At 41.8% G+C, this 230,686-nt stretch carries 168 protein-coding genes and 5 tRNA genes (1 of these 173 cut by a window edge); 65 read left to right on the top strand and 108 right to left on the bottom strand.

All coding sequences use genetic code 11. The annotated features are described in order from the left end of the window. Nucleotides 1–191: 191 nt before the first annotated feature. Nucleotides 192–659 (top strand): RNA recognition motif domain-containing protein, encoded by a 468-nt coding sequence (locus PAUR_RS17250; RefSeq protein ID WP_192508984.1) that lies wholly within the window; start codon nt 192–194, stop codon nt 657–659. On the opposite strand, the gene murI is transcribed toward PAUR_RS17250, so the two are convergent. Next, nucleotides 649–1,437 (bottom strand): glutamate racemase, encoded by a 789-nt coding sequence (gene murI / locus PAUR_RS17255; protein WP_192508985.1) that lies wholly within the window; start codon nt 1,435–1,437, stop codon nt 649–651. The genes PAUR_RS17250 and murI overlap by 11 nt on opposite strands. A gap of 73 nt (nt 1,438–1,510) precedes the next feature. Further along, the gene (locus PAUR_RS17260; protein ID WP_192508986.1) at nt 1,511–2,605 is read right to left on the bottom strand and encodes a DUF5610 domain-containing protein; all 1,095 of its coding nucleotides are present in this window, start codon (nt 2,603–2,605) and stop codon (nt 1,511–1,513) included. A gap of 186 nt (nt 2,606–2,791) precedes the next feature. Between PAUR_RS17260 and trmA the strand changes: the two genes are divergently transcribed. Next, nucleotides 2,792–3,889 (top strand): tRNA (uridine(54)-C5)-methyltransferase TrmA, encoded by a 1,098-nt coding sequence (gene trmA, locus PAUR_RS17265; protein ID WP_192508987.1) that lies wholly within the window; start codon nt 2,792–2,794, stop codon nt 3,887–3,889. A gap of 9 nt (nt 3,890–3,898) precedes the next feature. Here trmA and PAUR_RS17270 read toward each other — a convergent pair whose 3' ends face one another. From PAUR_RS17270 to ccoG, 5 genes are all read right to left on the bottom strand, one after another. After that, nucleotides 3,899–4,354, bottom strand: a complete 456-nt coding sequence (locus PAUR_RS17270; protein ID WP_192509206.1) for a DUF523 domain-containing protein — start codon at nt 4,352–4,354, stop codon at nt 3,899–3,901. 60 nt (nt 4,355–4,414) lie between these two features. Then, nucleotides 4,415–5,044, bottom strand: a complete 630-nt coding sequence (locus PAUR_RS17275; protein ID WP_192508988.1) for a thiol:disulfide interchange protein DsbA/DsbL — start codon at nt 5,042–5,044, stop codon at nt 4,415–4,417. 15 nt (nt 5,045–5,059) lie between these two features. After that, a complete protein-coding gene (locus tag PAUR_RS17280) occupies nt 5,060–5,683 on the bottom strand; it encodes a thiol:disulfide interchange protein DsbA/DsbL (RefSeq protein ID WP_192508989.1) in 624 nt (207 codons plus the stop codon). Between the two features lie 15 nt (nt 5,684–5,698). Continuing rightward, a complete protein-coding gene (locus tag PAUR_RS17285) occupies nt 5,699–6,673 on the bottom strand; it encodes a serine/threonine protein kinase (protein WP_192508990.1) in 975 nt (324 codons plus the stop codon). Nucleotides 6,674–6,740: 67 nt separating this feature from the next. Further along, nucleotides 6,741–8,168 (bottom strand): cytochrome c oxidase accessory protein CcoG, encoded by a 1,428-nt coding sequence (gene ccoG / locus PAUR_RS17290; RefSeq protein WP_192508991.1) that lies wholly within the window; start codon nt 8,166–8,168, stop codon nt 6,741–6,743. A 281-nt stretch (nt 8,169–8,449) separates the two neighbouring features. On the opposite strand from ccoG, the gene PAUR_RS17295 reads away from it, so the two are divergent. Continuing rightward, nucleotides 8,450–8,797 (top strand): hypothetical protein, encoded by a 348-nt coding sequence (locus tag PAUR_RS17295; protein ID WP_192508992.1) that lies wholly within the window; start codon nt 8,450–8,452, stop codon nt 8,795–8,797. Nucleotides 8,798–8,808: 11 nt separating this feature from the next. Next, the gene (locus PAUR_RS17300) at nt 8,809–9,012 is read left to right on the top strand and encodes a hypothetical protein (RefSeq protein ID WP_192508993.1); all 204 of its coding nucleotides are present in this window, start codon (nt 8,809–8,811) and stop codon (nt 9,010–9,012) included. 197 nt (nt 9,013–9,209) lie between these two features. On the opposite strand, the gene PAUR_RS17305 is transcribed toward PAUR_RS17300, so the two are convergent. The 13 genes from PAUR_RS17305 to gspC form a co-directional block, all read right to left on the bottom strand. Next, a complete protein-coding gene (locus tag PAUR_RS17305; RefSeq protein ID WP_192508994.1) occupies nt 9,210–9,803 on the bottom strand; it encodes a UPF0149 family protein in 594 nt (197 codons plus the stop codon). A gap of 2 nt (nt 9,804–9,805) precedes the next feature. After that, complete coding sequence (locus tag PAUR_RS17310) at nt 9,806–10,564, bottom strand: type II secretion system protein N (protein ID WP_192509207.1); 759 nt, start codon at nt 10,562–10,564, stop codon at nt 9,806–9,808. Nucleotides 10,565–10,566: 2 nt separating this feature from the next. After that, nucleotides 10,567–11,040, bottom strand: coding sequence for a type II secretion system protein GspM (gene gspM, locus PAUR_RS17315; protein ID WP_192508995.1), 474 nt, complete (start codon nt 11,038–11,040; stop codon nt 10,567–10,569). Beyond that, the gene (gene gspL, locus PAUR_RS17320; RefSeq protein WP_192508996.1) at nt 11,037–12,245 is read right to left on the bottom strand and encodes a type II secretion system protein GspL; all 1,209 of its coding nucleotides are present in this window, start codon (nt 12,243–12,245) and stop codon (nt 11,037–11,039) included. The genes gspM and gspL overlap by 4 nt, the downstream gene beginning before the upstream one ends. Continuing rightward, complete coding sequence (gene gspK / locus PAUR_RS17325) at nt 12,242–13,222, bottom strand: type II secretion system minor pseudopilin GspK (protein ID WP_192508997.1); 981 nt, start codon at nt 13,220–13,222, stop codon at nt 12,242–12,244. The genes gspL and gspK overlap by 4 nt, the downstream gene beginning before the upstream one ends. Continuing rightward, on the bottom strand, nt 13,219–13,860 hold the full coding sequence (gene gspJ / locus PAUR_RS17330) for a type II secretion system minor pseudopilin GspJ (RefSeq protein WP_192509208.1): 642 nt from the start codon (nt 13,858–13,860) through the stop codon (nt 13,219–13,221). Before gspJ ends, gspK begins: the two co-directional genes overlap by 4 nt. A 2-nt stretch (nt 13,861–13,862) precedes the next feature. After that, complete coding sequence (gene gspI, locus PAUR_RS17335) at nt 13,863–14,237, bottom strand: type II secretion system minor pseudopilin GspI (RefSeq protein WP_192508998.1); 375 nt, start codon at nt 14,235–14,237, stop codon at nt 13,863–13,865. Then, complete coding sequence (locus PAUR_RS17340) at nt 14,234–14,821, bottom strand: prepilin-type N-terminal cleavage/methylation domain-containing protein (protein WP_192508999.1); 588 nt, start codon at nt 14,819–14,821, stop codon at nt 14,234–14,236. Before PAUR_RS17340 ends, gspI begins: the two co-directional genes overlap by 4 nt. Nucleotides 14,822–14,835: 14 nt before the next feature. Then, complete coding sequence (gene gspG / locus PAUR_RS17345) at nt 14,836–15,261, bottom strand: type II secretion system major pseudopilin GspG (RefSeq protein WP_192509000.1); 426 nt, start codon at nt 15,259–15,261, stop codon at nt 14,836–14,838. Nucleotides 15,262–15,323: 62 nt separating this feature from the next. After that, entirely contained in the window at nt 15,324–16,550 is a 1,227-nt protein-coding gene (gspF, locus tag PAUR_RS17350) for a type II secretion system inner membrane protein GspF (protein WP_192509001.1), read from the bottom strand. A 2-nt stretch (nt 16,551–16,552) separates the two neighbouring features. Next, nucleotides 16,553–18,088: a type II secretion system ATPase GspE gene (gene gspE, locus PAUR_RS17355; protein WP_225738493.1), complete on the bottom strand. Its 1,536-nt coding sequence runs from the start codon at nt 18,086–18,088 to the stop codon at nt 16,553–16,555. Continuing rightward, complete coding sequence (gene gspD / locus PAUR_RS17360; protein ID WP_192509002.1) at nt 18,081–20,150, bottom strand: type II secretion system secretin GspD; 2,070 nt, start codon at nt 20,148–20,150, stop codon at nt 18,081–18,083. Before gspD ends, gspE begins: the two co-directional genes overlap by 8 nt. A 27-nt stretch (nt 20,151–20,177) precedes the next feature. Continuing rightward, nucleotides 20,178–21,074 (bottom strand): type II secretion system protein GspC, encoded by an 897-nt coding sequence (gene gspC / locus PAUR_RS17365; RefSeq protein WP_192509003.1) that lies wholly within the window; start codon nt 21,072–21,074, stop codon nt 20,178–20,180. 212 nt (nt 21,075–21,286) lie between these two features. On the opposite strand from gspC, the gene hslR reads away from it, so the two are divergent. The 3 genes from hslR (at nt 21,287) to PAUR_RS17380 (ending at nt 24,354) form a co-directional block, all read left to right on the top strand. After that, nucleotides 21,287–21,697 (top strand): ribosome-associated heat shock protein Hsp15, encoded by a 411-nt coding sequence (gene hslR, locus PAUR_RS17370; protein ID WP_192509004.1) that lies wholly within the window; start codon nt 21,287–21,289, stop codon nt 21,695–21,697. A 10-nt stretch (nt 21,698–21,707) separates the two neighbouring features. Continuing rightward, nucleotides 21,708–22,553 (top strand): Hsp33 family molecular chaperone HslO, encoded by an 846-nt coding sequence (gene hslO / locus PAUR_RS17375; RefSeq protein ID WP_192509005.1) that lies wholly within the window; start codon nt 21,708–21,710, stop codon nt 22,551–22,553. Nucleotides 22,554–22,815: 262 nt separating this feature from the next. Continuing rightward, complete coding sequence (locus PAUR_RS17380; protein ID WP_192509006.1) at nt 22,816–24,354, top strand: phosphoenolpyruvate carboxykinase; 1,539 nt, start codon at nt 22,816–22,818, stop codon at nt 24,352–24,354. Between the two features lie 155 nt (nt 24,355–24,509). Here the strand turns inward: PAUR_RS17380 and PAUR_RS17385 are convergent, their stop codons facing one another. From PAUR_RS17385 to PAUR_RS17395, 3 genes are all read right to left on the bottom strand, one after another. Then, entirely contained in the window at nt 24,510–25,637 is a 1,128-nt protein-coding gene (locus tag PAUR_RS17385; protein WP_192509007.1) for a hypothetical protein, read from the bottom strand. 57 nt (nt 25,638–25,694) lie between these two features. Further along, complete coding sequence (locus PAUR_RS17390; RefSeq protein ID WP_192509008.1) at nt 25,695–26,792, bottom strand: hypothetical protein; 1,098 nt, start codon at nt 26,790–26,792, stop codon at nt 25,695–25,697. A gap of 82 nt (nt 26,793–26,874) precedes the next feature. Beyond that, on the bottom strand, nt 26,875–27,453 hold the full coding sequence (locus tag PAUR_RS17395; protein ID WP_192509009.1) for a hypothetical protein: 579 nt from the start codon (nt 27,451–27,453) through the stop codon (nt 26,875–26,877). A 405-nt stretch (nt 27,454–27,858) separates the two neighbouring features. Between PAUR_RS17395 and PAUR_RS17400 the strand changes: the two genes are divergently transcribed. Together PAUR_RS17400 and hemN are read left to right on the top strand one after the other, a co-directional pair. Then, on the top strand, nt 27,859–29,889 hold the full coding sequence (locus PAUR_RS17400) for a methyl-accepting chemotaxis protein (protein WP_192509010.1): 2,031 nt from the start codon (nt 27,859–27,861) through the stop codon (nt 29,887–29,889). 112 nt (nt 29,890–30,001) lie between these two features. Beyond that, on the top strand, nt 30,002–31,372 hold the full coding sequence (gene hemN, locus PAUR_RS17405; protein WP_192509011.1) for an oxygen-independent coproporphyrinogen III oxidase: 1,371 nt from the start codon (nt 30,002–30,004) through the stop codon (nt 31,370–31,372). A gap of 64 nt (nt 31,373–31,436) precedes the next feature. Here hemN and PAUR_RS17410 read toward each other — a convergent pair whose 3' ends face one another. Next, a complete protein-coding gene (locus PAUR_RS17410; RefSeq protein WP_192509012.1) occupies nt 31,437–33,062 on the bottom strand; it encodes a cyclic peptide export ABC transporter in 1,626 nt (541 codons plus the stop codon). A 123-nt stretch (nt 33,063–33,185) separates the two neighbouring features. Here PAUR_RS17410 and fhuF point away from each other — a divergent pair, with 123 nt between their 5' ends. The 6 genes from fhuF (at nt 33,186) to dhbA (ending at nt 39,809) form a co-directional block, all read left to right on the top strand. After that, on the top strand, nt 33,186–33,911 hold the full coding sequence (gene fhuF / locus PAUR_RS17415; RefSeq protein ID WP_192509013.1) for a siderophore-iron reductase FhuF: 726 nt from the start codon (nt 33,186–33,188) through the stop codon (nt 33,909–33,911). A 104-nt stretch (nt 33,912–34,015) separates the two neighbouring features. Next, nucleotides 34,016–35,236: an isochorismate synthase gene (locus tag PAUR_RS17420; RefSeq protein ID WP_192509014.1), complete on the top strand. Its 1,221-nt coding sequence runs from the start codon at nt 34,016–34,018 to the stop codon at nt 35,234–35,236. Beyond that, nucleotides 35,233–36,840, top strand: a complete 1,608-nt coding sequence (locus tag PAUR_RS17425; RefSeq protein ID WP_192509015.1) for a (2,3-dihydroxybenzoyl)adenylate synthase — start codon at nt 35,233–35,235, stop codon at nt 36,838–36,840. The genes PAUR_RS17420 and PAUR_RS17425 overlap by 4 nt, the downstream gene beginning before the upstream one ends. Before the next feature lie 14 nt (nt 36,841–36,854). Beyond that, entirely contained in the window at nt 36,855–37,721 is an 867-nt protein-coding gene (locus PAUR_RS17430) for an isochorismatase family protein (protein WP_192509016.1), read from the top strand. Further along, nucleotides 37,721–39,058 carry a condensation domain-containing protein gene (locus PAUR_RS17435; RefSeq protein WP_192509017.1) on the top strand — a complete coding sequence of 446 codons (1,338 nt, stop codon included), beginning with the start codon at nt 37,721–37,723 and terminating at the stop codon, nt 39,056–39,058. The genes PAUR_RS17430 and PAUR_RS17435 overlap by 1 nt, the downstream gene beginning before the upstream one ends. Continuing rightward, nucleotides 39,045–39,809, top strand: coding sequence for a 2,3-dihydro-2,3-dihydroxybenzoate dehydrogenase (dhbA, locus tag PAUR_RS17440; protein WP_192509018.1), 765 nt, complete (start codon nt 39,045–39,047; stop codon nt 39,807–39,809). The genes PAUR_RS17435 and dhbA overlap by 14 nt, the downstream gene beginning before the upstream one ends. 136 nt (nt 39,810–39,945) lie before the next feature. Here the strand turns inward: dhbA and dapE are convergent, their stop codons facing one another. Next, nucleotides 39,946–41,172 (bottom strand): succinyl-diaminopimelate desuccinylase, encoded by a 1,227-nt coding sequence (gene dapE, locus PAUR_RS17445; protein WP_192509019.1) that lies wholly within the window; start codon nt 41,170–41,172, stop codon nt 39,946–39,948. A 294-nt stretch (nt 41,173–41,466) separates the two neighbouring features. Here dapE and PAUR_RS17450 point away from each other — a divergent pair, with 294 nt between their 5' ends. Beyond that, complete coding sequence (locus tag PAUR_RS17450; RefSeq protein ID WP_192509020.1) at nt 41,467–42,702, top strand: lysine N(6)-hydroxylase/L-ornithine N(5)-oxygenase family protein; 1,236 nt, start codon at nt 41,467–41,469, stop codon at nt 42,700–42,702. Nucleotides 42,703–43,151: 449 nt separating this feature from the next. Here PAUR_RS17450 and PAUR_RS17455 read toward each other — a convergent pair whose 3' ends face one another. The 4 genes from PAUR_RS17455 to PAUR_RS17470 form a co-directional block, all read right to left on the bottom strand. Beyond that, entirely contained in the window at nt 43,152–59,474 is a 16,323-nt protein-coding gene (locus tag PAUR_RS17455) for a non-ribosomal peptide synthase/polyketide synthase (protein ID WP_192509021.1), read from the bottom strand. A 181-nt stretch (nt 59,475–59,655) separates the two neighbouring features. Further along, nucleotides 59,656–61,746 (bottom strand): TonB-dependent receptor, encoded by a 2,091-nt coding sequence (locus PAUR_RS17460; RefSeq protein ID WP_192509022.1) that lies wholly within the window; start codon nt 61,744–61,746, stop codon nt 59,656–59,658. A 275-nt stretch (nt 61,747–62,021) separates the two neighbouring features. After that, nucleotides 62,022–62,873 carry a formyltransferase family protein gene (locus tag PAUR_RS17465; RefSeq protein ID WP_192509023.1) on the bottom strand — a complete coding sequence of 284 codons (852 nt, stop codon included), beginning with the start codon at nt 62,871–62,873 and terminating at the stop codon, nt 62,022–62,024. Between the two features lie 796 nt (nt 62,874–63,669). Continuing rightward, nucleotides 63,670–65,817, bottom strand: a complete 2,148-nt coding sequence (locus PAUR_RS17470; protein ID WP_192509024.1) for a TonB-dependent receptor domain-containing protein — start codon at nt 65,815–65,817, stop codon at nt 63,670–63,672. Nucleotides 65,818–65,944: 127 nt separating this feature from the next. Here PAUR_RS17470 and PAUR_RS23920 point away from each other — a divergent pair, with 127 nt between their 5' ends. After that, nucleotides 65,945–66,931 (top strand): helix-turn-helix transcriptional regulator, encoded by a 987-nt coding sequence (locus PAUR_RS23920; RefSeq protein ID WP_192509025.1) that lies wholly within the window; start codon nt 65,945–65,947, stop codon nt 66,929–66,931. Here the strand turns inward: PAUR_RS23920 and sdhD are convergent. The 6 genes from sdhD to PAUR_RS17505 form a co-directional block, all read right to left on the bottom strand. After that, complete coding sequence (sdhD, locus tag PAUR_RS17480) at nt 66,899–67,240, bottom strand: succinate dehydrogenase, hydrophobic membrane anchor protein (protein WP_192509026.1); 342 nt, start codon at nt 67,238–67,240, stop codon at nt 66,899–66,901. The genes PAUR_RS23920 and sdhD overlap by 33 nt on opposite strands. Beyond that, nucleotides 67,231–67,611, bottom strand: a complete 381-nt coding sequence (sdhC, locus tag PAUR_RS17485; RefSeq protein WP_192509027.1) for a succinate dehydrogenase, cytochrome b556 subunit — start codon at nt 67,609–67,611, stop codon at nt 67,231–67,233. Before sdhC ends, sdhD begins: the two co-directional genes overlap by 10 nt. Nucleotides 67,612–67,675: 64 nt before the next feature. After that, the gene (locus PAUR_RS17490) at nt 67,676–72,127 is read right to left on the bottom strand and encodes a type I polyketide synthase (RefSeq protein WP_225738481.1); all 4,452 of its coding nucleotides are present in this window, start codon (nt 72,125–72,127) and stop codon (nt 67,676–67,678) included. A 2-nt stretch (nt 72,128–72,129) separates the two neighbouring features. After that, nucleotides 72,130–77,376 carry a non-ribosomal peptide synthetase gene (locus tag PAUR_RS17495; RefSeq protein WP_192509028.1) on the bottom strand — a complete coding sequence of 1,749 codons (5,247 nt, stop codon included), beginning with the start codon at nt 77,374–77,376 and terminating at the stop codon, nt 72,130–72,132. A gap of 148 nt (nt 77,377–77,524) precedes the next feature. After that, nucleotides 77,525–77,728 (bottom strand): MbtH family protein, encoded by a 204-nt coding sequence (locus PAUR_RS17500; RefSeq protein WP_192509029.1) that lies wholly within the window; start codon nt 77,726–77,728, stop codon nt 77,525–77,527. Nucleotides 77,729–77,788: 60 nt separating this feature from the next. Further along, nucleotides 77,789–80,203 (bottom strand): penicillin acylase family protein, encoded by a 2,415-nt coding sequence (locus PAUR_RS17505; protein ID WP_192509030.1) that lies wholly within the window; start codon nt 80,201–80,203, stop codon nt 77,789–77,791. Between the two features lie 212 nt (nt 80,204–80,415). Between PAUR_RS17505 and PAUR_RS17510 the strand changes: the two genes are divergently transcribed. After that, the gene (locus PAUR_RS17510; protein WP_192509031.1) at nt 80,416–80,925 is read left to right on the top strand and encodes an RNA polymerase sigma factor; all 510 of its coding nucleotides are present in this window, start codon (nt 80,416–80,418) and stop codon (nt 80,923–80,925) included. 35 nt (nt 80,926–80,960) lie between these two features. Here PAUR_RS17510 and PAUR_RS17515 read toward each other — a convergent pair whose 3' ends face one another. After that, a complete protein-coding gene (locus tag PAUR_RS17515; RefSeq protein WP_192509032.1) occupies nt 80,961–81,398 on the bottom strand; it encodes a tellurite resistance TerB family protein in 438 nt (145 codons plus the stop codon). 54 nt (nt 81,399–81,452) lie between these two features. Between PAUR_RS17515 and PAUR_RS17520 the strand changes: the two genes are divergently transcribed. Further along, the gene (locus tag PAUR_RS17520) at nt 81,453–81,821 is read left to right on the top strand and encodes a hypothetical protein (protein ID WP_192509033.1); all 369 of its coding nucleotides are present in this window, start codon (nt 81,453–81,455) and stop codon (nt 81,819–81,821) included. A 112-nt stretch (nt 81,822–81,933) separates the two neighbouring features. Here the strand turns inward: PAUR_RS17520 and tuf (PAUR_RS17525) are convergent, their stop codons facing one another. The 14 genes from tuf (PAUR_RS17525) to deoC all read right to left on the bottom strand — a co-directional run bounded on the left by tuf (PAUR_RS17525) (nt 81,934) and on the right by deoC (nt 100,007). Beyond that, nucleotides 81,934–83,118: an elongation factor Tu gene (tuf, locus tag PAUR_RS17525; protein WP_192509034.1), complete on the bottom strand. Its 1,185-nt coding sequence runs from the start codon at nt 83,116–83,118 to the stop codon at nt 81,934–81,936. A gap of 59 nt (nt 83,119–83,177) precedes the next feature. After that, nucleotides 83,178–85,292, bottom strand: a complete 2,115-nt coding sequence (fusA, locus tag PAUR_RS17530; protein ID WP_192509035.1) for an elongation factor G — start codon at nt 85,290–85,292, stop codon at nt 83,178–83,180. Nucleotides 85,293–85,319: 27 nt separating this feature from the next. Further along, nucleotides 85,320–85,790, bottom strand: a complete 471-nt coding sequence (gene rpsG / locus PAUR_RS17535; RefSeq protein ID WP_010367661.1) for a 30S ribosomal protein S7 — start codon at nt 85,788–85,790, stop codon at nt 85,320–85,322. A 103-nt stretch (nt 85,791–85,893) separates the two neighbouring features. Next, the gene (rpsL, locus tag PAUR_RS17540; RefSeq protein WP_010367657.1) at nt 85,894–86,268 is read right to left on the bottom strand and encodes a 30S ribosomal protein S12; all 375 of its coding nucleotides are present in this window, start codon (nt 86,266–86,268) and stop codon (nt 85,894–85,896) included. A gap of 544 nt (nt 86,269–86,812) precedes the next feature. Next, on the bottom strand, nt 86,813–90,994 hold the full coding sequence (gene rpoC / locus PAUR_RS17545; protein ID WP_192509036.1) for a DNA-directed RNA polymerase subunit beta': 4,182 nt from the start codon (nt 90,992–90,994) through the stop codon (nt 86,813–86,815). Between the two features lie 116 nt (nt 90,995–91,110). Beyond that, nucleotides 91,111–95,136, bottom strand: coding sequence for a DNA-directed RNA polymerase subunit beta (gene rpoB / locus PAUR_RS17550; RefSeq protein WP_192509037.1), 4,026 nt, complete (start codon nt 95,134–95,136; stop codon nt 91,111–91,113). 262 nt (nt 95,137–95,398) lie between these two features. Continuing rightward, nucleotides 95,399–95,761, bottom strand: coding sequence for a 50S ribosomal protein L7/L12 (rplL, locus tag PAUR_RS17555; RefSeq protein ID WP_010367646.1), 363 nt, complete (start codon nt 95,759–95,761; stop codon nt 95,399–95,401). Nucleotides 95,762–95,832: 71 nt separating this feature from the next. Beyond that, nucleotides 95,833–96,327, bottom strand: coding sequence for a 50S ribosomal protein L10 (rplJ, locus tag PAUR_RS17560; protein WP_010367644.1), 495 nt, complete (start codon nt 96,325–96,327; stop codon nt 95,833–95,835). Between the two features lie 340 nt (nt 96,328–96,667). Next, on the bottom strand, nt 96,668–97,369 hold the full coding sequence (gene rplA, locus PAUR_RS17565) for a 50S ribosomal protein L1 (RefSeq protein WP_192509038.1): 702 nt from the start codon (nt 97,367–97,369) through the stop codon (nt 96,668–96,670). A gap of 4 nt (nt 97,370–97,373) precedes the next feature. Further along, the gene (gene rplK / locus PAUR_RS17570; protein WP_010367640.1) at nt 97,374–97,802 is read right to left on the bottom strand and encodes a 50S ribosomal protein L11; all 429 of its coding nucleotides are present in this window, start codon (nt 97,800–97,802) and stop codon (nt 97,374–97,376) included. Nucleotides 97,803–97,981: 179 nt separating this feature from the next. Next, nucleotides 97,982–98,539, bottom strand: a complete 558-nt coding sequence (gene nusG / locus PAUR_RS17575) for a transcription termination/antitermination protein NusG (protein ID WP_192509039.1) — start codon at nt 98,537–98,539, stop codon at nt 97,982–97,984. A gap of 4 nt (nt 98,540–98,543) precedes the next feature. Next, on the bottom strand, nt 98,544–98,921 hold the full coding sequence (gene secE, locus PAUR_RS17580; RefSeq protein ID WP_192509040.1) for a preprotein translocase subunit SecE: 378 nt from the start codon (nt 98,919–98,921) through the stop codon (nt 98,544–98,546). A gap of 134 nt (nt 98,922–99,055) precedes the next feature. Next, a tRNA-Trp gene (locus PAUR_RS17585) sits at nt 99,056–99,132 on the bottom strand. 131 nt (nt 99,133–99,263) lie between these two features. Next, nucleotides 99,264–100,007 carry a deoxyribose-phosphate aldolase gene (gene deoC, locus PAUR_RS17590; RefSeq protein WP_192509041.1) on the bottom strand — a complete coding sequence of 248 codons (744 nt, stop codon included), beginning with the start codon at nt 100,005–100,007 and terminating at the stop codon, nt 99,264–99,266. A gap of 350 nt (nt 100,008–100,357) precedes the next feature. Between deoC and cysG the strand changes: the two genes are divergently transcribed. The 6 genes from cysG to cysQ are packed head-to-tail and all read left to right on the top strand — an operon-like array spanning nt 100,358 to nt 107,284. After that, on the top strand, nt 100,358–101,779 hold the full coding sequence (gene cysG, locus PAUR_RS17595; RefSeq protein WP_192509042.1) for a siroheme synthase CysG: 1,422 nt from the start codon (nt 100,358–100,360) through the stop codon (nt 101,777–101,779). 45 nt (nt 101,780–101,824) lie between these two features. Then, nucleotides 101,825–102,724 carry a sulfate adenylyltransferase subunit CysD gene (cysD, locus tag PAUR_RS17600; RefSeq protein ID WP_192509043.1) on the top strand — a complete coding sequence of 300 codons (900 nt, stop codon included), beginning with the start codon at nt 101,825–101,827 and terminating at the stop codon, nt 102,722–102,724. Next, nucleotides 102,725–104,140: a sulfate adenylyltransferase subunit CysN gene (gene cysN, locus PAUR_RS17605; RefSeq protein ID WP_192509044.1), complete on the top strand. Its 1,416-nt coding sequence runs from the start codon at nt 102,725–102,727 to the stop codon at nt 104,138–104,140. 33 nt (nt 104,141–104,173) lie between these two features. Continuing rightward, the gene (locus PAUR_RS17610) at nt 104,174–105,898 is read left to right on the top strand and encodes an SLC13 family permease (protein ID WP_192509045.1); all 1,725 of its coding nucleotides are present in this window, start codon (nt 104,174–104,176) and stop codon (nt 105,896–105,898) included. 12 nt (nt 105,899–105,910) lie between these two features. Beyond that, on the top strand, nt 105,911–106,507 hold the full coding sequence (gene cysC, locus PAUR_RS17615; RefSeq protein WP_192509046.1) for an adenylyl-sulfate kinase: 597 nt from the start codon (nt 105,911–105,913) through the stop codon (nt 106,505–106,507). 3 nt (nt 106,508–106,510) lie between these two features. Further along, complete coding sequence (gene cysQ / locus PAUR_RS17620) at nt 106,511–107,284, top strand: 3'(2'),5'-bisphosphate nucleotidase CysQ (protein WP_192509047.1); 774 nt, start codon at nt 106,511–106,513, stop codon at nt 107,282–107,284. Nucleotides 107,285–107,354: 70 nt separating this feature from the next. Here the strand turns inward: cysQ and PAUR_RS17625 are convergent, their stop codons facing one another. Both PAUR_RS17625 and PAUR_RS17630 read right to left on the bottom strand, forming a co-directional pair. After that, complete coding sequence (locus PAUR_RS17625) at nt 107,355–108,683, bottom strand: hypothetical protein (protein WP_192509048.1); 1,329 nt, start codon at nt 108,681–108,683, stop codon at nt 107,355–107,357. Nucleotides 108,684–108,768: 85 nt separating this feature from the next. Then, nucleotides 108,769–109,599, bottom strand: coding sequence for an arylamine N-acetyltransferase family protein (locus PAUR_RS17630; RefSeq protein WP_192509049.1), 831 nt, complete (start codon nt 109,597–109,599; stop codon nt 108,769–108,771). Between the two features lie 369 nt (nt 109,600–109,968). Between PAUR_RS17630 and PAUR_RS17635 the strand changes: the two genes are divergently transcribed. Further along, nucleotides 109,969–110,139, top strand: coding sequence for a DUF6435 family protein (locus PAUR_RS17635; RefSeq protein WP_192509050.1), 171 nt, complete (start codon nt 109,969–109,971; stop codon nt 110,137–110,139). A gap of 77 nt (nt 110,140–110,216) precedes the next feature. On the opposite strand, the gene tuf (PAUR_RS17640) is transcribed toward PAUR_RS17635, so the two are convergent. From tuf (PAUR_RS17640) to murB, 8 genes are all read right to left on the bottom strand, one after another. After that, nucleotides 110,217–111,401, bottom strand: a complete 1,185-nt coding sequence (gene tuf / locus PAUR_RS17640) for an elongation factor Tu (protein ID WP_192509034.1) — start codon at nt 111,399–111,401, stop codon at nt 110,217–110,219. A 127-nt stretch (nt 111,402–111,528) separates the two neighbouring features. Continuing rightward, a tRNA-Thr gene (locus PAUR_RS17645) sits at nt 111,529–111,604 on the bottom strand. 13 nt (nt 111,605–111,617) lie between these two features. Further along, nucleotides 111,618–111,692: transfer RNA gene (locus PAUR_RS17650), tRNA-Gly, on the bottom strand. A 46-nt stretch (nt 111,693–111,738) separates the two neighbouring features. After that, nucleotides 111,739–111,823 (bottom strand) — tRNA-Tyr (locus PAUR_RS17655). A gap of 46 nt (nt 111,824–111,869) precedes the next feature. Then, a tRNA-Thr gene (locus PAUR_RS17660) sits at nt 111,870–111,945 on the bottom strand. 124 nt (nt 111,946–112,069) lie between these two features. Continuing rightward, nucleotides 112,070–112,771, bottom strand: a complete 702-nt coding sequence (locus PAUR_RS17665; RefSeq protein WP_192509051.1) for a type III pantothenate kinase — start codon at nt 112,769–112,771, stop codon at nt 112,070–112,072. Beyond that, nucleotides 112,768–113,760 carry a bifunctional biotin--[acetyl-CoA-carboxylase] ligase/biotin operon repressor BirA gene (birA, locus tag PAUR_RS17670; RefSeq protein ID WP_192509052.1) on the bottom strand — a complete coding sequence of 331 codons (993 nt, stop codon included), beginning with the start codon at nt 113,758–113,760 and terminating at the stop codon, nt 112,768–112,770. Before birA ends, PAUR_RS17665 begins: the two co-directional genes overlap by 4 nt. Next, entirely contained in the window at nt 113,753–114,766 is a 1,014-nt protein-coding gene (gene murB, locus PAUR_RS17675) for a UDP-N-acetylmuramate dehydrogenase (protein WP_192509053.1), read from the bottom strand. The genes birA and murB overlap by 8 nt, the downstream gene beginning before the upstream one ends. Nucleotides 114,767–114,923: 157 nt before the next feature. On the opposite strand from murB, the gene PAUR_RS17680 reads away from it, so the two are divergent. Continuing rightward, the gene (locus PAUR_RS17680) at nt 114,924–116,771 is read left to right on the top strand and encodes a M1 family metallopeptidase (RefSeq protein ID WP_192509054.1); all 1,848 of its coding nucleotides are present in this window, start codon (nt 114,924–114,926) and stop codon (nt 116,769–116,771) included. Nucleotides 116,772–116,803: 32 nt separating this feature from the next. Here the strand turns inward: PAUR_RS17680 and PAUR_RS17685 are convergent, their stop codons facing one another. Further along, nucleotides 116,804–117,442, bottom strand: coding sequence for a DUF2057 family protein (locus PAUR_RS17685; protein WP_192509055.1), 639 nt, complete (start codon nt 117,440–117,442; stop codon nt 116,804–116,806). A gap of 133 nt (nt 117,443–117,575) precedes the next feature. Between PAUR_RS17685 and PAUR_RS17690 the strand changes: the two genes are divergently transcribed. The 5 genes from PAUR_RS17690 (at nt 117,576) to PAUR_RS17710 (ending at nt 128,091) form a co-directional block, all read left to right on the top strand. Continuing rightward, nucleotides 117,576–117,947, top strand: a complete 372-nt coding sequence (locus PAUR_RS17690) for a histidine triad nucleotide-binding protein (protein ID WP_192509056.1) — start codon at nt 117,576–117,578, stop codon at nt 117,945–117,947. A gap of 229 nt (nt 117,948–118,176) precedes the next feature. Further along, a complete protein-coding gene (locus PAUR_RS17695; RefSeq protein ID WP_192509057.1) occupies nt 118,177–118,833 on the top strand; it encodes a helix-turn-helix transcriptional regulator in 657 nt (218 codons plus the stop codon). 106 nt (nt 118,834–118,939) lie between these two features. Next, nucleotides 118,940–121,099 (top strand): ATP-binding protein, encoded by a 2,160-nt coding sequence (locus PAUR_RS17700; protein ID WP_192509058.1) that lies wholly within the window; start codon nt 118,940–118,942, stop codon nt 121,097–121,099. A gap of 176 nt (nt 121,100–121,275) precedes the next feature. Further along, a complete protein-coding gene (locus PAUR_RS17705; protein WP_192509059.1) occupies nt 121,276–124,614 on the top strand; it encodes an amidohydrolase family protein in 3,339 nt (1,112 codons plus the stop codon). A gap of 186 nt (nt 124,615–124,800) precedes the next feature. Continuing rightward, a complete protein-coding gene (locus PAUR_RS17710; RefSeq protein ID WP_192509060.1) occupies nt 124,801–128,091 on the top strand; it encodes a methyl-accepting chemotaxis protein in 3,291 nt (1,096 codons plus the stop codon). Here the strand turns inward: PAUR_RS17710 and PAUR_RS17715 are convergent. The 4 genes from PAUR_RS17715 to PAUR_RS17730 form a co-directional block, all read right to left on the bottom strand. Further along, nucleotides 128,088–128,816, bottom strand: a complete 729-nt coding sequence (locus PAUR_RS17715) for an amidohydrolase (RefSeq protein WP_404821707.1) — start codon at nt 128,814–128,816, stop codon at nt 128,088–128,090. The genes PAUR_RS17710 and PAUR_RS17715 overlap by 4 nt on opposite strands. Before the next feature lie 68 nt (nt 128,817–128,884). Beyond that, complete coding sequence (locus PAUR_RS17720; protein WP_225738499.1) at nt 128,885–129,979, bottom strand: methionine aminotransferase; 1,095 nt, start codon at nt 129,977–129,979, stop codon at nt 128,885–128,887. 423 nt (nt 129,980–130,402) lie between these two features. Beyond that, complete coding sequence (locus PAUR_RS17725) at nt 130,403–132,361, bottom strand: S9 family peptidase (protein WP_192509063.1); 1,959 nt, start codon at nt 132,359–132,361, stop codon at nt 130,403–130,405. A gap of 368 nt (nt 132,362–132,729) precedes the next feature. Continuing rightward, on the bottom strand, nt 132,730–134,496 hold the full coding sequence (locus PAUR_RS17730; RefSeq protein ID WP_192509064.1) for a DUF885 domain-containing protein: 1,767 nt from the start codon (nt 134,494–134,496) through the stop codon (nt 132,730–132,732). A gap of 305 nt (nt 134,497–134,801) precedes the next feature. Between PAUR_RS17730 and PAUR_RS17735 the strand changes: the two genes are divergently transcribed. The 10 genes from PAUR_RS17735 (at nt 134,802) to hemB (ending at nt 144,026) form a co-directional block, all read left to right on the top strand. Then, nucleotides 134,802–135,803, top strand: a complete 1,002-nt coding sequence (locus PAUR_RS17735; RefSeq protein WP_225738483.1) for a GGDEF domain-containing protein — start codon at nt 134,802–134,804, stop codon at nt 135,801–135,803. Nucleotides 135,804–135,915: 112 nt separating this feature from the next. Continuing rightward, entirely contained in the window at nt 135,916–136,671 is a 756-nt protein-coding gene (gene ubiE / locus PAUR_RS17740) for a bifunctional demethylmenaquinone methyltransferase/2-methoxy-6-polyprenyl-1,4-benzoquinol methylase UbiE (RefSeq protein WP_192509212.1), read from the top strand. Nucleotides 136,672–136,679: 8 nt separating this feature from the next. Next, nucleotides 136,680–137,282 (top strand): ubiquinone biosynthesis accessory factor UbiJ, encoded by a 603-nt coding sequence (locus PAUR_RS17745; protein WP_192509065.1) that lies wholly within the window; start codon nt 136,680–136,682, stop codon nt 137,280–137,282. A gap of 10 nt (nt 137,283–137,292) precedes the next feature. After that, a complete protein-coding gene (ubiB, locus tag PAUR_RS17750; RefSeq protein ID WP_192509213.1) occupies nt 137,293–138,897 on the top strand; it encodes a ubiquinone biosynthesis regulatory protein kinase UbiB in 1,605 nt (534 codons plus the stop codon). Nucleotides 138,898–138,961: 64 nt separating this feature from the next. Then, nucleotides 138,962–139,189 carry a Sec-independent protein translocase subunit TatA gene (gene tatA / locus PAUR_RS17755; RefSeq protein WP_192509066.1) on the top strand — a complete coding sequence of 76 codons (228 nt, stop codon included), beginning with the start codon at nt 138,962–138,964 and terminating at the stop codon, nt 139,187–139,189. Between the two features lie 5 nt (nt 139,190–139,194). Then, entirely contained in the window at nt 139,195–139,506 is a 312-nt protein-coding gene (gene tatB / locus PAUR_RS17760; RefSeq protein WP_192509067.1) for a Sec-independent protein translocase protein TatB, read from the top strand. Between the two features lie 31 nt (nt 139,507–139,537). Beyond that, nucleotides 139,538–140,281 (top strand): twin-arginine translocase subunit TatC, encoded by a 744-nt coding sequence (tatC, locus tag PAUR_RS17765; protein WP_192509068.1) that lies wholly within the window; start codon nt 139,538–139,540, stop codon nt 140,279–140,281. A gap of 98 nt (nt 140,282–140,379) precedes the next feature. Next, entirely contained in the window at nt 140,380–141,168 is a 789-nt protein-coding gene (locus tag PAUR_RS17770) for a TatD family hydrolase (RefSeq protein ID WP_192509069.1), read from the top strand. 77 nt (nt 141,169–141,245) lie between these two features. Continuing rightward, nucleotides 141,246–143,006 carry a sensor domain-containing diguanylate cyclase gene (locus tag PAUR_RS17775; protein WP_225738484.1) on the top strand — a complete coding sequence of 587 codons (1,761 nt, stop codon included), beginning with the start codon at nt 141,246–141,248 and terminating at the stop codon, nt 143,004–143,006. Between the two features lie 9 nt (nt 143,007–143,015). Next, entirely contained in the window at nt 143,016–144,026 is a 1,011-nt protein-coding gene (gene hemB / locus PAUR_RS17780; protein ID WP_192509071.1) for a porphobilinogen synthase, read from the top strand. A 132-nt stretch (nt 144,027–144,158) separates the two neighbouring features. Here the strand turns inward: hemB and PAUR_RS17785 are convergent, their stop codons facing one another. The 10 genes from PAUR_RS17785 to PAUR_RS17830 form a co-directional block, all read right to left on the bottom strand. Beyond that, the gene (locus PAUR_RS17785) at nt 144,159–144,554 is read right to left on the bottom strand and encodes a hypothetical protein (protein WP_192509072.1); all 396 of its coding nucleotides are present in this window, start codon (nt 144,552–144,554) and stop codon (nt 144,159–144,161) included. A 181-nt stretch (nt 144,555–144,735) separates the two neighbouring features. After that, a complete protein-coding gene (fusA, locus tag PAUR_RS17790) occupies nt 144,736–146,823 on the bottom strand; it encodes an elongation factor G (RefSeq protein WP_192509073.1) in 2,088 nt (695 codons plus the stop codon). Between the two features lie 287 nt (nt 146,824–147,110). Then, complete coding sequence (locus PAUR_RS17795) at nt 147,111–148,412, bottom strand: GntP family permease (protein ID WP_192509214.1); 1,302 nt, start codon at nt 148,410–148,412, stop codon at nt 147,111–147,113. A 243-nt stretch (nt 148,413–148,655) separates the two neighbouring features. Then, nucleotides 148,656–149,348, bottom strand: coding sequence for a LytR/AlgR family response regulator transcription factor (locus tag PAUR_RS17800; protein ID WP_192509074.1), 693 nt, complete (start codon nt 149,346–149,348; stop codon nt 148,656–148,658). After that, nucleotides 149,345–150,406: a sensor histidine kinase gene (locus tag PAUR_RS17805; protein WP_192509075.1), complete on the bottom strand. Its 1,062-nt coding sequence runs from the start codon at nt 150,404–150,406 to the stop codon at nt 149,345–149,347. Before PAUR_RS17805 ends, PAUR_RS17800 begins: the two co-directional genes overlap by 4 nt. A gap of 4 nt (nt 150,407–150,410) precedes the next feature. Then, entirely contained in the window at nt 150,411–151,310 is a 900-nt protein-coding gene (locus PAUR_RS17810) for a serine hydrolase domain-containing protein (protein WP_192509076.1), read from the bottom strand. Nucleotides 151,311–151,366: 56 nt separating this feature from the next. Then, the gene (locus PAUR_RS17815; RefSeq protein ID WP_192509077.1) at nt 151,367–152,002 is read right to left on the bottom strand and encodes a hypothetical protein; all 636 of its coding nucleotides are present in this window, start codon (nt 152,000–152,002) and stop codon (nt 151,367–151,369) included. 1,811 nt (nt 152,003–153,813) lie between these two features. Next, complete coding sequence (gene ylqF / locus PAUR_RS17820; protein ID WP_192509078.1) at nt 153,814–154,758, bottom strand: ribosome biogenesis GTPase YlqF; 945 nt, start codon at nt 154,756–154,758, stop codon at nt 153,814–153,816. A 98-nt stretch (nt 154,759–154,856) separates the two neighbouring features. Then, the gene (locus tag PAUR_RS17825; protein ID WP_192509079.1) at nt 154,857–156,128 is read right to left on the bottom strand and encodes an LlaJI family restriction endonuclease; all 1,272 of its coding nucleotides are present in this window, start codon (nt 156,126–156,128) and stop codon (nt 154,857–154,859) included. A gap of 12 nt (nt 156,129–156,140) precedes the next feature. Further along, a complete protein-coding gene (locus tag PAUR_RS17830) occupies nt 156,141–157,805 on the bottom strand; it encodes an McrB family protein (RefSeq protein WP_192509080.1) in 1,665 nt (554 codons plus the stop codon). Nucleotides 157,806–157,878: 73 nt separating this feature from the next. On the opposite strand from PAUR_RS17830, the gene dcm reads away from it, so the two are divergent. From dcm to PAUR_RS17860, 6 genes are all read left to right on the top strand, one after another. Continuing rightward, entirely contained in the window at nt 157,879–159,195 is a 1,317-nt protein-coding gene (gene dcm, locus PAUR_RS17835) for a DNA (cytosine-5-)-methyltransferase (protein ID WP_192509081.1), read from the top strand. 270 nt (nt 159,196–159,465) lie between these two features. Further along, nucleotides 159,466–159,723: a helix-turn-helix domain-containing protein gene (locus PAUR_RS17840; RefSeq protein WP_192509082.1), complete on the top strand. Its 258-nt coding sequence runs from the start codon at nt 159,466–159,468 to the stop codon at nt 159,721–159,723. After that, nucleotides 159,720–159,986: a hypothetical protein gene (locus PAUR_RS17845; RefSeq protein WP_192509083.1), complete on the top strand. Its 267-nt coding sequence runs from the start codon at nt 159,720–159,722 to the stop codon at nt 159,984–159,986. Before PAUR_RS17840 ends, PAUR_RS17845 begins: the two co-directional genes overlap by 4 nt. Nucleotides 159,987–159,988: 2 nt before the next feature. Beyond that, entirely contained in the window at nt 159,989–160,588 is a 600-nt protein-coding gene (locus PAUR_RS17850) for a hypothetical protein (protein WP_192509084.1), read from the top strand. 384 nt (nt 160,589–160,972) lie between these two features. Next, on the top strand, nt 160,973–161,509 hold the full coding sequence (locus PAUR_RS17855; RefSeq protein WP_192509085.1) for a YaeQ family protein: 537 nt from the start codon (nt 160,973–160,975) through the stop codon (nt 161,507–161,509). A gap of 9 nt (nt 161,510–161,518) precedes the next feature. Continuing rightward, nucleotides 161,519–162,127: an alpha/beta fold hydrolase gene (locus PAUR_RS17860; protein WP_192509086.1), complete on the top strand. Its 609-nt coding sequence runs from the start codon at nt 161,519–161,521 to the stop codon at nt 162,125–162,127. Here the strand turns inward: PAUR_RS17860 and PAUR_RS17865 are convergent. Continuing rightward, entirely contained in the window at nt 162,121–162,330 is a 210-nt protein-coding gene (locus PAUR_RS17865; protein ID WP_192509087.1) for a hypothetical protein, read from the bottom strand. The genes PAUR_RS17860 and PAUR_RS17865 overlap by 7 nt on opposite strands. A 381-nt stretch (nt 162,331–162,711) precedes the next feature. Between PAUR_RS17865 and PAUR_RS17870 the strand changes: the two genes are divergently transcribed. Beyond that, a complete protein-coding gene (locus tag PAUR_RS17870) occupies nt 162,712–163,185 on the top strand; it encodes a Dps family protein (protein WP_192509088.1) in 474 nt (157 codons plus the stop codon). 237 nt (nt 163,186–163,422) lie between these two features. Here the strand turns inward: PAUR_RS17870 and PAUR_RS17875 are convergent, their stop codons facing one another. From PAUR_RS17875 to PAUR_RS17890, 4 genes are all read right to left on the bottom strand, one after another. Then, entirely contained in the window at nt 163,423–165,477 is a 2,055-nt protein-coding gene (locus PAUR_RS17875; protein ID WP_318782630.1) for a S9 family peptidase, read from the bottom strand. A gap of 87 nt (nt 165,478–165,564) precedes the next feature. Continuing rightward, nucleotides 165,565–166,104: a hypothetical protein gene (locus PAUR_RS17880; RefSeq protein ID WP_192509089.1), complete on the bottom strand. Its 540-nt coding sequence runs from the start codon at nt 166,102–166,104 to the stop codon at nt 165,565–165,567. Between the two features lie 144 nt (nt 166,105–166,248). After that, entirely contained in the window at nt 166,249–169,392 is a 3,144-nt protein-coding gene (locus PAUR_RS17885; RefSeq protein ID WP_192509090.1) for an efflux RND transporter permease subunit, read from the bottom strand. 16 nt (nt 169,393–169,408) lie between these two features. Further along, on the bottom strand, nt 169,409–170,569 hold the full coding sequence (locus PAUR_RS17890; protein WP_192509091.1) for an efflux RND transporter periplasmic adaptor subunit: 1,161 nt from the start codon (nt 170,567–170,569) through the stop codon (nt 169,409–169,411). Between the two features lie 279 nt (nt 170,570–170,848). Between PAUR_RS17890 and PAUR_RS17895 the strand changes: the two genes are divergently transcribed. Both PAUR_RS17895 and PAUR_RS17900 read left to right on the top strand, forming a co-directional pair. Further along, nucleotides 170,849–172,006, top strand: a complete 1,158-nt coding sequence (locus tag PAUR_RS17895; protein ID WP_192509092.1) for a tetratricopeptide repeat protein — start codon at nt 170,849–170,851, stop codon at nt 172,004–172,006. A 101-nt stretch (nt 172,007–172,107) separates the two neighbouring features. Next, entirely contained in the window at nt 172,108–173,880 is a 1,773-nt protein-coding gene (locus PAUR_RS17900; RefSeq protein WP_192509093.1) for a PKD domain-containing protein, read from the top strand. Between the two features lie 79 nt (nt 173,881–173,959). Here the strand turns inward: PAUR_RS17900 and PAUR_RS17905 are convergent, their stop codons facing one another. From PAUR_RS17905 to PAUR_RS17915, 3 genes are all read right to left on the bottom strand, one after another. Further along, nucleotides 173,960–176,824 carry a TolB family protein gene (locus PAUR_RS17905; protein ID WP_192509094.1) on the bottom strand — a complete coding sequence of 955 codons (2,865 nt, stop codon included), beginning with the start codon at nt 176,822–176,824 and terminating at the stop codon, nt 173,960–173,962. A 92-nt stretch (nt 176,825–176,916) separates the two neighbouring features. Continuing rightward, nucleotides 176,917–177,162 carry a hypothetical protein gene (locus tag PAUR_RS17910; RefSeq protein ID WP_192509095.1) on the bottom strand — a complete coding sequence of 82 codons (246 nt, stop codon included), beginning with the start codon at nt 177,160–177,162 and terminating at the stop codon, nt 176,917–176,919. A gap of 383 nt (nt 177,163–177,545) precedes the next feature. After that, nucleotides 177,546–178,397, bottom strand: a complete 852-nt coding sequence (locus PAUR_RS17915) for a D-hexose-6-phosphate mutarotase (protein ID WP_192509096.1) — start codon at nt 178,395–178,397, stop codon at nt 177,546–177,548. A 384-nt stretch (nt 178,398–178,781) separates the two neighbouring features. Between PAUR_RS17915 and PAUR_RS17920 the strand changes: the two genes are divergently transcribed. From PAUR_RS17920 to PAUR_RS17930, 3 genes are all read left to right on the top strand, one after another. Further along, on the top strand, nt 178,782–180,011 hold the full coding sequence (locus tag PAUR_RS17920) for a porin (RefSeq protein ID WP_192509097.1): 1,230 nt from the start codon (nt 178,782–178,784) through the stop codon (nt 180,009–180,011). Nucleotides 180,012–180,173: 162 nt separating this feature from the next. Next, nucleotides 180,174–180,713 (top strand): carboxymuconolactone decarboxylase family protein, encoded by a 540-nt coding sequence (locus PAUR_RS17925; protein ID WP_192509098.1) that lies wholly within the window; start codon nt 180,174–180,176, stop codon nt 180,711–180,713. Nucleotides 180,714–180,780: 67 nt separating this feature from the next. Continuing rightward, nucleotides 180,781–181,185 (top strand): YbaN family protein, encoded by a 405-nt coding sequence (locus PAUR_RS17930; RefSeq protein WP_192509099.1) that lies wholly within the window; start codon nt 180,781–180,783, stop codon nt 181,183–181,185. A 40-nt stretch (nt 181,186–181,225) separates the two neighbouring features. Here PAUR_RS17930 and PAUR_RS17935 read toward each other — a convergent pair whose 3' ends face one another. Both PAUR_RS17935 and PAUR_RS17940 read right to left on the bottom strand, forming a co-directional pair. Then, a complete protein-coding gene (locus tag PAUR_RS17935; RefSeq protein ID WP_192509100.1) occupies nt 181,226–181,996 on the bottom strand; it encodes a substrate-binding periplasmic protein in 771 nt (256 codons plus the stop codon). 433 nt (nt 181,997–182,429) lie between these two features. Continuing rightward, nucleotides 182,430–184,121 carry a methyl-accepting chemotaxis protein gene (locus PAUR_RS17940; protein WP_192509101.1) on the bottom strand — a complete coding sequence of 564 codons (1,692 nt, stop codon included), beginning with the start codon at nt 184,119–184,121 and terminating at the stop codon, nt 182,430–182,432. A gap of 262 nt (nt 184,122–184,383) precedes the next feature. Here PAUR_RS17940 and PAUR_RS17945 point away from each other — a divergent pair, with 262 nt between their 5' ends. After that, nucleotides 184,384–185,226 carry a hypothetical protein gene (locus PAUR_RS17945; protein ID WP_192509102.1) on the top strand — a complete coding sequence of 281 codons (843 nt, stop codon included), beginning with the start codon at nt 184,384–184,386 and terminating at the stop codon, nt 185,224–185,226. Nucleotides 185,227–185,749: 523 nt separating this feature from the next. After that, the gene (locus PAUR_RS17950) at nt 185,750–185,998 is read left to right on the top strand and encodes a DUF3297 family protein (protein ID WP_192509103.1); all 249 of its coding nucleotides are present in this window, start codon (nt 185,750–185,752) and stop codon (nt 185,996–185,998) included. Nucleotides 185,999–186,218: 220 nt separating this feature from the next. Here PAUR_RS17950 and PAUR_RS17955 read toward each other — a convergent pair whose 3' ends face one another. The 5 genes from PAUR_RS17955 to PAUR_RS17975 form a co-directional block, all read right to left on the bottom strand. After that, complete coding sequence (locus PAUR_RS17955) at nt 186,219–186,707, bottom strand: hypothetical protein (protein ID WP_192509104.1); 489 nt, start codon at nt 186,705–186,707, stop codon at nt 186,219–186,221. Between the two features lie 35 nt (nt 186,708–186,742). Next, nucleotides 186,743–187,585: a hypothetical protein gene (locus tag PAUR_RS17960; RefSeq protein ID WP_192509105.1), complete on the bottom strand. Its 843-nt coding sequence runs from the start codon at nt 187,583–187,585 to the stop codon at nt 186,743–186,745. A 440-nt stretch (nt 187,586–188,025) separates the two neighbouring features. Continuing rightward, nucleotides 188,026–189,057 carry a hypothetical protein gene (locus PAUR_RS17965; protein WP_192509106.1) on the bottom strand — a complete coding sequence of 344 codons (1,032 nt, stop codon included), beginning with the start codon at nt 189,055–189,057 and terminating at the stop codon, nt 188,026–188,028. Between the two features lie 430 nt (nt 189,058–189,487). After that, nucleotides 189,488–190,789 carry a DEAD/DEAH box helicase gene (locus PAUR_RS17970; RefSeq protein ID WP_192509107.1) on the bottom strand — a complete coding sequence of 434 codons (1,302 nt, stop codon included), beginning with the start codon at nt 190,787–190,789 and terminating at the stop codon, nt 189,488–189,490. A 175-nt stretch (nt 190,790–190,964) separates the two neighbouring features. After that, nucleotides 190,965–191,486 (bottom strand): MarR family winged helix-turn-helix transcriptional regulator, encoded by a 522-nt coding sequence (locus tag PAUR_RS17975; protein WP_192509108.1) that lies wholly within the window; start codon nt 191,484–191,486, stop codon nt 190,965–190,967. Nucleotides 191,487–191,625: 139 nt separating this feature from the next. On the opposite strand from PAUR_RS17975, the gene PAUR_RS17980 reads away from it, so the two are divergent. The 4 genes from PAUR_RS17980 to PAUR_RS17995 all read left to right on the top strand — a co-directional run bounded on the left by PAUR_RS17980 (nt 191,626) and on the right by PAUR_RS17995 (nt 195,669). Continuing rightward, entirely contained in the window at nt 191,626–192,603 is a 978-nt protein-coding gene (locus tag PAUR_RS17980) for a haloalkane dehalogenase (protein WP_192509109.1), read from the top strand. Between the two features lie 410 nt (nt 192,604–193,013). Then, entirely contained in the window at nt 193,014–193,625 is a 612-nt protein-coding gene (locus PAUR_RS17985) for a cache domain-containing protein (protein WP_192509110.1), read from the top strand. A gap of 68 nt (nt 193,626–193,693) precedes the next feature. Then, a complete protein-coding gene (locus tag PAUR_RS17990; RefSeq protein WP_192509111.1) occupies nt 193,694–195,196 on the top strand; it encodes a sensor histidine kinase in 1,503 nt (500 codons plus the stop codon). A gap of 35 nt (nt 195,197–195,231) precedes the next feature. Next, entirely contained in the window at nt 195,232–195,669 is a 438-nt protein-coding gene (locus PAUR_RS17995) for a response regulator (protein ID WP_192509112.1), read from the top strand. Nucleotides 195,670–196,118: 449 nt separating this feature from the next. Here the strand turns inward: PAUR_RS17995 and PAUR_RS18000 are convergent, their stop codons facing one another. From PAUR_RS18000 to PAUR_RS18040, 9 genes are all read right to left on the bottom strand, one after another. Further along, nucleotides 196,119–199,151, bottom strand: coding sequence for an efflux RND transporter permease subunit (locus tag PAUR_RS18000; protein WP_192509113.1), 3,033 nt, complete (start codon nt 199,149–199,151; stop codon nt 196,119–196,121). Further along, on the bottom strand, nt 199,144–199,755 hold the full coding sequence (locus tag PAUR_RS18005) for an HlyD family efflux transporter periplasmic adaptor subunit (RefSeq protein WP_192509114.1): 612 nt from the start codon (nt 199,753–199,755) through the stop codon (nt 199,144–199,146). Before PAUR_RS18005 ends, PAUR_RS18000 begins: the two co-directional genes overlap by 8 nt. Further along, on the bottom strand, nt 199,752–200,972 hold the full coding sequence (locus PAUR_RS18010; RefSeq protein ID WP_192509115.1) for an MFS transporter: 1,221 nt from the start codon (nt 200,970–200,972) through the stop codon (nt 199,752–199,754). Before PAUR_RS18010 ends, PAUR_RS18005 begins: the two co-directional genes overlap by 4 nt. Before the next feature lie 10 nt (nt 200,973–200,982). Further along, nucleotides 200,983–202,203, bottom strand: a complete 1,221-nt coding sequence (locus PAUR_RS18015) for an ATP-grasp domain-containing protein (protein ID WP_192509116.1) — start codon at nt 202,201–202,203, stop codon at nt 200,983–200,985. Between the two features lies 1 nt (nt 202,204). Then, nucleotides 202,205–203,383 (bottom strand): ATP-grasp domain-containing protein, encoded by a 1,179-nt coding sequence (locus PAUR_RS18020; protein WP_192509117.1) that lies wholly within the window; start codon nt 203,381–203,383, stop codon nt 202,205–202,207. 66 nt (nt 203,384–203,449) lie between these two features. Next, nucleotides 203,450–204,685 (bottom strand): ATP-grasp domain-containing protein, encoded by a 1,236-nt coding sequence (locus tag PAUR_RS18025; RefSeq protein WP_192509118.1) that lies wholly within the window; start codon nt 204,683–204,685, stop codon nt 203,450–203,452. A 31-nt stretch (nt 204,686–204,716) separates the two neighbouring features. Beyond that, nucleotides 204,717–205,775, bottom strand: coding sequence for an Ldh family oxidoreductase (locus tag PAUR_RS18030; protein WP_192509119.1), 1,059 nt, complete (start codon nt 205,773–205,775; stop codon nt 204,717–204,719). After that, the gene (locus tag PAUR_RS18035; protein ID WP_192509120.1) at nt 205,756–206,490 is read right to left on the bottom strand and encodes a TauD/TfdA family dioxygenase; all 735 of its coding nucleotides are present in this window, start codon (nt 206,488–206,490) and stop codon (nt 205,756–205,758) included. Before PAUR_RS18035 ends, PAUR_RS18030 begins: the two co-directional genes overlap by 20 nt. Before the next feature lie 15 nt (nt 206,491–206,505). After that, on the bottom strand, nt 206,506–207,372 hold the full coding sequence (locus PAUR_RS18040; RefSeq protein ID WP_192509121.1) for a branched-chain amino acid transaminase: 867 nt from the start codon (nt 207,370–207,372) through the stop codon (nt 206,506–206,508). A gap of 470 nt (nt 207,373–207,842) precedes the next feature. Here PAUR_RS18040 and PAUR_RS18045 point away from each other — a divergent pair, with 470 nt between their 5' ends. The 3 genes from PAUR_RS18045 to kdsA all read left to right on the top strand — a co-directional run bounded on the left by PAUR_RS18045 (nt 207,843) and on the right by kdsA (nt 211,450). Beyond that, a complete protein-coding gene (locus tag PAUR_RS18045; protein WP_404821703.1) occupies nt 207,843–209,210 on the top strand; it encodes a KamA family radical SAM protein in 1,368 nt (455 codons plus the stop codon). Between the two features lie 81 nt (nt 209,211–209,291). Then, entirely contained in the window at nt 209,292–210,497 is a 1,206-nt protein-coding gene (gene lhgO / locus PAUR_RS18050; protein ID WP_192509122.1) for an L-2-hydroxyglutarate oxidase, read from the top strand. A 113-nt stretch (nt 210,498–210,610) separates the two neighbouring features. Then, entirely contained in the window at nt 210,611–211,450 is an 840-nt protein-coding gene (kdsA, locus tag PAUR_RS18055) for a 3-deoxy-8-phosphooctulonate synthase (protein WP_192509123.1), read from the top strand. A 508-nt stretch (nt 211,451–211,958) separates the two neighbouring features. On the opposite strand, the gene glmS is transcribed toward kdsA, so the two are convergent. The 6 genes from glmS to PAUR_RS18085 all read right to left on the bottom strand — a co-directional run bounded on the left by glmS (nt 211,959) and on the right by PAUR_RS18085 (nt 219,708). Continuing rightward, nucleotides 211,959–213,779 (bottom strand): glutamine--fructose-6-phosphate transaminase (isomerizing), encoded by a 1,821-nt coding sequence (gene glmS / locus PAUR_RS18060; protein ID WP_192509124.1) that lies wholly within the window; start codon nt 213,777–213,779, stop codon nt 211,959–211,961. Nucleotides 213,780–213,854: 75 nt separating this feature from the next. After that, on the bottom strand, nt 213,855–214,622 hold the full coding sequence (locus PAUR_RS18065) for a DeoR/GlpR family DNA-binding transcription regulator (RefSeq protein WP_192509125.1): 768 nt from the start codon (nt 214,620–214,622) through the stop codon (nt 213,855–213,857). 165 nt (nt 214,623–214,787) lie between these two features. Then, nucleotides 214,788–215,084 (bottom strand): DUF6482 family protein, encoded by a 297-nt coding sequence (locus PAUR_RS18070; protein ID WP_192509126.1) that lies wholly within the window; start codon nt 215,082–215,084, stop codon nt 214,788–214,790. A gap of 133 nt (nt 215,085–215,217) precedes the next feature. Next, nucleotides 215,218–217,629, bottom strand: coding sequence for an ABC transporter permease (locus tag PAUR_RS18075; protein WP_192509127.1), 2,412 nt, complete (start codon nt 217,627–217,629; stop codon nt 215,218–215,220). A gap of 82 nt (nt 217,630–217,711) precedes the next feature. Next, entirely contained in the window at nt 217,712–218,413 is a 702-nt protein-coding gene (locus PAUR_RS18080) for an ABC transporter ATP-binding protein (RefSeq protein ID WP_192509128.1), read from the bottom strand. A 35-nt stretch (nt 218,414–218,448) separates the two neighbouring features. Next, on the bottom strand, nt 218,449–219,708 hold the full coding sequence (locus PAUR_RS18085; RefSeq protein WP_192509217.1) for an efflux RND transporter periplasmic adaptor subunit: 1,260 nt from the start codon (nt 219,706–219,708) through the stop codon (nt 218,449–218,451). A 248-nt stretch (nt 219,709–219,956) separates the two neighbouring features. Here PAUR_RS18085 and PAUR_RS18090 point away from each other — a divergent pair, with 248 nt between their 5' ends. Continuing rightward, nucleotides 219,957–221,360 carry a sigma-54-dependent transcriptional regulator gene (locus PAUR_RS18090; protein ID WP_192509129.1) on the top strand — a complete coding sequence of 468 codons (1,404 nt, stop codon included), beginning with the start codon at nt 219,957–219,959 and terminating at the stop codon, nt 221,358–221,360. A 63-nt stretch (nt 221,361–221,423) separates the two neighbouring features. Further along, entirely contained in the window at nt 221,424–222,731 is a 1,308-nt protein-coding gene (locus PAUR_RS18095; RefSeq protein ID WP_192509218.1) for a sensor histidine kinase, read from the top strand. Between the two features lie 61 nt (nt 222,732–222,792). On the opposite strand, the gene PAUR_RS18100 is transcribed toward PAUR_RS18095, so the two are convergent. The 3 genes in view from PAUR_RS18100 to PAUR_RS18110 are tightly spaced (each overlapping or abutting the next) and all read right to left on the bottom strand, a layout consistent with a single transcriptional unit that may run on beyond the window. Continuing rightward, a complete protein-coding gene (locus tag PAUR_RS18100; RefSeq protein ID WP_225738507.1) occupies nt 222,793–228,378 on the bottom strand; it encodes a non-ribosomal peptide synthetase in 5,586 nt (1,861 codons plus the stop codon). Beyond that, nucleotides 228,359–228,856: an AMP-binding protein gene (locus PAUR_RS18105; RefSeq protein WP_263973708.1), complete on the bottom strand. Its 498-nt coding sequence runs from the start codon at nt 228,854–228,856 to the stop codon at nt 228,359–228,361. The genes PAUR_RS18100 and PAUR_RS18105 overlap by 20 nt, the downstream gene beginning before the upstream one ends. After that, nucleotides 228,850–230,686: the 3' end of a non-ribosomal peptide synthetase gene (locus tag PAUR_RS18110; protein WP_192509132.1), read on the bottom strand. It continues 2,651 nt past the right edge of the window; 1,837 of the gene's 4,488 nt are visible here — the last part of the coding sequence; its start codon lies beyond the right edge, outside the window; the stop codon is at nt 228,850–228,852. Before PAUR_RS18110 ends, PAUR_RS18105 begins: the two co-directional genes overlap by 7 nt.

A 230,686-nucleotide genomic window follows, 5' to 3' on the forward strand; every position in this document is an offset into this window, starting at 1 on the left:
CTTTTTTTAAAGTTTCTACTTGTTCGAACAAAAAAAGCGCAAAGTTCGCAATATTTTCCATTTTCGCTTATTTTTAATGCAGTATTCTTCGTTAATTGCAGTTTTATTATTGCGAAGTTTATATATATCGCTAATATAGCCACTCGTTTTGTTAAATTAATGTTTATCCCCTGTTTATTGGTAGATCAATTATGAAATCATCGGATCAAAAGCCTTTTATAATCACCATTGCACTTGCTGTCTTTGGTTTTCTTACGTTGCAATTTGTTTTTTCTAATATTGCATTAAGCGCACCTATCTTATTTGCTGCTGGTATTCTTTTAGGAGGTTTAGTTGTTATATTTACTTCTAATGAGCCGCAAGAAGCAAAGCAAGAAGTTAAAACTAAAACTCTCTACGTGGGCAATTTGCCTTATAAAGCCAATGAAGGCATCGTACGAGAATTATTTTCAGAACAAGGACAAGTTTTTAGCGTTCGTCTATTAAAAGACAAAAACACAGGTAAACGTCGTGGTTTTGGCTTTGTAGAAATGGCCGAGCAAGATGCTGACAAAGCTATTTCAGCATTAAACGACCAAGAGTTCCAACAAAGAACGCTTAAAGTAAGAGCTGCAAAACAAAAGCAGTATGATGCGGAAGAAGAAGAGGCTAATAGCTAAGGTTTAACTGCAAGATGACACGATCATCAGATCTTACTTTATCAGGAGCCGTTGCATAAAATTGTAATGGCTTTTTTATTCTCTCTTCACTAGACCCTTGTGTATTATTTGGATGTGCCAAAATAGACAACACACGTCGAGCAATTGCCTCTCCTGAATCCACAAGTTTAACGTTACTGCCATAAAATGATGCCAAAGCAGCTTTTAAAATAGGGAAATGCGTACAACCAAGTACAATGACGTCTACACTCTGATCAATATTGAGTGTTTGAAGTTCAGCAAATACCACATTATTGTCAAGCTCTTGTTGCCAATAAGCAGCTTCGGCTAACGACACTAAAACGGTTGAATGATGTGAGTCAACTTTACAATTCTGTGCAAACTCCTCTATGAGTCCGTACGTATATGCATTGCTTGATGTTGCGGGCGTTGCCAACAAGGCGATATGCTTTGAGCTACTCAGCAACACACCGGGTTTGATCGCTGGTACGACCCCAACAATTGGAATATTCGTTAATTGACGTGTTGCATTTAGTGCTGCGGTTGACGCTGTATTACACGCAATAACAATGAGATCCACTTGAAGATCTAATTCTTTAATGCGTGTAACTAACGCTGCAAGTCTCGATTTAATAACAGCTTCTGATTGTAAACCATACGGTAATAGTGCGTTATCCATCACATAACTAAATTGTGCATGTGGGAGCTTAGATTCAAGATGCTGTAAAATACTGGTTCCACCAATCCCCGAATCAAATACCAATACATGTGGTGACACAACTATACTCCGCCATTATAAAGTGACGCGCAGTGTGCCACGCACAAAGCAGAAAATGAATCCCTAATTATCGCTAACGCTCTTGAGGCCTATTCAATTGCGTAAAAAACCCCTCAGCATAATCTAAAAAATTATTAAGCCTATCTTGACCATGATTCATCCATTCCAAAATATCTGGCAGTTGGCTCTCTAATCCAAACGACTTTGCAGTTTCATTGATCGTTTCTAATTGTTTATCTAGAGGTTGTAGTGCTTTCTCTAAATCTTTAAGCGGATTACTTTGTTGATATTGGCTAATTGCCGCAGTAGTTTTAGTTTGTCTCAAATCCATCGTAAAGTTAGCTATTTGATCACTGCCTATATTCAACTCTTTTGCTTTGTCGAATGCTTCATCATAGTCGCCGCCGAAGAAAGAGTCGCTGACGTCTCGAATATCTTTCATCATCTCATTAATGGCTTTTTGCTCATCTTCGTTCAGATCTCCATTCACACTGATCGAAAAGCTCACTTCTTGCCTATTTTTCTCAGCATACGCAAAGCCTTCTCGGTTGCCCTCTTTTGCATAACTCGCACCTTGGCTCTGAGAATAAGCGTCACTAAAAGTAATTTGTACTTCATCCCCTTCTGCCGTCGTAAAAGTATAATCAGCTTGGTTTGCTAAACTCGCATATTGCGCTGCACTTACTGACATTTTGTCTGGCTGAGGTTCAAACAATGACTTTTCGAATTCATCTAAGCCATTAAAAATACCTTCTTTAGACTTTGCAATACCTTCGCCAATCTCATCATTAAAAATACTACTTTCTTTTAGCTCATCCGTTGCTTCGTCTATGCCCATCAGCACACCTTTGCGCGCCTCCCCTAGCATATTTCGCAGTTCGTCATCGTCTTTACCGTCTGCTTTAGCTTTATTAACTGCGCCTTTCACAAAATCCAAAACATTTTTGACAATCGACTCAAAGTCAAACAGTGGCTTCTCTTTTTCTGGTTTTTTCTCAATACCAAGAGCTTCAGCAAGCTTGTCGTCTAAAAACTTTGCAGCCAATTTACTTTTGTCTCCAGAGTAACTATCTGCATTATTCTGAATGGTCGGCATAAATGGTTTGCTATTCCCTGCTCTAAACGAGCTGGCAGGGTTAAGCAATTGATTAAGTTGTCCTATTTTCATGATGTGGCTCCACACGGTGAAACTAGTAGGCTAAAAGAGCCAACTACAATGCCTTTATTATCGGCAGGTTTAAATAAAGCTTAAGTTATTTAGTATAGAAAATAAGCGCATTTTTCGCGATACACTGGACAAATCCCTAACGGTGCCTAAAATAGCGCGTCTCTATATAGTAAGGTAATTCTGATCATGGCCGTCATAACAATTGATACTTCCACTTATGCCCAGCAACTTGAAGAAAAGCAGCAGCGTATTTCTCAACAATTCGCGCGTTTTGATGCTCCTGATTTAGAGGTATACGATTCTCCGAAAACACAGTATCGCCAACGCGCTGAATTTAGAGTATGGCATGAAGGTGATGATCTATACCACATCATGTTTGATCAAGCGACGAAACAGAAAATACGCGTTGAACAATTCGATCCAGCTGCCCCCCTTATCAGTGAGCTAATGTCCGTTATGATGGACAAATTACGTCACAATGAAATACTGCGTCGTAAGCTGTTTCAGATTGATTACCTATCTACGCTAAGTGGAGAGATTCTCATTAGTTTACTTTATCACAAACCACTAGACGAACAGTGGCAAGCAGCAATGGAGACGCTACGGACTGAATTAAAGCAAACCTATAAAGTTGATTTTATTGGGCGTGCTAGAAAACAAAAAGTGATCTTCGAACATGATTATGTGACCGAACAATTAAATGTCAATGGACAGACCTATACCTACCAACAAGTTGAGAATAGCTTTACCCAACCTAATGCCGTTGTGAATGAGAAGATGCTCGCTTGGGCACAGTCACTCTGTGTACCATTAGAGAACGATTTACTTGAGTTATATTGTGGTAACGGGAATTTTTCGATTGCTCTGGCTGGTAGTTTTAATAAAGTGCTCGCAACAGAAATATCTAAACCGTCAGTTCACTCAGCACAATTTAATATTGCCGCAAATAAGGTAAACAACTTGGATATCTTACGAATGTCTAGTGAAGAATTTACCCAGGCAATGAAAGGCGAGCGTAGTTTTTCGCGATTAAATGGCATTGAACTTAAAGATTACAACTGTCAAACAATCCTAGTTGACCCACCCCGAGCTGGCATGGACGAACTAACCTGCCGTCTTGTCGCCAATTACGACAATGTGATTTACATTTCATGTAACCCAGACACACTCGAACGTGATTTAGAGTTACTCTGTGAAACGCATAGTGTTTCGCGTATCGCTATTTTTGATCAGTTCCCATACACCCACCATGTTGAGTCAGGTGTATTTCTACAACGTAAATAAGCGCTTTCATTAAAGTGATCTCAGCGCTTTACTCAGTGCTGGGATCTGCTCCTCACTAAAAACACGAATACCATTTTGCTCTAAGAGCTTCGCAGTCCAACCCATGCCTGCAACTTTATTACCTGTAAACGACCCATCATAAATCGTATTTCTGCCGCATGATGGGCTCGACTCCTTCAACAAAGCAAAACGTATATTGCTTGCTAAACAGTGAGCTAAAGCCAATTTTGCACCTCTTGCAAATTCATCTGACACGTCTACTCCTGTTACAGTGATTATCTGTGACATCAAAATTTCGGCTGCGTCTCTAGGAGTAGGTAACCCACCGGCCACCTCTGGACAAAATGATACCACGCGTTGTTGCTCACACAACTGAGATATAAACGGATCGTTCAGCCGCTGTGCCTGACCATCATATCGAACCGGCTGCCCAAGCAAACAACTCGACACCAAAACCTTTTCCATCATGACTCTCCTAAACAAAAAAACCCCGCTTATGCGGGGCTTTTTAAGTCTAACAAATATTTACTTTGCAGCAAGGTAATTGATTAGTTCACTAATTTGCTCTGGTGTGGTTGTTTTAGACTCGCGTAAACGCAGCTTATATTTACCATTAACAATAAAAGTAGGAACGCCTGTCAAAGCACGCTTATCTTGCATTTGCTTTTGCATTCTGACCATTTTCGATGCTTTTGTACGTACCGAAAAGCTCTTATACAATTTATCAAACTTCTCACCATCAACACCTTGCGCGACAAAAATATCTTTCATATCAGCAAGTTCATTAATTTTACCGCGCGTACCGTGCAAATGAGTGAAAATAGCAGTCACGATTTTATCTTTTTGTGGCAGTACCTCTGCGGTAGCTAACGCATTGCTCATAATCTTCTGCAATTTTTCATCTCGCGTACCAACAAAATCAACATGGCTTTTTTTGAACTTAACACCTTCATTTAGTTTCGGCTTAACTTTAGCAATCAACGGTTCAAATGCATTACATGCTGGGCAATAGAACGAAAAGTACTCCGTTACTTCTGGTTTTTTAGTGCCGCGCTCTGAGATCACTTCATAATGAACGCCCTCTTCAAATACAGCCGCATTGGCCAGCATCGGCATCATCATCGCTACCGCTGCCGCTTTAATTACTTTTAACATTAAATTCTCCAATCCTTATTTTTTTAATAAGTGTTTTACTAAGTCATTTAATTCGTCTTGGCTTTGTAACTCACTCACATTAATTTTATATTTATCATTTACTATAAAGGTAGGTACACCTGTTAGCGCTCCCGCCTTTGAAAACTTTTCTTGTGCATCTTGCATCGCTTTTTCTTCACTGATCACTGGCATGGTTGCTAATGCGGCGTCAAACTGTGCGCCCGTAATACCATTCACCTCTAATAACTTCTTTAAATCAGTAATGTTATCTAATGGCACTTTTTTCACATGAATACTATCGAACAGTTTCGCAGCAATATCATCACCCTTACCGGCATTTTTAGCCACAATGTAGGCATAACTTAAGTTACTTTGTACGTCTGCAGACAAGCCACCAAGGAAATTTACATGACTTTTTTCAAACACAGCCCCTTTTGGTAAATTATCCGCTAAAGCCTTCGCTACAGGTTCAAAACGAAAACAATGAGGACAATAAAATGAGAAAAATTCAGTTACCTTTGGTGAGGCACTTTTTTCAGTGGTCAGTGTTTGGTAATGTTTACCATCCGTAAAATCGGCTGCCATAACAAATAAGGGCAAACAAAATAATAATACTGCAAATTGTAATTTCTTTAACATCGGTCTCTCTCAAATTTATGGAATTAGTTTTATAGCGGGTTCATTTAATACCGCATATTGTTCTTTTAACGCTAAGACCTGCTGCTCCCAGTATTTGTCTGTAGCAAACCACGAAAAGTTCCGTGGAAATGCAGGATCTTGCCATCGAGTCGCAAGCCAGCCCATATAATGCACCATTCGCATCGCTCGTAAAGGTTCAATCAAACCTAATTGACGGTGATCAAAACTTTGAAATTCTTCATAGCCACACAGAAGTGTATCTAACTGCATCGCTTTTTCTTGTCTATCTCCATTTAACATCATCCAGAGATCTTGAATCGCTGGACCTTGTCGACAATCATCTAGGTCGACAAGTAACAATTTATCATTTGACCACAAGATATTGCCAGCATGACAGTCTCCATGCAAACGGATTTGGTCAGTTTTATAATATGTTTGTTCCGTTTTATCTATCAGCTGATCTAATATTGTCAAAAAAGGCGTTTCCATATATTTTGACAACAACTGGCTCGATAAAATAGCCTCTCGGGCATGATGTAAATAATCTTGTGTGTTAACTGTTGGCCTATGAGTGAACACATGATTTCCTGCAACACTATGTAAACGACCAATATAGCGCCCTAGCATCTCAAGCTGATCTAAGTTATCCATCTCAAATTGTCTCCCCCCCACACTTGGAAACAGCGTAAAACGGTAACCTTGATATTCAAATAAACTGGTGCCATCTCGCACAATTGGCGCAACTACAGGAACTTCAGCTTCAAGTAGATTAAGAGAAAACGAGTGCTCCTCATGTATTTGCTCGTTAGTCCAACGCTGGGGTCGATAGAACTTAACAACATAGCGGTAATTATCATCTGCTTTAAATTGATAGACTCGATTTTCGTAGCTGTTCAATGCTAACAAACCCGATTCTGGATAAATGCCAATGCTTTCTATCGCATCGAGAATTAAGTCTGGTGTTAAATTGGCAAAGCTAAATTCACTCATAGTACTCTCAAATATTAAAAAAGCGGGGTTAACCCCGCTTTTAACTCATACTAGGTAGTGTACTGAATTATCTTCCTTTAAAGAAGTTAGTCTGTTGTGATAACTGCTGTTCTGGGTTATCTATTGGCGCAATAACGAATGTAAACTCTGTTACTGGCTTGTTTAAGTCATACGGATCAATGATCACTGATAAAGGTAAATTCATAGAACGACCCGCGTCGACATGAAGTGATAATTTACCAATCACTTGGTAATGACTGAGCCCTTTAATCTCAACAGTATATGTTTGCGCGGATTGTGCTTTATTAATCACTTTTAGTGTGTAGGTATTTTCTACTAAGCCATCAAAGTTAACCCGATAAAGTTGATTTCGATCACGAATAATATCTAGCTCCATCGGTTTGCGCATAGCAATATTCATCACCAATGCTGCACATAAAACGATGAGGATGAGTAAGTACCCAACCAATTTCCCTCTGATGGGCTTAGTGCGTTCCGCTGAGCTCTCTAAATTCCGCTCTGTTGTGTAAGAAATAAGACCCGGAGCATAGTTCATTTTTTCCATTACGCCATCACAGGCATCTATACATGCCCCACAATTGATACACTCATATTGCAACCCGTTCCGTATGTCTATACCTGTTGGACAAACTTGTACACACAAATTGCAGTCAATACAGTCGCCAAGTTCTAACTCCTTTGGATCTTGCTTACGAGAACGAGGACCTCTCGACTCACCTCTGGCTTCGTCGTAACTTACCGTGAAAGTATCTTTATCAAACATCGCTGACTGAAAACGTGAATAAGGACAAATATGTAAACACATAATTTCTCTCATCCACCCTGCATTGCCATAAGTACAAACCGTAAAAACAGCAATACTCCAAAAGGCATAGCTGCTTGCTGTCAGCGCCAATAACTCAGGTAATAATGTACGAATAGGCGTAAAGTAGCCTGCAAAAGTAATTGCGGTATACAAAGAAAACAGCACCCAACTAATATGCTTAGCGGATTTTCGCCAAAATTTATCAAAGCTCATTTCTCGTTGATCGAGTTTTTTACGCTGATTAGCTTTACCCTCAAACTTTTCCTCAAACCAGATAAAAATGAATGTCCATACCGTTTGCGGGCATGTATAACCGCACCATACCCGACCATAGAAAGTAGTGACCAAAAACAAAGCAAATGCGGCAATCATTAAAATAAAAGCCAAAATAGTTAAATCTTGCGGGAGCAGTGTTAAACCAAAAATATTGAACTTTTGCTCAAACAAATCAAATAATACCGCTTGCTGTCCATGAAAGCTGATCCACGGCAACACCATAAATGCCAGCATGCCAATAAACCCGATTCTTTGCCGTAGTAACTGATGTAATCCTTTTACCGCACGTACATAAATACGATTACGAGGGTTGAATCTATCAGGTTGGAGATCATCCGGTTTCTGTATTTTGACCTCGGATGGGATATTCTTAATCTTTATTTGCTTGTCCATCTAAGCTCCTTAAGCCGCTACGATCGACAGGTTACTTGCTACAGTGACCCTATTATTCATATGGATATTATAAGCAAGCTTAGTAAGTTATGGATACAAAATCACACAAGAATCTCTAAACTGAGCAACACTTTACGATAAAACGATGCGCTTGGTGGTTAATTAATGAATAAAATGGCATTATTTGATCCAGTCTCTGAGCACTAAACTTGCTTTTAAAAGCAGCATTTTATTACACTAATAGCCGCAATTAAGCTATCAAGATCAAGGTTACTACCGTTATGAAGAAATTTTTAATACTCGTGATCATTATATTAGGGCTGTTTACCATTGATCACCCGTCGATTAAAGGACCTCGCGACACACTACTAAATCAAGGGATAGATGTATTAAGCGAGTCCAGTAAAATAACACGCAGCCCTGCGGCACAACAAGCGAGAGAAAGCGTTACACGCACCGTCTCTCTAAGCACTCAAGAACAAAATTACATCAATGAAGCACTGGCCACCGATGAAAAATTACGTGAATTTCATTTACGTTATTGCGAAGAAAATGACGTCAACCTTGACTTATACGCGCCTACTCTCATGCAGGTATGTAACGTTACTAGCAGTATATTGAATAAATAAAAAGGCAGATAATGGACTTTAGTCAATTAAATAAGCAGCGCGCGCACTCTTTCGATAAGCAACGCACTATTCTAAAAAAGCTGGGGAAAGGCAAAACTATTTTATGTGAAACGTGCCAACAGCCATTAACGCTTGATCTGGCGACAAGTAACACTCAACAGGGCATTATTTGCTGCGCTCAAGGCTGCACACATATTGAGTTAGAATTAGGTTAGTTAACCTCAGCTCTGGATAATCGACTTTGCCCAATAAAGCTATTTTTCTCACTCTCGGCGTTGCGTTCATTTGTAATAGCCCGCTATTACTGCATAAAAGCGCCTTGATATTGAACAAAATACCATCATTGGATTGTACGTAAGTTTGTTTACAAAATATTTCCTATGCCAAAACCCTTACCCAAACCTGAGGTTAGTTAAAAGTCATTCTCAGAGTCATATAAACCACTACTTATTGCAGTGGCTTCAATTAACTGTGCATAGCCACCCGCAAACTCGCCCGCCAGCTGCATTTGTTGTTGGATAAATAATGTCATATCGGTATTTGTTTGCTGACAATATGTTTTAACTTGCGACTCTTCTAAGGTAAAAAAGCTCAGTTGCTCAGTAGACATTTGTAAAGCTTGTTTCAGCTCTTCACTGACTTCTTGGGTATGTATGAGTCGCTCATAATAAGGGGTAACCCCCAATAAAAACCCTCGACTCCATTGCTGACAATCAAGGTAATGAGTGTCTTCATGCCACTTTAAACAAAAGCAATCGCTATAAACCTGCTCACTAATGTCATGATGTAATGCCATTAATGCAAAAACCACGTCTTCAGAAATCGCATCATCTTCGGCGGTTATTACCTTCATCCATTGCTCAACTTCCGTTGCATCTGGTGAGCAAATTTGAGCAAAAAAATAACCAGCTACCTGTTCTAAATTAAATGCCGTATCACGCGTTGAAAAATACTGATTTAACACCGCTTGTTGCTGTGCAGTATATTTAAAATCAATGCCATCCATAATTATAAGTTCACCGGATAACGGCCATCAGAGTCTGGTCTACCAAGAAACTTTACCGCATCATGCACTTCTTTTGGTAAAGAGGCCTGTGGCTTTATATTTCCTGCTACACGGAACTGAAAATGCTCTGCAAGTGTCGCATCCGCCTGTAAGCCTAGTGAATTATCTGGATCAACCAAAACCGAAATATTACCTGATTTACAACTCAAAGACCCGCCTAAAGCTCCAATGTCAAACCAACCACTGAGTCCTTGTACGCTAATACCCGGACTACGGATCTCGCCAGCTAACGCATTGCAATAAGGTGCACCGGTATTGAACGTATCAATATCCAGCAATACTCGTCCTTTCGCCTGTACAGGTAACGGCAGTGTAACTTGAGACATTGCTTGTTCAACGCTAAATCTCACTGTGGTATCACTGAGCTCAATAGATTGATTTGTGAGCCCCACAACGAATTGGCCATTTCCCGAAATCTCCTGCTTGTCTCGGGCATTACCAAAATTAATTTTGCCTTGCAAGTTGCCGGTAAGTAAAGCACTCGCCTGAACATCCCAGCGAACATTATTGAGCTGGATATTATTGACTCGAATTTCACTCACTTTACCTTGCCAAACAGTCCCCGATACCGAGCCTATATTTAGCGTAGGCGGAAGCTCTTTTTCTAATAACTGTAAAAGTATCGCTGCCGGCATGCTATAGATTGTAAATACAACAAATGCGAGTACAAACGCCAACAATAGGCCCATTATATTTTTCATCATCACTTCTCTAAAACCAATCTGCTAACGCGAACAAATCCGGGTAAATCATCTTGTGCAATATCAAGATTTTCAACCGTTAAGCCATGCGTATTTGTTAACTCATCAATCCATGCAATAAGCTGATTAAATTCAACCGTATCAATATTCACCCGCAGTGAGCCATCACTTGGCTGCATCTTACTAATATTAATGCCATATTTCCCACGAGTTCGATTCACCAATTGTGACAAGTTAACACGGTTCGTATTCTTAGTTGAAGCGCTCGATTTTAAGGTACCAACACTTGAATTTACCCAAGCAACGAGCTCTTGTTGACGAAGTTTGTCTTTTTTTGCTTTTTCAACGCCCTCGTTTAACGGCCTAAAGATCCCCATCACTAAAATGAAAATAATAAATATACCGCCAGCAACCATCACCAAGCGTTGTTCTTGCTCTTTTAGCGAGTGCCAATACTTCATAGCTTGTTGCTTCATGATTCACCTCTCAAGCGGATCTCACCAATAACCACATCGCCATCATTATTAAGTGATCCTTGCTGCACATTTAAGCCTCGTTGTTCTAAAATCGCTTTTACTTGGCCAAATACCTGAAAGCCACCGGCTTGCGCACGTACTCTCAACTCATTAAGACGACGATCATAGCGTATCGTTTCAGGCGTAAAGCTTTTAACCTCACCATACACGGCAACAAAATGATTTGTGAGCTCTAAAAACCCACCCTGCTCTGAGCCGCTCAATCCCGCTAACTCATTTTTTATTTGCTGTCTTAATAAGTGGGGACGAACCACTTTGCCAGGAAACGCTTTTTGATATACCGTTACAGCTTCAGCCTTGTATGCATCCGCTTGTGACTGCAACATAATTAGTTGCGTACTTTTCACCCCAATAAACGACACCACGGCAATGCTTGCTGCGATAAGCCCACTGCGCCAATCACGCCACCATTGAGGCTGCTTTTTCTTACCAGCAAATATCCCTTGTCTCAGTGTAAAGCCTTGGTGCTTTAGTTGCTTAGCAAATATTGCCAACGGTAAATCATATTCGCTTTCTTTGGCTACCTTGGGGGCAATATCTGGCAAAGTATCAGCAGGACTGTAATGCGCTATTTCAGCAGGAGCAAGTGCATGTAAATAATCTGCACCCCAGCTCTTTTCAATGGCACTCACCTGCCATTGCCCAAATCTACATAACCATTGATCTGCCAATTCAACCATCGCTAAAGCATTTTCTTCCGGTTCTGGCAATAACAGCGCATCAGGCACAATGCTATGTAACTCAATTTCGGCGGAATCAAATATCTCCAGCCAATCTTGTAGCCACTTTTGATCACATAAAGCAATTTGAATACTGTGTTGATCACCATCAGTGACGGGCTTACCAATGGCGATAAAAACATCATCAACATCACAGGCCAACTGCTCTTCAAGCATAAATGGCAAAGCTTGTTCTAGCTTACGGTTCCATTTAGTGGGCAATGCCACTGACTTGAGCTGCACCTGTGAACTCGGTAATAGCAACACGGTATCTCGTGGTGCTGCTTTTTCTGTCAGTGCACCTATCTCTGCACCATTTGCCAGTTCACCACTGGCGATTATTTGCTCATCATGCGTTGAAAAGATCAACCAATGCACTGAGTTTTGGTGTGACTGTCCGACTCGGATCACCAATTTTTCTGTCACTGTACGCCTCCAAATTTGCGCGCTAGTATAGTCGCCTGACCTTGGTTTATTTGTATAATTGAGGTCATAGTAAAAAGCCGTTCATCAAACTCGGCCTTCGCGCGTAACTTAAAATAATTGCTATCTACGGTAAATACCTTATCCGATTTACTGTCTTTGGAAGCGCCTTGATTGGCAGCTTCCGTGTAAAACTCATCGACTGAATCAAAACCCTTTTCTGGCCGCGCTGAAATAATCGCTTCAGCTTCGGACTTAGATAGTCCTTTCATCAACGCACTGAGTAATAAAGCTTGCTCTGATTTAATGGTATTTACATTCACTTTTAATTCGGTATTGCCTGGTATAACACATACATAGGGCAACAGCTTTTTCATAACTAACGGATTAAACCCCTTAATCACTCGTAATTCAGAAACTGAAGCAAGCAAGTTATTGGCTGTCAGATAAGGGGTCCTACGAGACATATATTCATCTTCTTCGGCGCCTGAGCGATATGTAATACTGTCTTGATCCAACCAATCATATACACTATCAGCTAACGCTTCTTCACTCTCATCTAAGGGTAGATCTTCAATATTTTTAAGCAGCTCTAATAAAGCTTTGTGGGCTGGATTCGTTTGATTGTTCGCTTGATTTTTATCTTTTGGCGCTGCTAACGCGTTCAAGTTCAAACAGGCTTGTAAATCTGTCACTTCCCCACTTAATGTCCCTTGATCAACAGGATAAGGAACTTCTTCACGCGCCCAAGGCTGATCAAGGTGTACTTTTTCGGTGTCTTCTTTCTTACTTTCCAGTAAGACCTTTTTCACTAATTCTTCTGCACCGTAGCTATACCATTTTGCTTGTTGATGGGTTTGAATATTTTGTGCTCTTTGCACTTGCACCATTAAATTAGCCGCCATTTCAGCTGCGATAGTCGCGGCCAAAGCGACAATAAATAATACAATGATAAGTGCTGCGCCGCGCTGCTGCTTCATGAGCGATCTCCACTGTTCTGCTCATTTGCACTCTGCTCTTTCCCATCTCCAGGAGTTAAAAATAAACGCCTAATGGGATCTGCATCTTTAAGTTGCAGCGTGACGGCAACCGCCAACGGCAAGGCTTTTTTCTTCCAATCTTCTTGCCATTTTTGCTTATCATCTAAAAACTCAAATTTTAGATCTTCCACATTTTTTAATACAATTTGTGAACGAGGTTCTGAACCATCAAGCTCATCCACATAAATTCTATAAATACGCTCTAAGTTATCATCAACCACCCGGTACCCAACGGCTTGTAACTCAGACCTAGGTAATAAGCTAATCGGATTTGTCCAACCATCACGAACAAAGACAATACCATCGTATTGGCTATTCATCTCATAACGCCCGTGAATGATATAACTTTCGTTGCTATCGCCTGACTCGTTGCGTACTTCACGCTTGGTCATTTGATTAAAGTCTTGGTCCATTAACCTAAACGTCGTTTGTAATGATTCTAATTCTCCAATAACATCCTCAGAGGCTTCTTTGGCTTTCAACGTCGAGTCTAATATTTGATGAGTCGCTAAAATAACAAACGCTAAAATGCCCAGCGCGACCATCACTTCTAATAAAGTAAAACCTCGTTGGCGCATCATCATTTGCCTTTTAACATAAAAGTAGTGAGATCATAAACCGACGTTTGCAATGCTTCATCTTGATAAACGGTGACCGTCACCTTAACGAAACTGGGATCTTCTGTCGCTATCACTGATTGCTGCCAAAACCACTTCTGTCCAGCCAGTTCTTCTTCCCCTTTGGCATTATTCTTCCCTGACCATTTTTTACCACTGGCGCGCATCATGACCATTTGATTTTCCGCGACCCAAGAGGCATAAGTTTGTTCTTCCAACGCGCCAATGTGGGTAATGTGCTCTCCGGTGACCTGCATTGCCGCAATACCTGCCATCGCACATATGCTTAGCGCAACCATCACCTCTAGTAAGGTAAAGCCTAATGTATTCTGCTTCATTCTGGCTCTCGGCGTAAATTAACAGGGGCGACAAACTCACCTTCCACAAAGTAAACGCTTTGTGGGTCGTCATCCAACTCAAGGCTTAATTGAAAGGCACTGACTTCACCCGATGATAACAAGAGGACTTGAGGTACTTTTAGCTTCTTCAGTTCAAGCAAGCTTTGCTCATCGCCAGTACCCATTAATGCTCGCCAATTTGATTGCTCTAATAAGTTATCTTGTGCCCAATCTAATCCTTCAATGTTCAAGTTCACCTTGTAATCATCTTCAAATTTAATTGGCTTGTAGAGTTCTTCCGCATCAAAAGCTATCCAGTTTTCCCCATCAAACACTAAAAACTCTAGGGTTTTCTTATCAAGATGAAACCCAAGTTCAACTTGATTCAGCACCGCAAATTCCGATGCTAAATTGATAATACCATGTGTTCTGAGCGCCTGCTTTTCTAGCTCTTCTTCCATGTCGCCGCCAAAGCTATAGGTCACCAACTTGGTCGCAAAAGCAATGATCGTCAGTACCACGAGGATTTCGATTAAACTAAATCCTCGTTGGTATTTATGCGCTAGGGTAGGATGCTTTATCATAATCTATGCGGCTTTTATTGCTGCTCTTCTTGATCCCAGTTACCAATATCATCTTCGGTACCCACTTCACCATCTGGCCCCATTGAAAAGATATCAATTTTACCCATTTCACCTGGGCTAACTAACTGGTAAGGACTACCCCAAGGATCTTCTGGTAATTTAGAAATAAAGCCACCATCAGGGAAACGCTTTGGCACAGGGTCTATTGTTGTTTCATTTACTAATGCTTCAAGGCCCTGCTCTGTGGTAGGGTATTTTTTATTTTTCAACTTATACATACTCATCGCATCTTCAAGTTGCTGAATATCTAAGTGGGCTTTGTCAATTTGCGCTTCTTCTTGCTGACCCATGATATTGGGTGCCACAATAGACATGATCATACCAATGATCACAAGTACTACCATCACTTCTAATAGTGAGAAACCTGACTGTTTATTCACAATTTATACCTCAAAAGTTATTAATGTCTTTGTATTTTTATATACATTATCGATATTTTTGACTACAAACCAATTGCTTGGTTCATTGCCATAATAGGTTGTAAAATAGCCATAACAATAAACAGTACGATTACTGCCATGCTTGCAATCATTGCTGGTTCTAACAGTGCCAATGACACACTAACCATACTTTCAAATTCACGATCTTGGTTATTAGCTGCTCGCTCCAACATCTGTTCTAATTCGCCTGACTTTTCACCACTGGCGATCATATGTAACATCATTGGCGGGAATAATTTCGTTTGATGTAACGCCGCTCTTAAACTTGCACCTTCACTAACTCGGGTTGCAGCTTCGGCCACAGCAAATTTAATCTTCTGATTCTCTAGTACTTTACCGGAAATTTTCATTCCTTCTAATAATGGGACTGAACTCGAGGATAAAATACTTAAAGTCCGTGCAAAACGCGCCGTATTGATACTGCGACTGACTTTGCCGATACCGGGTAAAATCATAAGTTGGCTATCGTACCAAAAACGCACTTTCGGACGCTTTAACGCTTGCTTAATACCAAAGATGCCACCCACAATAACCACGAGACTAATCATCCAATAGTTTTGAACAAAGTTACTGGCGGCCATGACCCATTCTGTCGTCCATGGCAATACTTGCTTAGACTTTTCGAAGGTTTTTAATATCTGGGGTACCACAGTACCTAGTAATACAGAGACAATGGCAATCGCAAATATCACCAAAATGGTCGGATAAACCATCGCTTGGGTAATTTGGCTACGCATATGTTGACGTTGTTCAGTGTAATCAGCAAGACGATTCAATACTTGATCTAGGTGCCCTGATTTTTCACCCGCAGCAACCATAGCCCGATATAAGTTATCAAATACATGAGGAAACTCTGACATACCATCAGCAAGAGTGTAACCCTCAACGACTTTAGAGCGCACCGACATCAGCATGCGCTTTAGTCTGGGTTTTTCACATTGTTCAGCAACCGCCATTACTGCGGCTTCAACCGGCAACGATGATTGAATTAATGTCGCAAGCTGACGGGTCACCAATGCCAAATCGGCCACTGAGGGCTTATAGCCTCTAAATAGCTGTATTCCCTCAGAAGACTGCTGCTTATCTTTCTCCGCCGCAGGTAATACCTCTAAAGGCATCATGGCTTTTTCGCGCAGCATTTGTCTCACTTGCTTTGCGGTATCCGCCTCTAATATGCCTTTTTTTTCTTTTCCCTTGCCATCCAAAGCTCGGTATTCAAATGCTGCCATGCTTATCCTTCCTCGCGAGTCACTCGCAATACTTCTTCTAGCGTTGTTTTACCGTCTAAAACACGCGAACAACCATCTTGACGAATACTCGGACTGTGCTGACGAATATACTTCTCTACCGCCTGCTCACCTTTACCGTTATGAATAAGCTCACGAATATGTTCATCAACAATCAGTAACTCATGAATACCGGTTCGGCCTTTATAGCCATTATAATTACACTCTTCGCACCCTACAGCGCGGTAAATTGTCGTTTGCTGACCGCTCGGTATACCTAACAATTCACATTCACCGTCATCAGCATGATGACCGGCTTTACAGTTTGAACATAAAGTTCTGACTAAGCGCTGTGATAACACTCCTAATAAAGAAGAAGACAGTAAGAACGGTTCTACCCCCATATCTTCCATACGGGTGATGGCACCCGCCGCTGTATTGGTGTGTAGTGTCGACATAACAAGGTGACCCGTTAATGAAGCTTGTACGGCAATTTGGCCTGTTTCTAAGTCTCGGATCTCACCGACCATAACCACATCCGGATCTTGACGCAAAATAGCGCGTAACCCTCGAGCAAAGGTCATATCTACTTTCGCGTTAACTTGCGTCTGACCAATACCGGGAATTTCATATTCAATCGGGTCTTCAACCGTCAAAATATTACGATCTTTTGAGTTTATCTGGCTCATACCCGCATATAACGTGGTACTTTTACCTGAACCGGTCGGGCCCGTCACTAAGATGATACCGTGAGGCTTACTGATAATACCGGCAAATAATTCACGATTACGCTCAGTCATCCCTAAGTCTTCTAGGTCTAATCTGGCATTGTTTTTATCCAGTAAACGTAATACCACTCGCTCACCAAAACTAGAAGGCATGGTCGACACCCGCACATCTACCGCACGCCCAGCAATGCGTAAACTAATACGACCATCTTGTGGAATGCGTTTTTCGGCGATATCAAGCTTAGCCATTACCTTAATACGCGACACGAGTAACGAGGCGAGTTTACGGTTTGGTTTGAGTACCTCTTTAAGCACCCCATCAACCCGAAAGCGGATCACAAGGTCTTGCTCAAAGGTTTCAATGTGAATATCAGATGCACCTTCTTTGATTGCTTCACTGAGCATGGCATTGATCAATTTAATGATGGGTGCATCATCATCCGCAGCTAACAAATCTTCTGTTTGCGGTAACTCTTCCGCCAACGAGAACAGGTCAACTTCGTTGCCAATGTCTTCCATCATTTGCTGCGTTTCAGAGCTATCACGCTGATACGATTCTTCAAGCAATAACTCAAATTTATCGTCTTCAAGTTGTACCAGCGTAAAAGGTTCTGCCGCAACTCTGCGTACTTCCAGTAATGCCGGAACTGACAGATCGCCACGATAAAACACTTTTAAACCATCAGGCGTGTCACTGAGCAAAATGCCTTCGCGGCGCGCATAAGCAAATGGCAAGCGTAAACGAATTACCTGCGCATTATCTAGTTCGGCAGTATGGTCCTCTGCGAGAACATCAACTTGGCTATCAGTCATTGTTTTCTTGCTCTTGCTTGTTTTTGCCACTTAAAAACTCTTCGTAAGTCGGTGGTAATACCAAGGCATCATTCCACTCTGGTAACACAGGGGTATCTTCTGACGGCATTAATTGAATGCCATCTTCATTACGCTTTACCTGCTCACTGCGAATAAAGTTATATTTAGTATGACTCAACTCATTCATACTGCGACTGTCACGCACAATAGTCGGGCGAATAAAGACCAATAAGTTGCGTTTGCTCTTTTTGGTATTGGTTGATTTAAATAAATGGCCAATAAATGGAATATCGCCTAATAACGGTACTTTTGACACACTTTCTTGCACATCTTCATCTATCAAACCACCGAGAATAACCATGCCACCATCATCTGCAATCACCGTGGTATTAATGGCGCGCTTATTCACAGAAATATCAACCGCAGTGGCACCACTGACGCTCGACACTTCCTGTTCAATGGTCAGCTGTACCGCGCTACCATCATTGATTTGTGGCGTCACTTTGAGCTTAATACCCACTTCTTGGCGGTCAACCGTTTGGAATGGGTTAGAGTTATTGTCACCCGACGTAGACCCGGTAATAATAGGCACTTCTTGACCCACAATCATCGACGCTTCTTCATTGTCCATGGTGGTAATAGAAGGCGTCGCTAAAATGTTAGATTTCGTATCAGTCGAAATCGCTTGGACTATTGCACCCCAATCGTTTTTGACAATCCCCATCGCGAGGCCATTTACGCCACCTAGTAACTGACCTAATGGACCAAGGTCACCTTCTCGTGTTTCAATAAACTCATTGGTATTGCCTGATTCAGATCCTGTAATATTTTTCTTTATATCTTTATCTTGTGCTTGTCTTGCCGCAACGGCTAATGACCCTACAGGCACCGTACTGCCATTATTAAACTGCAGCATACCGCCTTTTTCAGAGATCCACTGTAGCCCAAAGTTAACACCGTCACCTTCTTGTACTTCCACCACAATGGCTTCAACCAATACCTGTGCACGGCGAATATCTAACTTTTCAATGACCGAGGTGAGGGAACGCATGGTATCTGGCTGTGCTGTGATCACCAGTGAGTTTGAATCTGGATGCGCTTCAATACTGGTATCATTACGATTACTGCGTGAACGGGTTTTGTTATTGCTGCCCTTAGATTCTTCTTGCAAGGTTTTACTCACGCCTTGCAATACTTTGACTAAATCTTCAGCCTTAGCATAATTTAAATAAAATACTTTAGTATTACCTTGGCTTTCTAACTCGCCGTCTAATCGTTTAATCAATTCAGTCGCACGGCTGCGTGCTTGAGACTCGCCACTGACGATAACACTGTTGGTTCTGCCATCGGCAACGACTTTAGGAATTAAGAACTCAGGCACACTGTTTTTACCGGTGCCTTTATAAATACTTTCAACTACTTTAACCACATCATCGGCGGTGGCATGGTGTAATTTAATAATTTCAACACGCTTATCACCTGCTTGGTCCACTGACTTAATAATATCAACAAGCCTATTAACCGATGCCGCATGCCCTGTTAGCATCATCACGTTCGCAGAACTAAAATTGGTCACATGACCGCCATCTTTTTGGTCACTGAACTGCCTGATCAAGGGCCCGAGCTCTTGTACGCTGACGTTCTTTACACGTACAACGCGCGTCACCATCACATCGCCGTTACCAAATTCTTTGCCTTTGACTAATGGCACATTTCCTTTTTTACCATCAGAACTACGGACAACTTTCAGTACCCCGCTGTCCATCTCCATAACAGAGTAGCCATACACTTCTAACACATTCAGGAAGAACTGATAATAAATTGACTCATCCATCAACTCATAACTACGTACATTGATATTGCCACGCACGTTTGGGTCGATAATAATGGTTTTGTTTAAGTTTTTACCAACGATATTAATAAATTCGTTGATGTCAGTTCCTTTAAAGTTGGCAGCGTACTCAATGGCAGACACCGATAAAGACAGACCAGCGGCAATCATTAGAGCTGCATACTTAGCTAACCCTTTTTTGATTTTTGTGAGGTGTAGCTTATTACCCATTTTATTTAAACTCCAAAAGTAGTAACTTTACAGGCTGAATTGTACTGAAATGGTTTGACCATCTCGTTCAATGGTGATGCTTGCATCTGAGCTATTTCTCAGCTCATTCATTGCAGACATAGCCTGTTTCATATCCGTGAGTTGATAGCCGTTGATGGCAACAGCTAAATCGTTATTTTTGAGCCCCATTTTGCGGAAAAGTTCAGGATCTTTACCTGGACTCAAGCGATATCCGATCAATTGACCTTCCTTCATGGCGCGTGAAATTCTTATATAATCAAATAACTTGCCAGGTTCTTTCAACAGTTCATCGCGCTGTGAAGATATGTCAGCACTGGCAACCAGCTGAGATGATTTTTTGCGCTTGGGGCTTTTACCTGTCGATTTTGCAGCCACCGGCATTGCCACATTTTTTGAATACTCAATACCATCTAGCATCAGTGTTTCAAATCGACCACTTACATCCAAAATAACGCGGTCAGGCAACACCCGCGATAATGTTGCGCGCGTACCTTGAATTGATTCTTTGACTTCATATGTTAACTGCTTCCCTTGCGATTCAATAATCGCAAATCCGGCTGCATCATCTAAGCTTACGGCAACAATGCCTGTCAATCGCACATTCAACGTTGTTTCTGGTGCATCAGACACAACGGGCTTCGGCTTTTCCTGTGCTTTGGCATCAGCGCGACCAAATAAATGTTGGTTGGTAATCGCTTGCGTATTAATCACATTACTGCTTGATGAATACAGCGCTGATTGACTAGGAAGTGCTTGATTCGCAGGTTGTGGCCACAATAGCCAAAACATTTGTGATAATAAATAAGCAATATAAATAACAGCTAACAATACGACCATGCGGCTTAGTTTAGCGTGAGGCAATCCTAATAAGGCTTTTTGTAACTGTTGTAACTGTAATTCCATATGCAATTTTTCTTATTCTACATTAAGCAGCTCAGTGTACCCTTTAAGCAAAAATTCAACAAGCGCACAAATATGACACGAGTGAGAACTTGAATACACACCTTTTCTACAAGCCTAACACCAATACTGGCAACGATTAAGCCTGCTTTTTTTGAATGCCAAAATATGATAGATTTCAGCTTATACTACACAATCTACATGGTTAATAAATTGTGACTAAAAATTCACCTGTACAAGCAACCAAAAACACCGGAGTAAGACTCGACAAGTGGCTTTGGGCTACTCGGTTTTATAAAACCCGAGCGCTTGCGCGTGAAATGGTACAAGGTGGTAAAGTACACTATAACGGCCAGCGCTGTAAACCCAGTAAAATCACTGAAGTAGGCGCTACTGTGAAGCTTGCGCAAGGATTTGACGAAAAAGAAGTGACTATTTTAGTGCTTTTTGAAAAACGCCAAGCGGCGGCAATCGCCCAAACGGCGTACCTAGAGTCGGAATCTAGCGTTCGTAAGCGAGAAGAAAATGCCATTGCTAGAAAAAATAACAGTTTCTTTGCACCACATCCTGTTAACAAACCAGATAAAAAGCAAAGACGTGAACTATTGAAATTAAAATCAAGCTAGGATTTTATTAATGCAACCTGATTTATTACATCGCTATATTTTTGACGAACTAGACGTACGCGGCGAATTGGTACAAATTGAAAAAACATTCAGTGACATCATTGCAGGGCACAATTACCCAGAGCCCGTTCAGCAATTACTTGGTGAGCTACTGGTTGCGACCAGCCTTTTAACGGCCACACTCAAGTTCGAAGGCGATATAGCCGTGCAGCTGCAAGGTGATGGCCCGGTGAAATATGCCGTGATCAACGGTGATCATAAACAAAACATGCGGGGCATTGCGCGCTTACAAAGTGACGTAACGGGTAACAAAATTGCTGACTTGATCGGTAACGGACATATGGTCATTACTATTACCCCTGTTAAAGGTGAGCGCTACCAAGGAGTCGTACCTTTAACAGCTGACACGCTTGCTGGCTGTATTGAAGAATACTTTACCCAATCAGAACAATTAACCACGCGTTTATGGTTCGCAACCAAAACGGGCTCTGAAACGGTAAAAGCTGCGGGTTTGTTCTTACAAGTATTACCAGTTAATAAAGAAAAGTCACAGCAAGACTTCACCCATCTAGAAGCACTTAGCCACACAGTAAAAGATGACGAATTATTAGAGTTAGATGCACAAACAGTGCTAACGCGTTTGTATCATGAAGACAATCCGCAACTGTTCGAGCCGCAAGAAATCAATTTTGTGTGCGGATGTAGCAAAGAGAAAACCATTGCAGCCCTAGTGAATGTTGGTCAAGAAGCGCTTTTAGAAGATGTGCAAAAGCACGGTAACGTGACCATTAGCTGTCATTATTGCCTCACCGATTACCGCTTCAATGAACAAGATATCAAGGCTATTTTTAACTAAATACCCACTTGCACCTAATTTGAATACCAAGCCATCATTTTGATGGCTTTTTTATGTTTAAAAAATGATACCGGTGTCATTTAAAGTCTCTTTTTTATGACACCGGTATCATTGAAATTATTCAAGTTTTTTCACAAATTAATGTGATTTCAGGTCCTCCAAAGGCTCGAATATCTCAATATCATCTGTTACTATAAATTCAGCTTAAGGTTAGTAAGAACTCAGAGCTATCCCGTTCAATTCTCACATTTTAGGTAATAACATGACTTCAAGCGCTACTCGTTTTGTCGATTTAACTGCAGCTGAACTTGTCGAACTCGCTATTTCTCGTGGCGAGGGTACTTTGGCCGCAAACGGAGCTTTCGTTGCAAAAACTGGTCGTCGCACTGGCCGCTCTCCAAACGATCGTTTTATCGTTAAAGAGCAAAGCACTGAAAATGACATCCAATGGGGCAAAGTAAACCGCCCATTCGATGCTGATAAATTTGATGCCCTTTGGACACGTGTTGAAGCACATGTGCAAGGCGGTGACCACTTCGTCTCTCACCTTGAAGTGGGTGCTGATCCTGAGCACTATTTACCAGTTGTGGTTACAACCGAAACTGCGTGGCACCACATTTTCGCTAAAAACATGTTTATTGAACCTAAAAAATATAACACGGCTGATTTACCGCAGTGGCAGGTAATGAACGTACCTTCATTTGTATGTGATCCAGAACGCGACGGCACAAACAGTGACGGTACCGTGATTATCAACTTTGCAGAGCGCAAAGTCTTGTTAGCTGGTATGCACTACGCTGGTGAAATGAAAAAATCAATGTTCTCTGTCCAAAACTTTTTGTTACCAGCAAAAGGCGTTTTACCTATGCACTGTAGTGCAAACGTGGGTGAAGCCGGTGATACCGCATTGTTCTTTGGCCTATCTGGTACAGGTAAAACAACCTTATCAGCGGATCCAACGCGTTTTCTTATCGGTGACGATGAGCACGGTTGGGCACCAGGCAGTGTTTTCAACATTGAAGGCGGTTGTTACGCAAAATGTATCGACCTATCTCAGAAGAACGAGCCTGTTATTTGGAATGCTATCAAGTTTGGTACCATCCTAGAGAACGTTGTATTAGACGAAAATCGTGTTCCTGATTTTAACGATACCAGCCTAACGCAAAATACCCGTGCTGCTTACCCACTTGAGCATGTTGAGAAGCGTAAAGTAGAGAACCGTGCCGGTGAGCCGAAAGCAGTTGTATTCTTAACGTGTGATGTCAGTGGCGTATTGCCTCCTGTTTCTGTGTTATCTGAAGAAGCGGCGGCATATCACTTCCTAAGTGGCTACACTGCAAAGGTTGGCTCAACTGAAATAGGCTCAACGTCAGACATTGAATCAACCTTCTCGACTTGTTTTGGCGCACCGTTCTTCCCACGTCCTGCTGGGGTTTACGCTGAGCTACTGATGAAACGTGTGCGTGAATTCGACGCTAAAGTATACCTGGTTAATACAGGTTGGACTGGCGGACCATACGGTATTGGTAAGCGCTTTGATATTCCAACCACACGTGCTGTGATTGATGCGATTGTATCTGGTACGTTAGCGGGTGTTGAAACAACGCATATTGAGTCATTAAACTTAGACGTGCCTGTTGCGGTACCTGGTGTTGACAGCAAACTGCTTAACCCAATTAACACGTGGGAAGACAAAGCGAAGTATGCTGAGTACGCTGCAAAATTAGCGGCTGACTTCCAAGAAAACTTTACCAAGTATGACGTCTCAGACGCCATCAAACAAGCTGGCCCTCGCAGCTAACTTGTTATCGAGTTTGACTAAAAACGCCCTCTGTGGGCGTTTTTTTGTTTGTACAACACCCCCACCCATCATTATCAGGGTCAGCTCACATAAGCTTTAGTTTGCGCTATTTGTTTAAACACGAACAATAATGATGTGACATCGTCATATTCCGCTTAAGGCACTGTATCGAACTGGTTTTGTAAACTGCGGATCTCTTCTTGTATCGCCGGAATTAAATGAAAATTAGCCTCTCGTGTGGCAATACGCCGTTTAATACAAGGTGTATCCAAATATTGAACTTGCCAATAACCTGGGAATAACGTTTTATCTTGCAGTAACCTTAAGAACTCTGCATTACCGCCTTCATCGTACATCTTTGCAATTGACTGTTGAAAAACACTTAACGCGACTCTTGGTACTGTCATCTCTTCAAAAGGCCTTAACCCCTCAGCCAGTCTGGTCTTATCAATATCAGCAATTAAACGGCTTACTGACCCCTCAACCAGACTCTCATCAATTCGACTCATCAACCTCTGTAGCTGCGGGCTATCTTTAAGCACAATCAGTAAAGAAGATAACCCTGCAGTACTGGCTTGTTGAAACGCTATTTCGGCATAGCTGAGTGCACGAACGATATGCTGCTGTGCTTTGGTCGCATCTTCGTCCATGATAAATTCGGCTTCAGAAAGATCATCAATAACTAATGTACTTATTCCTGCATCCCACTCGCCAATTGCCGTTAACCTTTGTGCTGCTTTATACGACAACGCTCGGCTTATTTCATCATTCACTCCTGAAGCCAACGCGCGTAATGCACCTAGGTCACCGCCAAATGCAGCGTCTTGCAGTGTTTTAACATCCATTTGTAGATAATTCTGCATATTGTCAGAGACAAGGTTGTTATTTACATATGAAAGAGGCCCCATTTCTTTCTTTTTTAACCAATCTAGATATTGATTGTAAGCATACGCTTGATCCTCTTTTGACAGGTCTTGCGCCGCAATACACCAGTTGCCCTCGTAATTAAAAATTTTAGGTTTAGATAAACCGCCAAGTTTAAGTGCCGAAGTACGTATCGTGTCTGCTTTTATTTTTAACAGATTGATGCGCTGATTGCGTGTTTCTTTGAGCTCTATATCTTCGCTCTTTGTAACAAGCGCACTGCCGTTATCTTTGCTCTCTATAAGAAGTACATCGTCGTTGCTAAGCTGCATAAGCCCAACCACAGGCGTGTAACTCAAATAAAGTAATATGCCTAAAAGCGTATAAAAAACGATAATACCGACTTGTTTTCTACTCATACTTAATGCTCAGTTATTTACTTTATATTCAAATGGTTGCATTACACAACCATGTCGTTACGGCATACTGCTGGTCTGCTTTTGTAAACTGCTGATTTCTCGCTGTATCGCAGGAATTAAGTGAAAATTAGCCTCTCGTGTGGCAATACGGCGCTTAATGCATGGTGTGTTTAAATATTGGCTTTTCCAATGCTCAGGAAATAAAGTATTGTCTTCCATTAGCGCCACGCTCTCAATGTCTTCCCCTCTGTCATACATCATCGCAATAGACGTTTGAAAATCATAAAGGGCTATCCGAGGAATCGCAGCTAGGTCTATCCCTTGTGCTCTTCTCTCTTTTGCTATTTTGTGGGATATCTTCTCAACATGTTCAGAGACCTCTTGAGCCTCAACGTCTCTTACAAATGGAAGTAGCACGTGTCTGCTTTTTAAAATATTTAAAATGGCATATATACTCCCACTTTGCGCATGCTGAAACCCAACTTCTGCATAAGCCAACGCCTGTATCACGAGACGTTTGGCTTTTTGCGGCTCTGAGTCAGCAATATAGTCAGCTTCCATTAACTTTCTGATCACCAAAGTAGGGATCGCTGTTTCCCAGTCACCCAGTACAGCCAAACGCTCCGCAGCTTTGTAAACCGCAGGAAGTTCAGTCTGTGCTTGTACTTGCTCCGCCAGCATACGTAAGGCGACAACATCATCTTGCTGAGCATATTGTTCAAGTGTCGCCAAGTCCATATCCAAGTAATTGAGCATGTCCTCTCCAATATTCCTATGTCCTATTGAAATTCGCTCAGCATGTGACTGCTTCTTATACCAATCTTCCCGTTGACTCTGCGCATATATTTGGTCTTCTATAGAGAGATCTTGATTAAACACACACCAATCACCTTCATAGTTAAAAATTTTGGGCTCAGATAAACCGCCAAGTTCAAGTGCCGAAGTACGTATCGTGTCTGCTTTTATTTTTAACAAATCGATACGCTGATTGCGTGTTTCTTCATGCTCCAAAAGTGTTTCTGGCTGCTTTTCTTCTATTATTTGTCTTTCGGTCCTTTCAGGTGCCATATGAGTACTTTCTTCGCTATTTAGATCATATAAAAAATATAAAAAAAGGCAAAATATTGCGACCCCTAGCTGTAATTTTTTACTCATCACATTCCCTATCATTAGATGACAGAGCCGACTAGCTCTGTCTATAGTTTATCTTTATTTTATAAGTCAGCTTTGTGTAATGTCAGTGTACACATTCCACAGCTCTTACTGCTTTTTCTAGCCGACACTCAGACTGGGTTAGCTCTTGTGTATCTATAATTGGTGTTCTACATCTATTATAGTTTTCCCACGTGACACTGCCGCCAACCCCATTATTCCCAATCCCTATATTACCTTCAACAGTTGTAGAGTTTGGTTGACTGCCACAGCTGTTTTTAATCGTATTTTTCGCTGTTTTAATAGCTGTAAAGTCGCATGATTGATATAGAGCTTCAGCAACAGCCAAACACCTCTTCTCCTCCTCAGCCTTTTTCTGCTCCGGTGTTGGCTCATTCGTACCTGGCGAGCCACCGCCACCGCCGCCACCTCCACCAGTATTACTAGAGCCGCCACCGTTACCAACGCCAATCACTGGGGTTGCCCCACCACTACCACCACTACCACCTCCACCACTTCGCTCTGAAGTACATTGCTCCTGCATGATTCCACCTGGGCCAGGTATCATTTTACACGTCATTTCAGCATGAGTGTATGTTGACGCACAGCATAGTAGTGCGGCGACAGCGAGTTTAACATCGCTATTCAGGGTTCTTTTTTTCATTATTTTATTATTAATCCTTTTGAATGATGATTCTCTATTGATGTTGTTAACTCCTTGAGCTTCAATCTGTTCCATGATTTGTACTCATTTTAACAACACGAAAAGTATATTGTATACAATTTAAATCTTCAACCTTAAAAAGGAACAAACTTCGCTGTCGTCATGGATGGTGGTGGAAATAGTCAAAAAGTGACTCTCGATTCTGTGGTTTAATACCTAATTGTCATTTGAAAGCGGGTAAGCTCTTTATTTCACTGTAAATAATGCAATAAACAGTTACAACTGTGAACAAATACTGACAAAACGTGTCCCTATATTGTTCGTCATCCATGCCTAAAAAGTGGTAAAGCAACCTCAGTTATGCTTTGATTAAGGTTTGCTCAACCCTAATAAAAAGAATATGTCATGCTTAAGAATTTATCTTTGAGGAAGAAGATCCTCTTACTGATTGGCGGCACCATTTCCATTTTACTTGTCATCGCCTCTAGTTATTTTGTTAATCATATTGCCTCTTTGTCACGGGATAGCATCCAGCGAGAAGCACAAAGCTATCTTTATTCTGAAAAGCTCTCAATGGAAGGCTTCTTTGCACAATATGGCAAACTGGTGAGCACTTTTGCCAACAGCACCCACTTGGTCAATTTTTTCAGTGACTATAACCAACGAGAAAGCGCTCTTGATAACCAACTAGGCTATCAAGAAGTCAACCAAGATTTTGTCAATCTGACCGAGAACGATGAAAATGTCCTGTCTACATTCTTTGCCTCTGCCATTACCGGAGAGTATTTCAAGGAAAATGAACGGACATCGCGTTTTGCTGATGGCCGAGAATACTATGCTTATAAACGCGGGTGGTGGCCAGAGGCCATGAAAAAAGGCGGCTTACATGTGAGCCCAGTGTCGGTTGATGCCAATACGGGGGATGTTTCTGCGGTTATCAAAGAGCCCATCTATAATGCAGAGCGCACCCTCATTGGTATCGCAGGTATCGACTTGCAAATGAACAAGGTCAATGATTTAGTTGAAGATATTCGCTTCAATAATCAAGGTTATGGATTCTTATTAGACAGTGACTTAAAAGTTGTTCATTTATCGGCGCAAACCAGTCATAAGCTCTCTATTACAGATGAAGGCCCCAAAGGAAAAGAAGGCTTAGATGGATTAGAGACACAATTTAACGATACATCAGGCTTCCAAGCACTTAACCGTGCAATCAAAAGTACGCAAGCGGGCACCGCCTACGTGACCTTAAAAGGCCGGCAGTATTACGTTATTTTCAATAGCGTCAAACTCGACAGTCCCATTCTCGATTGGCATGTGGGCATTATGATCCCTGTTAGTTTAATCGAAGAGCCAGTAGAAGCAGCCGTTATGACCACCATCATTGCGGTGCTTGTGATCATTTCAATTATAATTTTAATGATTTTGTGGGCAACGCAGTTAATCACCAAGCCAATAGAAACACTGGCTGAAACCATGAGAGAAATAGCCTCTGGGGATGGTGACCTCACTCGTCGCATCGATATTCACAGTAAAGATGAAGTGGGCCAGCTGGCGGAACACATGAATACCTTTATTGATAAGTTGCGTGCCATGATGCTAGATACGGCTGCGCAGGCATCCCAACTGGGTAATGCCTCTGAACAACTCAGCGCGGTATCTTCAAGTACCAACAATGAAATACAACAAGAAAAAGAGCAAGTGGATAGTGTGAGTGCAGCAGTGACCGAAATGGCCGCCACGGTCACTGAGATATCGCGTAATGCCCAAGAAACCAATCAAGCTGCTGAGCTTGTCCAACGTATAACCACCGATGGCACCACCCGCTCAACCCGTGCTCAAGCCGACATGACTGAGCTGGCGGGTCATATTGGAGAAGCCGCCAAAGTGGTGGCCGGATTAGAGCAAGAAACCAGTAATATAGGTGCCGTGATTGATGTTATCAATAGTATTGCAGAACAAACTAACTTACTGGCATTAAATGCCGCGATTGAAGCCGCTCGGGCCGGCGAACAAGGCCGTGGTTTTGCTGTTGTTGCTGACGAAGTCCGCTCTTTAGCCAGTCGCACCCAAGAGTCAACGGACGACATCCAAAAAATGATTTCACGGTTACAGCAAATTGCGCAACAAGCTTCTACCATGATGCAACAAGGCCAAGAACAAGCTGAAGGCTCGGTATCACAAACTCAAGGTGTACTTGACTCACTGCGTGATATTACCAGCTCGGTAACGACGGTACAGGAACAAAGCCACCAGATTGCCACCTCAACAGAGCAACAAACCGTCGTTGCTGAGGATATCAATAGCAGTTTAAGTGCCATCAATGATTTGGTAAACAGTACCGCTCATCACGCACATACCTTAGCCGATGAAGCGAAAGATCTGAATGATTTAGCCCGAGCACTTAATAGTACGGTCAACCAATTTAAGCTCTAATGAAAATGACCAACACGTGCCGAACATTGGCATGTGTTGGTTTGCGATAGATCAAAGCCTCCACCTACATTCCCTTTTACACTACCCTCTTCTAGTAAGAGTGAGTGCCGTCGTGATAAATTTACCTACATGGGATGATTCCCTGATCAAAAAATACAATGTCTCTGGTCCAAGATATACGTCCTACCCCACCGCATTGTCGCTGCAAACAGGCTATCAACAAGCCAATCTTGAGTCTGCCATTACGCAATCGAACAACCGGTCTTTGTCCTTATATATTCATATTCCATTTTGTCATCAGCTCTGTTATTACTGCGGCTGTAATAAAATAGTGACCCGCCATCAATCTAAGGCTGACCTTTATCTCGATAAGCTGGAACAAGAAGTCCACGCTCAATCAAACCTGTTTAAACAGTACACCATAGAGCAACTTCATCTTGGCGGAGGCACACCCACCTTTTTAGATGAGGCGCAAATGACCCGACTCATTGCCCTACTTGAGCATCACTTTACCTTTGCAGCAAACGCACAACGCAGTATTGAAATCGACCCGCGTTCATTGGCTGACACCATGCTTTGTACTTTAAAGTCGCTGAGCTTCAACCGGGTCTCATTCGGTATTCAAGACTTTAATGACCAAGTCCAAGCCGCTGTCAACCGCCCTCAAGATGTTGATAAAGTCATAGCCTTAGTACGCCAAGCGCGTGCGCTGGGGTTTAAATCAATTAATGCAGACATGATTTATGGTTTACCACACCAAACTCCTGACAGCTTTGCGCAGAGCATAGAACAACTCATTGCACTTAACCCTGATAGGGTCTCTGTGTTTAATTATGCGCATTTACCAGAACGATTTGCTGCACAGCGCAAACTCAAAGAGGAAGATATGCCAACGCCTCAGCAAAAGCTGCAAATATTCAAAAATACCCTGTCACAAATGACCCAAGCCGGTTATCAATTTATTGGCATGGACCATTTTGCTAAAAAAGATGACGCGCTGGCGATTGCACAACGCCAAGGCAAGCTGCATCGCAATTTTCAAGGATATACAACGCATGGATCGTGCGATCTACTAGGGCTGGGCGTATCCTCTATTTCTCAAATAGGGCATGCGATTTTGCAAAACCATAAAGAACTAAAAGCGTATTATCACGCGGTCTCTGATACAGGCAGTGCAATAACGAAAGGCATGCAATTAAACCACGACGATACACTCAGAGCTGATGTGATAAAACAGCTTATTTGCCACTTTGAGCTGAACATCAATACCATAGAAAGTCGTTACAACATTCATTTCCCAGACTATTTCTCTAATGAACTACTCGCTCTACAGCCACTTGTTGATGATGGCTTGGTACAACTGTCTAACACACACATCACCATTACCAGCAAAGGCAATTTATTCATTCGTATTATTTGTATGTGTTTTGATGCCTATTTACAGAAGCAATTACAACAAACCCGCTTTTCACGGGTCATCTAAGCAATTGGTGCATTAAAAAAGCCCACTGGACTCAGTGGGCTTTTACTTAATGTGCACACATTAACTAAGCAATACTTTGTTGCTCTTTGACCACTGCAACTTCACTTAAGTGGCCATTTTCCATTCGTAATAATCTATCTGCCATATGGAAGTACTTATCATCATGGGTGATCACTAAAACGGTTTTTCCTCTGGCTGTCAGTTCTGGCAATAACTCCGTATAGAATACATCTTTAAATAACGGGTCTTGGTCAGCGGCCCATTCATCAAATAAGTAAAATGCACGATCTTCCAAATAAGCCACTACCAAAGCCAAACGTTTTCTTTGCCCTTGCGAAAGCGCTCGTGTGGTGAATGCGCCATCTTTAATGGCCACTTTATGATGCAAATTCAGTTTTTTGATCAGCGCGTTGCCTTTGTCTTCTAATGCTTGATTGGCAACACCCAACAAACGGTCAAACAAATAAAAGTCGGTAAATACCGTGCTAAATAGTTGACGATAGTTATCTAAACTTGGCGCTTCTATAATAGTGTTATCAACAACAATATGGCCATCGTTAGCAGCATACAAGCCACTAAATACTTTCGCAAAAGTGGTTTTTCCGCTGCCATTGCCACCCACTAAGTAAATCAACTCACCGGCATTAATCGTCAAATTAATCGGCGAAAGCGCAAAGACTTCATCACTTTGTTCATGATAATAGCTATGGCTCAAATCTTTAATATGCAGCTGAGTGAAACTGTCTATTTGCTGATGCGAATTTTGTTCTATTTGTTCAAGGTCATCTTGAAACTCCGCAATGGTCTTCGCCGATGCTTTGGCTTCAAAAGCACGTGGAATCGCTTCCAGCATCACCTCCAATGGCGTTAGCATATACAAAAATAACAACGCAAACCCAGACATTATCTTGCCACTATCTGAGTCAACGCCTGACAAGTAATAAAGTGTCCCGCCAATGAAAGCAAAAATACTGAACCCGCCCCACGAAGCGGCTAAATGATAAATACTCGCGCCTGCTACTCTGCGCGTTTTCAGTTTTTCAATGGCTTGGTCCAATACATCACTCAAAAATACCTGTCGTTTACTCTGGTTCAATTTAAGCTCTTTTGCGCCTTCAACAATCGCATCAAAGTGCACGAAGAGTTCATCCTGCAACTTTGCTGCTTCTGAAACCTTCTTATACGCTTTGGCATTTGCCAGACTGTAACCTGCAGAGCCCAAAAATAAAGTTAATAAGGCGAATAAAAATACCTGCCAATCTAGCCAAGCCATATATCCCAGGCTGCCCAGCACAATCATTGCATTCGTAAGTATGTTAGGTAAATTTTTAAAGAAGGTAGCTACTTTTAAACTATGTTCCGTGAGACATGATTTAATTTTAGCGCCACCTTGCCTTTCCATGCTCTCTAATTTAGCGGAAATAACCAGCTCTGCCACCTGGCTTCTTATCACTGCCTGACTTTGTTCACTCAATTGCTCAGAAATAAGTTTAGAAAGTAATTGTAAGCACACCCCTGATATCGCCAAAATAGCAAAATAAATAAACTTTTGATCTAGCTGATCACTTTCACTATTAATGATCTCATTAATCAATGCGACAAGTGACACACTGATCAAACCAAACAGCACACTGCTGGTTGCGGTAGCGAGAAAACGCCAACGCGTTTTTTTTATTAAATGCCCTAACACAATTAACCCTAACTTAGTTCAATTAGATACAAGACGAGGATCCAGTAAAAAAATTCAGGGCCAATTCGTCTTTGTCGTAGAAAGTTCACTTATCCACTTAAACTAAAGGCCCAATACCGTCATATGCTGCCCATTCTATCCCCTTATTTAAGCGGTCCTTTTGCCAACTATGGTAAAGGGGTCGGCTTACACACTGAACATACCTCGCTCACACTGAATGACCAGATGAAAAATGGCATGTTACGTCATGAAATTAGTGCTTTTGCGCAGCGTAAAGGAGTGGGGAAATCAAGAAGCCAAGCCTCGGTTTGGCATATGCATTACACTTTGCAAATACTCCCCAGTATTATTGTCGCGCAGAGTGTTTTACAGCAATCTCTGCCTTTATCGTTAAAAGATGTCCTTTGGCACACAAAATTACAGCAACTACAGCTGCCAAATCAGGGCATAAATTTATCTGGAGGCCCAACAGAAATTCGATATTACGACCTTATTTTCAAGCATCTAGAACCATTGCATACATGGTTAAACCAGCAATTTGGGATCTCAAGCAAAGTACTTTGGAGTAATTGTACTTTCAGGATCAACCAGTTTTTACATGCTATCGAGCACGCACTTGGTCATTCCGAACATTTAAAAAACGAAAGACGCATATTGCTGAACGAATGCCATATAAACGACCAAACTAACCCGCTGTATAGTAAACCCATTATGCTCACAGACTCTCTCAACACCTATCGGATCCGTGATCACTGTTGCCTATTACATGATGTACCGAATAAATCTCACTGCAGTGACTGCCCTAAATTGCCAAAACATATTGCCCATTACAGTGCAAATCGTGTGTAAGAGACTAAATCTTTTGTAATGACCCTCGTCTTGAAAAAATAATATTTGCGTCAGATGACCACGGTTAATCTGCGCACAGCTGTACCATCACGACAAGGTGACTTATGTATATGAAGCATGCTTTTGAAATGCCAGAACCCAGTAAAGCATTAAACTTTCAGAGTAATCGAGATTGTTTATTTATGTCTGGTGAACGATGTATCGTCACTCACGGTATTAAGAAACGCTTCTCTTCTTCTATTACACAAACAACACAGTTGGTCACTCGGGTACAGTCTGAACTGGCCAATCAACCTGATGAAGCTATCGCGTTTGGTGTGCTGCCTTTTTGCAAAACCCAACAAGCACACTTTATCATCCCAAGTAAAACCACATATTGGGAAAAACCAGCTATCAGTAGTTGGCTCAATGCCGAGCTAAGTACACTCACCAAGCAGCCGAACCCTTTACAGTCTGTCGAATATCTACAAGGTCAAACACAATTTGAATCATCTGTGAATGCTGCAAAAAAACTCTTTGATGCCCAACTTCTTGAGAAAATTGTATTGAGTAAACAGGTTGATATGACCTTTGAAAATACCATTCAAAAAGAGCGGGTGCTGTGTCAATTATTACAGCAAAGCCGCAGTGGCTATCACTTCTCTTTTCCTGTTACTGATAGTGCAACTTTAATGGGCGTCAGCCCTGAATTATTACTGGCAAAACACCACCAACATATAATGACTAACCCGTTAGCCGGCTCTATCCCTAGAGCATCTACAGAAGAATTAGAAGCGGCAAATAAACAGGCGCTATTTAACTCAGGAAAAGATCGATTTGAGCATGCTGTTGTCATTGAAGACATGGAAAAAGTACTTGCGCCATTTTGTACAACTTTAGAGGTACCTGCGCAACCTTCTTTACTTAGTACGGCCACTATGTGGCATTTATCCACTGAGTTAAAAGGCACCCTTAAAAATGCACAGACCCATATCTTAGAGATTGCAAATCAATTACACCCTTCTCCTGCGTTATGTGGAAAACCAACTAATCCAGCCTACCAGCATATTCAATCTTTAGAGAAACATAGTCGAGCTTTGTTCTCAGGCATTATTGGCTGGTGTGACAAACACGGTAACGGTGAGTGGGTTGTGGTAATTCGATGTGGTCAACTTGAGCACAATCAAGCAAGGCTATTTGCAGGTGCTGGTATTGTTGCAGCGTCAGATCCAACATTGGAATGGCAAGAAACAAACGCAAAATTAAAAACGATGCTGAATGCATTGGGTTTAACTTTAGATGACATTCAACAACTTTCGAACCCTATAGAAAAGGCTGAATTATGAGCATTGAATATACGCCTTGGCCGGCCGACTTAGCAAAACTATACCGTGAACAAGGGTATTGGCAAGACAAGCCATTAACCAGCTTATTAAGTGAACAACTGACAAACAATAGCAACGGTATTGCGCTTGCGGATGGAAAACGCTCAATTAGCTATCTACAACTGTCGCAATACAGTGATAACTTAGCCGCTAATTTGGCGTTAAAAGGGCTGAAAAAATATGATACCGCGTTAATTCAATTACCTAATTGTATTGAATTCTACATTAGCTATTTTGCGCTGCTCAAGTTAGGTGTCGCACCGGTTTGCGCCTTATTTAACCACAAAAAAACAGAATTGCAAAGCTACTGTGAAATTTTACAGCCCAAGCTCATCATTGCCTCATCGATGCATGATCTGTTCGCTGATGAACAATTCAGCAACGAATTATTCAATCGCTTCAACTGCCTAAATACATTAATAGTTGACCACCACAAAGGGAACAGTGAATTAAAACAAGGCTACTTATCAGCGCAACCCTTCGAAGCACCGCCGCTAAACCCTGAAGACGTCGCATTTTTTCAACTAAGTGGTGGGAGTACAGGGACTCCAAAATTGATCCCACGCACACATAATGACTATTTATATAGCGTGGTTGCCAGTGCCGATATTTGTCAGCTAACGGGAGAAACTCGGTATTTATGTGCATTACCAGCTCCCCATAATTTCCCGTTAAGTTCCCCCGGCGCACTTGGGGTTTTTCATGCCGGCGGAAGTGTTGTATTGGCATCAGACCCCAGTCCAACAACGTGCTTTGCACTCATTGAGCATTATCAAATTACTCACACAGCTTTAGTACCGCCAGCACTGCAATTGTGGCTGAGTCATGCGCCTCACGCAGCGTATGATTTAAGCAGTTTACAGCTGATTCAAGTCGGTGGTGCAAAACTCAGCATGACAGTTGCAGAGCAAGTTAAGCCTATTTTAGACTGTGAATTACAACAAGTTTTCGGTATGGCTGAGGGCCTTGTAAATTACACTCGACACGATGACGACAGATGGTCTGTGATCAACACACAGGGCAAGCCAATTAGCCCCCATGATGAGATAAAAATTGTCGACGAAGCGGGCAATGAAGTTCCGCCTAATACTGTAGGTAGGCTCCTAACCCGTGGTCCTTATACGTTTAGGGGGTACTATAAATCTCCCGTACACAATGCCGACGCCTTCGATGAGACTGGTTTCTACAGTTCGGGGGATCTCGTTAAACAGCTCCCTTCTGGGCATTTAATTGTTGAAGGTAGAGATAAAGATCAAATCAACCGAGGCGGAGAAAAAATTGCCGCTGAGGAAGTAGAGAACTTACTGTTGGGGCACAATGACATTGCCCACGTTGCTATTGTGTCTATGCCAGATAGTACCTTAGGTGAGAAAAGCTGTGCATTCATTGTTATTCAAGACGCAGCGACAACCAAACTAACCGCATTAATATTACGTAAATATTTACGCCAGCTTGGCATCGCCGATTTCAAGGTGCCTGATAAGTTTCAATTCGTTGCAGCATTACCACTGACTGCTGTCGGTAAAGTCGATAAAAAAGCACTCCGTGCTACATTTGAGCAATAATAAAAAGATAAATTATGAGTATTCCAAAGCTAAGTCACTACCCACTACCACGCACAGCACAACTGCCAGAAAATCGTGTTGATTGGCAAATAGAACCAGAACGTGCTGCATTGTTAATTCATGACATGCAAAATTACTTCATTGGCTTTTATGGTGATAACAACCCGCTTATTGACGCGGTTGTTGCCAATATACAAGCACTCAAAAGCCATTGTTATGAAAACAACATTCCAGTTTACTATACTGCCCAACCAATTAAGCAGGGATTTAACGAGCGTGGACTACTGCGTGATATGTGGGGCGATGGTTTACAAGACCCAGCCCAGCAACCTGTGATGGATGCGCTACAACCTACCGAGAAAGACATTGTATTGACCAAATGGCGCTATAGTGCCTTTCAAAAATGTGATTTTGAAACCCGCTTGAGCGATTCTGGTCGAGATCAATTACTCATTGTCGGGATTTATGCGCATATTGGCGTGATGACAACCGCTGTTGATGCGTTCATGCGAGACATACAACCATTTGTCATCGGTGATGCTGTTGCTGATTTTAGCTATGACGAGCATACAATGGCGTTAAACTTTGTTGCAAAGCGCTGCGGTAAAGTGATAAACACAGCCGAAGTTTTAGGCAGCGAGAGCCTCGACATAACCACTTTAGAAGGTTTAAAAGCACATATTATCCCGCTCATAGATTGTGAACCTGAGGAGTTTGATGAATTTGAAAGTCTCATCGATTATGGACTAGATTCGGTGCAAGTCATGAATTTAATTGCATTATGGCAACAGCAAGGTATTGAAACTAACTTCATCGAACTGGCACAGATCCCGACTCTATCAGCTTGGGTTGAATTACTAGAAGAGCGAAAGGACGACTAATGACGCACCATATAGCAGATTCTCTGCCATTGAGTGCGTCTCAGCACGCGATGTGGTTATTACACACCATCAGCGGTCGAGGTGAGTTATTCAATGTTGCTGAATGCTTGGCATTTCAAGGAAAAGTTGCAGCCTCGGTGCTGCAACAAGCATTCGATCATGTCTGGCTCGCAAGTAATACATTAAGCTGCTACTTTCCACATGATGATGCTTATACACCCCAGCTTCAACCGACTGACAATACCCCGGCGATTGAATTTATTCAGCTCGACTGCGATATAGACGATGTCGCTCAGTACGCTCAGCAGTTTATGGCTCCTAAATTAGGTCAATCATTCGACTTATCCGCGCAGCCATTGATGCAGTTATATTTACTCCGTGGCACGTCACAAGATTACTTGATGATTTTGGCCCACCACTTATTACTTGATGGTTATGGTTTTGGTTTATTTAGCCAAGCATTAAATCGTACCTACAATGCGCTTATGAAAGGTAAACCCTTACCAAATTTGCGCTTTTCCAATCAACAAACATTACTACAAGCCCAACAAGAAACATCATACCTTACGGCCCAAGCCGCCGCGGGGGTGACTTTGAATCGATGGTTAGATGACATAGACGTTATACATAGTTTTAGCGACAGCAAAGCCGATGTAAGCATGGCGAATACGCGTTTAACCGAACAGTTCTCTCGCACCCAATGGCACACGATCCAATCAGCCGCTGCGCAAGTAAGTGCAAGTAGTTCTGAGGTATTACTCGCTGCGATTGCGGCGTCGTTAGTGGCAAAAACGAAACACTATCATGTCACTTTAGGGTTGATCATGATGAATCGCCAATCGATGGCTGAGCTGTCGACCCCTTGTGTGCAAAGTAATGTGCTGCCGCTGCCACTACAACTGTGTGAGAATATGACCTTGCAAGATCTCACTGTTTTGATCAACCAACAAATTAGGGCATTAAAAAACCTACAAAGCTACCGTGTTGAATCATTAAAACGTGACAGACAAAAACAAGGAAAGTCACTCACCGTATTTGGCCCAACGATTAACCTACTGCCCTTTTCAAGTAACCCTAAATATGCCGGCGTCGAAACACACAGCCATATTTTAAGTGCAGGGACCACAGACGATATTATGCTGCAAATTCATTTGTTGGGTGATACGCCCGCCAAAATAGATTTTGATGTGAATCAAGCAAGGTATCTGCCTGAGCAAGTACATACAATACAATCACATGTCTTCTTTGCTGCAACCTACTGGGCTGATCATCCTCTGATATCACTGAATCAACTAATTCATGAATTAGAGCAAGGAGCACACCATGTCGCTAGATAAGCAGCTTAAAGCTGAATATCAAGACAAAATTGTGTGGATCACCGGCGTCGGGCAAGGTATTGGCCTTAGCACCGCAAAACAGTTTTCAGCTCTGGGCGCGAAAGTGATTGGCTTTGACAAACATTTCAGTGACGCATCAGTATTATACAAAAGTGTTCAATGCGATTTATCCAACTTACTCGAACTTGAGCAGATATTAGCAGAACTTATATCGTCTGGTTTGGCACCGTATAACTTAATCAATGTCGCAGGAGTTTTAGAATACGACTCCATCGATGCCTTAACCACTGAGCAGTGGTTACATTGTCATACCGTTAATTGCAGTGCAGTGTTTCTGTTCATTCAGGCGTGCTACAACAATTTCAAACAAAATAAAGCCGGTAGCATTGTTACTGTGGGTTCCAATGCAGCACAAACGCCGCGACAAAAGATGGCCGCTTATTGTGCGTCAAAAGCAGCCGTAACCCAACTAACATTAACCGCAGGGTTAGAACTTGCAAATTATGGTATCCGCTGTAATGTTATTGCCCCAGGATCTACATTAACCCCGATGCAAACCGGTATGTGGCAAGATGATAGCGGAGCTCAGAATGTCATTGATGGATTTGCTAAAGAGTACAAGTTAGGGATCCCTTTACAAAAAATAGCTACCCCAGATGAAATGGCACACAGTATTGTCTTTATTGCCTCAAACTTATCTTCACATACCACAATGCAAGTCATCGCCATTGATGGTGGCGCAACTTTTTAAACACTATAAGCATACTCAAGGAGGCCGTAGCCTCCTTATCTTTTAACTCATAATCTGAGCAACTCACTTTACAAAAGCCCTATTTGGAATACCAAATAAGGCGTGAATAAAACTCTACCAAATACGTAAATTTCACTCACAGTATCAACGCTTCATCAATAGACTCAAACTGTATATTAGCGCGCATATCGCTCACACAAAATGCTGCAATCATGTGTTTGTAAATTAATGCTAAATCGCCAATATCACTTAAAGATGCAGATTCATTAACTTGATGAATGTTTTCATTACGCAGCCCGAATTCAATGACTTCAGTTCGTGCTGAAGCGATAAATCGACCATCCGATGTACCGCCATCAGTGGTCAATATCGGGCGAATACCCACCGTGTTTTCAATGGCCAAGTTCAATGTATCAACAAATTTATTTGCTTCATTAAAGTAGGGGGCACAAGGACGCTGCCATTCTATTTCGCAACGGATCTCATCTGAGTGTAATGTGTCACTTATGAGCTTTTTCAACGACTGCTCTGTATGTCGACTACTGTATCTAATATTGAAGCAAATATCTGTGGTACCAGGGACTGTGTTATCGACAAACTCTCCGCTATTTAATTGCGTGATTTGTAAACTTGTGCCGGGCATTGTTACAGTGCCACTGTCCCACTGTAACGCGACTAAACGGCGACTCAATACAATGGCACCATGGGCGGCATTTTGGCAATTATGAGGATACGCAACATGGCCTTGTTGACCAAATACACGCACATGACCTGACAGCGAACCGCGTCGACCGATTTTCACCGTATCCCCTAAACGGGCTTTACTCGATGGCTCACCAACTAAGCAATAGTCCGGCAAATGCTCATCCCCTAACGCATTAAGTGTGTCCATAATAGAGGCGGTACCATGCTCTGCTTCCCCTTCTTCATCACAGGTAATTAGTAACATGAGAGTCCCCGTATCACAGCGTGTCAACAGAGATTCTACCGCGGCAATAAAACATGCAATACCGCCTTTCATATCTGCAACACCACGCCCATACACACGTTCTGAAATGATTTCTGCAGCGAAGGGAGGACTGGTCCACAACTCTAGAGGACCTGCAGGCACAACATCTAAATGCCCTGCAAAAGCAAAGGTTTTACCTGCCCCAAAAGATTTTGACGCAATGAGGTTTCTAACCCCCTGTCGTGTTACTTCTTTGCACGTGAATCCCAGCTGTTCTAAATATCCACATATATAGTCAAAACTGCCAGCGTCATCTGGTGTAATGGACGGGAATCGAACTAAGTTTTGCGTAAGTTCAATGGCTTTTTCTTTGAGTGACACATCATTTAACTCAGTATCTCGCACGCTTGTCATAATTATTTCGCTAATCACTAGTAAAGAGTTTAAAGCACACAAGTCACTTGATAATTTGCATGGCTTTATTTGCTTAGATCCTCTAGACGAAGCAACAGAGCATAAAGTTAGCGATCGCAGACTTGATTACTGCATTTCTATATAACCAATCTGTCGTACATACCTGTACTCGCCCGTTACTTGCAATAAACCACAAAGAAACTAAGGAAAACCTAAATAATTATCATAAGCTTTCGTCTCAGGATGAATACTAATTGTTAAAGCGCCACACATACGCGCTCTGTTGAGGCAAACATGAAATTATACGACGTTATCGGGATAGGATTTGGCCCTGCTAATTTAGCTTTAGCCATTGCGTTACAAGAGCAAGGTAAACTCACCGACAAGGTTTGCTTCATTGAGAAACAACCCAATTTCTTATGGCATGGTGGGATGTTACTTGATGATACGACAATGCAAATTTCTTACCTGAAAGATCTTGTTACCCAAAGGAACCCAACCAGTCACTTTAGCTTCGTCAACTACTTGCATCATCAAAACAGACTAGACAGTTATATTAACTTAAAAACATTTTATCCATCTCGATTAGAGTTCAATAGTTACTTAAGCTGGGCCGCATCACACTTCAATGAACATTGCCATTACGATGAGCAAGTCGTTGAGATTACGCCTGTAGTGGAGCAAGATCATGTTGAATATCTTGCAATAACAACGAGAAATCAAGAAGGTTTAGAGCACACTCGTCATGCTAAAAATATCATTTTAAGCCCTGGTGGTAATGCAAAGGTCCCTGAGGTATTTAGTGATGCCTTTACACATGAAAATGTGTGGCATTCTTCTCAATACTTGATGAATAAACATAAAATTAAAGCAGGTGATAAGGTCGCCGTTATTGGTGCGGGTCAAAGTGCCGCTGAAATATTTGTCGATGTGCAAAATATTTTGCATCAACCAAAAGTTGATCTTATCTTTCGCGCTGGCGCTATGAAGCCTGCTGACTCAAGTCCCTTTGTCAATGAAATCTTTGACCCACGCTACACCGATTTAATGTATCAAAACACACCTGAGCAACGCAGTGCTTTTTTAACTGAATTCAGAAATACCAATTATGCGGTTGTCGATGAGCCATTATTAGATGACATATACGGCCGCTTATACACACAAAGGCTAAAAAACGAAACCCGTTTTTCCCTCAAAAATAATACCCATATTGACGCTGCGACTCTCTCTGGGGATCAGATCTGTTTAACCCTTAGTCACGGCCAGCACAATAGTCAGCTTGAAAAGTATGACCACATGATACTTGCAACAGGCTATCATTATTCCTCGCGTCCACCTTTATTAGAGTCAGTAACTCAATGGCTGGAAAATGATATTGCTCGCGACTATCAATTACGTACTGCCGATACCTTTAAACCGAAAATATTTACGCAAGGAATTAATGAAGCGACACATGGGATCAGCGATTCTCTTTTATCGATCTTAGCGATTCGCTCTGCTGAAATTGCGGATGCACTCGATCTAAGCTAACAACACCTCAACAGTAACCCGATCGTCAGTATTGGGTTACTTAACCTCTCTCACTTCACCCGTCACTCTTTTCCTTATTGTACATCTTGATATAGTGCGCCTTTTCAGCCCTGTAATACTTAACCTCAGCTCTGGATAAGCGAATTTGCCCAATAAAGCTATTTTTCTCACTCTCGGCGTTGTTTTCATTTGTAATAGCCCGCTATTACTGCATAAAAGCGCCTTGATATTGAACAAAATATCATCATTGGATTGTACGTAAGTTTGTTTACAAAATGTTTCCTATTCCAAAACCCTTATCCAAACCTGAGGTTACTTATGGTCATTGATACCACTTTCAGCATCTTCTAGTCATCGCTTGCAAAGAGTAAAAAGAGGACAATAAAAAGTGCCGCTTTCTATAAGAAAGCGGCACTTTTTACCCAGCTATTTTTAATAGTAATGTACGCCTATAAAAATTTTTCCATCGCTTGTTCAATGCCATCCAGTACTTCAGAACTCATTACTATGCCTTGGTGATCATACTCCAACCTCGTTTCAGGAAGAGATTGACCCAACCCACCGTAATAATTGGCAGTACTCTCTGTGGATGTGTCACTCGACCACCAACAGTGTATGCCTGCAGAATTCACCACTTTGTAATTTATCGGTCGACGTGAGGTAGTGTACAAATGATATGCAACTTGAATTAACGTTACCAATTCTGTTGCTGGTAAATTAGTAACCTCTTCGCTAAAGCTCTCTTTATATTGCATCAATAAGTCAACCAATGGCATAACCGCTTCAGTATTAGCTGCAATATAAGTTTCGACAACAGCTTCAACCTCATCTTCTCGTGCAATAACATGTTGCATAACCCACTTTGAGATCCATTGGTGCCACATTAAGATCTCGCTATTTTGATACTCAAATGGATTCCAACTGTCGATAAGTTGCACCATTGAAACTGTATGGCCCAAATCTGAAAGTGTATTTGCTACCAACAAAGCGATGGGTGCCCCCATTGACCAACCAGCTAAATAATAAGGCCCTGATTGCTGATACCGTAAAATTTCACTCGCGTAGTGGTTTGCCAACTGTTGCAGATCAGATTGCATATCAAAAGCATCATCAGGTGCAATACCAATGCAATTTACTCGCCCTTCTAAACGCTGAGCCAGTGGCCGATAAGCTATGGTGAGTCCACTTCCTTCATGTAAGCAAAAAAGATTTGGCCCCGTCGCAATAAGCGAATTCAAACTATGTACACTGGGGATCGCATCACTCAATAACGCGTTTACTAATGAGCTCAGATCTGGCGCTTGCCACAATAATCTAATATTGAATGGTAGGTGATGACGCTGCTGCCATTGACTGGTCACCTTTAATCCATTAATTGAATCCCCACCTAGCGCAAAGAAATTATCAAAACGTCCTACTTGCTCAACACCTAACACCTCACGCCAAATTTCAGCCAGTAATGTTTCAAGCTCCCCTTCTGGCGCAACATAAGCTTTCTCGCTTTCTAATTGTGCCTTTGGTAACGCTTTTCTATCTATCTTACCGTTACTATTCGTTGGCAGCTCCGCCAGTGCCATCAACACACTGGGTACCATATAATCTGGTAATTGCTGTGCTAGCGTCGCTTTTAGAGCAACCACATCTAATAAGCCTTCGTCATGCCCTGATACATACCCTACTAAACGCTTGCCCGACGGCGTATCATCCGCAATGACAACCGCTTCATTCACCCCCGCTGATTTACGTAATAACGACTCTATCTCACCTAGCTCTATGCGGAAACCTCGGATTTTCACCTGATGGTCAGTACGACCTAAATATTCCATTTGATTATCCGCATTCCAGCGCACCAAATCTCCGGTGCGATATAAGCGTGAGCCATCTTCTTTAAACGGGTCCGCTACAAAACGCTCCGCGGTTAAATCGGGACGATTCAAATACCCTCTTGCTAACCCGACCTCTTCCGCCATGTATAACTCACCTATCATACCCGGCAGTACTAGATTCAATTGGTCATCCAATATCCATGCTTGGCGTTGTCCTAACACCTCACCTATCGGCGCATACACGCTGTCAAAGCTGCTTCCTGGTAACGCTTTCCACGTCAGCGGCGTTACCACTGTCTCTGTTGGACCGTAGCCATTAATAAAGAATGCCGGTTTTAAAACCCGTTGAGCTAGTTCAAAAGACGCTTGTGGCATCGCATCTCCACCAAAGCAATACACTCGAACCGGTGGAGGATTGCCTATTTGTTCAACATACGCAGCCAATTCTCGTAAGAAGACCGGTGGGAATACCACCACACTCACGCGCTGTGCGTGCATGTTTTCATACGTCTCTTGTAAGTCCCACTGTTTTTCTGGCCTAATAACCACTGTACCGCCATGTGTCACGGCTGATAACCAACGCTCATGTGCCCCATCAAAACAGAATGACATGAATATCAATTCTCTGTCTGACGCGCTTAAACCATAACGGCGCCCTATTGAACGACAGTGCATCCCAATGGACCCCCGGCTTACCAACACCCCTTTTGGATTGCCCGTCGAGCCCGAGGTATAAATAACATACGCCCCTTGTGCTGGGTAGACCGTCTCCATTTGCCAACTATCATTGAGCGCTATCTCTGGCAAACAATGTAACTGCGCCTCCCCTGCTAATTCAGCAATGCGGTTATCTGATACCAGTATGTGCTGCATCTGACTGTCTTTTATCATGTAGGCTAAGCGTTGCTCTGGATAGCTCAAGTCCATTGGCACATACACCGCTCCCGCCTTTAATATCGCCAAAAAGGCCACTGGTAAGTCGCGGCTACGCTCTAGTGCAACCCCCACTTTTTGCTCTGCAACCACCCCTTGCTCACGCAAGTAATACGCCAATTGCGATGATTTCTCATACAGCTCTTTAAACGTATAACTGAGACCATCACATGCAACGGCTTCTGCATCCGGTGTCTGCTCAGCCAGCTGGTTTAATGTTGAAACAACATCTTGATATTGCTCAGCTCGTAAAGTCGGTGCTGCACCATTGGGAATATATATCGGAGTTTCTGTGCCCGATATATACGGAACAAACTCATCTCCAAAGCCTTGTGTGCGTAACGACTCTGCTTGAGCTGGCGTGACAAGTGATAGCGCTGATAATAATTGGTTTTGGTTAGATACCATTGCTAAAATCAAAGACTCCAACTGCTTTGAAAGCATGTTTGCACTTACCGTACTTACTTTGTCATGTTGATAAGTCAATGTGATTTTCAATAATGCTTCGATTTCAACCCCGAGAGATACCGGATAGTTGGTTTCCTCAGCTGAATTAACAACATCGAATGCAGTGTCTTTTCCTTCTCCATTTTGGAGTGTCTCAGAGATCGGGTAGTTTTCAAATACCATTAAGGTATCGAATAAACCTTCTATATTCAGATCTAAACGTTCCCCTGCTTGCTTCTGAATATCATAAAGCGGCGTAAACTCAAATTCTCTAGAACGAACACTCGCGGTTTGAATTGACTGTAACCAAGTACTTAACGACTGTGCCGGATCTATTTCAGCAATCACAGGAATGGTATTGATAAACATCCCCAAGCATGCACCACTACCAGCCATATCGGTTGGCCTACCTGAGGTGGTTGCACCAAAGCATACTGTATCCCGATTTAAGTATCGCGACAGCAGTAATGCCCATGCACCTTGAATAACGGTATTTATTGTTACATGATTTTGCTTTGCAAACGCTGTTAAGCTAACAGTTTGTGTTTCATCAAAATGAATATACTGCTTACCATACTGCCTAAACTCAGAATCCCCATTTAATACCGAAGTCAGGTAACTTGGGCCTGTCAGTCGACTTGTTTCATGCTGCCAATAAGCCAGGTTAGTAGAAGCATCTTGCTCTTTTAGGTAAGTAATATAGTCTTTATATTGCACTGTATCTTTCGGCAGACTCATTCCTTCGTATGCTTGTAGTATCTCCCCCATCATGACAGATGTACTCCAACCATCTGTTAATAAATGGTGACTTGTCCATATTAAATAATGCTCTGTCGCTCCTGTATGTATCAGTGTTAACCGCGTTAAGCCGGGGTCGTTAATGAAATCAAACCCTCGCTCTCGATCCGCTTGTGCTTGTGTGATAAAGGCTGCCTTATCTAACTTGCTATTTTGCCAATCCAGTTCCTGCCAAGATTGATCTGTTTCTTTCGCAACAAACTGCAAATTAAAGTTATCAGTACACACAAAGCCAGTTCGCAATACATCATGACGCGCGATCACTGATTGCCAAGCCTGTTTAAAGCGCGCTACATCTAGCCCTTTCACCTCAAAACAGGTTTGATTTATATACGCACTGCTTTGTTCAAACATACTGTGAAATAGCATGCCTTCTTGCATGGGTGACAATGGATACAGATCATCCACATTACTCAGATTAAGTGGTAACGCATCTAGTTGTGTTTGCGATAATTTAGTTAGTGGCACATCTGATGGGGTTAATGTGCCTTGCGTCGTTTGGCAATGCGCCACAACCTGCTGTAATGCAGCCTCAAAATGTGCGGCAAACTGTGCCACATCTTCATTATTCAAACGCGCTTGTGAGAAGCTTATCTCAAAAGACAGTGCCCCATTTAATACTTGTCCATTAATCGCCAACTCACTATTCATAGCGATATTGTCACTCGTTGCTTTCCCAGAGCTTTCAGATGCTAAACGCCAAACCGAGGTACTATCGTGCACTGTGCCATTGTCGAATTGCCCCAAATAGTTGAATTCTATTTGACTGAGTGAGCTCTGCTGTAACTGCGCTTGTTCTTCATCTGTGCCATTAAATTTAAATGCACTATACCCTATCCCCTTGTTTGGAATAGCCCGTAAGTTTTCTTTATTGGCGATGATTGTGTGTGCCAACGAGGGCATACGCTGCAATACAATTGGATAGAGTGTGGTAAACCAACCCACAGTCCGGCTTAAATCTACGCCTTGCTCCCATGGTTCTCGCCCATGACCTTCCAAGTTTATAGACACTTTAGATTGACCTAACCATTGATACAAAGCTTCACTTAATGCACTCAGTAACAAGTCATTTATCTGTGTACGATATACTTTTGGCGCATCATGTAATAATGACTCAGTACGCACTTTATCTAAACTGACACTGACTGCTGCACGATGCAATGCAAGTGCACTGCCCTGCGCATTTAAGTTAGGTAATTGTAATGGCTGAGTGACTTGCTCAGACCAATACGCAAACTCGTCTTTAAATTGACTCGGGTACTCACGTACACGGTCAGCCCAGTATTGATAGCTGTGACTTTTTAACGCCAATGTAAGGCTTTTACCTTCAATAGCTTGCTCATATGCAACGGCTAAATCATCTAATAAAACCCGCCAAGATACACCATCAACAACCAAATGATGAATAACGAATAACAGCCTATATGTGCCATCATTCACTCGCATTTGCACGACTCTCATCATTGAGCCATGGGTAATATCTAAACTTTCTTGAGCCTGTTGTGCTAATTGCTCTATATCGGCCACATCAACATCATGTAACCACATATTTTGTTCAACAAAATCCTCTCGATACTCTGTATACTCTTGACTCCATCCCCCCATTTCATCTTGATAGTATCTCATTCGCAACGCATCGTGACTTTCAACCAACTGGCTTATCGCCGCATTAAGTGCAACATCATCTAGCGCTTGATCACTGTGTAGCATTACAGCTTGGTTCCAATGAGAGCGATCGACCATCTCATTTTTAAAGAAGCTGGATTGAATCGGCAGTAACTCAACTTCCCCAAAAACACTTTGCTCAATTAAATCTTCATCTTCCATAACAATCAAACAGTTAACTAGGCGCGCTATGCTTTGCTGCTCGAACACTTGTTTAGGGGTTACCAAGTACCCAGCCTGACGAAGTTTTGCAATTATTTGTAAGCTGACTATGGAGTCCCCACCTAATTCAAAGAAATTGTCATGACGACCCACTTGTTCAACACCCAGGATTGAGCGCCAAATAGCGGCTAACATAATCTCTAGTTCCCCCTCGGGGGCAACAAAATCAAGCTCCGCGGCTCGGTCCACTTTAGGTAAGGCACTTCGATTAACTTTACCGTTATTAGTCAGAGGAAAGCTCGCTAGTGTGACAAATATATCGGGGATCATGTAACTCGGTAAATTGTTCCGTAATATCTCTTTTAATGCGTCATACTCGATGTCATCATCAGCCACAATATAAGCAACTAATTGTGTCCCATTTTCGGTTTCATCTGCGACGACAATGGCTTCATTTACGGTTGGGATATTACATAAATTGGCCTCTATCTCACCCAATTCAATTCTAAAACCTCGCACTTTCACTTGATGGTCTGTGCGTCCTAAATACTCAAGCTCTCCATCAAAGCTCCAGCGCACCAAATCTCCCGTTCGATATAAACGCGCACCATCGTCGCTAAAGGGGTTTGCTATAAACCTTTCTGAGGTCAAAGCACCTTGGTTTAAGTAGCCACGTGCAAGTCCTTCTCCGGCGATATATAATTCACCTGGCACACCTATTGGCATCAGTGTTAACGCATCACTTAATACGTAAAGCTGAGTATTTTCAATTGCATCTGTGATAGGGATCACATCCCAGCGCTCATTAGTCTCATTACCAATGTTAAATACTGAACATCCAACGACAGTTTCTGTCGGTCCATATTCATTAATGATCTGTGCATAAGGGAACAAGGCTTTCAATTGAGCAACCGTTGAGCTCAATAGCTTGTCTCCCCCTACGACAAAGCAATGCGCTTGCTCATTTGTGGTGAGTAAATCACTGGCAAGCATCGCATCGATATGGGCAGGGGTTATTTTATATAACGTCGCATCATTACTTTGTTGTAAATGCGCAATTAAATTACTGAGTTCTTCGTCCCCCGATGCCAGCAATGTCACTGTTTTACCGCTATATAACGGCACTAACAAGCTCGTTACTGTGGCATCAAAAGAGAGTGTTGAACTCACTAAACTCGATGATACATTTGGTAAATAGGCTGCCTGCGCATAGGACAAATAGTTAGATAACCCTTGATGCGTTACCGCAACGCCTTTAGGCTGCCCAGTAGAACCTGAGGTATAAATCACATATGCTAAGTTATCTTTTGACATGTGCGGATAGTGGTGAGGCTCATCCGACGAATAAACGATATCCTGTAACTCGTGTATTTCAGACAATTGCGCTAACTCAGTAAAGTTAGCTGCTGAACCATCAGTTAGAATAAGCTTTAAAGTACTGCTGCTAACAATATATTTAACACGATCACTCGGCAAATTAGGATCAATAGGCACATATGCTGCACCCGCCTGATGGATAGCGAGTAAACTCACAACCATATCGATATTACGATTAAAAATCACCCCAACTTGGTCTTCCACAAGCACATCATTCGCCTGTAAATAAGCGCATAGCCGACTCACTTTTAGTGCCAGCTGCCCATAAGTAATAGACTCTTCTTCATCCCTCAAAGCAATCTGGTTCGGTGTATTCACACTATGGTATTCGATGCTTTCATGTAATAACATTTTAGGCTTATTGCATTCATTACCACGGCCAAAGGCAATAAGATGACCAACCGTGTGCTCTAATAGTAGCTCGACACTACTCACAGTTTGCTCTGGACGTAATGCAATATCTGTGAGTATCGACATAAAGCCATCAAGAAGCTCTTGAACTCGGTTGTCACTATAAAGTTCAATAGCGTAATTTAAGTATAACGTCACTTCGCCTTCAGTATCTTCAATAGCTTCAAGTAACAATTCAAATTGTGCACTATTGGTCGGTAACTTTGCTTCACTAATCGTCAATTCAGGTAATTGTGACAACAAGTTATCTTCTTGACGCTGATAATTTAGCATCACTTGAAACAACGGAGAGCGGTTTAAATTACGCTCTAATTCAAGCCCATCAACCAGCTTTTCAAAAGGGAGGTCTTGATTCGCCTGAGCCCCTTGTAAACTTTCCGTAATAACATTCACGACTTGTCCCAGTGCCATATCTGCTGATAACACACTGCGGATCACTTGCGTATTGACAAAAAAGCCAACAATGCTCTGACTTTCAATATGCTGCCTATTCGCTATAGGCATACCAACTCGAATATCTGATTGACCAGAGTAACGATGAAGTAAGACATGCCACGCACTCATAAGCAAAGCAAATAAAGTACTGCCTTGGTCTTTGGCGTAATGACTTAATTGTGCTTTCAATGCCTTTGGAATAGCGTGAATAGCAATACCATTACTATATTCTTGTTGATCACTTTGCAAATCGGCAGGTAATTCCAGAACTGGGTGAGAATCACCTAAGTTTGTTTTCCAATATGCCAACTGTCGTGCATCTTCTCCTTCTTCCAGCCACTGTTTTTGCCACTGAGCATAGTCGCTGTATCGTGGTTGCAATTCGACTGCCAGTGAATCCCCTTTTAACGCCGCTGAGTAACCAGCTACAAAATCGGCAATAATCAAATTTAACGACCAACCATCAGACACAATATGATGCATTACCACAATCAACTCATGCTTATCTTGCGCATGCGTAATTAAGCCAACGCGTAACAATTTATCTGTCGTTAAATCAAACGGCTTTTTCACTAAATCAGACTTAAATGTATCTGACTCTACATTTTTAGTAGAACCATCTAAACGTTGAATATTTGCTTTCACACCCTGTTCGACTACTTGTGTCACACTGGCATCTTGATGCTCAACAAACCTTGTACGCAATGCATCGTGTTTCTCAAGGACATAGTCAAATGCCGTTTGCAGTGCAGTAAAGTCCAGTGTGCCCTCTAAGATCAAACCACCGGTAATGTGGTAAGCATCACTGTCGGGTGCTAACTTCCACAAGAACCATTGACGCTCTTGCGCATAAGATAACGTTTGCTGTGCACGCTCAGCCCTAAGTAAAGGCGATATAGTGTTCTCACTCGAACTCAGGCTTTGTAGTGCAAGTGAGTATAAGTCAGTACTGGTGAAAATATCCTGCACACTCAATGTAATATCATGACTTTTTGCTAATGCAATTAAGCGTAAGCTGTTAATTGAATCCCCACCTAGCGCAAAGAAATTATCAAAACGTCCTACTTGCTCAACACCTAACACCTCACACCAAATTTCAGCCAGTAATGTTTCAAGCTCCCCTTCTGGCGCAACATAAGCTTTCTCGCTTTCTAATTGTGCCTTTGGTAACGCTTTTCTATCTATCTTACCGTTACTGTTCGTTGGCAACTCCGCCAGCGCCATCAACACACTGGGTACCATATAATCTGGTAATTGCTGTGCTAGCGTCGCTTTTAGAGCAACCACATCTAATAAGCCTTCGTCATGCCCTGATACATACCCTACTAAACGCTTGCCCGACGGCGTATCATCCGCTATGACAACCGCTTCATTCACCCCCGCTGATTTACGTAATAACGACTCTATCTCACCTAGCTCTATGCGGAAACCTCGGATTTTCACCTGATGGTCAGTACGACCTAAATATTCCATTTGATTATCCGCATTCCAGCGCACCAAATCTCCGGTGCGATATAAGCGTGAGCCATCTTCTTTAAACGGGTCCGCCACAAAACGCTCCGCGGTTAAATCGGGACGATTCAAATACCCTCTTGCTAACCCGACCTCTTCCGCCATGTATAACTCACCTATCATACCCGGCAGTACTAGATTCAATTGGTCATCCAATATCCATGCTTGACGTTGTCCTAACACCTCACCTATCGGCGCATACACACTGTCAAAGCTGCTTCCTGGTAACGCTTTCCACGTCAGCGGCGTTACCACTGTCTCTGTTGGACCATAGCCATTAATAAAGAATGCCGGTTTTAAAACCCGTTGGGCTAGTTCAAAAGACGCTTGTGGCATCGCATCTCCACCAAAGCAATACACTCGAACCGGTGGAGGATTACCTATTTGTTCAACATACGCAGCCAACTCTCGTAAGAAGACCGGTGGGAATACCACCACACTCACGCGCTGTGCGTGCATGTTTTCATAGGTCTCTTGTAAGTCCCACTGCTTTTCTGGCCTAATGACCACTGTACCGCCATGTGTCACGGCTGATAACCAACGCTCATGTGCCCCATCAAAACAGAATGACATGAATATCAGCTCTCTGTCTGACGCGCTTAAACCATAACGACGCCCTATTGAACGACAGTGCATCCCAATGGACCCCCGGCTTACCAACACCCCTTTCGGATTGCCTGTCGAGCCCGAGGTATAAATAACATACGCCCCTTGTGCTGGGTACACCGTTTCCATTTGCCAACTATCATTGAGCGTTATCTCTGGCAAACAATGTAACTGCGCCTCTCCTGCCAATTCAGCAATGCGGTTATCTGACACCAGTATATGCTGCATCTGACTGTCTTTTATCATGTAGGCTAAGCGTTGCTCTGGGTAGCTCAAGTCCATTGGCACATACACCGCTCCCGCCTTTAATATCGCCAAAAAGGCCACTGGTAAGTCGCGGCTACGCTCTAGTGCAACCCCCACTTTTTGCTCTGCAACCACCCCTTGCTCACGCAAGTAATACGCCAATTGCGATGATTTCTCATACAGCTCTTTAAACGTATAACTGAGACCATCACACGCAACAGCTTCTGCATCCGGTGTCTGCTCTGCCAGCTGGTTTAATGTTGAAACAACATCTTGATATTGCTCAGCTCGTAAAGTCGGTGCTTCACCATTGGGAATATATATCGGAGTTTCTGTACCCGATATATACGGGACAAACTCATCTCCAAAGCCTTGTGTGCGTAACGACTCTGCTTGAGCTGGCGTGACAAGTGATAGCGCTGATAATAATTGAGTGTTATTCGCTATGAACGCTAGAAGCAGCCCTTTTAGCTGCTTAGCAATTGTTTCAACCCCTGCTGCTGATATTTTCCAGCCCTGATAGGTAAACGTTATGCTTAAGCTAGAATCGACTAAAACGCCAAGGGTGAGTGGATAGGTTGTTTCTTCGCGCGCTGCGAGTACTGAAAACTGAGTGTCTTGTTCATCGCGGGTTTGTACGGCTTTTGATATTGGATAGTTTTCAAACACCATTAAGGTATCAAACAAACCTTCTTTATTTAGCTCTAAATACTCCCCAGCTTGCTTCTGAATATCGTAAAGTGGAGTGAATTCATGTTCTCGAGCTTGTAAATTATCGTTTTGTAAAGCTTGTAACCATGCAGAAATAGTCATGGCAGGATCAACAGTAGCAACAACAGGAACTGTATTAATAAACATCCCCTGGCTTGATTCAGAAGCAAATAAATCAGTGGGCCTACCCGAAGTCGTTGCACCAAAACATACACTGGCGCGATTTAAATAACGGCTCAGTAAGAACGACCAGCTACCTTGAATCAACGTATTCAGTGTTACTCGGTTCTGTTGACTAAACTCAATTAGTTTCTGTGTTTGCGGCTCGTCAAATTCAATAGCATATGCATTATATTCCCCATCCGTATGCTCATCACCAATGACCGATGTAAGGTAGCTTGGCTCTGATAGGCGGGCTGTTTCTTTCGCCCAGAAAGCAAGATTACTCACCTGATCTTGCTTCATTAAGTAAGCAATATACTGTTCGTATTGACCTTGTGCGACAGGGAGTGTCTTACCTTCATACGCCTGTAGTACCTCACCCATCATGGCTGAGCTACTCCACCCGTCGGTAAGCAAATGATGCGTAGTCCATATGAAATGGTATTTCTGAGCCGCTAATTTCACCAACGTTAAACGTGTTAAACCTGGATCATTAGTTAAATCGAATCCAGCTTTACTGTCTGACTGCGCTTGCTGAGTTAACAGCTGAGGGAGTTCATGTTCGTCGTAAGATTGCCAATCTAATTCATGCCACTGCGGTATAAGGCTACGCATTACATACTGCAATGTTTGTTGTCGCTCGGTCAAAAAACCGGTTCTCAATGCATCATGGCGTGACACTACTTGCTGCCAAGCATGCTTAAAGCGCTCCACATCTAAATTTTCGATTTCTAAGCAAGTTTGGTTTATGTAAGCTTCACCTTCATCATAAAGGCTATGAAACAACATCCCCTCTTGCATGGGTGACAATGGATATAACGTCTGTAATTGACTGAGTTCAATTGGTAGCTCGTCAAGTTCTGCTTGACTCATTTTCGCCAGTGGGGCATCTGATGGCGTGAGTGTAGGTCTTGCTTGTTGGCAATGCTCAACCACGGCACACAAAGACTGATATAATTTATCAGCAAATACCTGAACATCATGATGTAATAAGCGGGCCGTTGAAAAACTAATATCAAATTGCAATTGACCGGCAAATACTTTGCCATTTATCACTAACTCTGTCTGTTGAGGATACTTAGGGCTAAAAGAAGCGCCAACGGATTCATCAGCCAATGTTAATGACAGTCCTTGCTCCGTTTTTTCAAATGTATTATCGGTTTGACCTAAATAGTTAAACTCGATTTGACCCATCGGTTGCTGTTGTAGCTCCGCTTGCTCCTGTGGGTTTCCGTAATATTTAAACGCCCCATAGCCTATGCCTTTATTTGGCACCGAGCGTAACTGCTCCTTCGTGTTTTTAATGGTATCTGATAGCGCTTTTGCTCGGGTAAGAGAAACAGGAAACAAAGACGTATACCAACCAACAGAACGACTTAAATCTGAAGTGTCTTCCCATGTCTCTCGACCGTGCCCTTCTAAGTTAACACATATGTGTGTGTCTTCGGTCCACCCATAAACTGCCTCACTCAGCGCACTCAATAATAACTCATTAATTTGAGTTCGATATGCGTGTGATGAATTTTGCAAGAGTGCTTGCGTTGTGGCCTGTTCCAATATCACACTAATTACGCCACTCTCAGACATAGCCTGACTACCTTGCGCATTTAAATTAGGCAATTGTAAAGGCTTTACTGAGTGTGATTGCCAATATGAGAATTCGCCCTCAAAAAGCTGAGGATACTGACTAATTTGCTCTGCCCAATATTGATAGCTATGGCTTTTCAGCCCCAATGCTATCTCTTCATTGCGCTGAGCTGCCTCATAGGCTGTCATAAAGTCATTAATTAATGTACGCCAAGACACGCCATCTACCGCCAAATGATGTATAACAATTAAGAGTCTCGCACTGCCATCATCAAGCTGCATATTCACAAACCGTGCTATCGGCCCAGACTCAATATCGAGGCTGCGCTGCGCTTCTTCTGCTAATGCCGTGACATCTTTTTCTTGTACCGAACGCGACCAGTAGCTACTTTCAAGCAACAACTCATCAAAAGCACTATAGTCCTGCTGCCATTGGTCACACTCAGTGCGCGTATATCGTAAACGTAATGCGTCATGATAAAGTAATATTGCAGAGACCGCATTTTGCAATGCTGGTTCATTAAAATGCTGTTCAGAACGCAGCATAATTGCCTGATTCCAGTGATTATACTCAATCATTGGTTTAGCAAAAAACTCTGCTTGGATGGGTAATAACTTAGCAGTCCCTGTGACCGTTTGTTCCGGAATTGACGATACATCAAGCGCTTCCAATTGTAAGGCTAAACGCGCAATATCTTGCTGCTCAAACATTTGCTTCGGCGTTACTACATAACCTACTTGGCGGACTTTAGCGACAATCTGCAGACTGATGATCGAGTCGCCTCCCAGCTCAAAAAAATTATCTAATCGCCCGACCTTATCAACACCTAATGTCTCCTGCCAAATATTGGCCAACATTGCTTCGTTATCCGATTGCGGTGCTTGATAGATTTGTGAACTCGTTAATGATGCTTGTGGCAACGCATTTCGATCTATTTTTCCGTTGCTGTTTAACGGCAGCGCTGGTAACACCATCAATAGACTTGGTACCATGTAATCTGGTAACGCTTCAGCCAATTGGTTTTGTATTTGCTCTGAGTCAAGTTCAATACTTTCTGCAGCAGAGACATAAGCGACCAAACGCTGGCCTGAAGGGCCTTTATCGGCAATAACAACCGCTTCATTCACTTCATCAATCGCATGCAAACACGCTTCAATTTCCCCCAGTTCGATACGGAAGCCGCGAATTTTTACTTGATGGTCAGTTCTGCCCAAATACTCAAGTTGCCCTTGCGCATTCCAATGCACCAAATCACCAGTTCGATATAACCGCTCACCATCGTTAGAAAACGGATTAGCTACAAAACGTTCGGCTGTCAGGTCTGCTCGATGTAAATAGCCTCGAGCCAAGCCAATACCGCCAATATACAATTCGCCGGCAACCCCGATAGGGCTCAATCGTAATCCGCTATCTAATACAAGTAACTTTATACCATCAATCGGACTCCCGATTGGCACTGACACATTGGCATTTCCATGACATGTGAAATGACTCACATCAACCGCGGCTTCTGTCGGGCCGTATAGATTATAAACCTCAGTATTTGGTAATAGCTGTAGCGCCTTTGCCTGCACTTCGCTGGGTAACGCTTCACCACTGCACAAAATGCGCTTAATACTACGCGCGCTGCTAACACCTTCGTGATTAATAAACGCTTGAAGCATTGAGGGTACAAAGTGCACAGTCGTAACACGCTCTTTGGTAATGACTTCAAGTAACCGTGAGCTATCTTTGTGCGCTTCAGGCTGTGCTACAACCAATTTAGCCCCATACATCAGCGGCCAGAAAAACTCCCATACAGACACATCAAAGCCAAATGGGGTTTTTTGTAATACCACATCATCTACTGATAAGGGATACGCCGACTGCTGCCAAGCAATTCGGTTGTAAATTGCTTCATGCGTATTTCCCACACCTTTTGGGTTACCGGTGGAACCTGATGTGTAAATCACGTAAGCCAATTGGGTAGCATGCGTTATTAAATTAGGTACGCTCGATTCATATTCATCTAACTCCAGTGTATCAACTGGCACCATTGGCGCTATCTCTGCAAGTTGAGACAACGACTTGTGCGAGTCGTCTGTGAGGAACAATGCTAAAGCACTACTTTGCGCTATGTAATCAATGCGCTCTAATGGTAAAGTAGGGTCAATCGGCACATAAGCAGCCCCAGCTTTTAACACAGCCAATAAGCTAACGACCATGCCCACGCTTCGTTCGAATACCACCCCCACTTTATCTTCTGCACGAACACCTTTAGCTAATAAACAATGTGCCAAGCGATTAGCACGAATATCAAGCTGTTCATAAGTCACCGTTTCGTCCTTAAAACTAACAGCTATCCTTGTAGGTGTTTTTTGACTTTGGTCATGTATGATTTGCTGCACAGGTGTGATGAAGCTATGAGGTGAACTTCCCACATTCCAAACAGCCAGTCTCTGAAGATCTTTTTCTGCAAGTAATGGTAAGTGGGCCATAGGCACATTAATGTGCTCTAATACTTCAGTCAAAACCATGTGGAATGTATTCAAGCACTGCGTCGCAAATTCAGGGGCATATAACTCATTTGCGTACATCAAATTTAACGTTGTTTCTTGACCCACTTCTTCAATGACATCTAGCTGTAAATCAAACGGCATACCAAAGCGGTAAAACTCAAAGTCCAGTAGTGCTACACCACCCAGTTGCTGCAAACTCTTTTTGTTGCGACGCAAATAATTAAACATCACTTGAAAAATAGGGTGAACACCCGTTTGACGCTCAGGCTTTAATGCTTTAAGCAAATGTTCAAATGGTAAATCCTGATTACCCTGCCCTATTTTTGACACATGTGACGCTTGTTCAAGTAACGAACTAAAGCTCTCATGATGTTCAATAGTGAGTGGGTAAGCTTGGGTATTAACGAAAAAGCCAACAAGATTAAATGTTTCACTGAGATGACGATTCGCAACCGGTACCCCAACTTGAATACGCGTTGCATTGGCAAAACGAGATAAGAGCACTTGCCAAGCAGTCAGTAACACCAGATATGGCGTCACATTGTTTGCTTTTGCGAGCATAGATACTTTATGCCATACTGGTTCATCTAATACTTGGATCTGGGTCTTAACACTATATTGCCCAGAATGACGCGCTTGATTATTAGCGGGTAGGCGTAGCGGCTCATCGGCTTGCAATAACTTCTGCCAAACCTCTAACTGTTTCGCATATAAGTCTTGTTGGTCTTGCTTGTTTAACCATTTTGCAAAGCCCAGATAACCCACTTTTTCAACCGTTTCACTAGACGCTTTCCCTTCACTCAATGCGACGTAAATAGCGACGAATTCATCCAGCAGCTGCTGCATTGAAGTACCATCAGCAATAATATGGTGTAACGTGACCACCAAACTACTATCATTACCTTGGTTGACCACACCCACTCGCAACAATGGTCCTTCAACCAAGTCAAAGGGCTGGACAACTATTTGCCTTAACTGTGCATCTCGTTGCGCTAAATCAACCGCGGTTGTTTCAAAAAAAGTAAAGGTTTGATCACCACCATCGATTTGCCAAACATCTTGTAAATCACCCTCTACAAATTTAATCCGCAAAGCATCATGCCGCTGACAAAGCTGTTCAAACGCACTGTTTACGCGATGGGTATCAAGTAAGCCTTCAAAATGTAATGCCCCACCCAAGTTATATGTGACATTGTCAGGGTCTAATTTCCAAGCATACCAAAGAATTTTTTGAGCAGGCGTTAAAGGAACTAATTCTCCATCCGCGATATGCTCTGAAATATGTGTGCCGACGCCAGAGTTTGCACCGCTGATCATTTGTTGTAACTTATTTTTATCAGCTTCCGATAAAGAAGAAAGTTGTCTGTTTTTTCTGGTACGTCTTTGCCGTGACATTCTGGCTCCACTCAACATAAATTGGTTCAAATTTAATATGTGAGCTAGACGAATAGAAACCTGAAAAATCAAGCATTGCAGTGCTTTATTTTATTGATGAGTAAGACAAAAGCAATGTGAGTTGGCGCGCAAGATGTACGCTGTGGTTATTTGCCTCACAGCGTACATTAATTATAGAGAATTACAGATTATATGTTACAGAAAAACCAACGGTTCGCGGCTCTGTTAATTGACCTGAGGTAATTACACCTGTCACTGGTGCACGCTCAATTGCTGTTTCATTCACTTGGTCAAATGCATTATTAACATACGCATCTACTCGCCAATCTTCCGCAATATAAGCAACTGAAACACGAGTTTCTGTGTAACTATCCGTTTGATATAAATCAGCCTGACTAATTTGGACCTGAGGGTTATTTGCCAAATGACTGCGTAGTAATTTGCTTTGATAGTCACTTGTATAACGCGTATTTAAACTGAATTGAACATTATCTGTTAACCAATAATCAGCGCCAATACTTGCCGTCACGCTCGGTGCCATAGGTAACTCTTGACCTAGCAAGTGCTGATTATTGCTATCTGCACTTTCAACACTCGTATGTAATGAGCCGAAACTACCTGACAAGATCAGCGAGTCTGTGGCTGCATAGCTTAACTCAGCTTCAAATCCATAACTGTCCACTTCATCAATGTTATGAATAATTGTATCCCATGGCTGACCTGATGCACCAGTTGCAAGCACTTGGTAATCCGAGTAATTGTTATAGAAAACATTTGCTGCGAGATTTAACGCGTCTCCCCATGATTTACGTACACTGACCTCGAACGTATCAACATATTCTGGATCATAGCTATATACAGTAGAAGAAGCCCAGCTAAAATCACCGCCACCCGAGTTGTACCCTTTTCTGAAGCTCACGCCAAGCGTGAGTTCTTCATCAATAGTATGTAAATAAGCGATTTTTGGTAAGTAAAGCGTCTCATCATTGGCAATAATAAATGAGGCACCTGATGCCGCTCTAAATTCGCGATGTTGCTTCTCTTTCTCAATTCGGCCACCAGCTATAACTTGGCCTTGCTCGGAAACACTAACAGTAACCTCACCGTAAATCGCATCAGATGACGAGTCATCATCCCCTTCATATACACCTTTATTAAAGAAAGCTTGCTCACGATCATACTTATACACACCAAAGTGTCCACTCAACCCATCATCAAAAGCAAAGCCAAATTTACCATCGATAGTTTGACTTTCATCGTCCATGCGAACGTGCCACACGAGTGGGTATTGATGAAATTCATAACTATAATCAACGTCAGATACCAATAATTCAATGTCAAAGTTATCATTTATTTCATAAGACGTTTTTAGTGAGGTATGCTGACTGTCTACGTCTTTGTCACGGGCATATGATGTATCGCTGTCCCAAGGTGTTGAGATAGTACGACTCGCAAGATCCGGACCATCTAAATACCAGTAACGGAATCCCTCTTCTTGTGTATCAACATAACTCAATAACATGTCTAACCCATCAACTTGTGATGGTGTCCATTGTAACTTAGCATTAATACGCGTCATGCCAATCGGCTTTGGATCAAAAGGGTATGCGTCACCGTCAGCCAACTGAAACTGAGAATGGTGTTCTCTATCCACATTTTGTACCGTGAAGCGATATGCGAGTTCATTCTCTATAATTGGCGCAGACACCATGGCTGAAAGCTCTTTGCTTTGCGTTTTATTGGCATATCCTGCTCTTACCGATGCTTCTAGTCTATCCATGGAAGGCGTATTTGTCGTGACGTAAATGATCCCTCCCATGCTGTTTCGACCACTATTAGACGACTGTGGTCCACGTAACACTTCAATTTGCTGTACATCCCACAAACCAAGATCACCGGTTAACGTGGCTACAAACGGTTCCGCTACACCATCTGTCATCACCGCAACACGTGCTTTAGCGCCTGAAGTGAAAGAATATGACCCTGTAGCAATACCTTCCCCTTTCACCCCTCGAATACTTGGCAAACTATCTGAAAAAACTACATTTGCAATATCCGATAAAATATCGACGTATGAATCTGACTGCCCATTGGCCAGCTCTTCACTCGTAATTACCGCAACCGAAGATGTGGTGTCTTTTAAAGAGCGACCTGCTTTCTCACCATAAACAACAATATTCTCTATCGACGTAATTTGTTCTTTTTCATCCGCTGAAACAGCTGCCGATACTGCCAAGGCAACCGGAACCATACAAAATGCCAGTTTATTCATTATTTCATCCTAAATTATAGTTAGCCGACCAACAGACGAACTAAATGAAGAGAAATTTAAGAATAATAGGAACTAATTTCATTTATCATTACAATTCAACATGTAACATTAAAGCCTCACTATGGACAGCACTTTATATTGTGTAGAAAAGCAACCATAAATGCACAAATACAATACTGCGTTGTCTGAGTGGAAATTGCATCATTTAGTGTCCATGATGCAATAATTAATGCCTGATACGGTCCTATATTCACCAAATTGGCATTTGAATGAGGTTACACTTTTTCTTCTGAGGTTATCTTGGTCTTAGCTAACACATGAAGCCCTTGAATCATGGCTGGAAATAGACTCTGCTGAAAGTTATTCCAACGTAGTTCAAAAATTGTATCGGTAGGTGTGATCTTGGTATTTAGAACATCATGAATAACTGGACCTGAATCAATCCCCTGATCAACATAATGCAGTGAGGCACCCGTTTTATCAATCACTTCTGTGTCAACCATTTCCATTGTCTGCCAATTAATAACCTGTTTACCTTGCGCACCATACAGGGCATCCAGTGTAGCAGTTGCACCTCTGCGCTGATAAACAGAGTCCTCTTTTGTGATCCCTGGGTGAATATTAACAATACGCTTTGCGTAAGCACTCTCTTCACTCGCCAATTGATCCAAAATAACAATAAGTCCATCTAACAACACCACATCAGCATCCAACTCATCCAGCTTACTTTCTAAGCGCTGCTCAAAATCTCGCTTTCCTTCTCGCCATAGTTGTGACCCTTTTGACAACTTACGGTAACTCGAAGGTACACAACATAACAGCTCATCGACGAGCGTATTGCCTACTTTGAGTGTTTCAGGATAAATCCATTCAGCGTTACAAGCCACTCGCGATGTTCCGTAGTCTTGCAATTTTTGACTATCAAGCGAGTGTGTTAAATCGTCGTCAAAAATAACGCCGCTCAACTCATACAGCTCCCCCAAATCACTGCTATTTAGCTGCATCACTAGATGCTCTAATGGTGAGGTCATGTAACGTGTTTCATCTTTATATGCAATCATTCTACCCGCCATATCTGCCGCAGCATTACGCAAGGAGCACACATATACTAGTTTTAATCTACCCATAGTCTCATCACCCATTTTTTTGTACTTCTTTAAACCCATAACTCACATGTTACGAATTACACTATCCCATCATCAGACGCTGTACTCAGGTAAATATTTACTTAACCTCAGGTTTGGATAAGGGTTTTGGAATAGAAAATGTTTTGCAAACAAACTTACGTACAATCCAATGATGATATTTTGTTCAATATCAAGGCGCTTTTATGCAGTAATAGCGGGCTATTACAAATGAAAGCAACGCCGAGAGTGAGAAAAATCGCTTTATTGGGCAAATTCGCTTATCCAGAGCTGAGGTTACTTACTCTGTGCTCTATTGATACGCTCTACACATCAATCTCACTAGACCAATACAGGCATAAAATCTGCGATGCGTGCCAATGCGTGTGTTATTTTGTTACTCATTATCAATATTGATCACCAGCTCGACGGCATAATAGGTAACTTGGATAAGATAAAACCCATGCATCAAGACGGGCGCTCAATGCATGGGTTATTGTAGGAAACACTTTTAGGGGCTGTTGATCTTTCAGGTTCCTTTTTGCAGCAGTTTGATTGGCTTTTATACAAGGCAGAGGCTGCGTAGCATGGTTATTCCATGTGAGTCAGCCGATAACATAGTAGAAAAGCCAATCAAGCGCTGCCTACTGGTTCTTTTGAGCGCCCTTTTCTCTTTGTTGCTTAATATTCGCTTAGATCACTAAGCCACACATTAAGCGCCGCGATAAAAGCACGCTCAAAGAGAACAAAAATAGAACAGCAAAGATCAACAGCCCCTAGTTAAACAACTTAAAACCCCTTAAAACTGATAAGCAACAGTGGCTTTTATATTACGCCCAGGTTCGTAATCCATTAAAAACAGCCCCTTTTCGCCCGCTAATGGGTGGCCAGTCACGCCTGTTTTAGATGACTGAGAGGCATAAAATTCATCAAATACATTGTCAATGCCAACTCGAAAATGCAGTGCACTTATCGTCTGTGGCATCCAATGCACCGACAAATTGTGTACCGTATAACTGCGCTTTTCACTGTTAATGCTAGGGCCACCTAAAAATTGCCCTTCAGCCACACCGCCAACCATCATACCTTCCCAAGCAACATCAAGGTCATAACGCTCGAATTGGTAAGCCACACGCGTCGTAATTGTATCGCCTTGCTCTCGCTCTAATCGTGAGCCATCTAATACTTCATAATGCGAAAATGCCGACAAATCACTATTCGATTGAGCATAGGTAAATTGAATTGATAGCCGTCTATGAGTAAATTCAGAATACGCTTCAAAGCCATCAATCTGCATATCACCGATATTATCCTTCCATTGATCCCAGCGATGTTTTGGCTGTGGTTTCATTGCACTATCGTAAATATAGTTGTCTATATGCGTTGAAAAAGCAGTCATCCCTGCCGACCAAGTGATTGAGTTACCTATCGTCCGTTGATAAGCAATCGCCAGTTCTGTGTTAAGCCCCGTTTCAGCTTCAATGTCATTATTTTCACTATCCCTAAGGCCTGCGCCAGCGAACACCTCGCCAATCTCTGGTCCTTTAAATAGTTCCGTGCTACTGATCTTAATCAAGAAATTCTCGGTTAGATGGTATTCCGCTGCAAGCGACAAAGACAACTCGGTAAAGTCGTTGGTGATCACTTTTGAATCAATCTTATAACTATCATGACGTATACCTGGCATGATCACCAAGCCACTATCGAACTCAATGCGATCCTGCACAAACAACGCTAAATTTTTAGCTTCTTCTTGTGATTGACTGACCGTGTTATCTGGGGCCAATTTATGGAAATCCGTATCATGTTTAAGATAATCAGCCCCATAAGTGATGAGATGGCTTTCACGTGAAAAAAGCGCCTCAAACGGCGTCTGAGCTATGAGATTCAACCCGCTATTTTTTGCCTCCCCAGTGACTTGACCCGCATTCCCCCTAAAACGCGGACTCGGTGAAAGTGCCCAACCGGCTTCATCTCGGTAAAGCTCGCTGACATTGCTAAATATACTCGCAGTTAAGGCAGAACCTTGGCCCCACTCTAAATCATAGCTTAAAGTGAGCGTGTCACGAGTAAACTCTGTAGGCCATAACAAAGGCGTACCTAACCCTTTCTCAAATACAAGGTCAGTTGCCAGCCCCATATCAGGGCGGTAGCTATAGTGACCTTTGTCCTCATAGGTCTCATAGCTCAACGCAAGTCGCTGATTAACATCGACGTTCCAGCCGACCTTAAATAATGCATCATTCACATCCCCCTCAAGACCTCGGACAGTACCATCGGTGCCCACTATGGCCCCACCAGTTTGATCGGTAATTTCTCCGCCACCCACGTCGTAGTTGTCTCGTGTGACTTGATTATAATACGCCAAGAAATCTAGCTGTTCAGTTAAGACCCCATAACCTGTCAAAGAAAAATTATGCCCTGCATTATTTGCCACACCAGCCGATACTCGCCCACCTACAGAAGCCCCAGGTGCTAACAAATCGGCGGCTTCTTTTGTTTCAAACCGTACAGCGCCACCTAAGCCACCATTTATAACCGAATTTGTGCCTGTTTCAATATCCACTGATTTAAGAATATCTGCATGGATCTGTAAATTCCCCATGTGATGGTACATATAAGAATTTTGCGCGGCACCATCAATGGAAATTTTCAGATCTTTATCATCCATACTACGAATCGTAATACGTTGATTTAAAGAGTGTGCGCCGCCCACATCAATACCTGGGATGCTGCGCAGTAAATCAGAAATATGATCTGCTTGTTTATCGGCAATATCTTGCTCTTGCAAGTAAAGCGCTGACGTTTTAACTTGCGTACTCCACACGGCGATTTTCTCTATATTATCAGCCGTTGCGTACACTGATGGCGCGATAAATACACTTGCTAAAGCTAACGTTAGGCCCGTTTTGCGAAAACCCATTTGTTGAGCCGCTAAAATCAACATACAACATCCCTTAAATGTAAATAAGAATTAATATCAATATTGTACATAGATTACAGGTTGATATTTGCTGTTCTATTTTGCAAAATCGTCTAACTTATTTGCAAAAACATCAATAAGGATTGACGTTGTGACAACTTGTATTTATGCCGATGATCTATCTTATGCCTTACAAAAAATTGGCTTAGAGTCCCGTCAACACTCGCCATCTCAGCAAACACGCGTAGCACAGGGTCATTTAAGCTTCATAGAGTTACAAAAAGGGTGTTATTTACACCGCGCTAATATCGTAGAAAATAGTAATACCAGTAGCAGTGCTATCTTACCCGCAGGCTGCCATATAACAGTATTATTAGCGGGAGCTGTGTCGTTTAGAGTGGCACAAAAACGTTATCACTTTAGTGCTGATAAGGGGCCTGTTGCCTTTGTTAATATAGTCAACAAACAAGATATTTTTACCCGTTTTATGCAGGATGGGCAGCCTGTAGAAAAAATCACCCTCAGCTGTGAGCGCAGCTGGTTTTTACAAAAGATGGCCAGTGAACAAGCCTGTCAGCAAATAGACAAGCAGCTTTTTCATTCTCAAAATGTCTATATTACACCACTCACTCCCTTACTACTCCAACAAGCCAAAACCATTGCTAATCATGATGACAGCACACCATTTTTAGCCCCGCTATTGTTAGAGCAACACGCTCTCGCATTATTGTATAATGTGATTAGCCAATTTTATCACCCTGATTCAAAACCAAATCAAGCACACTATTCACACGCACCTGTTCAAGCCAGTGAGGCTAAGCTGAGCGCATTATTATTACTTTTAGAGCAAGACTTTACCCTCACTGACATTGCCGATCAGTTAGGCGTTAGCATCAGTACATTACAGCGAAATTTTAAACGCAGTTTCAACACCACGTTAAAACAATACGTCAAAATAAAGCGCTTAGAAAAAGCCAGAAAAGCATTACTCATAGAAGGTTTAACGATAGGAGAAGCTGCATATTTAGCAAAATATACTCATGTGGGCAATTTTATTACCGCCTTTAAAAAACACTTTGGCATTACACCTATGCAGCTGATTAAATTACATCGTAATACCACCCCAGAGCAAGCCTAGGCCAAAACCCCATAACCCGAGGTTAAGCGCAACCAAAATGATATTAAAAAGTGTGTTAAAACGCCCTTTGATGTAGTCTCCAGCGATTTGCCAAGCGGCTAAAATACCATTCATCATGGTTGCCGTAAGTACCACTGTCGCGATCATTTTAAACCACAGTGCACCGTGCAGGGATGACCACATCAAAAATGTAATTGGCCCACATAACACCAGATACCCGATCATCGCCGCCACAAACAAAATAATGATCACGTTACAAATGCGCTGTAAGATCCATTGCTGTGTGCCGGATAAATTTATCATAGCCATATCCATACCCCTGATAACATACTCAGTAATACGCCGATAGCAATACATGCCCATGAAATTTGCGCCCCACCTTCTAAGCTCTCAAAATGCCCTGCCTCTTGAATTAAGTGCTTAACACCGCCGCATAAGTAATATCCCATTGCGGTCAAAAAAGCCCATAAGAATAGCTGGATAATCGTACTTTCATCGCGTAATGCATGCAATAAAGCAAAATTTTCTGGAGATTGTAGTGAATACCATAAAGTTGGTAAATAAAAAGCAAAGCCAACCCACATCACCACGGCACTGATCCTATGTAGGATTGATGCATAAGCAGTAATCGGCAGAGCCATGGTCTGTATTGCTAAATTCATAGGCCGTTGTTTTTTCATTTTCACCTCTGAGTTGATGTTACAAAAAGCCCAAACCGATTTGGCTTGGGCTTACGGGGTACGCTTATTCCGAAAGTTGCTCGATTAACTTCCCTTCTATGATGTACGCCAAATTATCTATGCTCGGGTCTTCAAAAAATTCAGCGGGCTCTAATTCAATTGAAAACTGCTGCTTCACCTTAGCCAACATCTGAATGGCAATCAGTGAATCTCCACCTAGCGCAAACAAGCTATCAAATACACCTATTTCATCAAAACCTAGAAATTCGCGCCATACAGCCACCAGCTTATGCTCTAGTTCACTCTCTGGTGCTTCATATTCGGTGTCTAAATCTGGACGACCATGACCAGTTGGTTTGGCTGGCGCATTTAATATAGCCTGCTCGGCTTCTCGTGTGATACGAACCAATTGCGCCCAATTCATACTAGCAGCATAAACTTGTGGTTGAGCACTTGTGAATATGTCGACTAACATCGCTGCTCCAGCGTCTCCTTGTAGCCCTAAACCTTCGGGTAATTGGAACTTCGCAGCCATCCCAGTTTTAGCCCACGCATCCCAATTGATACTCACCACGGGAAAGCGGTGGGATTGATGTGCCAAAGTATCTAGGTAAACATTCGCAGCACAGTAGTCACTTTGGCCGTATGCGCCTAATACCGAGGCTAAAGAAGAACACACCGCAAATTGCTGCAAGTTATGATGATTGAAAATGGTTAATAGGTTTTGCGTACCTTCCACCTTCGCCGATAAAGTCAGTTGGGCTTGATCTAAATGCATCGTACGAATAAAACCACCACCAGGTAAACCCGCACTATGGATCACATGAGTAATTGCACCAACTTGCTGCTCTGCTTTTTTCACTGATTGTGTTAATTGTGCAATATCAAGTACATCAGCGGTAACCACCACAACCTTAACTTGTGTTTGTATGGCAAGTAATGTGGTTAGCTGAGCACGTAATTTATCATCTGTGTCACTGTTTTCTGCCAATGCCTGCCATTGTGAAGTCGGGGCAAAATCACTACGCGTTTGCAATACTAAAGCATGCCCTTGGCTTGCAAGAAACTGTGCTAAATGTAAGCCAACACCTCCTAACCCTCCCGTAATGAATGTGACACCCGCATCTATCGACGCCTTTGCTATAGCTGGCACTTCACATTCATTGAGTACAAAACGCTGCTTACCACGATAAGCCACCTCATTGTGTCCATCACCAGTCGCATCGACTAAATCTTCAACCACCTGGCTCAATAGATTATCTGAAAGAGATAAATTTGCCGCGCTAAACTCAAACACTCTAGTCGATATTTGATGCTCGAGTGGCAAGCCCCGAGTTAACCCCAGTAACGTTGATTTCTCTGGTGATAAAGTTTCATCAGCTAACACCGAAAATAACTCTGTCGCCAATACACTTAACCGAATATTAAAGGTATTAACCAAGTTTTGTACTAAGGGTAATAACCGATGATACCCCAGCGCATCGTGCGGCTTTGCTACATCCAGAAAGCGCGCATCAATAAAGTGTGTCACGACAGGCTGCTGTGATAGCAATGTTTGTAACTGAATCCAATGTTCAGCGTTACTATAGTCGAAATGAACATGCCCATTTTCTTGCACACTCACACCTTGTTCACTACTGTGTTCCAAATACCAAAGGGTGGTTACCTGAGCACCTCGTTCCACCAAACCATGACTAATCGTACTACAGACCTCTGAGTCAGAAGCCAAGAGTAAAAAGTGTTGTTCAGCTAAGTTACCAGTATCCGCAATCAAAGGTTTTTGCTGCCAAACTGGCTGCAATAGCTGCGGCTTATGTACGGGTAATTCCACGTTATTGGCGTTGATAGAGTGATCCGTAGATTTTGCTTCTACCCAATATTCATTATTACTAAATTGATATTCAGGTAAAATATTTTCCCCTCTGGGGATAAGCTCACCACAGCGCTGCCAATCAAGAGTCATACCTAACTGCCATAATGTAGCGACAGTTTTTGCAAAAGGCGCTATAGGCTCTTTAACCTCTCTGACATGCGCAATTGAATGTAATACAGTAAGTTCATCAGAAATAGTACACTGCCGTGCTAATTTTTGTAGTGTATCCCCAGGTCCAGCCTCAATAAATACATCACAATGGTTTGCCAACGTTTCTACGCCCGCCACAAAATTAACGGGCTGACGGATATGGTCTAACCAATATTGTACTGAAGTTGCCTGCTCATCTGAGATCAATTGCCCTGTCACGTTACTCACAAATGGTATTTCTGGCGCATTCAATTGTACCTGCTCTAATGCCACCCTAAATTCCGGTAATACCGCATCAGTCAAATGACTATGAAAAGCATGAGAAACATGTAAGCGCGTACAACTAATTTGCTGTGCCTTCAATTGCGTTTGGAGTGCTTTAATCGCTTCTTTTGTTCCTGATACAACGGTATTTGTTGGGCTATTCAATGCCGCAATATCTAACGCGTCAGTCAAATATGGTCTGAGTGATTGCTCATCGCCTACGACTGATAGCATGGTGCCAGGTGCCATGCTTTGTAACGTTTCACCTCTGGCAGTAACCAATGTTACAGCTGTGTTTAACGACATAACATTTGCCAAACATGCAGCCACATACTCACCAATGCTGTGGCCAAGCATTGTCGTAATTTTTAACCCGATATCTTGATACGTTTTTGCCATCGCATACCCAACAACAAACAAGGCTGGTTGCGTTACACGTGTTTGATTTAATAACTGATTAGCCGCTAGTACTTGATCATCTTCAGGCATGAAGACGGTCAATAGTTGTGCTTGCAAAGTGGCAGAAAAGCAGCCCACAACTACATCGAATGCGGCTTTAAAAGTAGGGTTGTGCTGTAGTAATGGTTGCGCCATTGTCACATATTGCGAACCTTGCCCTGAAAACATCAAACCAACACGAACATCTGAAACTTTCTTAGCAACCACTTCGCGGCTCAATAAAGATACTGCTTGCTCATGATCTCGTACTACAAATGCTTTTCGATAAGCAAGTGCTGCACGTTTATGCTGCAATTGTGCAGCTGTTTCACGCAAACGACTAGGCTGAGCAACTAACGTTTTTTGAACCGCAGCCACTTGTGCATCTAACCCCTCACGGGTAGTACTGCTAATGGGTAATATATACCAAGGCGTGCGCACTTTATTATCGTCATCTTTGGTCTGTGATGTAGACTCGTACTCTTCTAAAATCACATGCGCATTGGTGCCACCCATCCCTAAAGAACTTACGGCGGCTCTGCGAGGTCCATTGCTATCCCATGCTTTTAAAGCGGTATTAACGTAAAATGGACTGTCAGCGAAATTAATTGCAGGGTTGGCAGGCTCGCTATGAATACTCGGTGGTAGCTGCTTGTGCCGTAAAGCTTGCACCGCCTTGATCAAGCCTGTGACCCCTGCGGCCGAGTCTAAATGACCAATATTGGCTTTAATCGATCCAATGGCACAATATTGCGTCGCATTTGACTGGTAGGCTTGACGTAATGCAGCTATCTCAATCGGATCTCCTAACTTTGTGCCTGTACCATGCGCTTCAATGTATCCAATTGAATCCGGCTCTACGTCAGCGAACGCCAGCGCAGCGCTTACAGCATTAGCTTGCCCGGTTACACTCGGCGCGGTATATCCTATTTTATCTTTGCCATCATTATTGATCGCCGACCCTCTGATCACAGCCAAAATATTATCGTCTGCGTGCAATGCATCTTCCATACGCTTTAGCACCACCGCAGCGCTGCCACTGCCGATTAAAATACCATCCGCCTTTTCTGAAAATGCACTTAACTGTCCAGTCGGTGATAAACTCCCCCCTACAGGAGCATGATAGCCTTGATCTGCAGCAAGATTTAACCAAACACCGCCAGCCAGTGCGGCATCACTTTCAAAGTTCTGTAACGAACGACATGCCATGTGAACCGCGACAAGTGACGTAGAACACGCAGTTTGTACTGTCACAGATGGACCTTTAAGATTTAACTCATAACTTACGCGAGTCGCCAATGAATCTTTGTCATTACCATTGGTCAATGCTAATAAGCTGGTAATATCATTTTGGGTGTTATTTGATAATAAGTTTTGCAACAAATAACTGGGTACACCACATCCAGCAAACACGCCGGTTAAATTATCTGAGCTTGGCATGACACCTGCATTTTCAAGTGCATGCCAACATGTTTGCAGAAATATGCGCTGTTGTGGATCAAGTTGCTCTGCTTCTTTTGGGCTATAACCAAAAAATCCAGCATCGAACTCTCTCATACCCGAAAATGGGATGCCGGCTTTCACATAGTCAGGGTCTGAAAGGACGTCCGAGTCTACACCCGCCTCTCGCAACTGTGCATCACTATATGGCGTAATACTGCAGTGCTGGTTCGCCACATTGCGCCATAACTCATCAACATTACTTGCATCAGGAAAACGTCCCGCCATGCCTACAATGGCAATATCTACGCTGCTATATTCTATTTGCTGCTCTTGGGTCATATCATTCATTATTAAGATCCTGTCACTTTACGACGACGTGCAGCAATTGCGCCCATACCGCGTCGTTGTTTTTCTCTGTTAGGTTGCTGCTGTGATTTTATCTGTGTGTTTGTGCTCTGAAGTGCTTCAGCTAAACCTGCTATCGTTGGATAGGTAAACAATTCTGTTACTTCTAAATTGGGGTAATCGACCTGTAAGTCCCCATGTACCGCCAATAACAATAAAGAATGCCCACCAATATCAAAAAAGTTAGCATTGCGGTCTATTTGAGTCTGACGTAATTGTTTCGCCCAGATCTCATGAATATACTGTTCCATTGCATTACTGGCTGGCGTGATGGTGTATCCTGTTGATAGGTCTGTCAGCACTGGTAAGTTTTGACGATCAACTTTACCACTCGAATTGATAGGCAGCTCAGTCACAACCTCAATATGCTCAGGTACCATGTAACTAGGTAATTGGTTTTTCAATACATGTTTAATTTGCTTACTCGTCACATTCCCTTGTGCATTTGCAACATATGCACAAAGACGAGTACCGTGCTCACTCTCTCGTGGTACAACAACCGCAAATTCAACGTCTGGAAGCGTTGCTAGTACATGTTCTATCTCGCTCAGTTCAACTCTAAAGCCGCGCACTTTGACTTGATGGTCTCGACGACCATGGTAGTGAAGTTGTCCGTCACGCCAACTCACAAGATCTCCGGTTGCATACATTCTCGCACCCAATTCATCTGCGTATGGATCCGCAACAAATACCTGCGCTGTTTGCGCTGCACGTTGCCAATAACCTCGTGCTAGTTGCGCACCTCCGACGTAAAGCTCTCCAACTTGTCCATCACACACTAAATCCAATTGTTCGTCTAAGACATAAAGCTGGCGTCCGGCAAGTGGGCGACCAAGCGGCACCGCCTCTTGGTCACGGGTGTTATGACGTAACTGCGCACAATCATAAATCGCCACCTCTACGAGCGCCTCCGTTGGCCCATAGGTATTCAATAACTTAACGTGACTCAACCCCGCAGTATGCCAATCTTGAATTGCAGCCAGTGACATTGCCTCTCCGCCTGAATGCACTTGGCGCAACTGAGGTAAAGTTAACGATCCTTGGGATGTTGCCATTTGAGCCCATGATTTAGCCACTGTACGCCAATACGCTGCGCTCAAATCCATTACGCTAATATGATGTTTTTGTGCCTGCGTCAGTAGTTTTTTAGCGTCCCACAAACTATCATCGCGCAACACAATGGCCCCACCAACGCACCAGGTAGGAAAAACTTGTTCAACAAATGCGTCAAAATTCGCGGTGGCAAATTGAAGTACCACATCACTTTCTCGTAATCGAATAAACTCCACAGCAGATTCAATATACTGTGCTAGAGGTCCATGAGGGATCGCGACCCCCTTAGCCTTACCAGTTGATCCCGACGTGTAATTTAAATACGCTGTTTGCTGCGGGTGCACCGCGATATGTGGCGCGGTCATGTTCAAGTCATCATTTACCAATAACGCAGTTGGCGCAAGCCAAGTACCCGCAAATTGCAGTGTACATTCTTGATGCTCACTAAAAATAGCAACACAACCACTATCATCAAGCATGTGTTGCAATTTTTCAGCGGGAAATGCCCTATCTAAAGGTAAGTATGCAGCACCCACCTTTAAAATCGCTAAAATTGACGCCAGCATATTTGGTGTCCGTGCCAACATCACACCCACAACCGATTCCGTTTTCACATTATTGCTTAATAAAATATCGGCAAGCGCATTACTGTGTCGCTCCAACCAACTATAGCTATAATGTGCGTCCTGAAATACCAGCGCAGTTCGCTCTGGCTCTCGTTGCGCAATGTCAGTTACATTGACCAACCAGTGTTTATCTGGCACTACTTGTTTTTCACCTTTACCTAGTGTTAAAAGAGCTGCATGTTTATCTTTCGACAATAATGTAACCTCTGAAATTGACGGCACCGATGATTGACTTAGCTGTTCAAGTAATACCGCAAAGCTTTCTTTTAGACTCTCTATTGTTTCATGATGATACAAATTTTCGGCATATTGAAACTCGATATGTAGCTGTCCATTGGCCATTAACCTTGAGTCTAAGCTCACATCAAATTGTGCCAAGGACTGCAATGGCTGCACCTGTACCAACTCAGCGTCAGGCAAGCTCGACAGTATTGAAAAGTCATGCTCTACATGGTTAAACATCACCTGGAATAAAGGGGTTTCACCGAGATTTCGTACTGGATTAATCACTTCAACTAATCGTTCAAACGGTAACAATTGGTTTTTTTGCGCGGCAATTGAGGTCGACTTACATTGCTGTAAAACATCATTAAATGACATCTGAGAATGTAATCGCGCAGTATAAACTTGTGTATTAATAAAATAACCGACCAAGCGCTGTAACGCATTTTGGTTTCTATTAGCAATCGGTACTCCGATGCGCGGTGCGGCCAACCCTGTACGTCGATAAAACAGAACTTGTAATGCACTCAACAGCAACATAAACAAGCTTGCCCCCTGCTGATGTGCACGCTTTTGCAGTTGTTCAACTTGCACATGACCTAACGACAATGTGGTTGTCTGCATTGGAGAGGCTTGATTACCTAAGCGCGGTTTATCAGGTACAAGTAATACTTCATCTCCTGTTTGCATTAACAGTGCTTGCCAATACTCTAATTGAGCTTGCGCCTCATCTGATGCAAGCCAACCTTGCTGCCAGCTTGCATAGTCACCATATGTAATTGTATTACTCGTTATCGCACTTTCATACTCACCTTCGCTTAAGCGAATATAATTTTGCACGACGCTTTCTAGCATTAGATCAAATGACCAGGCATCGCCCGCGATATGGTGTAAAATAATTACCCAGTGAAAAGTATGTTCCGACGTTTTAATTAAAGCGATACGGCAATTTTCACCTTGTGATAAATTAAAAGGCTGCTGATTAAACTCTGTTGTCCATTGCAAGGCCGATTGAGCGCTGGCACTTAAATCCACATAACGCCAATTTAGAGATTGCTTTTGCGGGGTTTGCACCACTTGACTGGCGCTCGTCTTATAATAACGGTGTGTTAGTATTGGGTGTTGTCGCAACAACATTTCACAGCTTGCTTGAAACAGTGAAACATCTATCTGCCCTGCTAAGTCAAACATTCCACCAATATGATACGCGTTACTTTTAGGCTGTAATTGCCACAAGAACCACTGTCTCAACTGCTGTGCACTCAATGGGGCTTCAGTAGCATTTAATACTGTAATATCATGTAATGTTTGTTGTCTGGCATGTATAACAAGGTCATAAAAGGCACCAAATCGAGTAGCTTCAAAAACGCTTGCCGGTTCGATGTAACAGTTAAATTGCTGCTGAACCTGCGCTAACAATTGCGTTGCTTTAATTGAGTTACCACCCAATGCAAAGAAGTCTGCGTCTTTGCTGCGCACAGGATAACGCAATACTTGCTGCCAAATAGCAACCAGCCGTTGCTCATCTTCATTCCACAGTGTTATATCACTTGGAGCCCCATTTTCTAACATCTGTAACTGGTGTTGGTCAAATACACCATAGCTTGGCAGTGAGTCTTGTAAATGTAATTTTAAACACGCACTACGCTGTAGTTTGCCGCTCGACGTTTTTGGTAACCCTCCTTGATCAAGCAACAGTAATAATTCTGGAGCAACCTTAAATTCGCTGATAATAAAATCACGAACGATTTGTGCTGTGACTTGCTCTGCGGTGTCATTGCGATAACTATTGCTGGTTTCAATTGCCAGCCCTATCCCTTCTCCACTTTCATTACTTTTGACTGGAAATGCAGATACGCGACCCTTGCGTACAAATTGCAAGCTATCCTCAATCGCTCGTTCAATATCTTGCGGATAAATATTATGGCCATTCATAATGATCAAGTCTTTTTGCCGACCTGAAATATACAGCTGCCCTTCGAAAATGTAGCCCACATCACCGGTTCTAAGCCAACGCTTGCCATCTAACTCAACAAAAGTATCCGCGGTTGCTTGTGCATTTTGCCAATATCCAACAGCAATACTTGGTCCAGCAGCCCAAATTTCACCAATGGTTCCATCATCTACCTTAGCATGGGTATTCACATTGGTAATTCTCAATGTATGCTTCGAAGGTGTATACCCACAGCTCACTTGGTGACTATACTCATGACTATTGCGATTATCTTGTGGTACTACCTGACGCGCTTTTCCTGCACTTAACGCATTATTACAAAATGCCTCAATTTGTGCGCCAGCTCCCGCTTTACTCCCCGTCACTAAAAGCGTCCCTTCCGCTAAACCATAGCAAGGATACAATGCCTCTTCTTTAAAACCATTAACGCTAAAACTGTCCGCAAAGTCATACAAGGTGTCATGCCTGATCGGCTCTGCACCTGAAAATGCAACGCGCCAACTGGATAAATCTAACGTGGCTCTTTGCTTGTCTTTAATACGCTCCAGGCATAACCGAAAGGCAAAATCAGGCCCACCAGAGATAGTGCCTTTATACTCGCTGATTAACTCTAACCAGCGTACTGGCTTTTCCATAAAGTAACGCGGAGATGCCAAAACTAACGGAAAGCCCGAGAATATAGGTTGTAATAAGCCACCAATAAGGCCCATATCATGGAACAACGGCAACCAACTCACGAATACATCTTCAGCAGATGTTTCAATGACTTCCGCTATTGCTCGTTCATTCGCTATTAAATTGCGGTGACTGACCATCACACCCTTTGGCTTCGCTGTCGATCCTGAGGTGTACTGTAAAAATGAGATATCATTTTCACAAGCGTCATACCTTTGTACTTGGGTGATCGATTCATCCAATGTATCAACCACTAACATGGTGCTATTACTTGTTTGTTCTACCATTGCATGCACCGTCTCAGCAAAGCGCGTCGTCGTTAATACAACAGCGGCTTGAGAATCTTCTGCAATGCCAACGGTTCGAGCAATATGCTGCTCTTTTGTCGATTCTGGCGGAAAACTCGGAATGGCGGTTACACCTATGTATTGACATGCAAAAAAACTCGACACATAGTCAATACCAGAATCCATTAATATTAATGCGCGATCTCCCACTTTTGCTTGTGCGTGAATGTGGTTAGCTAACCAGATACAGCGTTGATACAAAGCATGATATGTCCAAGAAGTACGTTGCTTCCGATCAACACAAATGAGTGCAACGCGATCGGGGGTTTGCTCAGCATGCTGAGCTAAATAATCCATGATGGTAATAGCTGACATATCAGGCTCCATTAGAAAATTAACTGGCTATGTTATTGGTAGGAATGTGTAAGATTTGAATACAAAACAATAGATTATGTCTTATGTAGTAGCGATATAAACACAGCGTACGACTACCATACCGTTTTATATCACTACTAATTTGACTTTACTTAGCCATTGCTTCACGTAGGCTAGCTGGACGCATATCGGTCCAGTTTTCATTAATATACGTTAAACATGTATCCTTACTGCCTTCAATGCCGACATCTTTCCAACCACCAGGAACACTTTTATAACTCGGCCAAAGTGAATACTGCTCTTCGTGATTCATAAGTACTTTAAAAGTGCCATTCTCGTTGTCAAAACTCATCGTGTTTCCTAAAAATCATTTGCGACTAATGGCTTTGTGACGCTCGACAATGAAAGATTTTTAGTCTTTTTCTATCTTTAATGTGATTTTACTTTTTAGCTGCTTAGCTAAGTCTTCTCTCCTATAAGGCAAATCAATCAATTGTTGCATTTGGCTGTACTGCAAACTCTGATCAGTAAAGTGCTTTGATCCCGCTAAAGTTGATTGGGAAAAGCTCAATAAGCCTCGCGCTTTTGGACCTGTACTTTCAAACCCCACCACCATCATCCAACTTGATCCAAAATGTACGGGAATACCATCTTGATTTAACCCTGACCAAGTTGGTGCTTTGGTTAGAGGGTTATTAACTCCCGCACGTACAGATGGAGAAAATGACGTCATATCCATATGGTTACTTGCAGCATAAATATTAAACCCTCCAACATGATGGGTAGCTCCAGGCCAGCGGATCCGACGTGTGTCTTTTTGTAAATACTGCACATCTCCCCACTTAGCGTCTAACGCAAAACCTGCACTTGTAACCAATTCAGCTGCGACCGCTAAACGTTTCAAAATATCACTGTTTTTCACTAAATCTCTAGGCGTGTTAATTGGATCTTTAGAATCAAATTTCACATTAAAGTCTGCTTCTAAATCAATCATATATACTAATTCATTGATTAAATGCGCCGCTTTAGAGTCTAAATTAAACATTCCATCCCATAAGGTCACTGCACGGCATGCAGCGTCCACATTCCCAGCGACTTGACACGCAAATAGGATGCAAGCAGTTTGCAAATCAGATTTAAAACGCGAAAAGAACGTACTATTGTCCAATAGGGCATGCTCCACTTCAGCAATAGTGAACTTGCCATCTTGACCTGCTCGATTAGACAACATATCGAGGCTAAGTCGTGTACGCATTGATTGCATCACTGCAAACTTGCCATATAACGGTGAGTGCTCCACTAGTGGTTCTAAAGCATTGGTTAACCAATAGGAATCATTTGAGTTTTGCACGTAATCATTTCGCTCTAACTGTGGGGCATGTTCAAACTCCACCTCAGCATTAAAAATGAAGCTACGCTCTTTTGCGGGTAATACAATTAACCCCGACCTTGCAAAGGTATTTGCGCTGATTGGATCCGTTTTCAAAAAGGTAATCGCCTTTGATGACAACAAAGGCACGTTGGAGTCATCAATGTAGAATGTATTTCCATCCTTATCAGCCATCAATGTGTTATTAAACATCATGCCATCAAGATCTTGAAATGTTTGTTTAAACTCAGCCAAATCATCTGCTTCATTCATTGCTAACCAATGGTCTATTGAGTCAAAGCTATCTAAGTTGGCATCTTTTAACACATACACAAACTGATCATCCCAAGGGAAGCGCTTACTATCCTCAATAACGATGCCGATATCTGTGTAAAAAACTGTTTTTCTGAGCGTTTGTGTCCCATTACCTATTTTTACCTGAATATCAATATCGCGTGATTCGATAGTTTGCCATTGTCCATCTAATTCATAACTGAGCTTATCATTAGGCTTCAGTGATAAACGATAAAACACCGCATGTTTCGCTGCTGAAAACGTATGAGTCCAAGCTAATGAGTCATTGAAACCTATATTAATAGGGCCCGGAAATCCTATAATTGATGCCCCCATTGCATTTATCCGATCTGTTACCGTTGCCTGATTCGCCCAGAACCTAAAATTACCGTTAAACGGAAAATGAGGGTTCGCCATCACAATCCCGCGACTATTTTTAGTTTTTTCTTTACCGAGTGCCCAACCATTCGAGCCCTGTTGATGTTCTGGTATTGAAAAATCAGTTTGGACGAGATTCATTTCCCATGAATTTCTCACCATATTTTTAACCAGATAAGGCCGCCATTCATCTTGCTCCCCCGGATGGGCTTGAACAAAAGCAGGCACAAAGCGTCCTGAGCTACTTTGTATCCCCAACGATAATATACCCGCCACAACATCCACTGCGTCAATCGGCATCACCCATGATGCACCTAAGCACTCTTTTCCCAATTTTTCATGACCTAAATTCACCTCAGCTAGAAAACGGTTATAACCAGCGGCAAATCCTTCAGCTAAAGCTTGTGTGTCATCGGAAAGCTCAGAGTAGTGTCGTTGAGTTCGTCCATAGACGTCCAAAATGCGATAACCAAAATCGGAAATAACATGTGCGTTATCGTTAAGCAGTCGATCTGGACCCAAATACTCAGCGCGCTGTCCTCTATTACGTAAATATCCATCGGCTAAAATACAAATATGATCTTGAGCTTGAGCATACGCATTACCATAGGCTAACCCGTACAAACTCGTCGCTTCAATATGTGCCATGCCATATTGGCTACGCAACACATTCACCTTTTCGGATAATACTTTAGAGGATGTATTTTCGGATGCTACAGCAAGTTGTAAACCGAAAAATAAGAACAATATACTCAATACTTTGACCATAACCTTATGTGTTGCCATTACTTTCCTTAATTACTAATTCTTTCAATAAAAGCGGCATTCAAACCACCTAGTGGACAAAAAGCCTACATCGCTTACCTGTTCTGGTTAAGTAAATGTAACTTTGTCTACTATGACCATTGACAAAGAGTGAAATTTATAAATAATACACAACTGATAATCATTTGCATTTTCACTATTGTTATAATATTGAGTACAATAAGGAGTATTTCGTGTCGCAGTTCGCAAATAAGTGGTCTCAGGTTATTGCACAAAATCAAGCTAAGTTACTTGCTTACTTAAGTAATATTTTACGCTGCCCTTATCTTGCAGAAGATGCCCTTCAAGATACATTTATTCGGTTATCTGGTATGTCTGAGAATCAAAACTACCAAGTAAAAAATGCGACAAGCTATGCATACCAAGTAGCAAGAAATATCGCGATTGATATGTTGCGAAAACAAACACGGGAAGCATGGGTTGATATTGAATGTGTGCAAACTGAACAGTTCAATGATGATAATTCAAATATTGAAAAGCGCTACTTACAACGCCAAGTGTCACAGCAAGTGAATAAAACAATCAATAAATTATCTACCAGGCATCAAAATGTGGTGAGTTTCTATAGAAGTGGAAAAATGAAGCAAAAAGACATCGCTAAAATGTATCAGATCAGCCCTACATTAGTTAACTTTATGCTCAAAGAAGTGGTGCAATCATGTAAGTCAGAATTAGCGCACTAGCCTACTTTTTAATCCTAATTTTTATCGCGTAGTATTCATTGAGCGGCCAATTTGGCCGCGATAAAATCAGCATGACTGACATATAATAGCCCTGCAATTTTACGAATAATATGATCTTCATAACGGTCAATATCATTATCTGCATATGCAACAAACCACAGTAGTTGCACAATTTCAATACGCTCTATATCCGATGTATTATTATTAATTTGTTTAACGAAGGCATAGAGATCTATCGCCTGCTCAACGAGTTGCTGTGCTAACGTGATCAGCGCATTTACCTGTTTATCATCGAGCTCACAACGTTCCACAAGCACTTCAGTGACTTTAATTAATTCTATTTCAAGTACCTTTCCGTCAGCACGCATTACCTCAATCAATAACGCAGCCAGCGCAGTATTAAAATCAATCGTATTTTTTTCTCTTGGCTGCTCAGATAATTCCTTTAATAGTTTTTTGATTTGTTTAAACAATCCAGACTCTCCAATATGTTATTCTTAAAAGTAGCAATATTTTTAAGGAAATTCATGTTTGCGCTCAATGTATCACCCCAATTAAAATGTACCAGTATTGCCGTGCTACTTTTTCTAGCAGGGTGCCACCACACTCCAGCTAAGTTAGGTGAAGTGCAAAAGCTATATGACTTCGACCATAAGGTACACTATAGACTAGTACAATACAGTGAGAGACGGTTTGCCATCAGGATCCTCGCGGACAGCTATCAGGCATTTACCCAACAAAGTGTGTTTTTACTTAGACATAGTAGACAGTTATGTAAAGAGTTAGTTCCACAACTGACGCTCAGAAAGGGGATTCAGCGCTTTGAAAGGCTACCTACAGAGCCTAGACCATATAAGCCAGATCTGTACGCGGAAATCAAGTGTATCAGTCCCTGAGGTGATTGAGAGCACAATCAATTATCTACGAAGGTTGAAATCGCAAGCATAAAAAAACCCAAGCCTAAGCTTGGGTTTCTTATGAATGCTTATGCATTAACTATGGTCGATATTACTCAACGATAGTTGCAACAACACCAGCACCAACTGTACGACCACCTTCACGGATAGCGAAGCGTAAGCCTTCGTCCATCGCGATTGGTACGATTAGGTCTACAGTCATCTTGATGTTATCACCAGGCATTACCATTTCTACGCCTTCTGGTAACTCAACGTTACCTGTTACGTCAGTTGTACGGAAGTAGAACTGTGGACGGTAACCTTTGAAGAATGGAGTATGACGACCACCTTCATCTTTCGAAAGTACGTATACTTCTGAAGTGAACTTCGTGTGTGGCGTGATTGAACCAGGCTTCGCTAGTACTTGACCACGTTCAACATCTTCACGCTTAGTACCACGTAGAAGTGCACCGATGTTCTCACCCGCACGACCTTCGTCTAGAAGCTTACGGAACATCTCTACACCTGTACAAGTTGTCTTCGTAGTTTCTTTCATACCTACGATTTCAACTTCGTCGTTCACGTTTACAATACCAGCTTCAACACGGCCAGTTACTACTGTACCACGACCCTGAATTGAGAATACGTCTTCGATAGGCATGATGAATGGCTTATCGATGTCACGCTCTGGCTCTGGAATGTAAGAATCTAGTGCTTCTGCAAGCTCTACAATCTTGTCTTCCCACTCTTTCTCGCCTTCTAACGCCTTAAGCGCTGAACCTGCGATTAGTGGTAAGTCATCACCTGGGAAGTCATACTCAGAAAGAAGTTCACGAACTTCCATCTCTACTAGCTCAAGTAGCTCTTCGTCATCAACCATGTCACATTTGTTCATGAATACGATGATGTAAGGTACGCCAACCTGACGAGAAAGTAGGATGTGCTCACGTGTTTGTGGCATAGGGCCGTCAGTTGCAGCAACTACTAGGATTGCGCCGTCCATTTGTGCAGCACCTGTGATCATGTTTTTAACATAATCCGCGTGTCCTGGACAATCTACGTGTGCGTAGTGACGAGTCGGTGTATCGTACTCAACGTGAGACGTTGAGATTGTGATACCACGCTCACGCTCTTCTGGAGCGTTATCGATTGCTGCGAAGTCTTTTGCTTCACCACCGTATACTTTTGCAAGTACGTTAGTGATTGCTGCAGTTAGGGTTGTTTTACCGTGGTCAACGTGGCCGATTGTACCAACGTTTACGTGCGGTTTTACGCGTTCAAACTTTTCTTTTGCCATCTTAAAAATTCCTATAAAGAAATTAAAGTCCAGCCCTTAGAGACCGGACCGAACTAAAATTACTTAACAGCGCGAGCTGCAATTATTGTTTCTGCTACATTTTTTCCGGCTTCAGCATACTTGGAAAATTCCATTGAGTATGAAGCGCGGCCTTGTGTAGCGGAGCGAAGATCGGTCGCATAACCAAACATTTCAGAAAGCGGGACTTGTGCATTAACCTGCTTTAAGCCACCAAATGCTTCTTCCATGCCTTCAATTATGCCACGACGACGATTTAAGTCACCTACTACATCACCCATGTTTGTATCAGGGGTGATAACCTCAACCTTCATCACAGGTTCCATAATAACAGGATTCGCTTCAAGCGCCCCGTTTTTAAAACCTATTGACCCGGCAATTTTAAACGCCATTTCGTTTGAGTCTACATCATGAAATGAGCCATCAAATAATGTCGCTTTAACACCCAATAACGGATAACCGGCAAGGACACCTTGACGCATCTGTTCTTGAATGCCTTTATCAACCGCTGGAATATATTCTTTTGGTACTGCGCCACCTACGATTTCGTTAACGAATTCGTAAATTGGTGCTTCATCATCAGAAATATCCATTGGTTCAAGCTTGAGCTTAACGTGACCATATTGACCGCGACCACCAGATTGACGTACGAATTTACCTTCTGCTTCTACTGAGCTACGAATAGTCTCTCTGTATGCCACTTGAGGCTTACCAACGTTACATTGTACGTTGAATTCACGTTTCATACGGTCAACAATGATATCAAGGTGAAGTTCACCCATACCAGAGATGATCGTTTGCCCTGATTCTTCGTCCGTTTCTACACGGAACGATGGATCTTCTGCGGCTAATTTATTTAGCGCGAGACCCATTTTATCTTGGTCAGCCACCGTTCTTGGCTCAACCGCGACTGAAATTACTGGCTCAGGAAATTCCATGCGCTCTAAAGTAATAACAGCTTCTTGTGAACATATTGTGTCACCAGTAGTAACATCTTTAAGACCAATAGCCGCCGCGATGTCACCAGCGCGTACTTCTTTGATCTCTTCACGAGAATTCGCGTGCATTTGGACGATACGGCCCAAACGCTCTTTTTTGCCTTTAATTGGGTTGTAAACCGCGTCACCCTGTTTAATAGTACCAGAGTAAACACGGAAAAAGGTTAAAGTACCAACAAATGGGTCAGTGGCAATTTTAAATGCCAACGCCGAGAACGGCGCATTATCATCTGCGGCACGAGTGTCTTCAGACTCATCTTCCAACACACCTTGAATTTCTTTAACCTCTGTAGGTGATGGCATGAATTCAACAACCGCATCAAGCACAGCTTGTACACCTTTGTTCTTGAACGCACTACCACATGTCATCGGCACAATTTCACTGGCCAATGTACGTTGACGAAGTGCAGATTTAATCTCTTCTTCAGTCAACTCACCGTCTTCTAGATATTTGTCCATTAGCTCTTCAGTTGCTTCAGCAGCGCTCTCAATCATGTGAGCACGCCATTCTTCGGCTAAATCCTGAAGATCTGCTGGGATCTCTTCATATGTAAATGTCATACCCTGGTCTTCTTGATTCCAGTTTATGGCTTTCATTTTGATGAGATCAATAACGCCTTTAAATTCGTCTTCAGCACCAATTGGTAACTGAATAGGCACAGGTGTCGCGCCAAGGCGCGTTTCAACCTGCTCCACGACAGCTAAAAAGTCAGCACCAGTGCGATCCATTTTATTTACGAAAACCATGCGAGGTACTTCGTATTTGTTCGCCTGACGCCAAACAGTTTCTGTCTGTGGCTGCACACCTGATGAAGCACATAACACCACAACCGCACCATCAAGTACGCGTAAAGAACGCTCTACTTCAATGGTGAAGTCTACGTGCCCTGGAGTATCAATAATATTGATACGATGGTCGTCAAATTGACTTTCCATGCCTTTCCAGAAACACGTGGTCGCAGCAGAAGTAATGGTAATACCACGCTCCTGCTCTTGCTCCATCCAGTCCATAGTTGCAGCACCATCATGAACTTCACCGATCTTATGAGACAGACCTGTGTAGAACAGAACTCGTTCTGTTGTGGTGGTTTTCCCTGCATCTACGTGAGCACAAATACCGATGTTGCGGTAGCGCTCAATAGGAGTTGTACGTGCCATATTATCCTCTTAAAGGGTCTTAGCAGATTACCAACGGTAATGAGCGAATGCTTTGTTCGCTTCAGCCATACGGTGAACGTCTTCACGTTTCTTAACCGCAGTGCCTTTGTTATCAGCAGCGTCAACGATTTCTTGAGCCAAACGAAGGCCCATAGACTTCTCGCCACGCTTACGTGCAGCGTCAACTAACCAACGCATACCTAATGCGTTACGACGAACTGGACGTACTTCAACTGGTACTTGGTATGTAGAACCACCAACACGGCGAGATTTAACCTCTACCGTTGGACGTACATTTTCAAGTGCAGACTCAAAGATTTCTAGGTGCGACTTACCTGATTTCTCAGCAGCCACGTTTAACGCACCGTATACGATTTTTTCAGCAGTAGATTTCTTGCCGTCTAACATTACTACGTTAACGAATTTAGCAAGAAGTTCCGATCCGAACTTAGGATCTGGAAGAATTTTACGTTGACCTATTACGCGTCTTCTAGGCATTTTATATCTCCGGTATCTTCAGGTTCGTTATTTAAAACGATTCCCCAAAACAAATTATTTAAAAATTAAAACTTAAGTGCTTGGCCTTACTAACGGAGAACCATTAGCCCTTAGGGCGTTTTGCACCGTATTTAGAACGAGCCTGTCTACGGTCGTTTACGCCTGCACAGTCAAGTGCACCACGTACTGTGTGGAAACGCACACCTGGTAAATCTTTAACACGACCACCACGGATTAGGATTACACTGTGCTCTTGAAGGTTGTGACCTTCACCACCGATGTATGATGTAACTTCGAAACCGTTAGTTAAACGTACACGCGCTACTTTACGTAATGCTGAGTTTGGTTTCTTAGGTGTAGTTGTATATACGCGAGTACATACACCACGCTTTTGCGGACAAGCTTTAAGCGCGGCTGAGTTACTTTTAGTAACTTTGCTACGACGTGGCTTACGCACTAGCTGGTTAATAGTTGCCATTAAATAGCTCCTGATTAGTTAAAATTACTGCTGAAAAAAATAAAAAAATCTGACCCTATTTTTCATTCTAAGCTTTGAACGAATAAATGGGTGGCCGAATTTTAATGAGCAAAGTTTGAACTGTCAACAAAAAGCATCTGTTGAAGCAATAAGAATGATAAGAAAAGGGCAAACTCGCCCTTTTTTATACTTTTTTTGTCAAATTCACTCGTAAAAAACACATTTTAGTAATTTGAGATATGAAACGTTTAAAACCATCGCAGCCTAAATTAGCCCGCTCGTTGGGAAGTACTATTCATGAACTGATACCAGATTAATACACTTAAGATGACAGCGATACGTTTGCATATAAAAAGCCCATTGGGTTTAATAAAAACCAACCTCACTTCCTTTTACCTTCACAATACCTATCCATAAACGTATCGATAACACACTCTAAACTCAAACCAGACACTTTAGATGTCATATGAACATCATGCACAAAAAAGCCGCCTTGCGGCGGCTTTTAAAGCTGATGGTATTTACTACCTAGCTGATAATGCGTTTAGTCATTACCGCCTAATAAGTCAGCGTTAAGTGCATCAGTTAGTGCTTGAGTTGCCTCTTCAGCGCTTACTGTTTGCTCCTCTACAGGCTGTTCAGCTTGCTTACGACGAGCCATACGTTCTTGGTGATAAGAGAAACCGGTACCCGCTGGGATCAAACGACCCACGATTACGTTTTCTTTCAGACCACGAAGCTCATCACTCTTACCATTTACTGCGGCTTCAGTCAGAACTCGCGTTGTTTCCTGGAACGATGCTGCTGAAATAAATGATTCAGTGGCAAGTGATGCTTTAGTAATACCCATAAGTTGTATTTCAAACTTAGCAGGGATCTTACCTTGCTTTTCAAGTTCACGGTTCGAGATATTTACTCGAGCCACTTCAACTTGTTCACCAGCTAAGAACTCCGTGTCACCACCGTGCAGGATGATACATTTACGTAGCATCTGGCGGATGATTGTTTCGATGTGTTTATCGTTAATCTTTACACCCTGTAAACGATATACTTCTTGTACTTCGTTTACGATGTAATTAGATACATCCGTTACACCACGTAGGCGCAAGATATCATGTGGAGATTCAGGACCATCGGCGATGACTTCACCTTTAGACACTGATTCCCCTTCAAACACGTTAAGCTGACGCCATTTCGGGATCATTTCTTCGTAATGATCACCTTCATCTGGTGTAATAACTAGACGTTTCTTACCTTTAGTCTCTTTACCGAAGCTAATTGTACCTGTGATCTCAGCAAGAATTGCTGGCTCTTTAGGCTTACGAGCTTCAAATAAGTCCGCAACGCGCGGTAGACCACCGGTGATATCTCGAGTTTTTGAACCTTCTTGTGGGATACGCGCAAGCGCTTGACCCGGTGCAGCTGTTGCACCATCAGAAATTTCAATCGTCGTGAACGATGGTAAGCGTATCTCTTGTAGTCCACGCTTCTTACTTTCAACGATTAGTTTAGGCTCTTTCGCATTTACTTTAGAAAGGTCCTTAACAACAACCCGTGTTAAACCGGTAAGGTCATCTGTTTGCGCTTCTGTGTTGCTATCATCAATGTCTGAGAAAGACACTTTTGATTCATGCTCAAGAATGATTGGGTGACTATGCGGGTCCCATGTTGCAACAACATCATTACCTTGAACGTCTGCACCGTCTTGGATTGTTAATACCGCACCGTAAGGTACTTTATAACGCTCTTTCTCACGACCATGTTCATCGATAACTGTTATTTCTGTTGAACGAGAAGTAATAACGATTTTGCCATCAGTATTAAGTACATACTTAGCATTGTGTAGCTTCATGCTACCGTTATTTTTAACTTGTACGCTGTTTTCCGCAGATGCTCTTGATGCCGCACCACCGATGTGGAATGTACGCATCGTAAGCTGTGTACCAGGCTCACCGATTGATTGAGCAGCGATAACACCCACAGATTCACCTGCGTTAATGATGTGTCCACGTGCAAGGTCACGACCATAACACTTAGCACATACACCAAAGTCGTTATCACATGTGATAACTGAACGTACGCGTACTTCATCAACTGAGTGCTCTTCTAGAAGGTCACACAGTTTCTCGTCAAGCATAATATTACGCTCAACCAACACGTCATTCGTACCTGGTATAACAACATCTTCTGCAACTACACGACCTAATACACGTTCGCGTAGTGGTTCAACAACATCACCACCTTCGATAAGCGGTTTCATTGTTAGACCGTCTAATGTGCCACAGTCATCATCATTGATAACCAAATCTTGTGCAACATCTACTAGACGGCGAGTTAGGTAACCCGAGTTCGCTGTCTTAAGTGCTGTATCGGCTAGACCTTTACGCGCACCGTGCGTTGAGATGAAGTACTGTAGTACGTTTAGACCTTCACGGAAGTTAGCCGTGATTGGTGTTTCGATGATTGAACCATCTGGACGTGCCATCAGACCACGCATACCTGCTAGCTGACGGATCTGAGCGGCACTACCACGAGCACCAGAGTCTGCCATCATAAACACGGAGTTAAATGACGGTTGCTCTTCTTCTTCGCCTTTGGCATTGATAACGGTGTCTTTTGACAAGTTCGCCATCATTTCACGCGATAAGTTTTCGTTAACACGTGACCAGATATCGATTACTTTGTTGTATTTCTCACCCGCAGTTACAAGACCTGATTGGAACTGTTGGTTGATTTCATTCACTTCTGCTTCTGCATTGTCAATGATTTCGGCTTTAACTGGTGGAATAACCAAGTCATTAATACCGATAGAAACACCAGATTTCATCGCGTAATGGAAACCGGTATACATTACCTGGTCAGCAAAGATTACAGTATCTTTTAGACCTAAACGGCGATAACACTCGTTTAGAAGATTTGAAATCTGCTTTTTACCTAATGCTTTGTTGATAAGCTCAAACGGTAAACCTTCAGGTAATACCAAAGAAAGTATTGCACGACCCACTGTCGTATCAATGATTTCTGTTACTTCAGAACGCTCGCCAGTTTCTTCATCAATGCGTGTTTCAGTAATACGTACTTTTACACGAGCATGAAGTTCAGCAGTACCTGTACGGTATGCTTTTTCTGCTTCTTTCTGATCTTTAAAGACAATGCCTTCACCTTTACCATTGATGCGATCACGCGTCATGTAGTAAAGACCCAATACAACGTCCTGTGAAGGTACGATGATTGGTTCGCCGTTTGCTGGAGATAAGATATTGTTTGTAGACATCATCAGCGCACGGGCTTCAATTTGAGCTTCGATTGTCAACGGTACGTGTACCGCCATTTGGTCACCATCGAAGTCGGCGTTATAAGCCGCACATACTAATGGGTGTAAATGGATTGCTTTACCTTCGATTAGTACCGGCTCAAAAGCCTGGATACCAAGACGGTGAAGTGTTGGTGCACGGTTAAGTAATACTGGGTGTTCACGGATCACTTCATCAAGTACGTCCCAAACCTCAGGTACTTCACGCTCAACCATCTTCTTCGCAGCTTTGATAGTCGTAGCCATGCCGCGACGCTCAAGTTTACCGTAGATAAATGGCTTGAATAGCTCTAATGCCATCTTCTTAGGAAGACCACACTGGTGAAGTTTAAGCGTAGGACCTACTGTAATTACAGAACGACCAGAGTAATCTACACGCTTACCTAGTAAGTTTTGACGGAAACGACCTTGCTTACCTTTGATCATATCAGCAAGCGACTTAAGTGGACGCTTGTTAGAACCGGTAATTGCACGACCACGACGACCATTATCAAGGAGCGCATCAACCGCTTCTTGTAACATACGCTTTTCGTTACGTACGATAATATCTGGTGCCGCTAAGTCTAATAGACGCTTCAAACGGTTATTACGGTTAATAACACGACGGTATAAGTCATTCAGATCAGACGTCGCAAAACGTCCGCCATCTAGTGGTACTAGTGGACGAAGATCTGGTGGAAGAACCGGAAGTACGCTCATGATCATCCACTCAGGGTTGTTACCTGATTGATGGAAAGATTCCATAAGCTTAAGACGCTTAGTGATTTTCTTACGCTTAGTCTCAGAGTTAATTGTTGGTAACTCTTCACGCATTTCTGCGATTAACTGACCAAGGTCAAGTTCACGAAGTAAGTCTAGTACTGCTTCAGCACCCATCTTAGCTTCGAACTCATCACCGTGCTCTTCTAATGCATCTAGGTATTCTTCTTCACCTAGTAGCTGACTACGCTCAAGCGTCGTCATACCTGGTTCAGTTACCACGAATGATTCGAAATAAAGTACACGTTCAATATCACGTAACGTCATGTCTAGCATTAAACCAATACGAGACGGAAGTGATTTAAGGAACCAGATATGAGCCACTGGGCTCGCTAGCTCAATGTGACCCATACGGTCACGGCGTACTTTAGTTAGCGTTACTTCAACGCCACATTTTTCACAGATCACACCACGGTGTTTTAAGCGCTTATATTTACCACATAAACACTCATAATCTTTCACTGGGCCGAAAATACGGGCACAGAATAAGCCATCACGCTCAGGCTTGAAAGTACGGTAGTTGATTGTCTCAGGTTTCTTTACTTCGCCGTAAGACCATGAACGAACCATGTCTGGTGAAGCAAGACCAATTCGAATCGCATCGAATTCTTCGGTCTTATTTTGTTGCTTCAGAAACTTAAGTAAGTCTTTCACCTTAGCTCTCCTGTCGGAGGTTAATCTTGAGGGCAAGCATTGCTCACCCCTACATTCTTTAAATCTGGTTACCCAATTAAGGGGAACTGCCGCACCGTATTGATGCGGCAATCAGATTAGTGTTCTTCCAACTCGATGTTGATACCGAGTGAGCGGATCTCTTTGAGCAATACGTTGAATGACTCTGGCATACCCGGTTCCATTTTATGGTTACCGTCAACGATGTTTTTATACATCTTAGTACGACCGTTTACGTCATCCGACTTAACTGTCAACATTTCCTGAAGTGTATAGGCAGCACCGTATGCTTCTAATGCCCATACCTCCATCTCACCGAATCGCTGTCCACCGAACTGAGCTTTACCACCTAGCGGCTGCTGAGTTACTAAGCTGTAAGAACCAGTTGAACGCGCGTGCATCTTGTCATCAACCAAGTGGTTAAGTTTCAACATGTACATGTAACCTACGGTTACTTGACGTTCAAATGCATCACCAGTACGACCATCATAAAGCGTAACCTGACCGCTTGATGGGTATCCACCTAACTCAAGTAGCTCTTTGATTTCATTTTCTTTTGCACCATCAAATGCTGGTGTTGCAATTGGTAAACCACCTTTAAGGTTTACAGCTAAGCGTTGGACTTCATCATCAGAGAAGCTAGCAATATCTACCTTCTGACGACAATCACCGACTTCGTATGCTTTTTTGATGAATTCGCGCAATTCGTGAATTTCACGCTGCTCTTTCATCATTTCTTCAAGGCGTTCACCGATACCACGCGCAGCGAGACCCATATGCGTTTCAAGGATCTGACCGATGTTCATTCGCGATGGTACACCCAATGGGTTCAACACGATGTCTACGGTACGACCTTTTTCATCATAAGGCATGTCTTCAACAGGAACGATAGTTGAGATAACACCTTTGTTACCGTGACGACCAGCCATTTTATCACCAGGCTGAATACGACGCTTAACGGCAAGGTAAACCTTAACAATTTTAAGAACACCCGGCGCTAAGTCATCACCTTGGGTGATCTTGCGACGCTTGTTCTCAAACTTTTTGTCGTACTCTGCTTTAAGCTCATCGTACTGTGCAGCTAGCTGCTCTAGTTCAGACTGTTGACCTTCGTCAGCAAGGCTTTGCGTTAGCAACTTCTCAGTGCTTAGCTCAGCAATTTTGTCTTCACTGAAACCAGCTTGAACAAGTAAATTACGTGCACGGTTTAGTACACCACCTTCAAGGATCTTGAACTCTTCGTTGAAGTCTTTTTTCGCTTCGCGAAGCTGCATGTCTTCAACTTCAAGTGCACGTTTATCTTTTTCAACGCCATCTCGAGTGAATACTTGTACATCGATTACAGTACCAGTAACAGAGTTTGGAACACGCAGAGAGCTATCTTTTACATCAGATGCTTTCTCACCGAAGATCGCACGCAGTAGCTTCTCTTCAGGTGTTAGTTGTGTTTCACCTTTAGGGGTTACTTTACCAACTAAAATATCGCCGCCTTTCACTTCTGCACCAATATATACAACACCTGACTCATCAAGCTTACCTAACGCAGACTCACCTACGTTTGGAATATCAGCAGTGATTTCTTCTGGACCTAACTTAGTATCACGGGCAATACACTGTAACTCTTGAATGTGGATAGTCGTTAGACGATCTTCTTCAACAACGCGCTCAGATAATAAAATCGAGTCTTCGAAGTTGTAACCATTCCAAGGCATGAATGCCACACGTAAGTTTTGACCTAGTGCCAAATCACCTAAATCTGTTGATGGGCCATCAGCAAGTACATCACCACGTACAACCGGCTCACCAACCATACAAGTTGGTTTTTGGTTAATACAAGTGTTTTGGTTTGAACGTGTGTATTTCGTTAAGTTATAAATGTCGATACCGGCTTCGCCAGGCACACGCTCATCTTCATTAACGTTTACAACGATACGGCTTGCATCAGCGTATTTCACTACACCGCCACGTTTTGCAACGATGGTTACACCTGAATCTTTCGCAAGTGTAAGTTCAATACCAGTACCAACTAGCGGCTTATCTGCTTTTAACGTCGGAACTGCTTGACGTTGCATGTTTGAACCCATCAATGCACGGTTAGCATCATCGTGTTCAAGGAACGGGATAAGCGCAGCTGCCACAGAGATAACCTGCTGTGGAGATACGTCCATATATTGAATGTCAGCACGACCCATAAAGGTTGATTCACCTTTGTGACGACACGGGATCTGCTCATCAATAAATTCGTTATTTTCATCTAAGTTTGAGTTCGCCTGTGCGATTACAAACTGACCTTCCTCAATAGCAGAAAGGTAATCAACTTCATCGGTTACAACGCTATCGACTACTTTACGGTATGGTGTTTCTAAGAAACCGTAATCATTTGTACGTGCATACGTTGACAATGAATTGATTAGACCGATGTTCGGGCCTTCCGGCGTTTCGATTGGACAAACACGACCATAGTGCGTTACGTGTACATCTCGCACTTCGAAGCCAGCACGTTCACGTGTCAAACCACCCGGACCTAATGCAGAAATACGACGCTTGTGCGTTACTTCTGAAAGCGGGTTGTTTTGGTCCATAAACTGAGAGAGCTGTGAAGAACCGAAGAACTCTTTAACTGCTGCAGAAATAGGCTTAGCATTAATAAGATCTTGAGGCATAATTGCATCAAGGTCACCAAGACTTAAGCGTTCACGTACAGCACGCTCAACACGCACAAGACCAACACGGAATTGGTTTTCAGCCATTTCGCCAACAGAGCGAATACGACGGTTACCAAGGTGGTCGATATCATCTACTTCACCTTTACCATTTCTGATGTCGATTAATACCTTCATCACAGAAACAATATCAGTTTTGTTTAATGTACCAGGGCCTGTATCTGTATCGTAACCTACACGGCTGTTAAACTTCATACGACCAACAGTCGATAAGTCATAACGCTCTTCAGAGAAGAATAGGTTATCGAATAATGCTTCAGCAGCATCTTTCGTTGGCGGCTCACCTGGGCGCATCATACGGTAGATTTCTACCAATGCTTCTAGGCGGTTGCTAGTAGAGTCAATGCGCACAGTATCAGAAATGTAAGCACCGCTGTCTACATCATTGATGTACAGGGTATCGATCTTAGTGTGGCCGGCTTTTACAAGCTCTGCCATCAACTCAAGAGATAACTCAGCATTTGCCTCAACAATTACTTCGCCTGTTGATGTATCAACGTAGTTTTTAGCAACAACACGACCTATGATGTACTCATGTGGTACTTCAAGGTGTTTGATTTCTTTCTTTTCAAGTGTTTTGATGTGGCGCGCTGTAACACGACGGCCAGATTCAACCAACACTTCGCCTTCATCATCTTTAATATCAAAAGCCGCTGTTTCACCACGAAGACGTGATGGTACTAGCTCCATTAATACTTTACCGTTAGACACTTCAAATGCAGTCGTCTCGAAGAACATTCCTAGAATTTCTTCGGTCGTGTACTCAAGCGCACGTAAGATGATTGATGCAGGTAATTTACGGCGACGGTCAATACGAACATAAAGATTATCTTTTACGTCGAATTCGAAGTCTAACCATGAACCACGGTAAGGAATAACACGTGCATTATAAAGCACCTTGCCAGACGAATGAGACTTACCACGGTCGTTATCAAAGAATACACCAGGTGAACGGTGTAGCTGAGAAACGATTACACGCTCAGTACCATTTATAACAAACGTACCAGTGTCTGTCATGAGCGGGATTTCGCCCATATATACTTCTTGCTCTTTAATGTCTTTTACTGTGCCTGGCGCTTCTTTATCCATTAGCACAAGACGAAGTTTTACGCGAAGTGGAGCAGAAAAAGTCACACCGCGAATTTGACATTCTTTTACATCGAATACTGGCTCACCAATACGATAACTTACGTATTGAAGCTCAGAATTTCCCGAGTAGCTTTTGATTGGAAAAACAGAACGAAATGCTGCTTCCAAACCATGATCACCATCGGCGTCCGGATTCAAGAACTTTTTGAACGATTCTAACTGCGTAGACAGTAAGAAAGGTATGTCCAAAACTTGTGGACGTTTACCAAAATCCTTACGGATACGTTTCTTTTCAGAATAAGAGTAAGCCATGGGGTTCCTCAGCTTGCTGATCTTTGACCCAACCTGTTCTTGTATGAACAGACTTAACTGGCATCTAAGCCAGGATAACAACATCTAATTGTCACTCTACATTTTAACTTCATTAACAAAAATATAAGCTATTGAAAATAATGAAAAAACATAGAGGTTTTGCGCTAAACGAATACTCACGCTATAGCGCAAAAGGGCCGGTGATTAAAAAATCACCAGCCCTTGCCTGATTTCTCAGACAGCGAACCTAGCAAAAGCTAGATTACTTGATCTCAACTTCAGCACCAGCTGCTTCAAGATCAGTTTTAAGTGCTTCAGCTTCTTCTTTAGAAACAGCTTCTTTCACTGGAGTTGGAGCAGCTTCAACAAGTGCTTTAGCTTCTTTAAGGCCTAGACCAGTTGCGCCACGTACTGCTTTGATAGAAGCAACTTTGTTAGCGCCAGCAGCTGTAAGAATAACGTCAAATTCAGTTTTCTCTTCAGCAGCTTCAGCAGCAGGACCAGCAACAACAGCAGCTGCTGCAGTTACACCGAACTTCTCTTCCATTGCTTCTACTAATTCAACAACGTCCATTACTGACATTTCAGCAATTGCGTCAAGGATTTGGTCTTTAGTTACAGACATTTCAAATTTCCTAATTATTTACGAACCCATGTGGTTCAAAAAAATTTATTAACGAAAGGAGCGGGCTTAAATTAAGCAGCTTGCTCAGCTTTCTGTACACGTACTGCTTCAATTGTTTTACACAATTTGCCAGCAGACGCTTCTTTCATAGCGCTCATTAAGCGTGCAACAGCTTCGTCGTATGTAGGTAGCTTAGCAAGCATATCTACGTCTACAACTTTACCTTCGAATGCAGCAGTCTTAAGCTCAAACTCTTCGTTCTTTTTCGCGAAATCAGCAAAGATACGCGCAGCAGCACCTGGGTGCTCTGAAGAGAAAGCGATAAGGCTTGGACCAACTAGTGATTCGTTTAGGCATTCGTAATCAGTGCCTTCAACAGCACGTTTAGCTAGCGTGTTACGGACTACTTTCATCCATACACCAGCTTCACGAGCTTCTTTACGAAGAGCAGTGATTGCACCTACTGTTACACCACGAGAATCAGCAACAACTGCTGATAGAGCACCTTTGGCAGCTTCGTTGACTTCAGCAACAATTGCCTTTTTGTCTTGAAGATTTAAAGCCATGGGTGTTACTCCTGGTTTATTGAAAAACGTAATGTTTTTCAGTTCTACTCTACCCTGTCGCTAATGCGACAGAGATGCTTTTTACGGCGAGAGCCAGAAGATTAGGAAAAATCTAGCTGGGATTCACACCGTCTACGTAGGAATAATATTAAGACCCGAAAGCCTCCTACGGTCTTGGACGGAAGCACAATTTATCGTCTTGCTATTAAAGCTTAACGAAATTATATGCTTCAACCCGAATTCTTTACATTGTTGGGCAATTTACAAGTAAATTTCTCAACAAAATGGCGCGAAATTATAGTACAAATTTTACGCCATGTAAATGCTATTTTCTAAAAACTTATACTACAGTATTTAGAGTAGCTTGATCTAGAGCAACACCTGCGCCCATAGTTGTAGAGATAGTTACCTTCTTAAGGTAAGCACCTTTTGCTTGTGAAGGCTTCGCCTTCTTAAGCGCTACAAGTAGAGACTCAAGGTTTTCTTGTAACTGAACAGCTGTGAAATCCACTTTACCGATAGTAGTGTGGATGATGCCGTTCTTATCGTTACGGTAGCGAACCTGACCAGCTTTAGCGTTTTTAACTGCTTCTGCAACGTTAGGCGTAACAGTACCAGTTTTAGGGTTAGGCATAAGACCACGCGGACCTAGGATTTGACCTAGTTGACCAACAACGCGCATTGCATCTGGAGAAGCAACAACAACGTCAAAGTTCATTTCGCCTTTTTTAACTTGCTCAGCAAGTTCTTCCATGCCCACTAAATCAGCACCAGCTTCTTTAGCAGCATCAGCGTTTGCACCCTGAGTGAATACAGCAACGCGCACTTCACGACCAGTACCGTGTGGTAGTACCGTAGCACCACGAACGTTTTGGTCAGATTTACGTGCATCGATACCAAGATTAACTGCAACGTCAACACTTTCAACGAACTTAGCTGTCGCTAGCTCTTTTAGAAGCGCAACTGCTTCGTTGATTTCGTAATCTTTAGATACTTCCACTTTTTCGCGGATAGTACGCATACGTTTAGTAAGTTTAGCCATTATATTATCCCTCTACATCCAAGCCCATCGCACGCGCAGAACCTGCGATAGTGCGAACCGCTGCGTCTAAATCGGCAGCTGTAAGGTCAGGACGTTTAGTCTCAACAATCTCTTCAAGTTGAGCACGTGTAACTGTACCCACTTTTTCAGTGTTAGGACGGCCTGAACCAGACTTGATGCCAGCCGCTTTCTTAAGCAAATAAGAAGCTGGTGGAGTTTTCATGTCGAACGTGAAAGAACGATCATTGTAAACTGAGATTACAACAGGAACTGGTGCGCCTTTCTCAATAGACTCTGTACGTGCGTTGAACGCTTTACAGAATTCCATGATGTTAACACCGTGTTGACCTAGTGCAGGACCTACTGGAGGACTTGGATTAGCCATACCAGCAGCAACTTGTAGCTTGATTAGAGCTTCAACTTTTTTAGCCATGATAATACCTCATTAGGTGGGTCTTAGCCTTGTGCGCGCGAGGACGCGTACTCAAACGGCTTCCCAAATTAATAAAAAGCTTTTTGCCACTTATTTTACAAAATAGTAAAGGAGCGAATACAAAAAGGCCGCTGATTATAAGTTAACCAACGGCCTTTTTCAAGTCAGTAAAAGAAAAATTACTTATCTTTCTCTACTTGACCAAAATCTAGATCCACCGGCGTTGAACGGCCAAAGATCAGAACCGATACTTTTACACGGCTCTTTTCATAATCTACTTCTTCAACAACACCGCTGAAATCAGCAAATGGACCATCTGTAACACGAACCACTTCACCCACTTCAAACAATGTAGCCGGCTTAGGCGCTTCTGCATTTTCTTGTAAACGATTAAGAATACGATCAGCTTCTTTTTTGCTAATAGGTGCAGGGCGATCAGATGTACCACCAATAAAGCCCATTACACGAGGCGTACTATTCACCAAGTGCCAGCTAGCATCATTCATGTCCATTTCAACTAGCACATAACCTGGGAAGAATTTGCGCTCAGATTTGCGCTTTTGACCTGCACGCATTTCTACAACTTCTTCCGTTGGTACTAACACTTCACCGAAACTATCTTCCAAGCCTTCGATTTTAATATGCTCATTAATGGTTTGAGCTACACGTTTTTCATATCCTGAAAACGCTTGAATTACGTACCAACGTAATTTCTTTTCTTTGTTCTCATCCGACATGGGATCAGATCTCCAATCCAGTTAAAAAGCCAACAACTCGGAATAACAGGCCGTCTAAACCCCAAAGGATTAACGCCATTATTACAGTCGCAATCATAACAATAAATGTTGTGTGAGTCGTTTCTTGACGCGTTGGCCAAACAACCTTACGAACTTCAATGCGAGCTTCTTTTGCAAACGCAATGAAGATGCTCCCTTTTCCCGTTGTAGCAGCGATACCTAATGCCACTGCAACTGCGACCACAACGCCAACTGCACGTATCAATACTGACATATCAGCGTAGAGGTAATTAAATACCACTGCGCCAGTCAACAACGAAATTGCAACTAGCCATTTAACCATGTCCATCGAGCTTGACGGCGTTTCAACATTAGTGCTCATAATAATTTACCTTAAATACAGACACAACAACCCTGCACCAAGACAGGGTTAATCCATTAAATCCAAATGTATAAATAAGCGCTAATGTGTAAGAAACCAACACCTTATTTTAGATTTGGACTCATCAATATGAATGGCAGGGGCGGCAGGACTCGAACCCGCAACCATCGGTTTTGGAGACCGCTGTTCTACCAATTGGAACTACGCCCCTGCAAAGTGGACGCCCATTATACTGACGAACAAATTGAAAACAAGAGTAAAAGATATGCAAAAGCAAAAATCATTGTGTAAAAATACACTATCCGAGCATTTTTCCCACAAACAAACCTCAATACGAGACCGTCACTCCATTTTCAACACATGATAAACATCTTTCAGTAAACTGGATGCGCCAAAACGAAAATGCTCACTACAAATCCATTCCGTACCCATAATTTTTTCTGCGAGGCATAAGTATGCTTGTGCATCTTGTACGGATTTTACGCCACCGGCGGCTTTAAAGCCCACATCACGACCCATTTTTTTTATTGTGTTTAATATAACTTCAGCAGCTTCAAGTGTTGCGTTTACTGGTACTTTTCCAGTGCTGGTTTTAACAAAATCAGCTCCAGCTAAAATAGCAATTTCACTCGCTTGAGCAATAAGCTCAGCATCAGCCAACTGACCGCTTTCAATAATCACTTTTAAGGTTGCTTTACCCACACACAACTGCTTACTTGAATGCACATATTCCCATGGTGTATCAGGGTCCCCAGCGATAAGCTGTTTATACGGTAGCACTAAATCAATTTCAGAAGCGCCATCTTGCAACGCCTGTTCAGTAGCGTGTAAAACAGACTCTAATGAATTTTCCCCACTTGGAAAGTTGGTAACTGTTGCTATCTTAATTTGCTGCAAGTTTTGCAACTCTAAAGTCGCACGGGCATGTTTAATAAATTCTGGATAAATACAAATGGCAGCAGGTAACGTATATTGCACATCAATACTACTTATAAAGTCTGAGATACTACTTTCTGAGTCACTCTCATTTAACGACGTTAGATCCATTAAACTAAGCGCCAGCAAAGCAGACGAGTGTCGTGTCATACGTAATATCCATTCATCAATTGTGTCTCTGCTCAGTTAAATGCATCTTGCTTTATTGCTACAGGACATTTGTCCTTAATGTGACAAACTTTAAGACGCAATCACAAACGTACCCTCAGCATAACTCATAACCAAACACTCTAAGCCTTAAATGAGAAACCATAAATTCGGGTAATCCCTTGTAACTTAAGCCTTAGGTCAAAATTACACCCCCTATATAACTTTTAGTTATAACAATTTAGTTTAAATTCTTTTTTCTTATGCTAGCCCCGCTATATTCTGCTCATCTGCTCGCAACCAACAACCGTCATGTTGGCTTAAGCATTCGTATTAAGAAAGAGGTTACTAACGTGCAATACTTACCTATATTTACCAAGCTTGATAATAAACCGGTGCTCGTCGTCGGTGGTGGTGACGTTGCACTAAGAAAATGCCGAGCTTTTTTAAAAGCCCGAGCAAAGGTGACACTTGTAGCGCCTGAGTTTTGCGATGAATTATTAGAGCACGCTAGCAAAAATGAAGTCTGCTTAATCGCGGCTTACTTTGAAGAGTCTCATTTAGATGGAAAAATGCTCGTCATTGCTGCAACTGATAACGAATCTGTGAATAACACCGTCTTCGAATTAGCTAATAGACGCAATATTTTTGTCAATGTCGTTGATGATCAACCAAAATGTACCTTTATTTTCCCGTCAATTGTCGATAGAGACCCAATCACCATAGCTATTTCTAGTGCGGGAACCGCCCCCGTCTTAGCAAGACGTCTGCGTGAAAAGCTAGAAACGCTTATTCCACAGCATATAGGTCCGTTAGCGACGTTAGTGGGTAGCTTTAGAGACAATGTAAAAGCCCGCTTTAAACACTTTGCCGATAGACGACAATTCTGGGAAGGTGTGTTCGACTCAAGTGTTGTTAGCAAAGTGCAAGTAGGCGATACGCAAGGCGCGACCGCACAATTGCACGATATGCTCGATGCTAAAGCAGAGCCTGAAGGTGAGGTATATGTTGTCGGGGCTGGTCCTGGTGACCCTGAGTTGCTTACTTTAAAAGCCTTGCAGCTTATGCAACAAGCAGACGTCGTCGTCTATGACTATTTAGTTTCTGACGAGATTATGGATCTCGTGCGCCGTGATGCAGATTTAATTTGTGTTGGAAAGCGACTCGGCAATCACAGTGTGAAACAAGAAGACACCAATCAAATATTGGTCAATTTGGCACAACAAGGTAAGAAAGTCTGTAGAATAAAGGGGGGAGACCCTTTTATATATGGACGAGGTGGCGAAGAAGTTCAAGTACTTGCACAACATAATGTAAGGTACCAAATTGTACCAGGAATAACCGCGGCCGCTGGATGCAGCGCCTATGCAGGTATACCTCTGACGCATAGAGATCATGCTCAAGCAATTCAATTTGTTACTGGTCACTGTAAGAAGGATGGTCAAGAACTAGATTGGCCATCTCTGGCTAAACCAAATCAAACCCTGGCAATCTATATGGGCGTACTAAAATCGCCACATATACAAGCACAATTAATAAAATACGGCCGCGGTGGAGATACACCTGTCGCGATTGTTGAAAATGGTACACGAAAAGAGCAACGTGTGGTACGGACTCAATTAAGTCAATTAGCTGAGCAAATTGAGCATCATAAAATTGTATCACCTGCACTACTCATTATAGGGGAAGTTGCAGCATTACATGAACAACTAGCTTGGTTTGGTAGCACAGCTCAAACGAGTAGTTATGCACAGCCATTAACAGAAGTAGCATAAATTACTTTTTATAACGATTTTTTATTTTTAAGTAGGACGACGACAATGGCTTTAACACATCTTCAGCAACTTGAAGCTGAGAGTATAAAGATTATTCGCGAAGTCGCCGCTGAGTTTGAGAACCCAGTGATGCTTTACTCTATCGGTAAAGACTCTTCGGTGCTTTTGCATTTAGCGCGTAAAGCGTTTTACCCAGCTAAAATTCCGTTCCCTTTATTACACGTGGATACGAATTGGAAATTCCGAGAGATGATTGAATTTCGCGATCGTTTGGCTAAAGAGTATGGCTTTGATTTATTAATCCATAAAAACCCAGAAGGGATTGAAATGGGCATGGGCCCATTTACTCATGGCTCAGCGAAGCACACCGACGTCATGAAAACCCAAGGTTTAAAACAAGCGTTAGATAAATATGGATTTGACGCCGCTTTTGGTGGTGCTCGTCGTGACGAAGAAAAATCGCGTGCTAAAGAGCGTGTTTATTCATTCCGTGACAAACACCATCGCTGGGACCCAAAAAATCAACGTCCTGAACTTTGGAATACATACAACAGCCAAGTAAACCCTGGTGAAAGTATCCGTGTTTTTCCATTGTCTAACTGGACTGAACTAGATATTTGGCAATATATCTATCAAGAAAACATTGATATGGTGCCATTATATCTTGCGAAAAAACGTCCTGTCGTAGAGCGTGACGGTACATTAATCATGGTAGATGATGAACGTATGCCGCTCGAAGAAGGCGAAGTGCCTGAAATGAAATCGGTTCGATTTCGGACTCTAGGCTGCTACCCACTCACAGGTGCGGTCGAATCAACGGCAAGCACTTTAACTGAAATTATCGAAGAAATGCTGCTATCTACATCATCTGAGCGAGAAGGCCGCGTGATTGATCATGACTCGTCAGGGTCAATGGAGAAGAAAAAACGTGAGGGGTATTTCTAAATGACAACTGCAAATGAAGTAAAAGAGCTAGGCATTGACGCTTATCTAGCACGCCAGCAAGACAAAAGTTTATTACGTATGATGACTTGTGGCAGCGTCGATGATGGTAAGTCGACCCTGATTGGCCGGCTACTGCATGATAGCCACCAAATTTATGAAGATCAGTTAGCTGCTCTGCATAAAGATAACGAAAAAGTCGGTAATGCTGGTGAAGATCTTGATTTAGCTTTGCTAGTTGATGGCCTCCAAGCTGAACGAGAGCAAGGGATCACAATCGACGTTGCATATCGTTACTTTTCAACAACCAAACGTAAATTTATCATTGCTGACACGCCAGGGCATGAACAATATACCCGAAATATGGTAACAGGAGCGTCAACCAGCGACTTGGCTATTATCTTGGTAGATGCCCGCTATGGAGTGCAAATACAAACTAAACGTCATAGCTTCATCTGTGACTCTTTAGGTATAAAGCAATTTGTTGTCGCTATTAATAAGATGGATATTTGTGACTTTGATGAAGCCGTCTTCGAACGCATTAAAGCGCAATATTTAAAATTTGCGGAACAACTAAATGTCACAGATATCAAATTTGTACCAATGTCAGCACTTAAGGGTGATAACGTTGTAACACGCTCTGAGCATACGCCATATTATACTGATAAACCATTGCTAGAGTTATTAGAAGACTCACCAGCTGCAGCGGCTAACAATGAATTTGAAGCTCGCTTCCCAGTACAATACGTGGTACGCCCAAATTTAGATTTCCGTGGCTTTCAAGGTACTCTTACTTCAGGTACATTAAAAGCTGGACAAGCGATAAAGGTATTACCGTCAGGTAAAAAATCTACAATTAAAGAACTTGTTACATTCGATGGCAATCTAGATAAAGCAGAAGCTGGTCAAGCATTTACCATCACACTTAACGACGAAGTCGATGTGAGCCGTGGCGATGTGATCGTTGCTGCTGACGCGACCGCGATAGCAACTAACCAAGTTCAAGCAAAACTTGTGTGGATGCATGAAGCGCCATTGGTGTTAGGCAAAAGCTATAACTTTAAGCTGGGTAGTAAAAATACTGCTGCTATTGTTAAGAAGATTGATTACACCATCGATGTAAATACATTAGAGCATGGCGCAGCCGATAACCTACAACTCAATGAAATTGCGGTTGTTACACTTGAGTTAACCGAGAGTATTGTCGCTGATAGCTATCGTAACAATCGTGAAACAGGCGCATTTATCCTTATCGACCGATTGTCTAACTTAACAGTGGGTGCTGGTATGATAGAAACGCTACTGAGTGAACAAGCCGCAAATCAATCACAATTCAGTGAATTTGAGATCGAGTTTAATGGGCTGGTACGTAAACACTTCCCACATTGGCAAGCCCTAGACATTTCAAAGTTAAAGTAATGTCGATATACCTGTTATTAGGAGCATTCTAGGATGTACGAGCAAATCATTTTAACAGGTATAATGCTGACTTTAGTAGGGTGCCTATTTGGCACTCGCCTAAAGCCTGCGTGGTTATTTGTTGGTGCCATCGGCACCAGCTACTTAACGGGATTAATCGACCTTGAGAGCATGCTCGTTAATTATGCTAATCCATCTTTAATCACGCTTATTTTGTTAATTCTGGTATCCGTTGCGATTGAAAAAACCACCTTAGTACAAAAGCTCGCACAATCATTGGCGAAAGGCAGTTTATCAAAATCTGTGATGAAACTCGGCTTATCTACCGCCTTTTTATCATCATTTACGAACAATACCGCCGTAGTTGCCTCGTTGATTTCTGCAATCAAAGACAGCCCAACTCACTCCCCTTCAAAGCTATTATTGCCGCTGTCATATACCGCAATTCTAGGGGGAACGTTAACACTCATAGGTACTTCAACCAACCTCATTGTGAATGGTTTTGCCGTTGATGCAGGTATGCAACCCCTTGGTTTTTTTGATTTTACGCTGGTTGGCTTGGGTGCGTTGTTTGTTGGTTTGTTAACAATTATGGTCATGCTCAAATATTTACCTGACAACGGAAAAGCCGACCAAGAAGTTGTACCTTTTTATCTGGAAGGCAAAGTGCAGGCTCATTCGAAACTTGTAGGCCGCACAGTAGAAGAGAACGGATTACGTGATTTGAAAGATCTCTTCTTAGCCGAAATAATCCGTGGTGAGCGCCGCATTTGTGCTGTTACTCCTCAGCAAGAAATTCTTAGTGGTGACGTCTTGTTGTTTGTAGGCGATATTAAGTCAGTACCATTGCTAACTCGATTTGATGGTTTAAAAATCGTCCATGACAAACATGAAAAAGACGTTGAGCACCTCGTAGAAGTGGTGGTAAGTCAATCATCAAAGTACATTGGCAAAACAGTTAAAGAAGTCCGCTTTCGTGAGCAGTTTCACGCTGCCGTTATAGCTATACGTCGCGGACATGACCGTTTACAGGGCGGCTTAGGGCAAGTACAACTGCAAGCTGGTGACTCTCTTATATTGGCCCCTGGTAACCAATTTTATGCACTGCCAAATTTAAAACGCGAGTTTGTTTATATCTCGGGATTGGACTTACAAACCCACCTAAAACCAAAACAATCTAATCTTGTACTCATAAGCTTCGTGACGGTTTTAGGACTCAGTATTTTAGACATTGTGCCGTTAGTGAAGGGTCTATTGGTATTGCTCGTCGCGCTGGTATTTATGGGTACTATCAAAGTTAATGAGCTCAAGCGTCGTTTCCCTATCGAGCTCATTGCCATTGTTGGCAGTGCCATCGGCTTAGCAAAACTAATGATTGGCACTGGCCTCGCTGCACAAATCTCCGATGCCCTCTTTTTTCTATTGGGAGACTTTGGGCCATATGGGGCGTTTATCGCCATATTTGTGATGACCGTTGTGTTCACTGAACTGATCACCAATAATGCCGCCGCCGCTTTATCCTTCCCTGTCGCCTATGCGCTTGCTGCCGGGTTTGGAGTAAACCCTTTACCTTTTGTCATGGCCGTTGCATTTGGTGCGTCAGCCAGTTTTATTTCTCCATTTGGTTATCAAACAAACCTAATGGTTTATAGTGCGGGCAATTACCGCATCAAAGATTATGTCGCGATGGGCCTCCCCCTATCGATAATTTATTCAATCACGGTTCTGACTCTCATCCCCATGGTCTTTCCGTTTTAGTAGGCGTATATAATGGACGAAAATGTAGTTTGGCATAACTATGCTGTTGATAAAGCACAGCGTAACGAGCACAAAGGTCATAAACCTTGTGTTTTATGGTTTACTGGTTTTTCTGGCTCTGGAAAAAGTACTGTAGCGGGCGCACTCGAAAGTGCTTTACATCAACAAGGCATTCATACTTACTTACTCGATGGTGATAATGTTCGCCATGGGTTATGTAAAGATTTGGGGTTCAATGACGTCGATCGGATTGAAAACATCCGCCGTGTTGGTGAATTAAGCAAACTTATGGCCGATGCTGGTTTAGTGGTACTCACTGCTTTTATATCCCCTTTTCAAGCGGAACGAGACATGGTGCGTGATTTACTTGATGACGGTGAGTTTATCGAAGTGTTTTTAGATACCCCACTTGATACCTGTGAGCAACGAGATCCAAAAGGGTTATACAAAAAGGCCCGAGCAGGAGAGATCAAGCACTTCACTGGTATTGATTCTGACTATCAAATTCCACTCAAGCCTGAAGTCATTTTAGATACCAGTAAAAATTCGCTAGACCAATCAGTGCTTCAACTGATAGCGTATCTAAAAGAAAGAAACATCATAGGATAAGTCATGAACCAAACTGACCTGCTCGAAGAAATTTTGCATCTAAGCCGTACGGCAGGTGAAGCGATAATGCCTATCTACGCGAGAGACTTCGCGATTGATTATAAAGCAGATGAAAGTCCTGTTACAGAAGCTGACATCGCCGCACATAAAGTCATTGTTGCAGGGTTACAGAAGTTGACCCCCAGCACCCCGATTCTCAGTGAAGAAAGTGCACATATCCCATGGGCAACTCGTCAAACTTGGGATGAATACTGGCTCGTAGATCCGATTGATGGAACTAAAGAGTTTATTAAGAAAAATGGTGAATTCACCGTTAATATTGCATTAATCAAAGATGGAAAGCCTGTTTTAGGTGTCGTTCATGCCCCAGCACTCAACCTGAGCTATTTAGCTGCAGATGCGATTGGAGCATTTAAAGAATGTGGTGAGGCCCGTATCGAACTCAAGGTAACTAAAAAAGCAAACATAGGTAGGATCAACGTGGTTGGCTCTCGCTCGCACCCATCCCCTGACTTAGCAGCTTACCTAGCGCAGTTCGAAGACGTGGAGATGATCCCTAAAGGTAGTTCACTTAAGCTTTGCCTAGTAGCAGAAGGCAGCGCTGACATTTACCCTCGTTTAGGCCCTACGAGCGAATGGGATACTGGTGCAGGTCATGCTGTTGCAGCCATTGCAGGAGCAACTATTACTCAAATTGATGGCTCCCCATTGACCTATAATCAAAAAGACAGTTATTTAAACCCCTACTTTATCGTTTCTCGGTTGGAAAGCCAGTAGTACCAAAATAGCTGCCTGTATTATCAAAAAAGGCACCTGTTGGTGCCTTTTTGTCATTCGCACTATATCACTATAATGCGTAAAGTGATTTCATTGCTCGATAATCAACACCAAACTCTTGTCTAAACCAGTGATTCACAAAATCTTCTTGGGGGTCAACCTTACCGCAGCGCAGCGCATTTTCAGCAACAGACTCAGCGGCAGAATGTTGGCAATACTGTCGATGCCAAAGGGCATTAAGATCTTCCTCAAATTTTCCTTGAATGGGATCCAACTGACTTTTTAGTAAATCGGTAAGATTCAAAAATTGTGCAACTAACGGCTCTAAATCAGCTTCTTTAAAGTTTGCTGAGTGGCTTTTAGTACTATTTACTTCACTGCTCGACTGCTGATGGCTTAACATTTGTCCAGAAATTAAGCCTTCATATCCCAAACGTGCTGAGTAATATTCTTGATACTCTGTAACTGGGTAAATATAAACACGTTCAATGTCGACCTCAACACGCTTTTCCTGATCAGCTGGGTCCACTCTATATTCAGTTACCATATAACGCTTTTCTTGCTGGCTATGACGCGCTTGACGCTCGTAACTAATATCTGTGTTAAATTCAAAGCGTGCCGTTTTTTTGGCTTGTGATGTGTACCATAAGCTTGCTTGAAAGACATTGCGTAGCTGAGATGTTGTGTTTTCAACTAAATAGCGTTGTGCGGTACTGTCATATGTACCTAGCTTTAAATTTTCCCTGATCTTCACGTTTCTAAAGCGACTTTGATCATAATTATCAAGCTGTAAAGAAACAGGTTGCTGCCAAGCTAGGCAATATTTATGAACAAACTGCCTTAAGAAAAAGCGTTGACCATATACATGCTCCGCGAGAGACAAACACCGTGCTTTACCATCTTTAGCCAAAATTGACCGATAACGCGATAATTCAGACGTGATCTGAGCATTATTCAATAAATAGGCGTATTGGCTTTCGAACCAACGAAAGCGATCTGGCTGTTGTGCATGTGCTAAGTTCTCAGCTTCACGACGCAGCCATACTTGCATATGACCGAGCTCTTCACTTTGAGTCGCAGCTTGAGCACCATACGTTTGTAAATTCCAGAGAGACTGATTTCGCAAAATGGTTTCTAACTTTTGCGCGGCACCGGTAAAGTTGCTAGCAAGACGTAGCATTCTTACTTCAATTAACCCTCGGTCTATAATTTTATTCCGTGCAACTGCAAGGCCCTGTCTTGCTTTTATATCTTCAGAGTCTTCATCTAATGCTTGCTCATACAACTCTGCGGCTTGTTGGTAAAGTCCTTGTTTATACAGCTTATCGCCTTTTTCTACTAAGCTCGTGCATGCTGACAAACACAGAGCTAAGGTCAGAATATATAACGGTTTACGCATATCGCTCCACAATCCTTTTGTTTTTCTATGATCGATAGTTAATATGCCAAGACTCTACCTTAGTTTTTGGTCAAAATCTACGCCTTTACTTGAGGCCTTTCTCCACCATATTGCGCATTTTTTTGAACACCTGTTCTGTTTTTTTGGCATTGATTTTTAACTTAAAGCGCTCAGTAAACAGTGTGTGGAGTTGCCCGGCATTATCTATGATTTGCTCACTATGTTCATCAGTATTTTCATTGCAGTATATATAACTGTTATTACGAATTAAATAACGCTCCCCCTGTTCAATGCGCGACACAACAAGATTGTTTACAAATCCTGCATTTGGATGTTGGTGACTATAGAAGTGCGCAACATCACAGTCGCCTTCATACACGATTGACAAATCAACTTCATATAATGAAATGGGTTCTGGTGCAAGCATCTTGACTGTAACAGCATTTTCAGTCCGCTTGATTTCGTATTCGTTGTTTTCTTGTTTTATTACATTATTACGATTAATCGACAAAGGTATAATTGGCGTGTTCACCCCAAACCCGACATCCACCAAGTATTCATTGTCTTCAAATGTTAAAAGCGTCAAACGGTGTGTTCTTGGGTTTGTTTTTGCCCCATTTAACATGACTCGCGCTAATACAGGCCGCACTTCAAATCCCAATGCAGATAATGCCACTCCAGCCACTTTATTGTGTTCAAAACAGTACCCGCCTTGGTGCTGACTAATGAGACGATCAAATAGTAGCTCTTCATCCAGTGGCAACAATGTGTCAGACATCGCGTTAATACTACTAAAACTAAACTCAGCTAAATGCCGAGCTTGTAGCGCACCAACCAATGCTAATCCCGTTAAATCACCCGCTAAGTCAAGCTGTGCCAAATATTGCTGTATATATAACGCATCACATTTTTCCATTATAAAACCTATCGTTTTCAATTTAGTAGCATGCAAGATAAAACCTCAAGTTAGATTTAGGTCAATACTTATTTGTGACTATTTAACCTCAGGTTTGGATAAGGGTTTTGGAATGGAAGATGTTTTGTAAACAAACTTACGTACGATCCAATGATGATATTTTGTTCAATATCAAGGCGCTTTTAAGCAGTAATAGCGGGCTATTACAAATGAAAGCAACGCCGAGAGTGAGAAAAATAGCTTTATTGGGCAAATTCGCTTATCCAGAGCTGAGGTTATTTATCTTATTTTCCTATTTATTTGATAAACAGTCGATCGAATCGCTTCGACAAAGCGTAGGTATATAGTCTTGTTTAAAGGAGTAGGTCCATGTTTGGAGTGTTTAAATCTGATCCACAAAAGGCGCTGAGAAAGCGGTATGACAAAAAACTTGAAGAAGCAATGCATGCCCAGCGACGTGGCGATATTAAAAGCTATGCATTTTTGAGTGCCGAAGCGGAAAGTATTTGGATTAAAATCAAGAAACTAAATCGCCCATAAAAACAGTTCAAGCATAAAAAAACCCAAGCCTAAGCTTGGGTTTCTTATGAATGCTTATGCATTAACTATGGTCGATATTACTCAACGATAGTTGCAACAACACCAGCACCAACTGTACGACCACCTTCACGGATAGCGAAGCGTAAGCCTTCGTCCATCGCGATTGGTACGATTAGGTCTACAGTCATCTTGATGTTATCACCAGGCATTACCATTTCTACGCCTTCTGGTAACTCAACGTTACCTGTTACGTCAGTTGTACGGAAGTAGAACTGTGGACGGTAACCTTTGAAGAATGGAGTATGACGACCACCTTCATCTTTCGAAAGTACGTATACTTCTGAAGTGAACTTCGTGTGTGGCGTGATTGAACCAGGCTTCGCTAGTACTTGACCACGTTCAACATCTTCACGCTTAGTACCACGTAGAAGTGCACCGATGTTCTCACCCGCACGACCTTCGTCTAGAAGCTTACGGAACATCTCTACACCTGTACAAGTTGTCTTCGTAGTTTCTTTCATACCTACGATTTCAACTTCGTCGTTCACGTTTACAATACCAGCTTCAACACGGCCAGTTACTACTGTACCACGACCCTGAATTGAGAATACGTCTTCGATAGGCATGATGAATGGCTTATCGATGTCACGCTCTGGCTCTGGAATGTAAGAATCTAGTGCTTCTGCAAGCTCTACAATCTTGTCTTCCCACTCTTTCTCGCCTTCTAACGCCTTAAGCGCTGAACCTGCGATTAGTGGTAAGTCATCACCTGGGAAGTCATACTCAGAAAGAAGTTCACGAACTTCCATCTCTACTAGCTCAAGTAGCTCTTCGTCATCAACCATGTCACATTTGTTCATGAATACGATGATGTAAGGTACGCCAACCTGACGAGAAAGTAGGATGTGCTCACGTGTTTGTGGCATAGGGCCGTCAGTTGCAGCAACTACTAGGATTGCGCCGTCCATTTGTGCAGCACCTGTGATCATGTTTTTAACATAATCCGCGTGTCCTGGACAATCTACGTGTGCGTAGTGACGAGTCGGTGTATCGTACTCAACGTGAGACGTTGAGATTGTGATACCACGCTCACGCTCTTCTGGAGCGTTATCGATTGCTGCGAAGTCTTTTGCTTCACCACCGTATACTTTTGCAAGTACGTTAGTGATTGCTGCAGTTAGGGTAGTTTTACCGTGGTCAACGTGGCCAATTGTACCAACGTTTACGTGCGGTTTTACGCGTTCAAACTTTTCTTTTGCCATGACGGAACCTATCGTTTATGTGTCTAGATTACATATAAAAACAATCCACAAAATGCGGATTAGAATTTTTCAATAAATGAATATTTTAGGACAAATCAAAGGAAGCGTTTGAGAAGATTCAGCAGCCTGGTGCTGATAGGCAGATTTGAACTGCCGACCTCACCCTTACCAAGGGTGCGCTCTACCAACTGAGCTATATCAGCAACACCAGAAAACTGGAGCGGGCAGTGGGAATCGAACCCACATCATCAGCTTGGAAGGCTGAGGTAATAGCCATTATACGATGCCCGCTTTAGCAAACTGTTTTCTTAACTACCTCTAACCGTCAAGAATAAAGTGGTGGAGGGGGCTGGATTCGAACCAGCGAAGGCAGTGCCGTCAGATTTACAGTCTGATCCCTTTGGCCGCTCGGGAACCCCTCCACGAAACAATTCTTTGTCTAAAGCTTCTACATAAGAGTGTAGAAAATGGTGCCGACTATCCGAGTCGAACGGATGACCTACTGATTACAAGTCAGTTGCTCTACCAACTGAGCTAAGTCGGCACTGCTTTAGTACGGGGCAGGATTCTAGAGCAAGGTTCGGGGTGATGCAAGTGTAAAATCAAAAAAAATCAAAGTTTTTTGATTGAATGCTCATTATTACGGCAAAAACGCTAAAAAACAGCAATTAACGAACAAAATCAGACCAATAATTGAGTCCTCGAAGCACTAAGTCATCGACAAACACACTTGGCTTATCAAAATGCTGTTGTAATAATTCACCATATCCACCAGCAAAAATAACTTGCACCTGACTAAAATCGCATGGCAAACGCGCTATGCCTGAGTAAACCGCACCTAATGTCGCAACCAACGCCCCATTTTTAACTGCATTGGGTGTGTTTAAGCCTAGGCTTTGCTCAAAGGCACTAACATCATCACTAAAAACTTTCTCTGTATTAGCAAGTAAACTGGCAATCATCATATCCAATCCGGGCAAAATCCACCCGCCTAGATGCCCACCCGCACGAGTCACCACATCCACTTTAGTGGCCGTGCCAGAATCAATAATTACACAATCTTTACTATCATATAAATAATGCGCTGCAATGACCGTTAACCATCGATCAATACCTAGATTTTGGTATTGTTTATATGCGCACTTTATAGCCCCAAGCTCAGGACTAACACAGGCATGTCTCAGTTCAATACCATGCTGTTGTGCTTTTAGCTCTATTGCGCTCAGCAAATTAGAACTACCGACCTGAGCTACAACAATTTCTTCAATGTGTTGCCAAGGGATGTCAACTTCATCAATTCGCGTTATTTTCCCTTGTTGCTGTATACCGACCTTAACTGCCGTATTACCTACATCAATCAGTAATCTCACGCCTCATCCTTACGTAATGATATTTCTCCACCATAATAACTTTTCAACTCTCCATCTTGACGTAAGACAATACCACCTTGAGGGTCAATACCTTCACATATCCCACGCCATGTGCGCATACCTGTTGATAAAGTCACCATTTCATTTGCAAAAGCATTGACCTTATTCCATTGTTCTACCATGGCGGTTAAACCTGACTTTTCATACAGTGACAATCGCTGTGCCAAACTGTGTGTTAGCTGAGCAACTAACACATTTTTATCCAAGCTATGGGTGTGCGAAGCCAAATCAGTCCAAGGCTGATCAATCCCTTTGGAAGCGTTCTCAGGCATTTGTAAATTAATACCTATGCCAATTACTAAGTGGCATGGCCCTTCTACTTGGCCTTCAAGCTCGACAAGTACGCCTGCTAATTTACGACCATTTAAATAAATATCATTGGGCCATTTAAGCTCAACTGATAAGCCATATAACGCTTCGATGGCATCATAAACTGCCAAGCCAACTGCAATTGAGACGCCCATAGCGGCTTGTAAACCATCATCTAAACGCCAATAGTAACTATAATACAAATTGGCACCAAAGGGAGATTGCCACACTCGACCACGGCGTCCTCGACCCGCTTGCTGCATTTCTGCCACAAGTACTTGTCCCGAGTCCAGCGCCTCCCCTTGTTGAATACGGCGCATTAACTCACTATTGGTAGAATCAATGATCGGCTGTACTTCAACGCTATTTTGACAACTTAAACGCTGCAAACTCGCCACAATATTTTGAGGATTTAATAGCGGCAGACTTTCGTTTAAGCAGTAACCTTTTCCATTGAGTGAAAAAATATCAATACCCATTTCTTGCAATGACTTTATATGCTTAGAAATAGCAGCTCGACTAATCCCTAATTGTGTCGCAAGGAGTTGACCTGAAATAAACCCCCCTTGATTTAACGCATGTAGAATTGCCAATTTATTACCTTGCGGTGCATTATTCATTGTTTGACTCCACAATCGTCACTTCGCCATCACTGCCGATTAACCTAACTTCATGCTCTAACCGCACTGCGAACTTATCATTCACACACTGTTGAATATGCTGAATAACCTGACACAATATAGCCCCTGAGCTGTGTCCTTCATTGACAAGCACCAAGGCCTGTTTTTCATATACTCGCACACCTGCGACTGTATATCCTTTGAGGCCTGATTGTTCTATCAGCCACCCAGCCGCTAACTTATGACTATCATTACCCGCAGGATACGCAGGCATTGATGGGTAACATGCTAATAGTCGTCGGTACTGAGTATTTGCAACAATAGGGTTTTTAAAAAAACTCCCTGAATTAGCTAACACGTGTGGATCTGGCAACTTACTTTGCCGTATCGCTATCACAGTGTCACAAACCTGCCGTGCTGTTATTTTGTCCGGATCAAGCGTTTGTAGAGGCCCATAACTGAGTGTTGGCTGCCAATATTTAGGAAGACACAACCCAACACGCGTGATCACAAATTGATCTTTAAGTGCATGTTTAAAAATCGAATCCCGATAGCCGAATTGACACTGGGTGTTACTGAGTCGTTCAAACTTGGCCTGTGATATATGGTAGCCCTCGACAAAATCAACAAACTGCGCCAGCTCTACGCCGTACGCACCAATGTTTTGTATCGGTGCAGCACCAACCGTACCTGGGATCAGCACCAAATTTTCGAGCCCTGCAATCCCTTTATCTAGCAGATGAGTCACCACAGCATGCCAATTCTCGCCCGCAGCAAGCGACACCTTCCAATGAGTATCCATTTCATCGATCAATATGCCTTTATTTGACATTTTAATCACACACCCTGCGAAGTCAGTAATAAAAATGGTATTACTTCCCTCCCCTAATACACAAAATGGTTCAGTAAAGTCCAGTGAGCGCAATTGTTCTGCATTGTCTATCTCAATAATTCGTCGACAATGATGCGGTAAAGCAAAAGTATGAAGTGACTGTAATGCTTGCACGTACGTGCCCTAAACCTTAACTAGTAATATTGAATAGTTTACCCCATTGGTTCGCTGGGCGCATCCATATGTGACTTTCCTATTCAGCATGGTATAACATGAGCTTATCGTTCACTTTTCACATTAATTTATTACAACAATAATGAGCAAGGATCCTATGAAACTTTCTGCCTTAGCTACCAGCTTAGTATTTGCTGGCCTCTCTCACTCAGCATTGGCAACCCAAGCTGTTGATGAACATACTTATGCCAATCTAAAAGATGTTATCAGTACCCACTTGCATTTAGATCTAGATGTTGATTTTGATGACAAACAGCTGGAAGGCTTCGTCGAACACACTCTTGATTGGCGTAATAGCCAAGCGCGTACCTTGGTACTTGATACACGCGATCTCGAAATTGATAAAATCATGTATTTAGATGGTAATGGTCAATGGCATAAAGCGGCGTTCACCCTAGCAAAACGTGACAGCGTAAAAGGTGCCAAACTGACCATTACCTTTAATACACAAGCTAAAAAAGCACGCATTTATTACAACAGCTTACCAAAAGCATCTGGTCTACAATGGCTAACGCCTGTACAAACCGCCAGTAAAACTCACCCATTTATGTACAGTCAATCGCAAGCAATTCACGCGCGTAGCTGGATCCCTGTGCAAGACACACCTGCAATGCGTGTCACTTACTCAGCACGTATCAATACGCCAAAAGATGTCCGTGCGGTCATGAGCGCTGATAACTCAGGGGCATTTATTAAAGATGGTGATTATTGGTTTGACATGCCACAAGCCATTCCTCCGTACCTCATCGCTATTGGCGCAGGCAACCTTGAATATAAAGAAATGTCTCATCAAACAGCCATTTTTGCGGAGCCACAAATCTTAGATGCGTCAGTTGCTGAGTTTGATGATACACAAGCGATGATCGATAAAACAAATGTCATGTACGGGGAATACGCATGGGGACGCTATGACTTACTGATGTTACCTCCTAGCTTTCCATTTGGTGGCATGGAAAATCCACGCCTTTCATTCATTACACCAACGGTTGTGGCAGGTGATAAAAGCCTCGTTAATTTAATCGCACATGAGCTGGCACACTCTTGGTCTGGTAACCTTGTGACAAACGCCACTTGGGAAGACCTTTGGTTGAACGAGGGTTTCACCTCTTATGTTGAAAACCGTATCATGGAAGAAGTATTCGGCCGTGAACGCGCAGTAATGGAGCAGGCATTAGATACCGCAGGCCTAAGAGCTCAGTTAAAAAACATCGCAGCGCCTGATACGCGTCTGAACCTAAAACTCAATGGTCGAGATCCAGATGATGCATTTAGCTCTGTACCCTATACAAAAGGGCAGTTATTTTTAATCTATCTTGAAGAGAAGTTTGGTCGAGCCAAATTTGACGAATTTGTCAAAGGCTACTTTAGTAAATACTCATTTAAATCATTAACAACAGCTGAATTTAAGGTTTACTTAAACACTCACCTGTTACAAAAATACCCAGGTATTGTCAGCTTAGAAAAAGCCAATGAATGGATCCATCAACCAGGTCTACCTGTTGATGCGCCAAACCCAACTTCAGATGCATTCATTAATGTCGATAAACTTTCTACAGCATGGTTAAAAGGAGAAGGTACAGTCAATGATTTACCAACAAGTAGCTGGACTGTGCATGAATGGTTGCATTTCATCAATAACTTACCTAGAGATTTAAGCCTAGATCGCATGGCTGAACTTGATAATGCATTTAACTTAACGACATCCACCAATGCCGAACGCGCTTTTGCGTGGTATATGTTAGGTGTAGGCAATGGCTATAAAGCAATTTACCCTGCACTTGATGAGCATTTATCAGGGATCGGACGTCGTAAACTGATAGTTCCTCTGTATAAAGCACTTGTAAAGAATGGAAAACGGGAATGGGCGCATAAAGTATATACAGCGGCCCGTCCAGGTTATCACCCGCTTGCTCAAGGCACTATTGATGCTATTTTTGCAAAGTAATACCCACTGAGTGCACAAATTGATAAGGGCCGTTACTGGCCCTTTTTTATTTTTTCTAAAAATGCCGCGCGCTGCCCTGAACTTGCTTGTTGCCACCAAAAATCGAGCATCGTTGCCGCATCAGGGTGAGAAACGCCCTGCACCGGCTTTTGCGAACCCAATGATGGCGTAGTCAGTCTGGCTTTGGGTTGTGGTTGAGTAGACGCAGCACTTTTTTTGTCATGACTATGTTGTGCAGGCATTGCGGCTATCATGCTTGACTGCGCTAAGCCATTGAGCTTCACCGCAAGCTGTGTTTTCGCATGCGGAGTAACAATGCGCACGACAGGGTTTTTAGCAAATATTTTTGCGGCATCAACGTCTTCAGCCCGCTCAAATGTGACCTGATATACCCCTTGTTCTGTTATATTCAATTCTATCCAGAATGCGTCTGAGTCCACCACTTCGTGTTCATCATAATCAAGCTCATATAAATCACTATATTGAAGCTTCAGTGCATATTGTCCTGGTGCCAGTTCTAATTCCGTAACCTTACTAAACAATGAGTGTTCGATAACATCATTATTAACCTGTAGCGGCAGTAGCTCCTCATTGAACTGAATGGTTGCTGCATGGCCATCTTTTAAAAAAGTGGAAAAAAGTAAGATGCATACGTAGCTTTTTATTCTCATATCACGGTTTCCTTATTTACGTATATTTACAGTTGGCTATTTGACAGTTTGCCTAAACTTTGTCATTAGTGTACACCGTAATTTTTAAATTCTCTGCTAAGTCACGAATAACACATTTTATTAAGGATTATCAATGAGCAATAATACTATTTTTGACAAAATTATTAACAAGGAAATTCCAGCCGATATTTTATATGAAGATGAATACACGTTGGCATTTAGAGATATCAATCCGCAAGCGCCATTTCATGTACTTGTAATTCCAAAAGCGAAAATTGCAACAATCAACGATGTCACTGAACAAAATTCACACTTAGTCGGCCATTTATATGTCGTAGCTGCTAAACTAGCTAAGGAACATGGGTTTGCCGAAGACGGATATCGTGTCGTCATGAACTGCAACGAAGATGGTGGACAAAGCGTATACCACATTCATTTACATGTCTTGGCAGGTAAAGCTTTGGGGTGGCCACCATACACAAATACGAAAAAAGAACTACTTTAAAATATTCCCTGTTAAGGAATGTAAACAAGTAAGTTATTATTTCGAAAACATGAAAAGCCAGCTATATCATAAAGTTATAGTTTGAGTGATGTAATTCATTTGTATTCATAGCGTTATATGTCGATTACATATAGCAAAACTATCTATCGCTTGATGAAAATTCTAATACAAAAGGTCTGAGTCACGTGTTAGCATTGAATCATCAGTTGGAATAAGAGTGTTACCAAAAATGAGCAGTTCTGCCTTTTTGTTATTAGATAAAGAGCCTATTAACACCATAGGAATTAACGTTTTACAGCCATTGCTTAAAACGCAAGGACTAGATGTAACCACAGGTACCGATATAGCAGATGTGCCTGAAGGTACACGCCTATTATTTATAGAAACCGCAACCAATGATGCTTGGAATAAATTAAAAGAACAATTAGTCAGGCTGAAAGTAAGTTGCGATATCATACTATTTAACTTGGACGAGAATCCTGAACTTGCCAATCGTGCATTACTAAGTGGGATCCGTGGTGTTTTTTATACCACTGATAACGCAGATGTATTAATGAAAGGTATTCGCCTCCTAATGGAAGACCAGCTTTGGTATCGCCGCGAGATCATGTGTAATGCGCTTAATCGTATGTTACAGTTTAACAAAGATGCACTGCACAAGTTAACTGAAGGTGATATTGAGCCCGTTAAACTCACCAAACGCGAAAAAGCAATTATTTCATTGATGAGTAAGGGGGCTAAAAATAAAGAGATAGCTGAAGATCTCAATATCAGTCCGCACACCGTTAAGACACATTTATATAGCGCTTTTAGAAAAACCAAGTGCCGCAACCGTATTGAGTTACTCTCTTGGGCTCAGCAAAATATACCTGATGAAATTCGCTAAATACGAGTGTTAAAATTACAGCCGCTATATGCGGCTGTTTTTGTTTCTTTACTCCGCCCCGTACAGTCTCTATCCTTAACCACAAACCTTCAAAACAATAACAAGAATGTTCGACCCTAAAACACTGTATTTTACTAGTGCCATAATGATGGCCATGATGACCCTACTTAATTTTTTGACTTGGCGGACGAATAAAAGTACACCAGGCACCTTGCTGTACATATTTTATCCCATGGTTTTATTTGCCGCCATAATTGGGTTTTTTATCCATAGCGATATCGAGTCATGGCAAACCATCGGCCTCGCTAATACGCTCTTATTTGCCGCATCCATTATTCACTGCCTCGCCATCTGTCAGTTTCTGAACTATAAAGGCTGGGAGCTAAGACTATTTCTTATCGTCACAGCCTTTTTACTTGCCGCACTCGTGTACTTTAGTGCCGTGGATGATGATTTACGCTGTCGTATCTTCGTGTCTGACCTGCAGCATATTTGCGAAGCAATCTTCTTATTATATCTATTCTTGCGTTTTGCTCGCCCACTTTATCCCAATGGTACTATTGTATACGGTATCGTACTAACGCTAGTTTTAAGCGCTTTTTTAGCCCGTACTGTATTGATGGGAGAGGTCACTACTTTTACACTTCTTGAAGACAATTGGTTTGTTATTACGTTGTTTGTTAACGGGGTATTAGCCCCTATTTTTTATGCCACTGGCATGGCCCTTTTATGTAATGAACGCCGTGAAGATCACTTAAATCAGCTTACTGAAAAAGCCAAAAAAGATCTCGAGATCAGAGGGCTATTTCTGTCCACTATCAGTCATGAGATCCGCACACCGCTCAATGGGATTTTAGGCAGTGCTCAATTGGTTTTAAACCGAACCACAAACCACCGTAACAAAGCGTACTGCGAAGCCATCGTCAATTCAGCAGCATCTCTCAACTTACTCATTGATAAAGTGCTCGATTACGCAAGTTTAGATCAAAGTGATGAGTCCCTTTACGAAGAAGATGTTGAACTCAAAAGTTGGCTCAATAATCTCTGTTTATTATTAAGCCCATTAGCCGAACAAAAGAAACTCAGCTTTGAGCTCATTTACGAGCTTCCTGAACAAGCTTGCTATTATTGCGATCAACAAAAACTCCGCCAAATAATTATAAACTTAGTAGGTAATGCCATTAAATTTACCGATAAAGGGTGTGTCAAAATCCGTGTAGAGTTGCTTGAAGAAGCGCATATGTCGCATATTGTTCGCTTTAGCGTGATAGATTCAGGGCCAGGTATTGATGAAGAAGACATTAGTAAATTAACCGAACCCTATGTGCAAAGTAGCGCCGGTAAAATCAAAGGTGGTACAGGGTTAGGGTTAGCAATAACCAGTCGATTATTAGATAGACTCGACAGTAAACTCGATATTCTCAGTGAACTCAATAAAGGCAGCTCTTTTAGCTTTGATATACCTTTAACCGTCGGCGAACTTAGCCTCGTTGAACAACGCCACCATAATACAGATTGCATTACAGGTCTAAACATACTTTTGGTAGAAGATTTAGACTTGAATCAGAAGATTGCCATTGAGTTTATGGCAACTGACGAGCATAAGGTAAAGCTCGCAACCGATGGCGCCAGCGCGATTGAGTTACTAACACAACATCAATTTGATGTGGTGTTGCTTGATATGAACTTACCCGATTTCACTGGCCAAGAGGTACTCCGTCGACTACAAACCATTGAGCACAAAAACCAACGCACTCCGTTCCTTGCTTTCACGGCCAGTTTAAGTCCTGATGAAGTAAAAGAGTATTTAGCGCTTGGAATAAAAGACATTGTCGGCAAACCCATTAAGCAGGAAAAACTGCGACAAAAATTAAACGACTCACAGTCTGCACAGAAACCGAGTATGAGTGTGGAACTCACCGATACACTTTATGATGAAACGGCGGTTAGTTCACTAAAAAGTAGTTTTAGCGACGACGAAGTCTCTTCTATCTATAATGAATTTGTGCTGTCTGCGCGAAATAAGCTCATACATATTCAACAAATGCTTTCACAAGATAGTGAACAATGCATACGGTTACTTCATCGACAATCAAGTACCGCAATGCAACTTGGGTTTAATCGATACGGTTTACTGTTAAAGAAAATTGAACGACGTTTACTCGAAAAAAAATCAAGTGATACCGAGCTTACTCAAGCAATGGCATTATGGCAGCAGAGTTTAGAAGCGTACCTTGATTTTGTAAGAAGAAATACCTTGAACTAATTTGTAGCGACTAACATAACTATGGCAATACGCATGATTTACCCGCTGTTTAACGGTATTTTCTCACCGTTTATCGCGCATAATCGACATAACCGCCAAATTTAGTCATTCTCACTACTATTAAAGGTTTAATGCTGCGTATTAAACCCACCAATAACGATAATATGGAATTCACAATGGCATTTTTCAAAAAACCACTGACGGCCGCAATCAGTCTCGCGATTCTAGGCACAAGCCTACCGAGTTTAGCGGATACCACAAATACTGCCGCCCCAGCAGCACAAGAACGTAAAACAGATACTTGGGATGTGTTAAATACACCGGGCGAAAAGCAAACAATCACCATTGACACCAATCAAACCACATGGAGCAACTTAGATGTTAGCCCTGATGGTAAGCACATTGTCTTTGATATGCTCGGTGATATATACATCATGCCTATCAGCGGTGGGAAAGCAACCTCCGTAACGAATGATATGGGGTGGAATATCCAACCTAAATTCTCTCCAGATGGCAGCAAGATTGCTTTTATTTCTGACCGTGCAGGTGGCGATAACCTTTGGGTAATGGATATCAATGGCGAGAATAAGCGACAAGTATCAAAAGAAACGAATAATATCGTTCACAACCCAGCATGGGCACCTGACGGACAATATATTGCCGTAAAGCAAGGTCAAGTGACAGGCCGCACTATCCCAGGTGGCTCAATTCGTATGTACCATATCAGTGGTGGTAAAGGCGTGATTGTTCGCGAGCGTTTACATGGTGCTAAATCTCAGAAAAATATCGCAGAGCCTGCCTTCTCAACTGACGGAAAAAAAATATATTACTCTGTTGATGGCACCCCAGGTGTAAGTTGGCAATACAATAAAAATGCACTTGGGACAGTGTTTGAAATCCGTAGCTGGGATTTAGCAACCGCAGAAGAAGAAACGATTGTCAAAGGCGCAGGGGGAGCCATTCGCCCGACACCAAGCCCTGACGGCAAATCTATTGCGTTCGTAAAACGTGTTGATGATGGTAAAGCCATGGCGAGTGCGTTATATGTTAAAAATCTGGAATCTGGGATCGAAACAGAAATTTATGCAGGCTTAGACAGAGATTTACAAGAAGCAAATGGAGCACATGGTAATACCCCTTCTTTTGCGTATACGCCTGATGGCAAAGCGCTGGTGTTTTGGGCTGGAGGTGTATTTAGAACGGTAGATATTCAATCTAAAGAAGCACAGGTCATACCCACTCGAATCGTAGCAGAAAAACAAATTACACCTGCATTACGTTTTGCGGTTGATGTTGCTCCTGATAGTTTCAAAATAAAAATGGCTCGTTGGTCACAATTATCACCAAATGGTGAAACGGCACTTTTCCAAGCATTAGGTTATCTATACGTCAAAGATATAGAATCAGGTAAAGTCAGGCGCCTTACAAAACAAACGGATCACTTCGAGTTTTATCCAAGTTACTCACGCGATGGTCAATCGATTGTATACACCGCATGGGATGATAAAACGCTAGGTTCTATTCGCGTTGTTTCAGCGAAAGGCGGAAAAGGTAAAGTAATAACCAAGCAACCAGGACATTATATTTCACCGAGCTTTTCGCCTGACGGCAAGCATATTTTATATAAGAAAGTAACCGGTGGTTACCTTTTAAATGGTGACTGGTCTATGTCGCCTGGAATTTACCTTATTCCAAGTAAAGGCGGTAAAGCAAAACGCGTTGTTAAATCCGGTGATAACCCACACTTTGGTGCTGAGTCAGACCGTATTTTCTTCTCTGTTGCAGGTGATACTGACCGAGAACTCAAAAGTGTTAACCTCAATGGGCAAAAAGAGCGCAGCCATTTTAAAGGCGATTACATTTTCGATTTTAAAGTTTCTCCAAATGGCCAATATGTTGCCTTTATTGAACACTTTAATACCTTTGTTGCTCCATTCACCAGCACGGGTAAAACCCTATCTATTAACAAAGGAACCAAATCTTTCCCTGTTAAGCAGGTGTCTAAGTACTCCGGCGATTACCTAAATTGGATAAGTGACAGTAGCGCGCTTACTTGGGCATTCGGCCCAAATTTATATCAGAGAAAACTCACTGATACTTTCGCATTCTTAACGGGCGAAGACATAAAAGCCAAAGAATTAACGGCCCAAGGTATTGATCTCAGTTTTACACAAAAAGCAGATAAACCTCAGGGTACACTGGCACTCGTCGGCGGTACCATAGTCACGATGCGTGATGCAGATAAACAGCAGGAAATCATCGAAAATGGGGTTGTTGTTATCAAAGAGAACCGCATTGTTGCGGTCGGTAAGCAAGGTGACGTCATGATTCCAAGCGGTGCAAAAACCCTGGATATCACTGGTAAAACGGTTGTCCCTGGACTCGTCGATGCCCATGCCCATGGCAGTTACGGAAGCCATGACTTGCAGCCAAAACAGAACTGGAATCAATACTCAAACTTGAGCTTCGGTGTCACAACGATTCACGACCCTTCCAATAATTCATCTGAAGTATTCTCAATGGCTGAGCTGGCCAAAGCAGGTAAAACACTTGCCCCACGTATTTACTCTGTAGGCAGAATTCTTTATGCCGGTAATGCGCCTGGGTATAAAACGCCAATTAGCAACTTAGAAGAAGCGGAGTTCCATGTGAAGCGCTTAAAAGATGCCGGGGCTATCTCAGTGAAAAGCTACAACCACCCTCGCCGTGAAACGCGTCAGCAAGTGCTTGAAGCCGCTAAGAACATGGAAATTATGGTTGTGCCTGAAGGGGGATCTAAGTTTCAGCACAATATGAATATGATTGTGGATGGGCATACCGGTGTAGAACACGCTTTACCTATTCCTCATATTTATTCTGATATTGAACAAATGTGGGGGCAAACAGATGTTGGCTTTACACCCACTTTTGTGGTGGCTTATGGCGGAATTAAAGGGGAAGACTACTTCTACGAACATACTAATGTATGGGAAAATGAGCGCTTAATGAGCTTCGTACCGGATTATATTGTCAGACCTCGGTCTATTCGACCGGGCCAAGCGCCAGAAAGATTATATAACCACATACTAACAGCTGAAGTTGCTAAGCAATTGCGTGACGAAGGTGTCACCGTTCATATTGGTGCTCACGGCCAGCGTGAAGGTTTAGCTGCGCATTGGGAACTTTGGTCAATGGCCCAAGGCGGTTTCACCGCTTGGGAAGCGCTACGAAGTGGTACCATTGATGGTGCAAAATACCTTGGTATGGATCATGACATTGGGACTATCGAAAAAGGCAAACTTGCCGACTTAGCTATCATCGAGGGAGATGTGTTAAACGATATTCGTCAATCAGAAAACGTGGCATATACGGTTATCAATGGGCGTATTTATGATTCGGCAACGATGAATGAAGTCGGTAACTACGATACTAAACGCGCACCGTTTTTCTTTGAAGGAGGCACTAAAACACAGATGCATCCTGCCACACAAATGTACATGGAAGAAAAAGCACACAAGTATCATTGGAAACACTAATTAATTGTTTCTGAAAATAAAAAGCCACCGATTGGTGGCTTTTTTATGCGATTTAAAAAGGCCGTTATTTGCGAAATTAGGCACAAATTTTGTGTGCTTTCACTAGACGTGAACGAGAACTGTTCTACACTTTGCTGCAAAGATACATTTTGTATCAACAAAAATAACGAGAACAAGGAGTGCACAATGGCCAGTATCAATGCGATTTATCAATCTTTAGACCTGACCAAAAAGCTTATTATTGCATTCTTATTGGTTGCACTTGCTCCCATTGCCGTCGTTATTTCTATGGCACTATATCACGCCACAGACGCACTTCAGCAACAAGCCTATTCACAACTTGGGGCGGTTGGGGAAATCAAAAAAAGCGCCGTTGAACGCCACTTTAAAGCCGTAAAAAATAAAATGAGTGCGCTTGCACACAACCCATACGCACAAACCGCAGCCCGTGAATTCATTTATGCGTTTAGTACACTTGATGGCGCCGTTGTTATTCCTGACTCTTTAACGCAGTTTTACCAGAATGAATTCACGACTAAATTTAATACTGAAAACCCGAGTGCAACGTTACCGAATAACTTAATTGATAGTATCAGTGCTGAAGGGCTTATGCTGCAACAACGCTATATTGCAGACAACCCGTTTGCACTTGGCGAAAAATCAAAATTGGTAAAAACCGACCATGATGATGACTATGATATGACCCACCAACGTCATCATGAATACTTTTTGAAAGTTGCTGAAATCAATCATTTCTACGATATTTTTATTGTGGATAACGAAACGGGTAACATCGTCTATTCTGTATACAAAGAACTCGACTTTGCCACATCTCTACTCACAGGGCCTTATGCAAATAGTAACCTTGCTGCTGTATTTCAAAAAGCCCGCTCGCTGAATACCCCCGAACAATATGCTTTTGTCGACTATCATCAGTACCTCCCTTCGTACAATGCCCCAGCAAGTTTTATTGCCGCACCGCTCATCAACCCAGGGCATGCACAATCTACACTCATTTTTCAATTATCAATTGATGCGCTGAATGACATCATGACGGAAAGAGAAGGGCTCGGTGAAAGTGGTGAAACTTACTTAGTCGGGCATGATGGATTAATGCGTTCAGATTCCTATTTAGACCCTGAAAATCACTCAGTAATAAACTCATTTAAATACCCAAGTAAAGGCGCTATAAATACGGAAGGGTTCCAACGCGCCATCGCAGGAGAGCATGGTCAGAAGCTGATCACCGATTACAACGGACAACCTGTTCTTTCCGCTTTCATGCCCATAGATGTGTTAGGGTCAGACTGGGCATTACTTGCTGAAATAGACAAAGCAGAAGCATTTGATGCCGTTACGCGGTTGCGTAATTTGCTCATAGTCGTGCTTGTATTCACGATTGCCGTCATCGTGGTTATTGCATTTCTCTTTGCGCGTACGTTAACTCGCCCGGCACATGCTTTAGTTAATACGATGCGCAGAGTTGAACAAGAAGGCGATTTCTCTATTCGCGCCCCCATCGCTTCAAAAGATGAAATTGGGCAATCTGCTCTTGCCTTTAATTCTCTATTAAATGAACTTCAGCAATCAATTTCAGAAACAAACTTAGTTATGAATGAAATGGCATCTGGACGTTTTTCAAAACGAATTAAAGTCCAGTGCAAAGGGGAGTTGGAAACATTAAAGCAAGCAACCAATCATTGTGCAAATAGCTTAGATATTGCAATTGGCGAAATAAATCAAGTTATTAAAGCCATGTCCATCGGACAATTTGACTTGCAACTCACTGCACCTATGTCAGGCGATTTAGACAAACTAAAATCGAATGTAAACCAATCTTTGCACTCTCTCAACGGCACTATGAATGCCATTGTGTCTGTTATGGAAAATGTCGAGCATGGTGACTTTAATGGACGCGTCTCTATTGATGCGCAAGGAAAACTCGGTCAGTTAAAAGATTGCGTAAATAACTCTATTTTCAGCGTGTCAGGTGCCATTGATGAAATAAGTACAGTGATGGGCGCTATTCGCCAAGGCGACTTCTCACAACGTATTGATATCCCATTAGAAGGTCAGCTCAATGCTCTAAAAGATAATGTAAACGTCAGTGTCGACAACCTCGCAGTTATCATCAAAGACATTAGTACAATAATGGCTGCGATGAGTAAAGGTGACTTTAAACAAAGTGTACTGTGCCCAGCTCAAGGTCAGTTAGGGCAACTTAAAGACGATATAAATACCTCTATTCACGGCCTTGATAAAGCAGTGAGTGAAATTTCTTCAGTCATGATGGCAATTAGCCACGGTCGCTTTGACCGTACAATCACCTCTGCTATGCCAGGCCAACTTGATACCCTAAAATCCGATATAAATAACTCTGTCGGTAATTTAAACCAAGTTATTGAAGAACTCGCCGCGGTGATGGCAGCAATGTGCAAAGGCAATTTCAACTTAAAGATACAATCGCCGTTACAAGGACAACTGCAACAACTTAAAGAAGATGTAAATACGTCTATTACTACAATTTCTGATGCAATAAGTGAAGTGACGCATGTACTCAGTGCTGTGTCTCAGGGCAAGCTAACCGACTCTATTTCAGGCAATTATGATGGCGTTTTCTTAGTACTAAAACAGGATGTCAATACCACTATCAGTAAGTTAACCGAAGTGATAGAGGGCATACAGTTATCAGCAAGCCACGTATCGCAAAGTGCAGGAGAGATTGCTGCCAGTAATACTGAAATTAGTGCCAGAACAGAAGAGCAAGCCGCTAATTTGGAAGAAGCCAGTGCGAGTACAGGCCACATTCTCAGTGAAATAACGGCTGTAGCCAAACAATCGGGTAATGCCGTAGAACTATCAAACGATGCCCAAAATATAGCACTAGAAGGTGGTGAGCTTTCAAAAGAAACCGTCATAGCAATAGAAGAAGTCAATGGCGCAAGTAAAGACATCAATGAAATTGTGTCGGTCATCGATGGCCTCGCGTTTCAAACCAATTTATTGGCTTTGAACGCGGCAGTTGAAGCCGCTCGAGCTGGTGAACATGGAAGAGGGTTCGCTGTTGTTGCTAACGAAGTCCGAGAGCTTGCTGGGCGAAGCGCAGCATCAGCCAAGCAGATCAAAAACATCATTGCCAATAGTAATCAAAAAGTAGAGCAAAGCACCGATATGGCAAATAGCTCTGGTCATAAACTCGAACAAATTGTCGACGCGGTTTCCAAAGTTAACAACACCATTGTCAAAATAAACCAATCAACGATCACACAGCAACAAGCAATTAAAGAAGTTGACTTGGTTGTGCAACGACTGACTGATTTAATTCAAGAAAATTCAGCGATAACTGAAGAAACAATGGCGGCAGCGAAACAGATGGCTGATCAAGCAAATCAAATGCGCCGCTTGTTAGGTTACTTCTCGTTAAGTAAGCAAAGTACAGACAATACGCAATTACTCATCCATCAATATAATCGCTAACTCAACTTAAATTCGTCGGCATCTAAATGGGCAGGGAAAGCTGCTCTAAATGCTTCTAGTTGGTTTTTCACTAAGTGAACGAATGCGACCGCAGTCTGATTATCTGGTAATTGCATAATAGCTTCCCCCTTAAAATCATATGCAGCACTGCCCCCACTGTGGGCAACTTGATTACCATCTACACCAACTCGATTACAACCCAAGACATAACATTGATTTTCCATTGCTCTGGCCATCAATAATGTATCCCAAACATGACGCCGTGCTGCAGGCCAGTTTGCGACATTAACCATAACATCGTAGTCATTCCTATTACGTTGGAATACAGGAAACCGCAAGTCGTAACACACTTGGGGTAATATTCTAAAGCCATTAATAGTAAAAACTTGTCTCGCTTGTCCCGCTTCGACATAGTCTCCTTCGTTACCCAATCGAAACAAATGCCGCTTATCATAATGCATCACAGTACCATCTGGTTTTACCCAATAAAACCGATTCACCTGCTTAGCACCCATTTGCACTAATACAGACCCCGCAACCACCGCTTGACAGTGCTGAGCACACTGAATTAACCACTGTAGTATTGGTCCGCTTTTTGGTTCACTAACCCCTTCATCAACCGCAAAACCCGTTGCAAAAGTCTCTGGCAATAAAATTAAATCAACCTTGTTTTCTGGTTCACTTAAACTTTCTGTTAATAGCGCCTGCAAAGCGGTAGTATTCATTTTTGGCTGTAACCAAACAATATCATGTTGTACCACCGCAACTCGTAATTCAGTGCCCTTTGAATCATTTATAATTGACATAGTTTCTCCGCTGCGATTAATAACGTAGCCGTTTTTTTTGCAAAACACAGTCGGATCACTTTGTCTGACGATCCTTGTGCATAAAATACACTCAGAGGTATTGCAGCTATCCCCACTTCTTTCACTAAATACTCACAAAATGCCACATCATCTAATGAGGAGATTTCACTGTAATCCAGTAATAAAAAATACGTCCCTTCACTTGGCAGCACACGAAAACGACTGGTTGATAATGCATCGATTAAACAGTCTCGTTTAATTTGATAAAACTGGGCCAATTCATCAACATGTTGACCTTGCTCCGCGAGCATATCGGTTAAAGCCAATTGTGCAGGCGTAAAGCTTGAAAACGTCACATACTGATGAATTTTTCTAAATTCATCAGTTAAATGCGTAGGTGCAATACAGTAGCCCATTTTCCAGCCGGTACAATGGAACGTTTTGCCAAAGCTAGAGACCACAAAACTGCGACTTAACAACTCAGGATCACGTAACACACTCAAATGAGGCTGATTATCAAAGGTAATATGCTCATATACTTCATCACTTATCAAATAAAGTTCATATTGCATAACCAACTTTTTCAACTGGGTGAGATCTGCCAACTTAAGTGTTTTAGCACTCGGGTTATGGGGGGTATTAATCACTATTGCTCGAGTTTTTTCGCTCATGAGCTGATGTACCTGTGACCAGTTAATTGCATAATCCGGCGCATGTGTTGCCACATGTACTGCTTTACCTCCTGCTAACTCAATGGCAGGTTGGTAAGAATCGTAAGCAGGGTCAAAGACGATCACTTCATCACCTGGATGTATAATCGCTTGAATCGCAACAAACAGTGCTTCCGTTGCCCCTGACGTAATGGTTACCATCTGCTCAGCATCTATCTTTGTATGATAACGCCGCTTCACCAACTCACCTATTTGCAGTTGCAGTGGCTTTATACCTACCGAAGGCGAATATTGATTAAATCCTTCGCTACTATAATACGCTAACTTGGATTTCAATAGCTCTGGAGTGTCAAACTCGGGAAAACCTTGAGATAAGTTAATTGCCGCATACTGATTAGCTAACCCTGTCATTTTACTAAAAATACTCGTTGCAACAATCGGTAATTTACTCTGCACTGATATTCTCCAATTATACTTGTCCTGATCACCAAAGTCGGCTTGCTATTATACGGGTATACTTTACGGTGACTTTTCATATTACTTCAAACCAACGATAATCCCATGACGTATAAATTAGCACTGCCGTCGCTTAACAAAATGTATGATTTATCACTGAACGTATCATAAGCTGCAAATCATACTGTAGCTAGGTTACTTTATAGCGACGTAATATAAGCCTACACGATCAATTACATGAATGTATTTGCCAATTTACGTCAATCAAACGTGAAGGTTTAGCAATAAGATACGCGTTCACTTATCTCTCAAACAACCATCGCTTTTACCACGACAGCAGCACAAAAAAGGCAACCTAACGTTGCCTTTTCTCTCTCATCATAATTTTAGATGCGCATCTAAAAATGCGAGTATGCGTTCATAGTATTGTGCACGATGCTTCGCTTTATAAAATCCGTGCCCCTCACTTTCTAGTAACATATACTGGTAAGAATGCTTGGCTTTTTTCAACGCCTCTATCAGTGACTCAGCCTGTTCAATCGGCGCTCTCTTATCTTCACCCCCATGCACTATTAGCACAGGCGCTTTTAGCTTCTCAATATTATAGCTTGGAGAAAAGTCTTTTAATTGCTGCTGATCGTCCCCCAATACTTGAGCCAAATAACTTCTTCCCGTTTCATGCTCCGCTATATCACCTTCTTTAAACATCAACGGTAAATCATACACACCAACTACACCAATAGCGCACTTGAATAAATCAGGTTCAATAATAGCGCTTTGTACTGCTGAATAGCCGCCAAAGCTAGACCCCATAATACACATATTGTTTGCATCTACATATCCTTGTTTAATCACATACTTAGTGCCATCAATGATGTCATGTTGTATATCACTTCCCCACTTGCGGTATCCTGCAGCTTCAAAATTTCGGCCATATCCACCTGAACCACGAAAGTTTACTTTCAGTACAGCCATACCTCGGCTAGCCAATAACTGACTTTCAACATCAAAGCGCCAGTAATCTCTTGGCCCATGCGGTCCACCATGTGGCATCACTACCAGTGGCAGATTTTTCGCCTCCTTCCCTTTTGGCAACGTCAGGTACCCACGAATTTCAACACCATCACGCGCAGTAAACTTTATTGGTTTCGTTTCAGACATTTTATCGGCAGGTAACCAGCCCCTTTCGGAAAATAAGAAACTAAGCTTTTTCTTGTCGCCATCATATAGATAATATTGCCCCGGGTTTTGATCACTCCAAACGTAAGCAATACTGCGCTTACCATCTTTACTGCTACTGATTAAATGTACTTGGCTATTAGGAAACGTCGCCAATAATGACTTTAATGTGCGACTGCCTTGCGAATTACTATCTGTAAATGCATAACTCGGATACCCAGACTCTAATTCAATCGCAATGACTTCTTTGCTAATACTATCAGTCCAAACCGTTGAAGGTGATACCTCATCATCTTGAAACACCTTAGTCGTTACACCGGTTGTTAAATCAAGCTTGTAAATACCTTTCGGACCACCAGATTCAGAAGCCCCAATCAAAGCATGCTTACCTGATTTATCAAATGACCATGGCGTCACGTCTTGTAAAGAGGTATTTTCTAGCGGTAATGCACGCCATTTATCACCACGCTTATCTCTAATATGAATAGACTGGTTTATATAATTTTCAGTAGAAACGACAATACGTACATTTCCCTGGTGATCAGTAATATAACGCCCCATTTTTGATGGTGAACCTGCAACACTCTTACGGTGTCCATTATGAATATTAACCTTATATACAACTGTTCTCGGCTCTTTGATCATACGCCATGGGTACGTCACAATTAGAATGTGATCATCATCATTCGGTAAACTGTCTAATACATAAGAGGTGCCTTCTAACGGCGTAGCCTTTCTTATTGCTGAGCCTGTTTGCATTTTACCTTGATAGCCAACCACATAACGCTGTCGTGTGCCGTCCCAGTTCATCGCAAACAATTCGCCTCGATATTCTGGACGAGCTGACCACCCCTTCAAATATTGCTTTTCAGCAACCAGTCTCTCGCTGCTTGCCCATACATAAGCACCAACTTGTCCATTACCATTAAAACTAATCCCACTGACTATTTTATTATTCGTAAGATCGAGAATATAAAGGTTATTTTTGCCTTCAACTTTAGAAATAAAACTGAGGTACTTGCCATTGGGAGAAATTTGCACCTGTCGGTACGCAAAATCCTTACTAAAATCTGCCACAGAAATGATTTCGCCAGCATGTGTCCATTTAGCGCTACTTAATATCAAAATTAAGCAGCACACTTTAAATAATATTTTCATAATCTATCCATATACGCCATAGTCGGCGATTTTATATCGCCGACTATCCAACATTCAATAGAAACTACCTGTTCATCAAGCGTGCCCTGAACAGCTCCACTGACATACTCGTGGTAAATAGAGTAGTTCAGGACAAATACCAGTCATGTTTTTAATACCAAAAGTGAAAAGTTCATAGAGGGTTATTGACAATATTGATACCAATTGAGGTTAGATTGTTTACTCGGTCTTATGAATAATAGTTCATTCAGTATGGGTAACGTTAATTACGTGGTCACCTCACAAAAACGAGGTGTGTCTATATTTACTTAGCTTGTTTAACAAACAATGAAAGATAGGTGGCCAGCCTCGTGACCACCCAATAGCAGTTAACCTTGCGGTTTTGCCAATTCAGTTTGAATATAACGACGCACTTGTTCCTCTAAAACGAATAAAGGGACAGAACCATGACGCAGTATTTGATGATGGAACTCTCGAATATCAAACTCTTGACCAAGCGCTTCTTCGGCTTCTTGGCGTAATCGCTTAATCGTTAATTCACCAATTTTGTATGACAGTGCTTGCCCTGGCCAAGAAATGTAACGGTCCGTTTCAGTCTTGATATTGTGTAATGACAGCGCACTATTGTCTTTCATAAAATTCATTGCTTGCTCACGACTCCAACCAAACATATGCATACCAGTATCAACCACTAGCCGTGCTGCGCGCCACATTTCATACGTTAGACGGCCGAAGTTACTATATGGGTCCTTATAAAAACCCGCTTCAAGCCCTAAATATTCAGAATACAACCCCCAACCTTCACCAAAAGCCGAAATATACGTATTACGACGATAGTCTGGTAAATAATCCAATTCAGCATTCAACGCAATTTGTAAATGATGGCCTGGCACTGCTTCATGCAAAGTCAATGCTTCCAGCACATACAAAGGGCGTTTATCTAGAGCATAAGTATTTACCCAATAAAAACCAGCTTCATCATCTTTGCTCGCACCGCTGTATCTACCAGTTGTATATTTAGGCGCAATGCTTGCCGGGACGGGCTCTACACCATAAGGCCTGCGAGGTAGTGTATGAAACAGCTTTGGTAATTGTGCATCCATTTTCTTGGCAATAAAAGCGGCTTCTTTTAACAGTTGTTCTGGTGTCGTTGCATAAAATTGTGGATCCGTTCTCAAAAAGTCGACAAATTCAGCAAATGTCCCTTCAAACCCACTCTCCTGAATGACGTTTTGCATTTCAGAACGAATACGAGCAACTTCTTGCAATCCCAATTCATGGATTTCCTTTGCCGTCATGTCTGTCGTTGTATAATGGCGAACACGATTTGCATAATACGACTCGCCATTTTTCGTGGCTGAAATGCCAATCTCTTCTCTTGCGGCAGGGCGGTATTCATCCACAAAGAAGCGTAAGTAATTTTGATACGCAGGAAGCACCTGTTCAGTAATAACGTCTTGTGCGCGTTGTTGCAACTTTTCAAAATCAGCTGCTGGTAGCTTCGCAGAATTCACTAAAAATGGCGCATAAAACTCAGAATCAACGACGTTAGGCACGATGAACGCAGTAATAGACTCTTCATAGCCCGCAAGCACAATTTTAGGCTGAGTCATGCCAACTTGTACGCCCTTTTTCATCCACATTATATTTTGTGCAAAATAACGAGGGATTTGCTGCAATCGACTTAAATACAACTCATAACCAGATAACTTTGCAAAGTCATGTCCGGCAACCATAAAAGACATGCTGGAATGGAAGCCGTATTCTGACGTCAACGGTATGTAATGGCTATGAAAGCGATACTGATCAACCTGATTTTGAATTTGCGCACGCAAAATGGTGTGGTTAATCTGGTTCTCGTCACTCATTTTGGTTAAAGGAAGCTTATCCAACTCATGCAAAAACTGTACATTACGGTGATAATTTTTTGCTAAACCTTCAGCTGATAAATCAGGTAGCAACTGTGCTCCACTTATTTGCGTTCTCGCATACGCATTGTTACTTTTGCGAGTTGTTTCCACTTCTTGAGCAATATGAGTAAACTGCGCATCAACATTAACGGGCGTTAATTGGCATGCAGACAAACAAAGAGCTAATAACGAAATAGACGTGTAGTTGATTAACGTTTTTCTCACACGAAAGCCTTATTATATTTTTATCTTCAGCCACTGTAGCTAAGCAAGTTCATTATTCGCAACTAATTTCGACAGACTCCATAATTTACATTAGTGCAAAAATACAACAAACCCAGCCTTTATGATTATAAAATCAGCAAATAAACAAATATAAATCATTTTTCTATTTCCAAAGTGGTCATTTTGCTTTTAAATACATGATTGACTCAGTAATGTAGTCTTTAATGTAGGGACGCAATTCTGAAGCTCAAGGATATCAAGATTACTTACATACTTTTCGCTGACTTATTATTGCGGTAAATGAAATGATATTCCATGATCCTATGGCTGTTGCACAGGAAAAAATGACTAAAGTCTGCCTATTCTTAGAGCAACACCATTTACCGCCTACGCCGTTAAATTATCAGGTAACATATACCTATATTAGCAAGTCTGATACGGAGCTCAATGCAGCACTTGATAGCATCTTAAATAGCGGACAAAAAATAGATAGCATTTACTTAGAGCAACTCTACTTTGAATACATAAATCAGGGTCATCAAGAAGAAGCAGCCATGCTAAAAAACGTGGATGGGATCCTATCAAGTTTACATAACTCCACCCGCAACTCACAACGTAATATCAATCAGTTTTCTGAACAACTGCACCACTGCGTCCACTCTTTAGATGAACACAATATTGAAAAGAGTAAGCGTGCGCTGATGCTTTTATCTAAACAAGCTGATGCTTTGCTACAGCAACAGGTGCAATTTAAAGCCACCCTTAAAAATGCCCGTTTAATGCATAAAAAGACGCAACAGCAATTACTTAAGCTGCGCAAGCAACACATTATCGACACCCAAACTGGCATGTACAAACGCCATTATTTAAATCAGCAAACACAACTATGGCTACAACAAAATAAGCCTCTGTGTGCTATCGCAATACAAGTAGAAAATATCGACGAGTTCTCGAATAAATACGGCGATGCCATTGCTGAAGTGGTGCTCAATCGTGTTGCTAGGAAAATCCAAAAATATGTCTTTGAAAGCGGTTTACCCGGCAGGACTGGTAAAAATGAGTTTACCGTACTATTACCTGATGTAGAGCCTGAAACTGCACTCGTGATCGCAGACAAAGTACTAAAAGGCGTCGAAAAACTGAAATTTGTGAGCTCAAAAAGCCCGCTTGAGTTACCCAGTGTGCAATTATCTTTGGGTATTGTTAAACAGCAGCAAGAGGCTGACTTTACGACATTAGCCCGTAAGGCAGCACAAGCGGCTCACAAAGCGCTCACCCTTAATCAGGCCTACTATATTCCCTCATAGTCTGAAATTTCTTCGCTATTATAAGATAAAATCCTACCCTTATGAATTGCACGTGAGTCACGCGATCAAGTACACTAAGCGCATCATAATGTTAAGCCTAACTGAGAAAACAATGAAAGAGTCACCACAAGATACTGCTGATTTTGGTTATAAAACCGTTGACCGTGAAGAAAAGGCTTCTCTCGTCGCCGATGTATTCCACTCAGTTGCAGCAAAATATGACATTATGAATGATTTGATGTCCTTTGGAGTCCATCGACTTTGGAAACGCCAAGCAATTGCTTGCTCCGGCGTACGAAAAGGCCACAAAGTATTGGATTTAGCAGGTGGTACCGGTGATTTAACAGCTAAATTCAGTCAGCTAGTGACTGAGTCTGGTCAAGTTATTCTTGGTGACATTAACGATTCAATGCTTAAAGTTGGTCGTGATAAGCTACGTGACTTGGGCTTAGTCGGCAATATCGAATACGTGCAAATGAACGCGGAAGCACTGCCATTTCCTGATAACTCTTTTGATGTGATTACCATTGCTTTCGGGCTGCGTAACGTCACTGATAAAGATGCCGCATTGCGCTCTATGTATAGAATACTCAAACCCGGTGGCCGCTTATTAGTTCTGGAATTCTCAAAAACCAATAATGAAGCGCTCTCTAAGCTCTACGATTTATATTCATTTAACCTACTACCAACTATGGGGAAAATTATCGCTAATGACAGTGAGTCATATCGCTATTTGGCCGAGTCAATTCGTATGCACCCAGATCAAGAAACACTCAAGAGTATGATGGAAGAAGCTGGTTTTGAACAAACCAGTTATCAGAACATGACCGGTGGTATTGTGGCGCTTCATCGCGGCTTTAAATACTAAGGATACGTATGATTGAGGTCGTTGCAAGTGCCATCGTCGAGTCATGTTTGAATCGCTTGCTCGTTTTAGAGCCCGAATTAACAAGGTCTCTGGAAAACTGTAAACATAAAGTGATCGCCGTTGAATTACGCGATTGGCAGCACACCTTCGCGCTCACTTACGTAGGCCATCAATTTATAGTATTCAGTCAATACCAAGAACATGCAGACTGTCATATCAGCGCCAGCTTAGAAACTTTAACCAAGCTCACTAACCCTAGTTTGCTCACGCAACTCATTCGACAAGAGAAACTAGACTTAGAAGGTGATTTGCAACTTGCGCAAAACTATAGCTCAGCCTTTTCAAACATACATATTGACTGGGCAGAACATCTATCTCGCTACATTGGTGATGCACCAGCACAACAGGTGATAAACAGTACCCAAAAAGCCCATGTTCAAGGCAAAACGATTGGCAGCTCATTTAAGTCAACAGTCACACAATTATGCCAAGATGAACTCAAAGTGACCATTCACCCTTTAGAGCTTGAACAATACAAAATGCACACCCGACATATAAAAAATCAAGCAGCTCAATTAGAGCAGCGTATTCAACTCTTACTTAACCGCTGAGGAGCGAATGTTGGCAGTTGCTCGTTTATATCAAATAACTCAAACCTTACTGCAATACGGTTTAGATGATCTCATCCCAAAAAATAAACAACCTTGGTATGGAAAGCTCGCAAGAAAAAGTTTATTTTGGTTAAAAAACAAACACCCGGATAAATCCATTGGTCAAAGGTTAAGACTGTCACTGGAAACTCTTGGACCGGTATGGATAAAGTTTGGGCAAATGTTATCGACCAGACGAGATTTACTCCCCCAAGAAATTGCTGAAGAACTAGCGCAGTTGCAAGACAAAGTGCAACCATTCTGTGGCCAACAAGCACAACGGTTAATCGAGCAAGCACTACAGATAGATAATATTAGCGAACTATTTAGTGAGTTTGATCAAACCCCACTGGCTTCTGCTTCTATAGCGCAAGTACATACTGCTCGCTTACATACTCACGAGCAGGATAAAGACGTTGTTATCAAGGTCATCCGTCCTAATATCGAACAACAAATTGAAGCGGATCTTGCATTAATGACTCGATTCGCCAGCATGCTTGTTAAAGTCGTGAGCCAAAGCAGACGCTTACGCCCAGTTGAAGTGGTCAAAGAATACAAAAAAACACTGCTTGATGAGCTCGACTTACTGCGCGAAGGTGCGAATGCATTACAGTTACGTCGCAATTTCTCAGACTCAGATTCTTTATATATCCCAGAGATATACAGTGATCACTCGCGTAAGAACGTCCTCGTTATGGAGCGTATCTACGGCATCCCCGTTTCAGATACTGACGCTCTATTAGCGCAAGGTACTAATATGAAACTGTTGGCTGAAAGAGGTGTCGAAGTATTTTTTACCCAAGTTTTTAGGGACAGTTTTTTCCATGCTGATATGCACCCAGGTAATATTTTTGTCTCTACTCACACACCGCACAACCCTAAGTACATTGGTATTGATTGCGGAATAGTCGGTACACTCAACAAAGAAGATAAACGCTATTTAGCTGAGAACTTTATTGCTTTCTTTAATAGAGATTACCGTCAGGTAGCGCAGCTTCATGTTGATTCGGGCTGGGTCCCCGCCGATACTTGCGTTGAAGAATTTGAGTTTGCCATTCGTACTGTATGTGAACCTATATTTAATAAACCATTGGCTGAGATTTCATTTGGCCATGTATTAGTAAACTTATTTAATACGGCCAGACGTTTCAACATGGAAGTACAACCCCAGTTGGTGTTATTACAAAAAACACTACTGTACGTTGAAGGGTTAGGCCGCCAACTTTATCCTCAACTTGATTTATGGCAAACAGCCAAACCATTTTTAGAACAATGGGTTAAAGACCAGGTAGGACCTTGGTCAGTACTCAAACAAGTGTATGCTAATTTACCCTTTTGGGCTGAAAAAATGCCTGAATTACCCGATTTGATATATCAAACACTGAGACAAAAGAATCAAAATGTCATGGCAGTAACGCCAAAACAAAATACCAAGCCACTCTTACTTGGTATGCTTGCTTGCAGCGCAGCAATTACCGCAGGTTTGTTCTATCTCGCTCATGACTGGTTTGCGGCGGGCGTCAGTTTATCTATTGCAAGCGTACTATTTCTCAGTGCATGGCGTAAAACAGGATGATATTTTATACACTCTGCGTATAATCATTTTTTAACGAGTTAAATTCATTATCAATGAGGTAAGTATGGGTTTCGGTGGCATCAGTATTTGGCAACTTCTAATCATTTTAGCCATTATAGTACTTTTATTCGGCACTAAAAAACTACGTGGTATTGGTGGTGACTTGGGTAACGCTGTCAAAGGCTTTAAAAAAGCCGTGTCCGATGACGAAGCACAACCGACTGAACAGTTAAAAGACCAAACACAACAAAAAACGCAAGAAGCACAAGAAAAACCAAAGGATAAGGTCTAACCGTTATGGGGATGTGGGAACTTGCCGTCGTATTGATCGTCGGCTTGATTGTACTTGGCCCAGAACGCTTGCCTGTCGCGATTAGAACTGTCAGTCGCTGGATAAAAAGTATAAAGTCTATTGCTAACTCAGTCAAAGCTGAAGTAAATGAAGAACTGCGTGTGCATGAGCTGCATTCAAATTTAAAAAAGGCGGAACAACAGAACATGACTGACCTGAGTGCTTCAGTGAAACACTCTGTTGATGAGCTCAATAAAGCAGCAGCCTCAGTAAAGCATAGCTATAAAGATAATACTAAGCAGTCGGACCAAGAGTAATCTGACCGACGCAATAACGAATGAGTACACCATGTCAGAAACGCTACAGAGCGGCTTTATTGGCCACTTAATTGAGCTGCGTAATCGCTTAATGAAGGCAATATTAAGCATTTTGGTCATTTTTGTCGCATTAGTATATTTTGCGAATGATATTTATGCGTTCGTTGCTGCACCTTTAATTGCACATCTGCCTGAAAATAGCACAATGATTGCGACAGATGTTACAGCTCCGTTTTTTGCCCCTTTTAAGCTCACCCTTTTTGTCGCATTGTTTGCAGCAGTACCCATGCTATTACATCAAGTATGGAGTTTTATTGCACCGGGCTTATATAAACACGAAAAGCGTATGCTGATACCTATATTATGCTCAAGCGTATTATTATTTTACGCTGGGATTTCATTTTGCTACTTCGTTGTGCTGCCTATTATTTTAGGCTTTTTCACCAGTGTTGGACCTGAAATGATGACACTATCACCTGATATCAGCAGTTACTTAGCTTTTACGCTGAAATTGTTCTTTGCATTTGGGGTTGCGTTTGAAATCCCGGTCGCCATTATGGTGTTATGCTGGAGCGGTGCAACGACAACAGCGAGCCTCAAAGAAAAGCGCCCTTACGTCGTTGTAGGTGCATTTGTTGTGGCCATGTTCCTTACCCCACCAGACGTATTATCACAAACATTGCTCGCCCTACCTATGCTACTATTATTTGAGCTGGGTTTAATTCTCGCAAGGTTTTACTCTAAAGGCACCAATAATCAGGAGACGGTCGAGTGAACCAAGCTACACAAAGGAATTTATCCAGCAGTCAAAATACTATGCTGCAGTATGTGTATATTTAATAACGACAAGATTCCGGTGAAATGGACTGACTAATGCAAACACACTATATCGACGCAGGCGTAAACTTAACCAGTTCTCAGTACGAGAGTGAACGCGAAGATATTGTGATGCGCGCCACCCAAGCTGGCGTTGTGAATATGCTACTTATCGGTAGCAATATTAGTGACTCGCAACAGAGTCAGCTGTTTGCAAAGCAATTCGGTTATGTCAGCACAGCCGGAATTCACCCGCATGATGCTAAAGATGCACCTGAAAATTATGTTAAATCAATTGAAAAGTTGCTGCAACACCCTGAAGTCGTCGCTGTTGGTGAGTGTGGTCTAGATTTTAATCGAGACTTTTCCCCAAGATCTACTCAACAAAAGGTCTGCCAGCAACAACTCGAATTGGCGAGAAATGCCCAAGTTCCGGTTTATTTACACGAGCGTGATGCCTTTGATACGATGAAGTCGCTACTGTTAGAGACGTCAGTGACAGGCGTTTTACATTGCTTTACTGGCAATAAAGATGCGCTGTCTTTCTATTTAGAATATGGCCTATACATAGGTATCACGGGTTGGGTCTGCGACGAACGCCGAGGCGCTGAGCTACAATCATTGGTGCCATTGATCCCCGACAATAAATTATTATTAGAAACGGATGCGCCCTACTTATTACCTAGAACACTCGCGCCCAAACCAAAATCGAGGCGTAATGAACCTGCATTTATTCATGAGATTGCAAACCAAGTCGCTAAGTTACGAGGTCAAACCGTGGCCCATGTTGCGAAATTAAGTCAAGATAATTTCGAACGCCTTTTTGACAAAAGGCATGGCACATGATGCTGCGATTCTGCCTTCTATCCCTATTGCTCTTTTGCACATCACCTTATGGTATAGAGTTAGGAAATAACTTTAAGATGCGGTCTGATTTGCCATTCAGTTACACTGTGAACAATAGTCATCATGTGGATGGGTTAATCGCGTCTTCGCCTAAGTGGTTCACAAATACAAGTGGCGCACTGAACTTAGGACCTGTAAGTGGTCATGTCTGGCTAAAGGTTGAGTTGAATAATATAAATGCCATTGAGATCCCCCTTCTGCTCAGCATCGATAATAATTTATTGGATAAAATTACCGCTTATATTCAATTGCATAATAGGTCGTTACTCACGCTTGATTTAGGAGACGCTCTTCCCTTAGTGCAGCGCCCTATTAAACATGAAGCACAATTAGTACCCTTTGACCTTCCTGCGCGTAGTACTGGGGTAATTTACCTGCAAATTCAACATCATGGTGCATTAAACTTACCTTTAAGTTTATGGCACCCTATTGAATACCTAAAATACAAAAGTAAGTTTAATCTGCTATATGGCATTTTGGCAGGAGTGATCATCGCTATGGCATTGAGTAACTTTACTTTGTATACCTTTACCCGGAAAAAATACTTTTTATCTGGTAGCTTTATTATTATTACCATCTGGCTATTAAACGTTCATCTTTATGGCTTTAGTTACCGATATATTTATGGTAATTGGCAATGGCTACAACAATATGCGCAACCTTTATTAGTGTTGTACAGTTGCTTATTATTTATGCCATTCATCGCCAAAACACTCTTGACACAAAAACAATTAGCCTCCTATCAAAAACCCCTTAAATGGTTATGGCCAACATCGTTAGCCGTTGCATTGCTACTCATCACAATACCGATAGATACAGCACTGCTTATCGCTTACGCTTTGAGCCTAATACTCACAATCGGCTATTTAGTACTCGCAATAATTAAATGGCGCCAAAATACACCACAGCGATATGCGCATGTCAGTATATTTAGCGCATTAACACTGGCACTTGCATACCAATTTAGCTTTGAGCTGGGTTTACTCTCCGGGGCACTATTAGACCGCCCTGTTACTTATTTATGCTACCTCGTTATCAGTATTATTTTGAGCTACACCCTCACACGGAAGTATGTTGATGAGCGAGATAACAAAATCAAAGTTCAACAATCAAAAATTGCACAAAGTCAGGCCGCCGATGCCTTACTAAAAGAGCGTATCCAGCTACAAGAACAAGCGCAAGAAGATTTAGAATCGAGTATCGATGAACGCACGTTCGAGCTACAAGTCACCCTGCGTGAATTAGAAGAGAAAAACCGCGCACTAGAGAAACTCAATATGGAAGATGCGCTGACCAAGGTCAAGAATCGACGCTATTTTGATAAACGTATCATGATGGAAGTCAGGCGATCTCGGCGTGAGCAAACCATGCTCAGCGTCGTGATGTTAGATATTGATCACTTCAAAAAGATCAATGATACTTATGGGCACTTAGTTGGCGACCAAGCAATCTGCGCCGTTGCGGAGCAAATTCAGCTGCATTTAAAACGCCCTCATGACGAAGTATTTCGCTATGGCGGCGAAGAGTTTGTATTGCTATTACCTAACACCGATTCTCAAGGAGCTGTTGAGCTCGCTGATCTTATACGCTCAGATTTGGAAAAGTCCCAACTCAATGTGGGAGAGAATACCGTTACTATGACAATCAGTGCAGGCATACGCAGTGCTATTGCCACTGATAGTAAAAACCCAACATTGTTTACTGACTTTGCTGATAAAGCACTCTATCAAGCAAAACAGCAAGGTCGCAACCGTGTTGTTGTTTATGAAAACACTTAGGAGGCCATTGTGGCTCAATCAGGATTAGACCTTTTTCCATACACTCGTATGCGCCGTATGCGTCGAGATGATTTTTCACGCCGTTTAATGAGTGAAAACCAATTATCCGTCAACGACCTAATTTATCCTGTCTTCGTACTAGAAGGAGAAAATCGTCGTGAAGCCATTGAATCTATGCCTGGTATCGAACGTTTATCAATCGATTTACTGCTAGAAGAAGCCAAAGAACTGGTGACCTTAGGCATTCCTGCTGTCGCTATTTTCCCAGTCACTCCAACCGAAAAGAAGTCGTTACATGCAGAAGAAGCATATAATACTGAAGGGTTGGCACAACGCACAACCCGTGCACTCAAAGAGGCTTTTCCTGAGCTTGGCGTGATCACGGATGTTGCCCTAGACCCATTTACCACTCACGGTCAAGATGGGATCATTGATGACAGTGGCTATGTTGTAAACGATGTCACTACAGAGATACTAGTGCAGCAAGCTTTATCGCATGCTGAAGCAGGCGCTGATATCGTTGCGCCTTCAGACATGATGGATGGTCGAATCGCAGCAATACGCGATGGTTTAGAGCAACAGGGACATGTACACACCCGCATTATGGCGTACTCGGCCAAATACGCATCAAGCTACTACGGGCCTTTCCGTGATGCGGTGGGCTCTGCTGGTAACCTTAAAGGGGCAGATAAAAAAACCTATCAAATGGACCCTGCCAATTCTGATGAAGCAATTAGAGAGGTCGCTCTTGACTTACAAGAGGGTGCTGACATGGTCATGGTCAAACCGGGTATGCCATACTTAGATATTGTAAAACGCGTAAAAACAGAGTTTGGAGTGCCAACCTTCGCTTATCAAGTGAGTGGTGAATATGCAATGCATCGCGCAGCAATTGATAATGGCTGGCTAGCAGAGCAACCGACGATTATGGAGTCGCTATTGGCATTTAAGCGCGCAGGTGCCGATGGCATACTAACCTACTTTGCAAAACAAGCCGCACAATGGCTACAACAGAAATAATTGGTCAGTAAGTAACAAAAAAGCGCCATATGGGCGCTTTTATGCAGTAATAGCGGGCTATTACCAATGAAAGCAACGCCGAGAGTGAGAAAAATAGCTTTATTGGGCAAATTCGCTTATCCAGAACTGAGGTTACTTACTATTGAGTATACTTCTCGTTCTTTCTAATTCGTCAGCCGATATAGACCAACTATAAAACTGTGTTTTTCTATTATTTGGCAGTGAAATTTCAAGAATTTTAATAAACATTATACGAGTAACACGTATATTTTCGATGGTGTCACAGGGAATATATTGCGTTTTTAAACCCAGTGAATAACTTAGGCCCGCTTTATCTACATGTACGTAACGGCGGTTAACCACTGCTAAATATAATGATAAAATAACTCCTGAGAGGAACAAATATGAAGTAATTATCAAAATATTGGCAAGCGCCGGAAAGGTTTGTGATGCACCATAGATCACAAAACATAATAAGAATAACACACCGTAAAATATCCAATTCACAGTTAAGTCGATTGTTTTCATAAAAGCCTCCATTCTTTTTAAGTACCCAAAATAAAACCAAGCATTTTATTAAGAATGCAATGATAAGAGGATACTGTTCCTAAATCAAGAAACTCGAGTGCTTTTATTGCGATTTATTCAAGATAAAAAAAAACCGCTTGTTAAAACAAGCGGTTTTTCGTACTTAATGAAAAAGAACTAATTATTTAGCTGCTTTTTTCTCTTTCTCTGCTGCAATTACTGTCTCAGCTACATTCTGCGGACATGCTGCATAGTGTGAGAATTCCATTGAGAATTGACCACGGCCAGACGTAATAGTACGTAAGTGACCAATGTAACCAAACATCTCAGAAAGTGGAACATCACCCTTGATACGAACACCAGTCAGACCTGCTTCTTGGTCTTTGATCATACCACGACGACGGTTAAGGTCACCAATTACGTCACCTACGTTGTCTTCTGGCGTGAATACGTCAACTTTCATGATAGGCTCAAGAAGTTGTGCACCCGCTTTAGGGATAGACTGACGGAAAGCGCCTTTAGCTGCGATTTCGAAAGCGATTGCTGATGAGTCAACTGCGTGGAATCCACCGTCGAATAGCTCAACTTCAACGTCTAGTACTGGGAAGCCAGCTAGAACACCTTCTTCCATCATCGACTTGAAGCCTTTCTCAACTGCAGGCCAGAATTCTTTAGGTACGTTACCACCAACAACAGATGAAGAGAACGTGAAACCTGAATTCTGCTCGCCTGGCTTGATACGGTAATCGATCTTACCGAACTGACCAGAACCACCTGATTGCTTCTTGTGCGTGTAGCTATCTTCAATTTCTTGAGTGATAGTTTCACGGTATGCAACCTGAGGCTGACCAACGATAAGGTCTACACCGTAAGTACGTTTAAGGATATCTACCTTAATGTCTAGGTGTAATTCACCCATACCTTTAAGGATAGTTTCACCTGAATCTTCGTCAGTTTCAACTTGGAAAGACGGATCTTCTGCAACCATTTTACCGATTGCCACACCCATTTTCTCGTTACCGCCTTTATCTTTAGGCTGTACCGCAATTGAGATTACTGGCTCAGGGAAGATCATCGGCTCAAGTGTACATTCATGCTTAGGTGCACATAAAGTGTGACCCGTTTGAACGTTCTTCATACCTACAACAGCAATGATGTCACCCGCTTGCGCTGATGTTAATTCATTACGGTCATCTGCTTGCATCTCAACCATACGGCCAACACGCTCAGTTTTACCTGTTGCAGAGTTAAGTACAGTGTCACCCTTGTTAAGCACACCAGAGTAAATACGGATAAAGGTCAAGGCACCGAAACGGTCATCCATGATCTTAAACGCAAGTGCACGTAGTGGCTCGTCAACTGATACAGTTGCAACTTCACCAGTCGGCTCACCTGTTTCTTTATCTGTAAGAGGTTGCGGATCTACTTCTGTTGGAGAAGGTAGGTAATCAACAACAGCGTCAAGTACTAGTTGAACACCTTTGTTTTTGAACGCTGAACCACAGTAAGTTGGGAAGAACGCTAGCTCACGGGTACCTTTACGGATACACGCTTTGATTTGTTCAATAGAAGGTACTTCACCTTCCATGTACGCTTCTAATAGCTCATCGTCTTGCTCTACAGCAGTTTCGATTAGCATCTCATGGTATTCTTCAACTTTATCTACCATGTCAGCAGGCACGTCTAATACTTCATAGTTTTCAGGAAGACCAGTGTCATCCCAAACGTATGCTTTCTTAGTAAGAACGTCTACAACACCTACGAACTCGTCTTCGATACCGATTGGTAACGTCATAACAAGAGGATTAGCTGCAAGTACGTTAGTTACTTGGTCTACTACGCGGTAGAAGTCAGCACCCATACGGTCTAACTTGTTTACGAAGATACAACGAGCAACTTCTGACTCGTTCGCGTAACGCCAGTTTGTTTCTGATTGTGGCTCAACACCACCAGAACCACAGAATACACCGATACCACCGTCAAGTACTTTCAATGAACGGTAAACTTCAACAGTGAAGTCAACGTGTCCAGGAGTATCGATAACGTTAAAACGGTGATCTTTCCAGAAACAGCTTACTGCAGCTGACTGGATAGTAATACCACGCTCAGCTTCCTGTTCCATGAAGTCAGTTGTTGATTCGCCATCGTGAACTTCACCAGTTTTGTGAATTTGACCAGTTAGCTTTAGGATACGCTCAGTGGTAGTAGTTTTACCCGCATCAACGTGCGCGAAAATACCAATGTTTCTGTATTTCGATAAATCTGCCATTATTTTGCTCTATTTAAAGTAGAAAAATTATTCGGCGGGAGTATATCACCTCTTCTAGCGAACATCATCCTTGATATCGCTTAAAATGCAATCAATTTGGTAAAAAGTTGCTTTTCGCTAGAATATGTAATTCAAAAATGCAAATTCATCAGTAAATTAACTTAAATTATTAATGATCCGCACCTTATTGGATCATACTTAGCTTGCTATTTTTATTTGCCTGACCACGCCAAATTCTATAGATAAAACCTCAATCAAGCGCCGGCTAAACTACTACGCCACTGAAATTAAAACCAAATAAACAACCCTAAAATGACCCCGAGTCCAAGCAGTGGAACCACCACAGTGAGTATTGCCAAAGGCCCATAGGCCGCTTGATGCGTTTCCTTACAAATAGCACGAACGGTTGTCACAACATAACCATTATGCGGTAAAGTATCGATTGCCCCAGAACTAATGGCAACCACCCGATGTAACTCACTATTATTAACGCCTAAATCCAGGTAATGAGGCGCAACGAGTGGCAGCGCAATCGCTTGTCCGCCTGATGCCGACCCCGTTAAACCGGCAATGACACTCACGGCAATTGCAGCCCCTAAGAGTTCATTACCTGGAATTTGGGTCATGAGCGCAACCGCTTCTTGAAACGCGGATGTTTCTTTTGCGATGGCACCAAAACCAACCACTGCAGCAGTATTGCCTATTGCAACTAACGCCCCTGTAGTCGCTGAATTAATAGCATCTGATATATTAAGAAAGAACTTAAAATTAATGATGTAGAGACTCATAACCCCCCCTAACAACGCTACCATTAACGCACTTTGCTGTAACGTGTCATGTAATGAAAAAGACAGCCCTAGTACCACCAATAACGGAAGCAGCCCCGTGATAGGATGCGGCAGTGTTCTCGCTTCACACTGCTCATCATCTGCGCGCACCTCAAATACTTCACCATTGGCTTGTGCTCTTCTTATCATCCACGTCAACAATAGATAACCTAATACCGCCATAAACACAGCAACCATTAAACTTTCTTGCCATGCCGCATACGGCGAGGTATTTAAATATTTAATTGGGATCCAATTTTGAATTTCAGGCGAGCCCGCTGAGGTCATGGTAAAAGTCACAGAACCAAACGCCAGTGTGGCAGGAATAAATCGCCGGGGTAAATTTGCATCTTTAAATAGGCTCAATGCCATTGGGTAAACTGAAAACGCCACGATAAAAACGCTGACACCGCCATAAGTAAGCACGGCACAAGACAATACAACAGCCAAAACGGCGTACTTCATTCCCAGCTTGCTAACAATGCTCCCCGCTATTGCATCTGCGGCTCCCGTATTTTCCATAAACTTACCAAACAAGGAGCCCAATAAAAACATCAGAAACCAAGCTTGTACAAACCCAGAAAAACCACGCATGTAACCACTGACAAAATCCACTTCTTCTGCATTTGGGAAGAGTGCAATATCACTTGAAAAAGCGACGACCAAAGCACACAGAGGTGCTGAAATAAATAAATTAACGCCTCTCAACGTCAGCACGATCAGTGCGATTAAAGCCAATATAAGGCCAACAGAGCTCAGCATAATATCACCCATTGATATCTTTGATATTGCCCCTTACCACCTCACGGATAATGACTAATACAGTAATTTCATTCGGTGCATCGAGTCCCTATCACGATGACATCATTCGTTATAAACAAGCCACAACGGCAAAACCTAAACGTCACTCAATGATAAACTCGAGAACTTGTCTGTATTAGTGGTATGAGCTTTCTTATTATAGATAGCACAAACTTATGCTAACAAAATGAAAAAGTACACAATTTAGATTTTATACCGCTGCTTAAATGCCGTTGTTTGCATACGAGATAGAGTAACATGTAAGTTATTTTGCAGTGTTACTTCAAGTATGCCACCCAATTCCTGAGTAATTGTCGTAATTTTACCCACATTAAATAGCCAGCTCCGATTAGCCCTGAAAAAAGGCTCCGTTGGTAATCGTTCAGCGATATTACTCAAGGTTCGATACACGCTGACAGCCCCATTTTCTGTGTGCAAACGCGTATAATTACTCATAGCCTCAAATGCTTGCACTTCATCCAGTGAAATAAAAAAACAACGTTGTCCGTCTTTGATAAAAAAGCGGCTATCAACTTCAAGTGGTGTTTGTAATTTTTTATATTTTTCAATGGCAATAGCTAGCCGAGCTTGTGTTACAGGCTTTAACAAGTAATCTAGGGCATTCACTTCAAAAGACTTTACCGCAAAATCGTGATGCGCCGTAACAAAAATAACGTAGGGTACATAACTCAATTGCGCAAGCAGTTCAAAGCCACTGCCACTGGGCATATTGATGTCAAGTAAGAGTAAATCCGGCTGCAGTTGTTCTATAACTGCTTTTGCTTCAATGATATCCGGTGCTTCCCCCACCACATCTAACCCACCGAGTTCATCAAGCTGTGCTCTGAGTTCAAGTCGGGCTAAATGGCTGTCGTCAACAATCACCACTTTATTCATATTGCTTCCTTTGGTAACTCGATACAGGTCACAACACGCTGTTCACGTACAACCCGTTTGATGGAACCCTCTCCTTTATAGAGCAAGGCTAAACGCTTCTCTATATTTTTGGTTGCCAGTCCTAAGCCACCAGATGGTTTCGCATTTTCAATCAAGGGATTCATCACCTCAATGAATAGTTTTTCATCGCATCGTACCTTTAATGAAACCAATCCGCCGGCTCGGTTTTTAGCAATCCCATGTTTAATGGCATTTTCTAAGCATAACTGAAGAACCATCTTTGGCACTTTTAAGGTGACAGCCTCTGCTGCCACATCAATGTCAGTCTGCAACCGCTCAGCTAAACCAATCTTACACAAATTTAAGTAATGTTGTGCATTTTCAAGTTCCTCACCTAGCGCTACTTTGTCATCTTGATTTGTTTGCAGAGAGTATCGCAACATGTCGGCAAGTTCAGCGAGACTCTCTCTTGCTTGGGTAGGTTGCGCTAAAATCAACGCGCGAATATCATTAATAGCATTAAATAAAAAGTGCGGATTCAGTTGGCTATTTAACGCTTGTAACTGGCTCACCGTCAATAACGAATGCGCTTCGCTAAGAGATTTTATTTTACTCAATGCTAAATATCCAAGCGACCATAACATCGCCAACCCAAGCATATTTATACCGTTGCTGAGCCCGACAGTTTCAATAACAAACCCAAATTGCGATGCAGGAATAGGACGCGATATCCCGATATGCGCTATAAAGAAAACTCCGAGCAATAAAATAGTCGTTGCGAACAAGGTCGTCAAACACGACCCCACACATAAAAACATAAACTGAAAAAGGTTACTCCTATGCTGAATATGCTTCTTATACAGGCAACGTATTAGGTAGGTGACTAATGCGCCTGAAAAAATAAAAATGGCCCCGTAGACTGTTTCTATCCAACTAGCATAAGGGTTTTGCATGACAATGAACGTCATCATTAAATAGGTAAACAACCAGCTCATAATATGACAAGCAATAAATGCATATCGCTGGGAAAAAAAATACTGATAATGTAGCGTCATCATTGCCTTATTGACCTTTTTCTTGTAGCTGCTTAAATAATCTCATCGCTAGGGCCCCCGCATCCTGCGGGCCTGCAATCATCACGATAACACCTTGCTGTTTACTTGGATCAAACACCACCATTGATGTAAATCCTGCCGTTTTTCCGCCATGAAAGTAACTGCTATTTAGTCCTTTATTAAAGCCATACACCATGGTGTTATTTAAATGCGTTAAGCTATTTTTCAGCATAGGGAACAATTCAGAATCACTCGGCTCAACCTGCCAATACGCGCTTATCCAATTCGCCATATCTTCAGGAGATGCTAATGCACCTCCGGCACCAACTAAGCTATCAAAATACCAGTTTGCTACGGGTTTCCCATCATAACCACGACCTGATAATTGCTGTTTTTTCAACTGACTTAAAGCCAAAGTTGCGTGTGGCATCTTCAATGTATTAAAAAGATAATTATCAACCATTTCTTGCTGTGTTTTATCCCATGCTTTTGCCATTAACCAGCCTAACAATCCATACCCAAAATTAGAATATTCAAAGTCTCCTTTTTTGCCGATAGGCAACGTCAGTGCCTGTTTAATATCTGTTGAATCAAAATCCACGTAAGGATCATTGATGTTCGATGGCATCAAGTTTTTCGGCAATCTCGGTAAACCAGAGCGGTGTGTTAACAATTGCAATAACGTATAGCTGTGGTGTTCAAACCCCTGTCCTAGTAGATCTGCAATGGGCATCTCTAAAGACCAAACTTTATCAACGACTAAGCGACTTGCCAATAATGCAAATAAGGGTTTTGTCAGTGAACCAATCTCAAATAAACTATCCGAACTCACCTTATCGCCATGGAAAAAGAACGCTCGCTTATCTTGCTCCAAGATCACCACTGCGGCGGCTGAATCATCAAACACAATCGCGAGCTGCTCATCTAAATTATTCAGTGTAATGGCTGGTTTACTTCCATAGGCTAAAGACGTTTTTTTTTCAAAGTTAGTGGCATTTCAAACCCTTGTACAAACTTCCCTTGATAGCCTTCTTTACCAAGCTTTCCACTAAATTGGGCCCCTATCATTTTTGAGCTAAATGTCATTTTCTGGTTATCAATCGTGAATTTATTCAGCGGAATGCCAAAGCTTTGCTGAGCTGGGCTATCTAAGGAACTATAAAAACCTTCTTTTGTTACAGCAACTTGTACTATAACAGGAAGCGGTTTTCCGTTGATATCAAGCTCACCTTGATATGCCCCTTCATATTTGAGCTGCTTAAGATCTTGCTCTGATAATTTGTGTAATGTCAGTGGCATTGTCTGGCCTTGTATAAAAGAGCCGACCAATGTATTACCTTCAATACGACCTTTAAATTCAGCTTGGAGATCGGTATCTTTGAAGGATATTACACTGTCCGACACAGTATACTCTGTAGGACTTTTACCGAACTTCCCTTGATTAGGGCTATCTAACGTCATTTTATTTTGTACTGGATCAACATTAAACCCGATGGTTAAAAACACGTGAGGTTGAATTTCTAATAACCCACGCCACTTATCAACCGCAACTGTTTGTGTACACATAAAAACACTGACTAAAACCATAAACCATTTCATTTATTTCTCCTTAAGCACATATAAATTAGTAAATATTTAACCTCAGGTTTGGATAAGGGTTTTGGAACAGAAAATGTTTTGTAAACAAACTTACGTACAATCCAATGATGATATTTTGTTCAATATCAAGGCGCTTTTATGCAGTAATAGCGGGCTATTACAAATGCAAGCAACGCCGAGAGTGAGAAAAATAGCTTTATTGGGCAAATTCGCTTATCCAGAGCTGAGGTTATTTAAGTTCAATTAATGATTTTATTAACCAAAACGATCTCCAGTTTACCTAACCTTAATCAAGATGGGCGGACTATTTGTTTCAATGGTGGAAAAACGATGTTAACGACATCAATACGTGGCTAAAGGCCTCAGCCATCAAGTTAATGAGAATTATTTTCAAATAGGAGTTGACAGAGGTTAAGATCTAATTGATAATCAATCTCAACAAGGTAAGTTTGACGGTTTGCTTTGTAATTTTACTCTGATTGTTTCTCGACCCAGAAACACGTGCTGCGCACGTTAACAGCACAGGTTGATATAGATTTAATAACGCCCCTTATTAACTCATATATTAACTTACTCACTATTTTACTTGCTACATTGCTCATATCTGTGACGGTAGATATGAACGCTAGAAAAGCCCTAATCGGGCTTTTTTTATGTCTATAGTTTACCGATAGACGTACATTAAATAAATGATAATTATTTGTATTTATGTGTTGACAGGGTTAGATATCTAATTGATAATCAATCTCAACAAGGCAAGTTTGACGGTTTGCTTTGTTATTTACTCTAGACTGTTTCACGACCCTGAAACACGTGGTGCACACGTAAATTGCTCTGGTTAATGGTAAACTAGATAACGCCCCTTATTAAGTTTACTGATAACCAACTCACTATTTTACTTGCTACATTGCTCATATCTATGACGGTAGATATGAAACGGAAAAGCCCTTGCAGGGCTTTTTTTATGTCTGAAATTTACGTCACTCTCTCCATTTGATTAAATGATAATTATTTGCATTTAATTATTGACAGCAAGCTTAATCTAACTGATAATCAATCTCAACAAGAGTGATGCATACTTAGTCTTGTTACTTGTTTCTGACCCGAAACACGTGCTGCACACGTTAATTGCTCGGTCAGGTGAACCAGACAACGCCCCTTGTTATGTTCACCTTACCAATCCACTATTTTACTTGCTACATTGCTCATATCTGTGACGGTAGATATGAAACGGAAAAGCCCTTGCAGGGCTTTTTTTATGTCTGAAATTTACGTCACTCTCTCCATTTGATTAAATGATAATTATTTGCATTTAATCATTGACAGCAAGCTTAATCTAACTGATAATCAATCTCAACAAGAAGGGTCGACATAGCCCAAACTTGTTGCAGTATTCAATTTGTTTCTCGACCACGAAACACGTATGGCTTACGTTAACAGCCACGACTGAAATGCGTTACCTACAACGCCCCTTGAAAGTAACGCGCTTCAGTCACTCTACTATTTTACTTGCTACATTGCTCATATCTTGACGGTAGATATGAAAAACAAAAAAAGCCCTTTCAGGGCTTTTTTTATGTCTGTTTAAAACTCGACTTTCAACAACCTACATAACCTCAGGTTTGGATAAGGGTTTTGGAGTAGAAAATGTTTTGAAAACAAACTTACGTACAATCCAATGATGATATTTTGTTCAATATCAAGGCGCTTTTATGCAGTAATAGCGGGCTATTACTGCATAAAAGCAACGCCGATAGTGAGGAAAATAGCTTTATTGGGCAAATTCGCTTATCCAGAGCTGAGGTTACGTATTAACGCCTATTTTTTCTGGCTCGTGCCCGTCGCTGTTTCTTTTCCTCTTCTTTTGCCGCTTTTTTCGCCTCGGCTTGCGCTCTCACTTGGGCCACAACCACTTCTTCACGCTCACGCATTTCTGGCGTTTCCATGGTTATACGACCAATCACCGCATCACGTAATTCATTAATTAAGATTTCTGACATCTTATGGGTATCGACCTGATTACCACCGCGTATACAACCACGCTTTTTACCCGCCATTTCAATGAACTCCCAATCTTGTTCAGGCAACTCATCTATTTTATAGCGTGACTGAAGTAATCTAGGGTACGCCAATAACAAATACTCTGCGGTATAGCTCGCAACTTCTTCATAGTCTATTGCAGTATCTCTAATAGCACCTGTTGCCGCCAATCGGTATCCTGAGTTTTCATTCTCTACTTTTGGCCAAAGCATGCCTGGTGTGTCATACAGCATAATACCATCGTCAAGTTTAATACGTTGCTGCGCTTTAGTCACCGCTGGCTCATTGCCCGTTTTAGCAACAATTCGCCCTGCTAGCGTATTTATTAATGTGGATTTACCCACATTTGGGATCCCCATGATCATGGCTTTAAGCTGTTTATCAATACCCACTTTATGCGGCGCTAACTTTTTACATAACTCATTTATTTTATACACTTCTGCCGCTTTATCGTGACCAAATGCCACAGCTTTCACACCACTTTCTTGCTCTAGATATTGCATCCACTGCTCAGTCATCACCGGATCTGCCAAGTCCGCCTTATTGAGTATTTTCACCACAGGTTTACCTTCACGTAGTGCAGACACCATTGGGTTTTCACTACTATAGGGAATACGCGCGTCAAGCACCTCAATAATGACATCCATTTGCGGCATAATTTCTTTGATCTCATTGCGCGCTTTGTTCATGTGTCCTGGGAACCACTGGATTGCCATATAGTATTCTCCTGTGTGAAATAGTGATTAGCTCACCATTTTACCTAGATAAGCGCACAATTGCTTTAATTTTGTGTGTTCCAAATCACTATATTTTGTTATCGTTTATTCAACACACTCATTAACTCAACGATTTTGCTTTCTACAAATATAGTAATTAGATTAATTGGATCTAAGTAGTGGCAGGTGATTGCAGGATATTCATTAAGCAAGTTTTCTTTTTGAATGGTTGCTCGATTCGGTTCGGCCATATGGGCTGAGTCAATTGGCCCACCCATACCTGGAAAAATAAACATATTAGAGACATTGTTCTCAGGGTATATTGACTTCACTGCTTTTGCGTAAAAGAACTGCTTAACTAAATCTGGCCAACCTGGTACAGTTTCTAAACTTTTAGCGGAGTAATATTTAGCATCAATGACTGTAAAATCTTTTGTTTCGGGGTCTCTAAGGACTATATCGGTTCGTTGCCCTTTCCTACTCGCTAACTTCAACTCTCCATTTATTTGATATACAGGCTTAGCTAGCTTCTTGTTTACAGGAAATACGTTTTTAAGCGCTTTTAACAGCATATGCTCCCACATGCCCTCAAATCTTTTTACACCAATAGAAAAGTCACTTTTCTGAGATATACTTTCTAATTTAAGGTAACTAATTAACTGTTTAATAAGATAGATATCACGATCAGAGTATGCTCTTGTTAACTCATTGTTTAGGTGATAAAGCTTCGCATCATTATTCATTGATGAAACAGGAACATCGATGAGCTGTTTAGTTACAACTCCATCATCATCGTTAATTAACCAGCCTACTTTTTGATCCAAATTACGTAAAACCTCTGCATGAATTTTCGCAGTTTCACAGTTGGAATATACTCGTTTGATAGAGCCAGCTAACTCTAAATAAACAGAACTCTCACCAGACATATACGGTATAGATTGCTTAATAGTACGGTTCCAATCTACTTTCCCAGAGTTTACCTTCCTTTGAGATATTCGACGTGTAAAAAGACCATTGTTGAAGTAGTCTTCAAATAAGGAAAATATTAAACCCAGGTACTCTTGCCCATGAATGCCTTCATCAACTAATTCATCAGCACTTATAGCATTGTCTTTACCATCTAAATAACGTCTAAGTGCTTTCAGTAAAGTTGCACATACTTTCTTTGTGCTTGACTCATCGACTTTTACATAGTTACTATTTCGGGGAAGAAATACAGCGATTTGATCGTCAAAGTTAATTAAGCCGCAAAACATAACTTTTTGTTCACTACCGTAAAGTAACCCCTGCTTATTCAAGTTTTGAACTAGCTTATTGGGCATTGTTTTAACAATGCTTTGCCTATCTTCAAATAGATGTAATTTACGCATTTTTAATTACATCTATTCTGGTTGTTCATCTGCGACAACTTTTTGGACTTTTTGCGCTTCGTTTAATGCCTCTAATAACTTAGCCTCAAAAATGTCAGAGAAAATAGCCTTACCTTCTCCAAATTGATGTGACAACTGACCGAAAGTACCTACTTCTGATGTATTAAAAATCACATCACGCTTTCCATGACGAAGTACATCATCCCAGAGGTAGACTAATATTTTACCTTTTAGAGTATTATTAGCTTCTTCAATAGTAGTCAGCTCTTCATCGGAAACAAAGCGATGGCCTAATAGACGATCTTCAGGTACTTGCAAAGAAGACAAAGTATCATTAACAACTTCAGCAAATACTTTCCAAGGCACTTCAAACTTTGTACCATCAGCAAACGTGAGTTGAAAATTACTATTACATGCTCGTGTAAAGTCTATTGGTAAGTATTCAAATAACCAACGCCTCTTAAAGGCGGTGTCCATTGGCATGACTGATTGGTCACTGCTATTCATAGTAGCAAGAATTGACAGGTTGGAAGGTAAGTAAAGCCTATTAAATTTAGCTGGTTCTTTTAAGTTTTCTTTAATGTAGAACAACATATCAGGATCAGAAACTTCTATCTTATACTGACTTTCACCCTGCATATTTCGATCTAGTAGCTGAAATACCTCACCAAAAACAGCTGCTGCGGGTGCTCTATTAAGCTCTTCTATTACGAGGTAAACATGTCTATCCGGTTTATTTATGGCATCTATCAATGCCTTTGTAAATGGTCCAGGCCTAAACTCATATGAAATCTGCTTTTTTTCTTCAGCATTTATCATTACTGGTTTCAAAGCTCCCACAAAATCACCATATTGAGTATCGGGGTGAAATACTGTCGTATAACGACAATGGGGCTTTGTTATTTCCTCAATTCTGTGACTCTTACCTGTACCTGGAGCTCCATAATAGATTTTATTTCGTGCAAAAATAATACCATCAGTGTTATTTTTTGAACTAGTACAAGTACTTACTTGAACTTCATCTATAAAACTAATGCTTTCAATCAATACCCTTATATTTCTGTTATCCGCTAAAAGTTCGATAAACTGTTCGAGTTTTCCTGAAGTATCTTGAACTAACAAGCTAAGTTTGGTCACGCAAGAGGAGATAACCCCTGAACTCCCCCTATTTAATTTTCTTCCCTCAAGTACTTGAACTCCTTTTTTCATTGTAGTGTCCAACCAACCATCACCGCGAAGAAAATTATAAAACTTACTTTTATCCACTTCAGTTAAGTTGTTAGATAGAAAATCATCAAGATTCTGTTTATCTATATGTGACAGTAGCGATTCATAGTTTTTTGCAGGTAGCTTTCGAAGTATTTCATCATTTAGAACTGTTTCTATCTTTATTTTACTTATGAGCTCAAAGTAATCCAACAGAGCTTCAATAAAAGGAATACAAGGCTTTAATCTGACAAACCAACTAAAAGGCAAGTAGGCAGTTTGCGATGATGAGTTAATTACTTTAATTGTATCCGAAATCAATATTATTGAATTATATTTATTTTTAAACTTATCTTTGAATTCGTTAAAGATGATATTCCTTTCTGCAGCAGAAAAAGCAACCTCTTTATTTACAATTTCATTCACTTGGTTTATGGCGCTCGCTTTAAGAGCTGCAAGATCTTTTAACATTGTTTCCCTTGCCTGATCATTTATACAGTGCTATATTCCACCGGGACTAAAACCGGACAAGTTTAATAGCATCATGAGTACTGTTTTAATAAATAACGATATAGCAAGTCAAATCAAAAGTATACGAGAAAACTTAGGTTTAGGGCGTACTGAGTTTGCGAACTTACTTGGTATGGCTTCTACGGGTGAGCGCACAGTTAGAGGGTGGGAAACAGGCGAGCACAAACCTACTGCCAAAAAGCTAACTGATATATATAACTTAGAATCAGAGTTAAAATCTCATTTAGATAATGCACCATTTAAACAGAAACATTTATCTGAATCTGAGTTTTCATTCATAGACTTATTCGCTGGGATTGGTGGGATAAGATTGCCGTTTCAAAAGCTCAGAGGTCACTGTGTTTTTACCTCTGAGTGGGATAAATTTGCGCAAAAAACATACCTAACCAATTTTGGTGAAATGCCTAATGGTGATATTACCCTGATTGCAGCCTCTGATATTCCAAATCATGACATACTTTTAGGTGGCTTTCCGTGCCAAGCTTTCTCTCAAGCCGGTCTAAAACAAGGTTTTAGCGACACCCGTGGAACCATGTTTTTTGAAATTCAAAGAATACTTACAGAGAAGAAGCCTAAAGCTTTTGTTCTTGAAAATGTAAAACAGCTTCAGGGGCACGATAAAGGCCGTACTTTGAATACTATTTTAGATATTTTAAGGGGCAACTTTGCTTCACAGATACCGAGTGATGTCCCTCTAAGTGATGAAACAAGACACGCGTTATCAGAGAAGCTAAATTATTGGGTTGATTTTAAGGTACTTAGAGCCGGCGACTTTGGTGCGCCGCAGAATAGGGAGCGCGTATTCATCGTAGGGTTTGATAAAAGCCACTTTGAAAATTGTGATTTTGATGAGCTATTTAATTGGCCTACACCACCTAAAACACCAACTAGGGTAGGTGACATTTTAGAAGACTTAAGCGAAATAGCCTCAAGTAATGATAAGTTTACAATATCTGAAAAGCTCTGGGCAGGACACCAGCGTAGGAAAGAAGAACATAAAACTAAAGGAAATGGTTTCGGCTATTCTCTCTTTAATGCTGAAAGTGAATATACGAATACAATAAGTGCCCGTTACTACAAAGATGGGTCTGAAATTTTAATTGACCAATCAGAGCTAAATAAACGGCCCAGAAAGCTAACCCCTAGAGAATGCGCCAGATTACAAGGTTTTCCAGAAGAGTATATTGTAGACGCTGTTTCTCAAGGCCAGATATATAAACAATTTGGTAATTCAGTCTGTATGAAAGTTGTTGATTCATTGGCTGCACAAGTAGTTAATGCTATTCAGTTAGCGTCGACAAACCATAAGTTGAATAAACCCCCATCGTGAGCAGTATCAATTTAACAACATATGCCTAATTAAGAGAAACAACTGTTTTGAACTATCGAACATGTATTACACACATTACTAGCGTGACTATTGATTTACTGTAACGACAATATGAGAGAGTGTTAATTTTAGACAACCTAAACATAGAGCATCATAACCCACACCCCATGTAAATAAAATGTTTACACACAGCTCATTTGTAAATATTATGCTCATCTAGCAATGTGGAAAACCACCCCTTTTATACCCATTAATAAAAAGGATAAGGATGTGATAAATGGAGATGATTTACGGGCCATGAGAGTCAATGCGGGAATATCTCAAGACGCGATGGCAAAAAAATTAAGGTGTGACAGAAAAACCATTATTAATTACGAATTTGGTGTGAGTGATATTCGTTCAAAACAGCTTTTTTTGTGGTTTTTATATTGTAAGATAGATGTTGGAGCATTATTAAATGAAATAAAACAGATCCACAATCTAACCAATAGTAAAGAAAAACCAAGCTTACAGGATGAAGAGCCATGAAAAAAACAAACCTAAACAAAGTAATTAGTGCTATGAGTTTATTTATAAAAGCTGATAGAAAACCAGTGGAACTAGCAAAAAGAAATGCACAAGCACACTCTGTTACTGTAGGTTTTTCTCAAGCTTCCCATACTTATGATTTAAATTCAGATATATGTGCTTTGGTAAGTGGCGGTAACACTCCTTATAAAAGACCAAGGGCAACTGCTGCTAACCCTAATAGCTTTACCCCTATCATTTCGCCGATGACCTTCAAGGATTGATAATGAAACTTTCAAATTTGATTTTGTTGAGCATAGCCTCAATCGCATTTTTTTATATCCAATTGTGGGAAGTTTATTTTGTAATCCCTCTATACTTAATCGTGCTAAGTATATTTATAGCAACTGGTATTTTTACAAAAAATGTAAATATGACGCATATTTCAGGGTTTATTTTTGCTCTAACCAGTCTATCTGTTGTTGTTTATGAAAGTGGTCTAGTGAATTATGTGACCCCAGAAGAAAATCCGTTATTACAAAGCTTTCTCATTTATGGTACTCAAATCTTTTTCACCATCACTACCGCGATAGTATTGATATTTAGAGTACAATTATCTCGATTACTCTCAAACTCAAGGGATATTGAGCTCACTCACTTCGATGGTGTTTTTCATTGGATTTTCCTTTATATGGCGATGATTAATCTTTTGGCCTTGTTGGAAGATATGGCGTATATCCTTTTTGATATAAAATCTTGGACGCTAATCTATGATAATTTCGAAGGTCTGATTTATATTGCGTGGGCAGTATGTTGTGGTGCTTTACTGACCATGATGATTTGTGAAGCGAAATTGAGTCGTTCAGATGAAGCTAACGCATCATAACTATCAGCGCTCGTTGCTGTAGTATATAAAAACACTTCAAACTAGCTTTAAAGGTAGTTGGCTGATTGCGATAATCACCAGCTTCCACTCACATTCGGCACATTCCTACTGCCCACAACTTACATATTTCGCTTCTACACGAGTCCAAGATACATTCATAGGTTTATTTTTATAAGGGGAGGTTTCTTGCACGACTCCATTTGTTTATTCAAACTTCATGCTCTTGATTTTGTCAGCTCAGGCGCCAACGTGTTGTTTGTATTTTCTAAAAATGCTTAGCGAACTTTTCAGCGAAAAAATATCCTAATTAAAAGATAAGCTGAGTACTCTCAACTCTATCTCTTGTATACTGCCCCCCTCTGCTATTTATTAATCAAAAAAACCATGGCGCTCAAATCAACTATAATTAAAACTCACCTATCTATTAGCGACATGGATAGGCATGTATATCAAGACTTATCGCTCACGCTCGCACAACATCCGTCGGAAACTGAGCAACGTTTGATGATCCGAATTTTAGCCTACGTATTACAATTTCAAGAAAGACTAGAGTTCACCAAAGGGTTATGTGCAGACGACGAGCCTGAAGTATGGCTAAAAAACTATAGTGATGAGATAGAGCTATGGGTTGAACTGGGTTTGCCAGAAGAGAAGCGCTTGAAAAAAGCCTGTAACCGTGCAAAAAGTGTTGTGTTGTATACCTATGGTGAAAATAACCAACCAATATGGTGGCAAAAGAATCAGCAAAAACTGGCCAGTTATCATAACTTATCCGTGATCAGTTTGCCCTATGAAGCAACCGCACAGTTAGCCAATATGGTCAGTCGTGCGATGACGCTTACCATCACCATTCAAGATGGGGAAATTTGGCTCAGCGATGAGCAAACCAGTGTACATATTGTACCGCAACAATTGAAATAAGAGGCACATATGACAATTCGGCGCATCGTAGTATTACATGGTTTGTATATGTCAGGCTTTGTGATGCGCCCACTGTGCGCCAAACTTAAGAAACGCGGCTTTGATATATTAAACTTTAGCTACAATACCCTAGACCCTGACAAAACAGCGATTTTTACCACGCTTGATGATTTTATTGGTCATCAAGACACCGCGCTTGTGTGCCACTCAATGGGCGGGCTCGTCGCGCGCGCTTATTTAGAACAACACTCTATTGCCAGTCAATCGGTGAAAAAGGTCATCACGCTTGGCACCCCACACAAAGGCAGTGCAATCGCCAAACATATGCACAATAAAGGGCTTAACATGCTACTTAAAAATAGCATTGAGTTCTTACTCACAGATAATCAAGATTGGCCCTTTTCTGCAAAACTCTATAGTATCGCTGGCGACCTGCCTTTAGGTTTTATGCCGATCTTACAAAAAGGCAGTCGTTCAGATGGCACTGTATTGCTTGAGGAAACACAATTACCAGGCATGGCTGAACATAAAATATTTCACGTTAGCCATACCAGTATGATCTACTCTCGACAAGTTACGCAATATATCAATTCCTTGCTGACCGACGATCATCAATGATCGCCTTTCTCAGCAACCTTATAAGCAATAAATGCCAGTACACCAACAATCAAGGGTACCGGTGCCGCGATGTAACCAAACGAATCTGAGTTTGCGATACTGGCTCCCGCTAAATGCCCAACTAAACCAACCACAAATACCAACAACGCCATAATCACAACGACTATCTCACTCTTATGTTGAGATGGTGTTTTACCTTGCATAATAATACTCCTAAATTCCATCTTCACTGTTTTCAGCACGCAGTGCTGAAGTTCATTGTTATTATGCGCTTAGGTAATGTGTGATTTTTGACCTAAATCAAATATTGCATCGCCTTCATTTAATGCCTTGCTAGAATTTGAACGAGATCAAGTATTGACACGTTAGCAGTCATTTTATAGCAATTTGGCAAGCTCTATTCCAACACGTGATAACGACACTTGCCTTATACCACCTATATCAATGAGCATTAGAGTTAAATCAACAAAAACAAATAAAAAGTGAAAATCAATTGATTTTACAGATTACTCTTATTGATTTAACTCGTTGGGCATTTGCCAGACATTCATCCATACTGAACTCATCGAAATAAGGAGCCTACTATGAAAAACACAAATTCAATCGGTTTAGACAATCAAAAAAGCCAAGCACTCGTTGCGTCATTAAACACTCTATTAAGCAGCTACCAAATTCAATATATGAACGCGCGCGGTTTTCATTGGAACATCAAGGGCCGTAACTTCTTTGAATTGCATTTAAAATTTGAAGAAATTTACAACCTTTTATTAGAGAAGGTTGACGAAATTGCTGAGCGAATTTTAACCATAGAAGGCCAGCCTTTGCATGTCTTTTCTGACTACCTTGAGCAAAGCCAAATACGTGAAGCAAAAGGGATCAGTGATGGTACACAGGCGTTAGAAAATCTCTTGACTGGTTTCACAACTTTGATTGGCATGCAACGCATCATACTGGCAGAAGCGGGAGAAGCCGAAGATGAAGGTACCGCGGCTCTGATGAGTGATTACATTAAAGAACAAGAAAAGCTAGTCTGGATGCTCAAAGCTTATTTGAACTAAAGCGAATAAAGCACTGTGATGCTACGGCTAACCTATTTATAGATCAGCCGTAGCCTCGAAGAAAGACACAGCTCAAATCACCTAGTGTATCCTTTTACAATTAAAACCTTTTGCACTCTGGTATACATTATTAGGCCATCAATATATACCTGCCAACAGCCATGTACCTGACAAATAAACATTCAGCGAAAGAGCATAGCTGAGCAGGCTATATTCTTTTCATGCATCTTGGTAATGCTAGTCAAGTAAGCTTATGAAAAATGCCATTTCAAGGGCCTTTTCATGAAGACTCTTAAAACGACCTGACGCACCACCATGACCCGCATCCATATCTGTTTTAAACAAAAGCAAATTATTATCTGTTTTGTACTCTCGTAATTTAGCAACCCACTTCATCGGTTCCCAATATTGAACTTGAGAATCATGTAGTCCGGTCGTCACAAGTATATTTGGATAGTCTTTTGCTTCGATATTATCATACGGAGAATATGCTAAAATACTGTGGTAATCGGGCGCGTTATTGGGGTTGCCCCATTCATCATATTCGTTGGTTGTAAGCGGTATGGTCTCATCTAACATGGTGGTAAGTACGTCCAAAAATGGCACGTGACACCCAATGCCTAGATATAACTCTGGCGCTTGGTTCGCTACCGCTCCCATCAATAAGCCACCAGCACTGCCACCTGATGCAAACACTTTATTTGAATCACCATAACCTTGCTGTGTGAGTGAACGCGTTACATCCACAAAATCATTAAAACTATTTTCTTTAAACGCTTTTTTACCATTTTCATACCAGGTGCGTCCTAGCATTTCTGAACCACGAATATGTGCAATTGCGTATACAAAGCCACGATTCAACAAACTCAATGTGGTACTAGAAAAAGTAGGGTCAATGGTAATTCCATACGCCCCGTAGCCATATTGCAGCAGAGGGTTTGTGCCATCTTTTTTAAAGCTCGCTTTTTTATATACCAAAGAAACCGGTATATTTACTCCATCTCGAGACGTCACAAAAACACGTTCACAACCATAGTCATCGCTGTTAAATTCACCAAGTACTTCTTGTTGTTTACGCAGCACTTTATTGCCACTGACCAAATCACAATCATACACCGAACTTGGGGTCGTTAGGCTTGAATAATAAATGCGGACGGTTGTTGCGCCTGGTTCTGGGTTTTGACCAACTCCTGCATAATAACACGCATCATTGAAAGTAAGCTGATAGCTCCCCCCTTGATAATCATGAACAACAAAGCGTATTTGCCCCATCTCTCTTTCCGTCACAACAAAGTGGCTGTCAAACAACTCTAAGCCTTCAAGCAACACATCTGCTCTATGTGCTACCACCTCTTGCCATTGCTGCACTTGCGCTATGTTCTGCTGCGAAGCCGTTAATAAACGGAAATTAATCGCATTATTATTGGATAATATATAATACGTGTCGCCCAGCTTATCCAAGCCATATTCATGGCCCATAGTCCTCGGTATTAAGCGCTCAAATTTCCCTTCTGGACGAGTTGCATCTAACACCAGCAAATCACTTGTTTCAGTTGCTGACAAATAAATATAGATTTGGCTTTCATCACGGCTTTTGCCAAGTCCCATATAAAACTGATGATCATGTTCTTCATAAACCAACACATCGTCACTTTGTGGTGTGCCTAATATATGCCTATATACTTGAGTACCGAGTAATGTTTGTTCGTCTTTCCTGACATAAAAAACCGTTTTATTGTCATTGCCCCAGACCAATTCACCTTCGGTGTTGGCTAACACATCATGTAAATACTCCCCCGATGCGATATCTTTAAATCTAAAAGTATAAATACGGCGACCATCTAAGTCTTCACTGTATGCAAGTAACTGATCATTTGGGCTAACAGCCAAATCGCCAACATCATAATATTCATGCTCTCGCGCTAATTCATTGACATCGAGTAACAATGTTTTTTCGTTAAGGTGCTCATCTTTCGCCCGATAGTGACATGCATATTCATTATCCCCACTCACATCACTGACATACCAATAAGTACCATCTTTGACAGGGACGGAACTATCATCTTTGACGATGCGTGCTTTCATCTCCTCGAATAATGACGTTTGCAAACTTTTATGCGGTGCCAATGCCGCTGCCACGTGTTCATTTTCCACATGCAAGTGATTCAAGATCTCGTCATTCTTTCGCTGGTCATCTCGCATCCAATAGTAATTATCGATACGCTGGTGTCCATGATGTGTCATACTATGGGGGATTTTTTTCGCTGTTAAAGCAGAGTTGATGTCGGCCACAGATTGTTCCTAACTTATTGATATTTTACTCAGTCTATCATAGTCAATTCATCTAGCCAGTGCTGATTTTAGTGTGTCTATTTTTATCTAGATGGCTTCCCACGCAACTTGCCACAATGCGCCTTCATTGGGTTCAAATTGCGCCGCGCCATTACGGCAATACTCCGTAAAAGGCCATGGCTTACAACGATAACAACGCTGAGATTTCTCATGCCAAACACGGGTACCTTGTTGATATGTTTGCTGCTCTTTTGGAAAAATATAGTCGTAGGCAGGTATTGAATGAGCTGGCTTTTTTGGCTGTACTTTACACTTAAACTCGACCTTGCACGCTATGATGCCACTGTCTGTATGGGCCATTACTGGCAGTTTCCCTCGCCCTTGTGTATTTATTTGATTCACTCTCACAAGTGGCACATGAACATTTATCGTATTCGCAAGTTCACTGCTCCAAGCATGAGCCGCGCATTGACTGTGGTAGCCAATGACCAATTGAACACACAACGCCTTCACTTCTCCAGTTGAAGTGTAAAACCTCACAGAAACAACATCACCCATATGTAGTTGTCGAAATCGAGCTAGAACACCAATTTCTTTCCAACACTCCAAGTCTTGATGTTGACTCACATACTTTACTCTTTCACTATTCAATTGCACGCAAGTATAGCGTTGAGCGCAATAAATACAACTTTTTGGCTAGTTTAAAAAAAATAGCAATCCTTTAAGACCAAAAAACCAGCGTGAAGCTGGTTTTTTGGTCGCTCTACTTAATTAAGCAGGTGAAAAACGCATTTTTACAAAACGCACGAGCTTTAAAACAAATTCAGCAGCCTTACTAAACACCTGCTGTATATCGGTCAAAATGATATATAAGCACGGTACCAATAGTAACGTGATCAGGGTAGCAAATAGCACTGCAAACCCTAGAGAGACCGCCATAGGGATCACGAACATTGCCTGCAAACTTGTTTCAAACATGATGGGTAATACACCCATGAAGGTGGTAATTGATGTGAGTGTTATCGCTCGAAAACGCGCACAACCAGCTTCAATAACCGCTTCTTTTAATGCCATGCCTTGTTTGCGTACTTGGTTAACAAAGTCAGTCATTACTAGGGAGTCATTAATAACAACGCCGGCGGCAGCAATGATGCCGTAAGCAGACATCATACTCAATTCTAAACCAAAGAATAAATGCCCCCATAGCGCGCCCACTAAGCTAAACGGGATCACTGACATGACAATGAGCGGCTGGGCATAACTTTTTAATGGTATCGCCAATAAAATGTAAACTAACAGCATCCCCATCACAAAGAAAATGGCTTGTTCATTTGCTTGTGCTTGTTGCTCTTCAATTGCACCACTTAGCTTCGTTTTAACGGTTGGAAAATTAGCAAGTAGTTCTGGTAAGATCACATCGTCAATTCGGGTGGTCACGGCTGTGGGTTCAATTGCTTCTTCATCGATATTGCCATATACATAGACTGTGCGATAACCCTCTTCTCGGCGTATTTGGCTGATCCCTGGCTTCTCAACTAAGTCAACCACGTCACCGAGCATGACTTCTTTACCCGTCGCAGTAGTGATCAGTGTATGCTTCAATGAAGAATATGCTTCGCGTGTCAATTTTGGATAACGTACCATGACACGTACCTCTTCCCCATTACGAATAACACGTTGCGCTTCGCCACCATAATAACTAGCGCCAACTTGGTTACCCACATCTCGTAATGTTAACCCTAGATCATAAGCAACTGGCTTAAGGATAAGCTGAACTTCTTTACTGGCAGGGTCGATAGATGAACTAATATCAAACAACCCTTTTTCTTGCTGCAGCAGGGTGATCAACTGTCGACCAGCCGCATTGAGCGTATCTATATCCGAGCCATATAACAAGTAACCAAAGTCACCGCCACCACCGAGGTTAATGACTTCATCCTCAACTTGAATTGATTTAACTCCAGGAATTTCTGGCATTTGTTCTCGCCAACGGCGTGTCAGTTCAAAGGTATTAAACGGGCGTAACTCTTCATCCACTAACGGTGCCATCACTTGACCATGTGTGCGGTCGCTATTGAATACCATGACATTTTTGACCATTGCCACACCAAACTCTTGCTCAACTTGTTTGTCTACAGTGAGTACAAGCTGTTCCAATTGTTTGATAGCGCTAATCGTTTGTTCATCCGAGACATTGTCATTCATGGTAATTTTTATTGCTGGAAAATCATGTGGGATCTTCGGTAAAAATAATGTGCGAACGGCACCACTGCTCAATAAAGCGAGACTGATAGCAAACACACCAATGAATGAGAAAAGTACCGTCCAACGCCATTCTACACACGTTGTCACAAAGCGTTTATACGGCCCATTTACAAAACCGAAGAAACGGCGATTAAATCCATTTCGCCAACTTTTTTCTGCCAGTGGTTTAAACTTAATTTGCGCAATGTGTGCTGGCAAAATCAGTTTCGACTCAACTAAACTGAACACTAGACATAACAGTACAACACCCGCAATGGAAATAAAATTCGCACTATCTGGACCGGTAGAAAACATCAAAGGGGCAAACACAGCCATAGTCGTCAGTACACCAAACGTTGCAGGTGTTGCCACGCGCTTTGCACCCCTTATTACGTTTTCAACGCCAGGGCCTTTCTTTTCAACTTCAGTATACGCACTTTCGCCAATGACGATTGCATCATCAACCACGATTCCCAGCACCATGATAAAGGCAAATAAAGAGGTTACATTTACAGTGATCCCTAATACAGGCATCATCATCATTGCGCCTAAAAAACACACCGGAATACCAATGGTGACCCACATCGCCAACTTAAAGCGTAAAAACAAAAACAGCATCAATGCAACTAAAAACATCCCTTGCAGCAAGTTGGTTTTCATCATGCTCAATCGACCATTTAGGTAATAGGTCATATCAACCAATGGTTTAATCTCAACACCTGCAGGCAGTTCGGTATTTTTAAGTTCGATATAGGCTTTAACGGAATTAGCCACCGGTACCATGTTCTGCTCAGTCGTTGCTTTAACTTGAATATAAACGGCATTTTTACCGTTTAACTTAAAGTAACGTTCACCTTCGGTAAATTCGTCTTTTATTGTTGCCACATCTTTTAGCAAAACTCGCGCACCACTGGCCCCTACTTTGACAGGAAGTTGACGAAACTCATCGCCATTGTAAGATTGGTTTTCCACTCTCACAGAGATAACACCAGCGCTTGTTCTGAGTTCACCTGCTGAAATATTGGCAGAGTAATTGCGGATGGTACTCGCCACATCTTCAATCGTTAAATTGTATTGACGTAACATATCAGGCTTAATTTCTATCGCAATTTCATCTAATGGCACATCAACCGACACCAAAGAAACATTACCCAACAGAAGTAATTCATCTTCTATTTGTTTTGCAATAGGCTTCAGTTGCGTAAGTGGCAAATCAGCGGCCACTGTCATCCCCACCACATCTTGACGAAATTCAGACTGACTGACCGTCAAAGGTTCCATCGCAGCTGGAAATGTCGCGATACTATCAACTCTAAGCTTCACCTTATCCAAGACATCGGTTAATTCAGCATTCGCATCCACCTTCAGTCTCGCACTACCAGTACCTCTCGAAGCTCGGTAAACTGCTTCTTCAACTTCAGTTACATCCTGTAAAGACTCTTCCAACTTGATCAGAATACTTTCTTCAATCTCTTGTGGAGATGCACCAGGATAATTTGCTGTTACCGTGATGTAATTCAGCTCAACATTAGGGAACATTTGTCGTTGGATCGTTGAATAAGTAAAAAAACCGACAAGGATAATAAACCACATTAACAAATTCGCGGCTACGGAGTTATTTGCAAAGTAGGCAATTAGCCCAGTTTGCTTTTGCTGTTCATGAGTACTCACAGTGCACACCTACCTTTTAAAGTTTTTCAGTTGTGTCATGCTGCGATGAATCTGCACCAGCTACTTTTACTGCCATACCTTTTTGTGGATATTCAGGCACTGTCATAACAATTTTCTCATTGTCGTTAAGACCTGCACTCACATAAAAATAGGCTCCCTCTTCTCTAATGACTTTTACTTCTCTTGGCTCTAACTCATTGTCCGCATTAAGCAGCCACACCGTTTGGTTATTGACCAAATCTTGCGGTAATCGGTAAATTTTATTCAGTGTTTTACCGCCAAAGCTGACTTGCACATACGATCCAAATCTAACTTCAGGTTGACGCGTTTCTAACCCATAAGGATCTTCAACACGCACAACGAGATTAACCATACGCGTATCACTGTCTACGACTCCTAAATCACGATGAATCGACGCATGACGCGTAAAACCATTGAGTCCACTTTGTTTAATTGTGGCTGCAATTCCAGTCACTCTTTCTGGTAAAAATGCACTATCAAACCCTGCAATTGGAATAACAATCTCTGCAAATTCAACATTATTTAACGTCGCAACTGGTGATCCTGTGCTCACAAATTGGCCCACACCCACATCTCGAGAAATGACTAACGCATCATAAGGCGCTTTCACTTCACAATTATCTAAGTCTCGCTGTGCTCTTTTTAACGCCGCTTTTGCTGATTTTACACCCGCCTTCGCACTCAGTACTTGTGGTTTACGCAAAAACAAGTCGGTGTGTTTACGGTTTGGAAAGCGCTTCGCTTCATCAGCTGCAACATCCGCCAATGCCCTTTCTTCAATAAGTGATGCTTGAGCGCGCGATAACTCTGCTTCAGCTTGTAATACTGCCGCCTCATAATTATCTTTCTCTATACGCATCAGGACATCTCCGCGTGCCACAATGCCACCAGAGACAAAATTCGAGTGCCATTCGATCACTTCTCCAGATACCTGTACTGACAGTTGAGTCGACTCAAATGGCTTAACTTCACCATAACTGTTTATCACAACCTGATGATCTAATGCTGACACCGTTTCAATTTCGACTATCGGCCGACTATCTACGTGCGCTTTTGCATCTGGCTCTGCTGCTAGCGCATTAATCCCCTTAGAACCGGCTATACCAATTGTTAACGCCACGAAAGGCAAGATCCATTTTAATGTTTTCGTTTGCATGACTAAATTATCCTGTAATAATTTCCTACAGCTATACTATCAAGATTAGTACCGCAATGAACGTGACATTTGTAAGATTCTGTTGCGACATCAGGCATTTTTTATAACAAAACCATTACCTCTAATACCCTATTCGTATACATAGAGGCATAATCTCCTCACTACCACACGTCATAAAGCCAGTGATATGTATATTACGAGCCCACATTAAGATCCGATTACACCTTGTACGATAAATTGAAAGACGGTAAATTAAGGTTTTATTTCTTGAGATACGAGATGAAGCAAGTCTTTATTATCATACTATTAGCATCATTAATCGGATGTACATCAACCGAACTCCCTTCATCAACCGAGCCTCAAGATCCAAGCTCATTATTCAACCACAGTCTGTTCAACGAACAAGCCGTGATTCCAGAAGCAGACATTTTCTTATTGCCAACCGCTGAGCAAGTTCAGTTTCATGCGTATCATCAAGACGCGCTAACAAAAGGGGTAAGAGAAGATAGAATCATTGCGAACTATCTAAATACTAAACTTAATGAGTTTACTTACGATGGGGCGACATTATCTGCAGCGCAAACATTGGTACAAGATGAAGGAAACTGTATTAGTCTTGCTATATTGACGCAGGCATATGCCAACTTAATTGATGTTGAAACAAGCTTCAGAGAAGTGGCATCCATTCCGGTCTACAAAAAAACAGAACGCACCTTACTTGTCTCAAATCATTTTAAAACAAAGCTCTTTGCGCCAGATGACAATCCCGAAGGATGGATCAGTGCAATACGCCCCGGTACTGTTATCGATTACTTTCCAGCACAAGATATTTACTTTGTCAGTACTGCAACAGTGGATGATCTGACGGCAAAGTTTTACGCAAACCTCGCAACCAATGAGTTACTAAATGAACAGTTTGATAAGAGCTACTCTTATTTAAAACAAGCATTTAAACATAAAAAAACAGACCCCGAGTTGATCAACCTCGCTGCCATTTTACACCGTAGGGCAGGCGATGCTGACACGGCAAAAAGACTATTTGAGTATGCTATTCAACACAGCCTTATCAGCAGTAACCTGTTATCGAGTTATACCTATCTAGCAGCAGAGCTCAACGATATGATATTAGTCAAAAAACTAGAAGCCATGAGTGAAGCCTCAGCAAAAACCCCTTTTGACATCATCAACATTGCTAGAAAAGCCTTTATGAATCAGCATTATACCCGAGCAGAAAAATTACTTTCTGAACTGGTACAGGAGTTTCCATATTTGCCAGAACCTTATTTTGAACTTGCCAAACTTCATTACCAAAAAAACAACCTCAGTACCTCCCAACACTTTTTATCTGAAGCATTACTCAAAGCAGAAGACCAGAAAAAAGCTGGTATATATCAAGCTAAATTAAGCTCACTAGAGCAATTACTCTCCAAAAGGTAACGCTAAAGTTAACAAAAAACACTTTACAGTTAACAAATTTCTAACTATGTTGGTTGTGTTCGATTTTTATACAAACGACAACTACATGTAAGGAAATTAAAATGAAAGTGCGTTATTTACTACCATTAATTGGTTCAGTATCGTTAACTACAATGGCACAAGCGCCGCTTACTGAAGCGCAAATGCTAAAATATACCAGTAAAACCAGCGAAGCGGTGATCGGTGCAAAAGAAGAAACAAACATTGTCCTGACAACCAAAGCAGGATCGTTTAAACAAACCATAACGCATCCCGATGCCAGCTATATAAAATTACACTTTAAGAACCTCGACCTAAGTGGTGGCGGCAAGTTGGTCGTTAGAAACCTCGATGGCAGTGAGCGTTACGAATACACCATCTCTGATATGAAAAAAGCCACTCTCGACGCCAAATTAGGTGACAATGGTACAACCTCATTTTCTACCATGTCAGTATCGAGTGATGCTGTTGTCGTAGAATACACAGCAGGATCGAGTAACGTCACTCCAGTCATTGATCATTATTACTATGGTAAAGAAAACGGTATCAGTATTTTAAATGGCACCGACGTCGATACTCAATCAACTTGTGGTATCAATGAACGTAAAGACGTGCAATGTTGGGCTGAATCTCACCCTGTTGAATTTGAACGCAGTCGTCCTGTTGCCCGGCTCGTTATTGGTGGCCGTAGCTTGTGTACTGGTTGGCGAGTGGGCGCTGATAACCGCATGTTTACCAATAATCACTGCGTTGAAACTGCAGCAGAGCTGGCCTCTACAGAGGTTTGGTTTAACTATCAAAACACTAGCTGTAATGGCTCAACCAGAGAAACAGTTGTTAAAGTCACGGGTAAAGATTTCTTTGCAACCGACTACACATTAGACTACACACTCTTTTCAATTAATGACTTTGCTAAAGCAGCACCATTTGGTTACTTTGGATTAGATGTACGTGACGCAACGCAAGGTGAACGTATCTATATTCCTCAACATGGTTCAGGTAACCCCAAAGAGCTATCGATTGAATCTGATCAAGATAACAACAACCTATGCCAAGTGAATCAAGCTAATGCGAATGGCCGCGGTACTGGCACTGATTTAGGTTATTACTGTGATACCATTGGCGGCTCTTCTGGCTCGCCAGTATTAGCGGCAGCAACCAATAAAGTAATTGCCCTGCATCACTTAGGTGGGTGCACCAACAAAGGGGCTAAAATTAGCCGTATTTGGCCTCAAGTTTCTTCACACTTTAACGGTATACCTGACGGTGACAATGGCTCGACGGATCCATTACCAACTGCGAGCTTCTCTGCAGACTGTTCAGCACTAAATTGTAACTTTGATGGTACTGCATCAACCTCACCAAATGGCTCGCTTAGCCAATACGAGTGGCAATTCGGTGATAACAGCAGCAATGGGTTTGGTGCAAACACCAGTCATAGCTTTACAGCAGCTGGTGATTACACTGTGTCATTAACGGTAACCGACTCTAGTGGTGCGACAGCAACAACCAGTAAAACAGTCTCAGTCAATGATGGTACAGACCCTGCTCAGTTACAAAATGGCGTCGCTAAGTCAGACTTACAAGGCAGTAACCGCTCTGAAGAGTTCTTCTATTTTGATGTACCAGCCGGCGCAACTAATATTAAATTTAACCTATATGGCGGCACTGGTGATGCTGATTTATATGTGAAAAAAGACCAGAAGCCAACCACGTCTAATTGGACATGTCGCCCATATAGAAGTGGGAATAGCGAAACATGTACAGTCAATGAAGGAGCTGGTCGGTATCACGTCATGATCCGAGCTTATAGAACATTTAGCGGTGTATCTCTAAAAGCTGACTACACTCAATAATCAACATCTGTCTATCTCCTAGTTAGACGGAGGGCGGCTTCTTAAACAAGCCGCCCTCATATATTCAAGTGCTCATACATTACTTTTGATCGTACCAAACACCAAGCCACACTCTATTTTCATTTTCCAGAAGCCTACCGGATACCCGACCCAAGCCAAAATCAATACGTAAATCACTCACACCTGCAGGTGCAAACTTTCCTAACCAACTGCTTTTTTCGATAAACGTAGTGAATTGAAAACCATAACTGTTACCTAAAACCTCATTATCTAGGTGGTGTTGATGATAATATAACCATGGTTTATTCACGCGCCAACTTACTCCAGCACCAAACTGCTGATAGTGATTTCCTTGCCTACTAGATAACGCCAATTCTGGTATGAACACTTGATTCGCCTCAATGTTGTTATCCAAAATAGGTGTAACAAATCCCCCTAATTGCAAGCTACTACCTTGGCGCAACATTTGGTTGGTTTGTATATACCAAGGAATATGAGCAACCTTTCCAGAGATATGCGCTGCAACATCATATCCCTGCCATACATGCTCCCCTATTTCGCCTTCATACCAATGCCACGACATGGCATTCGCAAGCGCAAAATCTTGTTGGTCATCAGACCAACGATAAGCCGCACCAACGCGCAACCAATGCGCGCGCTGGTCTACATATTGACGCTCCAAATCACTGATATGTGCAGCTAATTGACCCTTAAACGCCCACCTTGAATACGTCAATGTGTTTGAAAGTTGCACGAAGCCTCCTTCCCTTTTTTGCTCGTGAACAAGCTCACTTCCACCCTCATTGTGAGGGCGATGTGCAACATCAAATACTTTCCCCTGCCACTTCACTCCCTTATCTTCATAGTGAATATCCGCAAAATACCCTGATAACTTGGTTGCTGTTGTGTCTTGCACTAGGCCCACTTGCCAACTTAATTGCTCTAAGAAATCAGAGCCTTTAACTCCCACGTGAATGAGTGAACTTGATGCGCTATTGTACTGAATCCCAAGTGCTAAAGAGCTTGACTGCTGCCAAATATCATAAGGCAATTTAGGGTGAACGGGCTCGTATATTTGGGCTTCAGATAAATATCGGGTATGTTTTTGTGTAGTGTCCATTCGCGAGCTTTTAAGGCCCCTCTTTATGTTAACCGCCTGCACCTCATGACCTACTTGTGTCGAAATAATACGCAACTCAACGCCCTGTGCATTCATCGATAGAAACAACAGCGTATCATCATCTAAAAAAGTGGGATAACCAACCACCTGCTGGCCTTTGGTGATCTTTGTTAGTTTTTCTGTTTCAAATTCATAACTGTACATATCTATGTCACCATCAACACCCGCTATAAAGACAATGCTACCATCATCTGGATGCCATTGCGGATGTGCCACATATTGATAGCCTGCCGGCATTGGCACTTCATATTCAATGCCATTGTCAATGCGTCGAACAATCAATTGCCAATGGCGATTCAAACCCGTTTTTAAATAAGCTAAGGCATGTTCACTGTAGCTTAAAGTTGGAAAATCATACACTTCCCCCAACTGATGTTCTGTGAGTGGGGTGATATGCTGAGGTGAAAGGTGTATCGATACTAAATCAGAATATCCATAGCGAGCTTGTTCTGCATATACATACTTACTTTTTTTACCCACCGTAAATCGACGAATACTTGCGCCAGTCGTCAGTTGAGTGAGTGTATTGCTGTTTAATGACCAGCGAAATAGCTCACCACTGACATGATGATCATTGACGTGCTCTTTCACCCCAGACACAAACAATATGGTGCTATCATCCAACCACTGCGGGTAACGAATGCTTTCGTGGTTTCGTGATGGCAATTGGTATTGTCGCTCCCGATGAAATACCTCTGGCGCTTTATCAACAATATCCAGCTCATCGCGTGCTAATACTTGCTGCTGCTCACTGGCAAATTCTTTGGCCGCCTGAGCATTGTCTTCATTTGCATAGACATTCAAATACACAGCGCCTTGAGCATTGCGTTCAACCAACGCAAGTAGTGACTTATTTGGCGACAATGCAGGGCTATGTGCACTGAAATCTGCTTTCATCCATACTGTGTCATCCAACTGCGGCTCAGCACGTTCTTGTTGCATACTGTGATACGTATATTCTGCAATAAAGCGCTGATAAAGCTGTTCTGCTGGTTGCCCAAACACGCCTGTAAATGCGTCTTGAAAACGCCGTTTTTTTACCGCTTGCATTCTCACCCAGACAGCATCAAGTGTTTGCTCTGAGTAGTTTTTTTCGAGCCAAGCAAGAAACCGTCCCCCCAACAAATATGCCATGGTGTTAGATAAATACCGCTCGTCTGCACCATTGAGTTGGTGATAAGTCGGCAATGCTCCTTGCTGAGCAAACCTAGTTAATATTGCTTCGCTAAAGTTATCGTAGAGGCGCCCTCGTCCTGTCATCTTTGATTCTAATAATGTTGCATACCCTTCTGCTACCCAGCGTGGCATTGTTGCTTCATGCAAATCATAGAGATCCCAGCTATTACGAATGCGTTGTCGCCATCGGTTACGTGAGGGCTGAGATAAGTGGACCAAATGTACATATTCATGAAGAATAAGTAGTTGCTGCCACCCTCGACTGTTAGAAATAACCGTGTCTGATTGCGGTGGCGTGGTAAACAGTGCCATCAATGGCGAATCTGTACTGGGCAACGCAAACCCGTTTGCGCCATGGATAGGATCAAATACAACCACATCTGCAATTGCGGGTAAACTGCGATTTTGTTGCGTTAAAATAAACTGTCGAACTTGCTCTAATTCTTGCGCAGCTGATTGTGCCCATGCATCGTGACCATCAGTAAAGTGCACATTAAAATGGGCGGTACGTAACGTTGACCACTCAGGCGTCGCCCAACCCGAAAAAGAGAGACCGCAAACACTGATCCAGAGTAATAATCGCAGCATAATCAACTCAAAATAACCACCTTATATTAAGTATCGCAAATAATGGCAATTATTTAATCTAAACACTCAAAGGTAAGTGTAAAAACATATTACTAACTCGGGTGTACCGTTGGGTTTGCCAAAGAAACAAATAAGCTTAAAATACCAGCAGACACAACAAGAACACATATCGCCAGCGATGCACTTAATCCTGCGTAATACATTGCTGCTGCCACCAAAGATGCGGCACTCCACACACCAAGTCGATGTAAATAACGACTGATTGTATTACTTGCTTTAACGTTGATCAGTACAGCAATCACTAATAATAATGCCAACAAACACAGTATCACTAACATATTCACCTCCTGTTAACATTCATTATATGCTAATGATAACTATTATCAAATAAATATCGTAACTTAATTTTAAATATGCTCTGTAAGCACTTCACGATTTACAATGAAAGAAGCAAAAAAACATACGACTGTTAACCCACATTTATCTGTAGTCTACATGATGATTATGCGTCTACTTTTTGTGAGCCTTGTAAATTATGTCGCACAAGTAGGCCTCAGTACACGTGGGGTACAACCATGAAGGGGAATATTATGTGTCAGTTTTTACCAAAAAACGGTAGGTTATAGAGACTATCATTGTACCCATTTATCAAGATGGACGCGCTATCGCACCTTAAAGGTATTATCACCGCCGGTGGTGCAATAGCAAAAAATTAGGCCGCTTAAGCCCAGCGAATACGGGTAGATAAGGTGTGGCTTTCTCCAGGATTAACCACAATAGCATCATCCATAACGTTTGCCGCTTCCAAACAGAGCATCGATAAGTATTCATCATCTTTAAAGTTACTTAAACGCTGCGACTTTTCAACCCAAGGGTTCCATAAAACACATGACTGAGAGTTTTCTCTGCTCACTTCAATACGCCCATCTGGTGTATTAATCATTTGTGTAGCAGGCGCTTGGGTGTACACCATATCTGTTTCTCGCGCGAAATGTACTACCTCCTCTTGTAAGAACGGCCCCTGGCCAAACTCAATATATTGAGCACCTTGTAGGCCGTCAACAGACGTTTCATTAATAGACGGAGTTGGAAAATACGCATGTAAGGCTTGCGTCAATGTAAATGCGTTTTGGCCTAGATTGGTATTGGTTAAGCGCACCTCAATACTTTGGCCAAACAAAAATGTTACCTCTAATTTAGACTGATGCGGCCAGTAAGTGTCATCGACTAATGTCATAGGCAAAGATAAACGAACTTCCACATGGGTATCATGCTCAATAACTTCCTCAGCGCGCCATATAAGTTTGCGTGCCACCCCATGAATAGGCCATTGTGGATCACTGTGCACGCCAAACCATGGCCAACAAATCGGGATCCCCCCACGTACGGCTTTACCTTCAATGTAATCTTCGTCAGCTGAAACCCAAATCAAATTGCCTTGGCCTTTCGGGGTAAACTCTGTTAACTGTGCGCCTTGTAAAAATACCTTCCCTCGACATAACGCACTATCAACCTGTATATACTCAAGCCCGCTATCTGTACGCTGAATAGACACTGATGCAGAAAGTTCCATACTTCACCTTATTATCGTGTTTAAAAAACATTATCTAGGTTACCCAATTTACCTATCCTGAGTAAATAAATAACCGTCAATATGAAGCATCTTCATACACACCACAACCAATTCATTGCGTATCAAATCATTACTCTGCTGGGCTTATCATCATTTTCTATCCTTATAAATGACACTCCAAATCATATTAGATTTTGCGTCACACACTGCTGTACCGTCTCCACGCGTGCGTTTTATTGCAACATTTATAACGTTAATAAAATAAGGCTAAGATATTAATAATATAATTAATTATCAGATATTTTTATCAGTTAATTAGGATTAGAACACGATATGGTCTACCCTATTACTATTCTTTTTGACAACATCATATGAAGCCTATTCATGTTAAAATTTACCGCTCTTGCATTGGCAATCAGCGTATTGTCATATCCAGTATCTGCCAGCACAGATGAGTTAGCACAACTTAAACAGCAGCTTGCCAAGTTACAACAGCAAATACAAAAAATTGAAGACGACGCAAAAAAAGCGAAAAAAGCGGCGCCATCGAAGTCATCTGGTATCAAAGTAGGCGGTGCTGTGCGAACGAATTATAGTCATACTTCGTATAGCGATGGTAATAAAAATCGCGGCGGAGATTTTGATTTCGATTTATTTCGTATCAATTTCTCTGGTGATATTGGCGACGTTTCACTCAATGCTGAGATCCGCTTTTTCGATTATATGACTGCGGTAAAATACGCCTACGTTGGCTACGATTTCGCCGAACATTGGCAAGTTCAAACCGGTATTACCAAAGTACCGTTTGGCAATTGGCCCTACAATTCGCACAACTACTTCTTCAGTACAAATTACTATATCGGCTTAGAGGACGATCATGACTTAGGCGTATTATTTAAGCGTAAACTCAGTGACAACTGGCAGTTAGATTTAGGTTTTTTCAAAAACGATGAACTCGGTGGTATTGATGGATATGTGAGTGATCGCGCTGATCGTTACTCTTATGATGTCGTCGGTTATCGTCAAAGTCGTGATGGCATTTATGACAACCCTACTCACCCGATTGGCGAATATAATACCTTTGCCGCACGTTATGGATACCATATTCAGCACTCGGGTGGGACGACCGAAATCGGGTTTTCAAGCCAATTTGGTGGGTTACACGATGGCCATGACCGAGTTGGTGATAGTTTGGCTTGGGCATTACATGTGAATAGCAATATAGGGCCATGGAACATTCAGCTACAACATGGCGAATATGATCACGATATTGAAGGGTTTGATCGAATGGCTGTGGGCGCGTATGCGTTTTACGATAGTATTGCAGCGCAAGCCACCACATCCAGTGCCAACCTCGCATATAGCATGCCCGTTAAGTGGGGTGCGGTCACCGGATTACAATTTTACAATGACTTCGGTATTATTTATGACAAATCGGATGCCAGTGCTGACACCTGGATGAATGTCACCGGCGTATCGGTTGCTGCTGGTGGGCTATTTACTTACTTTGATTTAGTACATGCCAAGAATCAACCCTTTGTAGGCGGCTCCATTGCAGGTGATAGCGATGACATGGAGCGTCGCTTTAACATCAATATTGGCTACTATTTCTAATTCTGTATGGGTCTATCTGCTTAGTGGTGCGACCCTATTCCGCGTAGAAAACTTTCATAATTAACTAGACGATTTACACACACTTTATAGCCAAACCTTATTTGAGTGATCATTCAAATAAGTTTAACCTTAAATCTTACTCAATAAGAAAGGGATACCCCCATGGCTCAATTCGATATTCATACGTTAGACAGTGCACCACAAGATAGTAAACCACTACTACAAGACTCTATAAATACATTTGGGATGATCCCAAATTTACACGGTGTCATGGCTGAATCAGCGCCTCACTTACAAGCCTATCAAACATTACACACACTATTTCTACAATCCGCGTTTACCAGTGATGAAAAAACGGTTGTATGGCAAACCATTAATATTGAACATAATTGTCATTATTGCGTACCAGCGCATTCAGCCATCGCCAAATCAATGGGTGTAGATGACACACTCAACCAAGCACTCAGAGATCACACTGCACTGCCTAACGAACGGCTTGAAACACTCCGTACCACGGTATTACAGCTAGTCAGAAATCGGGGGATTTTATCTGACAAGGAACAACAGCAATTTTTCGACGCTGGTTATACACAGCAACATTTGCTCGATATTATTTTAGGCCTTGCGCAAAAAATCATGAGTAATTATGTCAACCATTTAGCTAACACTCCTGTAGATAAACCATTTGAAGCCTTTATCTAAGCGCAATACCTCGCATTTCATTGACCCTGTGATAAGCTTAAAGGAGCTGATTTACAGGGTCATAGGCATGCAGAAAAAGATAAATGGTATTTTCAATAGGTGCTTTTGGCTGCATTTAACAGGCATTGTGTTTGTTGCACTTGGATTTATTGGCATTGTGCTCCCAGTCATGCCCACCACCATTTTCTTTATTCTTGCCCTTGCGTGTTTTACCCGCTCTTCACCCCGTTTTGCAAACTGGCTGCTTAATCACCCTAAATTTGGCTATAGCTTGCAACAATGGCAAAAGTATCAGGTTGTACCACCCAAAGGGAAGTGGGGGGCGGGAATTGGTATGAGTCTTGGGTTCTTGATCTTATTGTTAAATCAACCACCCGTGTGGGTTTTAGTCATTGTTGCGGTCACTGAGCTTGCGGTGTTAGCCTACATCTTGCGTAAGCCATCATACCCACCTTTATCGGGGCCAGCTTAGCCATCACCGTAACATACGGTCAATAACAGCCAAGCTGAGTTTATAAATACTGCTGATACTGAGACAATAAGTCCTGCGTAATTTCTTTGTTCGCGTTTATTGCTTGATTAATTACCTGCAACTGCTGTGAACTAACATAGCCTTGTCGAAACATAAAATACACTGGGTTGCGATGCACGACCTGAGCGGTTTCCAACAAATGCACATAATGCCTTTGCTTTAAAAAATAACGCCCAGACAGCTCATCTTCAACCACATAGTCTAATCGCTGTTTATTTAATAAATCAAAACGTTGTTTTGCCAGTGGTAATTCTGCGATTTGCGCTGGAAAACGCGCCACCAGCTGGGAGAATGACGCTCCATAAAAACTGCCGAGATTTATCCCTATGGTCCCTTTATTTATCAAAATATGCTCTATCGTTGCCTTTACCACGTCACTATCTCGATGTGCATACAACCGCATCACCTCTTCACGATACGCCTCTGTAAATGTTGCAAAGTCAGCACGTTGCTTGGTATAGCTGGCAGCAAAAAGCATATCGATAGTGCCTTTTTTCAACTGCTCAAATGCGCGACTTGAAGAAGGAAGTTCGACAAATGACACGCAATAATTGGCTGCACTCAATATGTTTTTAATAATATCAACATCCACCCCAATAAATTTATCAGGCTGTTTAATCACATAAGGTGGCCAACCTTCGTTAATACCAACACGCACCTTCTGTTGGCAAGCAAACGCAGCATAATGCCAACCAAGCAGTACTAAAAATATAACGAGTTTAAAAGCATGGTGATTCATAACCCTTGGCATGTTCTTTATCTATTTACGTTATTATTATTTTATATCAATACTATAGCACCGCTTGTACACAATAAGTAAACTAATTAATCTCAGGTTTGGATAAGGGTTTTGGAATAGAAAGTGTTTTGTAAACAAACTTATGTACAATCCAGTGATGATATTTTGCTCAATATCAAGGCGCTTTTATGCAGTAATAGCGGGCTATTACAAATGAAAGCAACGCCGAGAGTGAGAAAAATAGCTTTATTGGGCAAATTCGCTTATCCAGAGCTGAGGTTAATTATATTTGCGCAATATGCTCTATTAATGTTGAATACCTCAAACCATAAAAGCCTCACCAAGGGTCGGTTATGGTGAAGTTTTCGCGATATAGATTTTAAAGTAAAGGAAAGGTGTAGACGCTATTGAGGAGACTCAATAGCGTCTTGGCGCGTGCCGCAGACTAGGTTACAAATTGATCAAAGTTTGCATGTAGGTCTACCACCCGTTTTGCAATATTTTGATTGGCCTCAGATGTTTCACTGGCTCCTTGCGCCGTTTCAGTTGCTAAGTCATTAATGTTATTTACACTTTTATCAATATCTCCTGCTACCACCGACTGCTGCTCGGCTGCGGTGGCTATTTGGGTATTCAAGTCATTAATTAAATCTATCGATTGCGCCGCTTCATCCAGTGTACTACGTGTCTCTCGGCTTTTACCTAAACAAGCACTGGCGCTTTCTGTTCCTTTAGCCATACTCACAACCACTTTATTGGCTTCTGTTTTTAACCGTGAGAGTAAATCTTGAATATCAGCCGTTGAGCCTTGTGTGCGGCTTGCCAAGGTACGTACTTCATCAGCAACCACCGCAAAACCCCGCCCAGTTTCACCAGCCCTTGCCGCTTCAATGGCTGCGTTAAGGGCAAGTAAGTTCGTTTGTTCAGAAATACTTTGTATTGACTCCAGCACTGTGCTGATATTATTGGTTTCTTCCACTAAAGAGGTAATGTCTGCTGACGCTTCGTTCATTTCACCAACTAAGTTCTCAATAATGTCATTGGTTTCTGTTGCAATGGCTTTACTCGACGCCACCTTATTACGCACATTCTGTGTCGCTTCCGCTGCATTTGCTGTGCTTTTTGATACATCTTGTGTGGTGGTGCTCATTTGATATACGGCCGCGGCCACCATTTCAGTTTGGCTTTTTTGATCCAATACATTTTGCTGAGTCTGACCGACCACTTGTGTGGCTAATTCAGATGACTCACCCAAACTTCGCACAATATTATTGGTACTCGCTATAATGCTACGTAAATTACTAATAAACTTATTGAACTCTTTGGCCATAACCCCAGTTTCATCTCCAGCCGACTCGTCCAGTTGCACCGTTAAATCACCATTACCGTTGGCCACTGATTTTAATCGTTCAATAAGCGCATCAATCGGGACCGTGATCGAGCGACCAACCACCAGTGATATACCGATGGCAAATACGACTGCAACGGCTGATGTTATCGCAATCCACATAATGGCAGCTTGTTCATCGTGCTCAGCTTGTAAAGAGGCGTCTTGTGTAAATTGCTGAATGTTGGCTAACAATGCAATAAGCTCTTTTTTTAATTCATCTTCCTCATGTTCCACCACAAGTACATCTTCCATCAATGAAGTAAGTGCTTGCTCTTTAAGACGATTTAGCACCGCGTCCATATGCGTATGAGCCGTCCGATAGTGTTCATTAATTAAGCGCAACTGCTGATTCACTGTCCTAAACTTATTAGCCGATGCCTCTACATGCGCTTTTGTGACAGCGTCAGCAGAAAAGTCAATGGCATGCTCAAGCTCCTTATCTATTTTGTCATCCAACGCTGAAATATCCGTTAAAAGCGAGTTAAGGGGCTGTGCAAAACTCTGCTCACCTTGATCAATTAATGATTTGTACAATAACGCGCGCTCAAATAGCACCGCTTGTTCCAGTTGATGCTCCGTTATTTCCGTTAAAAATCGGGTGAGTGGAATGTCTTCTTCGGCAATATCAAATAGCTCATTGCCAATTTTAGCCATCTGCACAAGCGACAATACGCTTACAATTAACAATAAACCCAATTGCGCAATACCCATTGCATATATTCGGGTGCCAATATTCAATCTTTTCATACACTACTCGACCTATATTTACACTTATGGTTAACAGTGTAGTTACTCAAATTAGATCACGCGATCTTTCTTCGAAAACGCCCAATAATTCCCCCAGAAAAGTAATCATTTTGCTACCCGTCAACTATCCAGCAATGCTCAATGCATATTTTTATACAATTATAATTCCCACAGTTTCTGTATTAATAGGTACGCGAGTCATTTTATATTCAGGAAACCTTTGCTAACAATACAAAGGACATCAATTTATAAGGAAATTAAAATGATCAATACATGCGTTAAAACACTACTACTCATACTCACTATGCTTTTTTCTATCAGTACGTATGCCTCATCCTCCTCACCGCTTAATTGCTATTGGAAAGAAACATATAACACCGACATGGCACTCGCTGAAACTCAGTATTGCAGCAACATCACCGACCGCTTTACCGACGAATTTGAGGTGGCCAGCCGTATGTATATTCATGCCTCTCACTTTTGTGTCGCAACGAAAAAAACGGGCTACCTGCCCAAGTTGCAGGGAACAATAACCGTTGATGACGATACCAGTTGTTATAACGATGCCGTTTACTTTACTCCCGCTCCACCAACCCGAGTTGTAAATGGTTTCACACAAACACTGCTTGACTGTCAATGGCAAGCTTTACAGGGTGCTTACGCGCAATATACCTGTCAAAACACACCTGACAACACACCCGTTCCTTTTATTGCATCTAAGGTTGCAGTCGGGGCGCATTGTCAAATATTCGATAACCCCTCAGTAAATCACACCCTAGAATCTGGCGTAATAAGCACCAACGCAGCGAGCAACTGCCAAGTTGGTCCAGTTTATTTTCAAAAACATCCTGAACAACAAATCATCAATGGTGTCACCGTATCTTTGCAACAGTGTCAGTGGGAAACCGTTAACGCAACATTCAAAGTAAGAAAATGCAAAAATATTAATAATCAAGGCCTCGAACTCGTCGTGTCGAGTATTTTCAACAATCAACAATACGACTCGTTAGAACATGCCAATCAAAGTATACCGAACGGCGAACTAATCATGGATGAAACACTCAACCCACATAATCCCCCAGTCTATTTTCGCGTTAACCCTTAATTGATCACCGCCCACTCTGAGTTACTCAGTGAATGGACTATAAGCCACAAAAAGCCCGCGTTCTCTCATAGGCTTTTTGTGCACTCCACCACGCTCAATGTAGAAATCTCTATTTAACCTCAGGTTTGGATAAGGCTTTTGGAATAGGAAATATTGTTGTAAACAAACTTACGTACAATCCAATGATGATATTTTGTTCAATATCAAGGCGCTTTTATGCAGTAATAGCGGGCTATTACAAATGAAAGCAACGCCGAGAGTGAGAAAAATAGCTTTATTGGGCAAATTCGCTTATCCAGAGCTGAGGTTATTTACACCAAAAAATAGGCAGTGTTGTAGGGGTTATACTCGACACATAACAGGCAAAGTCAGTGATGTGTTTGCGGGGGGAATGACCCTCGTATTTAAGGGGGCGGCTATAACACGGCCGGCCATATGCCAGCATATTTCTTTTTAGTGGTACTTGAGCATAGGTGCTGTATTGCCTACAATGGCGCATATTTTACTCATAAGAAGTCATGCTATGAACGACACCACATCACAACCAACACTCCCAGATCGCCTTTCTATCAACCCACGCAGCCGTTATCACGTTGCGGCGGTGTTTGAGCATGATATTGGTATTAAAATCAATGGTAAAGAGCGTTTTGATGTTGAAGAGTACTGCATTAGTGAAGGGTGGATTAAAGTGGCGTCTCCTAAGGCACTTGATCGCAGAGGCCAACCTTTACTGCTGACTGTCAAAGGCACTGTGGAAGCATTTTATCGCTAAAACAGCCTCTGCCACGATTGTTGCTTGTCAAATGCATCGCAACGACAAGTAACAATCAAATTGTGTACAACTCACCATTTTGATATTTCAATCAGCCTATCAAGTAAAACGCATCGACAAAAAAAGCCATACATGTCAGCATTACTAACATATACAGCTTTTATTCATAACAAGTTAGGGGTCTTACTTTCAGCGCTATATCACGCCTAGGGGATACTACCTATGGCTGATGACCACAGCGATATACACGCGTTACTTTTTGCTCAGTTCTACAATTAGTTTCTACGGTGCGCGTATGCGTACTGGTTTTAAGCTGATTACTCGTTAAACCAATTGAGCCCGTGTATTTATACCAATCAATCGTTTTGAAACCATCCGGTTTAGTGTACCAATAGGTCCCCGTTTCATGCTTATATTGTGAGCCAGGACAAGATTTACTTTCATCTAAAACGCTGCTGCCGGTTACATAACGCGTCATTGGTAGAGGAAAATCAGGTTGGTTCCATAAATGCCCTAACCAAATTGTACCTTGGTAACCACAATGGCGTTTGGTTTCTGTGTATGTTTGCGTTTCTGTATCACACACACGCACATTACGTACTTCTACATCCCAATACCCTTGCCCACCAGGGCAGTTTCTTCTCGCTTCTGCAGTCACACTCGTGAGTGTTACTACCGCGGCAATTGCAGTTAAAATTACTGTTTTCATACCTATCCTTATACATTAATTAAATTTTGGCAGCTTTATAAATTAAAATGTTGACGCTGCTCTTTAGTAAATATGGCTTTAATTTCAGCCAACTTTTCCGAGTCCACAACCACAGCAGGGAAAGCATATGGACTGCCTGACGTACCTAACGTGTTGTCAGATACTTTGGAATACACATATTTTGATAGACGAGTAACTTCAGATTTTTGATACTCATCTAAGTTTAGAGATTTAACCGCATGCAACAGTGATTGTTGCTTTTGATAAACTTGTAAATTAGCTTGTTCCGATTCAAATGCCTGATAGTCTGCCAATTGCGCTTCATTCAACACACTTGCTAAACTGGAGCGATATGCCATCGCATTCGTAGACAAGGTATCCAGATACTCTTGTTGATAAAGGTCTGTGTCGTCAGGCCCATCATTAGCTAACTGACTAAAGCGCTGCCAAGATACAAAATCTTGCGCGGCTTTCTCATCAAGTAGTTTTTCCACAGCCTGCTGTCGATTTTCATCCAAAGCGAGCTGTCGAGTGAGCTGTAGCATCACCGGTTTAACCGAATACACTGCCAGTTGGCTTTTGATGGTTGCGATAGACGCAGCATCAAGCTCACCGTCATTCTGCTTTTGTTTAGGTAATGCAGTGTCTGTTGTGTGACGCTCTAGCACAACTGAAGGTAAAGGCGGCTCAAGGTGCTTAATACGCTCCCTCAACATGGCATTTTCTTGCTTCACCTCATATGAATTACACGAGATAGCAGGAACATCCTCACTCAGCGAGGTAACTTCATTTACGGTTGGCTCTTTTGATACGGCTTTAACGAGTGACACGCTAGCCACCCCGCCACATAAAAAAGCCACAATTAAGTACCTAATCATTTTATCTCCCTCAACCCCACACTAAGGCTCAAACACTTTTCATACGCTCCGGCGTCAATATCAATGTCGCATATCACAATGAACCACCGATGCAATCAATGGATGTCATCATTGGTTATTTCTCAACAACTGTAAATGCCAGATAACATTTAGTAATATTTGCTAATGAATTATAATATTTATTAAAATCAATAATTTAAGTTGTTTGTTTTTATTTAAATAAAAGAAGGGAGGGAGTGAGTACAGGGTATGTAAGCCAGATTTAACATCACCAGATTAGGATAAAAGTGAGGTTTTGGCTCATTGCTTTACAACTCTAAGCAGCAAAAATATCGACTGGAATATACGTGCAAAGTGTGAATTATTGACATTATTAACCTTTGCTGGTTGGTCAGGTAGCCACCAACAGAGGTTAATAAAAGCGATAGTAAGCTAGTTACTTAGAGCTGCGCTTTGAGATACGCGTCTACTTTTTCTTTGCCAATGACCGAAAAGTGCTTGGTAAGAAAATCGGCAAGGCGCTCTTTTTCGATATCCAGTAAATTTTCAGCAGGCTTAAACTCAGTGCCATCATAATAACGCGCGACAGTACCTTCGCCATCCGGACTACCATGACCTGCATCTATGGAGTCTCGCCATTTTTTAGCATGTTCACTCCACTCAGTCTGATCCACGATTTGTGGCGCACTAAACCATACATTCCAACTTAACACGTTACCATTTTGCAGCATATTGCCCGACGCCAAATTGAAAAAATCCATAAATAACTGGTTAAAATCATCAACTATATCGTGACCTACTTTTTCAACATCGCCAATTTCTACATTTAAATGCGCAACATCCCATGCCTCATCTATATGCTTAGCGAACGCGGGAATATCAAAGTCGTGACTTTGCCCCTTTCTGAGCGGGAATATCACTTGGTTTGGATCACCCGGCAAAAAAGTTTTCACTACGATTGCAGTCGTTTTTGATAACGGGAATGGTAAGTTCATAGCCTGAAATAAACTTTCTAATAGCTTGAAAGCCTTAGTTGTTTTTGCACTTGGGCTAAACCAAATTTTACCTACTACAGACATATCCGCTGCCATTGTTTTATTCGTTTCATTCACCCAACCTCGCTGGCCAGTGACGGTGACTTCAACGTTTAGCGCACCAAATGATGGTGAATAAGCCCCCTGTTGAGGACAAATAATGGAATAAACGCGGCCCTCATTGGTATAGCCTATACGGGAAATATCGGGTGCAAACATTTGATAGCACCTGCGTGTATTTTCTTCGTCTTTACGCGTTTCCCAGCTAAATTCTGGCCATAAAACCTCTTGCTGACGTTGCAATTTATCAATATTCGCCATGTTATCTAGCATATGTAACGATGATAAATTAGGATCTGGATACGAAAATAATGCATTTGACTCTTCGAATCCACCTACCCATCCTGGTGCCGGTTGTTGGTTGTTTTTAATCGTCATATTATTGCTCCTTGATTGTTAAACAGTCTGTCTTGAAGTAACCCTTGTCTTTAAACTGGTTCAGCGCATTATGTAGGCAAGTTTATAGTAGGTGTTACAAAAGCGTTATTACAACAAATTACAATAGGCTTCATTTATACCTCATCACATAAGTCAACGTAGTGAGAAGGGAAATTATTGAAAGAGATTTTAGGAGGGGAAATCGTCTAACCTTTGTTTAAGATAATCAAGAAGTAAGTGAGTGCCAACAATCATAATTTAACACCGGTGTGAATAGAGAGCTGGGGAGCTTTCCCCAGCATTGGTATCGTTATTTAACCTCAGGTTTGGATAAGGGTTTTGGAATAGAAGATGTTTTATAAACCAACTTACGTACAATCCAATGATGATATTTTGTTCAATATCAAGGCGCTTTTATTCAGAGCTGAGGTTATTTAGATAGCTTTTTCCAACCCGTCCATACTTCATCATCCGGATCAGCTTGCTGCTTACGTTTTTTCTTACCTGTCCCTTCGGGCTTAGCCATCGGTTTATCTGCTGCAAGTTCAGGGTTAACATCATCAGCCTCAAACCCAGAAATTTGCTCTCGCTCAAGTCGAATTTTGTTTTTCTTTTCAATGATTTTAAAGTGATGATAGTCATCATGATCAATCAAAGATAACGCCAGCCCAATTTCACCGGCACGACCACTTCGACCAATGCGATGCATATAATCCGCAGGACTTCTTGGCAAGTTAAAATTAATCACAACAGGGAGCTTAGCAATATCTAACCCTCGCGCCGCAATATCAGTGGCAATAAGTACCTCAATTTCACCTGACTTGAATGCTTCCAACGTACGCGTGCGCGCCGCTTGCCCTTTGTCACCATGAAACACTTTGGCATTAATGCCCTGCTTTTCTAATTTTTGTGCCAAATGCTCACAGTGATTTTTCGCATTGACAAAAATAAGTGCTTGCCGCCACTGATGCTGCTGAATTAAGTGCGTTAGCAGGGCCGTTTTTTGCCCTTTGTTAACTGTAAATACCCGCTGTATCACGGTACTTGCATCGCGACTTTGAACTTGAATTTCAACAGGATCAATTAACAGTTTATCTGTCAGTGCTGTTACTTGCTCAGGAAAAGTGGCAGAAAATAACATGGTTTGCTTTTCACTTGGCATTAAGGCCAGTAACTTAGATAACTCGTCAGCAAAACCGAGTCCCAGCATGCGGTCGGCTTCATCTAGTACCAAGGTACACACTTTATCGAGTTTTATGGCATTACTGGCAATTAAGTCAAGTAATCGACCTGGCGTTGCCACAACAATGTCACTGCCTCCGCGCAGGTTTTGCATTTGCTTATTAACCGACACCCCACCAAAAACAACCGTTGTTTTAATTGTACCATTAAAATGTGCAGCATAAGATTTAATGCTATCAGCCACTTGCGTCGCCAACTCGCGGGTTGGCACTAACACTAACCCTGAAACAAAATTGCCTTTTTCACGCTTTGTAGACGTACTTGCTTGCAGTTGCTTTGATAGCTGTTGTAACAATGGCAATGCAAATGCTGCCGTTTTACCCGACCCCGTATTCGCTCCAGCAATTAAATCACGTCCAGCCAATACACTGCCAATCGCCTGTGCTTGAATTGGCGTCGGGGTGGTGTATTTCAATTCAGCTAATCGCGCCAATAAAGGGGGGATCAAGCCAAGATCAGTAAAGTTACTAGGCGGTGTCGCTAAGGTCATAAAGGGGTCAGCTCAATGCTAAAAAAGTAGCCGGCGATTCTAGCGTATTTTTGAACAGTTTAGTTAGTATTATCTGTGAAATGAGGCGATTCTTATAGGTAAAACTGGCATTATGTTTCACAATCCAGCCATATTCGCTCATCGCCTAACCCATCAGCACGGTACGTTTAACGCTTTAAGTATGACTCACCGCCGATTGCTCAACGGGGCAACCTTGCACGCGACATACCCCTTCGTTGCATAATCGACATATCTTTCGTGCATCACTCACATCATGTGTCACAGTACGTAATGCCTGCTCAAGAATAGGCAACAACAGCTGCTGTTGTTCCACCGTTATTGACTGCATTATTGATTGTGTTGCGTTCGCGCGAGCCGTTAATATTTGCTTCGCACGCTGCACACCTTCATCCGTGAGTCGAATGACTACAGAACGACCATCCATTTCACTACGGCGACGTTCAATCAGGGCTTCACTTTCCAAGCCATTAATCAACCGCACAGCACCTGAGTGTGTCAGGTTCAAAATTTTCCGTAAAACATCAATACTATCATCCGGGTGATTATAAATAGTCACAAGTGCGGTAGCCGCATTCGCACTACGACACCCCACGGTATTGACGTGTTCATCTATCGTTGCAGTTACCGTCGTTGCAAACGCACCGAGCAAATTATTTATGTAAGTATCATCTTTCATGCGGCCATTATATATGACTCACTCACGCATAAACACCCATTTCTCACCACAAAAATACATGACTAAGTCATATATTTCTCGTGACAAGCGCTCTTGAACTATATATGATCGAGTCATATATAATTTATAGAGAGCCTTGATGATCAATTACACCATCACAAAAAAAGCGGTCGTGAATGCCATACAAACACTCATACTGTTTGCAGTCATACTCTTCACATTCAGCATATCGGCACATGCTAACAACACATGGCAAGCACAGAAAAAGTTTGTCGACGTCTTTGGTAAAAAAATGGCCTACATCGAGCGCGGTGAAGGTCGCCCTATCGTATTTATACATGGCAACCCCACATCGTCATATTTATGGCGAAATGTCATTCCACACGTCGCAGGTCAAGGCCGTATCATCGTTGTTGACCAAATGGGAATGGGCGACAGTGATAAGTTACCGGCTGAAGAAACAGACAGATACCGCTTAGTCAGTTATACAAAGTATTTCGCTGAATTTATGCGTAAGATAAACGCCAAAACAGAAGTGACCTTAGTCCTTCATGACTGGGGCGGCGCTGTTGGTTTTGATTGGGCATTTCACAATCAAGCCAGTGTACGCGGTATCGCTTACATGGAGACCTTTATAAAACCATTAGAATGGAAAGACTTACCGAAAGACTTTCACCCTACACTCAAAGCAGTACGTGCTGAAACAGGGCTAAAGTTAGTCCTTGAAGAGAATATGTTTATCGAAAAAATGCTGCCAAGTGTCACAACCCGTGCATTAACGCAAGCACAGATGGATGAATACCGCCGCCCTTATTTACACTCCGGCGATGACCGACTACCAACATTACAATGGCCTCGTGAAGTGCCCATTGCAGGCCAACCTGCTGACGTAGCAACCCGCATTGGTAATTATTCCAAATGGCTCACAACCAGTAAGGTGCCTAAGCTATTCATTGATGCAGAACCTGGGGTATTCATTACAGGTGATGTACGCAAGTTTGCCAAAAGTTTACCGAACCAAACCATCGCCACGGCCAAAGGGTTACATTTCATGCAAGAGGATGACCCTGACACCATTGGTAAAGCAATTTCTCAATTTTTAATTTCCCTGCCATAGTGCTGCTTATTTGAAAGTGGAGGAAACTCCACTTTCAATCCTTTAAAAACTCACTGGCTAACCACAACTAATGACTCTCTCTTAGCGGCATATTCAAGCACACTATTCATTGTGACATCACTCTTACTATTGAACATTACAAGTTCATATATTGCCTTCAATAGAATCACTTACAAATAAAGTACAGCGCGCTGATTAAAAACCAACACATTTGAAAGCACGTCATTGCCAATGCGCTCCACCAGAAAATATGAGTGAGCAAGGTGACGCCGCTGCACTTTAAAAATCATATGATTGATATTTATACAGTCATAACCAATAATATTAACCGTAATATATTATTTATGCTGTTAAGTAGTGATTAAAACAAACAAGTACCTATACGCAAGCTTAAAATGGAGCTGTATTACATGAAGAAACTGAGTTTTTTAAAAGCATTTTTTATTATGTTATTGAGTAGCATGCTCATTATTGCCTCTGTCTCTCCAATTATTTACAGCAGTGTTTACGATATCATGATGGAGCTAACTTTAAATAAAAACAGAGAACAAGCTGAACGACTTGCTACATTAGTTTCGTTAGATTTAGAAAGAGGAAAAAGCACGGAAGCAGCCCTCGCTCAAATACAAGCTATGTTAGAAAGCACCCCACAAAGTGATGAGCATTTTGCGTGTATTGTTCAGCACGAAAATAGGGTTATTGCGCATCCTAAACCTTCCAACGTAGGCAAAGACGTAACCGGCTGGACTCTTTCTGATGGTATTGAAACAAAAACCTACACGCAATCGGCAGGTGAAGGGCTCCCTTTTGGTGGAATTCAAACAAGAACGAATGGCACACAAGACATCACCTTTCAAGTTCCTATTAGTACGCAGCCTTGGGCTGTTGCAGTGCATACTAAGCTAGATCTCATAGGCCTCTACACCCAAACAATCCTTAAAAATATTGCTTACTTTGCATCGGTTATTTTATTTTTATTATTGCTGATAAGCGCCTATTTAATTTCAAATCAAAAAACATAAACCATTCTTTTGATAAAAATAAAACCTGTGATTTTACTGTATTAATTAAGCATCCTTGGAAAATTCAAATGCTGACCATAGAAAAGAAGATTACCCTCTGTTTTGTTAGCTTACTTTTAACACTCATCATCGCCAGTATCACGTCGGTGGTTAAAGTGGACAATTTAACTCACCTATCGAGAAAAATACAAACTATCTATGAGCCGTCAATACAAGCCAATTTACGTATGACAAACGCCATTAACCTTTCCATGCTGAATATTCAAGACACCCTACTGTTCAATCATGCACAACACATTCGACAAAGACAGGCTACATGGTCAATTATCCACAAAATGCACAGTCAGCTAATGAATTATGCAACGCGGTGGCACAATGATGAGCATCAAGCCCAACTGCACTTAATCGTGCCGCTTTTAACTGAATTAAAAGCACAGCAATTAGCAATTGAACAACTCAGTAAAAACAATAACTCTGTAGCAGCCATTAAACTCATGCAAGATCAGGTTATTCCACTTAAAGATAACATTCTAACCATCTTAAGAAAAATACTAGACCCACAGAAATGGGAAATGGCGCGCATCTTTAAACAAGAAGAAAAAAGCGAAAAAAACTTACAACATATTACGCTGGGCTTTATGCTATTGGCCATCTTTGGCAGTATAGTTGTGACAATCGTTCTGGTCCAAACCATCATTACCCCTTTAAAAAATACCGTCACATTGGCCAACGATGTCGCTAAAGGGAACTATAACGTTGATCATACGCTATTTAATCAAAATGAAGCGTTAGACAGCGCGTTAAAAACCATGGCCATACAGCTCCAAGACACTGCACTGAAAAATCAGCAACAACAGCAACGATTAATGTTGTTAAATGACTCACTAGAGCGCTCTAATGAAGAGCTATCACACTTTTCTTATCGCACATCTCATGATTTAAAAGCCCCCTTAGTAACCATTCGAGGGTGTGCCAGTGCCATTATCGAAGATCTTAACGATCATTATTACGATGAGGCAAAAAGCACCGCGGCACAAATAGAAAAACAAATTAGGAAACTAGAAACGCTCATTGATAATATTTTAGATCTGTCGAAAGCTGAGTTGCAAGAATTTACCCACGACACCATTAACTTGGCATCTTTATTTACTGATATAAAAGCAGATTTAGACAATGTCTACTTAGACAAACAGGTCGACATCTTAAGCGACATTGACGAGCACATACGATTTGACGCACCTAAAGTAAGAATTGAACAAATTATCACTAACCTAATATCAAACGGCATTAAATATGCGAATAAAAATCAAAAAAACAGCTATGTAAAACTCACCATTACACAAGAAGAAAATAACATACGCTTCATGATTGAAGATAATGGATTAGGGATCCCAGTTAAATTCCAAGACTCTGTATTTTTAATGTTTAAGAGATTTCACCCTCACACTTCCAGTGGAAGTGGGTTAGGTATGTATATTGTTAAAAAGCACGTTGAAAAGTTAAATGGCACTATCACTTTTGAAAGCTCTTCAAAAGGGACTATATTCAAAGTATTAATACCTAAGCTGTAAGCAGTAAGCATTAAAGACTTAAAGGACTAGTTACGATGAAGACAATTTCTTCTATTCTCGTTATTGATGATAATCATGCCGATGCTTATTTGGCAAAAAGAGCGTTGATACGTGCCAAAGCCATCAACGATGAAGCAGACATTTTTTTTGCAACCGATGGCGAAGATGCGCTGAACTTTTTAAGCGACATTGACCAAAAAAGAGCATTATATGGCGCGGATAAATTTCCCCCAACTTTGATACTGCTTGATATAAATATGCCCATTATGAACGGCTTTGAATTTCTAGATGAGTATCAATCATTAAATAAGCAAGCAGCGTACAACTCTATCATCGTCATGATGCTAACCAGTTCGGAAAACCCCTGTGATTTAACCAAAGCCTCCGACTATGACTGTGTGAAAGATTTTATCGTCAAGCCGCTCAGTAAAGAAAAGATTAGCCATATCATGGCTTCTTGCTTTGAAGGGTGAGCATCACCTTTGTCTAAACGACTTTGAAAACTTGTCTGAGTGTGTGGTAGAAATCACGCTGCAATGCTTCTTTCAAGTTTACGCATCTCGTCTAATGTGCAGAGAAAAATTGAATGTCGAGGATTTAAAATTGGGAAGTGATCACCTCAATTGCTTATAATAAAAACACAACTGGCAGTTTCCATTTCGCAGAATGAAATGGAAAGCCCACTTAATACTTGGGGTGGAACTATTGTTCACTCACACAAATGTGGTCGATTAATAAAGCCTTTTACTGATTTTCACTGAAAACCTTTATTAATGGTAATGGAATATGAGCAAAGTTCCTTAAGAAAAGTGTCCTGATTTAGTTGTGTAGAACACTTATTTTTAACTTGATATAACTACACATGATAAACCATTGTAAACAGCTACTATTGTCACTTATTTATTGCTTGCTATTAGACTCTTTAACAAACCTTGTTATTACTTTGTCGCGTTTCTGAAAAGACAGTAGACACTTTTGGTGCCATAAAACTCATTAGAATCGGCAGTACTACGATAGTGAGCGTAGTTGCAATAAAAAGACCGACCGTAATGCTTATCCCCAGTGGTTTTAATATTTCTTTTCCTGCACCATAGCCAATTGCCAGTGGTAACATTGCGACAATAGTTGTCAAATTTGTCACAATAAGCGAACGAAAGCGATTACGTAATGCGCCTATTACGGCCAATACCGTCACCATGCCTTGGGCACTATTTCGATTAAAAAAATCAAGTAGAAGTATTGAGTTATTGACTGTTAAGCCAACCAATATCAACATCCCCAGCATAGAATTAAGAGATAATGTACTGTCAAATAAATAGATTGCGTGAATGGCTCCCGTAATACCAAATAAAATAGCTGTGCATATCATCAACGCACTGCGCATTGTGCCAAATTGATAAAGTACAATGATAAAAACCATCAAAATCGAAAACACCAAAGTTGTTTTTAACGACTGAAGGCTTTGTTCTACTTCTGTTTTGGAATTTTCTACTCGCATTGGAAGCACATCTTGATCGAACTCTGTTTTAAGCATACTTTCTAACGCGGCAATAAACTTTTGATTATCTACTTGTACCGCTTTGTCAAACCAGATTTTAAGCCTGAACATCGCCCTGCCATCTCGCGACGCAAACTCCTTTGCTGTCTCAACGGCTGAAAGAGTTGTCACATCTTGTAAAAATACATTTTTACCTGCAAATTGTACGGGGGTTTGCAAAATAGCTTCAACAGAAGACTTATTATTTGAAATCGATACTTTCAGTGGGAAAAATCCTTCATCCAACTTAATTTTATATAAAGTAAATGGACTAGCGGTGAATTTTAAATATTCAGTTAAATCGGCAATCTCCGAGTTGTAATTTTGCCCAACTAACAATCTATCCACCAAATTATTTCTGAGATTAAGCTCTAATTCGTTGTTTTTAAATAGCCTTGGCGTCACATCACTGCGATATGTACTTGGTCTATCTTTGACCCATTGATATGACTTTTTAAGTAAATCCCGATTAATATGCTCATTATCATGGTTAAAATAAAGCGTCAGATCAGGATGGTCCTCGATCTTCAATGCGCCTGTTATCCAAGGTGAATAGGTTACGTCTTCACCAAATGCGCTTAATACGTGTTTTAAAGAGCCATAAAATGCATCGAAATTACGATAAGACACCAAGTGAACAGTCAAATATGCATACTCGTCTCTAATGTCACTATATATATACTTTATATGCTGCCCCAACTCATCTCTTAGAGCGCTTTTAATCGGAGCCAAGGCTGCTAATTTATCTGAATTCGACAGGCCTGATGCAGTGAATGGCATAAAAATGTCAACAATTTCTGCTTTAGGCTGAGCAATGACCTCCCTCTCAATTAACGTAGGAATGCGCATCAGCACATATAATATATAGAAAATGACCAATACTAATACCCATGTTTTCAATGTCTTATTAGACAAAAACTGTGACATGACCTGTTCAAATCTTACTGATGGCTTTTTCGGTGAAAAATGCCTTTTCTTTGCAAAGGCTAAGAAAATAGCGGGTAAAAAATATAAGCTAATAAACAGTGACACACACAAAATAGACACAATAACAAGCGCCATATCACGTAAAATGGCAGAGATCATTGGTGCACTAAATACCAAAGGTAAAAACACAATAATAGAAGTCAAAGTAGAAGAAATAAGCGAAGGCTTGACTGATCGTACGGCCTCAATAATCTCTTTCTCACTCGTTAGCGCCTTATTTTGACTGTGTGTGATCCGGTCGATGATCACAATCGCGTTATCTACGACCATACCAATACTTATACCCATAGCACCCAAGGATAAAATATTAATACCAACACCTAATACTTGCATTGCAATTATGGAGATAGAAAGCGTAATCGGCATGGTTATGACAATCAGCAGTGAGGTAGAAAACCGACGATAAACCACGAGCACAACAAACGCAGCAGAAAACATTCCAACAAACAAAGAAACCACAATATTTAGAATAGCCGCATCAACAAATTCTTGAGGGTCGTTAAGCGAAAATACATCACCTAGAGGTCCTGCGGTGACCTCTATGACTTCTTTAACTTGTTTTGCTAACCAATATTGATTGGCATCTGGTTCAGGCCAAACACCAATAACAACAACAGAAATATCATCATATTGGAATAACCGATTACCTTGCTCTTTGATAAGTTGTATCTCTGCAACTTCAGCTAACAGCAAAGGCTTACCTGGGTTTGCAGTGATAGGAACAGCGCGAATATCCGCTAAATTCGAAATCCCTTGGGTGAGACGAATATTCACTTTTCCTTCACTGCTCGACTCTAAAACCCCAACTGCTTCATCATACCTATACTGACGTAAGGCACTCAAAACATCTTGTAACTTGACATTATTTTCTATTAAAGCAAAAGGATTGATTTGTATATTAACCATTTCTGTAGAGCCACCAGCAATCATGGTTCGGCTAACCCCTTTAATCGCTTTTAGTTGAGGTTCTAAAGTTTGCTGAAGGATTTTTGCAAGTTGATCTACTTCGTACTTATTCGCTTTAATTGCAAGGTAGCTTTCTGAGGTTGGATCATAATAGGCAACTTTATAGCTAGGTAAGTGTTTAGGTAGTTGTGCCTGGTACATTGCACCAAATCGTGCCGCTTCTTTTTTGGCAATTTCTGGCTTTATGTACCAGTCAAATTGAATCACATACTTAACTTGTCCATTTTTATAAGTACCATCCACTTCAGTCGCACCATCCATATCTCTCAGTGAACGCTCAATCTTATTCCCCCACTCTTGATAAAAGCTATGAACATCTTGGTCGTAATAAAATGAAAGTTGAATACTTGGTTTACTGATCGTCGGATAAAGTGATATGGGCAGTTGAAAAAACCAGTTCAACCCAATCAAAAATAGTATGACCGTTACAGAGATATTGAATCTGGTTTTTAATTTATCATCCATGGTTATTTTTTATTGTTATATTTACTAAGGTATTAGGTTTTAAAAAGTGTTTACACTTTTTATCTTCTTTACAGCGCTGAACATCAAAAGCAACTTCGATATTGGCATAAGGGACTTGGCCTTCAAGATAGTTAACCGCTTTTACTTGCCCTTGAATGGATACCGGTCCACGCTCTGGAGAAAAAGTAACTTCCAAATCCTGCCCTATCTCTATTTGATGGATGTTATGTGAAAAAACAGGTGCGACGATATGAAAATTGTCTCGCTCAACTAATCGCATAATTGGTTGGAACTTATTCACTCTATCTCCTTGCTTTAAATAAGTCTCAACTACAATATTATGCCCAGTATCGTTGATAATTTCTTGATTAATAACGCCGTATTCAATACCAGATACTGCCGCCAGCTTTTGACCTTTTTCAATATATTGCCCTCCCCGCACATTCACTTGCCTTAACACACCTTCAATATTTGAAATAATTAAATGATGTATTTCATATTCAAGCTTGCCAAGCAGATAAAACTCCGTATCAGAACTTTGCGCACTGTACGGTAAGCTTGCTATTAATAGCCAAGATAATATCTTTATATAAACTTTATTCATGGCAAACCTACAACACTGACTTTTTTTCTAACTTTGTATAAATCAGATATTATCAATGAGATAGATACGAACACCATCAACATTGCACCGAATAACGCAATAAGCAAAGCATGTTTAAAACCACCACTTTGATAAAAAGCTGACACAGCCAAAACAACGAAAGCAGGAAGCAAGGTATTTAACATCAGTCGAATAGACGATATTTTTCCTCTTACCTTATCATCAGATAACTTTTGTACCGTAGCGCTCCATGCAACCACTGAAAGTGTGCTAGAAACCCCCATTAAGAAAATAGCGAGAAGGGTGGCTACACTCCCCAGTTTAAAGTAGTAGCAGCTCAAAAATAGCATCAAACTAAAACTCGATAACAGTGTGAATAATAGCTTGTACTCGGCATTTATTTTAACCCGGCTTGCTACTGCCCCTGTTATGATGGCACCGAAAGCAAAGGCGAGTTCTAAAATGAGTAACCAATTTGTATTGTTATTAAAGTTATATTTAACAACTGGCGCCAATAGCAAATTAAAAATCCCAAGCGCCATAAAATCAAATGTTGTAATGACAAGCGCAATCATCAGTATTGGATTCGACATGATAACTTTTAATGTATATCGCCAATTCAGTTTTTTCTCTCGTTGCGTTCGCGCAATATCTGAACGATTGTTATTATCTATCTGTTTGAAAAAAATATAATATGCTACGGCAGAAATAAATAGAAAAAAGGTAATGGTAGAGGGGATCAACTGCTTCGATTCAAAGCTGAGTATGATGCCACCAACCACTAACCCAAAAATTTGTCCCGACTGCAAACTTGCAGAAATGATAGCATTTAGCTTTTCAATATTATCTTTATCAACCACGCTCGGAATAAGTGTAAATACAGCATTTTTTGTGAAGGGCTTAGAAATCGTAATTGCGGCAGCAAACGCAACGAAAATATATAGATTTTCATTGGTTAAAAAGCTCATCAAAGACAGCAAAAGCAGTACGGCAGTCAAAGTATTTATACTGACCAATAAAATTTTTCTTGGTCCAAATTTGTCTGTAATACTGCCCGAAAAGCCTTGCAACAACATAGTGGCCAATAACTCCACAAAAAACACCCCAGCAAATGCCCATAGCTGCCCAGTCATATCATACAACAGCTTTCCAATAGTGAGTGTAAATATGCCTGAGGCAACATTGATACTAAACTCGCCCGCACCTATCCATTTCATTGTTTAACCCTTAGCTATTTTTCCAACTGACGTGTAGCTGCAATTGCTTCAATGCATCGGTTGCATTTTGGCATGCGTGCGCCAAGCTATCTCCCTGACACAAAGCCATCGCTGTACGATCATAACTATGGCGTACTAAGCCCATATCATCTCCCTGTTTCTTTAGCACTTTTACAAATTTCACATGTTTTGGCTGCTCAGCTTGAGCAATGCCATGACACGACTCAAAACATGTATTTTGATTAAAAACAGGCGCAATATAACGTACAGCAGCGTAACCTTTTTTAGGTAAATCTTGTGGAATACGATCTAACACAAACTCCCCTAGTGACTGATCAACCGTAAGCTCTATGAGGTTTAAGCCTGTGGTCAGCTCCACTAAATCCGCAATATTATCTCCTCCCATTCGGGTATGAGTTTCAATGAGCTGAGGGCCTTCAGATGTCAAGATAACTTCACTGTGGCTCGGCCCATTATCGACCTGTAAAACGGTCAAAACAGTTTTAATAAAATCAATGATTGCTGCTTCTTGTTCGGTCGTAATTGCCGCTGGCATGGCGTGGCCTAATTCAACAAAGTTGCTTTCATCTTTCAATTTTTCAGTGATCGCCAACACTCTATGTTGTCCCGACTCTGAAAAACATTCGATGCTATATTCTTCACCCACTAGAAATTGTTCAATAATTGCGGGAAACTGCCCTTTATTGCTTTGCCATTGCGTGATCACGTCTGCCAAAAAAACCCTACTATTAATTCTTTGAATACCTGCACTACCGGTGCCCTGTAACGGTTTTAGGATAAATTCTCCTGCGTGCTCCTCAATGAATTGGGCCAACTCTTCATAACAATTGACTTGCTCACACAAAGTATTATCAAGCCTGCTAGTTTTGAGCAGTTGACGCGTTTTATACTTACATATACTGGTCTCTAAAGAATGCGCAGTAACAGGGAACTGTAGTTGGAACGCTTCTGCGATAGCAATAGAGAAATGCTGCATATTGTCATGTAAACAACACACAGCATGAAATGGGTTATTTGCATGCATCACTTTAGCGATATCAAGTAGTGAATCAAGCTGACACTCATCATCAAATATATGAATATCAGAATAACAATGTGTTACATCATCAGGTTTGATTTCTGATTTAAACATAAAAAGAGCAACATCATGTCCTAATCGCTCTAAATAGCGATGCGCTGGACGCACTGAACCTAAAACAAGTACTCTCACTTTACTGTCCTTTTACAATTGTATTCACTACATTATCAGCCAGTGTTAATGCCGCCGAACGAGTCTCTGCACTCGTTACAACATAACCGGCTCTGTCAAGTGAAGAACTGGAGCTGTGGCATGCATTAAATAATTCTAAGTTAATATGTAAATCAACCACGTCGTTGATATTTCCAATTTTATCTATACGGGATTCAATACCAGCGGATACGGCAGTATCAGGCATGAAGTACTTTACTGCCGCCGCGTTACTTACTGGCTCTCTAATCTGACAAGGTAAGTTCAATAATGTTGTAACTGTCTCTTTAAACAAATCTGTCCCAGAGGTTAGGTGTGTCATAAGCCAAATATTGTCCCCCCCAGAACGGGTTTGTGTTTCAATAATATATATTTGATTTTCATATATTTTTACTTCTGTGTGACATGGCCCGGTTTTATGCTCAATGATATTTAATAACTCGATAGTAAATTCCGTGATTTTCTTTTCAATATCTACGCATAACTCTGCAGGTTGAGAATGACCGGACTCGACAAAGTAGGGAGCGCCTGTTGTGGCTTTTTCAGTGATAGCGACAACTTCATGTTGGCCATTTTTTGAGATGCTCTCGATGCTATACTCAGGGCCTTCAATAAAGGCTTCAGCCATAATATTGCCCATCTTGGCTTGTATCGCATGTTCAAAAGCCTTTTTAGCTTCACTTTCAGATGTCACCAAATGAATCCCGAAACTACCAGCTCCTTGGCTAGGCTTAACAATGATCTTGCCATGCTGCTTCAGAAAGTCAGCGATATCCGCCTCACTGTAAATTGGGGTGAATGGCACATTATTAATGTGGTATTTCTCCAAGATTTTTCTAAAAGCTAACTTGTCCTTGGTCATCGCAATCGCCTCGATGTCACAGTTACTAGGGACACCTAACTCACTGGCTATATCAGCCGCACAGGATAAGCCATACTCTGTGAAGCTCACCACGACTTCAAACCGATTATTTTTAGGCAATAATGCCAATATTTCAGTAGGTGAGGTATTTGGATAGTCCCGTTCTACTATAAAATTAGCGTGTTCTTTCTGAAAGGGTGTTACTTGCCCAGGAAATTGAACCAGTGTAAATTTGAGACCGAGATCGACCATGCATTTCATCATGAAGTCTTTGCCACCGATAACCAATATATTTTCCATAAATTACGACTCACTACTTCTATATTTTTTAATTCATTACCGTAAAAGTGATGCTTATTAAACACTCTAAAAATTTTGCACCTGCTGAAATTGCCAAACGACATTTTGGTCGAGCCACTGCTCAACTTCATCTAAGCGTTCAGAAACCTCGACATAATCCTTTCCAGTAATAATGAATCTCATGATGTGATCACTATCATTATTGGCTTTACTGTATGTCTGACCCACTTCGGCATTTGGGTAATAACGCTCAACCCATTCAAAAGGCAACTCATTTGGAAAAACGCTCAATAGGCCTGCTTGAGGTGGTACTACCACCCAACCTGCTGCACATCGCATATTCGACCCACAACGACGCAAAGAGTCTCTAAACTCAGGTACTATTTGCCCTTTGAACGCAAGTTCATCAAGTCTATTACCCGTTGCAACCTCCAAAGTTTCCATTATGGGACCTCCCCCCACTCGACAAGCCATTTCACAAAACACAATGTCATCATCAGGAGTTTCGAAGAGTTCTAAATGAAACGGCGTAATACCTTGGAATGGAAACACATCAACCAGTACATTCGTGGCATTTTTTAATCTTTCATAGAGCGGGTGAGAATCGTCAAGCGTGTGCCCACTCAAACTATTACCATAGTGATAAGACAGACACGATGCTCTATATCGAGACACGTAAAGCAGTTCTACTTTGTTGTTATTGACAATGCCATCGATGTGATACATATCACCCGCGACAAAGGTTTCAATCATAAAGGACTCAGAGAGTTCTTTATAATTAAAGAGCTTTGCGTTGAGTACACCTCGCAGTTGAGCTTTTGACTTAATCACAAAAGTATTGGTTCCTCCGGAACCTGACACTGGTTTAAGGACGACTGGGTAGCCATGCTTTTCAATAAATTTTATAATATCAAAAGGTTGAGATACCGGAGCGAACTCAGGGACGTGAAACCCTGATTGTGCGACTGCTCGCTTCATCATCAGCTTGTTTCTAAAAAGCATGGTGTCCGCGACAGTAACATGGGGGTCACTGAGTGCTTCCTTACACGCTGAAACTCTAAGAACATCACCTTCAGCAATCCCTAAAATGCTGATATCGCTATTAGATGATATGATTTCCAATGCTTCCAGTTCAACTTCTCCGTTATTGAAATAGTCATCAAAACGATAAAGCCGAACACGAGGGTGTGCCACAACAGGTGTATTGTTAGCGGTTAAAATATGCAATATTTCATACTTATCAACCAACAAGTTGAAACATGATGCTTCGAGTTCCTTTCCAAGGAATAATAATGCTTCCACTGTACGCTCCAAAATTAATTAGTATTGATCTTTATTCGATTAAGGTATGAATACTTCTTGCAACACCGATAGATGACTCAATACTTGCAAAGTCCTCTATTTCAAACTCAGTCATTGATAAAAACTGCTGTCTTGTTTCTGCTAAATACAATTCTTGCTGACCCGCTGTTAGTATTTGCGCTGCGCCAGCTGGAGTTGAATTACGTACTGCACTTAAATACTCAGACAGCGCAGATTTGAACGCTTCAATTGGGGTAAACTTGGCAGGATCTATCGCTAACACAAAATGACTAACATCTCTGGGTTGATCATAAGGCTCAGTATCTAAATGACTCATTTGGCACCCAGACAATGACCCCGCCAACGTGGAACAAAGAATTTCAACCATCATCGCAAGCCCTTGCCCTTTATAGCCACCTAGTGGCAACAAGCCAACAATATCACTTAAAGAATTTGGTGCTGTATCATCTGCCGTTGCAACCCAAGAATCAGGCAACACTTTACCGTCTCGAATAAACCCTTTTACTTTAGAATATGAGGATTGGCTGGTGGCCATATCCAAACAAAACACTTCATTCTGAGCGGGCGCGGTAAAACAAATCGGATTAGTCCCAAAAAGCTGTTGATGACCGTTAAATGGCACGACACGAGGTGCGGCATTAGTCATAACTAAACCAACTAAATCATGTTTTGCAAGTTGTCTCGCGTATAATTGAGCTGCACCAAAGTGATTAGAGTTTGATACAGAAACAATACCACAACCATTACTTTGTGCTATTTCCCTCGCCAGTTCCGCTGCTTTAAAACCAGCTAATACACCCAGGTTTTGTTTTGCGTCAAGCTTAACCATTGCGTTAGAAACAAAGACAGCATCCATTTGATTAGTAGCAATAGCGCGGCCCCCGATTAACTCTTTAACGTATGTTGGAAATAATCGAATGCCATGCGTATCGATACCCCACTGTGTTGTTTTAATTAATGCGCTACAAATCGAATTTGTTAACTCAGAGTTCACACCTAATTTATTTAATGCATCTTCAATATATTCTCGAAGTAATTCTGTTTTTATTTTATTTTGCAATTTTGTCATTTAACCAATACCTAATTAAGTAGCGATTTGGATCTGAATAGCCTTCTCTTCCATGCAACATTCTATGGTTATCCCATATTAATAAGGAGTTTGGAGCGATGCGCACTTTGCTTTTTACTCTTTCGCATTGAGAAAGTATATTATCTATAACAGCTTGGATATTATCCTCAAAGGACGCTTCTTTTTTAGTATCGACAGGGTTAACATCACCCCATTTAAAGAAGTTAGAGCTAAAATTAAAAAGAGTGCCGTTATCTTCCTTTTCACTTATTATGGATTTCAAAGCATGATTTTCTTGCTCATCTGAAAATTTCCCAGCAGTTTTAAAATTAAAACGATGATTTATACCAACATCCCACTGCTCTTTCTTTAAAGCGGAAAAAACCTTAAAACCATCATAAAGGTGCGTATTGCCCCCAACTTCTGCTTGCTCAACACAATATAATGCTAGATATCTAGGTGGCATCCGGTAAGCAACCCCTTCAGTATGAGGCCCTATTTCACCTTTAGATTTAGATAAAGGTAAATCCTGGTACTGCTTAGATGATTTAACATGATTGATTAAGTTTCCATCATACTGAGGCGCCAATTCCCATTGGCTCTTTAGCAAATCTTCAGCCTCATTCTCATTTTGAAAACCGTTTACAATGGAAAACCCCGATACTTTAAGAGACAGCCGAACTGACTCAAGCTCACTTAAATGACTATGGATCATTACTTAGTTTCCTTACTATTCGCCGCACATTTGTGCATAACCATCAATAAACTTAGAGACAAGTTCATTATTGTTAAATGTGTGGTCTTTAATTGATTTTACAGCCGTCACTTCACATGCTGTACCAGTAATAAATGCTTCGTCAAAAGTACTGATTTCACAGAGCGTGATATCTCTTTCAATGACTGGAATATCATGGGACTTCGCAAATTTAAAAATGGCTTGTCGCGTTATACCATCAAGGATTGAACCAAGTTTTGGGGTGTGCAGTTCGCCATCTTTACTAAAGAAAATATTCGCGCTTGTGGCCTCTGCAATTGCGTCATTGGTATCAAGTAATATTGCATCGTCATATCCATCACGCATCGCCTGATGTTTACTGAGAGTCAAAGTCATATAGTGACCTGAGGCCTTGGCTTCAATGGGTGCTGTGTCACCATTTGGCCGCTTCCATTTAGACAACCCAAGTCTAATACCTTCAAGCTTTTTTTCTTTCGTGTAGTAACTAGGCCATTCCCATGCAGCAATGCCCACGTGAATTCTGTTATTTGGTGCAAATGTTGCGATTGAGTCACTACCGCGCCAAACCACAGGTCTGATATAACCGTTTGTAATGTCTCCACGTGCAATCAGTTCTTCAATACTCTGTATAATACCTGCCTCATCAAAAGGAATTTCCATATCCATTATCTCTGCAGATCTAAACAACCTCGCGATATGCTCTTCAAGTTTGAATGCCTTTTTATTATAAAATCTAATACCTTCATAAACACAACTGGCATAATGTAAGCCATGTGTTAAAAATGGAATGTTTGACTCGGAACTTTCCACAAAGTGGCCATCAAGCCAAACATTTTTTAAACTATCAATGAAATTACTCAAAAAATACTCCTTTACATAAATTTAAGTTGTGCCGTTGAATTTTTACATAATAAAAAATCATTAAAATACACTTTGAAATTTAATTGAAAAATATTACATTCCAATTTATTTCATTATATTAAAAGAAAAATTCACAGCATTGACATCTAACTTAAACATTAACTTAAAATAGCCAAAAAATAAGTTATAACACTTTCCTTTAGTAGAATTTTTACTTTTAAAATAAAATCAGCTGTGTATGATAATCACTTTTTTCAAGCAGTCAATAATTTAATTATTATTTAACCTAAACAAACATATGAAACATAAATGAAACAACTAAGATCAATTAAAGATCAGATCCACAGAGAAGAAACGCCAAACCGAACCAAAAAGCTCACAAACCAGGCTTTAATGTTTATTTAATGTTAACGAACCCGAGAGGCTTTCGTACGGTGAATTAAAAAATCATAAGTTAAAAGGATATTGTCGTGATTAGTAATATTAAAATAAAAACAGAAGACTCATTATTAAAAAAAACCCCAGATAAATTTATTTCTTATCAGAATAAACAAATAGATAGAATTGAATTTATATCTCAATTACCTGAAAGTATTCGATTTGAAATGAAGGTCGTCTCTAGCGTTTTTCCCTTTCGGGTTAACAATTACGTCATTGATAACTTAATCGATTGGCATAAAGTTCCGGATGATCCTATTTTCCAACTGGTTTTCCCTCAAAAAGGGATGCTCGATGATGTGTCCTTTAAAAAAATGGCGAATTTGCTCAAACGAGATCCTAAGCCAGAACAAATATTAAGCTTGGCTCAAGAAATACGTAATAAATTAAACCCCCATCCAGCAGGGCAAGTGGAGCACAACGTACCGTCATTGAATGGCGAAAAAGTTAATGGTATGCAGCATAAATATAAAGAAACGGTTTTATTCTTTCCTTCCCAAGGTCAGTATTGTCACGCATATTGTACTTTTTGTTTTCGATGGGCACAGTTTGTTGGCAAGTCTTCAAGATTTAATAACAATGATGCAGAGCAATTACACGCATACCTAAAAAGTAATAAACACATTACTGATTTGCTTGTCACGGGTGGAGATCCTATGGTCATGCGGACCGAAAAATTTAAGGCTTATTTAGAAACATTGGCCGAGCCTGAATTTGATCATATTAAAACGATACGCATTGGAACTAAGTCTCTCACATTTTGGCCTCATCGTTATGTCACAGATGCTGATGCCGATGATTTCCTGACTCTCATTAAAAGGTTAGTTGATATGGGTAAGCATATTTCTTTTATGGCACATATTAACCACATCCAAGAATTAAGGACGGATATTGTTAAAGAGGCCATAAAAAAAATTAGGGCTACTGGTGCTCAAATTCGCTCTCAAGCACCATTACTTAACCATATTAATACGGATCCTGACATGTGGTCTGAAATGTGGAAGCTGCAAACTCAGCTCGGCATCATACCTTACTATGTTTTTATTGAGCGTGACACCGGAGCAAAGCGCTACTTTGAGTTGCCACTTTATCGAACATGGGAAATATTTAAGCAAGCGTATCAACAAGTGTCTGGTGTCAGCAGAACTGTGCGAGGTCCATCAATGAGCGCAGGGCCTGGGAAAATAGAAATTTCGGGCGTCTGTGAAGTCAAAGGTGAAAAAGTATTCGCACTAAGATTTATTCAAGCGCGTAATCCTGAGTGGGTACAGAAACCATTTTTTGCCCAATTTGATGAAAAGGCAACGTGGTTAAATGATCTGAAACCCGCATTTGGAGAAAGTAAGTTTTTTTGGGAAGACGAGTATGAAGCGATTGTTGGGGCTACTTCCCCAGAATAAAGATGAGCAATGGCTATCGCGGCAGTCATATAAGCATTTCAAATGACTGCCGATAACACACCTTTTTAATATGAGTAAAATATGAAATCTTTTGACTACGTTATCATTGGTAGTGGCATAGTGGGTTTGTCAACAGCATTAGAGCTTAAGCAATCACACCCAAATGCTACTGTTGCTGTTATTGAAAAAGAAAGTGAGCTGGCAATTCACCAAACAGGTAGAAATAGCGGTGTAATTCACGCGGGAGTCTATTATAAATCGGGCAGTTTGAAAGCTGAGTTTTGTAAAGCCGGCTCACAAGCCACAAAAGATTTCTGCGAAGAGCATAATATAGAATATCAGCAACCGGGTAAGTTAGTCGTAGCAACAAACCAGGTTGAATTAGAACGACTGGAAAAGCTTCATGCGCTATGCTCAGAAAATGGCATCCCCGCAGAAGAAATAGATGCACATACATTACAAGCAATAGAGCCCAATATTATCGGCCTCAGAGCACTGAAGTTCAAACAAACTGCGATTGTAGATTACAAAGTCATATGTCAAAAAAAAGCAGAGTTATTTACCCGTATGGGTGGTGAAATATTAACAAGTACTGAATTATATAGCGCATCAGAAACCACTGAGAGTATCCACTTAAAAACATCCAATGGAGTGATAAAGACTTGTTATTTGGTTGCTTGTGCAGGGCTACATGCAGATAAAGTGGCCAGTATGTTTAATATCCCTCTAGATTTTCGCATAATCCCTTTTCGAGGAGAATATTATGAGTTATCGCAGAATGAGCACAATCGGGTCAGTCATTTAATCTACCCAGTTCCAGATCCATCATTACCATTTCTTGGTATTCACATTACACCAATGGTCAGTGGGAAAGTGACGGTAGGTCCCAATGCGGTGCTCGGCTGGAAGCGAGAAGGGTATGGCAAACTAAACTTCTGTGTTAAAGACGCATGGATAAACTTAAGCTTCCTTGGTTTTTGGAAGCTATTAGCAACATATAAGCATGCAGCGCTGTCTGAACTTCAAAACACTTTCTCAAAGCGCCGATATTTAAAAGAAGTACAAAAATATTGCCCAGCAATAAAGTTATCCGATTTACAACGCTTCCCAACTGGAATCCGTGCTCAAGCAGTGACAACCAATGGCAAACTAATACAGGATTTTTTATTCAAAGAAACACAAAGAAGTTTACACGTATGTAACGCGCCTTCTCCTGCTGCGACATCAGCAATACCAATATCCCAATATATCGTAAAAAAACTAAAAGAAAAAAGCGCACAATGCTGACGAGTGAATAGTGACTAACTATTCATCTATATGATAATCATCTTTTAACTACAATTCCTTGTATTTACAAGTTATAAGGAATGTTGAAAGATACTCAAATTAAGGAAAATAAAATGAATGTATGCGGATTTAATTTATCAGAAGATAATGCTTTTTTTCTGATTGCTGGTCCATGCGTTATTGAGAGTGAGCAGCTCGCAATTGATACTGCAGGCCATATGAAAGAAGTGACCGATAGATTAGGTATTCGGTATGTTTTTAAATCCTCCTTTGATAAAGCCAATCGGTCGTCATTACATAGCTTTCGAGGCTTAGGTATTGAAAAAGGGCTGGCAATATTAGAACAAGTTAAAACACAGATTGGCGTTCCTGTATTAACTGATGTACATGAAGACTCCCCTCTCGACGAAGTTGCGAATGTTGTTGATGTACTGCAAACCCCTGCCTTTTTGTGCCGACAAACAAATTTCATTCGAAATGTGTGTAACCAAGGTCTGCCGGTCAACATTAAGAAAGGGCAGTTCTTGTCACCTGAAGAAATGCTCAATGTAGTAGAAAAAGCCAGATCCACAGGAAATAATGGCATTATGGTATGCGAGCGAGGGAGTAGTTTTGGCTACAATAACCTCGTAGTCGATATGCGCAGCCTTTCTATATTAAGACGTACTCACTGTCCTGTGATCTTTGACGCAACGCATTCAGTACAATTACCAGGAGGCCAAGGACATTGCTCTGGTGGACAGCGAGAACATATTCCTGTGTTAGCAAGAGCCGCTGTTGCTGCCGGTATATCTGGGTTATTTATGGAAACTCATCCAAACCCTGAAGAAGCAAAAAGTGATGGTCCAAACTCATGGCCATTGGCTGATATGGCACCACTACTTGAAACGTTGGTTGAGATAGACCATGTCATAAAAAAACAAGCGGCATGTAAAGAAACCGATATCGTGTAAGCACTATGAGCTGTCGTCTTCAGAAAAGCGCATTTTGCGCCTTTCTTTAAGGCTAAGCACTCATTCCATAACTATTGCGTACACTTTTTCTGCAACCCTCCACTTTCAATATCAAATACCTCAATCTTATATAACTTTTTGCGGCAGGCTTACGATTTCGTTTTTTCAAATAAGGACTTACGAGGATCAATAAAAGCATGTATGCCTTCATTGTTTACTCATAAAAATATCACAGTACAAAATAGTTTCACTCTCGCAGCCTCTACAGGTCAATAAATGCAGCCTAAATTATCGACCGCTACAAAACAGCTTCACACTAGAATAAATTATATATGATTCTTATATCTAATTTTGAATAACAAGGTTTAATAGCGGAGTGCCCCGACATTGCTGTAAGCATCTATGCTCAATATGAAAGAATAAGCTCTAAAGATTAGGTTTGATTATAAATATTAAGTATGTATATCTTTATTGTTCACCCACAAAAAAGGCGCTTTCGCGCCTTTTCTTATTCTACTGTAACCGATTTAGCCAAGTTTCTCGGCTGGTCAACATCGGTGCCTTTAATGACCGCGACATAGTACGATAGTAACTGTAATGGGATTGTATATACAACGGGTGCAATCGCATCTTCTACGTGGTTCACATTAATAACCCGCATGGTATCGTCTGATTCAAACGCGGTGTCTTTATCAGCGAATACGTAGATAATACCACCACGGGCACGCACTTCTTCAACATTCGATTTTAGCTTTTCAAGCAGCTCGTTGTTAGGTGCCACCACAATAATAGGCATATCCGCATCAATTAAAGCCAATGGACCATGCTTTAATTCACCTGCCGCGTATGCTTCAGCATGAATATAAGAGATCTCTTTAAGTTTTAATGCACCTTCCATCGCAATCGGGTATTGCGACCCACGACCTAAGAAAAGTGAATGGTGTTTATCGGCAAACTCTTCGGCTAGTGCTTCAATGTCTCCTGCCAGTGTCAACGCTTCTTCAAGCTTGTTTGGTAGGGTTTTTATCGCATTGATAATTTCACTTTGATCTCGGCCTTTCTCTTGCGCTATCGATGCAGTTAGCATCAATAAGCCGACCAGTTGTGTGGTGAATGCTTTGGTAGAGGCAACCCCAATTTCGGCGCCAGCTTTGGTCATAAAGGCCAAATCAGATTCACGCACCAATGAGGAACCAGGTACGTTACAAATCGTCATTGACCCCATGTAACCTTGCTCTTTGGCTAAACGCAACGCAGCCAACGTATCTGCGGTTTCACCTGATTGTGAAATTGTCACTAACAGGCTATTTTCGTGCACGAACGATTGACGGTAACGAAACTCAGAAGCAATCTCTACGTTACAGCTCACACCGGCAAATTGTTCAAGCCAATAGCGCGCCACCATCCCCGAGTGATAAGAGGTACCACAAGCAATAATTTGTACGTGTTTTACATCTTTAAAGATTTGTTGAGCACTGGCGCCAAACGCATCAACCGTCACACGGTCATTTTCAATACGTCCTTCAAGCGTGTTACGCACGGCCAATGGCTGCTCATAAATTTCTTTCAGCATGTAGTGACGGTAATCACCTTTACCTGACGCATCTTGGGTAATATTTGATTCAACCACATCTCGTTCAACCACGTTGCCAAGACTATCAAAGATTTCCACAGTATCACGGGTAATACGTGCTACATCACCTTCTTCTAAAAAGATAAAGCTGCGCGTCACCGGCAGTAAAGCCAGTTGGTCAGATGCGATGAAATTTTCACCCAGACCAAGACCAATCACCAGTGGACTACCTGAGCGCGCAACAATCATTTCATTATCATTTGCTTTGTCAAATACTACGGTGCCATACGCACCTTCCAGTTGTTTCACGGCCGCACGTACCGCATCTAACAAACTATCGTGTTGCTGGCGCAGTTGATGGATTAAGTGCACCATCACCTCGGTATCCGTCTCTGATAGAAACTCGTAACCATCGCCTTTTAATGCCGCACGCAATGGCGCATGGTTTTCAATAATACCATTGTGTACCAATGCAATTTCATCATTGGAAATATGCGGGTGGGCATTAGCCTCTGTCACGCCACCATGCGTAGCCCAACGCGTATGTGCAATGCCCGTAGTACCTTTTACGTTCGCATCTCGTAAAGCACTTTCAAGGTTCACCACCTTACCCACCGCTTTTACAGTGTTTAATACGCCCGCAGTGCTTAATGCGACGCCTGCAGAGTCATAACCACGATATTCAAGGCGCTTTAAGCCTTCAATTAAAATTCTATTTACTGGGCGTTCAGCAACAGCCCCAACAATGCCACACATACTCTCTCCATTTAATTTTGCACGCTAGTGTGATGTTAATTGCACTGCCACTGTTAATGTATGACAGTGCATGATTTACACCTCGACACAGATCAGTTGCACGCCACACGCCTCAATCACTTGGCGGTCTTTTTCTGCCAAGTTGTTGTCGGTGATTAAAGTGGTGACTTGATCCCAAGGTAGTTCCAAATTTGGTATTCTTCGGCCGATTTTGTCAGACTCAACCATCACCACCACTTCACGTGCCGCCTCTGCCATCACTTGGCTTAAGCCCACTAGCTCGTTGAATGTTGTGGTACCTCTTTCAACATCGATGCCATCGGCACCAATAAAGAGTTGGTCAAAATCATATGAACGTAATACTTGCTCGGCCACCTGCCCTTGAAATGATTCCGAGTGCGGATCCCATGTACCACCAGTCATCAATAAGGTTGGTTCATTTTCTAAAGAAAGCAAACGCTTAGCCACATTAATTGCGTTAGTCATCACCACAAGCCCTCGCTTATTGCCTAGCTCAGGGATCATGGCTGCCGTCGTACGTCCGCTATCGATAATAATCCGGTTATGGTCTTTAATGAGATTGGCCGCAGCTTTGGCGATTGCCAATTTGCGAAGGGAATCCTGTTTGTCGTTGCTTTTTGCAACAATTTCTTGAGGCAATGCAATTGCTCCACCATAACGGCGTAATAACAATCCGCTTTTTTCAAGTGCAGTTAAGTCCTTTCGAATCGTAACTTCAGATGTTTCAAACTCCAAGGCGAGTGCCTCCACACTGATCTCGCCTTGGCTATTTACCAAGTTCAGTATGGTGTGGCGGCGCTGCTGGGTGTTTCGTTTGGTCATAAGTATACCACCTAAGTTTCGATTCGAAATTTAGGTGCATTTTAAACGAAACTTAAAAAATTACAATAGCTGCTTTTTGGTTACCGCTCTTTTCATCATCATACGTCACTTTTTTTCTTCCATAGCCATAACAACACAACATAATGACTCGTTCAGTAATCCACCTTAATGTGACAAAGCAAGCTCAATTTTACAATGCCCTGCCGTTGCGGTGCCCACCATTTCATCATACGCGGTTTCCATTTCTAATATCGCCTTGGTAGCCCCCAACTCAACAAGGTGCACTTCCGCTTCTCTGAGTGAATTGAAAGTGAGAGTGTTGCCTTTTTTATCGGATGACAAGTGATATTCGCCGTTACCATCTAGCCCCCCCGCCAAATAGTGATTAGAATCTGCATAGCTTAATATAACCGCGTTTAAATCCTGTAGTTTAAAATGGTTTTTTAACTGTCTACTTTGCATATATCACCCAATTATTTTGTTCACCTGTTAATAAAACGTGCCTAAGTGACGAGGCGCTCACTTTTCACTCAATTTTTTTTCCTGAAGCAAGAAAAAAGGCGCCGAAGCGCCCTCTAGTAGGAAGTCAGTACGCTTATTCGTATCGTAAAATCAACGAAGGGCGCGTATTTGCCGCTTTGAATGCAAGACTCGCAACGGTCAACCAGGTAATCGCAACAACACTCAGTGTAGCAACTCCATATATCCAAATTGCTTGGTCAATCCGTTCATTAAAGTTATTTAACCAGTCACCCATTAGCCAATACACCAAGGGAATCGCAATAAGACCACCAATGCCTACAATGGCTAAAAACTCTTTCGACAGTAAGTTCACGATGCTAATTCGAGAAGCGCCCAGTACTTTGCGCACTGCCACTTCTTTTTGACGACGTATCGTCGCAAAAGATGCCAGCCCTAAAATACCCATACAAGTCAAGATAACCGCAAGGCCGCTAAAAATCACCACGAGCTGCTGCATCCGATGTTCATTAATATGTGCCCGTTTGTAGTCATCTTCGATTAAGCTAATATCAACTTCTGTGATTGCCAACTCTCTAATTACAATTCTTTGCGCCTCTTCCATGATTCGCGCTTTGTTAGCCCCTGGGCTTACTTTAATCACAATAGATGCCAATGGATCTTGAGCGCTTGCAACATTAACTGAAACAGGTAGCTGCTGCTGACGTGCTGAGCCTATTTTCACATCCTTGATGATACCCACGACTTTTGCTTTGCCTCTGCCACTTTGCGTTGCCAGTGTTTGTCCAACCAACTCTGCAGGATTAGCATAGCCCGCTTGTTTAGCTAAACTTTCAGACAATAAAACAGAGAATGAACTAATGCCTTGCTCGTCGGTTGCCATCCAATCGCTCGCATATTGTGGTGAGAAATCTCGCCCGGCAACAAGTTCGAAGCCTAAAGTCTCAACTGCATGGAACCCGGTTGAAATTGATGGTTGAGTGCCTCTAAGCCGCTCACCATTAGGCCAAACTAAAAATAACTCTGAGGTCATATCATGTGTTAACAGTGTATTTGATTGTGTAACTTGTTCAACACCATCTAACACTTTTAATTGGCTCATAAGACGATTATCATCCGCTTGATAAATCGCTTCAGTTGGTAGGTTTTTAATAATCACTCTATCTGTTTTGCTGTAGCCAACGGGTAAATCACCGATCAATGCCATTTGTTTGTATACCACGATAGCAGCGACAATCAAGGCAACAGATAACCCACCTTGTAGCCCGAGTGTGAGCTTGCGAACCCAAATGGCTGTTTTTCCTCGTTGCAAGTCACCGCTCAATACGCGCTTAGCGCTAAATGACGAAATGAATAGTGCTGGGTACAAGCCTGATAACAGACCAATTAATATCACAACAACCGCCACTAATACTAAAAACAGTGGTGAGAAACTTAACGATAAGCTGCGCTCAAGTAATTGATTTGCTGACGGGATCATTAGTTCAACTAACACCAGTGCAATAAGGGCTGCAATCATCACGACAAACATGGATTCAGTTAAAAATTGAGAAATAAGTTGTGGTTTACTCGCTCCAAGCGCTTTTCTTACCCCGACCTCTTTGGCGCGCTTTGCTGCACCTGCAATATTTAAATTAATAAAGTTTACGCTGGCAATCAGCAACAATAAAACCGTTAATGCAATACACACTTGCATCACCAATGATGAACCTCCTTGCTTCATCTCAAATGGACCACTGCTATTGAAATGTAGATCCTGAAGTTTATTCAGAGTCAAACCAAGTTGTTTATGGCGGCCAGTCGATTTTTCACGCATATTTTCTACCATATCAGCAACGATTAAATCCGGATCGGCATCTTCAGTTAAACGTAAATATACATAGCCACGGATCGGGCTATTTAATACCTTCGGAATAGCAGCCAATGTATCAAATACAAAGTGCGTGTTGTCAGGTAAGTCAGCAAATACAGCGGCAATTTCATATCGCCCTTGTTCATATGACAAAGTTTGCCCTACCGAGTTCTCATTACCAAATAAACGAATCGATTCAGCTTGGCTAATCGCCAATTGCCCCGGTCTCGTTAGCGCTTTATTTAAATCACCAAAAAGTACTTCTAAGTTAATAAAATCCAGTAAATTTGATGATGCAACTAACACATTACTCAACCGAGCAGTTTCACCTTTAATCGTTACATCAAGGATCATTGGTTCAGCAAAATAACTTAAGCTTTGTGCCTCGGTTAAAATTAACGCACCTTCCACTTGCGTATGACTAAGCATTTCCAGCGCCAAATCTGAATCAGACGCAGCTATCATCTGTAAACCCCAAGGGCGATAATCAGTATGAACGCGGTAGACGCGATCTGCATTTGGATGCTGACTATCATATGATAATTCATAGGCCGCGAACAATGCGACCATAATGGCAGCCGCTAAGCCAATACTAAAGCCCAGTAAGTTCAACATAAAGTGTTGAGTATCTTGCTTGATGGACCGAAGCGCGGTTTTAAAATAGTTAAATATCATTTTTCAATTTCCTTCTTCATACTGCGCCTTTGACTTACTAAGCAATGGCAACAGACTCATATATACTAAAACGTATATACTGCTACGCAGCCCCTGATACAGTGACAACTTCATTCGCTTTATCGAGTATCACTTGACCATCAAGTAAACGCACTAAACGGTCTGCGTAGGTGCCTTCTTTTTCTGAGTGAGTCACCACAATCACAGTTGTACCTTCACGGTTCAATTCACGCAGCATCGTCATCACTTCTTCGCCATTTTTCGAATCTAAGTTACCCGTCGGCTCATCGGCAAGGATCAGTTTAGGATTAATAACCAAGGCACGTGCCACCGCTACACGTTGTTGCTGTCCGCCAGAAAGTTGTTGTGGCAGATGGTCTGCACGATGGTCAATCGCGACGCGCTGTAAAATAGCTTCGACTCTTTGCTTTCTCTGCGCTTTAGAAATATTTTGATATTGTAAAGGCAGCTCCACATTCTCATAGACGGTCAATTCATCAATAAGGTTAAAGCTTTGAAAGATAAATCCAATTGACGCTTTACGTAGTTCGGCTAATTGTTTTTCGCTATAGCCGGCGATATCTGTTCCCGCAAACTCAAAGCGGCCTCCAGTTGGAGAATCTAGCATGCCTAAAATAGACAATAGCGTTGATTTACCGCAACCTGACGGCCCCATTATGGCTAAGAAGTCGCCCTCTTCAACCGTTAAATTAATACTATTGAGTGCTGTTGTTTCAACATCTTGCGTTCTAAAAACGCGGCTTAAATTATTTAACGTAATCATATTTCTGTCCTTAATTCGGTTCACTTACACTATTTTTATTGTTGTACGTTCAGATGTTCAGCTTTATCAAAACTACCGTAGCTTGATGTGATCACCTTATCGCCTGCCTCTAAACCGGCCAGCACTTCAAAGTAATCTTGATTTTTTTTACCTATACGAATGTCGCGTCGCACAGCTGAATCACCCGATTCGGTAAATACATAGGCCCAATTGCCGCCGGTACTGGTAAAAAATGCACCGCGATTAAGTAACAAGGCATCTTGTTTATTGCCGCCTAACATTAATTCAACCTCGATGCTCTGACCTCGTTTGATACTGTCAGTGCCAGTTGGCAAATCTACTTCAATTTGAAACTGTGATTGCTGTACACGACTGTCTATTTTACTCACTCCAGCCTCAACTATTTTGTTGTCAATCTGAACCATCACTGGCATATCTCGTTGAACTTGATTTAAGTAAAACTCATCTAAACGTACCACAAGCTTATATTCATTAGGAATATCGACCTGACCGAGGCGAGCGCCTCTGCTTTTTGACTCGCCAATCTCGACATCTAACTCGCTTAAGTACCCTGTGACTGGTGACTTAACCAACAAATTGTTTAGGTTATTTCTCGCAAACTGGAGATTTTTTTGCAACATTTTAGCACTGTCCTCCAACTGTGCGACTTGCACTTCACGTATCGAGTTTTCCTGCTTTTGTCTCTCTAGCGTCAGTTCTTTACGCGCCTTGTAATAAGAGAGGTCATCCTTGATCTCAGAGAGTTCATCCTTGGCTAATACCCCTTGTGAAACAAGAGAGTTAGACTGTTTATATCGACGCTCTAAGTGACTTATCTGCAAATCAATTTCAAGAATATCTCGACGCAAATTCAATCGATTTGTTTCCATATTCATTTGCGTATTACGTAAAAAATTCAATTGCTCTGTCACCTGAGCTTCACGACCCATCACATCTAATTGCAAATTCGTATTGCTTAAACGAACCAAGGGTTGTCCTTTTTGCACAAATTCACCTTGCTCCACCAATCGCTCCTCGACTTGGCCTCCAGCTATCGTATCAAGATAAACAGTTGTTTTTGGTACCACCTGACCTCTTAAACTTAATGCATCTTTAAACGCGCCTTGGCGCACAGTACTCACCGTAATACTTTGCTTTGATACTTTTTGACTGCGCCCTTCAGACCCCGTTTGACTAAACCCATAAGCCACAGCAGTCACACTGAGTACGGCTGCAACGATTGCCCCTTTTTTAAAATGCTTTTGTAATCCTGAGCGTTCTATTTTTTTATCCATCATTCAATTCCTGCTGATATTTGTTACTGACCGCTGATAACGGCATATGCAGTAGGTAATCCAAATTTCATGCCAAAATAAAAGGCGTATTATATCAATAAGTTACAAAAATAAATTTTAATATCCTTCATTAAGTGTCCGATAATAGAACACTACGACAATTCACCAGTGCCCAAAAATGGACATCCCATACTTAAACCAAGTAATATGACGCTAAGCTCACATAAAAACACAAAACAGGATCATTCATGAAGCAAGCGGGCTCTATTTTAGTTGTTGACGATAATCCGGATATTTTGATTGCAGCGCGACTCCTTTTGAAACAACATTATCAAGTTGTAAAAACAACAGATAACCCATTCGACATTGAAGGCATTATCAAGTCACACACAATTGAAGTTATTCTGCTAGACATGAACTTTACCCAAGATGCAATCAGTGGCAAAGAGGGATTTTATTGGCTAAAAAAAATCATCGCACAAGACCCTCGCATTGTTGTTCTTTTAATGACAGCTTATAGCGATATTCAACTTGCTGTAGACGCAATAAAAGCGGGCGCATCTGATTTTATTGCTAAGCCTTGGCAAAACGAGCAGTTGCTGGGCGCCGTCACTGCCGCATTCGCACATGCACAAGATAAGCAAAAAGTAGACAAACTCACACGACAAACACAAGGATTAAATCAAGCACTGAGCCAAAGTAAGAAAAGCGCCACATTTGATTTTTTAGGCCAAAGTGCCGCGATGCAACAGGTGTTTTCTACCATACAAAAAGCCGCACAAACCGATGCAAATATATTGATTTGTGGCGAGAGCGGCACCGGAAAAGAACTTGCAGCACAAGCAATCCATCAAGCCAGTTTACGTCACGAAAACCCATTAATTAGTCTCGATATGGGGGCTATTTCCGGCAATATTTTTGAGAGCGAATTATTTGGTCATAAAAAAGGCGCATTTACGGATGCCAAAACAGACAAAGTTGGTCGATTTGAGCTTGCCCATGGCGGTAGCTTATTTTTAGATGAACTGGGGAACCTGCCTCTGGCGCAGCAAGCAACACTCTTAGCAGCCCTGCAAAATAGGCAAGTTACACCGGTCGGTGGGACAAAGCCCATCGATGTCGATATTCGTTTGATCTGTGCAACCAATGATAATCTCACTGATGCCGTTAATGAAGAAAGATTTCGCCAAGATTTATTATATAGAATCAATACGATAGAAATCCGGATCCCCCCTTTAAGAGAGCGCATAGACGATATACCTCTACTGGTAAATTATTATTTAAAACACTATGCGCAAAAATATAAACGCGAACTCAGCATTAACGCTTCAGATATGGATGCACTTTGTCAGTATCCTTGGCCGGGAAATGTACGTGAACTAGCGCATGCAATTGAGCGCGCCGTAATTTTAAGTGATGCGGATACGCTAGATATAGGGACTGTCGTGGGCCAAACTCCGAAGTTAGAAAGCCCTCAAGCAAACACATCGCAGTCCACTACAGAATACGATACATTTGATTTAGAAATTTTAGAGCGACGCGCAGTACATGCCGCATTAAAGCACTATCAAGGTAACGTCAGTCATGCCGCAAAAGCACTAGGCTTAACGCGCGGTGCTATGTATCGCCGTTTAGAAAAGTATGATTTATAAACGCATTCTCAATAAGGCACACCCAAAGGAATCCTCAGCGTGATCAACACAACTTCCAACTCCATGCTTATCTTAGCCCTAAACCTTGCAGGTCTATGCATCTGTGCTAGTGCGTTAACTTACTTGTATATACAATATGGGTTTTCTGCAACATGGGTACTTATTTTACTCGTTGCCTTATCTTTAAGTGGATATATATTCTCATTATTTCAAAAGCACAATAAACGCTTAAGTCATGTAATAAAGGCACTCGCAAATGGTGACAGTACACTCGGGCTAGGTGTGCAAGACCCTATGAGGCAACACTTTGAAAAAGTTAAAAAACAAATGCAATCCGCTCGCTTTAGTGCAGAACAACAAGCACAGTTTTTACAAGCACTTTTGGTGCATGTTGATTTAGCTGTTTTGGTCTGTGACGATCAGGGAAATATCATAGAATCTAACCCAGCATCGGCTAAACTATTGGGTATATCGGCCAACCATTTGTCGCAACTCCAACATCTTGGCCAACTTGTTTTAGCAACAAATAAACGCCTTCGTAGCAGTGCACAATGGCAGCAAGGTGAGCAACAAGACACCTTGTCTATACAAGTAAGTGTTGCTGAAATACAAGGACAAATACGTAAGATTATTACGTTACACTCAATACATGATGCGTTGCTTCTAAAAGAGCAACAAGCCTATAAGCGATTAACGCAAGTACTAACTCATGAAGTAGCAAACTCAATCACCCCGTTATCGTCAATTGCTCAAACCTGCCATAGCTTGATACCAGACTCACTGACATTTACGGACCAAGAAGATAAACAAGATCTCAGTTTGGCGCTAACTACATTGGCATCGAGAACCAAGCATTTAGGTGAATTTATTGAACGCTTTAGAAATGTGAGTAGTTTACCCAGTCCAACACTTGCACCATTACAGCTACAGCCGCTACTAGAGCAAATAGTCTCACTACACAATAGTCAGCTTACTCAACATCACATTACTTGCTCAATTAGTATCAAAACATCGCAATTGATCATGCTAGACCTTGGGCAAATAGAACAAGTGCTGATCAATTTGTTTAAAAATGCCATTGAGGCCATAAAAATTGCCGAACAAAACTCATCAACCTCAAGCGAAGAGCGTTTGATCACGGTCACTTTGGACCAAAACAGTGCTCAACAAGTATATGTTGAAATTACTGATTCTGGTTTAGGTGTCGCCGAGCATGTTAGAGAGATGATATTCGTGCCATTTTTCACAACTAAACAACAAGGTTCAGGTATCGGCCTTAGTTTATCAAGACAGATTATGGTCAACCATGGTGGGGATTTAGTTTATGTTATACGGGAAAGGGGCGCCTGCTTTCGCTGTATTTTTGGTTAACGAGCAAGGCACAATTAAAGAACGTGCGTGCTCATTAGATTCAATGAGCACGCAAATTTAGTTACTTATTACAGCCTATTACAATAAAGCGAGATAATTCCTCCTGTTTCAATATCCCTTTGTGATCAGTATCTATCGTGATTGATTCAATGTTGTTCGCACTATGTTGTGCCATATAGTCATTATACGCTTGTAAACAATAAGGTGACGCGGCAGCATACGCACCTCTTAATACCACACCACTCGCCACAGTCGGGACGTAATTATCAAACCAATTTGTTTGCCTTTGAGCCAACAAATTAACGCGATCTAACAACTCACTATCAATAGTTTCATCTTTTCTATGACACTTATTCTCTACTGAGGCTACATGGCATGATTTAACCATTTGTATTGATTGCTCAAAATAAACATCAACAAAGGTAAGCTCTACTTGAAAACCATTACCACGAAGTATATTGGCCGCTTCTAAAGCCAGAACTCCGCCAAATGAATGACCTACCAATTGAATCACCATATCTGGCTTAACGGTTGCCGCAATCGCTTCAGCAAGCTGCTCTGCATTTTCAGTGAGGCTTTTAAATGGCTGCAAGCCATCGAGCAAGCCTCGATGTGGACAGCCATATACATTAATATTATGCGATGCAAGCGTCGAGGCTAACCAAGCAAAATCATGTTCAGTGCTTGCAACACCGGGTATTAAAAATACCGCTCTACGGTGCACTTGAATGTCCGACATCGCTCGGACTAATGCACCGTCAGCTTGCAATGATTTACCATTACATAATCGCGCCATAGCCTCAATGGTCACAGTACTAAAGAGATCATTAAGTGAAATCTCAACCCCAAAACGCTGCTTCATTTGCGCGCACAGACGCAACATTAATAACGAGTGACCCCCTATTTCAAAAAAGTTTGCCGTGGTGCTAATACCTGTCGCTTCTATGCCTAATAATTCAGACCAAATCTCAACCAGCCCTAATTCAGTCTCTGTTTGCGGGGCAACATAACCACCTTGCAGGGCTGCACCTTCGGCTGCTGGCAGCGCCCGTTTATCTACCTTGCCGTTTGGCGTCAACGGCCATTCATGCACCACCATCAAGACACTGGGTACCATATACTCAGGTAACTGTGCCGCTAACGCTGTTTTCACTTGCTCTATTAAGCTCGCTTGAGCACCGTCGTCTAGCACCGCTGGAGAGTGAATATAACCCACCAATTGCTGACTTGCGGCTAACTCCTTGGCCATCACTAAAGCTGACTCAACACCCGCTTGTTGTGCTAATTGTGTTTCAATCTCGCCAAGCTCAATTCTAAACCCACGGATTTTAACCTGATCATCTGTACGACCCATAAAGGCCAACTCACCATCCGGTAGATACCGGACTAAGTCTCCCGTACGATATAACCTTTTTGAACTATGTGGGTCATGCTCATCAAAATAAGGGTTATCAATAAACCGCTCTGCGGTTAAGCTCGGCTGATTTAAATAACCTCGGGCTAAACCATCCCCCCCTAAATACAACTCACCCGCTGAACCGTACGGTACAAGCCCTCGACACCCATCGTCACTTAACACATATGAGCGCATATACGATAAAGGCTTGCCAATATGAACCTCTGTGCCACTGACATGTGCCATCGTACTGTTCACGGTACATTCGGTTGGCCCGTACACATTACGGATCTCTATCCCTTCAGCGGTATAACCTGCCAAACGTTGCCATAATGCTTGGCTTATCGCTTCCCCTCCCACCAATAAATGTGGCGGTGTAAAATCGTGCCATGTATCGAGCCAGAATTGCAGCACACTCGGCGTGCAATCGAGTAATTCTATATGGTGTGATTGAATATAGTCTTGCAGTCGCTCTGGTTGCGTTTTGATATCTTCAGGCACCACAATTAATGTTCTGCCTGAGAATAAACACACGATCCCCTGTAAAGACGCATCAAAAACATAGCTGGCCCCCCAGCCAAATCGTGTCACACCGGTAAACCAATCAGACATTTCATGCATGAGCGCTTGCGCACTACGATGCTCGATCATCACCCCTTTGGGCTTACCTGTCGAACCCGACGTATAAATCACATACGCCAAATTACTGGACGATAACCCCAATGCCCCCTTATCTAAATTATCGGTACTGTAATGACCATACGGCGCTGCTTCTAAAGACACCAACGCACCCGTAAACTCGCTCAAGGCCGCAGCCCCTGCCCCCTGATGTAATACCAAGCTTAGCTGCGCATCCGCCAACATATAACTTAAACGCTCTTGCGGATAATGTGGGTCCAGTGGGACATACGCCCCACCCGCCTTCAAAATACCTAAAATCCCGACCACCATCTCCAACGAACGCTCCACACACAAGCCCACTAAACTGTCTGGTCGAATAGCATGATGCTCTCGCAGGTAATGCGCCAATTGGTTCGACTGCTCATTCAACTGCTTGTACGTCAGTGTTTTATCGGCAAAGACCACCGCAACCTTATCCGGCTGCTGCTGTGCTTGTTGTTCAAATAAGGTATGAATGCATGCCGCTTTATCGTATGCAATCTCCGTATTATTAAGCCCTGTCACTAAATGCGCTGTCTCTGACTCCGACAACATCGCCAAACTAGGTAACGCCACCGTCTCCTCTGTGACTTCACTCAAACTCGTTAATAAACGACACAAATGTGCGTTTAACCGCGCTATCGCTGCTTCACTGAATAAGCCAATATCATATGTCCAGTTGATACCAACACCCGCATCGCTCAAGGTCAGCTCAACATCAAGGTCAAACTTGGCCTGTACCGCATCGCTCTCATACGCGCTCATCTGCACCCCTGGTAGGGCGACTGACTCACCTTCATGATGCAAACCATAGTCTGTATTCGTTGTCATCATGATTTGGAATAACGGGCTATGTGCCTTACTTCGCGGTACCTTCAATCTATCTACTAACTGCTCAAATGGCACGTCTTGATGCGATTGCGCCTCTAAATGTACCGCTCTGATATGCTTAAAGTATTCCCCGACCGTGTGGTACCCCGTGTTCGCTCTGAGCACTAATGTGTTCACAAAAAACCCTATCAACGGCGTCAGCTCTGCCTGCATTCTATTGGCTACTGGCGTTCCTATCACAATGTCTGCGCTATTACTGTGTCTTGCTAGCAGCAAAGATAACGCACCATGTAATAACATAAATGGCGTTAATTGATATTGCTTCGCCACGGCTTGTAATTTCTCCCCCACAGTACTTGGCAATGAGCCCGATAATAACGCGCCCTCATACGCCTTTATGTCTGGTCTTGGGTAACACAGTGGTAAACTATGCACACCCGGTAACTCATCTAGCTGTTTCGTCCAATAATCTAATTGATTATCCAGTACCTCTCCCTCTAAATGCGTGTGTTGCCAATGTGCATAATCTGCATATTGGATTTCCAGCTCTGGTAATGGACTTGCTTTTCCTTGGCTATACGCGTCATATAACGCAAAGAACTCTTTGGCCAATACATCCATCGACCAGCCATCTGAGGCAATATGGTGCATATTAAATAGCAACACGCCTGCACTGTCAGCCGTTTTGATATAGCTGACACGCAGCATCACATCTTCTGCCAGATTAAACGCCTGCGTAAACTCACTGTCAACCAATGCTTTAACCGCGTGTGCTTGCATCTCACCAGTGAGATGAGATAGGTCTTCGACTGCCACCTCAAAGTGCACCGCTGACATCGCGCAAATCTGTTGCTTCGCTACCCCCGCCACTTCAATGTAGCGCGTTCGCAAAACTTCATGACGCGCAATGATGTCACTAAAAGCACGATTAACCACCGCGATATCAAGTGCGCCCTGCACTTCAAAAGCCATCGACATATTGTACTCAGCGGAGCCGCCTTGCAAGCTATCAATGAACCATAAACGCTGTTGCGCAAAAGACACCGGTTGGATATCTGAGGTGCGCGGTATAGCACGTAAAGGTGTACTGACCATCGCGTCGCAGTGATAGTCAGCCAATGTCAGTGCCAGTGCGGCCAAATTTGGGGTATCAAAAATCACTTGTACCGGTAATTCAACTGCAAAGCGCTGACGTATTTTTGCCATCAAACGAATACTCAATAATGAGTGGCCCCCCAACGCATAAAAGTTTGCCGTGGTGCTAATACCTGTCGCTTCTATTCCTAACAGTTCAGACCAAATCTCAACCAGCCCTAATTCAGTCTCTGTTTGCGGGGCAACATAACCTCCTTGCAGGGCTGCACCTTCAGGTGCTGGCAGCGCCCGTTTATCTACCTTGCCGTTTGGCGTCAACGGCCATTCATGCACCACCATCAAGACACTGGGTACCATATACTCGGGTAACTGTGCCGCTAACGCTGTTTTCACTTGCTCTATCAAGCTCGTTTGAGCACCATCGTCTAACACCGCTGGAGAATGAATATAACCCACTAACTGCTGACTGTCCGCGGTTCCATTGACTGTCACCACCGCTGACTCAACACCTGCTTGTTGTGTTAATTGTGTTTCAATCTCGCCAAGCTCAATTCTAAACCCTCGGATTTTAACCTGATCATCTGTACGACCCATAAAGGCCAACTCACCATCTGGTAAATACCGGACTAAGTCTCCCGTACGATATAATCTTTTTGAACTATGTGGGTCATGCTCATCAAAATAAGGGTTATCAATAAACCGCTCTGCGGTTAAGCTCGGCTGATTTAAATAACCTCGGGCTAAACCATCACCTCCTAAATATAACTCTCCAATACTGCCTTTGGGGCTGAGCGCTTGCTGATCATTTAATATGAAGAATTGTGTATTTGATATTGCCCGACCTATCGATGTCTGAGATAGCGCCTTAGCCCTCCATATAGAGCTACATATAGAGACTTCTGTTGGTCCATATGCATTGAAGAATTTAATGTCATGCACTAACCACTGATTTATCAACTCCGCAGAACAAAACTCGCCACCGACTACAACATGGCTAATGCTGTTCTTATGTTCAGGACTGACTAACTGCAACATAGATGGGGTCATCATGATATGTGTCACATCTTGGTGTTGTGTCAGCTCTTGTGCATAATCACCTGAACTCGCCAGTGTCATTGTTGCACCTGAACGCAAAGACATCCATATGACCCAAGTTGCCGCATCGAAGCCTATCGAAGTTGATTGAAAAAATACCGAGTTTGGCGTTAACTCAAAGGTTTCAGCATTATCAACCACGGTATTAACTAACCCTTGATGCTCAATCATCACTCCTTTGGGCTTACCTGTCGAACCCGACGTATAAATCACATACGCCAAATTACTGGACGATAACCCCAATGCCCCCTTATCTAAATTATCGGTACTGTAATGACCATACTGCGCTGCTTCTAAAGACACCAACGCACCCGTAAATTCGCTCAAGGCCGCAGCCCCTGCCCCCTGATGTAATACCAAGCTTAACTGCGCATCTGCCAACATATAACTTAAACGCTCTTGCGGGTAATGTGGGTCCAGTGGGACATACGCCCCACCCGCCTTCAAAATGCCTAAAATCCCGACCACCATCTCCAACGAGCGTTCCACACACAAGCCTACCAAACTGTCTGGCCGAATAGCATGATGTTCCCGTAGGTAATGCGCCTCTTTATTTGATTGCTCGTTCAGTTAACTCAAAGGTTTCAGCATTATCAACCACGGTATTAACTAACCCTTGATGCTCAATCATCACTCCTTTGGGCTTACCTGTCGAACCCGACGTATAAATCACATACGCCAAATTACTGGACGATAACCCCAATGCCCCCTTATCTAAATTATCGGTACTGTAATGACCATACTGCGCTGCTTCTAAAGACACCAACGCACCCGTAAATTCGCTCAAGGCCGCAGCCCCTGCCCCCTGATGTAATACCAAGCTTAACTGCGCATCTGCCAACATATAACTTAAACGCTCTTGCGGGTAATGTGGGTCCAGTGGGACATACGCCCCACCCGCCTTCAAAATGCCTAAAATCCCGACCACCATCTCCAACGAGCGTTCCACACACAAGCCTACCAAACTGTCTGGCCGAATAGCATGATGTTCCCGTAGGTAATGCGCCTCTTTATTTGATTGCTCGTTCAACTGCTTATACGTCAGCATTTTATCTGCAAAGACCACCGCAACCTTATCTGGTTGCTGCTGGGCTTGCTGCTCAAATAAGGTAACATAAATGGCGTTAATTGATATTGCTTCGCCACGGCTTGTAATTTCTCCCCCACGGCACTTGGCAATGAGCCCGATAATAACGCACCGTCATACGCCTTTATGTCTGGTCTTGGGTAACACAGTGGTAAACTATGCACACCCGGTAACTCATCTAGCTGTTTCGTCCAATAATCTAATTGATTATCCAGTACCTCTCCCTCTAAATGCGTGTGTTGCCAATGTGCATAATCTGCATATTGGATTTCCAGCTCTGGTAATGGGCTTACTTTTCCTTGGCTATACGCGTCATATAACGCAAAGAACTCTTTGGCCAATACATCCATCGACCAGCCATCTGAGGCAATATGGTGCATATTAAATAGCAGCACCCCTGCACTGTCAGCCGTTTTGATATAGCTGACACGCAGCATCACATCTTCTGCCAGATTAAACGCCTGCGTAAACTCACTGTCAACCAATGCTTTAACCGCGTGTGCTTGCATCTCACCAGTGAGATGAGATAGGTCTTCGACTGCCACCTCAAAGTGCACCGCTGACATCGCGCAAATCTGTTGCTTCGCTACCCCCGCCACTTCAATGTAGCGCGTTCGCAAAACTTCATGACGCGCAATGATGTCACTAAAAGCACGATTAACCACCGCGATATCGAGCGCGCCCTGCACTTCAAAAGCCATCGGCATATTGTACTCAGCGGAGCCGCCTTGCAAGCTATCAATGAACCATAAACGCTGTTGCGCAAAAGACACCGGTTGGATATCTGAGGTGCGCGGTATAGCACGTAAAGGTGTACTGACCATCGCGTCGCAGTGATAGTCAGCCAATGTCAGTGCCAATGCGGCCAAATTTGGGGTATCAAAAATCGCGATATCGAGCGCGCCTTGCACCTCAAAAGCCATCGGCATATTGTACTCAGCGGAGCCGCCTTGCAAGCTATCAATGAACCATAAACGCTGTTGCGCAAAAGACACCGGTTGGATATCTGAAGTGCGCGGTATGGCACGTAAAGGTGTACTGACCATCGCGTCGCAGTGATAGTCAGCCAATGTCAGTGCCAATGCGGCCAAATTTGGGGTATCAAAAATCACTTGTACCGGTAATTCAACTGCAAAGCGTTGACGTATTTTTGCCATCAAGCGAATACTCAATAATGAGTGACCCCCCAACGCGTAAAAGTTTGCCGTGCTGCTAATACCTGTCGCTTCTATGCCTAATAATTCAGACCAAATCTCAACCAGTCCTAATTCAGTCTCTGTTTGTGGGGCAACATAACCTCCTTGCAGGGCTGCACCTTCCGCTGCTGGCAGCGCCCGTTTATCTACCTTGCCGTTTGGCGTCAACGGCCATTCATGCACCACCATCAAGACACTGGGTACCATATACTCGGGTAACTGTGCCGCTAACGCTGTTTTCACTTGCTCTATCAAGCTCGTTTTAGCACCGTCGTCTAGCACCGCGGGTGAATGCATATAACCCACCAATTGCTGACTTCCGGCTAACTCCTTGGCCATCACTAAAGCTGATTCAACACCCGCTTGTTGTGCTAATTGTGTTTCAATCTCACCAAGCTCAATTCTAAACCCTCGGATTTTAACCTGATCATCTGTACGACCCATAAAGGCCAACTCACCATCCGGTAGATACCGGACTAAGTCTCCCGTACGATATAACCTTCTTGAACTATGTGGGTCATGCTCATCAAAATAAGGGTTATCAATAAACCGCTCTGCGGTTAAGCTCGGCTGATTTAAATAACCTCGGGCTAAA

The organism is Pseudoalteromonas aurantia 208 (genome assembly GCF_014858725.1).
Classification (GTDB): Bacteria; Pseudomonadota; Gammaproteobacteria; order Enterobacterales; family Alteromonadaceae; genus Pseudoalteromonas; species Pseudoalteromonas aurantia.

Coding starts and splice junctions, on each gene's coding strand:
- PAUR_RS17250 (WP_192508984.1), top strand. CDS start 192: ATGAAATCATCGGATCAAAAGCCTTTTATAATCACCATTGCACTTGCT.
- PAUR_RS17260 (WP_192508986.1), bottom strand. CDS start 2,605: ATGAAAATAGGACAACTTAATCAATTGCTTAACCCTGCCAGCTCGTTT.
- trmA (WP_192508987.1), top strand. CDS start 2,792: ATGGCCGTCATAACAATTGATACTTCCACTTATGCCCAGCAACTTGAA.
- PAUR_RS17270 (WP_192509206.1), bottom strand. CDS start 4,354: ATGGAAAAGGTTTTGGTGTCGAGTTGTTTGCTTGGGCAGCCGGTTCGA.
- PAUR_RS17275 (WP_192508988.1), bottom strand. CDS start 5,044: ATGTTAAAAGTAATTAAAGCGGCAGCGGTAGCGATGATGATGCCGATG.
- PAUR_RS17280 (WP_192508989.1), bottom strand. CDS start 5,683: ATGTTAAAGAAATTACAATTTGCAGTATTATTATTTTGTTTGCCCTTA.
- PAUR_RS17285 (WP_192508990.1), bottom strand. CDS start 6,673: ATGAGTGAATTTAGCTTTGCCAATTTAACACCAGACTTAATTCTCGAT.
- ccoG (WP_192508991.1), bottom strand. CDS start 8,168: ATGGACAAGCAAATAAAGATTAAGAATATCCCATCCGAGGTCAAAATA.
- PAUR_RS17295 (WP_192508992.1), top strand. CDS start 8,450: ATGAAGAAATTTTTAATACTCGTGATCATTATATTAGGGCTGTTTACC.
- PAUR_RS17300 (WP_192508993.1), top strand. CDS start 8,809: ATGGACTTTAGTCAATTAAATAAGCAGCGCGCGCACTCTTTCGATAAG.
- PAUR_RS17305 (WP_192508994.1), bottom strand. CDS start 9,803: ATGGATGGCATTGATTTTAAATATACTGCACAGCAACAAGCGGTGTTA.
- PAUR_RS17310 (WP_192509207.1), bottom strand. CDS start 10,564: ATGAAAAATATAATGGGCCTATTGTTGGCGTTTGTACTCGCATTTGTT.
- gspM (WP_192508995.1), bottom strand. CDS start 11,040: ATGAAGCAACAAGCTATGAAGTATTGGCACTCGCTAAAAGAGCAAGAA.
- gspK (WP_192508997.1), bottom strand. CDS start 13,222: ATGAAGCAGCAGCGCGGCGCAGCACTTATCATTGTATTATTTATTGTC.
- gspJ (WP_192509208.1), bottom strand. CDS start 13,860: ATGCGCCAACGAGGTTTTACTTTATTAGAAGTGATGGTCGCGCTGGGC.
- gspI (WP_192508998.1), bottom strand. CDS start 14,237: ATGAAGCAGAATACATTAGGCTTTACCTTACTAGAGGTGATGGTTGCG.
- PAUR_RS17340 (WP_192508999.1), bottom strand. CDS start 14,821: ATGATAAAGCATCCTACCCTAGCGCATAAATACCAACGAGGATTTAGT.
- gspF (WP_192509001.1), bottom strand. CDS start 16,550: ATGGCAGCATTTGAATACCGAGCTTTGGATGGCAAGGGAAAAGAAAAA.
- gspE (WP_225738493.1), bottom strand. CDS start 18,088: ATGACTGATAGCCAAGTTGATGTTCTCGCAGAGGACCATACTGCCGAA.
- gspD (WP_192509002.1), bottom strand. CDS start 20,150: ATGGGTAATAAGCTACACCTCACAAAAATCAAAAAAGGGTTAGCTAAG.
- gspC (WP_192509003.1), bottom strand. CDS start 21,074: ATGGAATTACAGTTACAACAGTTACAAAAAGCCTTATTAGGATTGCCT.
- hslO (WP_192509005.1), top strand. CDS start 21,708: ATGCAACCTGATTTATTACATCGCTATATTTTTGACGAACTAGACGTA.
- PAUR_RS17380 (WP_192509006.1), top strand. CDS start 22,816: ATGACTTCAAGCGCTACTCGTTTTGTCGATTTAACTGCAGCTGAACTT.
- PAUR_RS17385 (WP_192509007.1), bottom strand. CDS start 25,637: ATGAGTAGAAAACAAGTCGGTATTATCGTTTTTTATACGCTTTTAGGC.
- PAUR_RS17390 (WP_192509008.1), bottom strand. CDS start 26,792: ATGAGTAAAAAATTACAGCTAGGGGTCGCAATATTTTGCCTTTTTTTA.
- PAUR_RS17395 (WP_192509009.1), bottom strand. CDS start 27,453: ATGAAAAAAAGAACCCTGAATAGCGATGTTAAACTCGCTGTCGCCGCA.
- PAUR_RS17400 (WP_192509010.1), top strand. CDS start 27,859: ATGCTTAAGAATTTATCTTTGAGGAAGAAGATCCTCTTACTGATTGGC.
- fhuF (WP_192509013.1), top strand. CDS start 33,186: ATGCTGCCCATTCTATCCCCTTATTTAAGCGGTCCTTTTGCCAACTAT.
- PAUR_RS17420 (WP_192509014.1), top strand. CDS start 34,016: ATGTATATGAAGCATGCTTTTGAAATGCCAGAACCCAGTAAAGCATTA.
- PAUR_RS17425 (WP_192509015.1), top strand. CDS start 35,233: ATGAGCATTGAATATACGCCTTGGCCGGCCGACTTAGCAAAACTATAC.
- PAUR_RS17430 (WP_192509016.1), top strand. CDS start 36,855: ATGAGTATTCCAAAGCTAAGTCACTACCCACTACCACGCACAGCACAA.
- PAUR_RS17435 (WP_192509017.1), top strand. CDS start 37,721: ATGACGCACCATATAGCAGATTCTCTGCCATTGAGTGCGTCTCAGCAC.
- dhbA (WP_192509018.1), top strand. CDS start 39,045: ATGTCGCTAGATAAGCAGCTTAAAGCTGAATATCAAGACAAAATTGTG.
- dapE (WP_192509019.1), bottom strand. CDS start 41,172: ATGACAAGCGTGCGAGATACTGAGTTAAATGATGTGTCACTCAAAGAA.
- PAUR_RS17450 (WP_192509020.1), top strand. CDS start 41,467: ATGAAATTATACGACGTTATCGGGATAGGATTTGGCCCTGCTAATTTA.
- PAUR_RS17455 (WP_192509021.1), bottom strand. CDS start 59,474: ATGTCACGGCAAAGACGTACCAGAAAAAACAGACAACTTTCTTCTTTA.
- PAUR_RS17460 (WP_192509022.1), bottom strand. CDS start 61,746: ATGAATAAACTGGCATTTTGTATGGTTCCGGTTGCCTTGGCAGTATCG.
- PAUR_RS17465 (WP_192509023.1), bottom strand. CDS start 62,873: ATGGGTAGATTAAAACTAGTATATGTGTGCTCCTTGCGTAATGCTGCG.
- PAUR_RS17470 (WP_192509024.1), bottom strand. CDS start 65,817: ATGTTGATTTTAGCGGCTCAACAAATGGGTTTTCGCAAAACGGGCCTA.
- sdhD (WP_192509026.1), bottom strand. CDS start 67,240: ATGGCTATGATAAATTTATCCGGCACACAGCAATGGATCTTACAGCGC.
- sdhC (WP_192509027.1), bottom strand. CDS start 67,611: ATGAAAAAACAACGGCCTATGAATTTAGCAATACAGACCATGGCTCTG.
- PAUR_RS17490 (WP_225738481.1), bottom strand. CDS start 72,127: ATGAATGATATGACCCAAGAGCAGCAAATAGAATATAGCAGCGTAGAT.
- PAUR_RS17495 (WP_192509028.1), bottom strand. CDS start 77,376: ATGTCAGCTATTACCATCATGGATTATTTAGCTCAGCATGCTGAGCAA.
- PAUR_RS17500 (WP_192509029.1), bottom strand. CDS start 77,728: ATGAGTTTTGACAACGAGAATGGCACTTTTAAAGTACTTATGAATCAC.
- PAUR_RS17505 (WP_192509030.1), bottom strand. CDS start 80,203: ATGGCAACACATAAGGTTATGGTCAAAGTATTGAGTATATTGTTCTTA.
- PAUR_RS17520 (WP_192509033.1), top strand. CDS start 81,453: ATGTTTGCGCTCAATGTATCACCCCAATTAAAATGTACCAGTATTGCC.
- tuf (WP_192509034.1), bottom strand. CDS start 83,118: ATGGCAAAAGAAAAGTTTGAACGCGTAAAACCGCACGTAAACGTTGGT.
- fusA (WP_192509035.1), bottom strand. CDS start 85,292: ATGGCACGTACAACTCCTATTGAGCGCTACCGCAACATCGGTATTTGT.
- rpsG (WP_010367661.1), bottom strand. CDS start 85,790: ATGCCTAGAAGACGCGTAATAGGTCAACGTAAAATTCTTCCAGATCCT.
- rpsL (WP_010367657.1), bottom strand. CDS start 86,268: ATGGCAACTATTAACCAGCTAGTGCGTAAGCCACGTCGTAGCAAAGTT.
- rpoB (WP_192509037.1), bottom strand. CDS start 95,136: ATGGCTTACTCTTATTCTGAAAAGAAACGTATCCGTAAGGATTTTGGT.
- rplL (WP_010367646.1), bottom strand. CDS start 95,761: ATGTCTGTAACTAAAGACCAAATCCTTGACGCAATTGCTGAAATGTCA.
- rplJ (WP_010367644.1), bottom strand. CDS start 96,327: ATGGCTTTAAATCTTCAAGACAAAAAGGCAATTGTTGCTGAAGTCAAC.
- rplA (WP_192509038.1), bottom strand. CDS start 97,369: ATGGCTAAACTTACTAAACGTATGCGTACTATCCGCGAAAAAGTGGAA.
- rplK (WP_010367640.1), bottom strand. CDS start 97,802: ATGGCTAAAAAAGTTGAAGCTCTAATCAAGCTACAAGTTGCTGCTGGT.
- nusG (WP_192509039.1), bottom strand. CDS start 98,539: ATGTCGGATGAGAACAAAGAAAAGAAATTACGTTGGTACGTAATTCAA.
- secE (WP_192509040.1), bottom strand. CDS start 98,921: ATGAGCACTAATGTTGAAACGCCGTCAAGCTCGATGGACATGGTTAAA.
- deoC (WP_192509041.1), bottom strand. CDS start 100,007: ATGACACGACACTCGTCTGCTTTGCTGGCGCTTAGTTTAATGGATCTA.
- cysD (WP_192509043.1), top strand. CDS start 101,825: ATGGCTTTAACACATCTTCAGCAACTTGAAGCTGAGAGTATAAAGATT.
- cysN (WP_192509044.1), top strand. CDS start 102,725: ATGACAACTGCAAATGAAGTAAAAGAGCTAGGCATTGACGCTTATCTA.
- PAUR_RS17610 (WP_192509045.1), top strand. CDS start 104,174: ATGTACGAGCAAATCATTTTAACAGGTATAATGCTGACTTTAGTAGGG.
- cysC (WP_192509046.1), top strand. CDS start 105,911: ATGGACGAAAATGTAGTTTGGCATAACTATGCTGTTGATAAAGCACAG.
- cysQ (WP_192509047.1), top strand. CDS start 106,511: ATGAACCAAACTGACCTGCTCGAAGAAATTTTGCATCTAAGCCGTACG.
- PAUR_RS17625 (WP_192509048.1), bottom strand. CDS start 108,683: ATGCGTAAACCGTTATATATTCTGACCTTAGCTCTGTGTTTGTCAGCA.
- PAUR_RS17630 (WP_192509049.1), bottom strand. CDS start 109,599: ATGGAAAAATGTGATGCGTTATATATACAGCAATATTTGGCACAGCTT.
- PAUR_RS17635 (WP_192509050.1), top strand. CDS start 109,969: ATGTTTGGAGTGTTTAAATCTGATCCACAAAAGGCGCTGAGAAAGCGG.
- tuf (WP_192509034.1), bottom strand. CDS start 111,401: ATGGCAAAAGAAAAGTTTGAACGCGTAAAACCGCACGTAAACGTTGGT.
- birA (WP_192509052.1), bottom strand. CDS start 113,760: ATGAATAATGCACCGCAAGGTAATAAATTGGCAATTCTACATGCGTTA.
- PAUR_RS17680 (WP_192509054.1), top strand. CDS start 114,924: ATGAAACTTTCTGCCTTAGCTACCAGCTTAGTATTTGCTGGCCTCTCT.
- PAUR_RS17685 (WP_192509055.1), bottom strand. CDS start 117,442: ATGAGAATAAAAAGCTACGTATGCATCTTACTTTTTTCCACTTTTTTA.
- PAUR_RS17690 (WP_192509056.1), top strand. CDS start 117,576: ATGAGCAATAATACTATTTTTGACAAAATTATTAACAAGGAAATTCCA.
- PAUR_RS17695 (WP_192509057.1), top strand. CDS start 118,177: ATGAGCAGTTCTGCCTTTTTGTTATTAGATAAAGAGCCTATTAACACC.
- PAUR_RS17700 (WP_192509058.1), top strand. CDS start 118,940: ATGTTCGACCCTAAAACACTGTATTTTACTAGTGCCATAATGATGGCC.
- PAUR_RS17705 (WP_192509059.1), top strand. CDS start 121,276: ATGGCATTTTTCAAAAAACCACTGACGGCCGCAATCAGTCTCGCGATT.
- PAUR_RS17710 (WP_192509060.1), top strand. CDS start 124,801: ATGGCCAGTATCAATGCGATTTATCAATCTTTAGACCTGACCAAAAAG.
- PAUR_RS17715 (WP_404821707.1), bottom strand. CDS start 128,816: ATGAATACTACCGCTTTGCAGGCGCTATTAACAGAAAGTTTAAGTGAA.
- PAUR_RS17720 (WP_225738499.1), bottom strand. CDS start 129,979: ATGACAGGGTTAGCTAATCAGTATGCGGCAATTAACTTATCTCAAGGT.
- PAUR_RS17725 (WP_192509063.1), bottom strand. CDS start 132,361: ATGAAAATATTATTTAAAGTGTGCTGCTTAATTTTGATATTAAGTAGC.
- PAUR_RS17735 (WP_225738483.1), top strand. CDS start 134,802: ATGATATTCCATGATCCTATGGCTGTTGCACAGGAAAAAATGACTAAA.
- ubiE (WP_192509212.1), top strand. CDS start 135,916: ATGAAAGAGTCACCACAAGATACTGCTGATTTTGGTTATAAAACCGTT.
- PAUR_RS17745 (WP_192509065.1), top strand. CDS start 136,680: ATGATTGAGGTCGTTGCAAGTGCCATCGTCGAGTCATGTTTGAATCGC.
- tatA (WP_192509066.1), top strand. CDS start 138,962: ATGGGTTTCGGTGGCATCAGTATTTGGCAACTTCTAATCATTTTAGCC.
- tatB (WP_192509067.1), top strand. CDS start 139,195: ATGGGGATGTGGGAACTTGCCGTCGTATTGATCGTCGGCTTGATTGTA.
- tatC (WP_192509068.1), top strand. CDS start 139,538: ATGTCAGAAACGCTACAGAGCGGCTTTATTGGCCACTTAATTGAGCTG.
- PAUR_RS17770 (WP_192509069.1), top strand. CDS start 140,380: ATGCAAACACACTATATCGACGCAGGCGTAAACTTAACCAGTTCTCAG.
- PAUR_RS17775 (WP_225738484.1), top strand. CDS start 141,246: ATGCGGTCTGATTTGCCATTCAGTTACACTGTGAACAATAGTCATCAT.
- PAUR_RS17785 (WP_192509072.1), bottom strand. CDS start 144,554: ATGAAAACAATCGACTTAACTGTGAATTGGATATTTTACGGTGTGTTA.
- fusA (WP_192509073.1), bottom strand. CDS start 146,823: ATGGCAGATTTATCGAAATACAGAAACATTGGTATTTTCGCGCACGTT.
- PAUR_RS17795 (WP_192509214.1), bottom strand. CDS start 148,412: ATGCTGAGCTCTGTTGGCCTTATATTGGCTTTAATCGCACTGATCGTG.
- PAUR_RS17800 (WP_192509074.1), bottom strand. CDS start 149,348: ATGAATAAAGTGGTGATTGTTGACGACAGCCATTTAGCCCGACTTGAA.
- PAUR_RS17805 (WP_192509075.1), bottom strand. CDS start 150,406: ATGATGACGCTACATTATCAGTATTTTTTTTCCCAGCGATATGCATTT.
- PAUR_RS17815 (WP_192509077.1), bottom strand. CDS start 152,002: ATGAAATGGTTTATGGTTTTAGTCAGTGTTTTTATGTGTACACAAACA.
- ylqF (WP_192509078.1), bottom strand. CDS start 154,758: ATGGCAATCCAGTGGTTCCCAGGACACATGAACAAAGCGCGCAATGAG.
- PAUR_RS17825 (WP_192509079.1), bottom strand. CDS start 156,128: ATGCGTAAATTACATCTATTTGAAGATAGGCAAAGCATTGTTAAAACA.
- PAUR_RS17830 (WP_192509080.1), bottom strand. CDS start 157,805: ATGTTAAAAGATCTTGCAGCTCTTAAAGCGAGCGCCATAAACCAAGTG.
- dcm (WP_192509081.1), top strand. CDS start 157,879: ATGAGTACTGTTTTAATAAATAACGATATAGCAAGTCAAATCAAAAGT.
- PAUR_RS17845 (WP_192509083.1), top strand. CDS start 159,720: ATGAAAAAAACAAACCTAAACAAAGTAATTAGTGCTATGAGTTTATTT.
- PAUR_RS17850 (WP_192509084.1), top strand. CDS start 159,989: ATGAAACTTTCAAATTTGATTTTGTTGAGCATAGCCTCAATCGCATTT.
- PAUR_RS17855 (WP_192509085.1), top strand. CDS start 160,973: ATGGCGCTCAAATCAACTATAATTAAAACTCACCTATCTATTAGCGAC.
- PAUR_RS17860 (WP_192509086.1), top strand. CDS start 161,519: ATGACAATTCGGCGCATCGTAGTATTACATGGTTTGTATATGTCAGGC.
- PAUR_RS17865 (WP_192509087.1), bottom strand. CDS start 162,330: ATGCAAGGTAAAACACCATCTCAACATAAGAGTGAGATAGTCGTTGTG.
- PAUR_RS17870 (WP_192509088.1), top strand. CDS start 162,712: ATGAAAAACACAAATTCAATCGGTTTAGACAATCAAAAAAGCCAAGCA.
- PAUR_RS17890 (WP_192509091.1), bottom strand. CDS start 170,569: ATGCAAACGAAAACATTAAAATGGATCTTGCCTTTCGTGGCGTTAACA.
- PAUR_RS17895 (WP_192509092.1), top strand. CDS start 170,849: ATGAAGCAAGTCTTTATTATCATACTATTAGCATCATTAATCGGATGT.
- PAUR_RS17900 (WP_192509093.1), top strand. CDS start 172,108: ATGAAAGTGCGTTATTTACTACCATTAATTGGTTCAGTATCGTTAACT.
- PAUR_RS17905 (WP_192509094.1), bottom strand. CDS start 176,824: ATGCTGCGATTATTACTCTGGATCAGTGTTTGCGGTCTCTCTTTTTCG.
- PAUR_RS17910 (WP_192509095.1), bottom strand. CDS start 177,162: ATGTTAGTGATACTGTGTTTGTTGGCATTATTATTAGTGATTGCTGTA.
- PAUR_RS17915 (WP_192509096.1), bottom strand. CDS start 178,397: ATGGAACTTTCTGCATCAGTGTCTATTCAGCGTACAGATAGCGGGCTT.
- PAUR_RS17920 (WP_192509097.1), top strand. CDS start 178,782: ATGTTAAAATTTACCGCTCTTGCATTGGCAATCAGCGTATTGTCATAT.
- PAUR_RS17925 (WP_192509098.1), top strand. CDS start 180,174: ATGGCTCAATTCGATATTCATACGTTAGACAGTGCACCACAAGATAGT.
- PAUR_RS17930 (WP_192509099.1), top strand. CDS start 180,781: ATGCAGAAAAAGATAAATGGTATTTTCAATAGGTGCTTTTGGCTGCAT.
- PAUR_RS17935 (WP_192509100.1), bottom strand. CDS start 181,996: ATGCCAAGGGTTATGAATCACCATGCTTTTAAACTCGTTATATTTTTA.
- PAUR_RS17940 (WP_192509101.1), bottom strand. CDS start 184,121: ATGAAAAGATTGAATATTGGCACCCGAATATATGCAATGGGTATTGCG.
- PAUR_RS17945 (WP_192509102.1), top strand. CDS start 184,384: ATGATCAATACATGCGTTAAAACACTACTACTCATACTCACTATGCTT.
- PAUR_RS17950 (WP_192509103.1), top strand. CDS start 185,750: ATGAACGACACCACATCACAACCAACACTCCCAGATCGCCTTTCTATC.
- PAUR_RS17955 (WP_192509104.1), bottom strand. CDS start 186,707: ATGAAAACAGTAATTTTAACTGCAATTGCCGCGGTAGTAACACTCACG.
- PAUR_RS17960 (WP_192509105.1), bottom strand. CDS start 187,585: ATGATTAGGTACTTAATTGTGGCTTTTTTATGTGGCGGGGTGGCTAGC.
- PAUR_RS17965 (WP_192509106.1), bottom strand. CDS start 189,057: ATGACGATTAAAAACAACCAACAACCGGCACCAGGATGGGTAGGTGGA.
- PAUR_RS17970 (WP_192509107.1), bottom strand. CDS start 190,789: ATGACCTTAGCGACACCGCCTAGTAACTTTACTGATCTTGGCTTGATC.
- PAUR_RS17975 (WP_192509108.1), bottom strand. CDS start 191,486: ATGAAAGATGATACTTACATAAATAATTTGCTCGGTGCGTTTGCAACG.
- PAUR_RS17980 (WP_192509109.1), top strand. CDS start 191,626: ATGATCAATTACACCATCACAAAAAAAGCGGTCGTGAATGCCATACAA.
- PAUR_RS17985 (WP_192509110.1), top strand. CDS start 193,014: ATGAAGAAACTGAGTTTTTTAAAAGCATTTTTTATTATGTTATTGAGT.
- PAUR_RS17990 (WP_192509111.1), top strand. CDS start 193,694: ATGCTGACCATAGAAAAGAAGATTACCCTCTGTTTTGTTAGCTTACTT.
- PAUR_RS17995 (WP_192509112.1), top strand. CDS start 195,232: ATGAAGACAATTTCTTCTATTCTCGTTATTGATGATAATCATGCCGAT.
- PAUR_RS18000 (WP_192509113.1), bottom strand. CDS start 199,151: ATGGATGATAAATTAAAAACCAGATTCAATATCTCTGTAACGGTCATA.
- PAUR_RS18005 (WP_192509114.1), bottom strand. CDS start 199,755: ATGAATAAAGTTTATATAAAGATATTATCTTGGCTATTAATAGCAAGC.
- PAUR_RS18010 (WP_192509115.1), bottom strand. CDS start 200,972: ATGAAATGGATAGGTGCGGGCGAGTTTAGTATCAATGTTGCCTCAGGC.
- PAUR_RS18020 (WP_192509117.1), bottom strand. CDS start 203,383: ATGGAAAATATATTGGTTATCGGTGGCAAAGACTTCATGATGAAATGC.
- PAUR_RS18030 (WP_192509119.1), bottom strand. CDS start 205,775: ATGACAAAATTGCAAAATAAAATAAAAACAGAATTACTTCGAGAATAT.
- PAUR_RS18035 (WP_192509120.1), bottom strand. CDS start 206,490: ATGATCCATAGTCATTTAAGTGAGCTTGAGTCAGTTCGGCTGTCTCTT.
- lhgO (WP_192509122.1), top strand. CDS start 209,292: ATGAAATCTTTTGACTACGTTATCATTGGTAGTGGCATAGTGGGTTTG.
- kdsA (WP_192509123.1), top strand. CDS start 210,611: ATGAATGTATGCGGATTTAATTTATCAGAAGATAATGCTTTTTTTCTG.
- glmS (WP_192509124.1), bottom strand. CDS start 213,779: ATGTGTGGCATTGTTGGGGCTGTTGCTGAACGCCCAGTAAATAGAATT.
- PAUR_RS18065 (WP_192509125.1), bottom strand. CDS start 214,622: ATGACCAAACGAAACACCCAGCAGCGCCGCCACACCATACTGAACTTG.
- PAUR_RS18070 (WP_192509126.1), bottom strand. CDS start 215,084: ATGCAAAGTAGACAGTTAAAAAACCATTTTAAACTACAGGATTTAAAC.
- PAUR_RS18075 (WP_192509127.1), bottom strand. CDS start 217,629: ATGATATTTAACTATTTTAAAACCGCGCTTCGGTCCATCAAGCAAGAT.
- PAUR_RS18080 (WP_192509128.1), bottom strand. CDS start 218,413: ATGATTACGTTAAATAATTTAAGCCGCGTTTTTAGAACGCAAGATGTT.
- PAUR_RS18085 (WP_192509217.1), bottom strand. CDS start 219,708: ATGGATAAAAAAATAGAACGCTCAGGATTACAAAAGCATTTTAAAAAA.
- PAUR_RS18090 (WP_192509129.1), top strand. CDS start 219,957: ATGAAGCAAGCGGGCTCTATTTTAGTTGTTGACGATAATCCGGATATT.
- PAUR_RS18095 (WP_192509218.1), top strand. CDS start 221,424: ATGCTTATCTTAGCCCTAAACCTTGCAGGTCTATGCATCTGTGCTAGT.
- PAUR_RS18105 (WP_263973708.1), bottom strand. CDS start 228,856: ATGCTGACGTATAAGCAGTTGAACGAGCAATCAAATAAAGAGGCGCAT.